Below are 230686 nucleotides of genomic sequence, written 5' to 3'. Positions count from 1 at the left end.
TAAAAGCATAAAGGCCAGCATGCCCAAAAAACCAATTCGCTGTCGAAGCAATTGATGCATGCCTTTTACCGCTCGCACATAGATACGATTGCGCGGATTAAACCTATCGGGCTGGAGGTTTTCGGGTTTTTGGATCTCTACTGGGATATTCTTAATCTTGATCTTATTGTCCATACAAGCTCCTTAAGCGCTTTGGACAGGCTACTTGCTACAGTGACCTTACTTTTACTAAGGATATTATATGCAACAGCACGCTTTTCGCGTAACCTTAAATCGCACGACGGTGACAAAAACTACGAATATTTCCTGAGCAATTCGCTTGCTTTTGATTCTTGCATTTTATTACACTGTGACTTTGATTGAGTCGAATAGATCAAATTAGCGAGATTTATGAAAAAATATCTTTTATTAGTACTCATTGTGTTGGCCCTTTTCACCATAGATCACCCTTTGATTAAAGAGCCAAGAGATAAATTACTACAGCAAGGCGTCGATACACTCGGCGAAACTAGCCAAACCCAATATAGCCTTGCAGCTAAACAAGCTAGGCATGAAATAGCAAGAGAAATTGAGCTCTCTGCCTCTGAGCAGGCATACTTGCTTGATGCTTTAGCAACAGATGAAAAAGTAAAGGTGTTTCACGTACGATTCTGCCAAGAACATGAGCTCAACTTATACTTTTTTGGACCCAAGCTAAATACAATTTGTGATATTGCGGCCAAGGCAATCAAAAAGGCAGAGTTTTAAATGATTGACATTAATCAATTTAACAAGCTCCGTGCGCGGTCCTTTAACGACCAAAAAGCGCTGTTAAAAAAACTTGCTAAAGGGCAGACAGTGCTTTGTAAAACATGTGGTAAAGCAATAAGTTTAAATGTTGCGGTTAAAGAAGGTGAGAAAGCTTCTGCGCAGTGCCCAACAGGCTGTACGCATATTGAGTTAGACGTAGCCTAAGCTACGTCTCACTTATTAATCGTTATATAAACCACTGCCTAATGCAACCTGCTCAATCAATTCAGCATAAGCTGGCGCAACGTCCGCGGCTAATTGGAACTGCTGAGTAACAAAGTCATTAATGTCAGCTTCGATAGATTGGCAATACACTTCAACCTGCGCATACTCTAAACTAAAAAAGCCTAGCAACTCTGTACTTGTCACAAGTGCCTGCTTGAGTTCATCAGACAGTTGTTCACTCTCATTTAGCTTGTTTAAATAACTTTGGCAACCATGCAAAAAACCGGTACTCCAAAGTTGTTTGTCTTGCCAAAGTGACGCCTCATCAAATGGGAGCGTAAACCCACTTGAAAACACCTGTTCACTGACATGGTGGTGTAGCGCCAGCATTGCAAACACCACATCCTCTGATATTTGCTCATCGCCCCCTGTCACATGACTTAACCACATTTCAGGCTCTATGCCATCGGGACTACACACAGTAGCAAATAAAAACCCTTCTAGTGCTTTTAACTCAAACACCTCTGAATTCGTTTGCATGCGCTGATCTAAGTACGCAATGAGTAGTGCCTCATGAGCAGGCTGGTAACTAAAGTCCATCATTATTTATAAACTCACTGGGTATCGGCCCTGAGAGTCAGGACGCCCTAAATATTTAACCGCATCGTGTACTTCTTTTGGTAGTGATGCATCAGGCTTAACATTACCAGCTACTTTAAACTGCATGTTTTCAGCAAGTGTCGCATCCGCACGCAAACCAAGTAAGTTCTCTGGTTCAACCACAATGGCGATATCCCCTGATTTACAACTCAATACGCCGCTTAATTCACCAACGCTAAACCAGCCAGACATCCCCTTAACTTGAATATCCGGGCTGCTAATATCACCTTTAAGATTTTCACAATAAGGCTGGCCACTCATGTATTCATCCAGTTCTAAGATCACGCGCCCTTTTGCATCAACAGGTAAAGGCAAATTAACTTGGCGCATCGCCTGCTCAACACTGAATCGAAGCGTTGTATTCTCAAGCTCAATGTCATTACCAAATAGGGATACCGCAAAGTGACTACGTCCTGATATTTCAGAAGACTGGCGGGCATTGCCAAAATTGATCTTGCCCTGAACTTGGCCAGTAAGCAGTCCCCACCCGTTCAGTTGCCACTTCACATCATTTAATTGTACATTTTGATATTGCACACCACTTACTTGACCATCCCAAAGTGTGCCCGTCACCGTCCCTAGACGCACATTAGGCGGGATGTGTGACTGTGCTAATTGCAACGCAATTGGCGCTGGAATACTCACGACAGTAAAAACAATAAACGCAAACAAAAAAGCCAATACTACACTAACTGCATTTTTCATATTTAATTCTCTAACACCAAACGGCTCACGCGAACATATCCTTGCTGCGGCTCTTCACCTAAATCAAGATTAGCGACTTTAACCCCATGTTGGTTAGTCAGCACTTCCAGCCAACTGACTAATTTATTGAACTCTACATTATCAATGTTGATACGCAGAGTATTGTCCCTTGGCTGCATCTTGCTGATCTGAATACCATGTCTACCACGAGTACGATTAACCAATTGCGTTAAGTTTTGATTGCGTGATGTGGCTTGATTTGCGCCACTGGCTTTTAATTGTGCAACACTTTTTGACACCCAAGCATGAAAGTTTTGCTGCTTCTGAAGATCAGCTTGCGCTTTTTCTACTCCGTCATTAAGGGGCTTAATGATGCCCATCACCAAAACAAAAATGACAAACACAACACCGGCGACCATCAGCAGTTTTTGCTCTTGCTCTTTGAGAGATTGCCAATAATTAATCACTTGCTGCTTCATGCTGCACCTCTGATTCTTATTTCGCCAATGACGTAATCACCATCTTGATTCAACGCGCCTTGCTGTACTTCAATACCTCTTTGCTCAAGAATAGATTTAACTTGGCTAAATATCTGATATCCTTTCGCTTTAGCTCGGATCCTTAATTCATTCCGCTTGTGATCGTAACGGAAAGTCTCAGGATCAAAATCATCTACCTGCGAATAAATTGACACAAAATGATTGGTTAATTCTAAAAACCCACCTTGCTCACCACCACTTAAGGCATCGAGGTCATTTTGAATTTGTTTACGCAGTAAATGTGGACGTACAACTTTGTTTGGAAATGCTTGCTTATACACATCCATAGCCTGAGCTTTGTAGGCATCCGCTTCGTTTTGCAGCATCACAAGTTGGGTAGACTTCACTGATACAAAAGCCAACAATGCAACCCCCGCAGCCATCACACCAGCTTTCCAATCACGCCACCACTGCGGCTGTTTTTTCTTCGCAGCAAAAAGGCCTTGACGCAAATTAATTGGTAAAGCATTAAGCCCTTTTGCAAAAATCGCCAATGGTAAGTCGTATTCATCTGCTTTAGCATTAAGCTCTTTCGTGCAAACGAGGTTATCTGCAGGGCTATAATGCACAACTTGAGACTCAGGAGTAAGAGACAAGTAGTCACCAACCCAGTCAGACTCGACCGCACTAATATGCCAGTTTTCTCCTTTGAATAACCATTGCTGCTGAAGCTCAATAGCGCTCAATGCATCCGCTTCAGGAGAAGGCAATAATAACGCATCCGGGATCACCACAGTTGGCTCAATATCAAAATCGTCCAATACTGACATCCAAGATTGAAGCCATGCTAAATCACACAAAGCAATATTGATGAAATGCTTATCTTCAATCGTTGCAGGCTCCCCAATTGCGATGAATACATCATCAATGTCACTGGCTACCTGCTCTTCCAACATAAATGGTAATGCGCGCTCTAATTTGCGATTCCACTTGGTTGGCAATGCCACTTGTTTTAGCTGTACATCCGACGCAGGTAACAGTAATGCGATACTGCGCCCCGATGCTTTCTCTGTTAACTCTCCAAGTAACCCACTGTGCTCTAACTCACCACTGGCAATGATCTGCGAATCCGACTCAGACCATATTAACCAACTGACAGGTTCCTGCTGTGACTGGCCTACGCGGACCAATAGTTTTTCTGTCACTGAACGCCTCCAAACTTGCGTGCCAACACAGTTGCTCGACCGTCTTTTATTTCGAGTATTGAGGTCATCTTAAACAACCGCTCATCAAACGACGCCTTGGCACGCAACTTAAAATAATTGCTTGTTATTGTAAAAATTTTCTCAGCTTTTTTAGTATCCTGAGCACCTTGATTTTTTGCTTCCGTAAAGAAATCCTGTAAGTTATCAAATCCTTCTTCTGGGCGTGCTGCAATGACAGCTTCAGCACCAGATAAGCTAAGCCCATCCAGTAATGCACTTAACAATAAAGCCTGCTCAGGCAATACCGTATTCACATTGATAGCCAAATCTGTACTACCAGGTATGACACATACATAAGGTAATAACTTCTCCATGACTAACGGGTTAAACCCTTTAATCACTCTTAATTCACTTTCAGATGCCATCAGATTGTTTGCTGTCATATAGGGCATCTGTCTAGACATATATTCGTCTTCTTCAGCACCAGAACGAAATGTGATGCTGTCTTCGTCCAGCCAATCATAAACGCTGTCAGCCATCGCTTCTTCACTTTCTTGCGCTGGCAAATCCTCAATATTTTTCAATAACTCTAAAAGAGCTCTATGTGCAGGATTGGTTGCGTTGGTGCTAGCATTCTGATCTTTAGGCGCTCTTAACGCATTTAGATTTAAGCACGCTTGTAAGTCCGTTATTTTACCACTCAAGGTACCGTGGTCGACGGGATAAGGCACCTCATCGATAGCCCATGGTTGGCCCAAATGCACTTTATCAGGGTCATCTTTACGGCTTTCCAACAACACTTTTTTCACCAGCTCTTCTGTACCATAGCTGTACCACTTAGCTTGCTGATGCGTTTGAATATTCGCAGCTTTTTGTACTTGTACCATTAGTGATGAGGCCATTTCGGCAGCCAAACTTGCCGCCAATGCAACAATAAATAATACAATTATCAGCGCTGCGCCTTGCTGCTTCCTCATGGTTTCCCTCCACGCTGATTGGCATTGCCGCCTGAATTATTATTGTTGTCGCGATTGAGTCCATCATCTAACCCGTTAGACACGCCATTACCATTACTTTGTGCAGCTTTTGCTTGTTGCACTTTGCCATCTCCTGGTGTCAAGAATACGCGTCTCAATGGCTCAGAGTCCTGCCTCTGAATCGTCACAGCAACAGCCAATGGTAGCGCTTTAATTTGCCAATTATCTTGCCATTTTTGCTTGTCATCTAAAAACTCAAACTTGAGCTCTTCCACCTTATCTAACAACACTTGCGCACGGGGTTCGGTGCCATCTAACTCGTCGACATACACTCGATAAATACGTTCTAATTTATCTTCCTTAACGCGATAACCGACACCTTGCAATTCTGAGCGTGGTAAGAGGCTAACTGGATTCGTCCAGCCATCTCTAATGAACGCAATACCATCGTACTGACTCTCTAAAGCGTAACGACCATGGATGATATAGGTTGGACTAAAGTCGCCCGCTTCATTGCGCACTTCTCGCTTAGTCATTTGATTGAAATCTTGGTCCATAAACCGGAAAGTCGTCTGAAGTCCTTCTAACTCGGCAATGGTCTCATCGGACGCCTCTTTGGCCATGATGGATGTATTTAGGATTTGATGCGATGCGGTAACAATAAAAGCCAAAATCACCAACGCAACCATAACTTCAATCAGTGTAAAACCAACTTGTTTGCGTTTTATAGATAACATCACTTTTTGCCCTTGTGCATGAAAGTGGTCAGGTCGTAGACCGAGTTTTCTCGTCTTTCATCTTCAAACACTTCTATCGTTAATTTTACAAACTCAGCATCCGCGGTCTTTTCTACTTTCTGGCTCCAGTACCACGTATGACCTGCAAACTCTTCATCACCACTGTCAGAATTTTTGCCATTCCATTTACCACCACTGGCTTTCGTACGCGCCATCACCATTTGATTTTCAGCCACCCAAGCGGCATAGGTTTGCTGCTCTATCGTGCTCATATGATTGATGTGTGAACCTGTGGCTTGTAAAGCTGCAATCCCAGCGACTGCACATATGCCCATGGCAACCATCACTTCTAATAGGGTAAACCCGGTCTGTGCTTGCTTAGTCATATTCAGGCTCCCGACGAAGCTTCACTGGCGCCATAAACTCACCTTCAATGTAATACACAGGTTCTGGCTCTTGCGTTAATTCTAGGGATATTTGAAAAGCACTTACTTCACCTGACGATAGAATTAACACCTGTGGTATTTTCTTCTTTTTAAGTTCTAGCAAGTTATCCTCATCGCCAGAACCCATTATTTCTTGCCAATTTGATTGTTCGAGTAAGTTATCTTGTGACCAAGCGAGATCTTCTAACACCAATTCAATCTTGTACTCTTCAGTATACTCAATCGGCTTATAAAGCTCTTCGGCTTCGAAAGTGGTCCACTGCTCACCGTCGAAGACCAAGAACTCTAATGTGCGCTTGTCCAAGTGAAGACCCAACTCAACCTGATTCAATACTGCAAATTCTGATGCCAAATTCACAATACCATGAAGCTTTAACGCTTCTTTTTCTAACAACTCCTCATCATCTTCACCCACTGTGAATGTGACAATTTGAATAGAAAAACCGATGATCAGGATAACCACCAAGATCTCTAAGAGGCTGAACCCCCGAGATCTACTGAGCTTTTGAGTTGAGTAATTCACAGGTAACGACATTAGCGATCTTCTTCATCTCTCCAGTTACCGATATCATCTTCGGTACCGACTTCGCCATCAGGGCCCATTGAGAAAATATCAATTTTGCCAATTTCACCTGGGCTCACTAACTGGTATGGGTTATCCCATGGGTCAAGAGGCAGCTCGTTAATGAAACCACCATCAGGGAAACGCTTTGGCACAGGATCAATCGTTGTTTTCTCAACTAACGCTTCTAAGCCTTGCTCTGTAGTTGGGTAGCGTTTGTTTTGTAACTTGTATATTTTCATCGCGCTTTCAATTTGCGTGATGTCTAAACGCGTTTTATCAATCGCAGCTTGCTCTTGGTTACCCATAATATTAGGTGCGACTATTGACAGGATCATACCGATAATTACCAGTACTACCATTACCTCTAGTAATGAAAAACCAGACTGTTTCTTCACAATTTATACCTCTATGCTGTTGCATTGGCTACACGTGCGTGTAGTCCAGTGTGTTTATCTTTAAATATGTTGACTACAAACCAATTGCTTTGTTCATTGCCATAATAGGTTGGAGTATTGCCATCACGATGAAGAGTACAATTAATGCCATACTGGCAATCATCGCCGGCTCAAGTAGTTTAAGCGAGACGCTTACCATACTTTCAAACTCCCTGTCTTGGTTGTTGGCTGCACGCTCTAACATTTGCTCCAACTCTCCAGACTTTTCACCACTGGCAATCATATGTAGCATCATTGGCGGAAATAGCTTTGTTTGATGTAATGCTGCTTTGAGGCTCGCCCCTTCACTCACATGCGTGGCAGCTTCAGCAACTGCAGCTTTGATTTTCTCATTTTCTAATACCTGACCAGATATTTTCATACCTTCCAGTAACGGCACAGCACTGGATGATAAAATGCTCAAGGTTCTTGCAAATCTAGCAGTATTGATACCACGACTAATCTTACCAATACCTGGTAACTGCAGTAACTTAGTATCATACCAAAAGCGTGCTTTAGGACGCTTTAACGTTTGCTGAACAGCCACAATTAACAGCGCCAAAGACACCGTAGATTGCATCCAATAATCTTGAACAAAATGACTGGCTGCAAGCACCCATTCCGTTGTCCATGGCAACACTTGGTTTGATTTTTCAAATGTTTTGAGAATTTCAGGCACAACTGTACCTAACAACACAGTCACGATTGCGATAGCGAAAACCACCAAAATCATTGGATATACCATAGCCTGTGTTATTTGACTGCGCATATGCTGACGTTGCTCAGTGTAATCCGCCAAACGATTCAATACTTCATCAAGGTGGCCTGACTTTTCCCCAGCAGCAACCATTGAACGATATAAATTATCAAAAACATGCGGGAAGTCTGACATACCATCTGCCAGCGTGTAACCTTCGACCACTTTTGAGCGCACAGCCATGAGCATGCGCTTCAACCTAGGTTTTTCACACTGTTCAGCAACGGCCATCACTGCCGCTTCTACAGGCAATGATGACTGGATCAAAGTGGCAAGCTGACGCGTTATCAGTGCAATATCACTGACCGAGGGCTTATACTTTCTTGCTAAACTAAATCCACCAGTGGATTGAGACTTTTCTTTCTCAGCTGCGGGCTCTACTTCAAGTGGCATCATGGCCTTTTCGCGCAGCATCTGCCTAACTTGTTTGGCAGTATCGGCTTCTAAAATGCCTTTTTTTTCCTTGCCTTTTGCATCCAAGGCACGATATTCAAACGCCGCCATTATCCTTCCTCACGTGTCACTCGCATCACTTCTTCTAGCGTTGTTTGTCCAGCTAGAACACGTGAACAGCCATCTTGGCGAATACTCGGGCTAAATTGACGGATATACTTCTCGACCGCCTGCTCACCTTTACCATTATGGATAAGTTCGCGAATATGCTCATCAACTATGAGTAACTCATGAATACCGGTCCGGCCTTTGTAACCGTTAAAGTTACATTCTTCACAGCCTACAGCGCGATAAATGGTCGTTTGTGACTCTTTTTCAACGCCTAATAACTCACACTCTCGTTCATCTGCCAAATGAGGCTCTTTACAACTTGGGCAAAGTGTACGTACAAGACGCTGTGACAAGACACCGAGTAGCGATGAAGAAAGCAAGAAGGGCTCAACCCCCATGTCTTCCATACGCGTTATCGCACCCGACGCCGTATTTGTATGCAGTGTGGACATTACCAAGTGACCGGTTAGTGAAGCTTGAACAGCGATTTGTCCCGTTTCTAAGTCTCGGATCTCACCGACCATAACAACATCCGGGTCTTGACGAAGAATCGCACGTAATCCTCGTGCAAAAGTCATATCTACTTTCGGATTAACCTGAGTCTGACCAATGCCTGGGATTTCATATTCGATTGGATCTTCAACCGTCAAAATATTGCGGTCTTTAGAGTTAATCTGCGTCATGCCTGCATATAAGGTGGTACTTTTACCAGAACCTGTCGGCCCCGTAACCAAGATAATGCCATGCGGCTTTGCAATAATTTCGGAGAACAACTCGCGATTACGCTCAGTCATTCCCAAGTCTTCTAAATTAAGTCTCGCGTTGTTCTTATCCAATAGACGCAGTACAACTCGCTCACCAAAGCTTGATGGCATAGTCGATACACGCACATCAACTGCACGACCAGCGATTCTCAAACTGATACGACCATCCTGTGGCACCCGCTTTTCAGCGATGTCCAATTTAGCCATAACTTTAATACGAGAAACCAGTAACGATGACAATTTCCTATTTGGCTTGAGGACTTCTTTTAAGACACCATCTACACGAAAACGAATGACGAGATCTGCTTCGAATGTTTCGATATGAATATCAGATGCGCCCTCTTTGATGGCCTCACTGAGCATAGCATTGATCAATTTAATGATTGGTGCATCGTCATCGGCAGCCAGCAAATCTTCAGTTTGAGGCATTTCTTCAGCCAATGAAAAGAGATCAACCTCGTTGCCGATATCTTCCATCATTTGCTGGGTTTCAGAACTGTCGCGCTGATAAGCGGCTTCTAGCAGGAGTTCAAACTTTTCCTCATCAATCACTTCAATGGTGAAGCCACCGCCAGAAATTCGGCGTACTTCTAGTAATGCCTCTAATGACACATCCCCTTTATGGAAGACTTTTAGCCCTTTGGGATCATCACTTAATAATATGCCTTCACGGCGCGCAAAGGAGAACGGCAAACGCAGCTGAGCTTGCTGCTCTTCAAGCGCCTCATCAGTCGCGGCCGAGACCGCTTCTGCTTCAACTGGCGCTTCAACAACACTCATGCTTGCTTCAGTCATCTTTCTTCTCGTTTTGCTCGCCTAGGTACTGCTCATAAGTCGGCGGTAATACCATTGCATCATTCCACTCAGGCAATACTGGCGCATCTTCGAATGGCATTAAGTCGATACCGTCGTCTTGCTTTTTAATTTGTTCATTACGAATAAACTTGTACTTAGCATGACTCAGTTCATTCATGCTGCGGCTATCACGTACAATGGTCGGGCGAATAAAGACCAATAAGTTACGCTTACGTTTACTGGTGTTAGTAGACTTAAATAAGTGACCTAAAATTGGAATATCACCTAGCAGAGGCACTTTAGACACACTTTCTTGTACATCTTCATCGATTAGACCACCCAGAATAACCATGCCGCCATCATCGGCAATGACCGTGGTGTTAATCGCACGTTTATTCACGGAAATATCAACCGCTGTCGCCCCGCTGACACTCGATACCTCTTGTTCAATCGTTAACTGAACCGCTGTGCCGTCATTGATCTGTGGGGTCACTTTCAGCTTGATACCCACTTCTTGGCGGTCAACTGTCTGGAATGGGTTAGAGTTATTTTCACCCGCTGCAGAGCCTGTAATAATTGGGACTTCTTGACCAACAATCATAGACGCTTCTTCATTGTCCATGGTGGTGACAGAAGGCGTTGCTAGAATATTCGAGTTCGTATCTGTCGACACCGCCTGGATAATTGCACCCCAGTCATTTTTAACGACACCTGCGGCTAAACCATTTACACCGCCTAGCAACTGGCCGAGGGCATTTAAGTCACCTTCAACTGTTTCTTCAAAATCATTTAGCTCTGCATTTTCACCTGTGACGGTTCTTTTAATGGTTTTGTCACGGGCTTGCTCAGCTGCCACCGCTAATGCGCCAACAGGTACGGTGGTACCATTGTTGAATTGCAGCATACCGCCTTGTTCTGTGATCCACTGTAAGCCAAAGTTGATGCCGTCCCCTTCAAGGACTTCAACCACAATCGCTTCAACTAAAACTTGTGCACGGCGCACATCTAGCTTTTCAATGACGTTTGCCAACGAACGCATAGTGTCTGGCTGCGCGGTTATCACCAATGAGTTTGTTTCATCGTGCGCTTCAATACTTGTCTCGTTGCGGTTATTACTGCGAGAGCGGGTCGTTTTACCAGCCCCTTGCGCTTCTTCTTGCAGTGTTTTACTCACACCTTGCAACACTTTAACTAAGTCTTCTGCCTTCGCATAATCTAGGTAGAATACCTGTGTATTGCCTTGGTTTTCGAGCTCATCATCCAAGCGTTTTATCAACTCAATGGCTTTGGTGCGCGCTTGGCTTTCACCGCTCACAACCACGCTATTGGTTCTGCCATCAGCAACGATTTTAGGGATCAAAAACTCAGGAACACGGCCTTTTCCTGTATCTTTGTAAATTTTCTCTACAACTTGCACTACGTCATCCGCAGTCGCATGTTTGAGTCTTACAATATCAACACGCTGGTCACCAGCTTGGTCAACCGATTTGATAATACTCACTAAGCGATTTACCGACGCGGCATGACCCGTCAACATCATCACGTTTGCTGAGTTGAAGTTAGTAACGTGACCCCCGTCTTTTTGGTCACTGAATTGACGAATAAGCGGACCTAGTTCTTGTACTGATACATTCTTTACTTGAACAACGCGGGTGATCATTACATCGCCATCGCCTTCGCTGTTATCATTCACCAGTGGGACGTTGGCTTTTTTCGCATCAGAACTGCGCACCACTTTCATGATGCCGTTTGGCATTTCTACAACCGAATAGCCATAGACTTCTAATACACTTAAAAAGAACTGGTAATAAAGCTCTTCATCCATTAATTCGAAGCTACGTACATTGATGTTGCCGCGCACATTTGGATCTATTATTATCGTTTTATTGAGCGTTTTACCCACAATGAGAATGAACTCATTGATGTCAGTCCCCTTAAAGTTGGCCGCATACTCAACCGCAGACACAGACAATGACAATCCAGCTGCAAACAACAGAGCTGCATACTTAGCTAACCCTTTTCTGATTCTTGTGAGGTGTAGCTTTCTACCCATTATTCTTAAACTCCAAAATTAGTGTCTTTTACAGGCTGAATTGCACATCTAAAGTGCGGCCTTCGCGCTCAATAGTTATGTTGGCATCGGTACTCTCTCTGAGTTCGTTCATCGCCGTCATAGCCTGTTTCATATCCGTGAGTTGATAGCCATTTATCGCAATGGCCAGATCGTTATTTTTGAGACCCATCTTTTTGAAAAGTTCAGGATCTTTTCCAGGACGTAAACGATAACCAACAAGTTGGCCATTGCGACGCTCTGGTGAAATTCTTATATAGTCAAACAGCTTACCTGGTTCATTTAAGAGCTCTTGGCGACGTTGTGCAAGTTCGGAGCGCGTACTTTCGCTAATACGACTTTCTTTAGGCGCGGCACTGCGTTTAGGCGTTGTTGGCATAGCGACTTGCTGTGTAAAGTCTAGGCCATCTAACATTAAGGTTTCAAATCGTCCACTGACATCTAAAATAACGCGATCAGGCAGGACTTGCGCCAACTTTGCTCGCGTCCCTTTAATGACATCTTGAACCAAATAAGTCTCTTGCCGTCCTTGCGAGTCGATAATCGCAAGACCTGCACTGTCATTTTTACTCACAGCAACAATACCGGTGAGTTTTACATTCAAGCGTGTCTCAGGCGCATTAGAAATAACCGGTTTAGGCTTATCTTCTTCTTTGGGTTTTTCATTCGCTTTTCCGAAAATATGCTGCGCCAAAATAGACGCACTACTGACCGTTTGAGCTGCGTTTTGCGTTTGATTTGGCGTGAGACTAATGGGCGAAGAGTCTGGTTTAGGGAACAGTAACCAAAATAGTTGAGACAGTAAAAATGCAATATATACAACAGCTAAGAACACCACTGCGCGACTAAGCTTTGCGTGGGGCAACCCTTGTAATATTTTCTGTAACTGCTGTATTTGTAATTCCATATAAAATTCTTTAATGAGACTTTTTTTATTCTATTAAGCGCCTCAGTGTACCGTTTAGACTTCGATTCAACAAGCGCGCAAATGTGAAACTTTAAATTAAATCGGTACAAGATATGACATGACTTACCTGAACACAGTATTAACCATTTGTTCAACTAATCATAATATGCCATTCCTTGACCTAACGGGCAGTGTGCTTTTTTTGACGGTTAAAATATGATAAATTTCACCATCGAGCAAGTCGCCAGCAACGTAGTTAAAGAATTGTGACAAAAGTCAATCCAGAAAACAACCAAGATGATGCAAAAGTCAGATTGGACAAATGGCTGTGGGCCGCGCGGTTTTATAAAACACGCTCAATTGCCCGCGAAATGATCCAAGGTGGGAAAGTCAAATACAACGGCCAAAGGTGCAAGCCCAGCCGTCATGTCGATGTTGGCGCCGTCATCGAATTAGCCCAGGGTCACGACGAAAAGCACATCACAGTGTTAAAGTTAATGGATAAACGTCAAGCCGCTCCGATCGCTCAAACACTCTATGAAGAGTCCGCAGACAGCATCGAAAAGCGCGCTCAGAACGCCATTGCTAGAAAAAACAATAGTTTCTTCGCACCGCGCCCCGAGCACAAGCCAGATAAAAAGCAGCGACGCGAGCTGCTAAAGTTAAAATCAAATTAGGGTCTTATAGATGAAACAAGATTTACTTCATCGTTATATTTTTGATGATCTCGATGTACGAGGTGAGTTAGTACAAGTCGAGCATACACTGAAAGACATTGTTGCAGGTCATAACTACCCAACAGAAGTACAAACGTTGCTAGGCGAATTACTCGTTGCAACGAGCCTATTAACAGCAACACTGAAGTTTGAAGGTGACATTGCCGTTCAGCTTCAAGGTGACGGCCCTGTAAAATATGCCGTGATCAATGGTGACCATCAGCAAAACATGCGTGGTATTGCAAGAGTAGAAGGTCAGATCACCGGTTCTGGGATCAGCGACCTCATCGGCAAAGGCCATATGATCATCACCATATCTCCTGTGAAAGGTGAAAGATACCAAGGTGTCGTGCCTTTAACATCAGACTCTCTTGCAAAATGTTTAGAAGATTACTTTGAGCAATCAGAGCAGTTGAGAACAAGGCTGTGGTTTGCGACACAGATAAATGCAGAGACCGTCAAAGCGGCTGGTTTATTCTTACAGGTATTGCCTGTTAATAAAGAAAAGTCACAAAGTGACTTTGAGCATTTAGAAGCACTCAGTGACACGATTAAAGCTGATGAATTGTTGAGCCTTGACGCGCAAACTGTGTTGACGCGTTTATATCATGAAGACAATCCTCAGTTATTCGAACCTCAAGAAGTCAACTTTGTGTGCGGCTGTAGTCGAGAAAAAACCATCAGTGCGTTAGTCAATGTTGGCCAACAAGCGCTACTAGAGGATATAGAACAGCATGGCGAGGTTAAATTAAGTTGCCACTACTGTCTTACTGATTACCGATTTAATGAACAAGAGATCAAGTCTATTTTTAATTAAATAGGGTACATCCAACTCATTTCAGTTAAAGCCGCCATTTTGGCGGCTTTTTATTTGGAAAAAAATGATACCGGTGTCATTAAAACGCCAACTTTTATGACACCGGTATCATTGAAATTATTCAGTTTTTTTGTCAAAAAATTGCAATTTCTGCCCCCTTTAGGGCTCGAATATCTCAAATGCTTCTGTTAGTATAATTTCAAGCTTTAGGTACTTAATAACCAGAGCTATCCCGTTCAATTCTCACATTTAGGTATAAACATGACTTCAAGCGCTACTCGTTTTGTCGATTTAACTGCAGCTGAACTTGTCGAACACGCTATCTCGCGTGGTGAAGGGACTTTAGCAGCGAATGGAGCTTTTGTAGCAAAAACAGGCCGCCGTACAGGTCGCTCTCCTAACGACCGTTTTATTGTTAAAGAGCCAAGCACAGAAAATGACATCCAATGGGGTAACGTCAACCGTCCATTCGATGCAGAAAAGTTTGATGCTCTTTGGGCTCGTGTAGAAGCACACGTGCACAGCAACGACCACTTTGTCTCTCACTTAGAAGTTGGTTCAGATCCTGAGCACTATTTACCAGTAGTCGTTACTACTGAGACGGCTTGGCACCATATCTTTGCTAAAAACATGTTTATCGAACCTAGCAAATACAATGCAGCTGATTTACCCCAATGGCAGGTAATGAACGTACCTTCTTTTGTATGTGACCCAGAACGTGATGGCACAAACAGCGATGGTACTGTTATTATCAACTTTGCAGAGCGCAAAGTGCTCATCGCAGGTATGCATTACGCCGGTGAAATGAAAAAGTCGATGTTCTCTGTACAGAACTTCCTACTGCCAGCTAAAGGTGTTCTACCTATGCACTGTAGTGCGAACGTTGGTGAAGCAGGCGACACAACCTTGTTCTTTGGTCTATCTGGTACAGGTAAAACCACGCTTTCAGCAGACCCTAAGCGTTTCCTTATCGGTGATGATGAGCACGGCTGGGCACCTGGCAGTGTATTCAACATTGAAGGCGGTTGTTACGCAAAATGTATCGACCTTTCACAAAAGAATGAGCCAGTAATTTGGAACGCGATTAAGTTCGGTACAATCCTAGAAAATGTGGTACTTGATGAGCACCGTGTACCTGACTTTGCTGACACAAGTTTAACGCAAAACACGCGCGCCGCTTACCCACTTGAGCACGTTGAAAAGCGTAAAGTAGAAAACCGTGCAGGTGAGCCTCGTGCAGTGGTATTCTTAACGTGTGACGTAAGTGGTGTATTGCCTCCAGTGTCTATCCTGTCTGAAGAAGCCGCGGCATATCACTTCCTAAGTGGTTACACTGCCAAAGTTGGTTCAACAGAGATCGGCTCAACATCTGATATCGAGTCTACATTCTCAACGTGTTTTGGTGCACCATTCTTCCCACGTCCAGCAGGTGTTTATGCTGAGTTGTTGATGAAGCGTGTACGTGAATTTGGCGCAAAAGTTTACCTAGTCAATACAGGTTGGACAGGTGGTCCTTACGGTGTTGGTAAGCGTTTTGATATTCCGACAACACGTGCTGTTATTGATGCTATCGTGAATGACACATTAGAAGGTGTTGAAACACAACATATTGAAGCATTGAACTTAGACATCCCTGTGTCTGTGGACGGCGTAGACGAGAAACTACTTAACCCAATCAACACGTGGGAAGATAAAGACAAGTATGCAGAGTATGCAGCCAAGCTAGCAGCAGACTTTAAAGCTAACTTCGAAAAATACGACGTATCTGACGCGATTAAGTCAGCAGGTCCTCGCGGTTAAGCAATACCTTTTCCTTTATCAAAGGCGCCCCTCGTTGGGCGTTTTTTTATGCCTGTAGATCAGTGACTGGCCACTTTAACTATCCAGCAGTCGACCCAAGCTAACATCTATCATGCATGTTTCATTATCAGCAGTTTAAGCAGGTCCAACTCGCTTACATTCCAAAGCCCCGTGAGCGCATGTACAAAAGTTCAATTCTATAGGTATTCAGGTTGAATAATGCTCAACTACGTATGATTTACACGACGTATCGTTCTGTTTAGGGTAGTTAGTGAGGTTCAGGTCACCTCGCTTATCAATCAATAATGAGAAAAGGATTAAATCATGAAATTAAATTTGAAGAAAAAAGCACTTAAAAGCTTACAAGACAATCAGATTAACGCTGCACTTACTAAAGAAATTGCCGGCGCTCGTAAAACACGTATGGCACCACAAAACAGTTGGCTAATTTGTCCAACGCACCCTGCTGTGTGTACATCAACATGCGGTAGATAAATCTACGATAATTGGCAGCTTGACCCCAAGCTGCCAATTCAATGGTTATTTACACAGTGGCAGCTGCACCTCAGCGCATAAGCCCCCTTTCGATCTATTCCTCAAAGACACCTTACCACCATGTGTTGCCACAATACGTTTGATAATTGCCAAACCCAAACCGCTACCATCTGACCCCCTGGCTTGATCGCCTTGCTTAAATGGCTCAAACACCGATTCCAGCTCAGATTCAGGAATACCAGGGCCTCGGTCTTTCACTTGGATCACGACCCGTTTATTTTTAATATCCGCTTGAGTGCTCACATCTATCTCATCTTCTGAGTATTTGATGGCATTCTCAATCATGTTGGTTAAAACACGTTTTAATGCTACATGATTTGCCACTACCCAAGGTGCAGTCTCAGCCAAGCTGACATTAATAATGCGCTTATGTTGCTGTTCAGCGTGAACCACTTCCTCGACCAGCGCATTGACATTTTCTTTATTCATTTCACCACTGCTATGATGGCGCAGGTATTCAATAAATTGATCAATGATCGCGTTCATATCTTCGATGTCATCAATGATCCCTTCTTTTAGATACGCTTCCTCATCCGACATCATTTCTGTTGCCAGGCGAATGCGAGTCAATGGTGTACGCAAGTCATGTGATACACCAGCCATCAGTAACCGGCGGTCACTTTCTAGCTCAGCGATCCCTTTAGACATTTGATTGAAGGCTTTGGTCACTTCAATGACCTCTGTTGACCCCTGCTCAACTAAGCGTGTAGAAAAGTCTCCTACTCCTACCCTGCTGGCAGCCGTTTGCAATGCTTTTAACGGCCTGTTCAAATGCCTTGCAAAGAGCCATCCTCCCAAAACACTTAAAAAGCCAATACTTGATAAGTAAAAGACCAAAAACTCTAACTTAGTTTCAGAAAAACCGGTTAAAGGCACCCTGACCCAATAGCCTGGTGCTTGTGGTGCTTCAACCCAGTATACAACAGGATCGCCTTGGCTAATTCTGACACGTGCTGAGCCGTTTAACTGCTCAGACATACTTCGGGATAACAAGCTGTACTCACGCGCTTGACCCAGTCCATTTCTATACGCATCTTTTTGTGTCATCACCTCGATGCCGGTTATCTCAAAAAACTTATCCGATAACGCCGAGTCCACTTCAACGCCTTCTTCCCAGTCAATAAATACGGTTTTAACCTGTTTCGCGAGCATCAAATTGACCTGCTCAAAAGTCGGCTTAAAAACATATAAAGTGACGGTAATATAGGAGACGATTTGGTTTATCAATAGCAAAGCTGCGACAAAGAATACCGTCTGGCCAAACGCACTACGAGGAAAAATACCCATTACTTTTCGCCGTCGGGCACAAATACGTACCCCAACCCCCACACCGTTTGGATGTATCTTGGGTTAGAAGCATCCTCTTCAATCATACGGCGTAATCGAGACACTTGAACATCGATACTGCGTTCCAATGCACTATAGTCTCGCCCTCGGGCCAAATTCATTAATTTATCTCGACTTAAAGGCTCTCTGGGATGGCTTACCAGCGCTTTTAAAACCGCAAACTCTCCGCTTGTTAGGGCAATCGTCTCATCCCCCTTTTGCATTTCTCTGGTCGCCAAGTTGAGTTTGAAAATACCAAATTCGACTTCATTTTCTTGTGCAGCTGGCGCACCTGGCACTTCTTTTGTCTTTCTGCGTAACACAGCTTTAATACGAGCCAGCAACTCTCTTGGGTTAAAGGGTTTTGGTAAATAGTCGTCCGCACCTAACTCTAAGCCAATAATACGATCAACTTCATCCCCTTTTGCTGTCAGCATGACAATGGGGATCTCATTTTCTTTTTGTCTGAGACGTCGACAAATCGATAATCCATCTTCACCAGGTAACATGAGATCCAATACCATCAAGTGGAAGTTTTCTCTTTCAAGCAACCTATCCATTTGCTCTGCATTTGCAGCACTTCTAACAATGAAGCCCTGTTCGACTAAATAGCGCTCTAACAAGCTGCGCAATCTCATATCGTCATCAACGACCAATACTTTTGTTGTTTCGTTTCCCATCTGATTCTTCTTGTTATCATTTAACTATTGGTTAAATATAATTGAAATTAAGCTGCTTAGACACCATAACGTACTGATAAGATTGTTACTGAACGTTACAACTTTCAAATATGCGTACCTTTATAGGTTTTTTAATATAGTACATTATGAAAACGAACTTAATTACACCCGAAGGGTATCGAAAATTACAGCAGGAACATGATCACCTCTGGTTTGAAAAACGTCCTGAAATAACCAAAATAGTCAATTGGGCCGCCAGCCTCGGCGATCGCTCAGAAAACGCCGACTATACGTTTAACAAACGCTTGCTCAGACAAATTGATCGCCGTGTAAGATATTTACGAAAACGACTACCCGATTTAAAGGTCGTTGAGTATGATCCACAGCAAGCTGGAAAGGTCTATTTTGGTGCTTGGGTTGAAATTGAGAACGACGATGGTGAAATCAAAAATTTCAGAATTGTCGGTCCGGATGAAATTTATGAACGCAATGACTATATTTCTATAGACTCACCGATGGCAAGAGCGCTACTCGGTAAGTCAGTTGATGATGATTTCATGGTAAAAACTCCCCAAGGTGAAGCCCTGTGGTATATCAATAGAATCGAATATCAAGCCTGATAAAATTTCCACTAATATGGTATGATAAAAACTAACGCTTAATAGATTTTTTAGCGTAGCTAATTGAACTTTATAAGGATTTTGCATGAGCAACATCTCAGCTCGTTTAGCCCAAGAGCTAAATGCCTCAGAACAGCAAGTGCTGGCTGCCACCACATTGTTAGATGAGGGCGCAACTGTTCCCTTTATCGCCCGTTATCGTAAAGAAGTCACAGGTGGTTTAGATGACTCTCAATTGCGTCTACTAGAACAACGTCTCTCCTATTTAAGAGAGTTAGAAGAACGACGTGCATTCATTACTAAAACCATTGAAGAGCAAGGGAAGCTGACTGCACAACTGGCCAGTGATATTGCGCAAGCTAACAGCAAAACTGAGTTAGAAGATTTATACCTTCCCTACAAACCTAAGCGCCGTACCAAAGGCCAAATCGCCATTGAAGCTGGCATAGAGCCTCTGGCTGATCGATTATTTGAAGATCCAAATTTATCGCCGGAATTAATCGCTGAAGATTTCATCAACGCAGATGCGGGCTTTGCAGATACAAAAAGTGTCCTTGATGGGGCAAAGTTTATTTTGATGGAACGATTTGCTGAAGATGCAAAATTACTTGCCAAGTTTAGAGCACATATTAGCGCCAATGCACAGCTTCAGAGCCGAGTGATTAAAGGCCAAGAAGACAGTGGTAGCAAATATAGAGATTATTTCGAGCACAATGAGCTTCTTTCTAAAGTGCCTTCGCATCGTGCGCTTGCTATGCTCAGAGCACGAAATGAAGGGGTTTTACAAATCACGATTAACCCCGAACCCGAAGCGCAAGATCACCAACAGTTTTGCGCGCAAATGATTGCTGATCATTATGGATTAGTGGTGCAAGGCGCAGCGGCCAGTGAATGGCTTATGGTTGTTGTCCAGTGGGCTTGGAAAGTTAAATTATCTCTGCACTTAGAGAATGAGTTCCTTGGCTCTTTAAGAGAAAAAGCAGAAAATGGCGCCATTGATGTGTTTGCTAAAAACCTCAAAGATCTACTCATGGCAGCACCAGCAGGACCGAAGGTCACCATGGGTATCGATCCTGGATTGCGCACTGGCTGTAAAATTGCCATTGTAGATGCTACGGGCAAATTACTCGCCACCACCACCATTTACCCACATGCTCCTCAAAACCATTGGGACAAATCAATTCGCACCATTGAACAGCTTTCTCGCCAGCATAAAGTTCAGCTTATTGCGATCGGTAACGGCACCGCATCGCGAGAGACCGACAAGCTGGCGGCTGAAGTTCAAAAAGCAGCATCAGATCTTAACTTGACCAAAATCATGGTCAGTGAAGCCGGGGCATCGGTCTATTCCGCTTCTGAATTTGCAGCGAATGAGTTCCCAGACTTAGATGTGTCTTTGCGTGGCGCAGTATCTATTGCGAGACGCTTGCAAGATCCACTTGCCGAGCTGGTAAAAATTGAACCGAAATCTATTGGTGTGGGTCAGTATCAGCACGATGTCTCGCAAAGCCAATTAGGTCAAACATTGACTGCGGTCGTTGAAGACTGTGTAAACTCAGTGGGTGTTGACGTCAATACCGCTTCAGTGCCACTACTCACGCGAGTATCAGGGTTGAACAAAACGCTGGCAAACAACATTGTAAAATACCGCGATAGTAATGGTTCTTTCTCAAATCGTAAGCAACTTAAAAAAGTTGAGCGTTTAGGGCCTAAAGCATTTGAACAAGCGGCTGGCTTTTTAAGAATTATCGATGGGGATGACCCACTCGACGCATCAGCCGTGCATCCAGAAGCTTACCCGGTTGTTAAACAGATCTCTCAATCCAATGAACTCGATCTACAAAGCTTGATTGGCAATAGTGATTTATTGAAAAAGCTATCAGCTAATGACTATGTTGATGAAAAGTTTGGTTTGCCAACGGTCACTGACATCATCTCAGAGCTGGATAAACCAGGTCGAGATCCGCGTCCAGAGTTTAAAACTGCACAGTTTAAAGCGGGCGTAGAAAAAATCTCTGATTTAAAAGTGGGCATGGTTTTAGAAGGGATTGTTTCCAACGTTGCCAACTTTGGTGCGTTTGTTGATGTTGGTGTGCACCAAGATGGCCTTGTGCATATTTCCGCGATCACCGATAAGTTTATCTCTGATCCAAGAGAAGTTGTAAAAGCGGGTGATATTGTAAAAGTAAAAGTGATTGAAGTTGACGTAGACAGAAAGCGCATCAGCTTTACCATGCGCTTAAATGACGCAACACCATCCAGCAGCGATGCACATAAGAATAAACCTCAACAAAAAGCCGCTCAAAATCATGGCCGTAAAAACGACCGCAGAGATAACCAAAAAGGAAATCGACGCGATCAAGGTAACGCCGCTATGGGCAATGCATTTGCAGAAGCCTTTGCTAAGTTGAAAAAATAAAATGGCTTAACGTAAAAAAGGAAGGGGGCCCCTTCCTTTTTTTATTGCTAATAACTTTAGACTGAAACAGAGAGACGAGCGTCTTTATCAGGCTTAGCAACTTGCCCATAAAATCCCTCTATTCTCAGGGCTCGTGATTCAATTTCAGGATCTCTTTCTATCGGCAGTGCAACGGCAAATGGATCAGACTCTTGTTTGAGCCTAGCACGTTCTAACACCGGTTGTTCAGACTGTGCGGTCCCCTCTTCTGTCAGACGGCGATTCTCAAACTTCTGCACCCCACTGGATGCACTTTCTTCTTCTGAACCACTGATAGATTGCTTTGCTAGTTCAGCTTGCGCTGTGGCGATTTTAGATGTCGCATCTGCGGCAATGGCACGATCCGCCCCCGAGGGTTCAGCCGGTGCCAAAGCAGCAGCTCTGACCGTTTGCATCTTTTCGATGGTTTGCTGCGGGTTACCTTCAACGGGTGCAACATCAATCATCACTTGCCCGCCGACCGCATAATTATTACCGTCTGGGCCTCGTTGGTAATCGTATGTTGGAGACCCCGCATATTGGCCACCTACACGGGCGTGTGCTTGCTCATGCAACCTGACTTCACGGTCACGGTCTTTCAACTCTTTAAGTTGTTGCTCATCCTGTTCTTGTTGCGCTTGCTCGCGTTCAGAAGGTTCATCATCACTACCAGACTGAGCTTGCTGCTCTTCGCTCTTTTCATCGCCGCGCTCTTGAACGGTTTTACTGTCTTTTAGTTGACCATTCGCGTCGTATGTCTCTTGCGCTTCACTTTCGCTCAGGCGCGCCTTGTCGTTGTCTTGTAATGATTTGTTTTCTGTTGCAGGCGGTGTAACCGCAGCCGGTTTTGGGATCACCTCGCGCAGCTGGTTGTCTCGCCTAGCAGTTTCAGTGTAGACGTTTGCAGTATTGAGACTAACCGCCGGTTGTGGCGTGACGATATTCATACTTACACTTTAATATCAATCAACGTTCCCAGCACTTCGTCTGCAGTTTGAATAGATTGGGTATTGGCTTTGGCATTGAACTCTTCTACTTTCAGGTTCACCAAAGACTCATCAATTCTTGGTGGCTGAGAAACCGGTGCTGTTACGGCCTCTTCAGGACGGGCAGCTTCAAGCTGTCTTTGTTGCGCTAATTGTTCGTCGCTTTGTTGATCAATCGTCGCACGGTTAATATCAGCCGACGCTTGCTCAATATTTTGTTGAGCACGATTAAACCCTTCAACGCCTGCATTAAGCACGTCACCAATAGGCATAATAGACTCCTAGTTACTTTTTCACTAACCTAATTATTGCTCATATTATGTTCAAAATAAAGCATGGGCGGCAAAAAATTGCCGCCCATTTGGCGGATCCAATTTAAAGGATTGATTTTAGGTAATTAATAAATTCGTTGCGATGAGAAATAAAGGGTGCATGAGATGCTTTTGGCAATATTTCATAACGAAATTGCGGATTCACCTTGGCCATTTCTGCGGCTACCGTTGGTGGCACCAAAGCGTCCAGACGACCAAATATCCCGTTCACAGGACAGTGTAACGTCTCAAACTCGCTCTTCAAATTGGTGTTTTGTAGTATATCTAGGCCTGCACTGAGTGCCATTTCTTGCGGTTCCGGTGCCTGAAACAATAGTGATTTGAGCTGCTTAATATCTCCCTTAGCATGCTCGCTCCCCATTGCTTGGATAGCTAAAAAACGCTCGATGGTTTTTTTACTGTCTTTAGCAAGCTGCACTTTAAATTGTGCTAGTACCTGACTCTTAATTCCTGGCCATGTGTCATCTTCGCAAAACTGAATATTCGAAGAAACCAGGATAAGATGTGCCACTTTATCTGGATGAGCCGCAGCCAGCTTCGTGGCAACCAAGCCACCGAGTGACCAACCAACCACGATGCTATTTTCGTTCACTTTATTCGCTAAGGTCTGCACAATAGTATCAAGTTCATACGCTTCACTATTGATTGGCTCTCCACCAAACCCAGGTAAATTTAGGGCTTTTACAGAAAGGCCTAAGACGTTTTCAAGCTCAGTTTCGATAAGCTGCCAAACCTCTTTGTTCATTCCCCAACCATGCAGTAATACAATTTCTCTTTGCATATTAATACGTCTCAAGCCAAAATTATGGCTATGATAGCGTTTCAAGGAATGAAAGCAATGTCACTTATTAATGCACTTCGAAAAAGCCTGTTGCCTGCAAAATGTGCCGCGTGTAAAAGCGATATCGAGTCCCCTGGGATTTGCCAAACGTGCTACCCCACTCTCCCACTTTTTGGATCAGAGGAGGGGAATTTGCTATTGCGCCCAGATATAAATCGGATGTTCAACTTACCTGAATGTGATGGGCTGAGTGCGTGCGGCTGGTATCAAGGTCAATTAGGCGTCTGGCTGAAACAGGTCAAATATCACCGTGACCGACATGCCATGATGATAGTCAGACAAATTATTGCAAAGCAATGGGCACACTTACATCTACAACAACTTATTCAAGCTGATGCGTGTGTCATAGTCCCTCTGGCAACGACCCGCCTGCTAAATCGAGGCTACAATCAGGTCTATCAAACTTGGCAAAAGTTGTTAACACACCACCAAATTCCGATATTAACAGTCATTGCCAAGCGCACTCGACCTTCTCACGTTTTACTTTCAAAACATGCTAGGCAACAAAATGCTAGGCATGCCTTTTATCTTACTGGTGATATTCAACACAAACGAATTTTAATCATTGATGATGTGATCACCAGCGGCGCAACCATGAATGCCGTCGCAGCTCTATGTAAGCAGGCAGGTGCACAAAGCATCTGGGCCTGTGCAACCTGTATTACTGAATTATAAAAATGTTAGATACTACCCGCATAGAAAAGCGCATTACTGAGCAGACGGCTAGAGCCGTACCAGTAACCGCGAAAAACAGGGTTATCAGTCATAACAACGACGACCCCTTTACCATAACGCGCAGCGACTAATGCACTACTTCCTGCTATTTGCGAAATATTGCGTTCATCCGCATATCCAGAGAGCAGCGGAGAGCTGGTATACTGCGCCACATTGGTGAAGGGCTTAGTGCTGTGCTTCATCACCCAAGTACTGTTTTTAAATAGCGGCAGGTTTGCATCCTCAAAACCAAATGCTAAAGGGTGTGATAGGTCAATTTTGGCCTGAAAAATAGCCCCCGCAATACGTTGCTTGGCAGCCAAAGCTTCTCGCTCTGAATAAGGCAGACCATCCGTTTTAAATAACGCTTTCATTTCTTTAGTTGACACGGTTTCAACCTTTAGTAGCTGTTGATCTACTAACCATTTAGCGCCGCGTTTTTGTCCCCAAATGACCCCACCCTTTTTTACCCAAGAATAGATGGCACTTTTGGCTTGACTGTCCATGTGTTCATAGCGGCCATCTGCCAAAATAATATGTGTGTAACGAGAGAGGTCGAGCTTCCCTAAACGATGTTGCTCGACGAGGGTCGGCGCCAAACTGAGATGACGATCTAACTGATACCACAATTCCCCTACTTCATACTGACTGGTGCCTTTTCCGCCCACCAGCAACACATTTGGTTGCTCAAGTGGTGACATTAACCGAGAGCCCAAATCAATGCCTTGCGCAGTGAGTCCGGTTTCAATCGAAAATAACGGGATATCCACACTTGCAGCCAACGCAGTGAGCCTCTTAAACCAGTTTGAGGCGGTTTGTAAACCGCTAGGTATCACAATACTGCCAGCAGAAAATGCATGCTGGCCGTTTTGCGTTTGTGCGGTAAATGGCTTTAAAGCACCTCTGATTTGAATACCTTCTGCCAATAATAAGTTGGCCAATTTTGGAGCGAGATAATGATGCCATTCAAATGCAAATGCATACCCACGTTCAAGCTCTGCAGAGCTTGCTTCGATAGGCGCTTTATACCATGGTGTATCGCTATAATTTAACCCCCAACTGCTGGATACTTTGGAAAAGTCTAAATCAAACGCATAGGGCAGAGTCCAGCCAGACACGTCGTAAAACGTATTGTCTTTAAAGTGTGTTTGTGTGGAAAAAGCAGCTTTAATAAAACGAAATTGAGCCTGTTGTAACGGGATATATAAATCCCCGACTTGATACTCATTTCCTGCAGCTTTAAACGCCTTGGTAAGCGGGTAAGCGACTACTTGATGACTTTTCAATAATTCAACAAACTGCTCAAAACGGTAAGTATCTTGACCTCTTCTTACCATATAACCGTGATATTTCTCTTTACTGGCTAACTGTTTAGACTGTGAAAAAAATGCTTTCTGATAAGCCGTCAGTTCAGATTTAAGCGCGGTCACACCGGAAAATGTTGATAAGGAAGTCAGTAATTGATTTTTTATCGTGCGGTGAAAGTGTAAATCGCCATTGATGGACTCTTGCACGTGACCACGACTGCTTGCCTGCTCAAATAAGACCCCAACAGAGCCGTTTACATCAGGATAAGTCGAACCCTTACCAATATAAAAGTCATCAAAACTTTCTTGCGTAAAATATAACTGCTGCTCACGGTCTAAAGTTTGCGCATGGTAGGTCGCTAATTTTTGTGTCAGTGATTGGTTTTGTGCAGGTGTGATTGGATGTGTCCGTGATGGGATCCCGGGCTGAAAAAAGTAACTGCTGTTGGTGCCCATTTCGTGAAAGTCAGTTAAGACGGTTGGTTTCCAACGATGAAATTGAGTCACTCTGGCACGTGACTCAGGGTGCTGCAATAACAACCAATCTCTATTAAGATCAAACCAATAATGATTTGTTCGCGCGGAAGGCCACTCTTCAACATGCTCGCGATGCGCCGGATCGGATGATAACACTTGCCCACGGTGGCTATTGGCCCACTGTGCAAATCGGGCAAGTCCATCAGGATTCATCGCAGGATCGAGCAAAATGATGTTGTTCTCCAGTAAACGCTCGACTTCTTGCCCTTTCGCGGCTGCCAAATAATAAGCCACCAGCAATGCAGCATTGCTTCCCGAAGGCTCATTACCATGCACGCTATACCCCATCCAGATCACATTTGGCGTCTGCGACGCGATCTCTTGCCCGTTTAATCTTGCCACATGCGCTTGACGCAAAGATTCTAAGTTTTTTAACTGCGAGGCACTGGTTGCACTGAGTAAGAGCAACGGCCGACGCTCATGGCTATACCCTATTGTTGAAATGCTGAGTCGCGGACTTTGTTCGGCTAAGAGCGTCAAATATTGAACTAATTGGTCATGACGTACATGCCACTCACCGACTTCATACCCCAGTATATCACTGGGTTTACTGATACTTTGATCAAACTCTATATCTGAAGAAAAATAATAGCTGATAGGTTTAGCTTGGCTTTGGAATGCCCATAAAACCAGTAGTATCAAAAAAATTCTCATATCAATTCCATCTTTTAATGTTCCCCTATACGCTAGCAAGTTGCACTATTTCACAGCAAATTTTTACGTCCAACACTAGCTACAACCGGACGAGGGGAGTATCATAGGAAGTAACCGAGTAAATTAGTCAAGTATAGCCAGATTATGATCACAATTTCAGAATCAGCCCAAACCCATTTTGCAAAACTACTCAGCGACCAAGCTGAGGGAACCAGTATTCGTGTATTTGTAGTTAACCCAGGCACAGCGCAAGCTGAATGTGGTGTATCTTACTGTCCTGCAGATGCCGTAGAAAAAAGCGATATGCGCTTTAACTTCAATGGTTTTGATGCCATTGTTGACGAAGAAAGTGCACCATTCTTAGAGGAAGCTGAAATCGATTTCACCACCGATAAAATGGGCAGTCAGCTTACTTTGAAAGCACCAAACGCCAAAGCAAAAAAACTAAAAGATGACGCCTCTTTAGAAGAACGAGTTGAACATATGCTCGTAACAGATGTCAATCCACAGCTCGCCAACCATGGTGGACAGGTAAGCTTAGTTGAAATCACAGAAGATGGCATCGCAGTCGTACAGTTTGGTGGCGGCTGTAACGGCTGCTCGATGATCGATGTGACGCTAAAAGAAGGCATTGAAAAGGAGATGATAGCCAAGTTTGAAGAAATCACAGGTGTGCGCGATGTTACTGAGCACGCACGTGGTGACCACTCTTACTATTAATCACTATGTTCACGCAGTATATTTATCGCTTGGGCTCCAACCCCAAGCGAAGTCTAAAGCGCTTTTTTACAGGTATTGGCCTTTTTGTGATCGCGATGGGATTGTTTGCCCTTAGCCATTACCATGACCCTAGCTGGCGATACGCTGGTTTAGCTGTTTTATTTCCAGCGCTAGGTATCGCGGGGTATGGCTACTTGGGGATCTTTGCAAACCGATTTTCGCAAGTTATTTCAGCAAGGCGTTCTGCACGCCAAGCTTTCGATAACGGTAAATCAAAGTAACGCCACGCAGCGCCATAAAACAGCTCATGGCAAACCACAAAGCGTGGTTGCCATGATCTAATAGTAAAAATACCGGTAAGAAAAAGCCAAACAGCGCAGAGAATATCATACTATTGCGCATCTCTTTCGCCTTCGTAAGACCAACAAAAACGCCATCGAATAAAAAACAGCTCATCGCGATAAGTGGTAATACAACTAACCAAGGCAGGTAGATTAACGCCGTTTCAACTACACTCGGAATACTGGTTAACATGTTGATGATCATCGGGCCAAATAGCGCAAACGTGATGCAGTACAATAAAGCGAAAACCCCTCCCCATAATATACTCACTGCCACCCAAGCCTTTAACTTTTCAACGTCTCTCTCCCCTTTCGCTTGCCCGACTTTGGCTTCAACAGCATAAGCAATGCCATCTAATGCAAAACTGACCAACATTAAAAAGTTCAGCAACACCGCGTTAGCCGCTAGCGTATTCTCTCCTAATCGCGCGCCATAAAAAGTCATAAAGCTAAAACACAATTGTAAGACCAATGAACGGATGAAAATATCTTTGTTGAGCGTGAGTAAATGCATCAAATGCTCACGGTTAGGTAGTCGCCATGCGAACGTCCACCCACGTTGTTTGAGCAATGACGCCGTCAAGCACACAGCAAGAATAAGCGCACTGTAATCGGCGATGACCGACGCCCAAGCAGCACCCGCCACGCCCCACTCAAAGCCAATGACAAACAGCAGGTCGAGGACGATATTGACAATGTTAGTAAATAACACCACATAAAACGGCCCCTTGCCGTACTGTAATCCAAGCATAAACCCAAGTAGGACCAAGTTCATCATTGCCGCAGGTGCACTGTAAATTCGAATGGAAAAATACGTCGAGGCTTGTGCCATGACATCACTACTAGGATTAGCAAGGCGCTCGATGATATCGAGTAAAAAAGGTGATAAACCAATCAAAGTAAGTGCAGAAAAGAGTGCAATTGCCAGACTCGCAAGTAGGGATTGGTATGAGCGAGTCTGGTTTTTCTCACCAAATGCCTGTGCTATTTCTCCTGTGGTACTCATACGTAAAAAGCTGGCAAGCCAAAATAATAATGCAATACTGCCCGAACCCAACGCGATGCCTGCCAAATAGTGTGCATGGCTTAAATGGCCGATCACGGCGGTATCAACTAATCCTAACAGGGGGACCGAAATATTTGATAAGATCATCGGTGCTGCGAGAGTGAGTAGTGGAATATGATAAGGTGTACGCAGGTAATGAAAAAGCTTCATAATTTAGTTCTATTTTTTGGTTTAGCCAGTGCTCAAGCACACAGTGCGACTATATTACAGTATCATCACGTCAGTGAGAAACTCCCCCCCGTCACCAGTGTCAGTGAAGACACATTCAAGTCTCACTTAGAATTTTTGAAACAAGGCAATTACAACGTGATCGCGCTCAACGACTTTATTGATACTCTGCAGCAAGGCAAGTCTCTGCCAATGAATACTGTTGCAATTACCTTTGACGATGGCTACGACAATAATATTGAAGCCGCAGCGCCGTTATTGGAGGCTTATAACTTCCCATATACTATCTTCGTCAACCCGCAATTAATTGATGAAGGACAAAGCTATGTCATGACTTGGGATGAGCTCAGAGCCTTATCCAAACGTGGGGCTATTATTGCCAACCATAGCGCCAAACATGATTACCTACACCTACGTAAAAAAGGTGAATCCGAATCACAGTGGCAACAGCGCATAAGTCATGATCTGACATGGTCTCAACAACGGATCAACGCTGAAATTGGACACAATTATCCATATATTGCCTATCCTTATGGTGAGTTTGATACCTCATTACAAGAATTGGTTAAAAAATTGGGGTTAATCGGGATTGGCCAGCATTCTGGGGCGGTAGGTCCAACAACGGATTTCACACGGGTGCCGCGATTCCCATCTTCTGGTATTTACAGCAATTTAAAAACGCTAAAAGTCAAAATCAACTCTATTCCCTTTGATATAGACACACTGACTTACAACAATTCTGTCACCACACACAGAACGCCGTCTTTTACGCTCTCTTTTAACACCATGGATTTTAGCCAAGGTCAATTGGCATGTTTTGTGTCTGGTATTGGCCGTGCGACACTAACTTGGACTGGGGAAAAGACGGTCACTGTGACGACACCCGAGCCCTTACCTACTGGCCGTTCAAGATATAACTGTACTGCGCCATCAAAAACACACAAGGGCCGCTTTCATTGGTTTTCTCAGCCTTGGGTAGTCCAAAAAGTGCAGTAACTAACTGCTCGCGGAGTCCAATAACGCTTTTGCCATGGCATCTAAAGAAACCACTTTATTTGCCGCATTGAGCTCTACGGCTGCGCGAGGCATGCCCCACACCACACATGACGCCTCATCCTGAGCAAATGTGCTCGCCCCAGCTTCTTTTAAACGCAATAACCCCTGCGCACCGTCCGATCCCATTCCCGTTAATAAAGCCGCGTGTACATTTTTTGCGACGGGAATTAGAGAGTCAAACAGCACATCGACTGCGGGTTTATGACGATTCACTTTTTCACTATCACTCAGTTGGCAAATCAGCTTAGTCCCTTTTTGGACGATTAATAAATGCCTGTCACCCGGCGCAATAAACACTTTGCCTGCCCCGAGCTCATCACCATCTTCAGCCTCTTTCACACTTACCTCACAGCATTTATCCATACGAAGTGCAAATGAAGTGCTGAATACAGGCGGAATGTGCTGCGTAATCACCACAGGAGGACAATTACTTGGTAGTTTTGTCAATACTTCACGCAACGCCTCAGTGCCGCCTGTGGACGCCCCGATCGCCATCACGCTACGTAATTGAAATTTCTTCCCCGCGGCCAGTGCAGATCTTGCGCCTGTTTGCTTATCCGCTTTAAATGCCCTCACTCGAGCTCGGCTGGCTGTGCGTATTTTTTGGTAAAGTACGTCTGCGTATGCTTCTAATTGCTCCGCAACATTAGACATCGGCTTAGCAATAAAATCGACCGCCCCCACCTCTAACGCTTCCAATGTTTCAGGTGACCCTTTTTGCGTTAGCGTAGACAACATCACAACGGGCATGGGTCTCAAACGCATTAAGTTTTTCAAAAAACTTAGCCCATCCATTTTAGGCATTTCGATATCGAGCGTCAGCACATCAGGTTGAAGTGCTTTAATCATATCTCTGGCCTCGTACGGATCTTTTGCGGCCCCGACCACCTCAATATCTCCCGCCTGCTCCAGAACCGCTTTTAAAACCGCTCTAAGCAAAGGGGAGTCGTCTACTATCAAAACCTTTATCATTGCAACTTACTCTAAAATAGCTCGATATCGGTCGTGGCATCCTGCGCTTCGATATCATGCAAGTATTTAACCTCTCGTTTCTCAATCGTATCGTTATGCATTTGTCTCAGTTTTTTGACTTTAGCGGTCCCTGACTGAGGGTGAAACACAACTTTCCTCGGCCATGGCCCGCCAACATCGTGAGAAACCAACTCGAGATTTTCTTCCTCTACGTAGGCTTGTGCAAATCGAATATTGCCCACGCCAATATCTGTCATCGCACTGATAATTTTGCCGCCACCAAAGAGCTTCACTTTAAGATTGGAACGACTGGCGCCATTTTTGAGCACTTCGTTAATCAAGAACTCCATTGCCCAGTTGCCATAACGACAGTTAAAATCATCAGAGTGAACATTGGTCACATCCTTCATTTTTTGCGCGCCTGGTAACATAAAATGGTTCATGCCTCCAATCCCGAGCTTTTCATCATAAACACATGCGGCGATGCACGACCCGAGTACTGTGGAGATAAGTTCATCATTCTTAGATACATAAAACTCGCCCGGTAAGACTTTGGCCACAACCTTATTGCGTCCAGCATCCCAAAACCGCTTAACGTGCTCAAAGCCCCTGATCACCGGCCTAAAGTGGTTCATGCTGCATCTATCCTCTTATACATAGTTTTGCCTAAATTCTTGAAATCACTGCGCTCTTTACTCATGGTTTCAGAATGACCAATAAATAAGTGCCCGTGAGTAGGTTCAAGCATCCGGTGGTAACCATCAAACAATGTATCTTTTGTCTCTTTATCGAAATAAATTAATACGTTTCTGCAAAAGATCAGATCAAAGGGCCCTCGCATTGGCCAAGGTTCCAATAAGTTTAAACGCTTAAAAAAAATCAGATTCTTCAACTGATCTTTAACGCGATATTGGCTACCGTCACTACTTTTTAAAAACCATTTTCTTAAATGTCCGTCGTCTAACCCTGTCACGGATTGACTGCTATAAATGCCTTGCGATGCCTTTTGCAGGACATTGGAGTCCAAGTCAGTCGCTAAGACTTTCACGTCCCAATCACTTGGAAACTCTCCCGCGACAGTCATCGCAATACTGTAAGGCTCTTCACCCGTAGAGCACCCTGCGGACCAAACGCGGACTCGTCTTGAGTGCCGATTGTCTTCTTTAATTTTAGGGATCAGTTTGTTCTTCAGATAATCAAAATGATGTGACTCTCTAAAAAAAGAAGTCAGGTTTGTCGTTATCGCATTGATAAAATGACTGAACTCTTGCTCACTGCTGCTATCTAAAAATGCGAGATAATCTTCAAAGTTACTTAACCCGTTAGCCCTAATTCTTCTGGCTAATCGTGAATACACCATTTCACGCTTGTGCGGTCCTAACACAATGCCACATGCGCTATATACTTTTTCAGACACTTTCTGAAAATCCGTGTCAGTGAATGGAAACTCTTTCATATGCTCACAAAGCTTTAATCGTATGTTGATTGACTACGGCTAAATATCCATATCTATCAGAGTGCCCACGTTTTTAGGGCACTCAGTTAGGGTGCTGTTAAAACTCTTCCCACTCTTCCGAGTCATCAGCAAATCGGTTTGCAGGCTCAGGTACTCGCTGAGATATATCTGCTGTTGCTCCCGAAGAAGTGTTGTTCAATTGCCTATTCCCATTGTTGTGATTTGGCGCTTTTGGAGGGGTAGTAAGCCGCTCTGTGGGTACACTTGTCACCTGAGGTGCTGAACTGTGTGAACCTGAATCACCGACATTAAAGAAGTTTAACAGTCTGCGCATATCATTCGCTTGCTCCGCCATAGACTCACCAGCTGCAGACGCCTGCTCTACCAATGCCGCATTTTGCTGGGTCATTTCATCCATTTGCGAAACCGCTTTGTTCACTTGCTCAATACCAGAGCTTTGCTCTTCTGAAGCCTCAGCGATATCAGATATCATCTCTGTTACCCGCTTAACTGCAGCAACGATCTCTTTCAAAGTTGCGCCCGACTCATTCACCAATAATGTGCCATCTTCAACTTTACCGACACTGTCTCTGATCAAGTCTTTGATCTCTTTGGCAGCCCCGGCAGAGCGCTGTGCTAAATTTCTGACTTCACCAGCAACCACGGCAAAGCCACGCCCTTGTTCACCCGCTCTTGCCGCCTCGACCGCAGCATTTAATGCCAGTAAGTTAGTTTGGAATGCAATCTCATCAATCACACTGATGATGTCAGCTATCTTTTTACTCGATTCATTGATTTCTGACATACTGGCCACGGCACGGTTAACAACTTCGCCCCCCGTCGCCGCCTTTTCACTTGTCTCAGCAGCTAACTCGTTGGCTACTTTTGCATTATCTGCATTTTGCCTAACGGTGCTGGTCATTTCTTCCATACTCGAAGCCGTTTCTTCCAGTGAAGATGCCTGCTCTTCGGTTCTTTGACTTAGATCCGCATTGCCCTGAGATATTTCCTCAGCGCCACTTGCAACCATCGCTGCTGATGAGCTGATCCGGTTCAATACTTCTGTCAGTTTGTCTGCTGTTGTATTGGCGTCCTGTTTCAACTTATCAAACGCCCCGTTGTAATCTGCATTAATTCTTTGCGTCAAATCACCATTGGCTAACGCATCTAACATATTCACGGTATCTGAAACTGCGTCGTCAACCAGAGACACTAAACCATTCAATCCTTTTGCTAATCTGAGATAAAAACCCTGTTTATCATTCTCGTTAAGACGAACAGCCAGATTACCGTCACGTGCTGACTCAACCAGTTCATTCACTTCAAGCTCAATCGCCACTTCATCAGTGCGGTCTTCCCACTCAACAACCGTACCAATGCGGTCACCTTCCGCACTCACGATTGGATTAGCAACCAACCCAAAAGTACGCCCTCCTACTTTAATTTCCGTCTTATACGTTTCTGTCAGGTTAGTGACCATATTACGTTGGTGTGCTGGGTTTTTATGGAATACATCAATATTCGCGCCCATAAGTTTGGCACAGTCAAAGTTGGGGAGGTCTTGGCGTATATCACGCTCCGCATTTTTCATCATGGTCGTGACCGCATCATTCATATAAACAATATTAAAATGACCATCTGCGATCATGGTGTTCGTCGCAACGTTATCCAATGCCCGTCTTACTCGCAGGTTTTCATTTGCGGCTTTTCTTTCTTCGCGCTCTTGCGCCAAACGCTCTGTTTTATCTTCCCACTCAACGACTGTGCCTAGACGATTTCCATTACTGTCTTGCACCGGTGTGGCGATTAAGCCAAAGGTAAACCCGGCCACTTCAATGTTAGTTTTATAAGTCTCGGTCATATTGGCTAACAAGTTTCTTTGATGACTCGGGTTAACGTGGAATATATCTATATTTTGGCCTATCAATGCATCCACATTTAGGCGAGGCAAAGCTTCTTGAAGGCGCGATTGATTCTTTCTCAACATGCGTATCACAGACTCATTGGCATAAACGATGTTGTAATCATCATCTGCTAACATCACGTTTGCTTGACACACATTCAATGCACTTGATATGCGGGCATTTCTTTGCGCTTCCGCTTTTTGGCTTTGCTCAAAGGCGAGCTGCTCAGTGAGGTCTTTCCACTCAACTAATGTCGCTATACGCTCGTTATTACCGTTAAACACAGGTGTTGCAATCAAATCAAAGGTCAACCCAGACACAGTAATTTGGGTTTTATATACATCGCGTAAATTGGCCAGTAAATTACGTTGATGGCTAGGATTAGCATGAAACATATCGATGTTTGTACCAATGGTTGTAGCCACGTTAAAGCTCGGCAATTCTTTACGTAATTGATGCTCATTTTGCCTGAGCATAGTTGTGACTGAGTCATTCATATACACAATGTTTAAGTCACCATCTGCAACCATAATATTGGCTTGGCAGCCTTTAAGCGCCAACAGCAAACTTTCAGTATGATCGTCAACGTGCTCATCTTCATTTACTTCACCTTGTGATAAGACGCGGTAAAGTTGCGGAAACCCTGATAGGTCTAATTGTTCAAACCGTTCACGGTTACTCACGGCTATATATGGGAGTGCTGAATAGACGGCAACAAGCTGCTCTGATAGTGGTGACAAACCATGTTTCAAAAAGGTTAAGGCAACGATCGTCCCCAGCAATGGAACCGCAAATGATATCATCCGTATTTGCTCTGATTCAGCTAACCCTAGCTGAGCACCAACAATGACACTAATAACCAGAATAATGCCTGCTACTAGAATCTTGTTATTAATACTGCTTTGGATACTCTGTTCGCTCATTTCAACCCCCAATTAGCCTTTGAGCCCACTTTTATCACTCAAATCTAAGACCTTTTCTAGATTTAAAAGCACAACCATTTTTTGACCTACATTTACTAGCCCATGAACAAAATAAGCGTTATCAGAATCCTGAAAATCAGGTACATCTTTCGCTTTTTCCTCAGCAATGCTGTAGACATCTGATACGGCATCCACTACTAGCCCCATAATTTTTTGCTGCTCTTTTATTTGCACTGACACCACAATCACCACGGTCAGTGGACCATAGTCAATCGCACTGATGCCAAAGCGCATACGCAAATCAATAATTGGGACGATTGTGCCTCGCAGGTTCATTGCACCTCTCACAAAGTTAGGCGAGTTAGGAATTGTGGTAACAGGTTCCCACCCCCTAATTTCCTGAACTGCTAAAATATCCATGCCATATTCTTCGTCGTGCATCATAAAGGTTAAGAACTGCTTCTCATCCGACTCACCGTCAAACATCAGCTGCTGATTTACTTCAACTTGATCAATCATGCTGGCTCAGCCTCCTCACCTTTCAAATCGACCAATAGCTCAGTTGATCCTGGCCTACGTAAACCGCTCAATTTAATCAGTCCACTAATATCAATGATCAACGACACCGTACCATCACCTAAAATAGTCGCCCCGGAAATGCCATCCACCTTTTGATAATTCGCTTCTAAGCTCTTGATAACGACTTGCTGCTGGGCTAATAAATCATCAACCAATAACCCTATTTTGTAGTTATCGCTTTCCACAACGACCAGCAGTGTTTTATCGAGTTCTTCTCGCGCACCTTGGTGGCTAAAAATATCGTAAAGTCGCAATATCGGTATATATTCATCACGCAGGCGCAGTACCTCTAACCCTTTACCCACTTTACTGACTTTAGAAATATCAATTTGTAACGACTCCACAATAGATATCAGTGGAATGATGTAGGTGTGCGTGGCTACTTGCACGAGTTGCCCATCAAGAATAGCCAAAGTAAGTGGTAATCGAATGGTGAATGTGGAGCCAACCCCTTGCTTTGAAGTCACCTCTACCGAGCCATTTAGCGCTTGGATATTTCTTCTCACTACATCCATGCCCACACCACGACCCGAGATATCACTAACACTGTCTGCCGTGGAGAAACCCGGCATAAAGATAAGCTCATTGACCTCTTCAACACTAAGATCATCTGCCTCATTGATCAGGCCATTGGCTATCGCCTTACTGCGAATTTTTTCAGTGTCCAGGCCTTTGCCATCATCCATAATTTCGATCACGATATTGCCACCTTGATGGAAAGCGTTAAGTGTCACTGTTCCGACAGGGTCCTTACCATTGGCAATTCGCTCCTCTGGGGTCTCCAACCCATGATCTAATGAGTTTCTTACAAGGTGCACCATGGGATCCGAGAGCTTTTCCATGACCGTTTTATCTAGTTCGGTTTGCTCACCAACCAATTTAAGTTCGACTTGTTTATTGAGTTTTTGAGATGTATCTCTGACTAGCCTAGGAAAACGACTAAATACAAAACTGATAGGCAGCATGCGAATTCGCATGACATTTTCTTGCAAATCTCGCGTATTGTGAGCAAGTTGAGTTAAGCCTTCTTGCAATGCGGCAATGCTCGACTCCGTAATTTCTTGGTCACCAATTTGACTCAACATCGCCTGTGTTATCACCAGTTCACCAACCATATTGATTAATGAGTCAACTTTATCTATCCCAACGCGAATAGAGGTCGCTGTCGAGTCATTAGCCTTTCGGCTTTCCGCTTTACTGGTTTTAACTGATTCTACTTTTTTCTGTACTGCAGCAAGGTTTTCTTCTGCTTGTGCACTGGTGTTTGCTGGTGTTTCAACAACAGGTTGTTCTGGTTGGTTACTGATAGGTTCAGCAGACGTATCTTGGGCATCCAACGTATCATCTTCGAACAGTCCACCGCATGCTTCAATTTTAATATCCGCATCATCTTCAACCCACTCAAATATTTCCGAAATACAAGGTTCGGGCTTAGTCGTCGTTAAAAAGAAACGCCAATGTAAAAAACAGTCTTCGGGGTCGAACTCTAAAAAGTCAGGGATACCGTCATGGAATGCACTGACCTCCAATTGCCCTAATTCAGCCAGCTCTGAAAACATGTAAAGCGGTTCATTGCCAGTTTTAAATAAGTGCGGTTCTGGTTTGAAATCTATTTGGTAGGTGGTACTTTGCTGTGCTTCTGAAACAACTTCATTCTCTTCAGTCCCCGTAGGCTCTGAAGATTCACCACCGAGTATTGCTTCAAATCGTGCTTTGAGCTCATTAGACTCACTTAAGTCAGGCTCTTCTTCTGCTTGTAATGCCCCCAACAAGCCACGAACACAGTCAACTGATTTGAGCAACAAATTGACATGCTCTGCAGTGAGTACTCTTTGTCCATCACGGATTTGATCCAACAATGTTTCAAGAACATGAGTAAAGTCTGACACAGACACAAACCCAAACGTACCACTGCCGCCTTTTATTGAGTGGGCTGCTCTAAAAATTGTATTTATGGTCTCAGAATCTTCTTTGCCCGGTTCTAGATTTAGAAGCTCAGCTTCCATTGCATCCAGACCTTCAAAGCTTTCTTCAAAGAACACATCGAAAAACTGGCTTAAATCTATGCTCATGCCTATACCTCGTTGGTACTAGCGGATGACTTTCTTCAATACAGCTAATAATTGATCCGGATTAAAAGGCTTTACGATCCAGCCTGTTGCACCTGCGGCTTTGCCTTCACTTTTTTTGTCCAATCCAGACTCCGTCGTTAGCATCAGTAACGGCGTGAATTTGTAATTTGGTAGGTTGCGCAGCTCTCTAATTAGTGTGATCCCATCCATCACAGGCATGTTCACATCGGATATCACAGCATCGAACCCCTGCTGCTTGGCCAGATTTAATGCCTCACTCCCGTCCTTTGCTTCTGTGACGTCAAACCCTGCTTTTTTAAGAGTAAATCCAACCATTTGTCGCATTGAAGCAGAATCATCCACAGCTAAAATCTTTTTCATATTGACCTCTTAAATCTTACTGCTAAAGGATAAAATTTCGGTTAAACCAAGTTGCTCTACAGACTCAAACAAAATAGGGCTATCACCATGCCAAGTAATTTTCTGATCAAAATTCAACAACCGTTTTTGCAATGCACACAACATTTGAATCGAAGCAGTATCAACTTTTGAAACATCACTAATATCAATGCAGATTGCTTGCCCAGACTCCAGCTCTTGAACAAACATCTGATAGAGCTCTTCAACTTTATTGATGGCTAACTCAGAAGGAAGTTTAATCATGCGCTTGGCACATTCCCTGTAAAAGTTATAGATAAGATTAGATTAGACGTTGATAGTAAAATTGCCAAAAATTAGGCAAAAGAAATAAAAATATTATTAACTTAGAAACAACCAAGTGCGATTAAAAGGCCGCGCTCCTAGCACGGGTTATAATTTCAAAGTCCGCAACTATCTGGTCAGTATTCACACTTGGCACCTGACCCTTTTTGAATTCAGGTTTAAAAATTGCGCTTAATTCACCGACTGGATTTATCAATGCAATCGATGCGCTATGGTCTACGTAATACTCCGTGTCTTGTGCATCGTTGATAGCGTAAATTAGGCCAATATCCCTCACAAAGGGAAACAATTGCTGATGAGAATGCGTGACCGCTAAAAATGACTCGTCAAAGTACGCAATGTATTCTTTACGTTTTTGCGCCGAATCCCGGCTGGGGTCAACAGAGACAAACCACACTTGCGTTTTTTCGAGCGCACTGAGCTTGCCTTTAATATGTGTGAGTTTGGCTAATGTCATGGGGCAAATATCTGGGCAGCTGGTATAACCGAGAAACAGTAAATTCCATTGCCCCAGCAACTGCGCATTTGTCACGACATTGTTGTTTTGATCGACTAATTCAAATGGCTTTAATAATTTGGGGCTCGGATACTGCACAGTCAGCTCTGATACCTTGTCAGACTTTGAGCAAGACAGTAGTAAACTTGATAATAACACCAATAATATTAAACGCATTAGATCACTAACTTATCGAGGAATAAGGCACTAAAGAGTAACAACAAATAACTGATCGAAAAACGAAAAACTTGCATTGCCGACTCAGAGTTTGATTCAAAATATAAAAGCACCACTTTTTGTAAAAAACGCGCATTTAAAAAACACGCGACAGCAAGATATAGTATCCCTGACATGCCGATTAAATATGGCAACACACACACCAACACCAATAAAACGGTATATGCAATCATGCATAATTTAGTGAATCGAATACCATGTGTGACAGGTAACATAGGCACATTGACGCGTGCATAATCCTGTTTTCTAGCAATTGCCAACGCCCAAAAGTGCGGCGGTGTCCAAGTAAATATCATCATGACCAACAGCCAAGGTTCGGCGCTTAAGGTCTGTGTTTCACTCACCCACCCAAGTAACGGAGGCATAGCACCTGCCAATCCACCAATTACAATATTCTGCGGGGTTGAATGTTTTAAATATACGGTATACACCACGGCATATCCAAACAGTGCCAAAACGGTCAGTAAGGTGCACAGCCAGTTACTAAATAGCAGCAGTAAAATAACCCCGAGCGAACCGATAACCAACGCAAACAAATAAGCTTGTGATACGCTCAGTTGGTTCATCACCAGCGGTCGGTGCCGCGTACGTGCCATCTGTTTGTCTTTGACCCTATCCAGAATATGATTAATTGCAGCCGCAGCCGCAGAAACCAAACCAATACCCAGCAACGCCCCGAATTGAAACCAGCCACTGCGCTGGGTATCAGGCGCTAAAACGATCCCAACCCAGGCTGTTAGGACCAGCATTAACACCACTTTTGGCTTACATATATTAAAATAAGCTTGAATCTGTTTTGTTGCTCCTTCGAGCACATACGTGTATTTACTAAGCTCAGTATTCATATCCACACCTGCCTAGCTCGTGACAGTAAAAAACAGGCTCTGATCAATGCCAACAATAGCAGCGCTGCCATTAGGTTATGAAATAAAGTTAATAAAATAGGGAATTTGAAATAAACAATGATCCCGCCAATTGCTACCTGCAGTAACACCAATATCGCAACTTGGTTAGCAGCTTTACGAATAATGGGCTGTGATATTTTAAAATGAATTACGATGGCCATGGCGACCAGCGCCAATAAGGTAACGCTGGCCCATATGCGATGCATCAGGTGGATCGATAAGCGCGTTTCAAAGGGTAAGACACCATATTCATATGTGCTTGATTGCTTTGGCAACTCGAGTAAACTAGACCAAGAAAACAGTTCACTATTGGCGCACAGCGGCAGACCTGTACAATGCGGCGCGGCATAGTTTGCTGCGAGCCAACCACCCAATGCGATTTGCAATACCAATACACCTGTACAAAACACGCCAACCTTCAAACACATACCAGCTTGAGACTCATATTCAACTACGGGTGGCGCAGAACGCAAATACAACAAAGTCAACAGAGATAATACGGTGAAGCCCCCAAGTAAATGTCCCATCACGACAAATGGCTGTAAGTTCATCGTGACTGTCCACATACCAAGTAGCGCTTGTACTCCTATCATAAATACCAAAGTACCCGCTAAGACCTTGGGCGCTTGTTGTGCTCTGGATCGGATGATCACAACAAATAGCAATAAGACGACCAACGCTAAGCTACCGGCAAAATAACGGTGGATCATTTCTATCCAGGCTTTTCGAGGCTCGATAGTACTGCTGGGGTACTTTAACTGCGCGGCCGAAATTTCATGCACCTCGTTGGGTACGGTTAAAAACCCATAACACCCAGGCCAATCTGGACACCCTAACCCCGCATTACTCAATCGAGTATATGCACCGAGCACCACGACACAAATAGCTAACATACACGCAAACGTAATGGTTCTTTGAAGTACAGTAGACATAACGCCTCCTTACTGAGAACGAGCGTAATTTAAGAGTTTTTTCATATCCTTTAAGAGTCCCTTTAGAACTAATCTATTCGCATCAGGATCTGACTCGTAAGGGTATTCCAAAACAACTAGGCCATGTTTATCCACTAAATAAAATGCTGCCGGCATCAGCTTATTTTGAGCACCTTGCTCTATCGAATTATCACCATCCTCTACCACTACGATAGCAACTTTATTGCGATGCTTTCCTAGTGCAACATCTAAATTTTCTACATTATTTTTTTGTACATCACAGGCTGAGTGGCACCCTTTTGGCACATTTAAAACAATGCTCCACAACTTATCTTTTGATTGCACAGGGAGCCAAACTTCAGACTCTAAAAAGTCACCATGATTCGTTGTGCTCTGGGGCCTTAAATCTAAACTCAGTACCGTAACAGCTGCAATGATTGGCAAGATAAAGCAACCTATAAACAACCCTAGTGTTTTACTCATTTGATCAACTCCTTGGATTTTTGCCTAATCGCAAAAAATGCGATGATGCCTGCCGATAAACCGATCAGTAGCCACTGCAGGGCATAAGCTCGATGCTTGTCAGGGCTCATTACAACCGCCTGATAATGCGGAGTAACGTCTGCCATCACAGGTTGGTTTGCTATCACCAATAACGGCGAGACCGCCGCATTTATTTCGCGGCTAAAAAAAGACGGCTCTAAATACTGTAAGACATTGCGATGGTGGATACTTTGGTTTGGATACTTTGCCAATGTGAACCCCGACCACTCACCAATTTTAAACTGAGCGTCAATTTCAATGGGGCCAACAGGTAGCTCAATATTCGGCAACTGAGCGCGATCTTTACCCGCAGCTACAAATCCCAAATTTACAATAAGGGGATCATTTACCCCGTCCGCATCAAATAATGCTATCAAGTCATAACCAATTTGCCCGTTGACGATTTTGTTATCAAGCAACCACCAATAACCAGATCTGAACTCCCCAACTAACACGGTTTTAGCACCTTGTAGTAATTCCGCGTTCGTGTTTATCAAAAGCTGTTTATTTTCAGGTTGTTCGCTCAACATCATAAGCTGGGATTGCTTATCGAGTGCCCTTTGCCATTGCCAATACGACAGTCTAAAGCAGATAGACATCACCAACACCACTGCAAAAATCAGCATTACTGTACTAATCTTTTTAGTAAACACGCTAATGGCAGACCCCCTAATGCTTATAAAATGGATTATCACAGCACTTCTTTTCGTTATTCTATACCAACTTTTTCACGCCTTATTTGTGATGTTAAGTGGCGCTGAAAAGTCGAAAAACATGTCTCAAATTCTGGGAAAACGGGTTTTCTTTTCGCTAATTACCATGCTCGTCATCACACTCTCTAGTCAACTGGGCTTCTTTACGTTTAATGCTCAGCCAACCTCTAAAGCACATACACAAAAACAAACAAACATAGCCACACAACATCCACAAAATGCCAGTACCAAGCCGACGCCTGAAATGCAAAATGTTGATTAGCGTCTAAATGCCCCTTTAACACGCGTAACCAAACAACCAGCAACATCAGTGCGCCAAGTGTCACATGCATACCGTGGAACCCAGTCAGCATAAAGAATGTGTTGCCATAAATTCCCGAGTCCAATTTCAGCCCAAGTTCAATGTAAGCATGTATGTACTCTTCAACTTGTAAACCTAAAAAAATGAACCCCAGTAATATGGTTAACCCTAAAAACACTTTGAGTTTTGTTCGTTCATCTCGCTCAATAGCCGTGTGCGCAAAATGCAACGTGACTGAGGAAGTAAGTAGGATCACGGTATTGATGAGTGGCAAACCTTGCCATGGCATGGCTTGCGTCGCAGTGCCATCTGGCGTGACTAGCAATGGCCAAACCGCTTCAAAATCAGGCCACAGTACTTCATTGGTCATCAAGTTGTTACTCGCGCCACCCAGCCACGGTACAGCAAACATCCTGACGTAAAATAAAGCACCAAAAAATGCGGCAAAAAACATCACTTCAGAGAATATAAACCACCCCATACCTTGCCTAAAAGAGCGATCCATTTGCGCTGAATAGAGTCCGCTCATCGACTCATCAATCACATGTCTAAACCAACCCACAATCATCGCTATCAGCACAACAATGCCTATCAATAGTGTCCATAGACCCGAATTGGCTTCTTTACCTAACTGCATAACCGTTAACCCTGCACCAACCGCAATAAAAAACATTGCAATGGCACCGACGATAGGCCATGGGCTTTGCTCTGGTACATAATAGGTTTGGTAACTCTTATCCATTTTGAGGTCCTCGTACAATAGGTGACATCACCGAAATAAACGGTTGAGTGAGCACCTGTGGTGTTTGCTCAATATTCCCTGCGGTAACGCTCTCTGTGATGTCGTATAAGGTGTAAGAGAGTGTCAGTTCTTGTACATCTTTGGGTAATTCAGTATCAACATAGAACCGCAATGTAAATTCAAGTGATGCATTTGCAGCCATGGGCTGTTGGTCGAAACAAAAACAGGCCAGTTTATGTAGGTATTTGGCAGCTTGACCAGGCGACACAGAGGGAATTGCTTGCATAATTCGCGCGCTATCGCTGGTGTTCTGCGCCAAAAACTTTACTTCCGATAACTTGCCAGGTTGAACACTCACCGAGTATTGCAGCGCTTTTACTTTGAAAGGTGTTGTACTTTTTGCATGCGTCGTGAAGCTCACTTCAACTTCTCGGGATGCATCAACGCCTTCACTTTTTTGCGCCACGACCAAATCCACTTTGCCATTAAGGCCTGTGATGTCACAAAACACGTCGTAAAGAGGCACCAAGGCAAATGCAAACGCAAACATACCCAGTACCGTCAACACCAATTTTTGCAATAGCGCGGTATGCATTAGTCAACCTTTGGTGGCGTTGAGAAAGTATGATAGGGCGCAGGTGATGCCACTTGCCACTCCAGCCCCTCAGCACCGTCCCATACTTTGCTATCAGCAGGTTTTCCCCCTGCGATACATTTGAAAACAACCGCCACGAATAGAAGCTGCGATAAGCCAAATGCAAAACCTCCGATGCTGATAATGGCGTTAAAATCTGCAAATTGCAGTGCGTAGTCAGGAATACGTCTTGGCATACCGGCTAGCCCAACAAAGTGCATTGGGAAAAACAGCACGTTGACACTCACCAGTGACAGCCAAAAATGCCATTGTGCTAATGTTTCGCTGTACATATTTCCTGTCCATTTCGGCAACCAGTAATACGCCGCAGCCATAATTGAAAAAACGGCACCGGTTACGAGTACATAATGAAAATGAGCGACCACAAAATACGTATCATGATATTGAAAGTCTGCGGGTGTGATGGCCAACATAAGGCCGGAAAAACCACCAAGGGTGAATAAAACAATAAACGCAATTGCAAACATCATCGGAATTTCGAAGCTGATAGCGCCTCGCCACATGGTTGCAACCCAATTAAAGACTTTTACACCTGTCGGCACCGAGATCAGCATGGTCGCATACATGAAAAAAAGCTCACCAGCCAAAGGCATGCCTGTCGTAAACATATGATGTGCCCACACGACAAAGGACAATAATGCAATCGACGATGTGGCATACACCATCGATGCATAACCAAACAGTTTTTTGCGAGAAAAGGTCGGCACAATGGTTGAGATAATACCAAATGCAGGCAATATCATGATGTACACTTCAGGGTGCCCGAAGAACCAGAATATATGTTGGAACATCACCGGATCTCCCCCCCCTGCGGCATCAAAAAAGCTAGTCCCAAAATACTTATCAGTTAACACCATGGTCACCGCACCGGCCAATACGGGCATGACAGCAATCAATAAAAAAGCAGTGATTAGCCATGTCCAAACAAATAACGGGAGCTTCATCCAAGTCATACCCGGTGCACGCATATTAACAATGGTGACTATCACGTTGATGGCACCCATTATTGAGCTCACCCCCATAATATGCACGGCAAAGACAAACAGCGCCGTATTATCATTACTATAAGTCGTGGAGAGTGGTGCATAAAATGTCCAGCCAAAAGCCGGGCCACCGCCTTCCATAAATAAAGAAGCGAGTAATATGGCAAACGCAAAAGGTAATATCCAAAAACTCCAATTATTCATCCGCGGCAAGGCCATATCAGGCGCCCCTATCATCATCGGGATCATCCAGTTAGCAAGCCCTGTGAATGCAGGCATAACAGCACCAAATACCATTATCAAGCCATGTACCGTCGTCATTTGATTGAAAAAGTGCGGGTCAACAAGCTGCATACCCGGCTGAAATAACTCGGCTCGGATAACCATCGCCATGGCACCACCGGTTAAAAACATCAATAACGAAAAAAGCAGATATAAAGAGCCTATGTCTTTGTGATTAGTTGTAAAAATCCACCGTTTTAGCCCCGACGGTGCACCGTGATGGTGCTCATGAGATACAGGTTGCTCTTGTGCGGTAGTCGACATTATTCTTTCTCCTTAGTCCCATCAATGAAGGCCTGAATTTGCCCAGGCTGAACTACCTCTTGAGTATCATTACCCCAGCTGTTGCGTTTGTATGTGATCACACCGGCAATTTCTGTTAGCGTGAGCTGCTTACCAAAAGCTTGCATGGCTGTACCAGGTCGCCCATTCACAAGTATGTCAATATGCGCTTTTAACTCACCATTGACGACGGCACTGCCCTTCATCGCTGGAAAAACACCCGGTAACCCTAACCCTGTTGGCTGATGACATGCGGCACAATATGCCATGTACACTTTTTCGCCTGTTGCCATTAATTCATCTTTTGAAAGCGTTACCCCCACAGAGGCTGCCTCAGCCTGTAGCGCTTTAGCTTTAGCCTGCTTAGCCTCTGCGAGCCAAATATCAAAATCTTCGGGGGAGCGCGCATCAACCACAACGGGCATAAAGCCATGATCTTTTCCGCACAGTTCAGCACACTGGCCACGATAAATTCCCTGCTCATTTACCCGCGTCCACGCCTCATTGATAAAACCAGGGTTAGCGTCTTTTTTTACGGCAAAATCGGGCACCCACCACGAGTGGATAACATCATCGGAGGTCAGTAAAAATCGTACTTTTCGGTCGGTAGGAATAACCAGCGGTTTATCGACCTCTAACAGGTAGTGCTCATCTTTCGCCTGCAAATTGTCGATTTGATCTTTTGGCGTCGACAGGACAGAAAAAAAGTCAACATCATGGCCCATATATTCGTAATGCCACTTCCATTGAGACCCTGTCACCTTGATGGTGAGATCAGACTTGCTGGTATCTTCCATTGCGATCAGCGTTTTAGTCGCCGGAATCGCCATCACCACCAAGATCAAAAATGGAATTGCGGTCCACACAATTTCCACTTTGGTACTCTCATGAAATTGGGCTGGTTCAGCGCCTTTGGACTTACGGTGATGTATTAACGCCCAAAACATCACCGAAAAGACAATAGCGCCAATCACACAACAAATCAGAAAGATCGTCATATGTAACTGGTAAACCTCATTACTGACATCCGTCACCCCTTGACGCATGTTGTAATCGCTGGCTACTGCACTGAAGCTTGCCAGTAATGGGACAAAGATATTGAACAGCTTTAAATTCGCAAGATTCATGTGACGTCTCCGATCCCTTATAATTTTAATCTTGAAGGGGTTTTTATTATTGGATGACTGTCAATAGGCGTTGTTGCCTAAACTGCATGACTTCTTTAACGATTAGTAAAGAAACAACCAGCTTGCAAGTTTTGTATTTTACAGATTACGTTAATTTGGAGTATTTGCTTCATTAAAAATCGGGCATATCCGATGCTAACGCAATTAACTAGAAATGGATAAGCTTTTATTTAGCAAATCAAAACAATTACTTAAAATTTTAGTGTGTCATCATTGAAAAATTAAAGTGAGTTCAAACGTTGGCTTTAACATCTTTTATTGAAAAAATTGTAAACAGTATCAACTTTAAATTTTCTTACTCCTTAGTAAAAAATCAAAAACTTATACCAAAAAGGTATAAAAAAGTGCAATCAGTCAGATAGTCAGACACTGGCACCTCCCTCGCCAAGCATTTTCACCTTACTCATTAAACGCCTTGCCTATGGGTGTTTAATAGACCGAAACATAAATATAAGTTAAAACAAGCAACATGAACAAATGCACCCAATTTCAGTTTGTTTATTATTTTCACCTTAAACGCCATTTTAAGGTGAAAATAAAAACCTCACATAGCAATTAATAAAAATAACCACGCATTATCCATGGCAATTTTTTAATTAAATATGGGCAATATCTTTTCAGCAATCATCTTCATAGTTTGCTCTTCACGCTCATGACCTGTTGTCACAATGATTAAATCCAGTTCATCAATGATAACGATATATTGCCCTCCGCCTCCCTGTGCGGAGCGTGTAAAGTAGCGCTTATTACCAAACAGCACGTCCGCTTGCCACCAATAGTAACCATAGCTTGGACGCTTTACTTTACTCCCAGTGAAGAAGATATCACTGTCATTCAGTGCGACTATCTTATTTGATGATTTAGCCAGATACGCTTTGGGGATCAATTGCTCACCTTGCCACTGCCCATCAGATTTAACCAACAACCCCAACTTAACCATATCCCTCGATGTTAACTCTGAGCCATATGCCCCAATAGGCAGACCGTCGACCTCTTCTCGCCATTGATAATTAAAAATCCCTAATTTATTAAACAGCGCCTGTTCGATAAATGCTTTTGCGCCACTGGGCACCACCTTATTGAGTACCAGCATTACAAGTGCAGGATCTTCACTTTGGTAATTAAAACTTTGCTTCAAAGGCGTAATCGGTGATGACGTTGACAGCAGTGCTTGCAACTGAGCTTGAGTGCTCTTTTGCCCCAACTTTGTGCGTAACGCCGCATATAATTCGCGTTTAATGCGTAATCCTGATTGCATTGTTAAAGCTTGATGCAAGGTAATGCGCCGAACACCTGGAGAAAACGCCTCAGAATTCAAGTCATTGAAAAATGATATAATGGGCTTGTCCAAGTCCGCCATTGTTAAATGACCAAGAGCCATAGCTCGACCTATCGCCAAACTCAGTATGGCTTTAGTCACAGAGGCTTGAGGATGGGGGTTATCAATTCGTCCACGTAAATAATACGACTCAAAAATAAGTGTATCTCCTCTTACGACCAGCAAACTATCATACTTTCCGAGCTTTTGAGTGCTCACCTCCATGGCCAATTTATTCAGCATGGCCTTATCCGCTTTTACATGATCAAAATTGCCAACTCGAATACCATCGCTTAACGTTTCTGGCGTAAAATCGATATAAGGTACTTCGAGATTAGGTAGCTCCGAATGCGGTAACTTACTCTCTGCGGCTGTCACCTTTGGCGCTGCGGGTGTGCCCGCTATTGCCGACACACTTACGACGCCCAGAACAGATATATAACTCAATAGGATCTGCTTTTTTTTAATCCAATTATTGCAAAATAATGCCATGCTTTTCCCCATATACTTCAGTGTTCTCTATCCAAAAACAGTTATTTATAAATCCGACAACCATGACACACCACGCGCGACCGTCATGGGTACCGCTTGTGAGTGATCTCCCTCCATCACTTCGTGGGTTAAAAACAACTTGCTCTGAGCGTGGGCATTTAACTTAACAAGCAATCGATCAACATGTGTTTTTAGGCGTGCTTCTTGGTCGCCATAAGAAATAAACACATTGGCGTTAAGTTGTTTCTGCTTACTCAATAATTCACTTAAATAGTCCACGCTGCCACCTAAAGCAGGGCTGCCTAAGATGTAGTGATTAAATGTATCTGGCTGTGTAACCAAAGCATACAGTCCAAATTGCCCACCCAGTGAATAGCCAAAATAGGCACGTTGATCTGGTTTGGTTCTATACAGCGAATCAACCCGCTTGATGACGTCCTCACGAATGAAAGCTAAATGTTTTTCGGCTTGACCAAAGTGATACTTGGCTTGACGAGCCTTATCCGTTGATGCAGTCGCTGTATAGTCTCGAAACCGGCTGGCATGTGGCGCTGCAATCTGACCATCAACCTTAGGCATGTCTTTTTGCCAAGAAATTCCCACTAAGATCACATCATCCATTAAAAATGTCGTTGCTGCAGACAACAGATCGAGTTGCCATACGGCATCGGTGAAATACACCACAGGGTAACGATGTTTTGAGTCTTTGCCATAGTCCTCAGGCAACTTGACCAGCAGTTCATATTGGCCACCATTCACTGAATTGCTGATTGGGACCACTTGCGTTCTAGGCATGGCATACGCCTCAAACTCCATTGCTTGCAAACTCCACAGCGGCAGCATCATGCATATCAATGTCTGTACAAATTTTTTCATCATTCTTCCTCGTTATTTAGATGCAACAAACTAGGCTAAACAGCTGAGTTATTGCTTACTCGCCTGCATGTTATTGGTTAACTAGGAAAGCAGGTTAGCGTATTCGGAATGAGAGACTTGATGTTTTGCTGACGTCTCATTGACTTTGCAATGAAAAATAAAATAGCAAACAATTCAGGTGGTTATAATTTGATATTTCGCAACCTAATACGTATGTTAACCTTGCTTTATACGCACTAAAATAATCACACTCACTGCCAACGATCAGTAGGAAGGGCTATGCAACAACAGTATTGGGTAGGCGACTTTTATATAGATGTATCCAGAAATCAGATCACCTATCAACAACACACCCAAACACTTGCTCCTAAAGCACTTGCTGTGCTGAGCGTCTTAGCCCAGTACCAAGGCAAAGTATTGAGTCAAGACAAGCTACTTGATGCTGTGTGGCAAGATGTTATCGTCTCACCAAATACACTGCAGCGTAGCATCGCACAGCTCAGAAAGGCATTTGGTGATGACGGTAAAGAACAAGTGTTCATCAAAACCCACGCTAAGCAAGGATACAGCTTAGAGGTCAAGGTCAGATGGGATGATAAGCGCACTGCAATACCTGAGAGTACATTACCTTCGCATAACCACGAGCAAACCGAGCAAACAATAGCCCCTGAATTGCCCGTAACGCCCACCCAAAGGAAACGCCCCTTCAGGTCTACAGTTTCATTCACAATGATAGGTGGCGTCATCGTGTTTGGTGCAATGACACTGCTCAACCAACCACAACCCGACACGTTTCATGTTGAAAAGCTCACCGCGCTCACAGCAACCGATAATAGAGAAAACGCTGGGATCTATTCGCCTGATGGTGACTATGTAGTGTTCCACCGTTATGAAGACCGCTTATGTATCAACAACCTGTGGGCTAAACACACCCAAACTCAAGCTGAATTCCAACTCACACAAGCGCTCAATTCAAACGGCACACATACTTTCTCAGAAGATGGAAAAACACTGTATTTTGTTCAAGAGCAAGATTGTCGGCAACCCATTACTCAAAAGCAGTGTTATCAGCTTATGCGTTTAGACTTTGCCAAATCGCTCACCTCACCGCAGCAACCCACAAGCATCATGGAATGCAAAAACTCACGACTGCGCTCACCCAATTGGATGCGTGGTGGTCACCTGGCCTTATTGCAACAGCACCAAGCCCGATGGGCGTTAATACGTTACACCATTGACAGTAAAGAGAGTCAGGTCATTTATGGCTCAGAAAATGATAACGTGATTTCATATGCCTATTCAGCAAAGGAAAATCTGCTTGCGCTGACCACATTAAACACAGCAGGCCAATATCACCTACAGCTCGTCACCCCCGAAGGAGAAGTACGCTCAAAAGTCGCCATTCAATACCCGCAAGAAATTGCTAAATACCGCTTTATCTACCCCAGCTTCTCCCCATTTGATGAAAAGCTGGTATTCAGCACCGGGCGGCAGTTATTTACACTGTCTTATGATGGCATCATTAATAAAGTCAGCTTGCCTCTCGATGAACCGATGGGATCGCCAAGCTTTCACCCAGATGGCGACCGAATGTTGGTCATTAAAGGCTTTTATGACCGAGATATCGCACTGCTGACACTCTCAGAACCAAAAGCTGGCGACACGCAAGGCCATGCCCATCAACCCAAATTCGATATTATTGAGCGCTCAATTTCTTCTGAAGGCAGTGCCTTATTTCAGCCAAATGGCACTAAACTCGCTTTTCGTTCACAGCGTTCGGGCATTGACCAAGTTTGGATCAGTGATGGTACAACGAGTCAACAGCTATCAAACTTTGCGATGGATAGTTATATTGATGGACTAGTTTGGGCCCAAAATGGACAAAGCCTCCTAACCAGTTCAAGCAAAGAGCTAACCCAACTGTCACTGGGTGGCAATCATCTGCACTTTCCTTATACAGTTCCTATTGAACAGCTTTTCGATTGGGATAGCGAACAGCAAACCGCATTGGCCAATATTCGTGTCGCAGGACTACTAAAATTTGCGCAGCTTAACCTGTCTGATTTGACGTTTACCATCCTTAGAGATACACCAGTCAACTGGGCACAGCGTACTGAAAATGGACATGTTGTGTACACAGATCAACTCGATCGATTTTGGCAAACTGGTGGGGTCGAAGATACGCTCATCGAAGCGCTGATTGAGCAAGGCAGCGACAAACGATTCATGCTTGATAATCACGTCCTCTATGGGGTCAACGAACAGTTTGAGTTATGGCGCTATCATCTAGAACAGCAACAGTTTACAAAGCTAATGAAACTGCCAAAAACCCTTGACTACCTTACCGATGTGAGAGGCTCAACCGCATTAGTGTCACTGCGCATTAATGCTAAAAAAGAGCTCGCAGAATTAGCACTTAGCCACTAATTCAGTCGCTTTTTAAAAGCAAAAAACCCAAGCAATTGCTTGGGTTTTTTGTATTAGCTTATGAGCTGGGGATGATTACATCATGCCGCCCATGCCGCCCATACCGCCCATGCCGCCCATATCTGGTGCAGCAGCTGCTTCATCCTTTGGAATTTCAGCAACCATAGCTTCAGTTGTGATCATCAGACCCGCTACCGACGCTGCGAACTGTAGTGCAGAACGTGTTACTTTAGTTGGGTCAAGGATACCCATTTCGATCATATCGTCGTACTGGCCGTTTGCCGCGTTGTAACCGTAGTTACCTTCGCCTGCTTTTACAGCGTTAACAACAACTGACGCTTCGTCACCTGCGTTTGAAACGATTTGACGAAGTGGCGCTTCCATCGCACGTAGTGCAACTTTAACACCGTGATTTTGATCTTCGTTTTCGCCTTCAAGACCTGCAATCTTGCTAGCAACACGAACTAGTGCAACACCACCACCTGGTACCACACCTTCTTCAACCGCAGCGCGAGTTGCATGTAGTGCATCTTCAACGCGGTCTTTCTTCTCTTTCATTTCAACTTCAGTTGCTGCGCCAACTTTGATTACTGCAACACCGCCAGCAAGTTTTGCCATGCGCTCTTGTAGTTTTTCTTTGTCGTAGTCAGACGTTGCTTCTTCGATTTGTGCTTTGATTTGTGAAACGCGGCCGTCAATAGCAGCTTGCTCACCCACACCATCGATGATAGTTGTGTCATCTTTCGTGATAACAACGCGCTTAGCTGTACCTAGGTCTTCTAGTGTTGCTTTCTCAAGCTCTAGACCGATTTCTTCAGAAATCACAGTACCGCCCGTTAGGATAGCGATATCTTGTAACATTGCTTTACGACGGTCACCGAAACCAGGTGCTTTAACCGCAGCTACTTTTACGATGCCACGCATGTTGTTCACAACTAGTGTTGCCAATGCTTCACCTTCAAGGTCTTCAGCAATGATAAGAAGTGGCTTGCTTGTCTTAGCCACGCCTTCTAGTGTAGGAAGTAGCTCACGGATGTTAGATACTTTCTTGTCTACAAGTAGAATGTGTGGGTTGTCTAGCTCAACTTGGCCTTTTTCAGCGTTGTTGATGAAGTATGGAGATAGGTAACCGCGGTCAAATTGCATACCTTCTACAACGTCTAGTTCATTTTCTAAAGATTGACCTTCTTCAACCGTGATAACACCTGATTCACGACCTACTTTTTCCATTGCTTCTGCAATGATGTCACCAATTTCTTTGTCAGAGTTTGCAGAGATAGTACCTACCTGTGCAATTGCTTTTGTGTCAGCACATGGCGCTGAAAGTGCTTTAAGCTCTTCAACTGCTGCAACAACAGCTTTGTCGATACCGCGCTTAAGATCCATTGGGTTCATACCCGCTGCAACAGACTTAAGGCCTTCATTTACGATTGCTTGCGCAAGAACCGTTGCAGTTGTTGTACCGTCACCCGCTGCATCATTTGCTTTTGACGCAACTTCTTTAACCATCTGTGCGCCCATGTTCTCAAACTTGTCTTCAAGTTCAATTTCTTTCGCTACAGATACACCATCTTTAGTGATAGTTGGTGCGCCGAATGACTTATCAAGTACGACGTTACGACCTTTAGGACCCAGTGTTACTTTTACTGCGTCAGCTAATACGTTAACGCCCTGAAGCATTTTAGTGCGAGCGTCACCTGCAAAACGAACTTCTTTTGCTGCCATGTTTTTATTCCTCTAAATTCTTTTCGTTAAAGCTGCTATTTTGGTTACAAGCTACTGCTTAGCCAACAATACCTAGGATATTGTCTTCACGCATGATCAGGTACTCTTGACCTTCGATCTTTTCAGTCTTTTCAACGTATGAGCCGAATAGTACTGTGTCACCTGCTTTTACTTCTAGTGCTCTTACTTCACCACTGTCCAACACGCGGCCATTACCTACAGCAACAACTTCACCACGAGTTGATTTTTCAGCTGCTGAGCCAGTCAATACGATACCGCCAGCAGATTTAGTTTCTTCTTCTAGACGCTTAACAATAACGCGATCATGTAAAGGACGAATGTTCATTGATTTAGTTCTCCTAACTTTTCTGAACAAGGACAGAATAATCTGTTTACTCAGAGTGAGCCGCGGCCCGACTAACGGCGCAAACGCGACTCTCTGGATTAATTTGTAACTTGCAATTCTAGATGGGGGTGGATATTTAAAACCCAAGAGAAAAAACTAAAAAATTTTAATCTTTTCTCTGATATTCACCTTCAATGGTGGTAGAGGATTGCGATTCTGACTTCGGCGCTTTGCGCTCAAACGGGTCAAATTTCTGCTCTTCAAAGGAAGGCTGTGCTTCTTGATGCGCTTGGGGCTGACCAAAACCTTGGCCAAACATGCTGCTTTGCGCAGAGCTTTGCATTTTTACACTGGCTTGCTCAATCAGTGCTTTTGCTATTTTTTCGCGAATTACGGGAGTTAATAACATAAAACCAATGGCATCAGTCATGATCCCTGGCGTCATTAAAAATACACCCGCGATGATCACGCACAAGCCTGTAAATAAATCTTGTCCAGGTAACTTACCTGACGACATTTGCTGTTGTACATTAGAGTACGCACCTAATCCCTGCTGCTTGACCAATTTTGCACCTAACACCGCTGTGGCAATGACCAGCGCAATGGTAGCAAGCCCACCAATCACATCACTGACTTGAATAAGCAGCGCAATTTCAACAATGGGCACGACAATGAATAACAAAAAAAGAACTTTAAACATAGATTCTCCAAATAAACTGAAATAGATGTATGGCTTGTCAGGTCTAATTTCAAGCTTACAGTCAGCATCTAATCGCACTCTGGTGATCACTTACTGTATCGGTTTTACATCAAAACTCATCGTTAGAACAAAACCGAGTTTGAAAGTTCAGAGTATATAAATGCAACTCAACGAGCACACCTTGGGATCCGGGTTGTCATTCGTTACTATAAGGGCAAAACCAACTTAGTCGGCAAAAACACGATGAGTACCCCATATAGAATGGTCATGACCACTTGTGATAATCAAGACAATGCCCGCCACATCGCGGCGCATTTAGTTTTAAATAAATTAGCCGCTTGTGTGAACATCTTGCCAAAAATAGAGTCAATCTACGTGTGGCAAGGAAAAGTCACGCAAGATGAAGAAGTTAAACTACTAGTCAAAACAAAATCCGCACTGGTTAGTAAGGTCATTGATGCGATCCAAGCTGAGCACAGTTACGATGTGCCTGAAGTACAAGTGATTGAAATCACTGAAGGATCGCAGCAATATTTTAACTGGATGGAAGAGGTACTAAATTAATGCGACTGACGACGCTCTTATTTTCTTTTTTAACGCTGCTATTTATAGGCAGCTTTCAAGCTGTGGCCAATAATTCGGTCTTAGACAGCTTATTAGAACCAAAACAACAAACCTTTTTACCGGTTGATCAAGCTTTTGAGTTTGATTTCGACCAGCAAGGTTCCGTGTTATTTACTGGCTGGGATATTGCCCCTGGTTATTACATTTATAAGCACAAGCTGGAATTTGTCGCCAAGGGCGCAGACATCAAAGTACCTGAGCTAAGCACAGGTAGAATGATTGAAGATGAGTTTTTTGGCCGCACCGAAGTATACTTTGATGAACTTTCGGTGGTCTCAAAATTGAGCAATATTGGCCAAGATGCCATGGTGAAAATTCGCTACCAAGGCTGCGCAGAAGCGGGACTATGCTACCCACCAGAGATCATTGAGATCCCACTCACAGCGCTGGCTGGTGCAGCGAATACAGTTGCCAAGCAAGATGAAAGTGAAACTAACACGCAACAAACGACGGCTAAACCGGCACCACAACCAAAAGCAATTAACAGTAATGATGACGGCGAGCTGACTTTCAGCGATAAATTGGCGCAGCAAAGCTTTGTTACCAATTTAGGCGCGTTTTTCTTAGTGGGTGTTTTATTGGCATTCACGCCTTGTGTATTCCCCATGTTCCCGATCCTATCTAGCCTCATTGCTGGTCAGCAGAACCTGTCTACCAAAAAGGCATTTTCACTGTCATTTGTGTATGTGCAAGGCATGGCGGTCACGTATGCAGCTCTGGGTCTGGTTGTGGCTTATTTTGGGGGTCATATCCAAGGCTATATTCAACACCCTGCTGTACTGATTAGCTTCAGTATTTTGTTTGTTATTTTAGCTTTTGCCATGTTTGGCTGGTTTGAGCTAAAACTGCCAAGCGGCATGATGAGCAAATTAACAGAGATCAGTAACCAGCAAAAAGGCGGCAATTATACCGGCGTCTTTATGATGGGTGTGCTATCAGGTTTAATCGCCAGTCCTTGTACAACCGCACCGCTGTCTGCTGCACTGTTATATGTTGCGCAAAGTGGTGACTACCTTGTTGGTGGCTTGACTTTATATGCACTGAGCTTAGGTATGGGTCTACCGCTACTATTATTGGGCACCTCAGGTGGTAAGTTGCTCCCCAAAGCAGGCGGCTGGATGGAGCAGGTGAAAACGCTGTTTGGTTTCTTAATGTTGTTTGTGCCACTGATTTTACTCGAGCGCATCTTAGACTTTGACATTATTGTGATGCTGGCCTCAGTATTGGCCATTGCTACAGCACTATATCTTCACTATTGGCAAAGTGCGCAAACACAAGGCAAAGGCAAAACCTTCTTATGGGCGCTGTCGATGACCTTATTTGTCAGTGCCTTCTTTATGGCAAAATCTGTGCTTTTCCCAGCACCTCAACCACAAGTGAGTGTTGCTGCCGGTGTGATGGAGGAGAAAAAGTTCCGACTTATCGAAGGACTGGAGGGGCTGCATAGCGAAGTGGCCAAAGCCAATCAACAAGGCAAGATTGCCGTCGTCGACTTATATGCTGATTGGTGTGTGGCCTGTAAAGAGTTTGAGAAGTACACATTCCCAGAGGCGCAAGTACAGGCTGAGTTCCAACACTTTGAGTTATTAAAGCTCGACTTGACTGAAAGTAATGACACCACGTTTGAAATTATGGAGTTCTTTACCGTATTCGGCTTGCCAAGCATGCTGTTCTTCGACGAACAAGGCAATGAAATCCCCGAACTGCGCGTAACTGGTTTTATGAACGCAGAAGACTTTGCAGATCACCTACGTAAAGTACGTAATTACCAATAAATCCACTCCTCTTCCAACAGCCTATGTAAGCAACTGACTTACATAGGCTGTGCTTTATCTCTGATTAGACCAGTATTTTGCTGCTATTTACCTCGAACACTCTATAATAGTTCACGAACGTGAGAAATATTTGCTATTTATCGCGCAAGCGCTTAAGTTAGACACAGCAAGAGACAAAAAGTCTCGTTATTTCCCATTTAAAGGAATTTCACGCATTATGTCAGCAAATTTTAAGGTTTTAGTACTTAATGGTCCAAATTTGAACATGTTGGGCCGTCGCGAGCCAGATAAATATGGCACACAGACCTTAGCAGAGATAATGCAGTCACTGACAAAGTGCGCAGAACAACACGATGTGGTGCTGACTCATTTTCAGAGCAACAGTGAAGCAGAGCTTATCAATACCATCCATGACCATTATGGCAAAGTGGATTGTATTATTATCAATCCAGCGGCTTTCACACACACCAGTATCGCCATGCGCGATGCGTTGCTCAGTATCAGCGTCCCATTTTATGAAGTGCATATTTCCAATGTGCACGCACGTGAGCCGTTTCGACATACCTCCTACTTTTCGGATGTAGCGAAAGGCGTCATATGTGGATTAGGTGCAATTGGCTATCAAGCTGCATTAATGGCAGCGATTGACCAGTTGCGCAAACAAGATAACTCAAATTAACTAACAGGCGGGCCAAGTTATGGATATTCGCAAGATTAAAAAACTAATCGAACTAGTAGAAGAATCAGGTATTGCAGAGCTAGAGATCACCGAAGGTGAAGAATCAGTACGTATTAACCGTCACAGCAGTGCACCGGTTATGGCTCAGCCTCAGCAATTCGCAGTACCTGCACCAGCAGCGGCACCAGTAGCAGCACCTGCGGCGGCGCCAGCAGCTGACGCACCAGCAGAAGCAGCAACACCTGCAGGTCACCAAGTGAAGTCTCCAATGGTTGGTACTTTCTACTCTGCGTCTTCTCCAACAGCTGCGGCATACGTTGAAGTTGGTACAAAAGTAAACGTTGGCGACACGCTTTGCATCGTTGAAGCGATGAAGATGATGAACCAGATCGAGTCTGACAAGGCAGGTACTGTTAAAGCTATCCTAGTTGAAAACGGCGAGCCAGTAGAATTTGATCAGCCACTATTCATCATCGAATAATTCCCAAGAAGGCAAACACTATGTTAGATAAAGTAGTCATTGCGAACCGAGGTGAAATTGCACTTCGTGTATTGCGTGCCTGCAAGGAGCTTGGGATTAAAACGGTTGCTGTGCACTCAACTGCCGACCGTGACCTTAAACACGTTCTACTTGCAGACGAAACAATTTGTATCGGTAAACCAGCTGCGGCTGAGAGTTACCTTGATATTCCTCGCATTATCGCTGCGGCAGAAGTAACAGATGCTGTTGCTATCCACCCAGGATACGGTTTCTTATCAGAAAACGCTGACTTTGCTGACCAAGTTGAGCAAAGTGGCTTTATCTTTATCGGTCCAAAGGGCGACACAATTCGTCTAATGGGTGATAAAGTTTCTGCAATCGAAGCAATGCGCAAAGCTGGCGTACCGTGTGTACCTGGTTCTGACGGCCCACTGACAGAAGACAACGAGCGCAACGTGCAAATCGCTAAGCGCATCGGTTACCCTGTTATCATCAAAGCTGCAGGTGGCGGCGGTGGTCGTGGTATGCGTGTTGTTCGCTCAGAAGAAGAGTTACTAGACTCAATCGCACTGACGCAAACTGAAGCACAGCAGTTCTTCGGCAACGGCATGGTTTACATGGAAAAATTCCTAGAAAACCCACGTCACATCGAAGTACAGGTACTTGCTGACGGTCAAGGCAATGCCATTCACCTAGGTGAGCGTGACTGTTCAATGCAGCGTCGTCACCAGAAAGTAGTGGAAGAAGCACCAGCACCGGGTATCACAGCAGAAATGCGTAAGTTCATCGGTGACCGTTGTACACGTGCATGTATTGAAATCGGTTATCGCGGTGCAGGTACATTCGAATTCCTATACGAGAATGGCGAATTCTACTTCATCGAAATGAATACGCGTATTCAGGTAGAGCACCCAGTAACTGAAATGGTTACAGGCGTTGACCTAATCAAAGAGCAGCTAAAAATTGCTGCCGGTCAGCCTCTATCAATCACACAAGATGACGTTGTGATCAAAGGTCACGCTATCGAGTGTCGTATTAACGCTGAAGATCCAGAGTCGTTCATTCCGTCTCCAGGTAAAATCACGCGTTTCCACCCTGCAGGTGGCCTAGGTATTCGTTGGGACAGCCACATTTACGCTGACTACACAGTACCACCGCACTACGATTCAATGATCGGTAAATTAATCACTTATGGTGAAAACCGTGACGTTGCAATCGCCCGTGCTCGCAATGCATTAAACGAACTTGTGATTGACGGTATCAAAACAAATACACCGTTACACAAGAAGATCTTAGCAGACGAAAACTTCCAAAATGGTGGTACAAACATCCACTATCTAGAGAAGAAACTCGGTCTGTAATAGATGTTTTCGTAAAAAAGCCGGTTTATACCGGCTTTTTTGTTTTTCAGAACCACACTTTTCTGCTTTTTTATTAATCAATTGAACAAGATAAGTTATATTTTTCCACTTTAGCTAGTGACAAGCGGCGCAAAAATTCATATACTGCCAGCGCTTCAAAAGATTGTTTTCACACAATCGCTGAAAATGGCCCTATAGCTCAGTTGGTTAGAGCACCCGACTCATAATCGGTAGGTCCCTGGTTCGAGTCCAGGTGGGGCCACCATTTTCGTGTGACATATCTTATTACTTCAGACTTCTATTCTTCACTGATAGTCATCTCATAATTAAATGTTGTGACACGGCCTAAAATAGCACAAAGCACCCTACCGAAATAAACTTCTCACTTAGATTCTTTGACGGTTGAATTTTCTAAGCATCTTGTATTTTGCGTACCGCCTGTTGGCTAATTATTTTTTAGGGCTTCCCCCTTTGCCAATGCCTGAAATAACATATTTCATTGATAAATTTAGCAAAATTTTATAACCCCCTCTAAATATAAAAATATCATGACTTATATATTTCTAAAAAATTAGAATTTAAAACAACTTAAAGTCGCTAACCTATTCACCCTGACTTAAAAACTTTTTGATAGCAGCATTAAGTATTCTGTCAGTTCATTAGATTTTATATAGCAGGGATAAATCAATTTTTAACGAGGGTTAAGACTTATTTATTTGATTTAATCATCTTTACCACGTATTTATTCTCGGTGTGTAGACTGCCTCAATTAATGCCTTTGAACAGTATTTATGATTTGGCCACATAGGGCTGGTTCTCTGGTGGCCTCTATACCGCACGATTATCCATGCGCTAATTCGGCCACTTGCTAATTAAGGAAAACCTATTCGGTTACCTCAGCGATTTCACTTTAAAGGCGCTTCACTGCCTAGCTGCTTATTTTAACTGAGGTTATTGGGTAAGTATTGCTGCCAAGCTTCAACCGTAAAAGGGTACTCCCCTGTGACGTCAACTCGGCTTCGCCAAAATTGCATCGCGCCGGTGTTGATCCCTTGGTAAGCAAAGATCACATCCGCCACCAGCCTATCGCCACTTTGATTCATATTCACGTCCACCTTAACTAATTGATAGCCGTTAGGGTTTGGACCATCTGAACGGCTTTGGTAGCACAGATGATAAGAGTTTTGGTAAATGGCTGCGTTATTATAAAGGGCATAGTTCAACGCACGCGTCGCATCGGTATCACCGGCAAAGGTGTCCAATGATGTGATCTCAGTAACCAGACTTTTAAACTGGGCATTATTATGGCTTTCACTGTGAATAACGTCACTAAATGGCAGCGCACTGACTGGCACGATGGTATGCACAAACACATCACCTTGCGCCAATATTTCACCGACAATGACAACCTGCCCTACCTCATTATTTTGGGCACGCCCCAGCGCGGAAATACATTGTGTGAGCAGCGCTTCGGTTGAGATGACAAGCGTATACAACTGTTCATTGTAGCGATTGTCAAATACCCACTCCATACTACGTGCAATATAACGATTGGTGCTGACGTTTAAGCCTTTAAACAAGGTCTGATATAGCTGAGTGTTGCGGTTGAGTCGTTGCAGCGCAATATCGTCATTGATGTTTTTGAGCATAGGCAAAGGCGTAACATGCTTATCCATAAGGCTGTTTTGATACAGTTCTTTCTCTAAGTTCAGTGATGGAAACTTGGCATTGATATACCCCACAGCATAAACATATCGACTCATTGCCCCACTGTAATTGATGTCAATGTCTTCAGCGTTCATGCGCTGAGCAGTATCTGACTGGTGTACTGGTTTATTGGGCTGAACTGGCATTGGTAACGTCATGGTCGCCTCCTAATTACTTTTAGCAAACGGTGCTAATCGGGATGAAACAAAAGGATACTGATTGGTCACATCTATATTGCAGGCATAACGACTGCGATCCGAACTACTCAATATAAACTCGTAAACTTGGCGAGTCGGCTCCGTGTCTTGCACTTGCACATATATTGCCTGCACATCTTCAAGTAAAAGCTGTTGATCACTACCCACGACAATCTGATAAAAGTGACTCTTAAAATAATTACCCGCTCTGTCTTGCCCACTTAAGCCTGTGGTGGGTTTCAACGCCGGCAATGCCAACTGACGATTAGCAGGTTGACCATCGGCCAACACCGGAATACTAATGTCTGCGGAATTGATCAAGTGTTTGACTTTCACCGTAGGCAGCATGTAATCCGCCCTGCTATTTGGCATATCAAAGCCAACCAATCTGCCATTCATCACGTAGTCGTCTTGTAGATGATTAGTAGTATCAATCAACGCATCAAGCTGGGTGGGCGTATCAGGTATCAGGACGTAAGAGTCGACGAGGTTAATTGTCAGTACCCAAGTTGCCTGCTGCGCCAAATATAAAAAGGGCCGATAGGTGAGATCCGGTTGGTTATCTGCCGTCACCTGATAACTAAACACCTTGTAAAACTCATCTGGGTTGGCCTTTATTGATAATGCGGCAGCCTCGTATTGTTTTTCGAGATTCAGTGTCGGAAAGCTCGGCTGTATTTTGCCAATGGCATATACCAGTTCGCCGTTGGCTTGATTAGAAGCACGCTGCACAGGGGCTGGCGCGCAGACATTGTCTGGTGTGTTCATTGTACTTTTTCCTTTGCATTAGCCAGAAGCAATCATTGTCTGAAGCGGCATGAATGGCTGTATCTCTGTATTGATAAAAGGATATAACCCACTGACATCGACACGCAGAAAATAATAGTGGTGCCGTGGTGACGCATTTTCTTTATAGGTCAATGTGATGTCCACCAGTTGATGCTCAGATTGTGAGTCAAAGTGGGTAAACGCAATACGGAGCAATGAGGCATTAGGTATCGCATTCGAACCTGTCAGCATCTTATGGGTGTGCACATAGATGTCAGGATAGCGAAAGGCCACAAAGTTTTTAGCCCGATCATAATCATTGCGGCCAAGGTTTGGCTTTAATTCCAACTCTCTGATCACATCCTGAATAGCGTTGGTTTCAGCACTCGAAATCTGTTGCATCGTATTGTGCAAGTCAGTCAGCGTATGATGATATACCTGCTGACAGATCACCTCAGGTAACGCTAAATCATTTTGAGCAGCGCTTACATGGCCAATCACACATGTATAAATCGGTTCGAGCGTATCTGAAGGGGGTTTAAGGGCCGCAATGAGTTGTTGTAATTCAACGGGCGTGGTTGGCATCAATACATAACGAGGTTGTTGGTCGATATGCAATACCCAGTCTACTTGCTCTGCAAGATACAAGTATTTATCACGGGCAGGGTTAGTGACTGGTAAAGCCTTATTGGTAAACACTTCATAGTAGGCTTTCTCATTGACACCAAGATCCATGGCCACACTCAAAAATTGCCGCTTAATGCCTTCATTTGGAAATACAATGTTCAGCTGACCCAATGCATAAATATAGTCATGGGCATTGCGCTGAATAGGCGGTGGGGATTCATTCGATTGCAACTGTAACGGCGCCGCCTGTTCCTGCTGTGTTTCCAGCTCAGTTTGCTGATCTGACAATGCCATTGCTTCGGGGGTTACCTCTGGGGTTACCAATGATTCGTTTTGCGAAGACGCTTGGATATCCTCTGATTGCTCAGTGTTTGCAAGTGTAGGATCCATTGGCGCGCCATCATTATTTTGTTCGCTCATAATGGTTTCTCATAGCGTGTGAGAAGTGCTGATGGAGCACAGCACTTCCAATGGAAAGTTAGCTACTTGCTAGTATTGTTTTAGTTGCAACGCCCGTTGTTGCCGTGTCAATTGAATACAACGTAGTCACGCCCATGGTTGTGGCAGCTTGTGCTGTAACAGCCATTTGCTGTTGAGCCGTTGTCGCATTATGCGCTGCATTAGCCAATGCCTGTGAAGTCGCCTGAAACAAGTTACCCATCGACATTGCGGGGGCGTCACCAAGCACTTTTACATTCGCTTGCGTAACTGAGTCTGTGATTTGGTCATTGACTGAAGTTGGAAATGCCATGATTTATTCCTTAATGGTTAATTACTGTTTATGGTTAGAAAGTAAGGAATAATTTAGCGTGTTCTTGATCAATTGTTTTGGTTTAACCGATTGATTAAATGGTATATTAAATGGCTTTTTCACTGGCGTTTTTAACAGTAAACAGTGGTTTTTAATACCTAGGTGGCTACTTTCACCAATACCGCTTGCGTGCTTTTTTCCGTGTCTAAATAGCCCTGCTACGGGCTCCATATATTGCGTGTAACAGGGCTAGCAACTAGATTGACATTTCCAACTTGAGTTGGCGCTTTTAACTATAACGCTAGGTACTTTTACCAACTTGGTAAAAGTTACGATTCTATTGCTCAAGTAAGATTTTATCTTGTCCAACTACCATCTTAGCTGAGTACGATGATCTGACAGTCTGGCTATTCCCTCTCGAATATCACACAGCTGAATTTCACTGCGGTTTTGAGCTAGCAAGCGTAAAGACACAAACCGCAATACATTTATGATCTCAGCACCACTGAGCGGATACTCATCAGACAGTCTGGTTAAACAAACTTCAGAGGACAGCTGAGATTGACCACACAAGCCACTTTGCCATATCTCCAAACGCTGCGCAGATTGAGGCGGTTGAAACTCAACAATGGACTCAAAACGACGGAAAAACGCATCATCTATATTGTCTTTATAATTTGATGCCAAGATCACAGTGCCATCAAACTGCTCTATACGCTGCAGTAAATAGGCAACATTTTGGTTGGCAAACTGATCATTAGAAGAACTGGTTTGCAGTCGCTTACCAAACAGGGCATCCGCTTCATCAAAAAAAAGCACCCAGTCTCGATGTTCAGCCAAGCTAAACAATTGCTCTAGGTTTTTCTCTGTTTCACCAATATATTTGGACGTGATCAGAGACAGATCAACCTTATAAACCGCTTTATCTAACACTTTACCCAGCACACTGGCAGTTAGGGTTTTTCCGGTGCCCGGCGGGCCATAAAAAAGCGCGCGGTAGCCCGCTCTCAGTTGTCTGCCAATTTTCCAATCTGTGCGTAGTGCCTGTCCATACCGGATCCCCTCGATAATGTCATTGAGCTGTTCACGTGTCGAATCTGGCAGTTTTAAATCGCGCCAGTCCAGTTGGGTGTCAACCAAGCTGGCAGGGAAATGGCTGCTGGTTTCGGGGTGATAAGGTTCAGCAGTTGTGAACATCTGTACAAACTCAAGCTTCAGCACAAGCGGAGTGTGCAAACTTGACTGCGCTGATGACTCAGTATCCATGTCGAGTATTTGGCTCAGCAAGGCACTCCTTTTTAGCTTTTCCAGCACCTTAAATTGAGTCACCAGCTGATTTTCATCCTCTATGAAAGCCGCTGTTGCACCAGTTGCAAGCACCGCCCCTTGCTGCTCTCGCATACCAAACTCTGTAAATGGCCGATTCGTCTGCTCGTTAATAGAAAGAAAAACATCAAACACAGTGGGACGCACAATCGGGACCAAAGCAAGCATGATGAGTAATCGTTCGGTCACCGTGGCATGGTTTGCAGTGAGGAAAGTCGCAAATGGAGAGTCACTGGTGTGCAATGATGGCGGCGCGGGCATGGATAACAACTCTGGCGCCTCTGAGACGCGCAATTCAGGGCATTTCGGTGCACCGAAATAATGTGACACTCGATATTGAATGACGTTATCTAACCAGCGGCATTCGCGCTCCAAATCATGGGCATTCAAGATAGCGTCAGGTGGTGAAGGTATAGCGTCTTTGCTTGCAGATTGCCACATGGCTTTTTCCTCATAGTCATAATGGGTGACTTTTATCAGCGGGTTTACCCTGAGAGTGTAGCCTGATGCGTGTCTATGCTAGGTGGTAACTATGAGGAACTTTTTGGTAATTTTAATGAAAACGCATGGGTTACTCGGATGGAGCAAGCGCGGAGCGCTGCGGCGTCATGTAGCCAACTCGAGGCACAAAAGGCACCAATAAAACCTGACCAGCCGTGAGTTGATTGAGATGAGCATGGGGGTTGTGCTCAATGATGTCCATCACGGTGACGCCGGCTGCATTGACCAGAGCTTCACAAATAGATTCCAGTGTATCTCCATTGATCACTTCATAATTTAGGTAACCGCTGGCTTTAAAATAAGGCACTTTGATAAGGGCACCACTTATGATTTCCTGCGATAAGAGTGCAGGATTCGCGTGCTCTATATCGATGGGAGTGACCCCTGCACAAGCACGCAAGGAGATGCTAATTAAAGCCAATGAATCACCAGGCTGAATGGTATATTTAAGTACAGTACGCATAGAGAATGACCTAAGTTAAGAGCAGGTCAGATATCGCTTACCTGCTCATATAAGACGGGAAATATTATTGAATCGCCCAGTAAATGGGGTATGAACCTGTATTGTCGCCAATGGCGATCGTGCGTATTTGGGTACCACTACAAGACTGCTCAAACGGCGTATACGTAGACTCCAAAACGCGACCGTTAGTTTGCTGCTGTTGCTGAACTTCGTCACCCAAGATCCCCACTGAGTAACCAGATTGAAAAATCTGCTGTTCCACACTTTGAACTTCACTTTGTTTTAAAGTAGAGCCTGACCATTTTAACCAGACAGTGGTCCCGATTGGAATGGCGGCTGCACTGAGTAAATTAAGTATATCTAAAGCAAAGTCTGGCGGTGTGGGAGTGGTATTAAAATCATATATGGGCATTAAAGCCAGCCCATAGCCATGCTTGTCACTTGCACCTGTGACTCGATTAGTTTCTTGTGCTGTCAACGATATCGTATACGGATCCAGCTGCTCCTTATTACCAGAGGAATCTTTAATCGCTGGTGCGTTAAGACTACGCATACAAAAGCTATAACCCTCGTTTTTGTATTTTTCTGCAATGCTTGGCTTCATTGTGCCATTGTAGATAATCCCTTTTGCATGAGGGTGCGCAACCTCTGCATAAGCAAGCTGTGGCGCTGGTGGATTGACTATTTTTATATAAGTGGGGTCTGTCGGTGAATTTACGGCCATAATATATTCTCTCTCATTAAATGTTGTTAATCTGATGGTGAAAAACCAAACAAATGAATTGGTTGAATTAACTATAAAAGAGGTGGGTTTTACCAACTTGGTAAAAGTGGGGTTTGGATTGGTAAAAGTAGCTAAATCGCACTAAATAAAAAAGGGCCATAACCCTTTTGTATTAAGTGCACATAATGAATTAGCCAACTATAAGAGAGGCTACATTTTTTGCAAAGTATCCAGCTGGTGGGTTTTGATAACCCTGATAAGGTCTATAATATTGTGGGGCAGCATCTGTATTCAGGCTCCACATCATTAAGCCACCAAACTGACTGCTGTCAATATCATATTTATTTTCATAAATATCACCAAGATTCAATTTCACCAAAGGGGGGACTGTGTTGTAATCTTCAACATTCCAGCAATTGGAAGCAGTTGGAGCGCCACCAGGATTAGCAGGAATACCAATTACAATCTGTGTGCCCTTGTGAATTGGTTGATGATGCTTCTTCTGCAAAGCATTGTATGCAGCAGAAATAATGTTCGCACTATTTTCATGAACACCATGACTTGGCATACTTGGAAGTGGATACTGAAAGTATGTACCTGAATTGTATGCTTGTACTAGAATCGCGTCCAGTTGAACCTGATTAAAAACTTTATCTAAGCTAACACCACTTGGGATATTCAGCGTGGGGTTGTTAGGCTCACCTGCTAATATAGGCGCAGCGGTTAACAAATAACCTTCCTTGCTGGTTGCAAGCCTTAATTCTTCCGTGAATGGAAGAAGTTTATCCACTGTAATTGAGCCGTCTTCAATATCTAAATCAACACCATCTAAGCCATACTGCTGAATAACATTCAATATATTTTTGGTAGTGTTAGGTGTTAATTCACCAGTTCCACCTGCACCGCCTATGGAGATCAAGTTTAGTGTTCCAGGCGCCTGTTTTGGCTTGATTTGATTGATAATATTACCAACTGCCTGAGAAATCTCTCCATCAAGGCCCGCAAACCCATATATTACTACATTATAATGCTTTAACTGTTCTGATGTGATATCAAGCGCTGAACCCGTTGCAGTGCAGTCAACGTAACCTACCATAGCACGTTGTGGCCAGCTTCTTGTTTTCGTAGTCATAACTTTTCCTTATTTAGCATGATTGAAAATTTATTAAATAGTGATGAATCACAGTAATAATTTATCGAGCCTTACATGTAATTAATTGGTAAAAACTCGCAGTCTTTTGGTATTTTCGCGAGAACATAAAAATTAACTCGATACATTAATCTCAACTTTTTAATCTGTAATTTTATGAGGGCAGGAATACTAACTCAGCAAGGATAAAGCGCACTTTTAAACGACACTGTTTTTAGCCAAGCTCAGCACTTGAGTTAATTCAGATGCTCTTTGAGCTGATGTATGCGCCTTTCATACTCGCCCATAATATTATGGACTACCCAGCTGGCGATCACGCCGCTACCAACATGTGCTGCGCGGATCGCCTGATACTCTGGGTAAGTATGTTGCAGCCACTCAACGCCTGCGCTGATTGCACCGCCAACGGCAAGCCCAAGCAAGCTCGCATATTTGCTGTAAAAGCTTCGGGCTGAGTCCATGGCGTCTTTGGCTATGGGCAGGTCGGACGTTTTCAACTCATCCAACCCAAAGTTTAAAATACGATTTGCGATGATCACGTCATCCCGTTGCGGGTTCGTAAATCCAGGGAAAAAAGCCAATAACTTGGCAATGAAGGCCAGTGCCGTGTTTTTTTGCGTGGTGAAAATATCAAGACTCGCCGCCCCCTGAAGTGGCCCCTTTTCAGGTGGAAGCGCAATCGCTGCCTCGTGTTGTTCCGAATGGACCAAATCTGTTTGCTCAGCGTCATTGTTATTGGGTGAGGAATGTAGCGTATCCATAACTTATCCTATTCAGTTGTTTAGCAGGTTGAGTTATGAGTAACTTAATCAGTAACTTTACGCGGCGCTTGGTATTTTTTATGTTTGTGGATCGCTTTGAGAGGCCATTGGCAAAGTGGTTAAACAATCAAAAACACACTTTCTGAATAGTTTGAGCCGCAGAAATCACTAAAAAATGCCCGTTTCTACCAAGATAAACCGCTCAAACTTCTCTAAATTACAGCTCGGACGGCTTCAATATTTTGCACGTAAAAAGCCGCTATGAGTATAGGTGAGTACGCATCAGCTACTTTTGGGGACGTACCACAACACCTATAGTGACCATCAAAGGCTACGCAATAAAGGGTTGAGATATGTATGCACAAGCAGATAAATCCAAAAAAAATACAGTAAATTCGGTGATATATTCTTCGAGCAAAAAGCAAAATACCACAAGTAAGCCTATTCAAAGGCTGGCTGATTTGTTTGGTTTAGACCAATGGGTGCCAACCGGGGCGGCAAATCCCACCAGAGCAGATTTTCAGAATTTACTGCATCATGGCCGCATCAATGCAAACCAGTTAATGGCGGTGATCCCCGCAGGATTGCAAAATACATTTGAAATTGAGCCAAGAACACAAAGAGGCTTTAAATTTGAATGGGGGGATTGGCATGTTCACGGGCATGAAGCTGATGCAGGCGCTCAAGCAGGCCACGTTGGTGGCGCAGGCTGGGTTGTGCGCATACGAAATGGCAATCAATGGCTTTTATCAGAACCCTTGGTCAGCGTCCACCCCGTTGATCATGTGAATTATTTTGCGCCGAGAAATTGGGCTCCAGCCAATGGTCAGTTTGCAAGAGCGCATTCCCATATTCCATTGGATGTCGACTAATATATCTGACGATAATCGGGGCCTATTAGGGCCATATCGACTTTAAACAGGCCTCTTTATCTATAAATTGATGTGTTGTTAGCTGACCGCGTTACATTGGTTTGTGTCGTTTGCCAACATAAAAACCTCCATGAGCCCAAGCATATTTGCTAACAGATACAGGTTAAATGAGTTACCGCTTTGACTAAATAAGGTATGTGATATGTACGCACAGATAAAACGTGATAAACAGCATAATCATCGACTCATCATAGGGCATGTTACGCAGCAAACAAGCGCCCCCTTAATAAAAGGTCTACTTCAAAAAGCTGCGCATAAATACGACAAATATGCCAAGACATTATCGCGACAGATCACCGGAGATGGTAAGGATTTGTGTGTCAAAGAAGGAAAACTAAAATATAAGATATTTAATTATCAAGGCGCAAGAATACTGGAGATCACCGACCTTGTATCTGACAAGCTGACAAAAGGGGCTGGGGTGAAGTTGATGAAACACGTCATGGAAATAGGCAAGGCAGCTGGGTGTGATATCGTGCGTTTAATCGCGGAATCCTCAGGATATGACGGCAGGCCTAAACAGGCTGAACTGCTCCAGTGGTATACCAATCGAGGCTTACATAATGTCAAACCTGGCGGAAAATTTGGCCGTTGGATGGTTGGGGAGATAGACGACTGTCTCAAAATGATAAATGGCACGTTGTCACGTTTTAGTTAGTCCATAGAGATCAGAGCGTAACGGGGTACGATCTTGCACTGTGCAACTGCGCGGCTGACGGTGACGTAGTGACCCCCAAATGCATTGGTGATGTCACTCATAGTGTATTGCCCCTCAAAATGAACCTTATTCAATGAAGATAGCTTTGAACTCATTACCTCTATAAGTCGCATGATATAAAGCCACTGCAAATTCCATTCGTAAAGGCTAGCTCATTGGTAAACACCAGAATAAAAAAGGTTAACTATGTATAGTTAACCTTTCGTGTAGTGAATTATGACATACTTGTACTACCTTGCTCTGGTGCCGTTTTCATTCGAGCTGGTCTCGTGCAGAGTTGCACGTCTATATAATGTGGTGCAATTCACCAATGGGGTTTAGAACAGAACCATGGATTTGTCGTCTATTTAAACATGTTTTTTAGTCTTTCTAATTTATCCTGGGTCATCTCTTCTACAGTGTTCACTGCTGTGTTCTTTAGGTTTTCTCTGATCTCTGGTATTAGTATTTTAGCAAGGTTCAAATTACTAATATTTTCCCTCTCAGCCTCATTTAGTATTATTTTCGCATCCCGTATATTTTCTGCTAGTTTGGTAGGACCGTCAGTAGCAGCTTTGGCTATCACAGACATCAAGTAGTTTCCATATAGTACATTCGTACTTATGTTTTTACTGTTCTCGAACACTGGTTTTGATATGTTTTTGCTAAACGCGTTAACTAAGGTTTTTACCTGTTGAATAGTATGTGTTTTCCTGTATTTGCCATGCACCCGCCCAAGTCTAGATTGTCCCCTTGGACTTATTTTTTGTCTCGGTCTTGCTACCTCTTTTCCAGTTGTATTTTCTAAATATTGATACATTAGTTACTCCGTTAATTTTTTTAAGAATGTCATATTTATTCAAAACCAAGCCTATGCTAATACGCTTGGTTATTCTTTACTTTCAGTTGGTAATTTCCGAGAGCAGAACTTTCATTTTGCACATGTGACAAACTCCAAACACACCTCAACGCAATCTACCCCGACACTACTCCCAACATCCCGCCCACAGCCCCTCAACCTCGCGGCCAAGTTCGCTGTTAAACCCTTGCGTTATACTCGCTGTTACATCTAGCGTGACACCTGCATTTGCCCAGCTCAGTCAACGTTTAACGTACTTCGCAATACCCGCCAACGGGGGACCTCGCTCATAAAGCTGCTTGAGTTTGTTAAAGTGGTTTACCCAGGTTTTCCAAGCCAGTATTAAATTGTTCTTTGGGTTGGGGGTTATCCAGTATCCAATGAAGTCAAATCCTGCATCTTTACATCTCCCTAGATAAGTTTTGTTTGCTTAACGGCCTGTAAGCTGGTGTTCATCAGTTTTACCAAGTCGTCCATGTAGCGGCAGTAACACAGCCCGCGATGTTGGCAATAGTCCATAGCATGTATATTGCCCATCACTGCCCTCCCCCTCGTTTATCCCTGTCCACCCAAACGAACCGCCATCTCACCCCAATCCGTCGCTTGTTGCTCCAGTTTTGGGTCGTCATTGACCGCCACACCATTGACCTCTGTGGTGGGCTTTACCATCCCAAGCGCTTGCTGAGCAATATGCCCCAACTCATGGGGGAGATGTTTCTCTTGCCCTGGCGACAAATAAATGTCCTTGCCCTGCGCATACGCATGCGCCTGCACCAGCGCCGGTTTAGGCGAGTTATAGTGCACCCGCACATTGGCCAAATTTACACCGGTGAGTTTTTCCATGCCGCGTCTGAGTCTGGGCGGCAAGGAACGGCTGTGCGGCGCCGCCATCCGTTTACCTGATGCAGATGCGCCTTTGCGCTGTACTAACCTCGGTTGTTGAGAGTGAGTACTACGGCTAGGTTTAGTCACAAGTTGATTAAAGCCCATGCTGTTATTCCATCTTTGTGTGATGGTTTTACTATAGGCTGACTGTGATGTGAGTGATTGGTATAAAGTCGGGTCTCGTTGGTATTAGTTATGGAATCTACGTACCGATTATTTGCCTCTAATTTGACATAAAAATACCCGAACTAGTCGGGTATTAGAGGGTAGGGAGTTGCTGTTTATTCGGTATCAGCAACGGCCTGTGTTGCTATTTGCTCTGCCTGCTCCGGTGTCGGGCTTGAAGAGGGATTACAAGCTTGGTTATAGACGGCTTGATCTGCCGCAACAACCGCATCCCTTGCGACTCTTTCTGCTTCAAAGGGTGTTGATGTCGCATACCCAGTAGACTGAGCTGCGGTGTCAATGTCGGATTGAGCCACCGCGTCTGTGGCTTGTTGCTCTGCGTTTAAAATTTCTTGTTCGGATGTACTGGTCATGATGGTTCTTCCTTACTAATGACAAAATTAGGCACTGTGAAGTGCGTCGAATGGGCCTTCAGCCCAGATCTGGTTATGGGTAAACAAGTTCAGTAGCTCCATTGGCCGAGAACTGGCAAGTTCAGACAACGAGGTCTCCCAAATATTACGATGAGAACGTACTTTAATCAGTTTATGCTGGTCTCGTTGCCAATCCAGTGGCAAAAAAATGCATTTTTCTTTGGCCTTTTGTCCGTAGAGCTTATCTCTTGCAGACAAAAAGACGAGATTGCGTCGCTGCGTTTCCGTTAACTGCGACTCTTCTACGCAGTAGCGCAATGATGCCTTAAACCAATTCGCAAAAACATCTCCTTTGGCAGCCACATACGGTGATACCTCATGAGAAGGCACGGCGAACACAACGAGAAATACAATAATAATATTTGGTATCACTTAAACTAACTTGTCTTTTACGTGCAATAGCCATGGAAGTTTGCCTACCTTTTGAGCTGGTTATTTAAAGATAGGCAAGGGGTTTGGATTGGTTAAATTAGAGTGGGTGTCTTGTTATGTGTTATTTTTACGGTTCTAGTTTTTTACGTCTTTAACTAGGTTATAGTCAGTAATAGGTTTTCCAGCAACTAAAACCTCTAACCCCTCACTAAGGTAATCATTAAGTTTTGATAGAACATTTTTATCAGTATTAAGTCTACTATTAGCAAAAGAATCAATTTTCTCATCACTCCTAATACGAACTGTCACCACCCTATCCTCCGGGCTCATTTTTTTCCATTCAATTAATCTGTCAAATTGTTTTGGATTTGTCGCCAATTTTTCAAAAAAGGCTTGCGGAGTAGCTTTCACTTCCTCTAGATGCACTTTACCATCATAACCAAGATATAAAGCATCTGCTTCATCCACTGGGTCGACTTTTACAACACAATTTTTCCCTAGATCGTAACTTACCCCCTTTTTCGCATTTAGTATTACATCTCCTGGAATAGATTCGATTACTCCATCACTGAGCACCTCAAAGCCAGCGTCTTTCCCTCTTTCTAAACCGTTTTTAATCTCAGCGTAATCTTGCAAAAATTTATTTTTATCAATTGCTTTCGATAATTTCGTTATTCCAGATCGTGCATTGTCCTTTGATGATTTAAATTTAGCCCATTGATACAAACCAGATACTAGCTCAAAAAGCTCACTAAAGCTTAAACCAGCATTATTTCCATTCTCTATCATTGAATCAATTGCTATTTTGAACCTCTCTTCCTTTAGCTCATCTTTGAGTTTTAGTGCAACTGCTGTTTTTAAATCACTTAGCTCCCAAGATTGCATTAGCTGTAGTGCCCCGTTTGTTCTATCTAATGATTTCAAGTTACATTTAATCGCGAGTGCTTGTGATCGGTTATTTAGCTTATCCGTCATAAATCTCTGTAAAATAGCCTTAGGCCGATTATCCGAATCCACTTTCTTTCTATCATGCTTTTTGTGCATGAGTGAATTGGCAACAACCCTACTTTTATCTTCCTTTTTCTGCATTGGAGCATACATATCTCAATCCTCTCTATTTGACTTTAATCGTTGTTATAGGCTGTCTTCAGTTGCCGATAAAATGCTAACAAAGCCTCCATGGACTTTATTCAGACTATCTCATTATCACTTATGGCCTTTTAACACCCTATCTAGCCGTTAAAAGACCACGCTTATGTAAAATCTCACATCTGAACGACTTTACACCTTACTGGCTCTTTAACATTTGCTATGGCAACAACATAAATCAGCCCCCGTTCTCATCTACCCCTGTACACCTAAACGAACCGCCATCTCACCCCAATCCGTCGCTTGCTGCTCCAGTTTTGGGTCGTCATTGACCGCCACACCATTGACCTCTGTGGTGGGCTTTACCATCCCCAGTGCTTGCTGAGCTATGTGGCCCAGTTCATGGGGAAGATGCTTTTCTTGCCCTGCGCATACGCATGCGCTTGCACCAGCGCGGGTTTAGGCGAGTTATAGTGCACCCGCACATTGGCCAAGTTCACGCCGGTGAGTTTTTCCATGCCGCGCCTGAGTCTGGGTGGCAAGGAACGGCTGTGCGGCGCCGCCATCCGCTTACCTGATGCAGATGCGCCTCTGCGCTGTACTAACCTCGGCTGTTGAGGGTAGGCATTGCGGCTAGGTTTGCTCGCAAGTTGATTAAAGCCCATGCTGATATTCCATCTTTGTGTGATGGTTTTACTATAGGCTGACAGTGATGTAAGTGATTGGTATAAAGTCGGGTCTGGTTGGTAGTATTTATGGAATCTACGTACCGATTATTTGGCTCTAATTTGACATAAAAATACCCGAACAGGTCGGGTATTAGATGGTAGGGAGTTGCTGTTTATTCGGTATCAGCAACGGCCTGTGTTGCTATTTGCTCTGCCTGCTCCGGTGTCGGGCTTGAAGAGGGATTACAAGCTTGGTTATAGACGGCTTGATCTGCCGCAACAACCGCATCCCTTGCGACTCTTTCTGCTTCAAAAGGTGTTGATGTCGCATACCCAGTAGACTGAGCTGCGGTGTCGATGTCGGATTGAGCCACCGCGTCTGTGGCTTGTTGCTCTGCGTTTAAAATTTCTTGTTCGGGTGTACTGGTCATGATGGTTCTTCCTTACTAATGACAAAATTAGGCACTGTGAAGTGCGTCGAATGGGCCTTCAGCCCAGATCTGGTTATGGGTAAACAGGTTCAGTAGCTCCATTGGCCGAGAACTGGCAAGTTCAGACAACGAGGTCTCCCAAATATTACGATGAGAACGCACTTTAATCAGTTTATGCTGATCTCGTTGCCAATCCAGTGGCAAAAAAATGCACTTTTCTTTGGCCTTTTGTCCGTAGAGCTTATCTCTTGCAGACAAAAAGACGAGGTTGCGTCGCTGTGTTTCCATTAACTGCGACTCTTCTACGCAGTAGCGCAATGATGCCTTAAACCAATTCGCAAAAGCATCTCCTTTGGCAGCCACATGCGGTGATACCTCATGAGAAGGCGGCGCTTTTTCTGAACTCGCTGATACAGGCGATGTGCTCTGCTGATGATGCAATGACTGTAAAACATCTATGCACATGCTTCTGTATTGTAAAGTCGGTAATGCATCTATAAACAGGTCAAATTCACCTTGTTTCCCCTGTTTAAATTGCCCGTAGGCTAGGTGTAATTGGCCCAACGTATTGAGCCGTGCAACCACAAGTTCGGGGCGGTTTAACCCAAGTACCTCAATACTGGTATAGCCTTTGCCAAGCTGAGCGATTTTCTTCTCGCTGAGGGACTCAAGCCAAAGTGAAAGGCCGGGTAAGTTTTCGAACCCTGGCGCATAACCAAGCAAATCAGGGGAGGACCAGATCTTTGTCTCAGCCTCAGTGAAGCTGAGCTCATCTGTCTCCATCAAATAGGCACACAATAAATCAAATGGATAAGCACGCGCGGTTATAGGGTCAAAACGAATATACTGGCGAGGGTCATCCAAGTATGGATTGACCAGCAACGACTGTTCTTGTTCCACACGGATCAGAGGAAATCGTTGACCAATCAGCGGAAATTGACCACCTTTGTACTTATCATTGCATCCATCACAGACATACACTAGATTTTCTTGCTGATAGGCCAGCGCATAATAAGGTGAGCAGCTAATACTCTGGTTTTGCTGCAATAAGGTGCTTTTTTCAAGTAATTCTACAGGTCTGAAATGCCCTACTTTTCCCGCATTACTCGCCAATAAGTAACTTTCGCAATAGGCACAACAGCCCTGAGTTAAGCCTTGTAAATGGGCTTTAAGGTGCTCAGCAGAAAATAATGCCGTATCAAAAGCCGCGTAATTGAAGCCAGTATTTATCGTATCATCAGGCAAATCATCGGCTCTTTGCGTAATTAATACCAAGTTGTCGACTAAATCGGGCGCATACCCTTCTGCAATTAACTGGTTGCGATCTTCCGTTGTCAACGTGTGATATTTAGGTGCATCAGCCAAACGCGCAACCAACTCCTGCATTTGCCGAGTTGCCGCAGCTGTTTTCACTTTTTCATCCGGCAGCCAATCAACAGGCTTGAAGTCTATTTTGATCATGGCGTATGGCTCCTATGATTCTAGGCTATGCACTGGGCTGTTCAGACCCACGCTGCATGACCTCATTTTGAAAGTCCTGATTTTGCTGTATTAGCTGTTGCTCCATGTTTTTCAGTGTCTCTTCCATTGCCTGCTGTGCGGCTTGAGCACTTTTTTGTGCCGCCATTTCTTGCTCGGTAAAAACCTGTTTCATATGGGCATTTTGCTCTTCAAGATGATGTGCTTGCGCCTCAAGTTGGGCGTCCTGATAACGGCTAAACGCGCCCAATGTGGCGTCATTGTCGGCGCTTTCCTCGGATAACGTACCTGAAGGTGCATCACTTTCCAGTACTTGATTGATACGTGCGAGGTGCTGACGCGATTGATCAACAAGTTGTGACGATTGCTGCAATGACTGATCTATGGTCTGTCTCGCCGTAGCCAACATGGTGTCTATGTCTGACAAAATCGAGTTTAACTGCGACGGCATAACGGCCTGCGACAGCGCCTGACATGCCGCTTTTTTTTGTTGTGCTGGATCCATGATAACTCCCTACTTTAGGCGGCAATTGGCCAGTGGTTAAACAAACTCAAACAGCCCTGACCATCCACGTTAAGTAAGGCTTCGCTGTGATGTAAATTGAATAAATAGTGACGGCATAACCCTGCCTGGCAGATATAACTGTCACTCGCCAACGCATTGGTCAACGTGGTTTGCAGCCCACTAATATACTCATTAGCAGCTTTAACCAGATCGTCAGTCTGAAGATCGATGTTAAGCACAATATTGAGTAACCCCGCGCTAAAACTACTGAAGCCGAGATTGTTTCCTCCCTCATGCCACTGTTTTATGGCATTGTGAAGATCAACAGCTTGCAGCTCAAAGGTGACCACTGGAGAATCTAAAGTATTGTTTACGACAGGTGCGAGTGTTTCAACAAGGTGATCTGGTGTGCCTTGTCCGCCTTGTTTCGCATTTTTCCAAGCCAAATAGAGACAAAAATAACGTGCAAATTCACTTAAGTTTTGGGCTTTTTCAGTTGCCCACTGACAAGCGGGATGCACTGTTTGATTAGACAAATCATACGCCTGTTCGCAGTAACAGATAATACTGTACAGCGTGAGTTGGTCATGGAACGATGCGCCCCACCCTAATGCATGGTAATTCAGGTTATAGCGTCGGTAAAACAGCGCAATTTTATTTAAAATAGCACTGTCCACCAGACGATATTTAGCCAGTATATTCGCCAACCTCGCCTTATCAGTTTCAGAATCCCGATTGCTGAATGTCGCCAAGTCTCTGAGATCATTGGTACTGAGTTCAAGTAACTTTTTGATATCAACAGACAAAGGGATCTGATGTAAATAGAGCAGCGTTGAATTCATCAGCCCCAAGTAAAGCTGCTCGATAAACTGCGCTTCTGAGGTGAAGGTCATTACTTCACTTTGTTGTATCAGTGCGTCAGTGCTGTGCGCACCTTGATTAAGAAATTGGATAAGCGTCTGTGTTTTGTCAGAAAACTGCTCCAATTGCTCAATCTCTTTGTTGTTCACTATGATTGTCATAATTGCCTCTTTAGCCGACGCGTCATTTGCCGACGTTTATCTAGCTACCACCGCTTGGAAACTTATCTAGCAAATTACTTGCTGAGCTACCTACTTCGCCAAAGTTTTTGGTGCCATTTTCAACCATTTTATTTGCCGCTTCGATAATGCCTGCGTAATCATCGACTTTACCTGTTGCCAACATCTGAGAAATGGCAACCCCCATAGCTGTCGTTGCCATGGTGTTGATATTTCTAAGGTTGTCTGTGGCATCTTGGATTGCAATGGCCGTCGACTGCGAGACAGATTGATAGGCTTTCCCGGCACCAGAGAGCTTGTTTAACTCACCAGTCAAACTGGTACTATTTACTATATCCAGTGACGTCTGTGTCGATGGCCCGACATTTGTTAACTCATTCATATGCTGTGCCTTAGTTAATTAATCTTATGCTCTATGCACCCCTAGGATTCCGATTTAACTTTAGGGTCGCTTTGCTGTTTCAGCAGCTCTTTCACAAGCGCTTCTATTTGGCTTACATCTACCTTCGGATCAGGCGCCGGGGTTTTTTCTGGCAATGGCGATGATTGTTGAAGCATTTTTGCACAGCTTGCTGCCACGGCTGCCGATGCCGATGTTTGCGCATTTTGCTGTGTTGAAATGGCATTAAACATGGACATACCGATGGTTTCTGTCGCGGCAACATTGAGCATGCCTATGGATTGCGCAGGCGCAGACCCCATCAATAGCGTGTTCACTTCGTTTACCGAGTCAGTAATTTGGTCATTTACAGTACTCATAAAGACTTCCTTTTTTACCCTGGTTTAATGGCTGCTGCACCCGCTGCTATCATCAGCGCACAACACTGCGCAACAGCCGCGCTGGATGTAACTTGACTTCTCGCTTCATTTTGAACTGCATTGTCCATCAGCAATGAAATGGATTGACCCATAGAGGTGGATGCAGCAGCCAATGAAAAGGTTTGTGCATTGAGCGTATTAAGCACGGTGTTTCTCCTGTGTTCATGACGGATTAAAACCGGCCAAAATGGTACTGATACAGCGTATCAGTACCCAAACCGGCTTAACGGAAAACTTTTGAAATGCCTTCCGCTGTCGTGGCCGTATTAATGCCAAGCAACGTATCTACGCCTTGAACAAGCGCAGCTTGTGCTGTGACAGAGCTATTTTGCTGACCAGACGTCGCATTGTGTGCCGCATTAGACAGCGCCTGACTGGTTGCAATCATAAAGTTACCGGTTGCGATAGCAGGCGCATCACCCAGAACTTTTGTATTTACTTGTGAAACTGAATCGGTAATTTGACTATTTACAGCGGTTGGAAATGCCATAACTATTTTCCTTTTAAAGTTTTTAATAAATAGGCGTCATCGCCTGATTGTTTAAGACTGAGTAGAGACCGCTACGCAAAAATTTTGCTGGTCGCAACCCCAGTCGTTGCAGTGTCAATGGAGTAAAGAATATTTACGCCCATTGTGGTTACCGCTTGCGCGGTAATATTTGCTTGTTGCTGTGCAGCAGTTGCATTATGGGCTGCGTTCGCCAGCGCCTGTGAGGTCGCCTGAAACAGGTTCCCCATAGCAATAGACGGCGCATCGCCTAGCACCTGTACATTGGCTTGTGTTACTGAGTCGGTTATTTGACTGTTCACTGCGGTTGGAAAAGCCATCGTGTCGTCCTTATGGTTGTTTACAAATTCAGCCTAATTGTTGTCAGCTTAATACTTTGAGGCTTGCGCCATATTTGCTCATTCATCGATTCAAGGTCTTTCCAGAGCAAACACGCATAAAACACCTTAGTTCCCTAGCCCAGCAACTGGCTGTTTTTGTGGCTGAAGAATACGTTTGGTTGCAATGCCTGTTGTGGCAGTATCAATCGAGTACAGCGTTGTGACACCCATCGTTGTAGCCGCTTGCGCTGTCATTGCTGACTGTTGCTGCGCAGATGTTGCATTGTGTGCTGCGTTTGCTAGCGCTTGAGAGGTCGCCTGAAACAGGTTGCCCATGGACATCGCGGGCGCATCGCCCAGCACTTTTACATTGGCTTGTGTGACGGAATCAGTAATTTGATCGTTAACTGCTGTTGGAAATGCCATAATTTCACCTATTTGCTTTGAGTTTTAGAATAAAAAACATATTTGGTGTTCAGCGCATATATCTTTGCGTCATCGCCTAAACACTGAGGTCAGTATAAGAAATCTAGCAAGGTGAGAATTGGCAGTACTGCTTAAAGTGGTTGGTATAATAAAGCGACTAATTGGTAAATATATCTAAACCGCTGCATGCTGATATCTATCGGTGAAATCAGCATGCACCTTGATGCTAAGTTAGTGTTTTGTACGTTGATCACGATATACACCGGGGCTCACCCCAACCACCGACTTAAATTTCCTCACAAAAAAGCTTAAATCAGAAAAACCGACATCATCGCAGACCTCAGTGACTTGGCTATAAGGGTCTTCACGCAATAACACCATCGCTCTTTTGATCCTAATACGCAGCAAGGTTTGCTTAAATGACTGACCAACAAAACGTTTGAACAAAAAAGACAAATGTGAAGGGCTCACACAGGCATAGCTGGCCACTTCACTTAAACTCAGTGGCTTTTCAAAGTTTTTATCGACAAATTGTAAGGCGCGAATAAGGGCCGGGTGGGATTTATGCGGGGTATGCGACGCTGTCGGTGTGGCAGCTACGGCCTCTCCCCTTTGCTCTGCAACAAGCAAGTCATGTTCATCATTACATTGAATTAGCGACTGCACTTCTTCGGTCAAGCTCGGCTCGACGGGCTTTAATACATGCATTGCCATCGGCTTTGGCGTGGCCTCAGTATGCATTGCAGGAAAAATGCTGAGCAAAGCCTGGCTAGACACCGCTTGCTGGTTACTCAAAAAAGACAGTTTATCTAAACAACGCTTCAGCTGTTTCACATTATGCGGCCAGTTGTACGCTTTCAATATCTCTAATGCCTGAGGGTGCAGCTGTAAATTCGCAATGTGCTGACAAGTCCCCCGATAATGCTTAACCAATGCGTCGATGTCTTCTTTGCGTTCATGTAGAGAAGGCACACAGAGTTCAAGACAATGATAATGTAACCAACTCAAAAATGAATGCTGCTGACTTTGTCCTAATGCCTCAGCTTGCTTTTCACGCGTGGTAGACGTGATCAATCGTAAAGCGGGATACTCTGTTGATAAGTTGAGCCAGTAGTCTTTAACCGATTCCGCTTGCGCTGAACTGAGCATATCTATGTTTTTCAGATAAAGTGAGCCATTTTGTGTTTGTGCAATGAGCTGTTCTAGCTGAGCAGCCGCACAATGTTCCCCCCAATTGGCGACATTCGAGACAATTAATGACTCAGAGCTGGCTTTCCCTAAATTGTGTAGGTGACACGCTGCGAGATGCTTTCCACTGCCTGGCTCGCCAATGATGTGAACAGGCAAGTTACAATGGGCAAGTTGGTTTATCTGCTGATTTAATTTAAAAAGTGCATCACTCGTACCAATCCAAGGTTGTACGGCGGGTGTTAATTTTAAAACTGTAGACATGGTTTTTCCTTGTTTTCTCAAAGTACAGAAAACATGCGCATTCAACCGCGTACTGAATGGCATGCCGTGTGGTCAAGGAAAAGATATTTTTTTACGCTCCCTAATATTGGGTCAGATACGGGTCACTTGCTCAGTCTTGCCCTGAATATGACCAAACGAGCCAGAGATATACCAACTAAACTCTGTTTCATGCACGAGGCTTTTGAGCGCTTCTTGGATCAAAGGGTGCACAAAACTAAAGCGATCCTCATTTTGCCTGATCAGTCCACTGCACAGCATTTTATGCAGCACACACAGTGGGGCTCGAATTTCATGATATTCATTAAATGACTGTAACTGCTGGGTATCAAAATACTGACCAAGACTGGCGGCAAATTTCAACGTTTTGGCCACATCGCAAGGCATGTTATTGAGGCTACTTCGAGCCAGTAATTGCAATGCGTCAGGGACTTCTGTTGGTGGATAGTCATCACAGAGTAATTGTTTTAAAAAAGAAGGGTTGCCTTCAGCGCGCTCAATCGCAGCGATGGCCCGTCTTTGCTGACTGGCGACTAACACGCCTTGGCTTCTAAGGATGTAATTTGCAAGCTGATGCATCGACTGCTTATCCAGTGGTTTCACTGCAATGGAATGGGCGCGGGTAAGCCAGCTTGGTGGTTGTACAAAAAACCTTTTTTGCTGCGCCGAAATAATGAGTAGCATAGGTTGTGGGCAGTCACTTTGGGCAAGTTGACTGACAAAGTACAGTTCTTTGGCAGTTAAATTATGTGCATCATCAATGACCATACTCACGATGCCTTTATGGGCAATATAGCGTAACAATTGCTGTATCAACTGCGCGTCAAGTTGCTGCTGACGCACCGCACAAAGTACGTCCAGTGCCTGTGATTGATGTTCATTTAACGCGATCCCCAACCACTGATATAAGCGCAGAATACTCAAAGGCCCAGTAGCAACTGTGTTGACCTTACTCTCAATCTCAGCATAAGAGGTGTCTTTACTAATCGATAACAAGGCACGTACTAAACTGGCAATGGCTGAACCGCCTTGGTTTTTCAGTGAGTGAGCTGGACATAAGAAATAAAGACTCGATTGATTTGCTGCCCTTAGCTGGGCTACAAAGGTATTCAACAATACGGTTTTACCAGCTCCCGTCATTCCTTGCAGATAAATGGTCTGTAACGCTACATATTTAATTGCTTGATTTAAAACTGTGTGGAACTGTTGTAACTCCCACTCTCTGCCAAAGCAAGGAAGCGGCATATCTTTGATCAAGTGGCTATAAACCCAAGGCGGTGTGTCAGTATCTTGAAGTAAGGTATCAATACTGACCTCAAAATAACTGGCCAAGCTTTTAATGGTGCGACATAACACCTGCTTGCCAGCTTCAGCCCTTTTTATTGTCGAAACTGAAACAGGTAACCGACGGCTTGCACACTCCTCAGCAAGCTGCTCTCGACTAAGGGCTTTTTTTTCTCAGTAAACGTAATACTGTCTTATTTAATGCAACTCTGCCGTTGCTAGAAACACTCATAGTTACTCCTTTAAATAATGATAATAAATGGTTGAAAGTACTGTTTGCTTTGTGCGTTATATCGACAAAATCCATTTTGCAGATATGTTAACAAGATTTGTATTACGCGTTATTACAGGGCTGTAACTGGACGAGTGAACCTACAAGTATTGACATCTATATGACATAAATATGAATAAAATGAAGCTTATCATCTTTGAAAATTGCGTTATGTGATGAGATAGCAATAAGCGCCTAGCAAGGTGATATTTATTGCTTAAAATAACACGTAGAGATCAATTCACATTTATCAAAAAAAACGCCCCTGTTTTACCAGAGGCGCTTTAGTCTCTACTTTAAATATTCCATGGGTTCGCCGGTTTGCAGCGATCTATCCGTTAGGGTTTTATCAGGTTGGCGAAGATCCGGTTTTAACTTGTGGCCATACTTATCGACGCTATTTAAATAGTCATCTTTATCGCGTATTTCTCCTGAGGCTTCCAGCTCTGCTTTTAGCTCACCAGGCTTGTGGGTTTCTTTAAAGCTGCTGTTTTGCGGTGTCAGACTACTCTCTGTATTTAAAATCAACGGTAGGCCATCTTTGCCACTGCCAATCACCACCACTTTGGCATTATTCGATTTTGCCAGCTCGATGGTGGCTTCAATACCACGCCATTTAAGATAGGCCTCAGAAATACCATCGCTGACCATTTCTTGAAAAAGGGCGATCCCTTTGGCTTCTTCCTCTTTACGCAGCGCTTCTTTTTTCGCGACTTCAACACGCATTTTGTACTCTTCCAAAATGTAGTTTTGATTCACTTTGGAAATGATCGCACTGTGTACTTTATCGGGTAAATCAACGCGTTTGATCAGCACATCATCCAAGTTCACCAAGTGGTGGCCCGCCATTTTTTGCGCCTCTTGGCGCAGCATCGACTTTTCTTTTAACTCTAGTTCGTTGAGCACTTGTCCAAGTAATTCTTCTTGCACCTCTTTGCGCTGGTTGCCGTACACTTGCTCAGCATCATATTGCGATACAATCATGCGCACCCCAGAGCTCACTTCAGGGAGAATGATTTCATCGACATAATCTGGCCCGACTAACTTGTGCAAATAGGGAATAAAGTCTACTTCAGGACGATAACGTACCGTAATATCTAGCGTGATCCGCAGGCCCTCGTTGGTGATGGCATACACATTGGTATGCGCAGTTTGGTAGCGGCTAGAATAAATGGTGAGCGTATCCCATGGAAACACCAATACTGTGCCTTCATGTAATGGCGCATCCAAATAGGTACCGCCACCAAAACGCTTCCAAAGCACGCCTACTTCACCCGAGTCGACCTTGATAAAAATCACTGGAATAAGCGCAATCACCAAAAAGATCGCTATCAATAAGGTCAACCCTGCGCGAAAGCGCCAGGATAAAATGCGTCGTCTCAACTTAGGTTGATAACGCTTCAGCAAGCGCATCAGAATATTCGACAATATTATCGCCAAGATGGCGCTAATTATAATCGTCAGCGTGATATCGGAAGGGAGAATGATGTTCATGATGTTACTCCTTTACCCTCAACTTCATGGTGTTCCATTAACTGTCCTTCGACCATTTTTAAGTGCACATCGGCCAAATGGAAATACGCATCATCATGGGTGATGGCAATGACGGTGTTACCGCGAGCTTTAAGTTTTGGCAGCACCTGCTCATAAAACTTACGCCTAAAAATAGGGTCCTGATCCGCCGCCCACTCATCAAAGATATAAATAGGTCGGTTTTCTAAAATGGTGCTCAAAAGTGCCAGTCGCTTGCGCTGACCGGACGATAGGTCAATACTACTGAACTCCCCATCCACCACTTTGACCTTGGTGTTCATCTCTAAAAACGCCAACCAATCATCAATTTCTTCTTGGCTAGTATGGTGAATGCCATAAAGCTGCTTAAATAAATGAAAATCTGCGAATACCGCTGTAAATAAGCTGCGATACGCTTCTTTGAGGTTATCTGTGATAGGTTGGCCATCAACCAATATTTGCCCGCCTTGCAGTTCATACAACCCAGTCAACATACGGATAAATGTGGTTTTACCACTACCATTGCCACCGGTAATAAAGGTGACTTGCCCCCGCTTCAAGCTCAAATCAACGGGACCAACAAAAAACGGTCTATCCCCGCCTTTTTGGCCATGTTGGTAGTAGGCCCCTTCCAATTTTAACTCATCAAAATTATGCACATACGAGAAGTGCTCAGTGTCTAAGTTTGAATTATCCACTTTGGCACGTTTGAGATCTTCTTCCAAAGTCAGTACGTTTTGCGCCGCTTCCGTTGCGGTGGTGTAAATTGGGATCCCGCCGACAATACTGGTAATGGGACCAATTAAAAACAATGACGCCGTGGTGACTTTGATCACCACATCGGTGTATACATGAGACAAGCTCGGCACGATAAACACCATGGCCCCCGTCGCGGCAAAAAAGGTGATTTGCGAAAGCACAAAATCAGTGGCAAATAAGGTTTGTGTGGTGGTTTTGGCTTTTTTAGCTCGCGCTGAGTCCATAACAAATTCATGTTCTAAGTCATCGGCTCGCGGCACGCTCAGCTTCACCTCTTTAAAGCCATCCAACAAGTCAGATAAGCGTTGGATCAACTTGTTTTCGCTCTCAAATGACAGCTGCATATTGCGTTGAATTTCATTAGCGCGCAGCCGGTGAATGCTGGCGCCCATTAAAATTAAAATGGAGATAACCAAAAACGCCACAAACGAGTGCCATGCTATATATAAAGAGGTAAAAAACACCAAGCTGATTGACTGACCAATGATCACAAACAATTGCGCGGACTGCGAAATGGTTTGCAGCTCTTTGCTGAGCGTATTAAAAATGCGCTCTTTACCTATGGTTTCAAGAGTGGATAATTCGGTATGACGTACGCATTCAAATAACTCAACTCGCAGTCTATCAATGGCTTTTTCCACCATTTTAGCGGCTTTGGTCATCAGCCTCTGCTGCGTCAGACCATAAATTGAAATGGTCAGAATAAACAACACCAGATAATAGAGAATATGGTTCTCTTTATGGATATCTGAAATGTTCTCCGACACGTTATTTATCAAGGCAAGGACTAACGCATTAGCAAGGCCAGATATACAGCCCAACATCACGAAAGTCCTTTTCTTTATTTTTATATTCCGACTGATCAGATCGTATAATACCATTTTGATTTTCTTATCATTTTTGTTATCGGCTAAATAGCCTTACAGCGATAATTATCGCCAAGCGCAGTGAATGTAAATTAAAGCTAATCGTCCTCACTTTCTTGCTGTGGGTTACGGTCTTGAGTGAGCAGTAATATCAACAAGCTCACTATCGGCGTCAAAAATAAAGAAATCAGAAAAAAGCCCACCGGCCCTGCAAACGTATTGCGTCCCCAATAGCCAGATAAAATACATAACACCAAATACAATGCCACTATCATAATGACCTCCTCAAAAGCCCAATGTTGAGAAATAAACCAACAGTTAACCTGTTGGTTTATCAAGGTTCAGCCACCGTGGTTACACAGTGGCATTGCTCGGTTGTGTGCTGGCATTACCCTTATCTTTGCGATATTTCGCTGCAATATCTGCAATATCACCCTTAATGCTAGAAAGATTAAGGTCGATTAAAGTGCCACCATTTTCAAAATGACGAATAAACGTACTGCCCACTGCATGCGTCGATGCGGCAGACACTACAGGCATAAATGCGATTGCACTCAATGTTCCAATTACCGGCACTGCTTTTAAGAAGCTGCTTAAACCAGCCCCCCCAAGCGTTTGCGGAAATGAACCACCGATCACAGCACTGACCGTGCCACGCAGTTTATTGTCGCTGTATGATTGGCCATACACGTTGGCAATTTCACCAATCATCTTCATTTGGATACCCGTCAAAGCCACTAAATCAACCGCTGGAATTGGGATTAACCCAGAACCAAACGACCATTTAGAGTACTTATCGACAATGATCTGCGCCACGGCTGCTCGGTCTTCTGCCTGAACTACAGTGCTTTGCGGCTCCGTAGCAGAAGCATTCGCTTCATTTGCCTTGTCGTCCTTTGCTGTTTTTGTCGCTGTCATAATTCATCCTCTATGATGTAGATTTAAACAGTTGTGAACCCACCAAGTTCATACAAAGTGTTTAAACATCATTAAACTTTGCATTTACTTGCCCTTATCACTGCAACTTCTTACAAAGTTGCAGAAATTCCTTATTAAGGCCGACAAAAGTACAGAGACACACTTCACCCAACACTCTAATGCAGGCAGCCTTTTACTCATCTTGTTACTGGTACTAATTTACCGTGCCATCGAGCACACCTTGGCACTGCTCAGTACGGTGTCTATCGTTATAAAAAATAATGTTGCGCAGCTCTTCTGCGATACAATCAGACTCATAACCGGTTTTGTGGTAATTACTAAACGCCATCACGGTTTGGTCACGCTCTAACAGCCTTGAAAAACTGGTCACCCATGAATACGGGTAGCTGCCTGAGTACTGTAAAAACTTCTCATATTTGTTCAAATTGGTACTGTTAGGGTCATCGGGGCAATCGGCGACTTTGCCATACTGATTTGGGTCGATATAGGTCACAAACCAGCCGTAGCCAAAGTATTCACATTCATCATCACTTTGGGTATTTTGGTACGGCGCAAACGCCATTTCTTTTTGCTCTGCATTTAAGATTAAGTCGCCATATAAGCCCTGATCCCACTTATGCATGTCTTTTACCGTGGAATACATGTCGCCAGCGGAATACAGTACTAATGGGTTGCTGTACGGGTTTTTAAAGATGTTTTCATAAGGTGCAGGCCCGCCGGTTTCTGGTGGGCGACCCGTCGTAAGTGGCAGATATTGGTTTTCGTCAAAGACATAGCCAGTGGTCATATTTTCGTAAATACCAATAGCATTAAACGCGCCGCTGTCTTGCATATTGAGTGGGTCTAATATCTGCTCTTTGACAATGTTTCTGAAATAGAAGCTTGGGTCTATTTGACCTTGCTTACCTGCGGCTAACTGCTCGATGATATTACCAATGAGATAGTAATTACAATTGCTGTAGGTAAACTTGGAACCCGGCTCAAAACTCGGTTTGTTATCTTGCTCTGTACAGGTACAAAAGCGATTACCAAAACCTTCAGGGCCATTTAAGTCTAACGAGTCATCGTATAAATACGGTCGCCAGCCCCAATCCAGATATACGTCCGGGTTATCACTGTAATTGTCTATGCCTGAGGACATGCTCAACAGGTTATGTAATGAGACATCCGCACATTGGTTTTTAGGATACCAAGGCAGGTAATCGCCCACCGTTTTGGTTTTTAAATCCTCGTCTGCCAACATGCGTAATAAAATGGCCGCGGCAAACTCTTTGGTGTTCGACCCAATGCGATATTTAGAGTCTGAGGTATTGGCGACATCATATTGAATATTTTGTGGGCCACAATTGGCCTTGTACACCACATCCTCACCGGAAGTGACGTAAATACTGCCAAAAAAGACCATTTTATCGCAGTAGTCTTTGACAGTGACTTCGAACATTTCAATCTGCTCGGCAGTGATGGTGTGATCTTTTGCCACCCCATTTTTAAAACAAGAGGTCAGAAGTAAACTCATACAGCATAGGCATAATACCTTGAGTTGTTGCTGATAAAGCCCGTTCATTGTGTGTTTCCCTAGCGTTGCTCAGTTACTTTGCTAACTTCTTTACTACTAACAAAACTCATATTTAGTACGGCAATTGCGTCCATATTAGTACGCCGCTTTTGCCATACCCACTAGCACCTTTCTGGTGCCCGTATATGCTTCTCGACCATGGGTGTATAACATGTTGTCGAGCAGCATAATGTCATTGCGCTGCCACTGATAAGCAAAAGTCAGCGAGCGATACACCTCATTGATGATGGCAATATCACTTTCTGCTATCTCGCTGCCATCTCCGTAATAGGCATTGCGCGGTAAATTTTCTAGCCCAATACTTTCTCGCATTGACTCTGGTAACTGATTGTCGATGCTTGAGCAATGAAATAAATGCGCCTGATTAAACCACACCTTTTCACCTGTTTGCGGATGAGTCGCGACCGCAGGACGAATTTGCTTGGTCTGCAAATGGTTATCAGACTTCCACTCAAAAATAATGTCGTTTTTCCAACAGTACGCCTCAACTTCTTCTTTATTTTGAGTTTGAAAAACCTCCTGCCATGGCAGGTCAATATCACCATAGTTGCGTACATACATCACGCCCAACTTTTCAAACTTTTCCAGAAGCGCCACAGGTAATTGCTGATACACTAAACGGCTGTCCGCCAGCGGTGTATTACCACCTGTTTTTGCAGGGACCACACAGAAAAACCCCATGCGCATTGGCCAACAGTTGGAGTAGGCATTTTCGTTGTGCTGCAAAATAACCTGATCAGCGTGATACTCCGTGGTCGTATAAATGTTGTTTCTCAGTGCAGTGCGTGGTGAGGAGCGATAAATATACTGGCTGAGTTGCTCGCCAAAAATTGCTTCCAAAATCGTGCTGAACTGATTGGTGCTCGCAATATTCAAGCCGCGCAGCAAGGCCACACCATCTCTATCTACCCACTCATTGATTTCTTTAATATGGCTTTTAACCCAAGCCAAACCACTTTGCTTTTGCGCTGAAAGGTCATGCACAAAACTATCCAGCTCGGTCCTCGTGTCCTCTTTGTCGAGCGCTAGTAACTGATCCATTCTATTCCCATCCTTAACTAGGTAAGATAAAATTACAACATAATATTTACATTTAACTGTGCAGTATGTAGTGATCTTCTATCTGCGTAACAAGCGCTTGCATGTCGGCCTTGTTTTGTAAAATTGATAGATGATCTCCTGCAACTTCCAGTGCAGTAAGATTCGCCACCACACGCTGCCAGCCCATGTCTAATTTCACTGCTCGCCCCTCAAACTCTTTGGTGTCTGCCGCTTTGATGATTTTAACTTTCACATCCAACAACGGCGTATCAATCACCACCTTCGACAGCAGCTGGGCTTTATATACTTGATAAAATGTTGCTAATTGCTGTGCTGACATATGCACGTCAACGTGTGAGAGCCAATCTGACAAAAGCGCAAACTTTGCCATTCCAGCCATTTGACTATAGTGCTCAATTTCATTTTGTCGCGGCGAAAGACCGAAAAATTCACATAAGTCACGTAACACAAACGTGTCAATTTGCCGCGCATCCACAGACGCGTTGGGCTGACTGGGCAGTGGAGTATCCAAAATGGTCAACGATGCACACGTGACAGCACTGCGCTGCGAAAGAAGACACAATTCATAACCTATGAATGCGCCAAATGAATGTGTCACAACATGGACTTGCTCAAACTCGCATTCAATTACTTGCAAGTAGTGTTTAGCCGTCTGGCGAATATCGCCTATCACGTCAGGGTTGTCGGCTATTAAATCTGGCTGCAAGCCATAAACAGGAATGCGTGCGTCAAGTCCATCCACCAGTTGAACAAATGACATGAGCAAACCACCTGCGCCCGCTATCAGCACCACAGGCGTAAAGCCCACTTCCCCTTGCTGTAAACACATGATGCTTGTTGGTGATGTATCCTGCTGAGACTGCGTGGCACACTGGGTGTCTATAAAATTGGCCAGCGACCGCACTGTGCTATGTTGCATCACAGCAGCTAAAGGCACCGTAATTGCTAATTGAGATTGGATCTCGGCCACCAACTGCATGACCAACAAGGAGTGACCACCGAGCACAAAAAAGTCATCGTCAAGCCCGACAAGGTCAACTTTAAGCAGCTGAGCAAATTGTGCTGCAATGCCAATCTCAAGGCGACTTTGTGGTTTTGTCTTAGCGTGAGTTTGCACGCTGAGCCCTTTTGCATGAGCCACTAACACTTTACGGTCCAGCTTACCACTGCTTGTATGCGGCAGCGCATTGATTGAGGTGATAAGTTGCGGGACCATATAACTTGGTAGCTGAGTGCTGAGTATCTCGCGCAGCGCTGATGCATCCACCTCTAGACATGGCGACTCGATAAACGCCACCAATTGCTCATTGCCACTGCTGTCTTGGCGCACCACAACCGCACAATTACCAATGCCCTCTATGGCCATCACCTGACTTTCAATATCAGCAAGTTCAATACGATACCCTCTAACCTTGACTTGACCATCTCGGCGACCTATAAAGAGAACTTCGTTGCGCGCATTCACCTTCACCAAGTCACCAGTTTTATACAGTCTCAAGCCGGTATGAGGGTCAATGACAAATGCCTCAGCGGTTTTTGTCGTATCTCCTAAATAGCCTCTCGCAAGGCCGATACCACTAATATAAAGCTCACCAGTCACATACTGAGGCAGCGGCCTGAGCTGCGCATCAAGCACATGTAATTGCAATCCGTTGACAGGACGACCTATGGCAATATCTTCATCTTGCCAATCCGTTACGTCTTGCAAGGTAGCTGAAATAGTGGTCTCAGTTGGCCCGTAAGCATTGATCAACCGTATCTGAGTACCTTGATTTTTTTGCCATGATTTGAGTGCCGCGAGCTGCATTTGCTCACCCCCAATGGTGATCAATCGCAGCGATGAGCCAAAAGCTTGAGGCGCAGCACACAGTTGATGCCAATAGGCTGTGGGCAAACTCATTAAGCTAATATCCGCATTGTGCGTTAACTCACTGAGCCTTGCTGTATCGAGCAGCTGAGATGGCTCAGCCATCACTAAAGTCGCGCCACTGAGTAAGGCGCAAAACACCTCTTCGGCAAAAACATCAAAGCTAAAGCTCGCAAATTGCAGGTAGTTATCTGCGCGTGTTATTTCATATTGCGCAGACAAGCTGCGCACATAATTAAGGATACTGCGCTGCTCTACCATTACTCCTTTTGGCACGCCTGTGGTGCCTGAGGTATAAATCACATAGCCCAGATCAGACCCTAAGCTTGCTGATTTTAAAGCGTCGCCTGAATAGCAATCTAGTTGCGCATTAACGTCATCAATTTGATAAGTGGGGCATGGTGCAGCTTGGTCTTGCCAAATGGCGCTATCCGTTAATACTAATGCGGCTTGGCACGATCCCACTATCAGCTGTTTTCTTTGTAGCGGCAATGCCGATGTCATCGGCACATACGCCGCGCCCGCTTTTAATACCGCCAAAACGGCAACGATAAGATCAGGTCCGGGCTCAATCGCAATTCCGACAATCGGCTGCGAGTCACGGTGCCCCACCTGCTCCGCCAGCCAGTGGGCGAGTCGATTACTCTGCGCATCCAGCTCTGCATAACTTAAACATGCACAGGGGCTGATATCCCCGCTCTCAAAATAGACCAAGGCCGTTTCACTGCTGTGTACAGCCGCTGTTTGCATAAATGCATCTGCGAGTGTCTCTGCCTGTGACGCAGGCTTGTCTAAAATATGTGCCTTATCAACCAATTCAAAGTTGGTAAATTCGCTCTCAATTTGCCCATGTAAGGTGTGTGATAGTGCCCATAGCTGTTGTGTCGGTTGCTCACAGACTTGTTTGAGCAACTGAGCCAACATTGATACAAAGTGCTGGCTGTGTGCTTCGCTTAGTACACTGGTTTGATAACATAGAGTCAAAGACAATTGCTTATCTTCCCCCACGACAAGGGAGAGCGGATAGTGAGTTTGATCTTGATAATCGCTACTGACGATTTCAAATGGCAAGCTCGGCCCTTGGGACAAAGGATCGGTCGGATAGTTCTCAAACACATACAGTACATCAAACAAATCTTGCTGATTATCTATCTGGCTCCACGTTTGCACATCACTTAAGCTGCTATGTGGATATTGACTGAGTGCAGTCACATTGGCTTTGAAACCCTGCAAATAGTCAGCGACACACATCTGCATATCTATCTGAGCATACACCGCTTGGGTATTAATATAAGGACCAACACGGCTGGCCATATTGCTAAGCGCAGCTGGCCGCCCTGCAACCGTTTGACCAAACATCACCTCACTGCGACCCACACAAACACTCAGCCAATAAGCGAAGACAGCTTGGATAAGTTGATTGGCAGTTAGCCCAAGCTCTGAGGCAGTTTGAGCCATCACTTGACACTGTGATTCGCTCAGTACCTGATGGTGTTCCTGATATTGCACAGATTCAGATGGTGTGGCTTTGAAACTGTCACTGATCAAAGTCGGTGAGTCCATATCGCTAAGATATGCTTGCCAAAATGCGGCCTCTTCAGTGCAGTCCCGCTGTTGTGTATGGGCAATATACTCTGCAAAGTTATCTGAGCGTATCGCCGCAGCTTGACCATCTATTCGCGCAGCATAAAAACGCAGCAGCTCACTGAATAATACCGGCAATGACCAGCCATCCATGATCATATGATGATAAGTCCAAATAAAGCCAACACGCTGCTCGGACATTAACACCAGTTGCAATCGCATACAGGATGCTTGGTTCAGCACGATACCTTGCTGATACGCTTGTTGAGCTAACTGTTCAAAACACCCCCCTTGCTCGTCCTGCCCTTGAATAGTAATCAATTCAACCGGGGGTTCTGCCTGCTTTAACACCACCTGCACTGGCTGGCCGTCAAGCGTTGTAAACGCGCTGCGCAAAATACTATGCTGCTTGATGACTTGTTGCCACGCATAGATAAACGCCTCGCAATCAAAGTCGCCAGCAAACGTAAAACAGCATTGCTCAAGGTAAGGGCTTGTTGCTTGAGCCTCCGCTTCTGCTAACTGAGTTTGAAACCACATCCCTTGCTGTAATGGGCTGAGCGGATAAATATCTGCTACGGCCTGTTCTGGGTATTGAGCGAGTAGTTGAGCGAGTCCTCGATTAGTACAGGTGGGAAGTAACTTAAAATCACTTTGCGTGTAATGACGCGTTGTTTGCTGTGAGCAATGCGTAAGTACCTCATCTATCGCGCTTTGTAATTGAGCGACAAATCCCTCAGCCGTGGCCTGAGAGATTTGCTTTGCATCAAAGTCACAGTGCATGCGCAAACACTCAGCTTGAATCGAAGACGTCAGCTGCATCGCGTAAAAACAATGATTTTCTGGTGCTATCAAGTCCCCACAAGACTCATGCACATCACTAAGTGGACCCGCACTGTGGATCACGCTATCAAGTTGACCTAGGTAGTTAAAAAACACCAATTTACTGGTGTCTATCGCCAATGCCTCTCTCACTTTTACATCTGCATGTAAGTAACGCAACGTACCGTAATCACTGGCTTTGTCTTGCACCGCAGCCAGTGCCTCTTTGGCTGCGCAGATCATATCTCCCACTGTCGTGGCATTTACAAAGAGATGCAGTGGATACATGGCAGTCAACCACCCCAGAGTCTCGCTGCCATCAATCTGGCCCTGTAATGCCTCTCGACCATGCCCTTCCATCATCAACACATGAGATTGCGCATCAGTTAACTTAAATAATGTCAGATGCACCGCGGCCAGTAATAAGGTTTGAATATGCGTACCATAAGCCGTATTGGCCTCTGTCAGTAGAGCTTGCGTCTGCGCTGTAGTCAGCTTTAATTGCAGACTGTGAACTGATACCTGTGCGGTTGTTTCTTCGCGTATGTCAAAGTATGTTTGCTTACGAGCAGCTTGCACTGCTGGCAACCAATCATCCATTTTAGCGCGATGTGCAGCATGATCTCGCAGCGCCTGCGACACCTGTTGAATACTGACTTTAGGAGGCACTAAAGAGAGGGGCTCTTCAGTAACAGTGGCGTGCAAAGCATGAGCTAAATCTTCTAATACAAGGCGCCAAGATACCCCATCGATGATCAAGTGATGGGCAATGATACACACGCGGTTTTTGTCGTCTTGCTGGCCCGTATCTGCCATGATAAAACGCACTAAAGGCGAGCCGTTAAATTGAAAACTCTGCTGCCATTGCTGACACGCATTCTGCCATGCATCCTGCCAATTGTCCGACGACCTCAGATCACATGTATGGACAACCTTAGATGCACAGAGGTCATCAATAAAACTTAGTGTATGGTTTGCCGCTACCGCCAACCGTAAACTATCGTGACGTGCAATAAGCGCTGTAATGGCTGCTTCTAATTGTCCCGCTGAGACATTTTTGTCTAGTCCCAACATCACCGCTTGATTCCAGTGCGTAGGCAATGCAAATTGCTGCTCAAAGAACCACTGCTGTGTGGGCAATAGACTCGCTTCTCCACGACCAGGCATATAAGTCACTTGATTGCTTGGCGTGCTGTCTATGCAAAGAGCAGCCTGCGCGATATGTGCACTTAACTGCGCGACACTTGGATAAGTCAACACATCAGAGACAGATAAATCAAAGCCTAATGTCCGTGCCCGAGTGGCAATTTGAATACTTAAGATTGAATCTCCGCCCATGGCAAAAAAGTCATCATCAGGCTGTAAATCAGGCCGTTTCAGTAATGTACGATAAACCTGTAATAACGCACGGCTCGACTTTGGGAGTGCCTCTTCAATGTCTCTTGAACTCGCTATTGGCACATTGACATGATGTTTTGCTTGCATGCGCAATGCGTGCTTATCCACCTTGCCATGGGCTGTGAGTGGCATCTCAGTCAACAACACATACTCTCTGGGCAGCATATGCGCTGGCAGCACACCTTGCAGTTGACCTTTTAGCTGTTTTGAGAGTGTTTGCTCACCCAACGCAGCGGTTTGACAAACAAAGGCCACTAAACAGTCTTCCGCATTACCTGAATCACACAACAAGACAGTGGCTTGCTCTACTTCAGGTAAGACACGCAGTTGGCTTTCAATTTCATCCAGCTCAATGCGATAGCCACGCAGTTTTATTTGGTCATCATTACGGCCAATATAAGCGAGTCGCCCGTTCTCAAGCTGCCTGACCAAATCCCCTGTGCGATATACTCGCATTGACTCACCAGTTGGCGCACGCCAATTAATAAAGCGCTCATTAGTGAGCGTGGCACGGCCCAAATAGCCACTTGCCAAACTGGCGCCTGCAATACAGAGCTCACCGATAGCGCCACTAGGTTGCAATTGTTGCTGGGCGTTTAAAATGAGTAGCTGGGTATTATCAATGGGCAGGCCAATATCCGGCGTTGTCACAACCGAGTCTACAAGGCCTGACGTCGCCACCACGGCGCTTTCCGTCGGCCCATAATTATTAATGAGGGTAAATGGATGCCCCGAGGTATCCACTGGCGCTAATTTATCACCACCAACCAATAAGTAACGCAATGACTGCGGGTTAAACTCGCTGTCTGCTAAAACCGCCTGCGCAACGGGTGTCGCTAAAAAACTATGGGTGACTTGGTGAATTTGCATTGCTTGCGTCAAACGCCGTGCATCACTAAAAGTCGCCTTTGGTAAAAAGACCAATTGTGCACCCGCCACTAAATAAGGCCACACCTCCCACGCCGCGGCATCAAATGCCACGCTGGCAGTCTGTGTCGCAACAGAGCGGCTACTCACGTCAAACGCACGCAGATGCCACTGGCATAAGTTCATTAAACCTTGATGGGTATTCATCACCCCCTTTGGCTGACCCGTGGTGCCGGAGGTGTAGATCACATAAGCGAGCTGCGCGGAATTTGCAGGAAGCGGCGGCAACATCGCCCCTTGAATAGACGTTAAATCGAGGGCGTCTACATCAATCAGTTGAGCCGAGCTAACATCTCTATGATTTAACAAATCAAAGCCTGAAGAGTTTGTTAGTACAAACTTACAATTACTATCTTTGGCAATAAATTGGATCCGAGACTGAGGGTAACTCGGGTCAACTGGCACATAACATGCGCCTGCTCGCATCACCGCAAGCAGTGCGGTGATCCATCGACTCCCAGCAGATAGGCAGATCATCACCCGGTCGTCATTTTGTAGCCCTTGCTCAGTTAAATACACGGCAAGCTGTTCGGCAGCTGACAGCAGCTCGCCATAAGTCATGCATGTGCCATCTCTGTCGACAAGTGCCGTTCGATTGGCACACTCGGTGTTTTGAAAGGTCCAAATAGGCTGCAGTACGCTCGGCGAGCGTAGCGCGTGTTGCTCACCACATAACATCCGTTTTTGCCATGTTTCAGTTTTTACTAATGGCAGTTCAGTTACCCGCTGATCTAGGTTTGTCACCGCCGCTGTCACCATGGCCTCAAACGCGTCAGCCAATCCCGCGATTGAATGATGAGAAAATAGGGTTTTATCATAAACCCAATTGAGCCGTATGCCATCAGACTGCTCACTACAGGTTAAGTCGAGCTCAAACTTTGCCTGACTATTGGGCTCATCCAATGCAATGACTTGTATATCGCCTAATGTCAACTCAGTGTGATCTTTGGGGTCAAACGCAAAGCTGATTTGAAATAAGCTGTGATGGCTCAGGTCTGTGTGCGGCTCACAGAGCACTGATATTTGCTCAAAAGGCACCGCTTGATGCTCATGTATCGCTAAAATTTGTGCTTTTTGCACAGCCAATAAGGATTCGAGCGTCATCTCTGATGTAAATTGCACGCGGATGGGGAGTACATTGACAAAAAAGCCAACGATGTCTTTGAGTTGAGCATGGTGACGCCCTGAAAAAGGCGAACCAATCACCACATCAGATACTTGACTGCAACGGGCAATACACAAAGAGAATAACGTGTGTAGCCACATAAAATGGCTCATCCCTAAACGCTGGCATTGCAAAGTGATATGTTCAGACAAAGCGCTATCAAAATGGCTTATGTGTGTTGCACCGAGTTGCTGAGATTTGTTGCTACGCACCCCATCCAAGGCCAGCTCATGCACCTGAGGTGCCCCTGCCAAATAGTCTTGCCAAAATGCGTGATGTGTCGCATCTTGGCACTGTGCTTGTTGCCATATTGCATAATCAAGATAGGTCACTTGTTTAGCTGCCTCACAACTCAAGCCAGCTTTAGTGCCATCGCACGCGTGTTGATATGCAAGGGCGAGGTCATCGACGATCAACCGTAAAGAATGCGCATCACAAGCAATATGGTGTACATTAATGCGTAACTTAAACTCTCTTTGCGATAACTTCAGCAAGTACACTCTGATCATCAAGTCTCGTTCAAGGTCAAATGCCTGCAAGTCATCATCGCGCTGTAGTTTTAGCCATGCAAGGGCGCTCTGCTGAGCAGACTTATCAGAGGCATCTACAACCTGCAAAAGTGGACAATAATGGGCGAGAACACGCTGATGCGGTGTGCCGGATTGATCTGTGCAGATCACTGTTCTTAAAATAGCATGGCGCTGAATCACCTGCTGCCAAGCGGCTTCAAAAGCCCGTACATTCAAATCCCCTTTAAGTAAAAATGACAAGGGAACGTGATAAACAGCAACAGCTTGCTCTGTGCTCTGAATGTTATCTAATGCCCACAACCGTTGCTGAGCATACGACAAAGGCCCCTGTGTTTGCTGTGTACACGACAATACTGGATCAACCGACGCCTCACTTACAGAGGCTTTATCAGACAATCGCTGAGCCAGTGCTTTAACACTGGAATATTGGAACAGCTCAAAAAGCACAGCATCTAAGCCAAAGTGTGCTTTTAAGTAATAACACAGCTCTACAGCAAGTAAAGAATGCCCGCCCAGAGTAAAAAAGTCGTCCTGCAAGCCAACTTCATGGGGGCATTGCAATACCGATTTGAACGCATCCGCGACTTGTATTTCAACAGGTGTGGTGGGCGCTTCAAAAGGTGCTTTATCGTTATCTATTTCAATTAAAGATAACAACGCTTTTTTATCTACCTTACCATTCACTGTCAGTGGCATCTTTGACACAGAGCGAGCAAAACTCGGCAACATAAAATCAGGTAGATTCACTTTTAGAAAGGTATTTAGCTGGGCACTTAAATCGGTAAAGTCCGCACCAGTATCTTCTGTAATAAATGCCGCAATGTAAGCCCCTTTAACTGGGTGCTGGTTGAGTACCACTACCGCTTCATCAACCCAAGGGTGCATCCTAAGCTGATTTTCTATTTCCCCCAGCTCAATACGGTATCCACGTACCTTCACTTGGTCATCAATCCGACCAATATACGTCATTTCGCCGCCCGGCAGCAGTCGTACCAAATCGCCTGAGCGATACAGCCTTTCGCTATGCCCCTTTGCTAAACTCAGCTCAACAAAACGCTGCTGATTGAGCTCTGGGCGTTGCCAATAACCCCGCGCAACACCTTCACCGCCAACATATAACTCACCAATGGCACCTTGCGGCAGCAGGCGCTGATGACTGTCTAACACATAGCTAGATGTCGTGTGGATGGGTTTACCTATGTTACTTTGACCAAGGGCGAGATCCTCATCACTGAGGCGCTTAAAGGTGACATGTACCGTGGTTTCTGTGATCCCATACATGTTGATTAACTGGCATGACGGCAACAGCTTGCGCCAGGGTTTTATTTTGCTCGGTTGCAGCGCTTCGCCACCAAAAATAACATATCGAGTTGCTGGCGGCTGAGGGGTTTCTTCCACCAGCCGTTGCATACAGCTTTGCAGCACATAAAACGCACTGGGCGTTTGGTTTAATACCGTCACACCTTCGCGAAGCAGTAGCCTAGCAAATGCCTCGGTGTCTTTTGCGGTGTGGCTATCAACCACCACGAGCTTGCCGCCAAACAAGAGCGCACCGTACATTTCCCAGACCGAAAAATCAAAGCAAAACGAGTGAAATAGACTCCACACATCTTGCTCATTAAAATCAAATAAACTTGGCTCAGTGAACAGCAACCGCACAACATGGCGATGCTCTATTTGCACCCCTTTGGGCTTGCCTGTGGTCCCTGAGGTATAAATCACATAGGCAAGGTGTTCGGGTTGTACCTCGGGTGTAACAAGTTGATGTCCTCCATACGCATCAATCGCCCTTTGCGCAACAATGCACTGCACCGCTAGCTGGGAAAACAACGCCGCGCTTTGTTCATCACACACCAGTAAACCACTGTTGATATCCGATAGGATGTATTCAATTCGCTCTGGTGGATAACTTGGATCAATTGGGACATAAGCACCGCCCGCTTTTAGAATCGCCAATAATGCAACCACCATGTCGGTGCTGCGCGTCATACTCACAGGTACCAACTGCTGAGGCTTTACGCCTTCAGCAATTAACGCACAGGCAAGCGCATCAACGCGCTGTCCAAGCTGGGTATAAGTCAGTGAAGCCGCGCCATCTGTCACCGCAATACGCAAACCTGCATGCATGATTTGCTGTTCAAGTAACGAAACGATACTGTGTTGCTGTGGCCAGCTGGACTGGCACTGCGGCTGAGAGAGCAGGTGATTGGCATGTGACTCATCCAATAAGGGCACATCCCCCACTGCCATAGTCGGGTGATTGACTATGCCTTCAAGCATCACCGTAAAGCTGCTTGCCCAATTTTGAATCGTTTCCCTGTGGTAAAGATCACTGTCATATTTCCAGTGAATAACCAATGCCTCGCCGTCAAACTGAGCGTGTAACTCTAGGTCACACTTTACCGCAACGCTGTGTGCATCTAATGCTTTGCACTCTGCCACCTCAAGCCCATTTAAAGTCAGAGTTTGCGCATCAGGTTGGGTTAATGAAAATAAGATTTGCACCACAGGATGATGACTTAAATCTCGTGTCTGCCCTAGGTGTTCAACTAGTTTATCAAAGGGGAGTGCACGATATTCCAACGCGGCTAAATTACGCGCTTTTTGCGCGGCAAACCATTGCTCACAAGAAAGCTGTTCATCAACTTCAGCATGCATCACTAAGGTGTTCACGAACAAGCCTATCAAGTGTTCCAATTGAGGGTTCTCACGCCCAAGTACTGGTGTACCAATTACCGCCCGAGATTGCTGGTTTAAACGCGCAATAAACAGCATGACACTGCTACTCAGCCACATAAAAAGTGAGCTCTGCTGCGCAGAAGATAAAGAAACTATGCGCTTTGTCAGATCATGAGACAGGCGTTGCACATAGCGTGCCCCCTGATCAGTTTGTATGGCCATTCTCGGTTTATCACTAGGCAGTGACTGGAGCGGATCCAAGCCTGCTAATTGCGATTTAAAATAAGCCAGGTGGGGCGCAAAGTCATCATCCCCCAGTTGTGCTCGTTGCCACGCCGCATAATCAACGTACTGCAGCGTTAAAGTGGGTAATTGTACCTGCAAGTTACCGAGAATGGCGTTGTAAATAGTCGCCACTTCGTGCACTAAATTCGCCATCGACGCGCCATCTGAAATGATATGATGCATATTAAAAAATAGTTGATGGTGATCCGTGTCAGACAGCACTAGAACACGTATTAACCCCCCTTTATCAAGTTTGAATACACGTGTACAAAAATCATGGATATGGTTTTCAATGTGTGTGGCTTTCTCATCATTGGGTAACTGGCTGACATCAAACCACTCAAACGGTGTATCAAAGTCTCGCATAATGCGCGCATAAGGCTTGCCATTTGATTCCTCCCCAACAAGAAACTGGCAACGTAAGCTTTCATGGCGCGCAATCACTTGTGTCATGGCACATTTTAATGCATCAACATTGAGCTTCCCTGAGATACGAAAAGAGGCAGGCATGTAATACTGTTGACCACCATGCAGCTGCTCAATAAACCATATACTCTCTTGAGCGAAACTCAGCGGCAGTAGTTCGGTGCGCGCTATCGGGCTGATAACACCATCACATGCCGTCACGGTGTGCGTTTGCTGTTGTTGAAAATAAGCCACTAAATCTGCTTTATGGGCAATAACTTTACTCTTGAGTACTTCTGGAAAGCCATTTTGTTGCCGAAAAGCTAAGCGGCCATCTTTTTCGTATAAAGTGATACCCGCATCCAGCGCTTCGGCAATGAGTGATTCAAGCGCTTGTGTCATAGTATTTATCACAGGAACATCTCCTCTGAAGAGTCGCTATCGCTATGCTGGCCTTGCTCATAAGCTGTATGGATCCGGATCCACTTGACTAAAGCGGCTATGGTAGGGCGCTCAAAAATCACCCGCATTGGCACGACAATATTCATTTGTTCCTGCATCAACCCAGCACACTGAGCTGCTAACAAAGAGTGACCACCCAAAGTAAAGAAATTATCTGTGATACCAAATTCCTTTACTGCCAATACGTTGGCAAAAATGCCATGTAAGGCTTTTTCTAATTCAGTTGTTGGCGCAACCACCTTGGTCACACCCTGACACTGCTGTGCCCATGCGCTCAATGTCTGGGTGTCTAATTTGCCATTACTGGTCAAAGGCAATTTTGCCACTTGAATAAAGCGATGCGGCAACATGTACGCTGGCAACGCTAACGCAAGTTGCTCACCGTATTGAATGCTGCGCACCTCATCTACCAACTGCGGCAATGGCACGGTTTGGCCGTCATTTTCAAGCACAATAAAGGCCTCGATATTGTCTCCTTTTTCGTTCAACAACACCTGAGCTGCTTTAATCTCTGCTTGTTGCACTAAATAGTGCGCAATTTCGTCCAGCTCAATACGATAACCGCGCAATTTCACTTGCTGATCGATGCGTCCGGCAAACCGTAATTGCATGGCATTTGATGCTTCATCAAATTGCCACTTGGCTTTATCACCGGTGCGATAAAAACGCACCGCTTGCCCTGAAGGCTGCAACGACAATGTGGCAAATTTCTCGTCTGTCAGTTCTGATTTACCTAAATAGCCATCGCTGATAGCATCACCAGACACATACAGCTCCCCCAATACACCATTTGGCACAAATTGCTGTAGCTCATCTAACACCACACAGTGGCTATAAGGCATTGCTTGACCAATTGGCACATCATGTTGACCGGAGCCTATCAGCTGATCTATCACATGACTGTCACAGCGATAAGTGCTGGTGCCTACCGTGGCCTCTGTTGGACCATATTCATTGAACCATTGTGTATTAGGTAAAAAGACATCCAATGCCTTGAGCAATTGGCATGACAATACCTCACCGCCAATGACCACTCGGTGCTGTCCATTGAATTGGCGCGTTAATGACAGCTGGCTGGCCACTTCTAACACACCTTTTAGGTGCGCAGGAGTCACTTTTAATAAATAAGACTCATGACTAAACAGGCGCTTAGCAAGCTCAGGTAACAAGGTGTCGTTGTCATCTAGCAGCTCTACCCCCAACCCCGCAAGCAACCCTCCCCATAAGGAAGTCACTGTGGCATCAAAAGCGACCGGTGTGCTTACAATCGCTCGTGACAAGGCGCAATCGGTGTACTCTCTGATAGCGAATGACAGATAGTGATAAAGATTTTGATGACTGATTTGGACACCTTTTGGCTGCCCTGTAGTCCCCGAGGTGTAAATCACATAGGCCAACGCATCAACATGCGGTTTAGGCAGGGCACCTTGATCATACGGTGTCGGCCAATCGCCATCATCGTTTGTTGAAAATAAGGTCAATGGGGATTGTGTAATAGAGTCTGACAAATTTGCCAACCCTCGTAGCAATTCATCACAACTGATCACACCCGCCGACTCGCTGTCTTGCAAAATATATTGAATGCGTGCGGCAGGCAATTTAGGGTCAATCGGTACATATGCACACCCAGCACGTAATACAGCAAGTAATGCAACCACCATATCCACGCTCGGTGATAAGCATACCGCCAGCTTGTCATCAGCCTTTACCCCATTTGCCAATAGGTGACTTGCAAAGGAGCCCGCTCGTTGCCAAAGCGTTTCATAACTAAATGAGTCACCGCCTGCGTCGATAACAGCCACTTTGTCCCTATGCATATACATGACATTTTCAAAACGCTCATGCACACATACCGGAGTATCATGCTCACAGGTATGCCCAGCCTCTTCGGCCAGTAAACGCTGCTGCTCAGGTGTTAGAATGGCTAAGCGACTTACGGGCCAATCAGGACCAGATAACGCCGCGTCGATAAGGACATTAAATGCCCCTGCCATTGCCTTAATGGTGCTTTCATTAAACAAAGCACTGCTGTAGCGCCACTCTAATTCAATCTCAGCCCCTTGCTCTATGGCATTAACCTCTAAATCAAATTTAAGGTTAAGTGACTCCAAAGGCGCTTCTTCAATATGCAGATCAGGTAAGTCAATATCAACAACATCATTGTTTTGTAGTGCAAATAAAATCTGAAATAATGGCTGGTGGCTTAAACTACGCTCAGGCTTAACCGCTTCAACTACTTGCTCGAATGGCAACGATTGATGTTTAAATGCGTCTAAAATCACTGCCTTTTGCTTAGTAAGATACTGATTAAACGTGAGGTGCTTATCAGCTTGAGCGCGAATAACCACTGTATTTACGAAAAAGCCGATGAGGTCGTTAAGTTGTTTTTGAGTCCGCCCGGCAACTGGCGAGCCAATGGCCACATCATCTGCACCACTCATGCGCATCATCAACAGCGAAAATACACTATGTAACCACATAAACAAGGTGACTGATTCAGCTTGGCAATGAGACTTAATCGCCGACGTTGTCGCTTCATCTAATTTGACTTTGAATTGCTGTGCAGCCAGAGCTTGCACTGTTGGACGGGCAAAATCGAGCGGTAGCTGGTGTATCGGTGGACAGTCAGCCAACTGCTCGCGCCAATAATCTATCGCAACTTGCTGCTTATCAGACGTAAAATGCGCTCTTTGCCAATGAGCAAAATCCGCATATTGAATATCCAGCGGTTGAGTCAGTATATGCGGCAATTGATAACCCACCTCACCTCTATGGTGGCGATAAAACGCGATAATTTCTTTGACTAAGATAGCCATAGACCAGCCATCACTGGCAATGTGGTGCATATTAAAATGTACCCAATAGCGCTGTTGAGCACGTTTTATGACGGTGACACGCAACATAACATCCTGACTTAAATCAAAGGCTTTCTGGCAAAACTGTGACTTGAGTAGATTCTCCCTCTGGCATTTTTCACGCGCATCTAACAGTGAGATATCTTCAAAGATCAAAGGCACTTCAACCTGTTCTCTGACTAACTGCTCAGGAGACTCATTACTCGCGCCTGGCAATATGATGCTGCGCAGTACTTCATGACGTGCGATGAGACTGGCCAGTGCGTCATTAAAGGCCACCAAATCCAATTCACCGCTGAACACAAAGCTGGCCGGCATATGATATTGGCTACTGCCATTTTGCAACTGATCAATTAACCATAAGCGCTGCTGTGAAAAAGAGAGAGGCAGTGTTTGTGTGCGCGATACAATGGGGATCTCATCGCCGCTGATCAGCTTGTCAAAGCTGGGCAGCGCGTCTGCTAGCGCTTGTACACTCGGGGTTTTAAATAATTGTGGTAGGGTAATATCAATTTGCAATTGTTGACGAATTTGGCTGACCAACTTAATTGCTAATAACGAGTGACCACCCAACTCAAAAAAGCTGTCTTCTAAGCCAATACTGGCTGTTGGTAACGCCGCCTGAAACAACATCATGAGCGTTTGTTGCAATGGTGTCAGCTCTTCGTGTTGCTGCGCCATCACATTGCTTTTCTCAAGGTATTGTTGCGCGGCTTCATAGGTCGATATCAAAGCCGCTTTGTCGACTTTGCCATTACGAGTTAGCGGCATGGCTGTGACAGTATGAAACGCCGCGGGGATCATATATCCTGGCAACTTCTCTGTCAGTTGCTGGCGTAACTGCCGATCACTATAATGGGGCTCTTCCTGCCATAAAATATGGGCAATTAAAGTTTGCGCACGCTCATCTACAGTCAAAGCGCAATCAACAATGCCATCAACCGCCAAAATAAACTGTGATACGGCATCTAAATCAATTCGATAGCCACGTAATTTAACTTGCTCATCAGTACGCCCAATGTAGCGTAAATACAAAGGTGCGCCGAGCTCATCAAGCTGCCACTTCACCACATCACCCGAGCGATAAGCAGGTTGTATTTGGTTCGCCATAATGGCGCGCAGTGTGAACTTTTGCGCAGTTAATTCAGCTTGATTGATATATCCCTTACTCACCATGTTACCTGCAATGAGCAACTCACCTGGCATATTACGCGCTACTGGCTGGTCAAATTCATCAACCACTAATAAAGTCGCCCCTTCGATGGGGCTACCTATGGGCGTATCTGGTGTATCCGCCAACTGAGTCAGTGGCATGGTCGCGGGGATATCAAATACACTGACCCCCACAGTACTCTCAGTCGGGCCATATTCATTGACAATGTGACAGTTCGGTAGTTTGTCTTTGAATTTAATTACTAAATCAGTTTGCAGGGCTTCTCCACCAACAATTAATCGGTGCATGGTTTCACACTTTGACTTGTCATGCGTCATAGATAAAACCGCACGCAAGTGAGCGGGAGTTAACTTAAATAATGAAGCGTGTTTTGCCCAAAGTTGATCAATTAGTTCAGGGATAAGCGATGCCCCTTGTGGCAGCATAGTCAGCATACCACCACTTATTAGTGTGGGTATGATGGCTGTTACCGTGGCATCAAATGCCGCAGGTGTACTGACCACACTGTGCAACGGCTCTGATACGACATAACTGCTTAGCGCATGATTTAGGTATCCTCGCAAATTACCGTGGCTGATCGGCACCCCTTTTGGCTGTCCCGTTGAGCCGGAAGTATAAATGATATAACAATCCTGTGCTTCTACGGGGACCTCATATGTAGGCAACTCATGAATCGTTGGCACAGTAGCTGGGTAAAGCGACAACATACCATCGTCGTCCAATACATCGTCAAGTAGTAAGAAGTCGCTGCCAGCATCGATAAGCAGCTCTGCATTGTCGCTAAGCGTCAGTGCCAACATCACATCCGCGTCAGTCACAATATGCGCTAACGTTGCCGAGGGGGTAGTCTGATGCAATGGCACGTAGACGTGGCCGGCCTTACCGACCCCTAACATAGCAATCAGCACCAAAGGCCCTTCAGGGAGTAACAATGCAATACGTGATTGCGGCTCAAACGCCATTTCTAATAAACAGTGCGCCAGCTGATTGGTTGCACGTTCAATGTATGCGTATGACCAACTCTGCGCTCTAAAGCACAACGCTGTCCGGTGCGGGTGTTGTTGCGCAATGTCACTAAATTGACTCACCCAGGTAGTCACGTCACTCGTGGTCACATCAATAGATTGACTTGCACGTACAAACGCTTGTGCAGCATCAGGTCGCCATAACAGCAATTGAGATAAAGCAATATCGGGGTTATTAAGGCATTGCTCTATCACCCATAAATACTGTTCATGAAAATCAGCGATACTCTGCGTATTCCAAAGGGCCGTATCGAATAACCACTCCACACAACACGTTTTATCATTATCAATGACGCAGACTTCCAGATCAAGTTTGGCACTGCGAGTGGTTTGCGCCATCAACTGCACATCTAAATCTTGTAATTGGAGTGTTTCATTAACTTCGGTATTGACCCGAAATACCACTTGCACCAATGGATGTATCGCCAAATTTCGCGGTACTTCTAATGCTTCAACCAACACATCAAATGGCACCACTTGATGGGATTGTGCCGCTAAAAACTGTGCTTTACTACTCTCCAAGGCCGTGCAAAATTGCGTACCAGCAGTAAACGTATCTCTCAATACCAAGGTATTAATGAAGTTCCCAATAATAGGTTCAAACGCCTGCTTTTCTCGCCCTGACACCGGCGTTGCCAGCACAATATCTCGCTGTTGCTGCGCACGACTCATCCACAGACTAAATGCTGTTTTTAACACTTGGAAGCGGGTGCAACCGTGACGTTGACAGAATGCTTTTATCATATTTTGAAGCGCTGAAGGTACGTCAAAACAAGCAAGTTCTCCCCCTTTCAGGGCCTCGTTTGACCTTGCTCTATCTGTGGGTAAGGTATGCACTTGCGGAATACCCGAGAGGGCCTCACGCCAGTAATCTATACTCGCTTGCCAATGGGCTGTTTCCGATGCTCTGTGTTGCCAATCAATGAAATCTAAATAAGTGAATTGAGGCGCCTCGATAGCGCACATGTGCTGTTCACACGCTTGATATGCAAGATTCAGTGCATCGGCCAATACTGCAATAGACCACCCATCAGAGACGATATGATGCATGGTGATCAGCAATATATGACTGTCTTGAGCGCATGTTATAAGTGACGCTCTGAGCATCAAATCTGAGCTTAAATCAAAACCACGTTTGATATCCGCCGCCACAATATCATCAATAAGATGTTGTTGATGACTGCCAGCGTACGCGGACAAATCATTATAATTAAGCACAAACACCGAATCCGCATTGTCTTTCTGATACGCTGTTCCCTCGCTATCCTGATGGAAGGTAAAACGCAACATTGGATGTGCTTGAATAACCGATGAAAACGCCCGAGTTAAACGTCCACGGTCTATCTTGCCCTCAATTTGATATGCACCTTGTAATTGATATTGCTCACTGTGACCTTGCATGTGATCAATAAACCAAATTCGCTGCTGAGCAAAAGATAAGGGGTAGCACGCTTGCTCGGGCATGTTTCTCACTGGCAATGACTCAGCCTGTTCCCCCTGTGATTCTATGCACATCGCCAACTCTGCAATACTGGGGTTAGCAAAAATATGCTTTAAGCTCAGCGATACACCGCATTGCGTGTGGATCTCATTAAGTAAACGCATAGCAAGCAACGAATGGCCACCAATGGCAAAGAAACTATGATCAATGCCAATACCTGAACACCCGGTCAAAGACGCAAAAATACCCAATAGTTGATGGTGGAGTTCAGAATCTGGTGCACGCGTCGCCTCTGACACTTCTAAACTCAAGGATTCCAGCGCTCTGCGATCTATCTTGCCATTGCCAAGCTTTGGCAGCGCTGATTGCTGGATCAAGTAGGCGGGGATCATGTGCATGGGTAATTGTTGTTTTAGCTGCTGACGGATTTGCTGTTCCGTTTGAACCAAATCCGAGTTTTTATGCTCACTCACAAAATAGCCCACCAGCACATTTTGCAGTGCGACTTGGCGACAAATCACGGCCACTTGCTGTACATGTTCAAGTGCATGTAACTTACTTTCAATTTCAGCAATATCGACTCTAAAGCCGTTAATTTTTATTTGCTTATCCAATCTGCCTAAAAATTCAATCTGGCCATCAAAATTACACTTCACATGATCACCCGTCCGATAAAAGCGACGTGCATCACACTCTGTGACTGTCAAAGTCACAAACGCGCTATCTGTGGCCTGTGGCGCATTAATATAGCCACTGGCTAAACTCTCACCGCCAATATATAACTCACCTGGCACACCAGCGGGAACGGGGAGCTGTTGTGCATCTAAAATCACAAATTGAGTATGGCTAAATGGCAACCCAACGGGCACAACTTGTTCTTTATGGGTGGTTGGGATCTCAAAAGTGCATACGCCGATGCACGTCTCGGTGGGTCCATAGTGATTAAATAATCGCGCGTCATGATTCAAATCGCGCAGCTGCTGAGTTAATTCCAAACTGAGCGCTTCACCGCCAAGTATCCATTGCTCGACCTGTAAAGCAGATTGCTGCAACCAAGGAAGTAAGGCGTGTGCAAAAGAAGGGGTGAGCTTGATCAGGTTCACCTCGTGTTGATGGCATGCTTGCACTAGATTCTCAGGTTCTGCACCATCACACAGTAAAACGCTCCCGCCCCCATTAAACACCGGGAATATCCCCGTTAGCCCTAAATCAGTCGCAAGGCCGGTTACCACAGCTGAGCGTGTATCTTGGTTGAACGTGATACGCTCAGACACGCCGGTGACATAGCTTGCCAATGCATAATGGGATATCACGGCCCCTTTTGGTTTACCAGTGCTACCAGAGGTGAACATCACATAAGCGATGTCTTCCCCTGACGGCATCGCCGGTAAGTATTGCTCTGCACTTAGCGCATATAGGCTATTGTCATCTAATATTTCCACCCCATTGGCTTTTAACGCTGCAATATGCGCAACTTTATCACTGGCACACACGATACGCTGGCTGCCCGCCTGCGACATAACTTCCAAGATACGCTCTGTTGGCGTGGCGACATCTATGGGTAAATATGCGATGCCAGCTCGCATCGCGCCAAGCATCCAGATTAGACTCTGAATATCACGTTGAACCAATAAAGTCAGCGGTGATGATGCCGGCTGATGCGCTGTGTATAACCGCCGTGCAACGCCTTCCAATTGTGTGACCAACGTGTCATAGCATATGGTGGATGGACCTTGTTCATTTTGAACATTGGTCTGGATCAAGGCAGTGCGCTCTGGGTGTCGCTGAGCGCTTTGATAGAGTCCCGCTATCACGGTCACTGGCGCCATAGTCGGTTCTATCTGCTTAAGGGATGAGACTTGCCTTGTAGAAGGCAGTGTTATTTGTCCAATTCCCTGTTCCCCCCCCTCACAAACCCAATCAATTAAAGCGATATAATCTGTGCTTAATTGCTCGATAAAGCGGCCATCAAATAGTTGTTTTGCATAATCAAAATTCAACACCACGCCACTGTTGAAATCTGTAATATTTAAAGTTAAATCATATTTAGCAGTATGATTATCCAGCGCGAATAGTTCGGCACTGACCCCATCATTGCGCACCACTGGTTCAGCGACTCCGTTGTAGTTAAATAACACTTGGAATAGCGCTGAGTGTGCGGTCGATTTTGCTAAATCTAACGCATCGATGATCTCTTCCACCGCGACACTTTGATGTTCAAGTCCCGCTTTTACCAATTGATGAGTTTCGCTAAGCACGTGTTGCAGCGACTGATGACCATCCAGTAAGTTGCGCATTGGCAGGGTATTAATAAAACAGCCGACAACCGGTTCAAATTCAGCTTGAGTACGATTTAAAACCGGCACACCAACGGTAATGTCTTCAGCTTGCCCATAGCGATACAACAGAGCGTAAAATACCCCTAAGTAACCTGCAAACGCAGTGATCCCCAATTGCTGGCAACGCAATGTAAAGCGTTGTACCTGTTCCTGTGAAAGGGAGGCCTCTAATTTTGCACCATGATATTGCTTATGCGCTTCACGTGGTGTGCTGGTCGGCAGCTCAAACACGCTGAGATCCGCTAATTGTTGTTGCCAATAACGCAAATGCTGTTGATAGGCACTGCTTTGCTGATATTTATTTTCCCAATGTACAAAATCCAAGTACTGCAAGGTTTTTTCTGTTGCACTTTGCCCTTCGAGTTCATCGATGAGAGACTGCGCAAACAAGCGAATAGACCAGCCGTCCGCAACAATATGATGCATACACACATATAACCAATAACCACGACCTTGCTCAGTTAATAAGCGCGCGCGCACTAATAACTCATTGTCTAAATCAAATTGATAAGACAATTCATCCTGTACGCAGCGAGCCGCAGACTCAACATCGGTGAGCGCGGCACACTCTTGGACTTGTAATACCAACCTCACATTCTGATTGACGTTTTGTACCGCCTCGCCATCTTGCTGCTTAAATTGACTGCGTAATATGTCATAACGCTGCAAAACCGCATTTAAGGCATTTTCTATCTGAACAGCACTATACGCCTTTGATAAGCGTAGTAATCCGGCCATATTATAAGCGCTCAGATGTGTTTCATATTGCTCTATAAACCAAATGCGCTGCTGTGCACGTGACAGCTTGCCTGACTTTTGATGATGACGCTGCATATATGCAATCAGTGCTTGCTTATGAGCCCTTATCAGCGCTAACTTTTGCGGGGGTATCTCACGTTGCCGACTTCTGAGCTTCAAACGCCCATCTTGCACATATACAAAAATGCCTTGGCCATCTAACTCGGCCAATAAAGTTTCAATCGCTGAATTTTCCATTTTACAAGTCCATCTCTGTCATGGATTGATCATCAAAAGCGGCGCTAATATCGCGCCCACTAACTATGTCACTGATAGCGTCTACACCTACCTCACTCTGTTGAGCTTGATCTGGGTGCGCCTTAATGACATCAATGCGCTGTGCAAGTAACACGACACTGCTAAAGTCGAACACATCAGCGACTGTGCAGCGAATATCAAAATGACGATTAATACGTGATACCAACTGCATTGCCATTACCGAATTGCCACCACAATCAAAAAAGCTACTGTCGGTGCTGATCTGCTCCACGGGTAACAGTTCGATAAAGTACGTAAGTAAAGTCTGCTCTATTGGCGTATCCGGCGCGCGATGACGTGCTATATAACCGGTTTTCATCTGCGGAATGACTAAAGCTTGAGTGTCAATTTTGCCATTGGGTGTTCGCGGCCATTGTTCCAACCAACTAACAAACTCGGGCACCATGTAACTGGGTAATTTCATCATCAAGTGCTGACGAATTGCACTGTATTCCCATTGCACACCTTGTTGAGGACCAAGCATACAAAATGCACATAAGTGCGCCGTACCTTCAGGCGTCTTTTTCACCAACACGCGCACATCATCATGACCCAGTAATTTACGTAATTGATACTCGACCTCAGCCAACTCAATACGGTGACCATGCAGCTTCACTTGGTTATCTAGGCGCCCCTGCAATTCAATTTGACCATTGGGTAAATACCGTGCTCTATCACCGGTTTTGTATAATCGCAGCGGTTGCTGATTGATGGTGTGTGTCACAAATTGCTGTGCGGTAAGTGTTTCACGATTGAGGTAACCCGTTGATACACCAGCTCCACTTATCCAAAGCTCTCCCCAAACCCCCACAGGCAGAGGTAGGCTCTGCTCATTGGCTTGTTCAGGCATTACAAACAGCCCAGTGTTAGCAATCCCATTGCCGACAGTAATATCCTGCGCATCGGTAATATGCGCAATGCTCGACCAAATCGTGGTTTCAGTCGGTCCGTACATATTCCATAGCTGCGCGCCTTGGTCCAATAACTTGTTAGCTAAACTGGCATCTAACGGCTCTCCTCCACTCAATACTTTTAGTCCAGTCACACAACTAGGTGCAGCTTGGACCATCAGGTTCCATAGTGTGGGCGTTGCTTGCATAAAGGAGATTTGCTGTCGCTCAATGAGCTCGGCGATTGCCAGCGGATCACTGCACGACGCTTCACTGGCAATCACTATGGTCGCGCCACAAATCAATGGGAGGAATAACTCCAAGGCCGCAATATCAAACGCCATAGTCGTGATGGCCAGTACACGATCTTGTTGCACAATACCGGGCTTATCTTGCATCGAGTTAAGAAAGTTTGCCAAAGCGCCATGAGTGATTTCGACACCTTTAGGCCGACCACTTGAGCCAGATGTGTAAATCACATAAGCGCGCTGCTCATGATCAATGTGACAATTTGGCTGTGTGCTTGGGCTCGACGACATCGCATTACTTTCCATGTCGATATCAAGGCACACCATGTTTGTATCTATCATGGTCTTTATTTCTGCACATGGAGCATCACACAGAAGTAAATCAGCTTGAGAATCTGACAGAACGTCCCTCACTCGAGACTGCGGATAAGTGATATCAATGGGTAGATAAGCGGCCCCCGTTTTTAATACCGCCAGTAAAGCAACGACCAACTTGCTAGTACGTGACATTGCGACCGCCACTAGACTGCCTTTGCCTATGTCTTGGCTGATGAGGTAGTTTGCTAATTGATTAGAGTGCGTTTCAAGCTGTTGGTAACTCAGCTGTGTTAAATCATCTTCCACCGCAATTTTTTGTGGTGTTTTTAACACCTGCTGACCCAGCATCTTGGTCAAAATATCATATCCCGAACACGCACTAGAGTTGACGAGCTGCAGGGATAGCATATCGCAATAATTCTCTTCTTTTTGCAACGCAAATAAGTCACTTAAAAGCGTGTGCTCAGCGCAGATGTGAGCCGCCATGGTTAACCAAGATTGCGCAAAACTCACTATCATCTCATCATCATATCTATCACTTTGATAGTCGAGTTCAAGCCACCACTGCTCAGCGATATTCAAAATATTGCAGGAGAGATCAAATTGACCAAAACAGGTATTATTTGCCATCGGAGTCAGTTTCAAATCACTGAATTCGGGGAGCGCGTGCACCCGATCGAAATTAAATACCGTACTTGGCATGATCCAATCTTGTTCACACAAATGGGCATAAGGAAGATGTTGATGCTCAAACCCTGTGAGCAATTTGTCTTGCACCTGCGACACCAATTGACCAAACGTCATAGTTGTTGTGACATCCAATTGTAGTGGCAACATATTAGTGCAATAGCCCAACAAATGTTCATCTAAGACCTCCGCTTCTACATCGGGAGAAAGTAATTGGCGGTCTGACACAGGCACATTCACCGCAATACGCGTTTGTTGAGATAGCTTATGTAACCAAGCCACATAACACGCCAATAAGGTCGCAAAGAGGCCACACTTTTGTGCCTGTGAAACAGATTGAAGGTTTTGTACTGCTTGCGCACTGAGTTCATACCGAAGTTGTTTAACTTGATAATTAGATTGGGCTTTTGCATCTCGTCTCAGAGGCAGTGCTAACTGTTCACTCGCTGATAGCTGCGCTTGCCAATACTGCGCGTCTTCTTGATAAATCTTGGTCTGAGCATATTCTGTCACCGCGCGCGTGTAATCATCAAAACTCGGGGCGCTTGGGCACGCTATGGATTCACCTGTAGAATAACTGTGTGCTATTTTTGCCAAGATCAATTGTAATGAGATGCCATCACAGACAATGTGATGGGCCACCACACTCAAACAGTGACGATGTAAATGATCCGTCAATAAATAAAATCGACACAGGCCGTCATCCTCAAAATCAAATGTGTGGTAGCGCAATTTTGACAAACGTTGTGTCACCTCAACCTCCGATTCTCCCGGAGCAATAGACACACACTCTAGTTCAGGTTCGTTACGCATCACATGGGTAAGCTCAGCCACATCGACACCAAAGCGCAGCAACGGGAAACTCCGCACTACCTGACCTACTGCACGCTTGAGCTTCTCCACATCTAATGCGCCCACTAAACTCACACTGGCCTGCAAATGATAAGCAAAAGCACCATTTGGACTTCGCAATGCCAAGGCTAATAATTGCTTTTGACCTTGAGTGAGCAAACAGCCGCTTTTGTGTGTTGTTTCCAACTGGGTTGATTGTTCGTCTCGGCCAAAATAGCCTGCATGCTTTAACGCCAGTGCGCTCTCTTTAACCGCATCGATAACAAACGCAATATCTGCATCACTGTGCGCAGCACTAATGAAGCAATTGCGGCCCTCCCAAATAAATACACCACGATTAAGTAGCTCATAAAAGAAGACATCTAAGTTTTGACTAAATTGAAAACGAAAGAGCGAAGTAAATGTATTTATCGAGATCGGGATCGCCTGTTCAGTAAAGAATGCGTTCAGCTGGTCCTGTAAATACACGGTTTTGCGCGTCAACTCGTTTTGTAACTCAACGCCTTGGCGCTTAATCTCTTTGAGCACCGCAACGGCGCTTGCCATGCTCAACGGATGCTTGCAAAACGTCCCCGCAAAAAATGTGGTATCGGCTTGTGGAAAAGAGTGATCCCCATATTGCCATACCCCACCATCGATACCATCGAGATACTCACTGCTACCCGCAACCACCCCGATAGGCAAGCCACCACCGACGATTTTTCCATAAGTAGCCATATCTGCTTGAATATTGAGTAACCCCTGTACACCACCGGGATGAGCACGAAATCCCGTGATCATCTCATCAAAAATTAAAGCGATCCCCAGTGTGCGTGTGAGCGCTCTCAGTTGCTTTAAAAACTCAAATGGCTGTAGTTCAGGATGACGACTTTGCACAGGCTCGACCAATACCGCCGCTATCTCATGCCCCTGCTGTTTGATCTGTTCAAGTGCTGAAAAATCGCCATATTTAAGTACTAAGTTATCCGCAATTGCTTCATGACGTACGCCCGAGCACATCGGCTCAACACGTTCTCCATCCGGCGCCATTGCCGCCAATGTGCCATCAAAATGACCATGATAAGCCCCTTCAAACTGGACAATACGCTGTCGCTTCGTTTTATTTCTAGCCAGTCTGAGTGCCGTCATCACCGCTTCAGTGCCAGAGTTACAAAATGACACACGCGCCAGCCCTGTTAACTCACTGATGAGTGCAGCCGCCTCGCAGGCTAACGGGCTCGCCAACCCTAACTGAATACCACTGTCTAGCTGTTGTGCAATGGCCTCATTAACAAAGGCCGGTTTATGACCAAATAAATTCACCCCAAAATCCATGGTAATGTCGATGTATTCATTGTCATCAATATCCCAAATACGTGATCCCTCACAGCGCTTGGCAAAAATTGGGTAGAGCATTTCTTTGCTCGATAATCGAAACCCAGCAGACGCTCGGCAATCGGCTAAATGGGCGCGATGTTCAGAGACGAGTAATTTAGAAGAAGCCGTCTTTGCACAATACTGCTGGCTCAGCCTCTCATGATGTTGGCGCATCTCCTGCGTACTTGCTTGGCGCTGCAACTGTTTGGCTTGAAAACCTGGTAATACTGAAACGGCGGCAGTGTCTGCACGCGCTTCGCTAGATGCTTCAAGTTTTGACGCCAGACGTGGAATCTGCTCCACACTCACATTCAGCGCCCCTTGCGTTACAGGATCGCTTGGTTGTTGTCTGAGCCACGCTAGCTGCTGTGCAGTGACGTCAGAAACACTGAGCTGTGCAGCTTCCGTATTTACGCTCGCCGCAGCTTGTAACTGTGCATGGCAAATACGCTCAATGAGCACACTATGCTCAATCGCTTGCGTGGAGGGGCTATCAATTTGCGACGGCGCTGTTTGCACCAGCGCGTCGTCCTCGACAGAGGCCCTATCTAACGCGAGATAGTCACTATGTTGCGCGACGTAAGCCACTAAACTCGCAACATTGCTCAGCTCTTCATAAAACTGCCGCACGCGGAACTCTAAATCGAATTGCTTCTCAAAAATACGCACTGCGCGCATTATCATTAAGGAGTCCACCCCCATTTCTAGCAAGGCCAAATGTGGATCTATTTGCACAGCATCCATCCCAAGTTCCTTTGCCAACGTCGACAAAATAAACTCTTCTATGGCTTGCACTCTATGCAGTTCATCAGTCGCTGGTTGAGGCTGTGTGATACTAGGTGGTGCAGAGGGTTGTGTATCCGCCTCTCCTATCCAGTGCACATGCTTATCAAATGGATAGGGTGGTAAAGCTTGGCGCTGAGCAAGCGGTGCTGATTCAGCTAAATAAAAATCGCACCAGTTAATTTCAACCCCGAATTCATACACAGTCGCAATACACTCACCCAATCGCTCACGGTCGTCTCCCTTATCACGTAATACTGATAAATAAGTGGCATCAATGCGCGGTAAGTTTTCCTGGATCAAACCACTTAAAATCGGCTTTGGACCGAGTTCGATAAAGCAAATGGATGTCATATCTCCCAATGCCTGTAAGCTGGCATCAAATCGCACGGGGTGCGTGATTTGCTCGCACCAATAACGGGCATCAGTCAGTCTGTCTTGCTCAATTTGACCTGTCACTGAAGAGACAAAATTCAGTGTTGGCTTATGCAATGTAACCGAGCCTACAACCTCAGCAAATGCTTGCAACATAGGCACCATAAGAGGTGAATGAAATGCAGCGCCCGTATTTAACGCCTTAAATCGCACGGCTCTACTCGTTAGCTGCTGACAAATGTGTTCAATGGCATCATCACTGCCAGAAAATACTACTCCGGCCTCGCCATGATACGCGGAGATTGCTGCGGTTTGTTCATAGCCTGAAATGATAGACTGCGCCTGTTCGAGTGAACACCTTGCAGCGATCATTTGCCCACCAGCATCTAATTCATGCATCAGTGTCGCTCGCGCACTCACCAACTTAATCGCATCAACCAAAGACAATACGCCTGCTATGCATGCCGCTGCATACTCACCAACACTATGACTGATTAATAGATCAGGGGATATCCCCAGCGTACAGAGCCGCTGCGCCAATGCATATTCAACAGCGAAAATGGCCACTTGCGTCCAGCGGATTTGATTTAGCGCCGCTTGGTGTTCGCCATAGAGCACATCAGTCAAGCGCGTATCATAATGGACAAGTAACAAGGATTCACACTCATCGATGGCGGCTTTAAACACGTCATCAGCGTGATACAAAGCTTGACCCATATCCGGATATTGCGAGCCTTGGCCCGTAAATAAAAACACCGTTTGTGGCGCATTTATACGCAGCGGGGGTTGCTGCGTGAGCTCAGCCTCACTCACATTGCTCAGGTGTCGCTGTAAAGCCTGTAAATCAGCACCGTGAAACGCTTTTTTAATGCCTTTTAAAGCCGGTAATGTCGACACCTGCTTAACTAAATCACTGAATGCCGAACTGGACAGATTTTGCGCTTGGTGAGCAAATTGTTTAACCCACTTTGACAATGCCTGTGGCGACTTTGCAGCCAAAGGCAGTACATAGCAACTGGGTTGTTTAATGGGTGTATGTTGCGACGTGTTTGCCGCAATTGGCGGCGCCACAATGACATGTGCGTTCGTGCCACCAAAGCCAAATGAGCTGACCCCTGCTAAGCCTAATGCTTCATGGTTACTGGGCCAAGGGGTGTGTGTTGTTGGCACCGTAATAGCGCATTTTTGCCAAGGAATATGACTATTGAGCGCATCACTATAACGCTGTGCGGGAATTTTTTTATGTCTAAAACACAATAGTGTTTTAATTAACCCAGCCAATCCTGCGGCTGATTCTAAATGACCAATATTGGCTTTGATCGAGCCCACGATAAGCTGATTGCTACGCTGCTCACCGTACACCTGTTGTAATGCCGACACTTCGATGGGATCACCCAGTTTAGTGCCAGTACCATGGGCTTCTACATAATTAACAGCCTGTGCATTGACACCCGCATGACTAAGAGCCGCTCTGATCACTTGTTGCTGTGCTCGGCCATTTGGAGCAGTGATCCCATTGCTGCGGCCATCTTGGTTAACCGCACTACCTTTGATCACACCATAAATAGGATCATTATCTTCAATGGCTTGCGATAAGGGTTTTAATAAAACCGAGCCGACCCCTTCACTGCGTACATACCCATTGGCACTATCAGAAAACGTCTTGCATCGGCCATCTATAGCTAACATCTGCGCGTTATCGCATGCTTGCGATACATCATCGCTTAAAATGAGATTAACGCCCGCCACTAACGCTTGAGGAATATCGCCGCTTCTTATAGCCTGTACTGCATGGTGCAAAGCCACCAGCGACGAAGAACATGCCGTATCAATGGCCAAACTTGGGCCAGTAAAGTTATAAAAATACGATAATCGATTTGCCGCAATACTCAGCGCAGTCCCGGTACCTAGATAAGCGGTACTTTTTTGCACCTGTTGTGAAAGTGAAAAATAGTCACTTTGTGAGATCCCAACATAAACCCCAATCTTCATCCCCGCCAATTGCGCTGGCATATACCCTGCTGATTGAATGGCATGAAAGGTGTTTTCTAGCAATACGCGCTGCTGAGGATCGATGTGCTTTGCCTCGTTGGGTGAAATACCGAACAGCGTATGATCAAAATGAGATATATCATCGATATATCCTCCCAAACGCTGTGCATTCACCTCCGGACACAACTGCTGACGACTATCACTCGGCGTGCTAATTGCGTCCTGCTCATTCATCAGCAGGTGCCATAACTCATCCAAGTTGTTCGCATTAGGATACCGACAAGCCATGCCGATAACAGCAATATCAGTGTCGCGACAATTAACGCTGGACGCGGTGCTTTTTTGTGACTGACTTTTCGACTGTATTGGTGCGCGCTGGGGATCGGTGTCGCCGTCTAGGTTCTCTGCACCTGACACACTCAATGCCGCTTTCACTCCATCAAATTGACAGAGGTACTTCGCCAGTTCGCTGATATTGGGGTACTCATATAATATGGTCGACTCCAGTTCAATGCCGTGTAGCTCTATCAACTCACCAGAAATGCGCACCGCTTTCATCGAATCAACGCCCAGTGATAAAAATGAGGCATCAATATCTAACACTGTGCCCTCTACACCCACCTCTATGGCAATGATATTTTGTAACAGCTGACACGCAGCATTGTATAAAGCAGGATCCGCTTTAGAAGTGACCTCATGTGTAGGTAAAGGCGTTGTTTGGTCATTCGATTGTGCTGATTTATGCGCTGCCAAAACCTCAAAACGCGCTTGCTCGTACTGCGCTTTATTTTCTTGACGTTGGACTTTACCACTGGATGTTTTGCATAAACGCCCAGGCTTTATCAGAACAACATCATAAGGCGCTATACCATGTTGCTCGACAATGGCACTGATGATTTTGTCTATCACTTGCTTATGATTAAGCTTGCGAATCGCAGTGCGCTTAACTTGTTGTACCACCACCAATCGATCTTCATGCTCTGCATGAATATAAAATGCAGCGCCGCCATTGCTCTCAAGTGCCTCATCACAATCACTGACAGTGAGTTCAATATCTTGTGGGTAGTAATTCTTTCCTCGAAAAATCAATACATCTTTACAGCGCCCCGTGACAAACAACTCCTGCTGATATAAAAAGCCTAAATCCCCGGTGCGCAAATAAGGTCCACCGTTTTCTCCGACGATGGTCGCGTGAAAGGTTTGTTGAGTTTGCTCAGGCTTATTCCAATAGCCTTTTGCGACACTGGCACCTTTTACCCAAATCTCTCCGACTTCCCCCTCCTCACAGCGCCGCAATGTATTTGGTGATACAATGGCCACTTCATGGTCGCACCAAACATGACCACTGGATACAGCTTGATAAGCCAACGCCTCAGGATTGCACCTATCGTCAATGGCAGACTCCTGAATTTTAGCCACACCATCGAGCATTTTGTTATTGTTCAACGTCAGTACTGTCGGTTGCACAAGCAAAGCGCCTCCGGTTGCGAACAGCGTTGTTTCAGCCATGCCATAACAAGGAGACAAGCTCTCTTTACGCAGCCCACAACGCTTGAACTTATGGTAAAAACGCTCTAGTGTGCTAGCGCGAACTGGCTCCGCTCCATTCAAAGCCGATTGCCAGTGCGACAGGTCTAGCCCTGTCAGCTCTTCTTCTTTAATCGTATCGACACACAAATCATAAGCAAAATTCGGCGCACTGGATGTCACGCCTTTGAACTCACTCAGCAACCTAAGCCAGCGCAATGGTTTTTGTAAGAAGTAAGTTGGATTCATTAAATAGGCCGGTGCACCAATATAAATAGGCTGCAAAATGCCGAAAATAAGCCCCATATCATGAAAATGCGGTAACCAGCTCACAATGGGGGTTTGACTGCTGTGGCCGAATGCCACTTTCATCATTTCTTCATTATCAGTGATGTTATCGTGTGTCACCATGACCCCCTTCGGAGCCCCTGTAGAACCTGACGTATACTGTAAAAACGCCAAATCTTCGCCATTGACTGCAATGGCTTGCCAATCATTTGCAACTTCGCATTCAATGGAGTCTGTGGTGAACAAGGCCAGATCATTTAAGCTTGCTTCGGACTCAAACAGTGGCCGAGCGATCTCATTCACTTTTTCACTGGTCAATACCCCTTTAGCCCCTGCATCTTCAATGATACTGCGCAATCGAGTGATATTTTGATTCTTTTTTGGTGGATAAACTGGCACTGCCACAATCCCAGCATAAAGGCAGGCAAAAAACGCTTCTATAAATTCAAACCCGGAGTTGTACAGCAACAGTGCACGATCACCTTGCTCAAAGTGTGCTCCTAAGTTGTGAGCAATCTGCCTAGCTCGTTGATCTAGCTGTTGATAAGTCAGAGATTGACTTGGAAGGTCGTCGGAGAAAAAATATTGGTACGCAGTATCATCACCACGCGTATTCGCTAATGTAACTAACGCAGTCACTAAGTCTGTTTTCATGCCATGCCCACACAAAGAGTGATTAAGTGATCTCTGTGCTAGGATCTGGCCGCTCTACAGGCTTTTAGTTTTATGCAATGAAGGCTGTTACCGCAATCCTAGCTCTAACCACAAAATTGAAAAAAATTAATCAATTTAAAATTCACAACGAACTAACAACACCAATACCTATGCCCAACATGGCCTAGATTCAGCGCTTAGACGTGCAAAATTATGAAGGTTAATTAACCACTAAACACTGCAAGTTAAGTTAATAGACTACACCTTTTACTACCACCCCAAAAACCATAAAAATATGATACTTATAGAGTTTTATAAAAGAAAATGCTATTCATGCAGGCAATACAACCAGACTACGACACTCATTACCTAAAAAGTCAGAATATTCTTTATTAATTTATTACTGCCTTTAAGATGCTATCATACAAAATAAAAAAATAAATCAAAATTACTAAAAATTAACAAACAGATAAGATATAACCCTTCGTAAAGTTTAAACTTTATAAATTTCTTCGATACCGAGCTGTTCACTTGTTGAGTAATCTCCCTTTCAACTCACGGTGTCGTTTTACAGCTATCTTATCCACTCTTGAATACAGCAAGGTGTTACTACCATTAACCTAACATCTCTGTATGAACGCATTTTGACTCGTAACCTGCTTTCAGACGATAAATAGCGCTGCTATGCGTTCGTTTTTTGAGATGCCAGCGCTGTCAATCATTTAAACTTCAATCGGCCATTTATATCTGTCGAATTAAACTATACTAACCGTAGGACAACCACCAAATATGTTAGCTGTAAGGCTATATAGGTTTGTGGTAGCGGCTTGTTAAGCCGCACAAGCATCACCAGCAATTGTCATTAATGGACGAACTAATGTGCAGCAGGTATTTGCGTTTGACGACAGGCGCGGTAGTGAAGGAATAACAATGGATAAAGCGTATTCAATTAACCTCAAAATTTGGTTGACGATCCTTTCCACTATTTCCGCAGCTGTATTTGCGCTCGTGCTCATTATTTTCAGTTATCAAGTTAAAAAAACCTTTATCGTCGAACAAACACTGATATCGGCCAAACAAGCTTCCATGTCTATGGCGCAAATTATCGGTTCTGATCCCACGGCAGATATTCGTGCAGTACTGCGTACCAAAACGCAGTTGGCGCCACGCTCCACTATCATCATTGCTGACCAGCAATTCAATATTTTATATAGTGCAGAAAAAAAACACATTGGGCTGAATGCTAAAACCTTGTTTCCGCTTACCGATAAAGTGTTGCTGCATCAATCGTCTGCAGCGTTTGTACATTATTTTGATGAACCGGCCAGTATGTTGGCTACTTATCAATTGGTGTCAGCTCCCACCAATCAAAACAATGCATCACCAGAGCCTAAATTCATTGTTTACAGTCAATATGACTTATCTGACACTTTTGCCCGTTTATTGACTCACTACAATCACAATGCGTGGTTTATCGTACTGGCTATTATTTTTATTTCTCTGCTGGCACTTATCATCACTTATTATTTTATTCATCGCCCTATCGCTGCATTGATCCGATACAGCAACCAACTGGGAGACTTTAAATTTATTCGTGAGCACACGATTGAAGGGAAAGGAGAGCTCAAGCAGTTGGCAAACAACATTGCAAGAGCCTCATACACCCTTGAGATCGGATTTAAACAACAAAAATATGCAGAGCAAACGGCGATAGAGCAACACAGTATGCTTGAGGGGATTTTTTCTGCCCTACCAGATATCTTTTTTATCATCGATAAACAGGGAAAAATTTTAGAATGTCATTACGGCAATGGTGATAATCTACCGATGCCAGAGACACAGTTTGTCGGCCAAAAACTGGTCGACATACTCCCAGCACATGCAGCAAAACACTTTTCAAAAGCCATCTCAACGATTAAGCAAAATGGCCAATTGACGCAAATAGATTATAAGTTGGAAAGCGGTGAGCAAAGCAAGCATTTCGAAGCGCGCCTCAATGCGATCCCAAACTCAGATAAGTTAGTCATTGCGGTGCGAGATATCACAGATCAAAAGCGCCAAGAAGAAGTCATACTCAAACATGCCTTTTACGATACGTTGACCAGTCTGCCCAACCGGTTTTTGGCACTTGATCGATTACAGCAAATGATCCATGAAGCGAAACGTAACCAACAACTCATTGCTGTCGGCTTTATCGATTTAGATGATTTTAAAAAAGTGAATGACTCAATGGGTCATGAAGTGGGTGATAAAGTATTGATCCATTCTGCCAATGTATTAAAAACAGCATTGCGTAAACACGACACCGTTGCTCGTCTCGGTGGCGATGAGTTCATTCTCTTGCTTGGTGACATTCAAACTCATCACGATATCACCGCCATCGCGACCAAGCTCGTGCAATTGTTTCGCTCTCCATTTGAGATTGACGAACGTGCATTTACAATCTCTTTGAGTTTAGGTATCGCTGTATTTCCTGATGACGCAGACTCTCCCAACGAACTCTTAAGAAAAGCAGACTCCGCCATGTATAGCGCCAAGCAAATGGGTCGCAATACCTTTTCATTTTTTACCGAAAGTATGAGCCAAGATCTAAACCGCCGTTTAAAACTGGAAGAGCACATGCGCAGTGCGCTTGCTAAGCAAGAGTTTGAAGTCTACTTTCAACCACAATACGATTTATCCAACGGTTTTGTAGTCGGTGCAGAAGCGCTACTTCGCTGGCATAATGAAGAGTTAGGCTGGATCTCTCCTGCGGAGTTTATTCCTCTGGCAGAGCAAACAGGGTATATCATTGAACTGGGTGAGTTTGTATTGGAGCAAGCCCTTTTACAAATCGTCTATTTGCAAACATTACACCCAACTCCATACCGTATTGCTGTCAATTTATCCCCTCGGCAATTTAAAGATCCCAATCTGGTCAATACCATAAGCCATATGATCCACAAATACCAAATCGACACTCAGTATCTTGAATTAGAGATCACAGAAGGGGTTTTACTGACTGGGGATGCACTGGTTAAAGATGCCCTGTTTGAATTTCATCAACTCGGTGTGATTGTGTCAATGGATGACTTTGGCACAGGCTATTCTTCTTTAAATTATCTGCGTTTATATCCATTTGATGTGGTTAAAATCGATCAGAGCTTTATTTTTGATATGCATACCAGCGAGCAAGTAAGGCAACTCGTTAAGACCATCATCACCATGGCCCACAACTTAAGTATAAAAGTAATCGCCGAAGGTATCGAAACCCAGCTACAATTAGATACCTTAGCGGCACTTGGCTGTGACTTGGGCCAAGGTTACTTTTTAGGTAAACCTATGTCAAAAATTGATTTTGAAGCTTGGTTAGCGCAATATGCACAACAACCTTTGAATATTGAGAATAAATCCTTGTCGATACAAGACTATTAAATTGAATATGTTAGTATTGAGAAGTAGTGTAAGGATTTAGAATATGAATATAGAACTGCTCGTTACAAAAGCTAAGCAAGTCTGCGACAATCGCGGAGCACGCTTCACGCCAATTAGAGAAAAAGTTTTTCGCTTACTCGCCACCAAACAAGGTGGTGTTGGCGCTTATGATTTGCTAGAAGAATTAAAAATAACAGAGAGTAGTGCCAAACCTGCAACGGTTTATCGTGCACTGGACTTTTTGTCTGAGCTAGGTTTCATCCATAAAATCGAAAGCACAAACTCATTTATGTTGTGCCACCACTTTGACCATATTCACCCTGTACAACTCTTAATTTGTGACAGCTGTGGACATGTACAAGAATTACATTCTGGGGCCATATCTCATGAGTTGAACAACTTATCAGCTGAGAAAGGCTTTATAGTAAAAGCACAGACAATCGAAGCCCATGGTCTTTGTGAAAAGTGTCAAGAGTAGTGCAGCGAGAAAAAAAGCCACTACACTTAAACTAATGTCAGTTATAACGAATAAAACAAGGGATCTATAATATGAATGTTGAGTTCATCAACCCTTTTTTATCTTCACTAATAAATGTATTAGCGACGATGGCGCAAACAGAGTTGACGCCTGGTAAACCAAAGATAAAAAAAGATGAAGTCGCCCGTGGAGACGTATCTGGGCTAATAGGTATGGTTGGCCCACAAACCAAAGGCTCGTTTTCAATTACCTTTGATGAAAGCCTTGCTCTGGCAATCATGGAAAGAATGCTCGGTGAACGACCAGAAAAAATCAATGAAGAAGTCACCGATATGGTCGGTGAGATCACCAATATGGTGACTGGTGGCGCAAAAAACCTGCTTGGTGAAAAAGGCTATGACTTTGACATGGCGACGCCATTAGTTGTCTCTGGGCCTGGACACACCATTACTCACAAGTGCGAAGGGGCAAAAATCATCATGCCTTTTACCTCTGAAGATGGCAATGCAAATATAGAGGTCAGCTTCGATAAGCTATGAGTTGGCACCAATCTATTATTACACTGAGGCCTCGTACACGAGGCTTTCATCTCATTGATGATGAGCTACTCACCCAGATCCCACAACTGAGCTATTACAAAGTTGGCTTACTTCATTTATTTATTCAGCACACCTCGGCAAGTCTGACCATAAACGAAAATGCAGATCCGACGGTTAGAATGGATATGGAAAGCCATTTCAACCACTTTGTGCCGCAAAATCAACATTATTATCGTCATGATTATGAAGGAGATGACGATATGCCTGCGCATATAAAGTCCAGTACATTAGGATGTGAAGTGACCATTCCAATCTATCAAGGACAACTCAATTTAGGCACTTGGCAAGGTGTCTATTTAGGTGAACATAGAGACCACGGTGGGCCAAGACGAGTTGTCGCGACCCTGCAAGGGCAACTACTAGAGTGAGCGGGACTCACTCACTGCAATATTCATAGCTTACTCGAGGTGTCACATTGCAAAGCAATTCATAGGGAATGGTACCAGCACACTCTGCAACCTCTTCAACGGGTAAACTAGGTCCCCACATTTCAACTTCATCACCTACCTGAATGTGTGCTTCGTTGTAGCCAATATCAACACTGATCATATCCATAGAGACACTGCCAACAATGCCATAGCGTTGACCTTTTATCACCACTGGTGTGCCTTGTTTGGCATGCCGCGGATAACCATCGCCATACCCCATCGCTACCACAGCTAATGTCGTCCGCTTTGGACACTGCCAGCGACCGCCATAGCCGACACGATCCCCTTCTACCACCTGCTTAATGGCAATCACACGGGTTTTCAATCGCATAACAGGCTGTAATTGATGCGCTGTGCCTACTTGACCTAACATGGGCGACACACCATATAGCATCAGGCCAGATCTCACCCAGTCAAAATGCGCATCCGGCCAACCAATGACCCCCGCGGAATTCGCTAAACATAATGCCTCTTGAGTGCCAGACACAATGGACGAAAATAAATCTATCTGTCTTTGGGTAAAGTTGTTGTTGATGTCATCAGCACACGGAAAGTGCGTCATGAGGTTGACCGCAGGCTTTACATTGGCACATTGCTTTAACCGCCGATAAAAGCCGTCGAACTGCGCAGGCTCAACGCCTAAACGATGCATGCCCGTATCGATTTTAAGCCACACAGAAATCGGCATATCGAGGTTACTTTGCTCAATCGCTGCCAACTGGCTTTCATCATGAACCACAGTTTCAAAATTGTTAGCAAGCAAAATAGGTAAATCACTGGGATCAAAAAAGCCTTCCAACAAAATGATGGGCTTGGTTAACCCACCAGCACGCAGCGCCAACGCTTCATCAATACGCGCCACAGCAAAGGCATCCGCATCTGACAAGCATTGGGCAATTTTCACTAAACCATGCCCATAAGCATTGGCTTTCAATACCGCCATCACTTTAGAGCTCGGCGCCATTTCTTTTACACGAGCTAAGTTGTAACGCAGTGCGGATATATTAATTTCAGCGGTGGCTAAACGCATTCGCAGTGACCCTCATCTATTTGGGCTTAGTACTCATCATCCATAGCTGGCCCAGCATAATTATCAAAACGAGAGTATTGACCTTGGAAAGTTAACCTAACCTTACCAATTGGACCATTACGCTGTTTACCTATGATAATTTCTGCTGTGCCTTTATCTGGGCTGTCATCGTTATACACTTCATCACGATAAATAAACATGATTAAGTCGGCATCCTGCTCGATTGAGCCAGATTCCCTCAAGTCTGAGTTAACCGGGCGTTTATCCGCACGTTGCTCTAGGGTACGGTTCAGCTGAGAAAGTGCGATGACAGGGCACTCTAGCTCTTTTGCCAACGCTTTGAGTGAACGAGATATCTCCGCGATTTCCAAAGTACGATTGTCCGATAAGCTAGGCACACGCATCAGCTGCAGGTAGTCGACCATGATCATACTGATCCCGCCATGATCCCGTGCAATGCGTCGTGCTCTAGAACGGACATCGGTCGGTGTCAAACCTGAAGCATCATCGATATACATTTGGCCTTTTTCCATTAATAGGCCCATGGTTGATGATAAACGCGCCCAATCATCGTCATCTAATTGACCCGTTCTTACTTTGGTTTGGTTAATCCGACCCAGTGATGCCAACATCCTCATCATGATCTGTTCTGAAGGCATCTCTAGTGAATAGATAAGCACAGGTTTATCCTGCGTCATTGCCGCATGTTCAGCCAAGTTCATCGCAAATGTGGTTTTACCCATTGATGGACGTGCTGCAACAATGATCAAATCAGATGGTTGTAAACCTGCCGTCATCTGATCTAAGTCTGAGTAACCGGAGCTCACCCCTGTCACACCATCTTGTGGTGACTGATAAAGCTCTTCAATTTTATCTATGGTCTTTTCTAAAATACTGTGGATATTTTGCGGACCCTCAGTACTCTTACTTCGCTGCTCTGCGATTTTGAAAACTTTACTTTCAGCCAAATCCAATAAATCATGACTTGTGCGCCCTTCCGGGTTAAAGCCTGCTTCTGCAATTTCATTGGCAACAGAGATCATCTCTCGAACAACAGCACGTTCACGTACGATACTCGCATAAGCATCAATGTTGGCGGCACTTGGCGTATTTTTAGCAATTTCTGCCAAATAAGCGAACCCACCAATTGAGTCCAATTGGTTGTTCTTTTCCAAGTTTTCAGAAATGGTAATGAGATCTATTGGCTGACCAAGCTCAACGAGTTTAGTCATGGCTTCGAAGATCAGTTTATGCGTGCGTGTATAAAAGTCTTGTGCAACAACCAGCTCCGCGACGCGGTCGAATGCTTGGTTATCAAGCATTAGGCCTCCTAAAACAGACTGTTCTGCTTCAATGGAGTGCGGTGGAACTTTTAGTGTATCGACTTGTTGATCAGGTTTGGCCATAGTACGACAAAAACAAATGAGTGGATTTGTTATTGTAACCTTAAATCTAGCAAAACTGAATGCTGATAAGCTCAGAGATAGGAGCTTATAGTAAAAAAGTAGTGGCCCAACACAATTGGGCCAAAATCATTTAACGATTTTTTTTCAGCTCAATGCGGCCACTGACCGTATCTATCTCAATGTCTGCATCACCCGAGCCAATGGTAAACTCAAGCTCTCTTGATGGGCCATATTTTGCTTTGTGTACTTTGTCATTGCTCAGCTCATTTGAAATTTTACCACCTGCATGTGCATCAATATCAAATTTGGCTGAAATATCTGCTGGGAAGTAAAGCTCAGCATCGCCACTCACTGACTCAAGGTTTACTCTGGCATTGGTCAGTAATTTAGCGACTTTGACTTCAATTTCACCATTGACCGTATTCAGCCTTAGCTCTTGTAGTTGAGCAATCTCAAAATCGACTTCACCGTTGACATTTTCTAGCCTAACTTCTGTCGCTTGTGTTTTACTCTCTACTGAACCATTGACCGCATTGAAACGCACCTTGCCCTTCGAGTCGATATCTTCTATGTCACCATTCACTGTCTCATAGCGAATTCGACCATCCAAGCCTTTACTATCAATATCCCCGTTCACGGTCTCAAGGCGCACTTTACCCTTGATCTGTGCGGCTTTAATATCACCATTCACCGTTTTGATATAAGCGCCCGCCGCCAGCTCTGCCGCCTCCACATCGACTTGTACACCTTTAAATTCCAATTCACTTTGTTTAGGCATAAAAATTGTCAGTTCAGATCCATCTTGCTGACGGCCCCAATTTCTTGAACTCGAAGGCATCTTAACAATAAACTTGGTTTTACTGCCCTTATTTTCGAGCTGATACCCCTTGGCCTCTTCATCTAGTTCACCCACCACTTTAAATGCGGGTTTATCCCATGTTTTGATCTCTACGTGACCGCGCTGATTTTCGATATACACTTTACCATCTAAAGGGATATCAATTTCTTTATCGATCTTCTCACCTGCCAACGTCGCCAAAGGGAACATGGCTAAACTCAACATCAATGCTTTCATCCTACTTCTCCTAAATTTCTTGCCAACGAGGTTGATGCACTCGCTCAATTAAATCTAATTGTTGCTGATAAACCTGAGCCAACATTTGCAGCAAAGCGGCATTTTGTGCGTCATTCTCAAGTGCAAGCTTGATGGCTTGCTCAGCTTCTTCTAATTCTTGTAACTGTACTTGCCAATCATTTGTCAGTGCAGGCTGACTACTATATTGAACCAGCATTAATTGCTTTTGCTGCTCAAAATATTGGCTCATTTGCAGCATATTGTTCTGCTCGGGTGTGCTCATACTGAAATACATGACACACATGCCAATACAGGTCGCAGCCGCTATCGCCGACACTTGACGCCACACCCCAGTAGATTTAGGTGTTGTATTCCTCACGGCATCATTGTGTGCATTAATAGCTTTATCAATACCTTGCCAAAGTGGCTGCTGGGGTTTAGGCAGACCATCTTGTTGCTTTGCCTTACTTAGTTCTTCAGACAAAAACTCGTCAAACGTTGGCTTAGTCATTTTCATACCACTCCTGTAACAACTTTTTTGCTCTGTGATACTGAGATTTACTTGATCCCACCGCCATATTTAACATCTCTGCGATTTCTTCATGACGATAGCCTTCAACACCATGTAACACAAACACAAGTCGCGCCCGCTCTGGTAGCTTGAGGATTAATTTATCCAACCCATTTAAGTCACCACAAAGTGCGATCCCCGCCTCATCCATACCGCTGTTTTCAAAACTCACCACTTTTTGCAACCAGTTTTTATGTTTACGCAAATAACTGATCGCAATATTGGATGTCACACTATGCAGCCAAGTCGTAAACTTCGATTTTCCATCAAATTGAGTAATTTTATGCCATAGCTGCACAAATACTTCCTGGCATGCATCTTCAGCATGAGCCTGATCAGCCAACAGCCTCAGGCATAACGCATAAACGCGCCGGTGACATTGCTCATATAAGGCAGAGAATGCCGCTTGATCGCCCTGCTGAGTACGCTTAACCAATTCATCAAGCTCATCAAATGGGTGTACAGCGTCAACTAACATATTTAAATTCCTTTACCGCAAGGTAATGATGATGACATACCTACTCAAAAATAGAAGATTTTCAACACACTATATAAACAGTCTTAATTACTGTAGATAAGAAAATCAGCCCTACCCGAACAGTACCTTTCATAGTTTTTAAGACGCAAGCAGATTAAAAAAGGTTTAAATGATTTAGAAAAGTTTTTTAAAAGGCGTGCCCAACTTTGGCTGAGCACGTAATGACAGGTAAAACCAATTACCGCCGAAGCAATTATTCCCCGTTGCTTGTGGTATCAGTCTCATCCGTAAATTCTTCAGGGTGTTTATAACGCCAACCCATAAACTCTAACTTTGCAGGCTCTTTCACCGTACCCGCGTTGCCCAGCTTGAGCTCTTTCAACGCTTCATCAAAATGGATCCCGCTTCCCCCATTTGCTTCGATTGTGGCACCACGCACGGTTCCAAAAAACTGCCCGCTGCCATTCATAGAAATAGAGGTCAATGGCGCATAAATCACCGCATATAAAGAAGACGTGCCACTGACAATCACGCCATTTTTATTATCCGCACTATTGTTGTTAGGCTCAGGCTTATAGGATGAGAAAATATTGAAAGTACCTAGTCCACTCTCTGTAATACCGGGCTCTTCTGTGATCACTTGCGCACTCCCCCCTAGCCTCACTTTGCCCGTAACAAATATCGTTAAACTGGTCCCCTTGGCAATATGCAACCGACTATTACCAGTCATAATAAAGTCACCATCTATCAACCAAATGACATCGCCCCCACCAATGTCATTGGAAGCAACAGTTTTCACATTGACTAACCCATCACCTCCTATGGTGAGGCTTTTCATGTTATACACATATTCACTGTCTTCATTGAGTCTGCCATGAACCTGTTTGTTCACGCCAAATAAATAAATATCTGTCTCGCTAGATATCCACTCTCTGGTCTCTTGCCATTGCCCTTGAACTTTTTCCTCAAGCCCGGCGCGTTGTGGACGAAATGTAAATATCTGATTAGATTTTACCACGAGGTTTTCTTGACTGTTGTTGGCAGCCATGATGGTTGGCATGTTGCCTGGTAATGCCAGCGGGTCGCACTCATCGACTGTGCTTGAGTCATGATTTGGCGAGTCCGGATCGTATACCCGCACCGCCTCTACATTCGGATTTACATTAAATTTTGCAGCGGAATAATACACCCCATCCTGAGAGTGCTCTGTTGCTAGCTCAAATTGACCTGTGCCACCATATTGGATATCTAAGGGGTCATTACCATCATTTAAAATATCTGCGCCCCACAGCATCTCAACATTGCCATTAGCCCTTACAACACCTGTAATATCGCCACCACGGTGAATAATAAAGCCTTGCGTCAACGCATCGCCTTGGACTCGCGTACCACTACCATGAGAAATATCGATGCCAGTGTTTGATTGCACATTACCAATCACAGGTGAAGAGCCTTTCAGATAAAGAATACCTGACGCTTTTACATCTCCTCTGATGGGAGAGTGACCCGATAGCACCACATCCGAATCGCCAATCACGGTATTCACATCACCATTATTACTTTTAGTGTCTTCGTAGCTACCCGTTTTTGAATCGTAACTGTCGACCAAGCCACTCCCTGATAAGTTGACCCCTTTGCATCCGGTGACGGGGTTATTAAACACTGGCTCAACAACGGCATCTGTGAACTTGAAAACCGCCACCATATTATTGGCCGCATCCACGCCATATTTATTACCCAGACTGCCTATCTCTATGATACCAGCCTCTGGAGAAGTAATTGTGGTAGAAAATTGACCGTCACCTGTCACTTGATTGTTGATACCAGAAACATTCCCTAATACATCAGCCAATGTCGCGGCAGTATTACCCGAAGTTACATAGTCGTTCAAATCATCGGCAGTGGCAAATACCCCTTTTTCAGCTTGCAACCGTGCATTTAAATCTTTTTGGAAGTTACCGCTTAATCGCTCTTGCACTAGGGTGTCTTTCATAGACGTAAACACCACCACACTAGCCATGGTGCTCAGTAGCATAACCTTAATGAGTGTGAATCCCGATTGTCGCGAAAAACGTTTCATTGACCCTACCCTTATGGGTTCGTAAATACGGCTTGATTAAGCACGAGGCGATTTGCCGCAATGTCTATTTGAATGCCATTATCACTCAGAGTGCCATTCTCTAATTGCTTTGGCATACCTGTTGGCTTAACTTTAATACTGGTTAATATCCCGACTTGATCAAAGCTCAATGCTTCTATGCCTCGCAACAACTGCACAGGACCGGCCCCAATATCACAGGTTAAATACCCGTTAGTCAAAGTGTATAACTCAGAGTAATCAGCGGCAGGTACACTCCCGTCACATGCAAGTTGCAATGCTTTTTGGTGCACCCGCAAGGCCGCTTTGTTGTTCTCAGGCTTAGGCTCCTCATGGGTCTGCTTTATGCTCCGTGTCATCACTTGACTGGTATAACGGATCACCTCCTGCGCGTGAGACAACTCTTTACTTGCCACCACCGTGCTTTTAATCGCCGTGTATGACATAGCCACCCCTGAGAGCAAAAATAACCCTGCTGCCATTGCAACGAGGAGTTCAATTAACGTATAGCCACGCTCTGGTAGCTTAATTGCAATTGTTGGTCGGAGTTGGTACATATACATAACTGGCTACTAATGTAATTTGATTCAAGGCATTGTTTATAGTGTCATTTTGTATTCGACTATCATCCCAGCTAACAGTAAACATAACATCCCGTTGATCTGGCCTACTTGTAATTAACGCAGGATCATTATATCTGTCAGGTGAGATAGTAAGCGTGAACCTATCATCGACAGGGTGCAGCCTCGCAACTTTCTCTTTACTTTTGGTCACTAAGTCTTGATCAACATGCTGAAAATAACATAAGTCTGTCCACATACGTTCAATCGCGTTTTGGCCATGTACCAACGCCAAGGTATAGTTAAAACTGTTATTTGCAAATTGCAGCGACTTCAATTGCGCGCCAGCCAAGCCCAATAACGCGACGCCCGCGATCACGATTGATACCATCACTTCAATTAACGAAAAGCCTTTTTCTATACGCAATTTTCGGCAGCCTCACTTATCCAACTCTGACCGCTTCGCAATATACATAAGCGGTAATCGAGCGTACTGTTATCATTATCAGTGACTAAAATATTACTTACTTGGTTTAATTCTCCAGTGGATCTTATCTCACGATCGACCAACTGTACCCGTATAGATTCGTGCTCAATTGTAAAAGTACGTAACACCGTTGCCTGTTGATTTTCCACGATTGTCACATCCCACTGTGTGTTATTTTTAACTAGCTTGATGGTTTTTTCTCTTTTTACAGCTTCACTGCGAGCAAATTGGTACACACTATTTAAATGATGAACACTCGAATTAATACGGTCTTGTTTAATGTAGGTGATAACAGAAGGCATCGCCAAGCTAGCCAATACCGCCACAAGTGCCACACAGACAAGCAACTCAATCAATGTCACCCCACGTTGTGAGACACTACCAACATTCATCTTTTGGCCCATCGGAGAATTCATCCCCTTGCTCATCCAACTTTAACGTACCACACATATCGGACGCCTGAGTAGACCCACTAATAGGTACTGCGTTAATCATAAACTTCAGATTTCTAAAATCACCTTGCACACCAGGAGGCTTACCAAGGGGCGTGTAAGTTAATGTATAATATTTGGATTCTTTCTCAATTTTATAGGCATTGGGGTAGCCCCCATTTCTCGAATAAATGCGCTCCAGAGAAACCGCTTCTTGGTACATTAACTGCTGTACATCAGCTCGATTACCCTTTCGTAAATAATCTAAATAACTAGGCAACGCGATACTCGCAAGCACAGCCACCAGCGCCACAACCATGAGTAATTCAATTAACGTAAAGCCACGCATACTACGACGATTAAACATTATTCTCCAAATCTGAATGATAACGCTGTCATATCTCAGAAACACCACTGTATGATATTTGGACAGCAAAAAAAAGTATCTAATAAAAAAGAGTTAACTAAATTATCACAAATCAATTTTATATAAAATGGGTACGATATTACATGACATTACTAATGTGTACCTATCATTTTAATATATAGGCGCCATTTTGCCGTATTTGTGATTTAGATTAATTTTTCAACTTGTATATGAATCTTCCGTAATCAATCGTGATATTCACCGATTTTTTATACTGAAAATTTATGTCGTTGTAATTTTTTCAGAGGAGGGATAAAACCGCACACAGAGTGTGCGGTTTACGCTTAATAAATTAAGCTTCTGCGATAACGATAACTTTGATAGTTGCCGTTACGTCAGAGTGTACTTGGATAGCTACGTCGAATTCACCCGTCTCACGGATAGTACCTAGAGGTAGGCGAACTTCAGCTTTAGCTACTTCAACACCAACTGCAGAAATCGCGTCAGCGATGTCACGAGTACCGATAGAGCCAAATAGCTTACCTTCGTCACCCGCTTTAGAAACTAGAGTAACTTCAGCTAGTGCTTCAAGTTTTTCAGCACGAGCTTGAGAAGCTGTTAGTTCTTCTGCGATTTTTGCTTCTAGCTCAGCGCGGCGAGCTTCGAAAGTTTCGATGTTAGCTTTGTTTGCAGGAACTGCTTTACCCTTAGGAAATAAGAAGTTACGTGCGAAGCCAGATTTAACTGAAACCTGGTCACCTAGGTTACCTAGGTTAGCGATCTTGTCTAGTAGAATAACTTGCATGTCTCTACACCTTTTAAAAACTATTAATCAGCCGGCTTACTTATGTAAGTCAGTGTACGGAAGAAGGGCTAGGTAGCGAGCACGCTTGATAGCTGCTGCTAGCTGACGCTGGTACTTAGCGCTTGTACCTGTGATACGGCTAGGTACGATTTTGCCACTTTCAGTTACATAGTTTTTAAGAGTAGCTAGATCTTTGTAATCGATTTGTTGTACGCCTTCTGCTTTGAAACGGCAGAACTTACGACGTCTGAAATAACGTGCCATGAGTAATTTCCTCAATTAATTCTTTCAATATGTTGTGCATGAAGTACAAGCTGACTCAAGCCGTTTCGGCTCTCGTGGCGGTTTAAAAACCCCCTCACTTGCAACCCTTGCCCAACGTATAAATGCTCTAGTTGATTTCGGAATTTATCACCGCTAGCAACAACTTGAATTCGCACATAACTATTACGGTTAAGGTCGGCTTCAATTTGCATCGACTTATGCTCTAAAACAAAAATACAATGCGCAATGCCAGCAGGACTTTGACTATATTTTGGTGTTTTGCAAACAATCCCAGATAAAACGAACTGGTTTGTATAAGGGTCTGCCTGAGTTTGCACCAATTACCTCTAGAGGTGAGTCAAATCCGAATCAATAACGATTAAGCAGATGCTGCTTCTTTTTTCTCTTCTTTAGCAAGAGGAGAAGCTTCTGTTACAGCGTTCTTAGTACGCATAACTAGGTTACGTAGCACTGCATCGTTGTAGCGGAAAGAAGTTTCAAGTTCGTTGATTACTTCAGTTGGCGCTTCAACGTTCAAAAGAACATAGTGTGCTTTGTGAAGCTTTTCGATTGGGTAAGCCAGTTGACGACGACCCCAGTCTTCTAAACGGTGGATAGTACCGCCAGCTTCAGTGATAGAACCAGTATAACGCTCGATCATACCTGGAACTTGCTCACTTTGGTCTGGGTGAACCATGAATACGATTTCGTAATGACGCATGGATATTCCTTACGGTTAGTATAGCCTCGTCCCGTTTCGGCCGGCCGGGTTAAGGCAAGGAACGACTAATATGGCCGAAAGAGCGCGTATTTTACGCATAGTGCTAAAAATAAGCAATCGTTTTATGCAAGAAATCAGAGCGAATAAAGAGAAAAATTATAAGAATTTGAAAAATAGAAAATAGTAAGGAGAGAGTTGGAGCGGCACACGAGGTTCGAACTCGTGACCTCGACCTTGGCAAGGTCGCGCTCTACCAGCTGAGCTAGTGCCGCATCACATTTGCTTATTATTTAATAAGACTTTTCGTTGGAGCGGCACACGAGGTTCGAACTCGTGACCTCGACCTTGGCAAGGTCGCGCTCTACCAGCTGAGCTAGTGCCGCATCACATTTGCTTATTATTTAATAAGACTTTTTTGTTGGAGCGGCACACGAGGTTCGAACTCGTGACCTCGACCTTGGCAAGGTCGCGCTCTACCAGCTGAGCTAGTGCCGCATCACATTTGCTTATTGTTTAATAAGACTTTTTTGTTGGAGCGGCACACGAGGTTCGAACTCGTGACCTCGACCTTGGCAAGGTCGCGCTCTACCAGCTGAGCTAGTGCCGCATCACATTTGCTTATTATTTAATAAGACTTTTTTGTTGGAGCGGCACACGAGGTTCGAACTCGTGACCTCGACCTTGGCAAGGTCGCGCTCTACCAGCTGAGCTAGTGCCGCATCACATTTGCTTATTATTTAATAAGACTTTTTTGTTGGAGCGGCACACGAGGTTCGAACTCGTGACCTCGACCTTGGCAAGGTCGCGCTCTACCAGCTGAGCTAGTGCCGCTTCATAGTTTGCTCTAAATTGTCCGCTGGAGCGCGACAGGTCGCGTCTAACGTTTTAGCAGCTGAGCTAGTGCCGCTTCATAGTTTGCTCTAAATTGTCCGCTGGAGCGCGACAGGTCGCGTCTAACGTTTTAGCAGCTGAGCTAGTGCCGCTTCATGATTTTGCCTTAACAAAACCCGCTAAAAAAACTCACTCTTAGTCTCAAGAGCTTGTCGTTTCAAGCGGGGCAGGATTCTACAAGATACAAAATGCTTTGCAAGCTTTTTTTATAAATTGAAGAACTTTTCTTGATAAACCTTCAACTCCATAATGGAGTCTTTGATATCGTCCAATGCTAAATGCGAGCTTTTCTTCTTGATATCATTTAAAAGTTCAGGTCGCCAACGCCTTGCAAGCTCTTTAATCGTGCTCACGTCAAGGTTGCGATAATGGAAGTATGCCTCAAGTTCTGGCATATACTTATGAAGGAAACGACGGTCCTGCCCGATGGAATTACCACACATAGGTGATTTACCCGGTGGCACCCACTGCTTCAAGAAGTCGAGAGTTTGCGCTATCGCGTCTGCTTCGCTAAAGGTACTTGCTTTACAGCGCGCGGTTAGCCCTGAGCGACCGTGTTGATTCGTACACCACTCATCCATATTATCAAGCAACTCATCACTTTGATGAATGGCAATCACTGGACCTTCAGCAAGCACATTTAAATCGCAATCTGTTATCACAGTTGCAATTTCGAGAATTTTATCTGTTTTAGGTTCTAGCCCTGTCATCTCTAGGTCGAGCCAGACCAAGTTTGATTCATGAAAAGACATACACTACCTTAACGGTACTTTCCTTTAGATCCAATGCAATTAGATATATCATATTAGCTTCATCACTCGACCAAAAGCTTTTTTTTACAAAGCGGGGCATTTTTATTGAGTTATAGCCTATGAATGGCTTATACACCAATCATTCGCAATAATTCGTCTCGTGAGTTTACAGATATGGCAAAACGAAAAAAACTCAGTCATGGCCAATCCAGACGGATTAAGGCCAACCAACAGAAGCGTTTGGCTAAAGCCAAACATAATGAAACCGCTGAATTACAGTGGCAATCAGACAACCTCGGCCCCACCGAGCCGGCTATCGTGGTCAGCCGTTTTGGTCAGCATGCAGATATTGAGGTAGAAGATGGCGAAGTGCTGCGCTGTAATATCCGCCGTACCGTGAACAGTTTGGTCTGCGGCGACAACGTCATTTTCCGCCGCGCGAAAGTCAGTGAGGGCGATTTAGCTGGCGTAATTGAAGCCGTTGAAGAAAGGCGCACACAGCTTACGCGTCCAGATTTTTATGACGGTGTCAAAGTCGTGGCCGCCAATATCGACCAAATTCTAATGGTCTCAGCGGTAGTGCCAGAATTCACCCCGCAGATCATAGACAGATATTTAGTGGCCTGTGAAGATATGGGCATTGAACCTATTTTACTGCTCAATAAAATTGACCTATTAGACCCAGAAGGTCTCGAATATGTCGATGAGGTGCTCGATATCTACCGTGAGTTGGGTTACCGCGTCTTGCTGGTCAGCAATAAATCAGGTGAGGGCATCAACGAACTCAAAGAGTTATTAAAGGACAAAAACAACATATTTGTTGGTCAATCTGGTGTCGGCAAATCTACGCTGGTCAACACGGTTTTGCCAGATGCCGATATCTTAACTCAAGAAGTATCAGAAAACAGTGGCTTAGGGCAGCACACAACCACGGTATCGAAACTTCATCACTTACCAAGCGGGGGCAACCTTATCGACAGCCCGGGGATCCGAGAGTTTGGCCTATGGCACTTGGAAGTAGAACGCGTTACCTGGTGCTTTAAAGAGTTCAGAGAGTTCATCGGTGGTTGTCGATTTAGAGACTGCAAGCACCTTAACGATCCAGGCTGTTTGATCACAGAAGCTGTTGAACAGGGCAAAATCAGTGAACTGCGCTTTGATAGCTACCACCGTATTTTAGAGTCAATGGCCGATGGTCGTGCAGGTGCGCGCGCGCCAAGAGTTTGATATTATCCGTTACCGGTTTTAGATAATTTATGTAAATAACGCCAATGGCAGCGACGGTGCACTTGGCAGAGACTTCAGGAAAATAATGTGAATTTGGATAAAATTAAAATTGCTCTGCAATATGCGCTTCCTAAACATGCAGTATCACGTTTAGTGGGTAAACTCGCTGCAGCCCAAGCTGGCGCACTGACAACTCAGTTAATCAAGCTATTCATCAAGCAATATAAAATTGATATGACCGAAGCATTGCACGAAGATCCTGCGCATTATAAGACGTTTAATGAGTTTTTTACTCGCCCGCTGAAGCCAGGTATTCGTCCGTTAGCCACTGAAGAGCATATCATTGCCCATCCTGTTGACGGTGCAATCAGTCAACTTGGCGATGTCGTCGATGGTCAGATCATTCAAGCAAAAGGCCATGATTACAGCTTGCAAACACTATTAGGTGGTAACGAGCAAGATGTTGCGCCTTTCCTAGGTGGTAAGTTCGCGACGATTTATTTGGCACCAAAAGATTATCACCGCATTCATATGCCAGTAGATGGCGTATTAAAAAAGATGATCTATGTGCCCGGTGACCTATTTTCTGTTAACCCTCTAACGGCACAAAATGTCCCCAACTTATTTGCTCGCAACGAGCGAGTAGTTGCCATTTTTGATACCGACATTGGCCCATTGTCAATGGTGTTAGTGGGTGCCACCATCGTAGCGAGCATTGAGACAGTGTGGGCAGGTACCGTCACGCCACCGGCTGGCAAAGATGTATTTAGTTGGGATTACCCAACGGAAGGACCGCAAGCCATTAAATTGAAAAAAGGCGATGAAATGGGCCGCTTTAAATTGGGCTCAACCGTCATTTTATCATGGGGTGCAGACACTGCGGAATTCCTGGCAGATCAACAGCCAGAAACAGTAACACGAATGGGCACGCCGTTTGCCACCATCAATCAATAACAACTAAAAAGGCCCGCTCTGGGCCTTTTTATTATCTTCACCTACACTTTGCACAAATGAGTTTAATTACACACCTTACAAGTGGGATCTTTCGCTAAAGTAAACCGCCTTTGCATCAGCGTTAACGCGTCAATACTCACAAAAAAGCTCTCTCTTTTTTGCAAACCTAATATCGCATTACACACTGCTTGTGCTTGCATTGAACCAACCATGCCAAGTAACGGGCTCATCACCCCTGCATTTTGACAGTTAAGCCCTTCACTGCCCTGCTCAGCTTCGGGAAATAAACATGCATAACACGCACTTTGTTCACGGTAATCGAAAAAGCCAAATTGCCCACTGGTAGCTTGCGCTGCGCCCGAGATCAACACTTTCCCATTATCAAAGCAATATTGATTGAGTAAATAACGTGTGGTGAAGTTGTCACTACAATCCACCACCCAATCAACCTCTTTTAATTGCGCTTCAATGTTGTCTTTAGAGAGGCGAAGATTATGCGGATTAAGTTGAATATCATTGTTCAAACTGGCCAACACTTTTTTAGCAGCAAGACTTTTGTCCTGCCCTAAATGATTAACCTTATACAATATCTGACGCTGAAGATTCGACAACTCTACCTGATCATCATCATAGAATGACAAGGTACCAATGCCGCTGGCCGCCAAATAAAATAACACTGGACTACCGAGTCCTCCACAGCCAATGACTGCTACATGCGCCGATTTGAGTTGTTTTTGACCCGTTTCCGACACTTTGTCTAACAAGATATGGCGGCTATATCTCAGCCGCTCTCTATCGGTTAATTCTCCGCTCATTGCTCGCCTATGGCCTGTTTAAGGTTGATAATCGCTTGCTCAGGTGACTGTGCTTCGGTAATAGCACGAACCACAGCAACACTAGCAACGCCCGTCTCGGCAACTTCACTGGAGCGGGCCAAATCAATACCGCCAATGGCAACTGTCGGATATTCGGAGCGCATGAGAGGCACAAAGTGACGTAGTTTTTCCAAGCCTTGGATCTGACCTGTCATATCTTTTGTGGTTGTTGGGTAAATAGCGCCAAAGGCCAAATAGCTTGGGCGATAGTTATGTGCACGTAGCATTTCATAGAAGCCATGTGTTGATAAACCTAACCTTAAACCAGCTTGTTTAATGGCATTTAAATCCGCGATATTTAAGTCTTCTTGGCCTAAATGCACACCGTACGCACCATGTTTTATCGCAAGCGCCCAGTGATCGTTGATAAACACGCGACCGCCATAGGTGTTGCCAAGCTCAATCGCTTTGGCAATATCCTGCTCAAGGGTCGGAGAATCAGCATTTTTTATCCGTAACTGGACTGTTTTAACCTCATTCTTTAAGCAAAGTTCAACCCAATCAACGGTATCCACCACCGCGTACAGGCCTAACTCGCCTTCAATGGGTGCAAACCCAGCGGCGTAGTTGTACTCATCAGGTACCAAAAATTCAAGCTCATCGCCCAGCCAGCTACCAGGTTCAATCACCTGAGGATAATCCGCAATAGACTCAGGGAAATGAGTATGGGCAACGGGCCCAATCCCCTCACCATAACGCTTAGCCGCTTTAAGCCCAGCGTTGATATACGCTTTACCCAAAATAAAAGCATCTTTAAGTGGATAACCTTTTGCCAAACAGGCCGCAATAACCGAGGACAAGCTACATCCTGTACCGTGTGTATGCGGTGTATTGACAGACTCATTGCCCAGCCAATATTCTTCCTCTTGATGCCAACAGTAATCAATGCAGTAGCCTTTAGGGTAATCCCAATGGCCGCCCTTAATCACCACAGACTTTACCCCAAATGACAACAGCGTTTGTGCCGCCTCTCGCACCGCATCAGGTCCTATTAAATAGACGCCCGTCAATAATTGCGTTTCATGGGTATTTGGCGTGATCACATCCACTAAAGGCAGTAAGTGAGTTTTTAGAGCATCAACAGTATCTTCTTCTGTGAGCGAGTCACCACTGGTCGCAATTGCCACGGGGTCGTACACAATCACAGGCGGCGTGTCCCAACGCGCCTTGTAACGCGTCAAATGCTCAGCAATCAATTGAATTTGTTGTACATTGGCCAACATACCAATTTTTATCACCGCAGCCGGCATATCCGACTCAAGCGCCAATAACTGCGCTTCTATAACCTCTGTTGATACCGCATTTAAAGACTCTACACCTAGACTGTTTTGTGCGGTCAATGCCGTAATAGCTGTACAGCCATGTACGCCAAAGCTGTGCATCGCTTTTAAATCTGCTTGCACACCTGCACCACCACCGGAATCAGAACCAGCAATACTCCATACAACTTTTGACACTTGGACTCCTAATTTTCTTAATTTTGATGCCAAAAAGGCATGCCCATAGTGGGCGTTGAAGGCGCTGCAACCTCTTTTTCAGGCATTGCTTGTGCAACATAGCCCATACGACCCGCTTCCACAGCATGAGAAAATGCCGCCGCCATCTTGACCGGATCGCCGGCACCTGCAACAGCACTGTTTAATAACACGGCATCGTAACCTAATTCGAGAGCTTGGCAAGCATGAGAAGGTAATCCAAGACCGGCATCCACAATCAAGGTTTGCTCAGGTAAACGTTCACGAATGGTCTTCAAGTTATACGTATTTATGAGCCCTTTCCCAGTTCCAATGGGAGCACCCCATGGCATGAGCACTTCACAGCCAAGATCCGCTAATCGCTGACATAACACTAAATCATCAGTGCAATATGGTAATACTTTAAAGCCCTCTTTCAACAAGATATCTGTCGCTTCAAGCAAACCAAAAGGGTCTGGCTGTAAATTGTATTCATCACCGATCAGCTCCAGTTTTATCCAATCGGTATCAAAGACTTCTCGGCACATTTGCGCTAGAGTAACGACTTCTTGCACACTGTGGCAGCCCGCCGTATTAGGCAGCACTTTCAGTCCAGTTTCTTTTATCAACTGCCAAAAGTCTTCACCTGCTGAAACCGAGTTTTGTCTGCGCAGAGACACAGTCACGATATCCGCCCCCGAGCTTTGTATCGCTTGCTGCATAATTTGCGGCGAAGGGTAAAGCGCAGAACCAATCAATAATCGGCTATTAAAATATTCACCATAAATATTAAGCTGTTCAGAATGTGGATTAATCATCTAACCCCCTTGAATTGGTGAGAGCACCTCAATGCTGTCACCCTGATTAGGCATGGTGTCAGAAAGCTTAGCTGAAGGTACAAACTGCCCATTGAGTGCCACTGCAAAGGGCGGCTTCGCCCCTTTGCTGACGATGATTTGCTGCAAAGACTGTGCGCTTTCAATACGGATAGCCTCGCCATTATAAGTTAGATTCATAGTAGCCCCTTTGAAAGTGCTTGTTGTACAACAACTGGCGCAAGTAAATACCCATGTCGATATAAACCATTAATTGAGATGACATTATTTTGAACTTCGATATGCGGGTGATTATCGACAAACGCAGGCCGCAAGCCAGCATTCAAGGACATCACTCTCCCCTCTGCAAAACCGCTATGTACCGTGTAGGCCGCTGATAATAACTCCAGTGTAGAGCGTACGGTAATGTCATTGGCATCTTGAGACTCTATCTCAGTTGCACCAATCACATATTGATGGTTTGGTTTAGGCGCAATATAAATAGGATAACGCGGATGCATTAAGCGCACTGGACGCTGTAAATTGACCTCTGGTGCAAATATACGTGCCACCTCGCCACGCACACCGCGAAGCCCTGGCTTATCTTGCTTAGCCCCCACTCCTCGGCAATCAATGATCCAGTCGAATGCTTGACCATTGACTTTACCTGCTTCGATGGTGGCTGCTTGAGTAAATTGAAAATCGACACCACGACAGCACAGCGTCTCATAGCTGCTTGTAAAAAAAGCGGAATTATCTAATTGCCCTTCACAGGGTAAAAACAGCCCTTGGTTAAATTTGCCGCCAAGCTCCGGTTCTAACGTAGCAATTTCACGTTGACTCACCCGTGTTGCTTGATGTTCACCCAAAGGTTTTAAACGCTGTTCGAAGCTCTGTAGATCGCCTCTATCTTGTTGGTGCGCGACGATTAAACTACCTTGCTGCTGAAAAAATATCGGTGTGTCTAGCTTTTTAAGTAAACTTGGCCACAAAGCAATGCTTTTCAAGCCTTGCTCAGCGAGTATTCGGTCACAAATCACTGATTCGGCCAAAGGCGCTAACATAGCGGCGGCCAAAGTGCCGGCACCCGTTTGCGCATCTTGCGGATCTTTTTCAAAAATGGTGAGCTGATAACGGTCCATCAACGCCAATGCTGCGACCCTGCCAACTAAGCCAAACCCAACGATAGCAACGGATGGTTTTGCTCCGTACTCTGTCATGAGGATTCCAGTTGTTGTGCGCTGCAGCACTAAACTGCAGCGCTATAAAGTTAAATAGCTTTGTGATAAATCTCAGAACCAGAGCTCTTAAACTCTTCTGATTTCGCTTTCATTTCAGCTTCAACATCAACCATTTTAATTTCAATCGCATCACCCACATTATTCGGGTCAATACCACGCGCTTCTAGCTCCTTGGCATAGTCACGAACGTCTTGGGTAATTTTCATTGAACAGAACTTAGGTCCACACATTGAACAGAAATGTGCTACCTTGCCTGACTCTTGTGGCAGTGTTTCATCGTGGTAAGACAAGGCTCTTTCAGGGTCAAGGCTCAAGTTGAATTGATCGTGCCAGCGGAATTCAAAACGCGCTTTAGATAACGCATTATCACGGATCTGTGCACCACGGTGACCCTTGGCTAAATCAGCAGCATGTGCAGCAATTTTATAAGTAATTAAGCCTTCTTTCACATCCTCTTTGTTCGGTAAGCCCAAGTGCTCTTTTGGTGTTACGTAACACAGCATCGCTGTACCGTACCAAGCGATCTGCGCCGCGCCGATACCCGAAGTGAAATGATCATAGCCCGGGGCAATATCCGTTGTCAGTGGGCCAAGCGTATAGAAAGGCGCTTCATGACAGTGCTTTAATTGCTCGTCCATATTCTCTTTGATCATGTGCATTGGCACATGACCTGGGCCTTCAATAAAGACCTGTACGTCATGCTCCCACGCGATTTTTGTCAGCTCACCCAAGGTGCGTAACTCAGATAACTGTGCGTCATCATTGGCATCTGCAATGGAACCTGGACGCAAACCATCACCTAATGAGAAACAGACGTCATACTGCTTCATGATTTCACAGATGTCTTCAAAGTGCGTGTAAAGGAAGTTCTCTTTATGATGTGCAAGACACCACTTCGCCATAATTGAACCACCACGCGACACAATACCGGTGACGCGTTTTGCCGTCATAGGCACATAGCGTAATAATACGCCGGCGTGGATAGTAAAGTAATCGACACCTTGCTCTGCTTGCTCAATTAAGGTATCGCGGAAAATTTCCCATGTCAGATCTTCTGCAACCCCATTTACCTTTTCAAGCGCTTGGTAGATAGGTACTGTACCAATTGGGACTGGCGAGTTACGCACTACCCATTCACGGGTTTCATGGATATAACGACCTGTAGAAAGATCCATCACGGTATCAGCGCCCCAACGCGTTGACCATACGAGCTTTTCTACTTCTTCTTCGATTGATGACGTAACCGATGAATTACCAATATTGGCATTCACCTTCACTAAAAAGTTACGACCCACAATCATAGGCTCAGATTCTGGGTGGTTGATATTATTTGGAATTATCGCTCGACCACGCGCCACTTCTGAACGAACAAATTCAGGTGTAATAAAGTCTGGGATCTCTGCACCAAAAGACTGACCTTCATGCTGCTCAGCAAGTAACTCTTCACGGATTTTTGCACGGCCCATGTTTTCACGGATCGCAACAAATTCCATTTCTGGGGTGATAATGCCCTGACGCGCATAGTGCATTTGCGTGACGTTTTTACCCGGCTTTGCACGGCGTATTTTTGGTAAATTCTCAAAACGGATATGGTCTAAACCCTCATCCGCCATACGTTGTTGAGAAAATTTTGAGGTTACTGAGTCCAGCAACTCTGTGTCGTCACGATTGACGATCCAATTCTCTCTATACTTTGGTAAACCTTCACGTACATTTAATGTAAACTCAGGATCGGTATATGGACCAGACGTATCATACACTCTCACTGGCTCATTTTTTTCATAGATAGGTTCTTCTTCTGTGCCCCCAACAAAAGAGTCATTTAATGAGATCTCTCTCATCCCAACACGAACACCATCTTGCTCTCCATCAACATAGATTTTCTTTGAATTTGGAAAAGGTTGGCCTTTAAGGTTGTAAATAAATTCTGAAGCCGCTTCGCGTGACTCGCGACGTGACAACTTGCTACTGTTATTTGACATGACATGCCTCATTGTTAGTTAAGGTGTCTTGTCAGAATTCCAAAAACTGGAAGAGATAGGGCTCACTGAACATTACGGCGTAATAATACGCAGAAAGCAAAGTGAAATTGGTGGATAAATTTACTAGCACGACGCTAACAAACTTGGCAGCTTTAACATCCATACACACTTTGGTACAACCATTAAAGCAGCTTGTTCCCTACGCAGGCATTAACCTGATCAGGTCCACGGATCCCGCAATACAGCGATCTCAGCCCGCTAGGGCACTCCGACAAGTAACGAATTGAGACAAAGTCTACTGAATGTCACCCCATTAGTCAAAGTGACCTTTCACCGATTTAAAACGCCACTTGACGTCCCCACTGAGGATTAATTCATTTTCGCTATATTGCAATGGCGCTCCCACTTGCAATAAGTTGAGAAATGCCTCTTCATGTTTGTTCGTCACTTCATCACAGAGTTTTCTCGTCATGCCAATATTCGACACGAACAATTGTCCTTCCCTGATTTCGCCCTGACCAAAAAAGCGATTGCAACCGGCAAAACCGTTCACTCGAAAAGCATCTAAAAATTCGAACTGAATAGGCTGAGTTTCAGCACTTATATCTTCTGATACAAACTGCCAACTTGAATATTTGAGTGCATCTGTGTTTACCGTCCCTGTACTTGAGCATCCCATCAACACCACACTCAATAAGCATAATAAAAAGGAATATTTCATGGTAAACCAATCGTTTGATAATTAGCGCTAATTATAACGCTTGGCTCACCATAATAGGCAGTAAAAATATGTAATAAATTGCCTATCTTGCTAAAAATTACGAAAATAGTTGTTCAATTTCCTCAGGTAGGAACGGTCGACCACGCTCATTGACCGATGTGCCAGTAACAATCGCGTCCAACATCAGTTTGTTATCTTGGCTTCTTAATACTTTTTGATGAAATGCAAATTTTAGCTTACTGACCTTCTCCACTTCGACTTCAACATAAAATTCATCACCAGGACGCAGTGAGTCTTTGTAATTCATTTCCGAACGAATAACGACTAAGTTTACTTTTTGCTCAGCTAATGCAGCAAAATCAATATTTTTATGTGCCAAAAACTCATGTCGGGCATGTTCTAGATAATTAAAATAGACACTGTTATTTACGATCCCTTGGAGATCGCATTCATAATCTCTTACTTTAAAGTCAACTTTAAACGTCATCATTCGTCCTCAAATTAGATTGCAAAAGTTTATATCACAAATTTTCAGTGATCTGGTCGGGCTTTTGCTAAACTAGTGCGCAAATAACACGGGACATATATAAACGAATGAAATTAAAACTCTCTTTACTCACAATGGGTCTGATGGTGGCATTTTCTAGCTCAGCTGACGACGCAGCCTCAACAGAAAAAAATAGCATTGAAACCATCGAGGTGACTGGCGATTTTCAGCAAGAATCTCTGCAAACATTGAGTGCCAGTGCATCCGTTTTTGGTGAAACAGAGATCTCAACGCGTGGTGCGAGCTACCTAGATGAGATCCTAAACAGTGCCGCAAATGTGAACTTTACTGCGGGTGCCTCTCGAGGCCGCTTTGTGCAAATTCGTGGGGTTGGCCTTCGTTCACAGTTTGTCGACCCAATCACCCCGAGTGTTGGTGTATTAATCGACAATATTAATTATTCGGGCCTAGGTGGCAGCGCATTGTTATTTGATGCAGATCAGGTAGCAATTTATCGCGGCCCACAAGGTACCAAGTTTGGGGCGGACGCCATGGGCGGAATTATTGATATTCATTCCAACTCGCCGACTCAAACGCCAAGCCTCAACCTCAAGTTGGGTGCTGCCAACTACGGTACACACGAAGCAGGTGTTGCTGTCGGTGCAGGTCTGACTGACACGATTGCGGCACGTGCCAGTATTTATCAAAAACAATCCGACGGTTTTGTCGATAATGTGTATTTAAACGATGACACGCAAGATTTAGATGAAAGCATCGCGAGATTCAAGCTCAACTATAACGCGAGTGAGGATTTAACCTTTGGTTTTGTCTATCACCACATTGATATTGAAAATGGTTATGATGGCTTTACCTTAGACAACACACGTCAGAGCGTTGCAAGCCAGCCTGGTCAAGATACACAGCAAAGCGATGCATTTTCTTTCACAGCTGACTACACAGGCTTATCTTCTGTCGACATTGAAATACTCACCAGTGGCCTGCAAGCAGATACTGTATATAGCTATGATGAAGACTGGGTCTGTGCAGATACCGCGCAGCCAACACTCTGTGAAGCAGGTCTACACCCAGATCATATCGCTTATTATGGCCAATACTTTGATGCATATGCTAGAGATCATGAAAGAGGCACTTTAGAAGTCAGAGTGAAAGGCAAAGATAAATCTTGGGTCATTGGCGTAGTGAGTCGCAGACATGATGTCGACTTGGACCGCCAAAGAGGCAAACATGGTGATCTCCCTGCACAGTTTAAATCTAACTTTGAAACACAAAACCACGCACTATTTGCCCACAAGGTTACAGAGCTACAAAACGATGTCAGATTAATCACAGGTATTCGCATTGAATCTTACTCAAGCGATTACATGGATAGCAATGCATTCGACTTGGATACAGACGATACCATGGTCGGCGGCAAAGTTGCGCTTGAGTACCAAGTTGTACCCCAAACAATGATTTATACCAGCTTAAACCGCGGTTACAAAGTGGGTGGTGTGAACGGTGAAGCCCTCGCTAAAGCCAAAGATGATGGCATCACAATTCCACAATCAGGCTTCACGTTCGACCCAGAGTACCTGTGGAACTTTGAATTTGGTGTTAAAGGCCAATCTGAAGACAAACGCCATACTTTAAATCTCAGCGCATTTTATATGCACAGAGAAGACATGCAGTTAAAACAATGGCAGCTAGAGGGCGTGCAATTTGCTGGTTTCATCAGCAATGCGGGCAAAGGCAGAAATTATGGACTCGAGATCGAAGGTACTAGCCAGTTGCTTGATGCGCTCTCACTTCAATACAGCCTGGGTTATTTAGATACCAAGATTGAAGATTTCATTACCGTCAATGGCGATGATTTTGATGGCCGCGAACAAGCGCAGTCCCCTAAATATCAATATGCCTTTACCTTTGTCTATGACGTGACGGACAACATCAGTGCACAGCTCGGGCTCGAAGGGAAAGATGACTACTTCTTCTCCGATAGTCATGATTCTCAAGCACCGAACCAAAATCTGATCAATGCCAGCGTTTCCTACTACAGTGATAACTGGAGCCTAACAGCGTGGGGAAGAAACTTAGCGGATAGAGACGTCCCCGTACGTGGCTTCCAATTCGGTAATGACCCGAGAAATGGTTGGGCCACTGACACGTATGTGCAGTATGGAGAACCCCGCGTTTATGGTTTAACATTTAATTATACGCTTTAATAAAAAACGGCGCTGTAAGCGCCGTTTTTTCACTGTCTGTTATCTTATTCTGGATCAGGTAAATTGCGACCGTAAAATACCTCTTGGATTTCACGATTTAATTTATTGCGGATCTCTTCCTCTTCCTCGTCAGTCAGCTCATCTGTAGTGATACCGAATAAATACGTATTTAAATCGGTTTCTTTGAGCATCATCTTCGTGTGGAATAAGTTTTCCTGATACACATTCACATCCACCATTTGGTAAGCGTCTTTTGTATCTTCGGTCATGAAGTTCTGAATTGAGTGAATTGGGTGATCAATATAGTGTTTTACACCATTTACATCACGAGTAAAGCCACGCACACGATAGTCAATCGTGACCACGTCCGACTCCAGTGAATGAATGAGGAAGTTCAGTGCTTTAAGCGGAGAAATAATCCCACACGTAGACACCTCAATATCAGCTCTAAACGTACAGATCCCATCGTGCGGGTGCGCCTCAGGATAAGTATGCACACAAATATGGCTTTTATCTAAATGTGCTACCACAGAGTCAGGTAAAGGCCCAGGCGTTTCCTGTGAGTGTGGCATGGTGCCCTCTACTGGCTCTTCAGAGACCAAGATAGTCACACTGGCGCCCTGCGGGTCGTAATCTTGACGAGCAATGTTCAAGACATTCGCACCAATAATATCGACAACTTCCTTAAGAATATCAGTTAAACGCTCAGCACTATACTGCTCGTCAATATATTCGATATATTCTTTTCGCTGTTGCTCAGTTTTGGCGTAGCAAATATCGTAGATACTAAAGCTTAAACTCTTTGTTAAGTTGTTAAAGCCATGGAGTTTAATTTTATTAAAGGGCTTGTTCACGATAGACCCACCTTAAAACAAGAAAATCTGCGCTGCAGAACTAAAAGTTCGCGGATTTTATACGAAAAGTAACAGCTTAAAAAGCGTTATTTTTCTTCGCTTTGTACAACCTCGTGGGTATGCGTAATTTCCACTGCTTTTTCAAGCATTAAGGCAACTGAGCAGTACTTTTCGGCAGACAAATTAACGGCGCGCGCAAGGTGCTTTTCAGACACATTGTCACCCGTAACTACAAAGTGTAGATTGATTTTGGTGAATACTCTAGGCGCCGACTGAGCACGTTCTGCAGAAAGTTTGACTTCCACACTCTCAACAGATTGCTTTGCCTTTTTTAAGATACTCACAACATCAACAGATGCACAGCTACCCGCCGACATTAATACCATTTCCATCGGACTAGGCGCTGCGCTGTCAGCACCTGCGTCAAATACTACATTATGACCAGAGTGAGAACGACCTAAAAATGTATCACCACCTACCCATTTTACACTTGCTTGCATAGTACACCTTCCAAAACCAATAACACCGCCATAAGGCGGTGTTATTAAAAATATAAATCTATTCCAGTTTACTGAATGGCAGAATCAAATAAATTTTTAACCAAACCAGCAAACTCTTCGATAAACTCTTGTTGTTCTTCTGTTACACGTTGATCAACAACACTTGATAACACTTCCTGTAGGTCGTACACAATGCCATCAACTTCACGTACGATCAAGCCGCGCTGCTCGGTTGATAAGCCGGTGTGTTGTTCACACAAACGGATCACGTGCTCAGCGATTACGTCTTCGATTAATTCAACGACCTTAGGTGCATTCGGCTTTACCACACCCGGCTTTTCAAACAAGGCTAAATTTTGTGTCAGATACATGACTAACTCATCATATCCTTGTTTATCTAAAACCATATATTGCCCACCTGAGTTTACCAATGACATCTCCTATTGATTTAAGCAGAAACTCGATCTGATTGCTACTTTTGAGCGGCCCAGAAAAATAAAAAAAGCAGCAAATGCTGCTTTTTAAGAATAAAGCGTGAGACGCTGTCTCCGCATCATAATAGTGCACTTAGCAATATTATGATTTACCTAATGCAGGTAATTTTAATCTAATGATAGGCCCGGACTCAAGCTTCCTGGTAATGTAACTTTTTCAAGTTCAACAGAAGCAACCGGATATGCACAGTAATCTGCTGCATAATATGCACTTGCTCTGTGGTTACCAGATGCGCCAATACCACCAAATGGTGCGGCACTTGATGCACCCGTGATAGGACGGTTCCAGTTAACAATACCTGCACGAATACGGCGTAAGAAGTGATCATAATCTGCTTCATTGTCGCTCAGTAGACCTGCAGATAAGCCAAAGCTAGTGTCATTTGCCAGCTCAATCGCAGCATCAAAGTCTGTATAGCGGAACACCTTAAGCAACGGACCGAAATGCTCATCATCTGGGAAATCAGCAACATTCGTGCACTCAATAATACCCGGTGTGACAAAACCTGTACCTGCGGTATGTGTCAACTCAATTAAGCTCTCTGCGCCAAGGTCGATAAGTTGCTGCTGTGCTGCAACCATACCAGCCGCCGCCGCTTCAGAAATCATTGACCCCATGAACGGCTGATCAGCATCGTCAAAGTGACCAATCTTAATCGCTTTAGTCGCACGTAGAAGCTGGGCTAGAATTTCATCACCCTGCTCACCCTGCGGTAAAAATAGCTTACGTGCACATGTACAGCGCTGACCGCTTGAAATAAATGCAGACTGGATAATATCGTGTACAACCGCTTTAGTATCTGTCACGTCTTTAACGATTAATGGGTTATTACCCCCCATCTCAAGCGCTAAAATTTTGCCAGGTTGACCAGCAAATTGCTCATGCAAGAAGTGACCTGTACGAGAAGAACCGGTGAAGAATAAACCATCGATGCCTTTGTGCGATGCAAGTGCTTTACCTGTATCCACTTCACCTTGTACTAGGTTAATAACACCAGCTGGTAGGCCTGCTTTTTCCCAAAGCTTTAATGTCAGCTCAGCAACATATGGCGTTAATTCAGACGGCTTAAATACCACAGTGTTACCAGCAATTAGCGCAGGTACAATGTGACCGTTAGGCAAGTGACCCGGGAAGTTATAAGGGCCAAATACTGCAACAACACCATGTGCTTTATGACGAATAACAGCACGACCTACTGGCATTGCATTTTCTACTACACCGGTACGCTCATTATAAGCTTTTTCTGAAATGGCAATCTTACCAACCATTGCACCTGCTTCAGTACGCGTTTCCCAAAGTGGCTTACCTGTTTCTTTGGCAATTGCGATTGCAAGCTCTTCGCTGTGCTCTTTCAAAATCTCAGCAAAACGTTTAACCACGTCTAAACGTGCTTCAACACTCAAGTCGCTCCACAGGTAATAAGCTTCGCGTGCTGATTTTACTGCGCTATCAACTTGCTCCGCAGTTGCTGCGTTTGCTGACCAAATCTGTTCATTGTTTGCTGGGTTTACCGATGCAAACTCTGCACCTTCACCCGCTGACCATTTACCATTGATAAATTGTGCTGCATGTGTTGTCATAATTCTTTCCCAATTAAAGAGTTGCGATGCTTACAGTGTCGCCTTCAGTGATCTGAAGTGCATTTGCCAATTCTGCCGAGATGGTGATTTCTTCACCACCTTGCGGCACATCTAGCTCAACTGCCGTAGCACGATAGCCTGCTAGTTTATCATTAGCAATAAGCACTGGGGAACCATTTGTCTGTGCAGGTAGCTTTTCAGCAACACGCACCTTAAAGAACTGCGTTGCGCGAATTGTGCGAATATTATCGACTTTCGCTTCTACCGTTGGACCCGCATCAAAAATATCGACATACCCGTTAAACGTGAAGCCCTCACTTTTCAGTAATTCAATCGCTGGACGCGTATTGTCGTGCACTTCACCGACGACTGCCTGCGCTTCTTTGCTTAATAAATTGACGTAAATCGGGTATTTTGGCATAAGTTCAGCAATGAATACCTTTTGGCCAATACCTGTGAGGTAATCCGCGGTTGGGAAATCCATTGAGAAAAAGTGTTCTTCTAACCATTTCCAAAATGGACTACTGCCATTTTCATCAGAAACACCGCGCATTTCTGCAATCACGGTTTCTGCAAAACGTGTTTTATGCTGATTAATGAACATAAAACGAGATTTAGATAAAAGCTTGCCATTGAAGCCCTTACGGTACTTATCTTTTAAGAATAAAGTACATAGTTCAGTCGCACCGGTATAGTCATTACACAGCGTTAGAATATCCACTGCTTTGTAAACATTTAAAGTGCGAGAAGAATGGATAACTTTACTTAAATGATAGTGATAAAACGCGTCATCTAACCCCACAGCGGCTTCAATCGCACTGGTTCCGACAACTTCGCCCGTCTCTGAGTCTTCAAGCACGAACAGGTAACCTTCATCAAAAGGCACATCAGTTTCTTTAGCAAAAGACGTCATAGAGCGTTCAATTTTGTTTTGTAACAACTCTTCATTTAGAGGTAATGAAGTAAAACCATGCCCCGACTCTTGGGCAATGTTCAAAAGCGCTGGATAATCGCTTTTTTGGATTGGGCGAAGGATCATCATGAGCCCGCTTACTCCTCAGTAAACCTTTAGACAGGTGACGCTCTATCGAGCGTCACGTTGGTTATCGCTTGGTTTGTGCGACAACTTATGCGTTATTTTCTACAACGCGAGCGACTGCTTTTTCAAAGCGTGCCATACCTTCGCGGATGTCCGCATCAGTAATAACAAGCGATGGTGTAAAGCGCACTACGTTAGCACCAGCAACCAGTGACATAACGCCTTCTTTAACACCTTCAGTTAAAAACTCTTTTGCTTTACCCGCATATTGCTCAGTAACAACGCCACCAATCAATAAACCTTTACCACGAATTTCAGAGAATACGTTGTACTTGTCATTGATAGCTGTCAGTAACTCACGGAAAAGCGCTTCTTTTTCTTTTACGCCATTTAATACTTCAGGTGTATTCACTGTATCGAATGCCGCTTCAGCAACCGCACAAGCCAGTGGGTTACCACCGTATGTTGAACCGTGAGTACCAATTTTAAGGTGCTCTGCGATTTCAGCCGTTGTGATCATGCCGCCGATTGGGAAACCACCACCAAGCGCTTTTGCTGTCGTTAAGATGTCAGGTGTCACACCTAAACCTTGGTACGCATATAGCTCACCAGTACGACCAACACCCGTTTGAACTTCATCAAAAATAAGCAGTGCATTATGCTTGTCACATAACTCACGAACGCCTTTAGCAAATTCAGTCTCAGGAGACACGATACCACCTTCACCTTGTAAAGGTTCCATCATTACAGCACAGGTCTTGTCAGAGATAAGCGCTTCGAATGCAGCCAGATCATTATAGTCACAGTGAACAACATCGCCTGGCTTTGGACCAAAACCATCAGAGTATGCAGCTTGACCGCCTACAGTCACGGTGAAGAAAGTACGGCCGTGGAAACCTTTATTAAATGCGATAATTTGTGATTTTTCAGCGCCAAACTTATCTAGTGCCCAACGACGAGCAAGTTTAAGTGCCGCTTCATTCGCTTCTGCACCAGAGTTTGCAAAGTAAACTTTATCTGCAAATGTTGCATCAGTTAGTTTTTTAGCCAATCTAAGTGCTGGTTCATTGGTCATGACATTTGATAAGTGCCAGATTTTTTCGCCTTGCTCTTTTAATGCAGCAACAAGCGCAGGGTGACAATGACCCAAACAGTTTACAGCGATACCACCTGCGAAATCGATGTATTCACGACCTTCTTGGTCCCAAACACGAGAACCTTCACCTTTCACAGGGATAACAGCAGAAGGTGAATAGTTAGGTACCATTACTTGATCGAATAATTCACGATTAATAGTCATTTTAAATCCTCATTTTAGCGAGTTCAGCACTCAAACTTGGGCACTCGGAGTTACAAAAGATTACCTTCAGCAACACTGTAAAAGATCCGAAACTACCCAAATCGGCGCAAATTTCATACGCACATTATTCCAAAAAAATACCTTTATGTCTCATAGAAAACATTACTGGACCCCTTGATATTCAAGGCTTTAGTATATTATTTCAAGAACAGTGAATAACTATTAACGTCGTGATTGGATACGTCCCCATCATACAAGGATTTTAGTCGATCCTTGGCAATGGGGCGAATGAATGAATAAGCGTGAAAAAATTTCCAGTTTTTTTACAAAATTGTCAGCTGAAGGCTCTGCAGAGACATTTTTGACAACAATTTTTGTTCCTGCTCGGTCAAATTGAGATGAGCAAACCAATCTTTCGCTTCATCCGGTTCAATTAAATGACTGTCTTTAAGAAGTTGATATTGTGCATAGCCATATGCTTTCTTTAACACTTGCGTCAATGGGAGTAAGTCCGCTGGGTTGTTATTCACGTTCGGCAGATAACTTTGCGCAAACTCCGACATAGCAGCACTAAATGGTAAGTATTTAAAAGACATTTGCTCAATTAAACGCTGCGATACAACAGGCGCGTGCTCAAGTAGCAAATTTCGTAAAAATAATGGATCGGGGCCCAACTCTAATAATGCTGTATGTAAGTCTTTCTGATTTTTATCTCGCGCAATCTTAACTTTGCCCTGCCAAACTCGCTCATAAGTGCGCAAATATAAGCGGGTCAACGCGATTTTGCCTAAATCTAATAACATGCCCAAAGTAAATGCATGCTGCTCTTTAACATCATATAAAGGTGCTAATGCTTTCGCAGCTATCGCACTGGCCATGCTAATATCTCTGAGTTTTCTTTTTAATAAAGGGAATGGCTCTGTTGAGTGTGGCATCCAATGACGTACAGCAAATGTTGGGATAACCATCTGTAGGTTTTCTAATCCGAGATAGCGTAATGCTAACGCCGGTGTATCCACTTTCACCGATGTCCCTTTGCTATTCACTTTGCGATACTGAGGTAAATTCACCAGAGAGACCAGATCACGACCAAGCCACGATAAGTCATTAACTAAAGGCTCTAGACGGCCCACTGACGCTGACTTTACAGCTAAAATATCCAATACCGTTGGCACTGCATCTTGAATGCCAACCACATCAGAATAAATAGAGTCCAGATCACTTAACTGAGTTTCAATTCCACTTTCAATAACTTGATGCAAGTGATTACTTGCTTTTGCAATGTACTTATGATGACTGGTGCTTTTTTCTTGACGTTTAGCTGCCGCAGCCAGCTCCACTTCGAGCATAGTTCGCTGTGGGATAGACTCCCCAAAGTTCATATCAAAAGTATGGATATAACCTATTTGCTGCTGTGCAAAGTTATGGCTAATTAGAACGTCATGTGCACGCTGAGCGATTGCTTGAGCAATGTGCGACTGCCTAATATCTTGTGTCATCAATTATCATCTTTTTTGGTATATTGAAAGAAAGCTCTTTAAAGGTTAGAAGCGAGCAATAAAGTTATCAAGTAGTTCTAGACCATGCTCAGTTAAGATCGCCTCAGGATGGAACTGCACCCCTTCCAGTGCTAGATCAGTATGACATATGCCCATAACTTCATCTAGCGCACCGGTTTCAGTTTGCGTCCAGGCGGTCACTTCGAGCTTATCGGGTAAACTCTCAGCATCCACAGCGAGTGAATGGTACCTACATACATTAAACGAGCTAGGCAGCCCGCAAAATGCCCCTTTATTCGCATGAAAAATACGTGACACTTTACCATGCATTACTGACTTTGCTTTGCCTACATGGGCACCCATTGCTTGTGCAATGGTTTGATGGCCCAGACAAACGCCCAGAATGGGAAACTGGCCTTGTAACTGTTGTACAACTTGCAAAGAAATACCCGCTTCATTGGGGCTGCATGGGCCTGGAGAGATCACAATATGCGCAGGGTTGAGCTGCTTAATCTCAGAGATTGAAAGATCATCATTTCGCTTGACCAAAACCTCTTGATCTAACTTTTGAAAATATTGGACGAGGTTAAACGTGAACGAGTCATAGTTGTCAATCATTAATAACATTCCGTCTTTACCTCTAAACTTTTAAGACTCACCATTTTTTTACTACATTAAAGTCAAAGTACTACTTCGCTACTATCACGACAGTAACGTTCACTCAAGCGCTGCTTTTGGCCGGGCATGATAACACAATTTATAAATTCACTGGCAAAACCTCTTACACCACAAATTTACGACCGCAAAAAGACAAACAGAGACGACTATATAAGCAACTAGACAACAGGGAAAAAAGAGAATGGTATGAGAGTGCACTCACACAATAAAGGAATAAACAATGAAACTCATAGTCAAAAAGAAACGCATCAAACAGCTAGTTACTGAACAGGCCATCAGCACACCACAAACACAACACATCGCTGGCGGTGCAGCCTTCCAAGCACCTGATACTGACTTTCCAGTCGGCCAACAACACACCTGTGAAACAACATAAACACTAATCTAGCTGGGCCCGCTAGGCCCAGCGATTATCATTGGTCGTTATTGAAAAACAACGTTCTCACTGCCAGGCAAGGCTTTAAACTCTTCCAAAAGTTTGTCGCAGTCTTTCAATATTTGCGCTTCAAGTCGCTCTTCAGCACGCCAGCGCTGTGTATCCATTTTAAATATTTCCTTTTTTGAATACTTTTTACGAGCATCATGCGTTGGCATCTCTTTAACTTCATCGTACATTTCAAACACCCCTGGGTAGGTTTGCTCTAATGCCACTTCAGAGTCAAAGCTGTACTGAGAAATCAACACCCAGACACGCAAGCACCCTTCAGAATACTCACATTGCTTTTGCTTCATTGCTTTTGCAATTAAGTTAATGCTATCTGCAAGCTTTCCATTGCGCTCTTGTCTGGACTTCTCCAGTTTTTTCGCCTGCTCTTCTTTTAATTTAGCAATCGTGTCTTTTTGAACTTTTAACTGCCACAGTAATTTACCAGCATAAAAAGCCAGCCCTGCGACAATTAATGCGCCAACGACTAATGCGATCACCCAAATCATGCTCATCGCTCATCCTCGTCATCATTTAACCATTCGTCCGCTAAATCATTACTGACAAAGTCGGCCAACGGATCAGCGTCTATCATATCTTCTTCTTCGAACTCATCATCAATGCCTAGAATTTCGCATAGCTCTTGGTGACGAGCAATCGCACGGTTAAAGAATTTAGCATCTTTACCTGTCAGTAGCTCACCGCGCTCATGTCGCTCCAATAGCTTCATTAAACGCTCATCATTTTCTAACTGCTGAAGCTCTTGTTCCAGTGTTAATTCAGGCTCATTCGCCTTCGTTAGCACTGCTTGTGGTGTTAAATGACGCTTCATCTGCGGCTCAGCTTTCGGGGTTTGCACCTCAGGTGTCAACGCAATTTTTTTCTTACTACCCGCGCGCGGATCTTTCTGCGCCCCAGAGTGAGATGTCACTTCAACTTTTGCTTCTTGGGCATTACGAGTACCCGCTTTATTTCCTTTATTCTTTTTCGTGCGCTGCTCTTTCATTGCGCGCAATTCACGAAGCTTTTCCTTACTTAATCTCGGTGTACCATTTTCACCTAACTTGCGTGATTTTTTCTTTCTAGTCATGCTTCTCTACCATTTACTCTAACCGACTAATGTTTACTCAAGATGATCACATCATTTCCAATAAACTCTAGCTTGGTGCCAAATTGCTTTGCTACATATTCAAACGTTTCGCGACTAAAAAATGAAATGTGGGTTTGGTCATTCTTATAATGCCAAGATGCAAAACGTTCCGGATCAATTACAAGTTTGGTCATCAACGCAAGTGGCGCTTGTGGTTTTAGCATGCTAATCAATTGCTCAAACACCACTTTAGGCTGTCCAATATGTTCTATCACTTCTGTACATGTAATAAAATCATACTGCTTATCCAGCACCGAACTCTCATTTGCATAGTATAAGTCATACAGCGCAACTGAATGGCCCTTTTCCTGAAACATTTTAGCTAACAGTGGACCGGGTCCACAGCCAAAATCAAGCCCTTGTTGTTGACTGGGCAAACGTGAATTAACAGGGTCAAATACACGTGATAAAAAGCGCCGATATCCACTATCATTGAGATCATTTTCATGACTGTCATAAATCGCTTTTTCTGCTTGTGGTGACAGTCTATCGCATGGCGCTACACTGACTAATTTGCAGTTCTGACACTGCCAGTAATCGCGAAATTTGTCTCGGTGATAATGTTCGAGCGACTCTGAGTCACAGAGGCCACATTGAAGCGCTTGTGGATTTTGCAAAGGTGATGAACCAAACGTACTTAAAAAGAGTATTGTACCAGCAATTAAAAAGTGTACAAATAAAAAGACGGCAGAGATCTCTCTCTACCGCCTGCTAATCTGAGCGTCTCAATCTGGACACTTCTCCCTTCGACTTTTAGTCATTATTTTTTTTATTATTTATCTTCCATTTTGTTTTTATTGTTACTTCCGTGACACTATCCATATTGTTTTTGTTATCAAACTTCCATTGCCTTTTTTATTTTCGGTCTTCCTAACGCTTTTGTACTCATCCTTGTTTATATGTATTCAACCGAATACTTAATCATGTCGTCTACGCTTCCGTCTCGAATTGTCCCTGTTTTTGTATTGTCTTGACGACAGGGATTAATCTACGCTTATTTTAAACAGTTACAACTAATCAATAACAAAATTATTACCTCTGCAACAGAGTTTAAAATAAAAACAAATTAAATACATACACTTACAAAAAAATACAAATTCAATTTGCGTTAAGTCCTACAAATTAGGAACGACATTATCCTACATATAAAGTGAGATATATCTCACACATAACAGATCAAAAAAAGGCAACGATCACGTTGCCTTTTTCACTGTCAAAAGTCGATGCTCTACAGCATAAAAACAAATACAGCTTTAATGCAAACCACCGAGATATTTAGATAAAATTTCAATATCTTTATCGGTTAATTTTGCTGAAATATCGCGCATCATACCATTGGCATCATTGTTACGGCTGCCATCTCTAAACTTCTCAAGTTGGGCTTTGATGTACTCAGGATGTTGAAAAGATATTTTAGGAAATTTAGCCAAAGAGGTACCATTGCCTCTTGGACCATGACAAGCCATGCAAGATGGAATACCGCGCTCAGCGTCACCTGCACGATATAGCTGCTGCCCTTGCACCACCGCACTCTCAGGTGTGGTACCTGCACTCATTGGCATCTTTGCAAAATAAGCAGATAAATCTTTCATATCTTGGTCAGACAGCGGCATTGCCATGCCACTCATCACAGGATCCATGCGACCCTTAGCACCACCTGAAGTCATACCTAGTTTGAATTCTTTGAGTTGCTTGTAAATATAATCAGCGTGCTGACCAGCTATTTTCGGATACATAGTTATCGGGGCGTTGCCATTCGGTCCATGACAAGCTGCACATGTTGCCGCCTTCGCCTTACCTGCCTCGGCGTCCCCATCGAATGCTACTGCGCTGTTGAATGACAACGTACTCAGCAGCATAGTTAAAGATAATGCTATTTTTTTCATGGTAAATTCTCTGTTCCGACCCTGTAACTATCAACCCAGTGAAATACGCTACACTTCACAATGCTGGGCAGATACTCATCTATGCACATTGACTTAATGTGTATTAAGTGACGCTCAATGTTATTTCGCATTACTTTGCTATTTTTAAATACTACACAATAAAAACAGCACCGCCATGCTTTGCCCCTATTATAAAACTGCTAAATTATCGGTAATTGACATAGATTAAACTTAGTCCAGAAATTCTCTTGACGCTGCTAAAAATTGTAGACTTTCTCTCCTTTTGCATTGTGTGGCAGATGTAATAAAATACGTATGAATTAAAGAATCAATAATCCGCCTAGGAGTTAGAGTGTTAAAATCTCGCATGCCATATAATCGCGCTACTTTTATTACCAGCGCACCAGATATTTCCCGCCTTCCCGCAGACAGTGGCATAGAGGTCGCATTTGCAGGGCGCTCTAATGCAGGCAAATCTAGTGCATTAAATACCTTAACAGACCAAAAACTTGCACGCACAAGTAAAACACCAGGGCGTACACAGCTGATCAATACTTTTGCGCTAGACGAAGACAAAAGGTTGATCGACTTACCAGGTTACGGTTTCGCTAAAGTACCCATTGAAATGAAGAAGAAATGGCAGAAATCACTGGGCGAGTATTTACAAAAGCGTCAAAGCCTAAAAGGCATCGTGGTGTTAATGGATATCCGTCACCCTATGAAAGACTTAGATATGGATCTCATTAATTGGGCTGTAGGCAGTAATATTCCTGTTCTCGCGCTACTCACTAAAGCGGACAAACTAAAGCAAGGCAAACGTAAAGCTGAAGTACTGCAAGTACGCAAAGCCCTCTCTGAGCTAGACGGCGATATTACGGTACATGCATTTTCATCATTAAAGGGGCTGGGTTTAAAAGAGCTTGCTTGGAAATTAGATGACTGGTTCTTGGGACCCTATGTGAAAGAGGAAATAGACGAAGAGGCACCGAACGACTAAGTCAATTCGTACCCCTGTCCTGCGGAGTATAATGTCATTGACCCTTGTCGCTCATTGTACTTCGCGATTTCCGCCCATTGATAGTAAACAGTCCGTTCCACGCGGGCGCTCAATCCATAATTAAGCTGCAAATGCGGGATAGTTTGTCCTTTATATGACGCCATATGCAAGGGAAACACTTGGCAAATAGGCCAAAGCCTACCCAAATTATCTTCACAAATAATTGTCGGCTCGAAACCAAATTGCCCAGCAACCTCAGACACATGCCAAGCGACAATCACAAAAGGGCTTTCCTCTACTGTAACCACGCAAGTTTCAGAAGGGGTTTTTAAAACATACTTATCCTGCTCATAACTTAAGACACTGGCAAACAAACGCACCAGCGCAGGGCGTTTTATCTCATCGCCTTGATGAAACCAGCGACCTGCACTATCAATTAAAAATGTGCCTACACCGCACTCACTGGCATGCCAATGCTCAGTGGGAGAATGCGCTGACACATAGTGCTCTACCAGCTTGTCTAATTTATTTGTCATGAAAGACCAAGTTAAATGTCACAGGGACCGTATGTGCGATGCTGTTCAACCCAGCCAGTTTACGCAGCGCTTCGATACCATCCGTCATTGCAAAGTCATGGCTGTTAATTAACACGGCGCGCAGAGGTGAAACCTGCAATATCTTATCTTGCTTATTGACCATCAAATCAAGTTTCAAAACCAAACTTTTCCCATGTAAATTAAGCGTCACAGGTACCGCTTTGAGTACTTGTGGGCCCGATGCAAGCTGGGATAACCAAGGCTTGATGTCCGCAACAATACTGGCAGTTTGATATTGTGACACTTCAAACAACACCTTCTTCATACGTTCATTTCTAATTGGGATCAAAGATTCAATACTGCTTAAATCGATATCAATGCTCACTTGACCTGCATCGTTTATCGCGCCTGATAGAGATGTGAAATGGTGATTTTCAGCAATACTATTCAATTTAATTGAGGTGAAACTGAGATCACTCAACTCATTATCCAGCTGCCAAGCAGACACAACATGGGACATAAAACACAAGCTACCCACTAAAAAAGGCTTAAGCATGACGCATTCCTATTTATAAATTTTTTCACATCTTAACAAATAAATATGGAGAGAGTTAGGCCAGCCAAGAGTCGATTGAAAAATTATAATGCACGGCTTGGTTCGGGTTGCGTAAGCATATAGTTCAGGGTAGTCAGGAGTGAAAAATCGGCTCGTATAAACCTTTTACGAGCCGTTATAGCAATCTGGGGAGAAGCTATCAATACACAGTATCCTCTTTCGAGAGATACATCATCAACAGGATGTCCTACAGGATGAGGACGGCGCGAACTTTAGCAAATAGCCATCTAGAAATAAACAGCACAAAGCAAATAACGAGCCAATTTGATATTTAATAAACAAAGGTGTGATATTTTTTACTTAAACTTTACACCAGACCAGTAAATTCGGGACGTAGAGGACGAATAGGCAATAAAAACAAAAAGGGCATAGCGTCGCTATGCCCACAAATTCAAACTTAAGCTATTTGACTAATTAATGTGCCTGTTCCCAGTTTTCGCCGTGATCAGCTTCAACCACAAGCGGTACATCAAGCTTCGCAGCTTCACTCATTAATTGACAAATGTGTTCACTAAATTCAACGACTTTGTCAGCTTTGATTTCAAATACCAATTCATCGTGCACCTGCATAAGCAGCTTAATTTCATCTTGGCTATGCGCTTGCAGCCATTGGTGCACTTTAATCATGGCCTTTTTAATAATGTCTGCAGCAGTACCTTGCATCGGCGCATTAATTGCGGCACGCTCAGCCGCTTTGCGACGTGCGCCATTACGCGCTTTGATATCAGGCAAGTAAAGACGGCGACCAAACAAGGTCTCAACATAGCCTTGCTCAGCAGCCTTCTCGCGCGTACTTTCCATATACTCTAATACACCTGGGAAGCGCTCAAAGTATTTATCCATATAATGTTGCGCTTCATTACGGGGGATATCTAGCTGACGAGCAAGACCAAATGCACTCATACCATAAATCAGACCAAAGTTAACCGCCTTGGCTTTGCGACGCATATCTGACGTAACTTCCTCAAGCGGTACAGAGAACACCTCTGAAGCCGTGGCACTGTGTACATCTTTACCCTCAGCAAATGCACTTAATAAGCCCTTATCTTGAGACAAATGCGCCATAATGCGCAGCTCAATTTGACTGTAGTCGGCCGCTAAAATGACGTGTCCTTCATCCGCAACAAAAGCCTGACGGATCCGACGCCCTGCCTCATTACGAATTGGAATATTTTGTAAATTTGGATCACTAGAACTCAAGCGCCCAGTCGCTGTCACCGCTTGATGGTACGAAGTATGCACACGTTGCGTATCCGCATTCACCAATTTAGGTAACTTGTCTGTATACGTTGACTTTAATTTGGCCAAACCTCGATGCTCGATGATTAGCTTTGGCAATGGATAGTCGTGCGCAAGCTCCTGTAGCACTTCTTCAGCAGTTGAAGGGGCACCTTTTGGCGTTTTCTTTAACACTGGCAACCCTTGTTTTTCAAATAGAATTGCCTGTAATTGTTTAGTAGAGCTTAAATTAAACTCTTCTTCAGCAAGCGCATACGCTTCTTGCTCAAGCTCAGCCAAGCGCTTTTCGATTTCTAAGCTTTGCTCACCCAACATCATACTATCAATTTGAACACCGGTGCGCTCCATATCAGAGAGTACATTGATCAATGGCAACTCAATCTCTTTAAACACACTGATTAAACTGCTTTCTTGCTCTAATAAAGGCCATAAATGCTGATGTAGGCGCAAAGTAATGTCAGCATCTTCAGCGGCATATGGCGCTGCTTTATCTAACTCTATTTGATTGAATGTCAGCTGCTTTTTACCTTTACCTGCAATGTCTTCAAAGCTGATATTTTTATGACCTAGGTACTTGAGTGCCAATGAATCCATGTCATGACGGGTACCAACACTGTTAAATACATATGACTCAAGCATAGTATCAAACTCAATGCCATTTAATGAGATACCAGCGCGTGCCAATACACTCTTGTCATATTTTAAGTTTTGTCCAACTTTTTTAATGTTGTGATCTTCTAGGATCGGCTGTAACAGCTCAAATACTAAGGCCTTATCTAGCTGCTCTGGCGCGCCCATATAGTCGTGCGTCAAAGGCAAATACGCCGCTTCACCTGCTTCCACAGCAAAGCTCATTCCCACCAAATCCGCTTGCATATAATCTAGGCTGGTCGTTTCCGTATCAAAAGCGAATACCTCTGCAGTTTTAAGCTTTTGAACCCAAATATCCAGCTGCTCGGTCGTCAGAATCGTTTCGTAATTGCCTTTGATCACAGGCTGTGGTGATTCCACAGCAGCTGATGCTGAGCTATCTTTGCTTGCTTTGCCATCTAATAGCTCCGCAAGCCAACGCTTGAACTCACATTGACCATATAATTCAACCAATCGATCTTTATCCATTGGCTGGATCTTAAAGGTCTCCAAATCTTCCTCAACTTCACAATCCAGCTTGATGGTCGCAAGCTCATACGACAACTCAAGCTGATCTTTATGCTCCTCTAGCTTTTTCGCCATACTTTTTGACCCTCGAAAACCGAGTGGTGCAATTTCATCAAGGTTATCGTACAGCGTTGTAATTGAGCCTAAGCCCTGTAACATTGCCAGCGCCGTTTTTTCACCAACGCCCGGTACACCTGGAATGTTATCGACCTTGTCACCCATCAAAGCAAGGAAATCAATGATTAGTTCAGGACCAATACCAAACTTATCGACCACCCCAGCAGGATCTAAAACCGTATCCGTCATCGTGTTGATCAACGTCACATGCTCATTGACTAACTGAGCCATGTCTTTGTCACCGGTACTGATCAAAACATGACGCTGTTGTTCTGACGCTATACGCGAGAATGTGCCAATCACGTCATCCGCTTCTACCCCAGCAATACTCACCAGTGGCAGACCCATTGCTTTTATGATCTCATGAATGGGTTCAATTTGCGTACGCAAATCATCTGGCATGGGCGGCCTGTTTGCCTTGTACTCAGAGTACATGTCATTTCTAAACGTCGGCCCTTTTGCATCAAACACGACCACCATGTGGCTAGGATCAAATTGTTTGAGCAAGCTTTTAAGCATATTGATTACGCCGTAGATTGCACCAGTGGCTTCACCCTGAGAATTCGTCAAGTGGGGTGGCGCATGATAAGCACGGAATAAATAGGAAGAACCATCCACTAAAATTAATGGGTTTTCTGGGATCTGAGGCATAATATTTTGGATCCTAATAAAAGAAATTTAATAACTTGCTAAGGATGCCACAAGGCATAGCATAAAACGAGAGGAGTGCAATGAAACTTAGCAAGGAAAAACTGTGGATAACTTTGTAGATAAACACAAGAAAAGCACCAGCGATAAAATAAAGCTAGTGACCAAACAAATATAAATAACTGATAAATAATGTAAAATACAAAAGAGAAATCTTGAACACCACCATATCAATTTGTGGAAATGTCATAACTCATGTATTTTTCACCCTAGAAAACTGGTGATAAAACGACCCGTTATTTCGAGCGGACGCGTATACTAACATAATTGATCAAAGATCAAAGCAGATCCTTTATATTTTTTTTCACAGTTGACATTCTTACATTGAATATAGCAGGCACAATAAGCCTTAGGAGATAACAAATGAAACAAGTAGCAATCATTTTTAGTGGTTGTGGGGTATTTGACGGTGCTGAGATCCATGAATCAGTGTTGACCATGCTGCACCTAGAACAACAAAACATCGCCTATCGTTGTTTTGCACCAAACATTGACCAGCACCACGTCATCAATCACATCACAGGTGAGGAGCAAGCTGAGTCTCGCAATGTATTGACCGAGGCCGCACGCATTGCGCGAGGTGATATCACCGATCTGGCGCAGCTTAATGTCGATGAGTTTGCAGCACTAGTGATCCCTGGTGGCTTTGGCGTCGCTAAAAACTTGTCGGATTTTGCTTTTAAAGGCGCTGAGTCTCAGATACTCGACTCGCTCAAGTCTGTATGCCAACAATTTAATGCGCAAAACAAACCAATTACATATCTGTGCATTGCACCCGCACTCATAGGCCATATTCACCAAACAGGTACCAAAGCCACGATAGGTAATGATGCTGATACCGCCGCCGCGGTGAATGCACTTGGTGCCACGCACGTAGACTGTGCTGTTACGGATATCGTTGTAGACGAACAACAAAAAGTTATCAGTACGCCCGCTTACATGTTAGCAAGCAACATCAGTGAAGCCTCCGCGGGTATCGAAAAAGCGATTGTACGTCTCGCTCAACTGATCGCTTAACAAGTCAGTCTTTTGCTCCAAAAAATTTGCTTGGTTTTAAGCACAAATGACCAAATCTTTGCCCTAACGCAATAAAATTTGTTTTTTATACGCTTAAGATCAAGTTTAAATTTTAACTAATTAGGTGGTGACGTTATACTCAATTAGGAACCGTCATCCGTCGTGCTTCGTGATCGAAGACATTAAATTTGAAGTGAGCAAGGTAAATGAAGAAACTGTCAGCAGCACTCTTAATGCTATCCACGGCCACCGTCGCCCAGCCGTATGATAATTCTCTAACCGAAGAAGCCATCAAAAAGCGTTTAGCCCCAATAGGTTCAGTCTACTTAGCCGGTGCTGAAGATACGGCAGCCGCAGCCCCATCAGGCCCTCGCTCTGGTGAGCAAATATATCAAGCATCTTGTTTTGCTTGTCACGGTACAGGGGCACTTGGCGCGCCTAAAACAGCAGATGAATGGGCGACCCGTTTAAGTAAAGGCGCTGACGTATTACTTGATCACGCGATAAATGGATTCAATGCGATGCCACCAAAGGGCACGTGTATGGACTGTAGTGACGATGAAATACAAGCCGCTATCGACTTTATGCTCAAATAGAAGTCGTATAAAAAACAGAGACAAATACTCGCTTATTTGTCTCTATTAAGGCAAAATGTTTATCATAGAATTGAATTAACATTTTACACTTGACCCCTAAAGTCAAAAGTGAAAATATAAAGTTTAATAAATAAACAATAATAGCCTTTGGTTTAATCATTGGAAGATCCAAACGACGTTGCAATTCGCAAGCTTACTCGAAAGAATCGCCGCTTAGAGTCCTTGCTGAAAAAATACAAACAAAACTATCACTTGCAACATGCCTTGATACAGCTTTCTGAGCAGGCTAGCACAGTTGCCGAGCTGACCCTTCTATACCCTGCTATCCACAGCATTTTAGAGCAACATTTACCAAGCAAAAGCTTTTATGTTGTATTACAGAACCAATTTACCCAAACCTTAGAGCTTTCCTATTTCGTCGACGAAAAAGACGGGATCTCAGTGCCACTCCATGAATCGCATCATTTTGATCAGGGTGTCACAGGGTATGTATTTAATACCAAAAAGGTTTTGTATTTAACCAAGGATGAAATGCAGCAAATGATAGATGACTGCAAATTCAAAGCCTTGGGTAGCCCCGCAGAACACTGGGTAGGCGTACCAATATTCCGGGATAAAAATATTATTGGCGTAATGGTCTCGCAAAGTTATCGACCTCAACAAGCTTATAGTGAACATCAAATTGAGCTTCTTGAGGTGATGTCTTTGTACCTAGCAACAGCCATTGAGCGTGTTAAAAAGCGTGAATTGCTAGAGTCTGAAGTTAAGATCCGTACTCGTGCATTAATGCAAAGTAACGACGCACTCAATAAAGAAATAGAACAACGTAAACGGGCACTAGAGCGACAGCAAATATTATTTAAGATTTCTGAATTGGCAACTCAATTTAGTGATATCGATGATGTATATAAACAGGTTCATAAAATAATTCGCTCCATTACTTTTGCGAATAATCTCTACATTGCTTTGCACGATACCGGCTCTAATTGGTTGAGCTTCCCTTATTGCGTCGATGAAGTCACTGAGTATCGACCACGGCCTTTTGCCAAAGGCTACAGTGAACTTGTGATCACCACAGAGCGCAGTCAGCTGATAGACACACAGCGTGCTGCAATTTTGATAGACGGTGGTGTGGTGCGACGTCCTCTTGACTATGATGATTTGGAAACGGCCACCAGCTGGTTAGGTGCGCCACTCAAAACCGCCAAAGGGGTTATTGGGTTAATAGCTTGCCAAGCTTATAACCATGAATACGAATATAATCATGAAGATGTTGAACTGATCTCGTTCGTATCCAACCAAATTGCATCTGTTTTACAAACGCATTTAGCGAATCAAGCGCTCAAAGCGAGCAACCAAGAGTTGGAACATCGCGTAGCCGAAAAAACCAAAGCATTGCGTCAGACAAACTTACACCTACAAATGCAAATTGAAGAACGTAAGAAAATTGAGCAGCAGCTTTATCATGATGCACACCACGATCCACTTACATCATTGCCGAACCGCAGCCTTTTTTTAACTCAGCTTGAAAAAACGCTGCAAAAGTACCAGCGATACCCTGAGCATAACTTTGCGGTGCTCTTTATTGATCTAGACAAGTTTAAAGTGATCAATGATGAACTGGGGCACCAAGCTGGCGATCAATTCTTAATCTGGGTCAGCACGGCATTTTCAGAGTGTATCCGCGAGCACGACCTGCTTGCACGCCTCGCCGGTGATGAATTTGTCATTTTGCTCGATCATCTCACGGACAAACAACAAGCGGAAGATGTGGCAAAGCGACTCATTCGAGTGATGCAGCAGCCTTTCTGCATGAAAGGGGTTTGTATGCAAAGTGGTGCCAGTATTGGCATTACCTACAGCAATAAAAATTACAAAAATACCGATGAAATTATTCGTGATGCTGATGCCGCGATGTACTATGCAAAAAATGCTGGCCGCGGTCGTTATGAGTTTTATCATCCGCTACTCACCGCTTCTGCAGGGAGTACAAATAAACCGGAAGAGCAACACCATTTAACGGCCTTACCGACGCACTTTAGAAGTACCGACATCGTTGATTTTACCAATCACGCATCACATATTATTACCTTAGAAGCGTTTGGCGAGCACCCCGTACTAGGGAGCACCAGTTTTGATGTATTGAAGAAGTTTGCGGCCGCGAAAGATGAGCATTTAGACATAGAACTAGGGTTGTTAGAAAAAGCCTTAAAGATTGCCCAAAGCTATGATCAAGACGTGCTTTTCGCATGTTCAACGATCATTTTAGAATCTTCTGCTTTTTCAACTTTAGAACAGTTGCTCAGCCTCAATGATACGCAGCTGTGCCTAATGTTTGATGAAAATGAGGTACGCTATGCATCTAGCGTACAGTTAGAAAACCTCAAAGAGCTGCCACAATTAGGCGTCAATATTGGCCTCAATGATTTCGCCAAAGAGCGATGTGATTTGGCTTTTTTGAGTAGTATTGATTTTAAATATGTTTTACTAAGTTCAGTATTCAGTAAGCGCGTGCTACAACAAAACAGTTACGATATTCAATTACAAGGCATTTTAGCGATCACCAAATTAAAATCGATTCAGGTTATCGCCAAAGGGCCTGCTATTTTAAACTTTAGAAGTTTACTGGAAAAACATGGGTTAAAACTGTTTTTTGGCAAACAGCAAAATTTAAAGAGTGCTCGTCAAAACATCACTGGTATCGACGAGCAAGAAACTCTAACGTTTTAACATCGCACGTAAATTGGCCACGCGCGCCTGGCCTTTTTCCATTCTCTCTGATTGTGACACCACCGCTTTTTTGCCTTCAAACTGAAGATCATCTTGCGGTAATTCTTGTACAAAGCGACTCAGCTCTGGTGTTATTTGCTCACCAAACTGACGACGAGATTTTGCATAAGTGAGCGTCAGCGTCTGCTGGGCACGGGTGATCCCTACATAAGCCAAGCGCCGTTCCTCTTCTACATTGTCTTCATCAATACTGGTTTGGTGTGGCAATAACCCTTCTTCCATTCCCACCATAAAGACATGCGGATATTCCAGACCTTTTGAAGCATGTAAAGTCAATAGCTGTACAGCATCGCTCTCATCTTCTTCTTCATTACGCTCTAACATATCTCTGAGCGTAAGCTTAGTCACTACTTCAGATAAGGTCATCGGGGGATTATCTGCATCCCCTGTGAGCATGTCACTGATCCAACGATACAATTCAGAGACATTTTTCATGCGCATTTCTGCTGCTTTTGCGCTGGGTGAAGATTCGTATAAATAGGTCTCATAATTGATCTCACGGATCATATCTTTCACCGCTTCGAGCGTATCTCCTCGTACAGCACGATCACTCAACTCCACCACCCAACGCGCAAAGCCCGCCAACGCATTGTACCCTTTGCCAGTCAAACGCTGTGTTAGGTCACTATCAAAGCACGCCTCAAACAAGCTAATATGTTTGTCATTCGCCAAACTGCCGAGCTTTTCGAGCGTCACAGGACCAATTTCTCGTCTTGGCGTGTTAACGATGCGCAAAAATGCATTGTCATCATCTTGGTTTACCAAGAGACGTAAATAAGCCATGATGTCTTTGATTTCACTGCGAGCAAAAAATGACATGCCGCCACTGATCTTATAAGGAATGCGGTTAGCCATGAGGGCTTTTTCAAACACGCGCGCTTGGTGGTTGCCTCGATATAAAATGGCATAGTCTTTATAGCTGGTACGCTTCATAAATTTATGCGAAATGATTTCTGCCACCACTCGCTCAGCTTCATGCTCTTCATCACGGGTGGCAATCACACGCAGAGGATCACCATAGCCCAATTCACTGAATAGCTTTTTATCAAATTCATGGGGGTTATTGGCAATCAGGATATTCGCAGACTTCAATATACGACCTGCACTTCGGTAATTTTGCTCCAGTTTGATCAACCGCAGTCCAGGATAGTCTTTGCTCAGCAACACCAAGTTTTGCGGTTTTGCACCACGCCATGAGTAAATCGACTGATCATCATCGCCGACCACCGTAAACCGAGCACGCTCACCTACAAGTAATTTAACCAGTTGATATTGACTGGTATTGGTATCTTGATACTCATCCACTAGCAAGTATCTAAACTGATTTTGCCAGCGCTCTCTCACTTGCGCTGAGCTCCCTAACAATAGCGTTGGAACCATGATCAGATCATCAAAGTCTAAAGCGTTATAGGCTCTCAGCTGTGTTTGATAGCGAGCATACAACTGCGCAAAAAGTGCTTTTTGCGGTTCACGGGCTTCTCTAATGGCACGCTCAGGTAATATCAGATCATTTTTCCAGTTACCGATCTGCATCTTCAGCAAATTAAGCAAGTCTTTGTCTTTTTCCAGCTCTTTTTCAGTCAACTCTGAGAGCAACTGATTGGTATCTTGATCATCAAACAGTGAAAATCCAGGTTTAAAGCCCAGAGTTTTTACTTCCTTTTTGATGATGTTCAATCCCAAGGTATGAAATGTCGAGATCCATAAGCCTTTTGCGTCTTGCTTCCCAAGCGTCTGTGATACACGCTCTCGCATCTCTTTGGCCGCTTTGTTAGTGAAAGTTACCGCGGCAATATTGCGCGCTTTGTATTCACATTGCTGAACCAAATATGCAATTTTATTCGTGATCACACGGGTTTTTCCTGAACCTGCCCCTGCCAATACGAGGCATGGACCACTAATATATTTAACGGCTTCATCTTGTTTGGGATTGAGTTTCATAAAAGGCGAGTACCCTGAGTAACTGGAGCCGCCTAGTTTATCTTATTAATGCCACAATACCAATTTGCAATGTTTTGATTATGATTAAACATTAAGGCGGTTAGATACGTAAGACAGATTAAAATGCGTTTATCGACATGGCGGTTTACGGTAAGATATTGCGCATTAACTAGCTATAAGGCACTGACATGATAAACCCAGCAAAAATCGAAGAGATCGCAAAACAGATCTCAAGCAACATGCCACAAGGTGTGCGTAATTTAGCAGAAACGTTCGAAGCAAAAACCAAGCAAGCAATTCAAACAAAATTGACCGAAATGGATTTTGTTAGCCGTGAAGAGTTTGATATTCAAAGTAAAGTGTTGATCAGAACACGTGAAAAGCTTACTGAGCTAGAAGCCAAAGTAGCAGAATTAGAAGCAAAACTAGAAAAGCAAAGCGACGCTGAATAAGACTTTAAGTTTTGAAAAATACATCGAGCACGTTGTTTAACGTGCTTTATGTGAATAAGACTGAAATACAAAATAGAGTGCCACCTTGGCTTGTCACATCGATGATAGCCTCCACCACGATAGTAAGTCCTATCACTGTAACGTCTCAAAAATCAAGTTGGTCCAAATGAGAAACTAAGGACTTTTGGTATCAGTCTTTGATTACCCTTTTTGGAAAATTAAAGTGCGTCTAAATATTCACTGAATATATTTAAGAAATGTTCACTCTAGGACAAACTGACGAAACTAACTTTCTCACCCATGTTTAATATTAGTATGAGTAAATCTCTAGTTTGTCCCTGTACTAAATCCCCGTGGCGAAACCAAAATATAAAATAAAGAATAGTTAAACGATTACTTCAGTGAAAAATATCTTAGAGTGAACTTTTAATTCGTCGCTTCATAATTATTTTCTCTAACTCAGCAATTGAATTGCCAGGCTCAGCCGCGTTTATGGGTAAGACTATATCCGGCTCTATCGGGTCATGACATTTCACTGCGCCGGCCGAACGAGTAAATATTGCGGTTGGTATGGTAACTTCCAGTTTTGACCCAGCCAATTGAAATGGTTGAATTCTACCAGTCGTACATGACCTCCCCCCTGTTCGCTGACCGACAATTACGGCTTGTTCAGCATCTTGAAATGCAGTTAAAAACAAAATTGTTGATGAGTAACTCAATGGCCCCATTAATAAATATGCTTTACCGGGAATTTTATGATTTTCTTTCCCCGAGACAGGTATAAGCGGTTCATATGGACCACTCACTATAGAGCCTAATTCGCCTTTTACTGGCCCAAGCTTTAAATTGCGTTCGGTGAGGCGAATTTTAAATTTAGATATAAATGGAAATGGCTTTGAGGCAACATAAGGCGCAATGCCTCCTTGCCAGTAATGGTCCGTTCCACCGGGGTTGGTGCGTACATCTATAATGACGTCTTGCACTTTTTCTTGCTTAAATGCCAACCAGGTTTCTTCCATAAATTTAAAAAATGACTCTTCAAGGTAAGGAGGGTAATAGAATCTATCAATACGCAAATAGCCAATATTGTTATTTAAGATCTTCCGACTGGCAAAGTCATCAATGGTGAAGGTAGATTTATCACGCTCGCCAAAGACGCCATCAATCACAGCCTCTCGTCGCTTAGAGCCACTGTATATCTCAAAGTGATAATCACCTGAGTCGCCGTACATTAGCCAAAACATTTTAGCAAACCTATCTGAAGCCAGGGCTTGACGATGAATTAAAGAATCACCATGCATCCGGCTTAAAATTGTGTCAACCACATCACTTGCAGCACTGCCATTGATCTTAGTTATTTCATCACCCAAATTTATATCAAGTGACTCGTATTTGTTGGTATTGACGTAAAGCTTATTCGATTTACTGATCCGTATATCAATAGGAAAAAGTTGTCCCCTGTTTTCAATATGCTGGTTATAGCTTTTATCTAATTCGGGATAAAAAATTGCCATATGACCATCAGAGAAAAATGGATTGAGTTGAGACATATATTTCCATGCTTCAAATTGGTTAAGTGGAGCATCAAGCTCCTCTGACAATTTATCTATATGTAACTTCGCCGCTTCTACATCCATCGTAAAGCTGGGATCTGGGTGGGTACTATCTAGTAGTTCCTTTAACTGCATAAGATCACTTTTTAGTGCATTGATCGAAATTAATGTCGTTTTCGATTGATTAATTTGTTGAGGCGATGAACAGGCCATTAGTAAAGCCACACCGAGTACAATCAATATTTTTATCATGTAATACCCTAATTATAAACAGTTTTATAGAATTTCAATCTCAATTTACAATCTTTAACCCATGAAATAAAATGATAAGAACTAACATGCTCATGAATAGAATTTATAAGGAAGATTGTGAGTAAGCTACCACCATTGAAATCTATGCAAGCATTTGAAGCCACTGCAAGGCATTTGAGCTTTAGCCTTGCTGCACAAGAACTATGTGTAAGCCAAAGTGCAATTAGTCATCAAATTAAGTCACTGGAATTATTTTTAGACAAAAAGCTATTCACAAGAAGCAACAATAAAATTTCATTGACTGGAGATGGTGATATTTTTTTCTCAGTGATAAGAGAGTGCTTTAAGCGAATGCAAACGGTCACAGACCATCTTATCCTGGAGAAGAATGTTAAGCTCAAAGTGATAGCACAAACCGCTATTGCGGTAGAATGGATGGCACCTAGAATACCTGAGTTTAATGAATTACACCCCGACATTAGCATAGACTTCTCAATGACAGGAGAAGCTGAAGTAACAGATCCATTAGAGTACGATGTTTTAGTCGGCGCCTGGCCTGCTCCACCAAACTTTATTACCAAACAGATCAGAGAGGAATATTGGTTTCCAGTTTGCGCTCCAGAAATCTATAAGAAATTAGACTTAAAAAGACCGCAATCCTTATTAGACTTCCCGCTCATAAGCTCCGAGAACGGACAAGATTGGTTAATTTGGATACAGCAACAAAAGCTAGATATTCCTAGAAACTTAACAGTTCAGCACGTAAGCCATGGGTTGTTAGCAGCTAAAATAGCCCAAGGGAAAGGCGGTATAGCGATGAGCTCCGATTTTATTATTAATAATAGTATCAAACAAGGTCAGCTCATTGCCCTGGATAATTTAAGTTTCCATTTACCTTGGGGCGACTTTTTCATTCACTTTAGCGCAGGAAGTCATTACCGCGATCAAATTGAAACCTTTGTTGAGTGGCTAATCGAGGAGTGCAACAAAGGGAAATAACAACCTCTTAGTAATCTTAACAGCATCACTCCGGTTTAGTTGACCAAGTATGTCTATTGAACATACTTCACACACGCCACTTAGTAAGCGTTTTTTGCCTGTCATATTCAGCTTAAATCTATTCATCGAAGCGGCTAGGGCAAACATCTGCAATACACTTAATGCTATTGCATGTGGATTACACTGTTTGCTCAGCCGCCTTATCTAAATGACGCGTGACTAACGAGAGCAAAGATTGCTCATAGCTCATCGCCAAACAAGATTGAGAGCTCACGCCTGGTACCAACTCGTTAAGTAGGCCATCTGCCAGCCCATACACCCAACCATGCACTTTTAGCTGTTGTCCGCGCTGCCATGCGTCTTGCACTATACTCGTGCGACAAACATTGCGCACTTGCTCGATGACATTCAGCTCGCATAATACATTGCTGCGCTCAACCTCAGTGACTTCACGTAACAGTGCCTGATGCTTTTCTTTGATATCAACAACATGTCTCAGCCAATTATCGATTAAGCCAAACTTGGCCCCATCCAGCGCCGCTTTGACTCCACCACATCCATAATGTCCTACGACCATAATGTGGCTCACTTTCAATACTTCAACGGCATACTGCATGACTGACAAACAATTATGATCCGTATGCACCACCACATTGGCTACATTGCGATGTACAAATAACTCGCCGGGTAAAAGATCGACAATTTCATTGGCAGGTACTCTAGAATCCGAACAACCTATCCACAAGTAATCGGGGTTTTGTTGCATCGACAATGTCTTAAAAAACGCCGGATCACGCGCTTGCGTCCGCTTAGCCCATTGGCGATTATTCTCCAATAAATGTGCTAAATGATTGGTATGTTTATGGCACATTCTATTTCCTCATTGCGACTGGCGTCTCGTCGCCTGTATCAGTAAATTCCTTGGTGTCAGTGACTTTTCACAAAACTGTTCAAGTGTCACGTCATACCCCTTAGCATGCAAATATAACACTCTATCTAACACAAGCCACAATTCAATGGCACGCCTAAACCCGTGGCGAACTAACTCTATGCGTTCAGTCACTTTTTGCCTTTTTTCTGCCTGCGCCAAATACCGCGGATAATCTATCTCAGCAGGCAATTCGATGCCTTTCTTTTGTGCAGCCCATGCACAGAAATCTGCAAACTCTCCAGAAAACACAGCCTTATTCACAGACGGCACACTCACATAGTGATCTGTGTGCGTGATCTCTCGACGCAGTGCATCAAAAGCCAATCGCCATAACACCTCTTTTTTACGCACTTTAGCCACACGTGCCGGTGCTGTCACAGTTTCTTGTAGTGCCAACTTCATGTCATTATGCGTTAGACGTACTGCGCTACTTTTGCCTACCTCACTCATCGGCTGGTATTCGTCGCTCGTGAACAAGTGATAACAACAGGGTGATAAGCTTATTTTCTCACACCCGGCAGCCGCAGCTTCACGCATAAAGTTTTGATGAAGCTTGCCACATGCATGCAATGCCACCGCATGTTGCTGAGCTTTAAAGTGGTGACTCACAGGTTCTGTTAATACATCAGCACAGTGAAAAGTCATATCTAATTTTTGTTGTGCAGCACTTTGTGCTCCTTGCTCACACAGGTGTGCTTGCAGCTCAATACTGTCCACATGAGGCACCCCCGTATAGGCCAAGATCCTACCTAAATGCCCTTTACCTGCACACCACTCTAATACTGGCAATTGGCGCTCATTTAAAGCGGATACAAAGTCTTGCAACTGACCTACTTTTCTCCCTTTTATGCCATTGCTCAACCAAAAGGGCAGCTCAGGTCGATGATGTTCAGTTAAGTGTATCTGTGTCAGTGTGCTTATCTCAGCGAGCTGCGGGATATAATTTGACAGAGTCTGTTGCAACGCACTTTGATCCATATCTAATGCGCTCAAAGTCGCCTCATCCAACCCCGATAGATAGTCGTCTAATTCAGGCCATGGTGTGACAAGGTGGTCAAAGGCAATCAGTTGCCAATACTGACGTGTTTCATGGAGTAGCCTATCAAGTGACTGAAAATGCGTGATGTAAGACGAGATCATAAGCTTTATTGATTACTGCAATTCGCTACATTGTATGCTATCTACGCCATGATAGAAAACGCTACACTAATCCATCACACGATAATTTTTTCTTTGCAGGACCAAGCTCACATACATGGGAATGCATAACACACTCATCACAATGGCTAAGATTAGCATCCATGACCAGTTAATCTCAGACTTGCTTTTCTCCGAATATAAAAATGCGCCTTTATGCTCATGAAAGCTGGCAATGTCTAGATGATACAACTGGGCGATCCACTGCCAACGTGCCAATGACATATTCCCAATTGGGATCCCTGGCGCTTTAATAAAAGGTACTAACTTATCTGCTTCATTGGCTAACTCTTCAAAATTCTTTTCCGTGGCATATAACTTTGTTATTTGTAGCGCTTCATCCAAATTGGCCAACGCATAACGCCATCCTTTGAGGCTTGCGCTACGAAACTTGGCGACCATATCTGGACGATATTTATAGACATCTTCTGAAGTAAACAAAATGTCTGCATACACATTGATGCCATAATGCTTGGGGCAGATCTGTCGCGTTGCGACCCCTTGCTGTGCCATTTTGAATGGCTCATTAGATACATACACTTGAAGCGCATCAAATTTACCCGTTTTAAAATCCTCAAGAGGCGACAACCCCGAGTAAATAGGCAGTTGACTCACATCGATACCAGCACGCTCTAAAATAAGCACTAACTCAGCCCCTTCAGTACGTCCCAAATGACTTATTTTTTTTCCTTGGAAATCTTTTGGTGAATATATATCACTGTCGGCACGGACCATCCAACAATAGGGAGAGGATTGAAATACTGACGCAAGCGCAACTAAGGGCTTGCCTTGCATGCGCTGTTCGAGCAAACCAGAGTGAGTAACCCCGAACTGAGCTTGTCCAGAGAGCACTTTAAACTGCTCATCTGGCTGGTGCTTTAACGCAGGGACAATATTGACATCTAAGCCAACTTGCCGATAAAAGCCTTTTTGTTTGGCAACATAATAGCCAGCAAATTGGAATTGATGCACCCACTTTAACTGCAGTGTCACTGGCTCTAGGGCTGTTGCACATGCACAAAAAAATACAAACAAAACAACAATGAAACAACGGAGCATAAGCTGTCCTTAGTATATTCACCTTTGAATATAGAACTCCAAGGACAGAAAAGACAGTTATATCTGGTCACTCAACTTACTTTCAGTGCATAGTCCTGATCGGATTTTAAATATTGTGAAAAACATGGGTTGTCGGTTTCATCACGATAATCATAGCCCAGCCGGCCTAAATGCTCTTCAAACTTAGCATATTCTTGTGCCGCCATTTCAAACCCTGCAAGGACATGACCTTTTGCGGCGCCATGATTACGATAATGAAACAAGGTGATATTCCATTCGCACCCTAAAGTCTCGAGAAATCTTAATAAAGCACCTGGGTACTCAGGAAATTCAAAACGAAGCAATCGTTCTTGAACCTCTACAGGCGGTTTTCCACCGACCATATAACGAATATGCAGCTTCGCTAATTCATTATCGGATAAATCCGTGTATTCATAGCCATTATCAGTGAGGCTCTGCTTCAGTTCTTGAAGTTCCTGCTCAGCATTGCGCAACCCAACACCAACAAAAATTTGCGCTCGGCTACCACCAGCAAAACGATAATTGAATTCAGTGATAGAGCGACCACCTAGGGTTTGGCAAAACTGCTTAAAGCTGCCTTTTTGCTCATCAATCGTCACCCCAAACAAGGCTTCACTCTTAGCGCCTAACGCGGTGCGTTCAGCAATATATCGTAATCGGTCAAAGTTTAAATTAGCACCTGAAAGTACAGCAGCTAAAGACAGTGCAGACTCATCATGCTGAGCGCTCCATTTCTTTAGTCCAGCTAACGCAACGGCGCCTGATGGTTCTGCGATTGCCCTCGTCTCTACAAATATATCTTGTACTGCTGCGCAAATTTCATCGGTGGAGACCAATATCACTTCATCGCAGTAAGTCTGCGCAAGTCGAAATGTTTCTTCACCGATCCGTTTCACCGCGATCCCATCTGCAAAACAGCCTACTTGCTCCAACTCTACTGGTTGACCCCGTTGCATTGCAGCATGCAAACACGCGCTTTCCGTCGCTTCGACGCCAACCACACGTATATCGGGACGCAGTGATTTAATGTAAACGGCCATGCCTGCAAGTAAACCACCACCCCCAACAGGGATAAATACCACATCGAGCTTATCCAACTGCTGCATCATTTCTCGTGCAACAGTCCCTTGACCCACGATCACATCTTTGTCATCAAATGGCGGTACAAAGACCCCACTTTCTTGCTGACATAACGATTGCGCATAGGTATTCGCCGCATCAAAGTGATGACCATGTAATACAACATGGCCGCCCAAATTTCGCACAGCGTTCACTTTAATCTCAGGCGTTGTCACGGGCATGACTATCGTCGTACGGTGGCCTAGATGGGCAGCACTCAGTGCGACCCCTTGTGCATGATTACCTGCTGATGCAGTGATGACATGAGAATTAGCAGGTAATTGGCGCAATTTGTTATATGCGCCTCTGAGTTTGAAAGAATAAACAGGCTGTTGGTCTTCCCGCTTTAGCCAAACTTGGTGCTTGAGCCGTTCCGATAACCCTTTTAAGTGACTCACATCCGTTTGTTTCACCAATGGGGCCATATTCGCTTGAATAATCGCCCGAAAGTAATCTAGCTCTTGTGCCACCATCGCTAACTGAGCTCCTCTAATTTCTCTAAATCACGCACAGCCCCTTTGTCTGCACTGGTTGCCAGCAATGCATATGCTTTTAATGCAGGCGTCACGACTCGTTCGCGATCAACAGGCTTATATGCCTCTTTACCACGCGCAAGCTGCTTCTCTCTGCGCAGAGCAAGTTCAGTGTCATCGAGTAATACATCAATGCCACGTGTATGTATATTAATCGCTATCAAATCGCCATTTTCAATCAATGCCAATGTGCCTTCGCTCGCAGCTTCCGGTGAGACATGACCAATTGATAGGCCTGAAGTGCCCCCAGAAAAACGGCCGTCGGTCAGTAACGCACAGTCTTTATCAAGGCCCATAGATTTTAAGTAACTGGTTGGATAAAGCATTTCTTGCATGCCCGGACCACCTTTTGGCCCCTCATACCGGATCACCACGACATCGCCCTTTTTAACTTGGCCACCCAAGATCCCTTCAACTGCATCATCTTGTGATTCATACACCACAGCAGGGCCTGTGAATTCCAACATTTCATCTACCACCCCAGCGCTTTTAACAATACAGCCATCAGGGGCAAGGTTGCCAGTTAAGACCGCAAGGCCACCATCTTGGCGAAATGCATGCTCAGCACTGCGAATACACCCGCCTTCTCGGTCCAAATCTAATGTATCCCAACGGTATTCTTGGCTCATTGCTTGCGTTGTACGGATCCCAGCTGGACCTGCACGATAAAACTTTTGCGCTCTTTCATTGCTGCTATCATTGGCATCCCAACGCGCCAAAACATCACCTAATGTCCCCCCCGCCACATGGCCAACATTGAGGTCTAACTTACCCGCTTTTGCCAGCTCATTTAAAATCGCCATGATACCACCAGCACGATGCACATCTTCAATATGATACTGCTGCGTGGCTGGCGCAACTTTACATAAGAACGGCGTGTTTCGTGATAACTGGTCAATGTCCGTCATATCAAAATCGACACCAGCTTCCTGTGCAGCTGCCAAAATATGCAACACCGTATTTGATGAGCCGCCCATCGCGATATCGAGTGTCATTGCGTTATTAAACGCCGCTTGGTTGGCGATATTACGCGGCAAAACCGCTTCATTATCTTGACGGTAATATTCATCACATAGCGCAACAATACGCTTTGCTGCACCATTGTATAACTGCCCCCTATCTTTATGGGTCGCAAGGGTTGTGCCATTACCTGGTAATGCCAAACCTAGCGATTCAAGCAGGCAGTTCATTGAGTTAGCGGTAAACATACCTGAACACGAGCCACATGTTGGGCACGCTGAACGCTCAACCTGCTCAGAATCTTCATCACTGACCGTCGGATCCGCACCTTTTACCATGGCATCGACCAAATCCAACTTTAAGTCGATGTCTGCAAGCCGAGTTTTACCCGCTTCCATTGGTCCGCCCGATACAAAGATGACGGGAATATTGAGCCTTAAAGCGGCTAACAACATCCCCGGCGTGATCTTGTCACAGTTTGAAATACAGACCATCGCATCTGCGCAGTGCGCATTCACCATGTACTCTACCGAATCCGCTATCAGATCGCGTGAGGGTAATGAATACAACATTCCGCCATGACCCATAGCGATACCATCATCAATCGCGATGGTGTTGAATTCACGAGGCACGCCTCCAGCTTCACGGATGGCATCCGCCATCAAATCACTCAGTTGGTTGAGGTGAACATGGCCAGGTACAAATTGTGTATACGAATTGACGACCGCGATCATCGGTTTGTGAAAATCTTCATCCGTCATACCTGTTGCACGCCAAAGCGCTCTTGCGCCTGCTCGTTTGCGTCCTTCAGTCGTTGTTTTACTGCGTAACTTAGCCATGTTGACCCCTTTTTATTTAAATACCGATGCTCGGTAAACCCTCATTCCCAAAAAAATATATACTCTCAGTATTAGCTGTTTACGTAATCTAACCAGCCCTGAGGATCGCTTGATTGCCCTTTTACTAAATCAAAATAGGCTTGTTGTAATTCTGCTGTGATAGGACCACGTTGACCCTCACCTACTTGGATCTGGTCAACACTACGCACAGGTACCACCTCCGCCGCAGTCCCTACCATGAAGAATTCATCAGCAAGATACAGCGCTTCACGGGCTATCGGCTCTTCACGCACTTCATAACCGCGCTCTTTGGCTAGATGAATAATCGTGTCACGCGTCAGACCAGGCAGAATACAAGCGGTTGTGGGTGGTGTATAAAGCACGCCTTTTTTAACCACAAATAAATTTTCACCCGCCCCTTCGCTCAGATAGCCATTTACATCTAGCGCGATACCTTCCACATAACCGTTTCGCTTTGCTTCTCCCGAAATCAGCTGAGATGATAAGTAGTTGCCGCCAGCTTTTGCCGCTGTCGGCATTGTATTTGGCGCAAGTCGACTCCATGAAGATACACAGACATCAACACCTTGTGCCAAACTATCTTCGCCTAGATAAGCACCCCACTCCATTGCCGCCACAGTGACATCTGCACGGTGTGATTTTGGGTTCAGTCCAAGACCAACATGCCCTAAGAAGGCAAACGGTCTTAGATACGCATTGCTAAAACCATTCTCTTTTACTGCTTGCTTGCACGCTGTTTTGATCTCTTCTTTTGTAAAAGGGATCTCCATACGATAAATTTTTGCTGAATCAAATAAACGTTGAATATGGTCATCTAAGCGAAAAATGGCTGGGCCATTCGGCGTCTCATATGCTCTGATCCCTTCAAACACGGAACTGCCATAGTGAAGTGCGTGGCTCAATACATGCGTCGTTGCTTCTTGATAAGGGATCATTTCGCCGTTGTGCCAAATTAATTCAGATGTTTGTGTCATGCTTTTAAACCTTAATTTTGTTATATTGCCTGCTGCTGTAATGTATGCAAATCAACCGATTGCACATCCACTAGCTTATTTAATTGTGACGTTAATAGATAGATAGGCTTGTCACTATCTACCGTCATTTTGACGTGAAACAGTTCATCGTGACCTTCTAATTGGAGCTGCATCAAACGAAACCCACGGTGACGTGCCACACGTAAGAAACGCTCAACAGCCACGCTTTGATTTTTTACAGCTACAGTTAATTGATGTTTCATTGTGTATTCTCCGTTAACATTTCGTCGTTTGCCGCACCCGGCGGAACCAGTGGCCATACATTTTCTTTATCATCAATACACGCGTGTAAGATGTAAGGCCCTTCACTATTTACGAGTTGTTCAATTGCTTCATCCACTTCTGAAGCATGCGTTATGGTTTGCCCAGGAATGCCAAATACAGCAGCAAGTTGTACAAAATCAGGATTGTCAGATAAATTGGTTTCACTATATCGCGCAGAAAAGAATAGCTCTTGCCACTGCCTCACCATACCTAACCTTTGGTTATCTAAGATCACAATTTTAACCGCAAGGTTGTTTCTTCTGATGGTCGCCAATTCCTGAATATTCATCATGATTGAACCGTCACCAGATACGGTGATCACCATATTGTCTGGACGTGCTATTTTGGCGCCAATGGCCGCTGGTAAGCCAAACCCCATAGTGCCCGCACCACCACTACTGAGATGATTACTAGGATGGGCAAACTTCATGTGCTGTGCGACCCACATTTGGTGCTGACCAACATCACAGCACACCACGGTATTACGAGGCATATCTTGACTGAGTTTATTCAGCAAATACGGCGCAAATACTTTCTCCCCCGGGTAATCATATCGCCATGCATGCTCATGCTTCATGCGGCTGACATGCGCTCGCCATGCTTGGGGTGCCAATACGCCTTTGAGCAAAGGTAAAGAAGTATTTAAATCCGCCACCAATGATGCTGCCGCGGGTTTACGTTTCCCTATTTCTGCAGCATCGATATCAAGGTGTATCACTTTTGCTTTCGCGGCAAATTTAGCCAAGTTACCAGTTACACGGTCGTCAAAACGCGCACCGATACACACCAATAAATCACACTCCTGTACCGCCAAATTAGCGGCTTTCGTGCCATGCATCCCAAGCATACCCAAGTCATATTCATACTCAGGTAAAACACTACCTAGGGCTTTCAATGTCGATACCGCTGGCATGTGTGTTTGTTCTAAAAATGCCATTAAGGCTGGCTGCGCATCAGCGTTTTGTACACCACCACCGACATAGGCAACGGGCTTTTGCGCACTGTTTAGCAGCTCATTTGCTAAGTTCAATTCATGTAAAAGCGGTGCAACCTGCTCTTCATTGTGTGCAGACCACGGTGAAAACGGCACAAGTGCTTGTTGAATATCTTTCGGTATATCAACCAAAACAGGACCTGGTCGACCAGAGACAGCCAAATGCATCGCGTGTTGCAATACCTCAGCTAACTCTTCTGGACGTTCAACCATAAAGCTATGCTTTGTGCATGAAAGTGACATACCCAGTACATCCACTTCTTGGAATGCATCTGAGCCGATCGCCGCGGTTGGTACTTGACCTGTGATTGCCAACAATGGGACTGAGTCCATCATCGCATCCGCCAATGCGGTGACTAGATTCGTAGCGCCTGGCCCTGACGTCGCAAAGCAAACCCCTAATTTGCCTGTACTGCGTGCATAACCCACAGCAGCAAATCCAGCGCCTTGCTCATGGCGAGTTAAATAATGCTTCAGTGGTGCACCATAAAGCGCATCATAGATCGGCATAATGGCCCCGCCGGGGTAACCGAATACGTCTGAAACACCTTGATTAACAAGGATATCAATCACCATTTGTGCGCCTGTCATTGTTTTGCTCATTGCCCTTTGCTCTGTTTTTTTGCCCTAAAACGAAAGAGCCCCCCGAACTTTTCAGTGCGGGGGGCTCTTAGCTGATTCTTTTCTTACAGCACTACGAAGCCCCCGCGGTAATAATAATCACCACGTTGATAATCACGACTAGTAGTTTTGCTGTTAGTAACATAAACCTGAACCTAAAAAATATACTGCATTTATTAACATTAGACGGCAGACAATAACTCTCTGCTCGTGCTTTATTCTATTAGTAACCCGCTTAAGCCGACAAGTCAACCGTAAAAACTATGCTAAATATAGAGTTTAAAGTGAGATAAAAAGAATTAAAAACCCAAAATAACGAAATAAAAGAATTATTAATCCAATCAATCATAAATAAACTCCGTTTAGGGTAAACACCTTCATAATAATGAAGACAATTATGCACATCATGTTTTTGTATTAATTTTTTGTGATTTACAACTTTAATTGATTATGATGTCCACTCTAAGACATAAAAGGACCACAGCTGTGAAACAATTATTGCTCTTCAAATTACCTTTATCACTTTGCTTTGTGCTGTTTTTTAGCGCTGTAAGCTATGCGTCCCCCGCACTTTGGAGTGTCGAAAAAAATGGTGTGACATCTTATCTTTTTGGCACCGTCCATGTGGGTGATCCAAGTATGAAAGGGCTACCTGAAAAGGTAAAAAGTGCCATAAAAAAATCGCAAAACACGGTGGTAGAAATCGATATTAGTGCCCTGTCTCCTTTAGAAATTCAGCATAAAACGGCAGCGTTCATCACCAGCTCGAACAGCCGCCCACTACAAAAAGCCCTATCTAAAGAAGTATACCAACAATTAAAATCCTACTTCACACACCGGAATATCAATATCGTACTGTTTGATAATATGCCAGTATGGGCAGTGATACTCACGGTCGTGCAATTAGAATACCAACAAGCTGGGTTTACAGATACTTATGGAATAGATAAGCAAGTCATTGCTTATGCGCAAAAACACAACAAGCATATCCAAGCATTAGAACTATTTGAGCAGCAGTTAGAAATGTTCAGCCAAGTTGCCCTTTTGAGTGATGAAATGGTGTCTCAAACGCTGGCTCAAATGCAAGATGCCAATGCATTCATTACCGATATGATTGACGCTTGGAAAACGGGTGATGACAGTAAATTAACTAAATACTATGACTTGAGCTTTGACGATTCAAAATATGCACGACTTGCAGAGCAAGTATTAGTGATTGAACGAAATCATACATGGGTTCGAACTCTGCTGCCTGAAATGCACAAGAAGTCTCATTTTATCGCCGTAGGCGCACTACACTTGCCGGAAAAACATGGCTTAATAGCACTATTAGAAGCGCAAGGATTCACCATTAAGCGTATCTAACACCTGTGTGGTGAGCTCTAACGGCAGCTGTCTCATCACACACATTGACACCGCTCACTCACCAGCACTTAGGTTTCACAATGTATTGCTCACAGCAGAGGGCATGATTAACATTTCGACTTTTTCTTGCAGTGCTTTCATGTCCACAGGTTTATACAGATGTGTATTGGCACCTAACTCGTACACACGACTCACGGCTTGCTCTGATGTATTTGCAGTCAGTACCAAAATAGGCACCTCTAATCCCAAATTATGGCGTATCATTTTTATCGCTGTAAAACCATCCATAATCGGCATATTTAAGTCCATTAATATGAGACTAAAATCCTGCTTTTGCAGCTCAGAAAGCGCTTCTTGACCGTTTACAACATGAATCACCGATAAGCCTAACTTTTCTAATAACGTTACCACCACGCGGGCGTTGAGCAAATTATCTTCGACCAATAATGCAAGCGCATCTCGTTGAATTTCAGTCCCATTGGACAACGGTTGCTTTGCAACTGTCACCGGCAACTCTAACAAAACACGTGTACCATGAGGCTCATTGTCAGTAAAGATAATTTTACCTCCCAACATGGTCACTATCAGCTGTGCCCTCGTTAGACCGAGCTGCATACCTTGGTAGTTCTCTTCCTCATCAATATTGGCTTGTGACTGCGCAATACCAGGACCGGTATCACCGATCACACAACGAAACAGTGCTTCACCACTTTTTGTTACCACACAGTTTGCTTCCAGACTGACCTCACCATATTCCGTAAACTTCACTGCATTATCTAAAATTTGACCAACCAACCAAGCAATACGATTGTGGTCACATTCAACTGGCAGTGATAACCCCTCCCCCAACTCCGTATTAAATAACAGTGCTTTATGTTGTAATAGTGGTTTATATATTGCCAGAGCATGAGATATTGTCTCTGAAAGACACGCCACTTTGTTATCAAGTTTAATTTCTTTTTTTTCCGACAATACATTGTAATCATCGATTGAGGACAACAGGATATTTAATTGCTTTGCTGCATGTTCTACAACATCTAAATGCGCTTCTTGGCTCGACTCTTTATACAAAGTGAGATAGCCCATTATGGCTTGTAATGGTGTGCGCATTTCATGGCTAGCGCGCGCTAAAAACTCACTTTTACTGCGCTTTAATCGATTTGCTTCCAGCCTCAATTTCTGCAGGTGCGTAATTTTCTTCTGGATGCTTTTTTCCATTGGATAAAAAATCCACCTCGCCTCAAGGAATAAAATCAGCAACCCAAAAACCCAGATTAACAACTCTACATTTTGTAATTTTTTTACCTTATCCGTCGCGACGAGTTCATGCAGTGTCACTGCTTGATCTAACAACACCATCAGCTCATTCGCGCGCGTCTGTATCTGTATTAACTTTTCTACTTTTAACTGTCCCAGCAGAGCTTGATCATGTGCTGTGATGACTAATGCAATGTACTCATCAACTCGCGTAGCCAAGGACGCCGGAGGTTGAAAATAAAAAGTGAGCAGTTCTGCAGACAAATGGATATAGCGCCCATCTGACTGCTGCAACAAAAACGCCTGATTTTCAGCCATCATCGCCAAGGCATCGCGCAGCATTTGCTGCTCATCGAATGTACCGGGGTGCTGGCGAATATACTCAGCCCCCAACAATAATGCCGTTTTCTGCGATAACATTCTTTGCATACCTGCGGTATTGATGACCCGAGCACTGGCAGATTGTTGTGATAATAATATCTGCATCGTTGCCATTGCTGTGGTGATCACAATCACCATAATTGAAATCGCAAGTATGTATCTAAAACGAAAGTTTTTCAGTATTTTAAGCAACCGCTTGCCTCCTTGTTGGATGCAAAAACACAGTAATTGAGCACGCAGCTTTCATAGTCAAGTGTAGCTTAATTTTCATCTTTTACAGTTTGAAGCTTGACACCTAGATGGCTGAAATGTTTCAATCCCCGCTGACCCTAATATCGCAAAATAGCATCATATGCTGTTTTGAGGGCTGGAAGAGGTGCGTTATTCAGGTAGCTAGAACGAGGAGAGCAAACTCCGATGACAACTAGCGAGGGGAATTAACGCCGAGAAGACGTCACTTTTGCTAACTGACTTTTTCGGGCGCTTGGGCTGAATCCCAACGACTGTCACCAACATATTTGGTGGAGAGCTTCTGGTCTTAGAAAGATAAGGCCAAGCCTTTTTCTATTTTAAGTCCATTGCTCTTCGAATTTTAATTGTTCGGAAGCTGGGCTATCACTTCATATCCCATGTCGCCGAGCAGCATTTAAGTTCGGTAGAGATGAAATCTAAATACAACTTATCTGACTACCCGTTATGGACTGCGCTTGTTACGCCGTTCGACGATAATAATCATGTTGACTTTGCCACTTTGGCGCAGCTAGTTCGCGCACAACAAGCAGCTGGCAATGGCATACTTTTGCTTGGCAGTACCGGCGAAGGCCTTGCTTTATCGCAGCAAGAGCAGCGTGATATTGTGCAATTTGTCTGTGAGCTATCACCGACTGTACCATTAATGGTTGCCATTGGCGGCCATGATCTTACCCTGCAACTAAATTGGGTGGAGTTTTGTAACGCTCAACCAATCGACGCATTTTTAGTTGGCTCTCCACTATATGCAAAGCCTGGGAACGTTGGTCTGACGCACTGGTTCAAGACGCTCTTGGATGCCAGCGAGCATCCTTGCATGCTCTACAACGTACCGGGACGTAGCGCTGTCGCGATAAGCCCAAATGTCATTGAAAACTTATCTTCACACCCTAACTTGTGGGCACTTAAAGAGGCAAGTGGCGATATCGCCACATTTGAATCTTTCCGCAAAGCGTCTCCCGAACTTGCAATATATAGCGGCGATGACGGACTGATGCCTTACTTTGCACAAGCAGGTGCCGCAGGGTTGGTCTCTGTTGCAGCGAACGCTTGGCCACAGCAAACTGCGGAGTTTGTAAAGCGCTCATTAGCAGGGACTTACCCTAATTTATTTACCACGTGGACAGACGCCGTAAATAGTTTATTTAGCGTAGCAAACCCGATCCCGGTCAAAGTCTTAATGCATTTACAAGGCCAACTAGAAACACCGCGTTTGCGTCCACCACTGACACATTTAGAACTCAGTGACACCACATTTATCAAAACCGCAAATTCAACAATTTTATCTTGGAGTTAAGGAAGTATCATGAGCTGGTTAACCCTATTAAACAATCTAGAAAACGGCACTGTTCGCGCAGCAACGCAAGATGAGCAAGGCAATTGGCATGCAAATGTCGAAGTCAAAGAAGGCATCTTAGAAGCGTTTAGAAATGGCACCAATACCGAATATCCTGGTGGCTTCGTTGATAAAGATAACTTAGCACCACAGGGCTTTGCCGCAGAAGCTGGCGTACGTATGGTACCTGGTGGCAGCAGTGTGCGTCGTGGCGCATATGTGGCACCTGGCACCATTATCATGCCACCAGCATATGTAAATATCGGCGCTTACGTAGACGAAGGCACCATGGTTGACAGTCATGCATTGGTTGGTTCATGTGCCCAAATTGGTAAAAACGTGCACCTCAGCGCTGCTGTACAAGTAGGTGGCGTGTTAGAGCCTGTTGGAGCCAGTCCAGTCGTGGTAGAAGATGATGCATTTATTGGCGCAGGCTGTGTGCTCGTTGAAGGCGTTGTTGTCAAAAAAGGCGCTGTGCTTGCACCTGGCGTTCGCTTGTCTGCCAGTGTCCCTGTCTATGATTGCGTCAATGAACGTACTTTAAACAAAGGTGAGGCGATCCCTGAAAATGCCATCGTGATCCCTGGTTCACGTCCAGCGAAAGGCGAATGGGCTCAGCAACAGGGACTAAGTTTATCCTGTGCGTTAATTGTAAAATATCGTGACGAACAGAGTGATGCAGCCCTTGAGCTTGAAGAGGTGCTTCGCTAATGTCCACCTTGAGTACGCCAGTAAAAAATGCCATTACTACACTGACACAGAGTCAGCATGAGCCATTTTATCTTTACGATTTAGATGCATTGAGCCACCATTTAAAGCGATTGACAGAGCAATCTGTTGTCAAGCTTTGGTATGCTGTCAAAGCAAACCCACTGTCCAGCATTATTCAAACGTTAGATAAAGCGGGTTTCAACTTTGATGTTGCTAGTAGCGGTGAGCTACAGCAAGTATTGGCTCAAGGCATCGATGCAAAACGCGTACTCAACACTGGACCTGCCAAGTCCAAACGCCAAATTGAGGCTTTTTTAGACCAAGGTGTAACTACCTTTGTTGCCGAAAGCCTCAATCAAGTCGCATGGCTGCAAGAAGCAGCTAAGCGACATAATACGGCACTGCGTATCTTATTACGCGTGCAGTTACGTTGGCCTGACAATGAAAAAAACCCGCTTGGAGGAGATAGCTTAACGCCATTTGGATTAGGCACACAAGAATGGGGCGCACTCACAGTAAGCGACTACCCTAACTTAGACTTTGTCGGTTTACACATTTTTCAATGGGGCAATATGCTTGAAGCCGAAAAACTTGCTTCACTTTGGCAGCAAATGGTTGACCCGTTAATGACGCTTGCTCAACAGCTCAAGATAAATCTGCGTGTATTGGATTTGGGTGGTGGATTGGGCATCCCATACGCTGACGGGCAGCCTCATATTGATTGGCCGGCGATTTTACGCAGCTTAGAGCATATAAAAACACAAACAAATATTGACGAACTCTGGATGGAGTTAGGTCGCTACGCCGTCGGTGAATGTGGTTATTATGTCAACCCAGTTGTCGAACAAAAGCAAAATTATGGCAGCAACCAACTCATTTTAGCAGGAGGCATCAATCATATACTTCGCCCAGCGGTGACATCACAAGCTTTCCCGGCTTCACTGTTGCGTGAAAGTACGAGCGCCACAGCGCCCTACACGTTACATGGTCCGCTATGTACTGCACTGGATCACTTAGGGGAGCACACCTTACCCAATGACATCGATGAGCATGACTGGGTGGTCTTTGGCCAATGCGGCGCTTATGGGTTTACAGAAAGCATGCCGTACTTTTTATGCCATACCCTCCCGAGCGAATACATTTATCAGTCCGGCCAAATACGCTGTGTCAGACCACCATTAACACCAGAGAATTATTTGAGGTAACTATGAATCAGATCACTCAAACATCCATTCAAGTTGCGGAGCTGGCAAATGGACAAGCCATGTCAATTCCGGTGTTTACTATTGGCAATGAAAATCAAGGTCCCAAAGTTTATATACAAGCCAATATGCATGGCGCTGAAGTACAGGGTAATGCGGTGATTTATGCCTTATTAGAAAAACTAAAAACAGCGCATATATCCGGCTCAATCACTTTAGTCCCTTATGCAAACCCTATAGGGTGCAACCAAAAATCAGGGGAATTTACGCTTGGCCGCTTTGACCCAATCACTGGCGAAAATTGGAACCGCTTGTACCATGATCATGGGCATCTTGTAGAGGACTTTGCATTACGCCATGCTCAATCTTCTGAGCAGGAAATTCGCAGTGAATTTAAAAAGCTGTTAATTGAGCAAACAGACGCGTTGCTTGCCCAGCCAATGCATACAATGAAAACAGGCAAACGCATCGCGGTCAATTTACAGCGCCTTGCCCACGAAGCGGACCTTGTTTTGGATTTGCATACTGGCCCTGTGTCTTCCAAACATTTGTATTGTCCAGAGTATGCACAAGCAAGCGCACACTATTTTAATATTGCGCACACCTTGCTGATCCCCAATGAATTTGATGGGGCAATGGATGAAGCGTGTTTCTGCCCTTGGTGGAAATTAAGCGAAGCGCTTGCGCAACATGGCAAGCATTTAGACGTATTAACTGAAGCATTTACTGTGGAATTGGGCTCTCAAGAGCACATTGATCTCAGCGAAGCTCAGTATGATGCAGAGAGTATTCTCAGCTACCTGACGCATAAAGAAGTGATTTTAGAGGGCGGATGTCAGCCTCACCCTATCACTCGTTATGCCTGCTATTTGAAAGATTACACGGCCTTTTATGCACCTATGGGTGGCATGGTGGAATACCAAGCACCACTTGGTGGACACATTAAAGCAGGCGACACATTGGTGAATATTTTACGCATGGATAAATACGCACAAGGTGAAGCATTGAACCCAATCACATTTGATCAAGATGCAATCGCCATCTTACATTTTGCCTCTGCGAGCGTGAACCAAGGGACAGAATTATATAAATTGTTCACCAACTACTTTGAACTATAAAAAATTGCGTGAGAGTAGGTAGGTCTCAGACTTACTTGCTAAGGGGAGTGACTTGTCATTCCCCTTTTTTATCCCTCTGATGGCAGCGCTTCTCGCACTTATTTCTCTGCCAATGTATACATTTTCCTAGCTGTCTCACTATATATTTAAACGCACTGAGCGCGTGTTAAATTATGAACGTACTGGCATTAAAAGCAAAAAAGCCAAAGCATGAATTGGCTTTGGCTCTTAATTGCTATCAGCGTTGAATGCTATGGACGAGGGATAAAACCGACTGCATCATACACAGCCTTCAGTGTTTTCTCTGCTCGTTCACCCGCTTTTTCCGCACCACTGCGCATAATATTGTCTAACAGTGCTTGGTCTGAGCGGATCTCGCGAAAGCGAGCTTGGATAGGCTCTAACATTTCAACGACTGCGGCCGCAGTGTCTTTCTTCAGGTGCCCATACATTTTGTCTTCGTATTCAGGAACTAGCGTGTCAATTGAACGCCCTGTTGCTACCGACAACAACGTCAATAAGTTAGACACGCCTGGTTTTTCTTGTCGATCAAAATAAATACGTGCTTGCTCATCAGAGTCAGTCACCGCTTTTTTCAGCTTTTTCTCTATTTTTTTCGGCTCATCTAACAGCATCACAAACGCATTTGGATTGTCATCTGATTTAGACATTTTCTTTGACGGATCTTGTAAGCTCATCACGCGAGCGCCAAATTCCGGGATGTAAGGTTCAGGTACTTTAAAGACCTCGCCATAAATGTTGTTAAAGCGAGTGGCGATATCACGAGTCAGCTCTAAGTGCTGCTTTTGATCCTCGCCTACAGGTACCTGATCTGTATTATAAAGAAGAATATCTGCTGCTTGCAGCACAGGATATGAGAACAAGCCCACGTTAACATTGTTAGAATGTTTTGCCGACTTATCCTTAAATTGTGTCATGCGGTTCAATTCGCCCATTTGAGCATAGCAGTTCAATACCCAACTTAACTGAGCATGCTCTGGTACTTGTGACTGTACAAATAACGACGATTTATTCGGGTCAATACCACAGGCAGTATACATTGCGATTCCATCTAATACTCGCTCACGCAATACCGCAGGATCTTGACGTACCGTCAAAGAGTGAAGATCTACTAACATAAAGAAACAATCGTGATCTTCTTGTAGCTTAAGCCACTGGTTTATGGCACCTACGTAATTGCCTATAGTCATACCACCGGTTGGCTGAATGCCACTTAATACTACTGGTTTTGTCATCTTGTTCCTTTATATCAATTCTGGTTTGTTAAAATGGGAATTATATCCGAGAACTGCTCGCAGAGGTACTGTGGATTAAACTGCGACAGCGGTTCACCTTGATTATATCCATAATTTACCGCGATCACAGGCATCTCAGCGCTTTGTGCAGCTAAAATATCGCTCTTAGAATCCCCTATCATAATCGCTTTCTCAGTTGCTATGCCCAACTGTTTACATGCAAGCTTAAGCAAATATGGATCCGGCTTTTTGTTTCCATCATCTCCACATACAATAACATCAAAATGCTTGGCAATGTTAAGCTTTTGCAAAAGCTGTAAGGTAAATGCTCTATTTTTATTAGTCACGAGTGCTTTTGGTAAGGCCCCCAGCTCGTACAACCCGACTTCAACGCCAGGATAAAGTGCAGCATACTCGCCAACTAACGCCTGATAATGTACTTTAAAGCGTGCAATGGCCTGTGTCACCAAGGTATCGGATAGATCTGGGTTGATCTCAAGATCGCAGCTCAGACCTCGCTTGACGAGTACATCAATGCCATTGCCTACCCATTGCTGTACTTGCCCATGAGATACAACGGGAAAAGCCACGTCAGAAAGTGCTAAATTTAACGCCAAGTGCATCTCTGTTACACTGTCAACCAAGGTGCCATCTAAATCGAATAAAACGCCTGATACACTCATTAACGTACCTTCGCTAGTTCTTGACGCATCTCATCAATCACGGCTTTGTAGTCAGGTTGATTGAAAATAGCAGAGCCTGCTACAAACATATCTGCACCCGCTGCAGCGATTTCAGCGATATTGTCAACTTTCACCCCGCCATCTACTTCAAGACGAATTTTTTTGCCTGAGGCTTCAATACGCTCTCTCACCTGCTTTAACTTATCCAATGTGCTCGGAATAAAGCTTTGTCCGCCAAATCCAGGGTTGACCGACATTAATAAAATTTGATCGACTTTATCCATGACATAATCTAAACAATGCAGTGGCGTTGCAGGGTTCAGCACTAAACCAGCTTCACACCCGAGCTCCTTGATCAGTGCGAGACTGCGGTCAACATGCTCACTGGCTTCTGGATGAAAAGTAATAATATCTGCACCAGCTTTTGCAAAACTTGGGATCAAAGTATCTACAGGCTTAATCATTAGGTGCACATCTATGGGGGCAGTAATGCCATAGTTTCTCAGTGCTTCACAAATCATCGGACCAAAGGTTAAGTTAGGTACATAATGATTGTCCATTACATCAAAATGCACCACATCTGCACCTGCTGTGATCACTTTTTCTACGTCCTGCCCCAGACGAGCAAAGTCAGCCGATAAAATAGACGGCGCAATTAAAAATTCAGATTGTGCATTCGCTAATGACATGAGATCCCCTTAAAGTTTGCTGTCGTCGCTACTTTAACCCAAATAGTCGAGAAATACACGACTAAGCACGGGACCAATTGAGGCCAATTAACAGAGAAAATAGACAAATTGATTGTTTAATAAATATCCATAGTGTAATATTTAAAAATAGCTAATCGCTGAGGGGATAGTTATGGCAACATGGCTTCAAACACGGACAGTATTGTTGGCAATCGCAGCTGTGGTTTCGGTAGGCGTTTTTTCGTTTGGCAATGACGATATCGAAGTTACACAATCCAGCCAATGTGAATGCATCGACGCAATGTATAATTATAATGAACAACATTGTAAGCGCGAGGCACACACGAGCTGGTATGCGTGGTTAACTGGTGGTAGTAGTAATGCACAGTTTCACTACCTCGATTTATTAGAGCTATTGATCGGCTCTGATGATCAACAAGACAGTTCAAGCATTTCTGATATCTGATCTAAGTAACAGGACGCATCATGATGACTTTTTTTAGCATCTTTCAGAGCGTCCTTGCCGCTATGCTTGGTGTACAAAGCGACAAAAAATATCATCACGACTTCAAAAAATCACATTTTTGGCCTTATGCCGTTGCTGGTACAATTTTCGTTATACTATTTGTGATTGGTCTCATCATCTTGGTCAATGGCATTATTTTGGCATCACAAAGCTAGTCATACCGCGATTTTTACTTATTATATAAAGCCATCAACTCGTTCACTTTATTTCGCCCATTGCCCTTAGGACTGATGGTTCTTTTGACTTGGATAACATCGAGTGACGCTTCACTGTAAATCTTTCTGGTCCACACAGTATCGTGGTTTGAAATTAATACCGGTTTATTGCTCTCAAACGCAGCTCGTTCTGCTAAATTCGCCAGCTGTGCCTGATCATCAAGATTAAATCCCCCCTTCGCATAACTGGTAAAAGACGCAGTCTTACTCAGAGGTACATAAGGTGGGTCACAATATATTACAGAGTTTTCGGGTAAACGCTTAAATACCTGCTCATAGCTTAAACAAGTGAACGTCGCGTTTTGGGCTTTGGCTGCAAAGTGATACAGTTCATTCTCTGGAAAATAAGGCTTTTTATATTTACCAAAAGGGACATTAAAAATGCCTTTCAAGTTATATCGACACAGACCATTATAACCATGGCGATTCATGTATAAAAACAAGATTGCGCGTTCATACACATCAACACATTCGTTGAACTGCTTGCGATACTCATAGTATGCATCAGCACAATTATTTTGCTCGACAAATAACTTTTTTGCATCGCTGATAAACTCATCAGGCGCACGCTGAATTTCTTTATACAAATTGATCAGATCGGCATTGATATCATTCAAAATATAACGTTTGAAGTCACTGTTTAAAAACACAGAGCCAGCGCCTACAAAAGGCTCAACTAAGGTATCTGCCTCACTGTTTGCACTGCGTAATCGTTTAGTGATCTCTTCCACTAAACTATATTTTCCGCCTGCCCATTTAAGAAAGGCTCTGGTCTTTTTTTGCATGATCGATCTAATTACCCAAAAGTAGCGGGATTTTACACTATTTTTTTTACTGTGACTGTTGGATTTGCTGCTTTATTTGAGAGATCCGTTTAAAAAAGGGCTTTGCGGCTAATAAATCCGTACTTAATTTAGCACGTGCTCGCTGTGCATCATCAAGCTGTGCAAATGGTGCGATTGTCACAAACCACCATGTGCGTCCACTTCGCATTACTTGCGCAACTTTCACATTTTCCAAATCATGTTTATTGATAAAATCAGTCGCTACCTTTTCGTCGGTCACAGCGAGTAGCTGTATACTCCACTCCTGATCAGGCCTAGCTAAGAACCAATTATTATCTTTGAGAGACAACACAGCAACTTCATCAGGCTGTTTTTCCTCTGAAGACTCAACTTCCGATAAAGGTTTAGGCTGCGTTTCTTCCAACAATACTTTTGACACGCTTGGTATAGAAGCTGTAACAGGCTTATCAGATACCTTTGATTTACTGTTATCCTCGAGACTTTGTACATCAGATGACGTTATGACTTTTGCCGCCCCTGCCTCTTGTGCTTTTTTCAAGTTACTCGGTGCAGGGGTTGAAAGTAAAGCACCTAAAATAGCTGGGACTTCTTCACTTTGTGGCTCCCCCCTATTGTCCTCAAGCGACTTTCCCAATGTCGACGGAGATTGACTAGCACTTTGCCCTGATTGCCCCTCCAAAACCTGTTGGGCCTCTAATACTGTTGGCTCTGCGACGACAACAGCGGTTTGCTCAGAGGCTGCTTGTTTTGTCTGAAATAAATCGAGTAACTGTTTATTATATAAAGCGGCGATTAAGCACAAAGTTAAGATCAGCGAAAAAGCAGCAATAAATAAGTGCTTCTGCTTCCCCTTTGACGGCATATTCGCTCGCAGATCCAGTTGCTGATCATCTTGCTGCCAATCAAGTAACACACTTGGGTTGCCATGCGCTTCTGAGATAAATGTTGAAAAAATAGGGTCATCATCCGATGGCAATTCTGGAAAAAACATCTTCATCAGTTGCTTCGATTCAAAAAGAGACAGGGGCTCTAAATGAATATCTAAAGCATTTGGCAGCATGTTCGGAGCTTGTGCAGTCACTAACACATAGAGGGTGTTAGGTGCACGCACCACTATATTTTGCAGTTCGGCAATCAGTTCATCACTGAGATGCCTTGCACCGTCAAGCACCCACAAACAAGGGCCCGCAGGTTGCTCACTATTCAGTACAAAGAAATTTTCAGTCAAAGAAAGTTTTTGATCAACTAACGGCGCATGAAAGGTATGCTCCATGAGCTGACGCACCACATCGACATCTTTAGAGTGCGCACTTAATTGAATAAAAGCCTTAGAGAAATCGCTATATTTATCAGTGATAAAGCTTTCCGCTAAATAGCTCTTTCCTAAGCCAGAATTGCCTACTAGGCAAATTAAGCTTTGCCCATATTCAAATTGCATCGCAATTCTATCAACCAAGGCTGCACGACTTGGCAATATTTGTGACTGCATTACTGCCCTATTAAATGACCTACATTGTCATCAGTCACGTCGTCTACCAATGCACATTTGCCCATCGACGTTGGCAGGATAAATCTGATTTTGCCTTGTTTATTCTTTTTATCCTTACGCATATGATGGATAAACTGTTCAGAGGTCATTTCTTTAGGAGGGGCAGTTGGTAAGTCATACTGTTCAAGTAAGTCACACACTCGTTTAACCTCTTGCTCAGACATATCGCCACGCTGCTGGCCCAAAGACATCGCCAACATGATGCCCGCTGCAACTGCTTCACCATGCAGCCAGTTACCGTAGCCCATTTGTGCTTCAATTGCGTGGCCAAATGTATGACCAAGATTCAATAGCGCGCGAAGTCCAGCTTCTTTTTCATCTTTAGCAACAATCTCAGCTTTAATCTCACAACAGCGATAAATTATTTGATTCAAGCTCGCTGTGTCTAGCGATTTTAAAAGTCCCGCGTTATCTTCCAGAACAGTTAAAAACTCCGCATCGTATATCAGACCGTATTTAATCACTTCCGCCATGCCGGCAGCAAACTCTCGGTCAGGTAAGGTTTTTAGTGAGTTAGTATCGATAAATACCGCTTTTGGCTGATAAAACGCGCCAATCATATTCTTTCCTAAAGGATGATTAACCGCGGTTTTTCCACCAACGGATGAATCTACTTGAGAAAGTAACGTCGTCGGTATTTGAATGAAAGGCACACCACGTTGGTAAGCTGACGCCACAAACCCAGTTAAGTCACCAATTACACCTCCACCTAACGCAATTAAGCAAGTGTCTCTGCCACAGTTATGTTCAAGTAAAAATGCACAGATCTTTTCAAACCATTCAAGTGATTTGTACTGTTCACCATCCGGAACAATAAAGTGTAAAGGGGATAGATCTCTTAGCTGTGCTTCGACCACTTCGAGATACAGAGGAGCAACGGTGTCATTGCTTATGATAACAGGGCGACTTTGACCAATATGCTCAATCAATCGCCCTTTGTCTGACAGCAGATCCTGTCCAATATAGATGGGATAGCTCCGCTCGTTTAAATCCACATTCAATTCAAGCATCACTACACCCTCCTTATTTATATTGGCAATTAAAAATCTAACTTATCGATAATTTGATTTGCGACTACCTTCGCACTTTGCTCATCAGTGCGTACAACAATATCCGCCACTTCACTATATAAGTGGTTTCGTTGCTCAGCCAAATCTTCTAAAATTTTTCTTGAGTCTTCACCAGTCTGCAACAAAGGACGGCGCTTATCTCGCTGTGTTCGAGCCACTTGTTTTTCAATGGGTGTTTCTAAATACACTACAATCCCACGAGCTGACAGTTTGTTGCGCACTTCTTTACTGATCACAGAACCACCGCCTGTAGCCAGCACAATGCCCTGCTTTTCAGTCAAATCTGAAATGACAGTCTCTTCACGCTTACGAAAACCTTCTTCTCCTTCGATATCAAAGACCCAAGCAATATCTGCACCTGTGCGGCGCTCAATTTCCTGATCCGAATCAAAAAACTCAAGGTGTAACTGATCGGCAATGTGACGACCAATTGTGCTTTTACCAGCCCCCATAGGGCCTACTAGAAATATATTACGTTTCTCAGCCATATCTTTTTAGTACAAACGAACTCTAAAATTTGAAATAAAACCCCGCCTAACGACCTGGCCCCAAAATTAAGGAGGGGATTATCTCAGTATTCTATTCAACATTTCAAGTCAAAAGGCGTAAATTCCACCTTTATTTGTTAATTAATCGCCATTACAAATTATCATTCATAATTCTGGGCGTGACAAAAATCAACAACTCTTTCTTTTCATTAATCTCTTTGGTGTTTCTAAACAACACACCTAGGTATGGTACATCTCCAAGCAGCGGGACTTTACTCACTGCATTTGTGGTTTCTTGCTGATAAATACCACCGAGTACAACTGTTTGACCATTATCAACTAATACTTGAGTCTGGATCTGTTGAGTGTTAATCGCAACCGCGGGACCATTTGCGGTCTGTACTGTATCACCTCGTGTATCTTGAGTGATAATTAAATCTAAAATAATTTTATTGTCAGGCGTTATCTGTGGCGTCACTTCTAAGCTTAACACGGCCTTTTTAAACTCTACCGCTGTCGCACCACTTGACGAAGCCTCTACAAATGGGATTTCCGTACCTTGTTCAATACGCGCGGTTTTTTGGTTCGCCGTCGTAATACTCGGTGTGGCGATGATTTCGCCTTTATTTTCTTGTTCTAGCGCAGATAACTCAAGGTCAATGAGTGTTCCATCTGATAATTTGGCAATGTGCATTCCGATACTCGCCGCAGTAGCGGGCGCAGGCAAATTAACATTGAGCCTATCTTCTAGGCCAGGAATAGTACCTCCCGACAATAAATCAGCGGCAGTTAAATTACCTGATAGTGCATCATTACCTTGCTGATCACTAAATCCCCAACGGATCCCTAAATCTTCTTGGATATTGTCAGTCACGGTGACCATTCTAGATTCAATGCGGACTTGTTTTACCGGCACATCCAGCTTTTCAACCATGCGTCTAATACTTTCAATACTGCGAGCGGTATCTTTGATAAGCAAAGTGTTTGTTCTTGTATCAACGGACACACTACCCCGTAAGCTAATTATCGAATTCACATCTGTTTTCAACAAATCAGAGAACTCTTGTGCCTTGGCATAGTTGAGCTGAATATACTCCGTATACAAAGGCTCCAGTTCTTCGACTTGTTTTTTCGCCTGTAATTCTTTAGCTTCTCGCGCACTTAGCTCTTCAGAAGGCGCCACCATCAAGATCGAACCTTCCATGCGTTTATCAAGCCCTTTTACACGCAGCACAACGTCCAGCGCCTGATCCCAAGGTACACCATCCAATCGCAACGTGATATTACCCGATACAGAATCACTGGTTACCAAATTAAAATTATTGGTATCCGCAATGATCTGCAATACCGACCTTATAGGAATATCTTGAAAATTCAGCGTGATAGGTTGGCCTTGATACGACTTATTCTCGCCAAAATTAAACTCATTACTGTCTTTTTCCACGGTCAGAGTAAAAATATTATCTAACTGCTGATAATTAAACTTAAACGCTGAATTCGGCTCTATCACAATACGTGTTTTGCCATCTTCTCTAAAAGTCTCAATCCTGCTGACCACAGTGCCAAAGTCGGTTACATCCAATTCATACAAATGTTCATCGGGAATACTTATATGATGAAAATCAGCAATGATTTTATCACCGACTTGTTGCACATCTATGGCACTTTGAGCTGAGTCTAAAAATGCTAGAATTTGTGCAGCGCCTTCACTGGTTCGCTTAAAGTCGATGCTTTGAATGCCATTGATATATTGACTGGTTTGTTCTGGTGTCTCAGGATCAGGTATGGGCTGATCTGATACTTGTAAGTAAACCAAGTTATTCTTAACCGTGGTTTTATAAAGCTTAAGCTCTTCAAGTACAATCGATATTCTAAATCCATCGGCTTCCATGCTGCTATTTATCGCACGGACCCCAGCGGTGTTGATGTCCATTTGCTTGAGACTTTCTTCAAACTCTGCACCAGAAAAAAATAACTCCAAACGCGCTGGATCATTTAATACCTGTACTTGTGGTTCACCCTCTAACTGCTCATCAAACACCAACTGTAACTCGGTTTCACCAGTATCAATTGGGTTATAGCGTACATCATAGAGCATAGGGATTGCATAAGAGAGCATTGAAGCTCCTAAAAATGCACCGCCAATCAGTGTCTTCGCAAAACTATTTGCTAAGTTGCGCGTCATAGTCACATCACCTTTTTATTATTCACTCGCGCCCATTTCATCAGCTTCTGGCATCTCAACTGTTGTAAGTCGCTCTTTCCAACAACCAGAACCATCGGGGATAAGTTCCATTAACTCAATTCTATCAGAGTGTACACCTACCACTTCACCATGATAGAGCCCCATATACTGCCCTTCTCTCACTCGATATAACCCTTGATCCGCGGCCTTAATCAATGCCCACGTCGTCGCAGTAGTAGCAATTATGCCTTTCATAACAAGGTTATCCAACGGGAATTTTTCAAGTGGGTCTCGCATTCTTTCCGGATCTGGATGCAAGCAGTTTTTTATTTGTACTAATCTATTTTCAATCACTTCAGGCTGGGGAGCAACAAAAGGACTTCGCTGATCTGAAGCTTGGTATGGAAAATGTTCAAAGCTCATCATTTCAGGAATCGGGTCTATATAAGGAGTCGCACTCGCCTGCACTCTATCAATATATTCCTTTTGCTCCGCTGTATCATCATTACACCCTGCTAAGAACAGCATTAAGCAGCACACCGGAGCTAACCGCATCATTGGCTTTCTCCTTGCTCATATCGATACGTTTTTGCAACGACACCGAAGACCAATGAATTATTACCGGCATTCTCGATTCTAAAATCGTGCAAACTCACGATCCGAGGTAATTGAGCCACTTTACTGACAAATTCGCCAAACTCGTGGTAACTGCCAACCACTTCAAGGTTAATTGGCAACTCAGTATAAAATTCTTTTTTGACCTCAGGTAGCCAACCAATTTTCAAGAACGTTAAACCACTCGAAGTCCCGACATACGTTAAATCATCAAGTAAACCTGGGGTTTCATTTGAGGTAGGCAGCTTTCTCAGCAGCTGGGAGAATTGATCTTCCATATCTAACATTTGCTGTCGATATAACTCTAAATTATTTGCACGACCATATTTAATTCTATAGCTCTTACGCAGCTCTTCCTCTTTATTTACGGAGGCTTCATATCTATCAATCGAAGAAGATACCAGCATAGTGTAACCGACAATTAGCATGATCAGCACAACCAAGGCACAACATAAGATTTTAACCGGGAGTGGCCACTCGCCAATGTTGTCTAATTCAACTTCATTCCAATCGATTTCTTGTAATGCTTTGATATCAAGTTTCACGATTTAGGTACTCCTGCCTGAGCATTGTCAGCCTGTTGACGTTCCTGTTCCATTTGTTCAAATGATTTCACATAAAAATGCATCATAAAATCACTGAGTAACCTATCATCGTTACTACCAGCAACAATACCTTGGATCACCGGCTTTTCTAACAAGTAAGAGGACTCTACCGCCCTGAGCATTTGCGATAAGCGGTTATTTGACTCACTGCGCCCCACGACTTTGATCATGTCTTCTGTGCGTTCAAGACTGGTTAAATAGACGCCTGCTGGCACTACCCGAGCGACTTCATCAATAATTTGTGTGCCCAAATTCCGGTTGCTTTGTAAGACTTCGATCAAGCGAATTCTTCTTTGCAGGTTTTCTTTTTGTTTATTCAGTCCTTCAATCTCACCTATTCGCTTATCCAACTTAACAATCTCGCCTTGAAGATAGCGGTTTTTAATTTCTTGCCCCTGCCTAAGGCCATCGTAAAACGTCCCCATTAGGTACATAAGCGCCAAACTCGTTGCAACGATGGCAGCCAAAATCGTTAAGAACTTTTGCTGTGAAGCTTGTCTTTGTTGCTCACGCCAAGGAAGTAGATTTATATGTGGCATGCAGAAAAGCTCCTCAAAGCCAGTCCAGTCGCAATCGAAAATTGTGCACTATGACGATTCAGCACACTTCTATCTACTTTAGGAGCAATCTCCATATTCGCAAATGGATCACCAATAATACTGTGTACGCCCAACTCATCAACCAAGAGCCTATCCAACCCTTCTACAAGTGCTGTCCCACCAGTCAAAATGATATAATCGACTTGGTCGTGTCCACTGGTGGTCATAAACATCTGCAACGCTCTCCTTATCTGCTGTAAGAGAGATGTTTGAAAAGGAGCGAGTACCTCAAAGGTATAATTTGGCGGTAAGTCACCGGTTGTCTTTGCAAGTTCCGCCTCATCAAAAGTTTTATTATAGTAGGCCACGATGCTATTGGTATATTGCTCACCACCAAATACTTGATCTCTCGTATAAAGTGTTTTCCCTGACTGTACCACACTGATCAGTGTGACAACCGCACCAATATCAATAATAGCGACGACTTTATCATATGCATCGGACGGTAGCTGCTCATATAATACATCTACAGAACGGGCTAACGCGTAACTTTCTACATCCACAACTTTTGCCTTTAACCCTGATTCCTCAAGCGCCCCCACACGTGCTTGAACACTCTCTGTACGTGCAGCTGAAAGTAACACATTTACTTTGGAAGGATCGGCCTCATTGACTGATAACTTTTCAAAATCCAAACTAACTTCATCCAATGGATATGGGATCAAGCTGTCAGCTTCAATGGCAATTTGAGACTCTAATTCAGCATCGGTTAACGAAACATCCATAAAGATCATTTTGGTGATAACGGTTTGACCTGACACCGCAACAGATGCAAATTGAGTGCCTTTGGGGAGACGTTTTTTCAATTTAGCAATAACGCGGCCTATGGCTTCAATATCTTGGATAGCACGCTCTTTCATTGCGCCTTTTGGCAATGGTTCGATGGCCACAGCCTCTACTCGGTATCCTGCACTAGACTCAGCTAGGAGTACGGCTTTCACACAATGTGAACCAATATCCACCCCAACCATCAAAGGCGCGTGCTTTTTAAATATTTGATCGAACATGCAATTTACCCAAGTATCAGTTTTAGTCGTTATCTTGGCGTTCTCGTTTGGAAGTTAACATTTGATACGCCTTAAGTATTATGCATTATACTTACCAAACAACAACGGTGCATTATTTTACACCTGTTCGGGTTGAAGAATTTACGCAAAAGTTATTAATCGTTTTTTAATCAGGATATACTAACAGCGTCCACTTGTAATTGGGAGTCTCACTAGGGATAAATTCGTGAATTTATTAAAAAGATTATTACAGACTGTTTTCGTTTTTGGCCTTTTTGGCGTACTGATTTTGATCGGCTTGTATTTCTATGTGAAATCCGATATTCCTAGCGTCAAGGTGCTTAAAGATGTGCAACTACAAACCCCAATGCAAGTATTCACTCGCGATGGCAAGCTCATCAATCAGTTCGGTGAGAAGCGACGTATACCTGTAAAAATTACGGATGTGCCTGAGCCGATGCTAAACGCGTTTTTGGCCACTGAAGACAACCGCTTTTATGAACACTTCGGCATTGACCCAATCGGGATTGTTCGTTCATTCATTGTTCTAGTCAGTACAGGACAAAAGAAGCAAGGGGCAAGCACAATTACGATGCAGCTTGCGCGGAACTTTTTCTTAACCCGCGAAAAAGCCTATATACGTAAAGTAAAAGAAATCTTCATTGCGCTACACATTGAGCGCCTGCTGAGCAAAGATGAAATATTTGAGCTATATCTAAATAAAATCGAATTAGGCCACCGCTCTTTCGGTATTGGTGCCGCTGCGCAAGTATATTATGGTAAAGAGCTTAGTGAGTTAACCTTACCACAAATGGCCATGATCGCCGGGTTGCCAAAAGCGCCATCAGCGCTCAACCCTATACGCAACCCAACCCGTGCCAAAGCAAGGCGTAATGTCGTGTTAGGCCGTATGCTTGCTGAAAAGTACATTACGCAAGCCGAGTACCAAGATGCCATCAATGCACCAATCACAGCCAAGCGTCATGGTGCTGAAATTGAGTTATATGCCCCTTATATTTCCGAGATGGTGCGTGCTTATATGGTAGAGACGTATGGTGCAGATACAGCTTACAACTCAGGTTTCCGCGTTTATACGACCGTTGATGCAAGCACCCAAGCGGCTGCCCAGCAAGCTTTGATCAATAACCTTCATGACTACGATATGCGCCATGGCTTCAGAGGCCCAAGTGCCACATATTGGCAACAAGACGAAGCCCCATGGGATGAACAAAAAATTACTGAACGACTTAAAAAAGTCAAAGCCATTGCCCCTTTAAATGCCGCAGTGGTCACCGCCATTGATGAGCAATCCGCCTCAGTTATGCTCAAAACGGGTGAAGTGATCAATTTAGATTGGCCTGCGATAAATTGGGCCAGAGCTTACATAACAGAGCGACGCCAAGGGCGTGCACCAAAAACAGCGGCTGATATTTTAGAGCCCGGTATGCAAGTCTGGGTACGTGAAGTCAATCAAAAGTGGATGTTAAGCCAACTGCCGCAACCTGCCAGCGCCTTAGTTTCCCTCGACCCAAAAAGTGGCCAAATTAAAGCGTTAGTAGGCGGGTACAGCTTCAAGCAAAGCCAGTACAACCGAGCAGTACAGGCAAAGCGTCAAGTTGGTTCAAACATCAAACCATTTATTTATTCTGCGGCTTTAGAGGGGGACTATACCCTAGCAACAATTATCAATGATGCCCCTATCAATCATTGGGATAAAAGCCTGGGCGTCGCGTGGCGCCCAAAAAATAGTCCAGATGTATACAGTGGTCCAATTCGTATCCGCAGAGCACTAGCACAGTCTAAAAACGTGGTATCTGTACGCCTTATGCGAGGCGTCGGGCTAGAAAATACCGCTGACCATATTCTGAAATTTGGTTTCGATGATGCGGATGTTGTGCGCAGTGAATCTCTTGCTTTGGGCAGCGCTGCCATGACACCGCTCGAAATGGCCAGAGGGATGAGTGCATTTGCTAATGGCGGCCATTTAATTGAACCGTACTTTATAGACAAACTCACAGATGCATTTGGGAATGAGCTGGGTACTGCCAGCCCTTTACAAGTGTGTAACGAAGAGGAGCTCGAGGTAGACCCCTATACATGCGCGCCTAGAATTATTTCCGAAAAAAATGCCTTCTTAGTCGCAGATGCGTTGAAAAGCGCTATTTGGGGCGGTGGTAGCTGGCGCCATAAAACGGGGTGGACAGGCACAGGCTGGAGAGCTCAAACGCTCAAGCGAAAGGACTTAGCAGGTAAGACAGGCACCACCAATAATGCTGTTGATACGTGGTTCACAGGCTTCAATCGTGATCTGTTAACAACAGTGTGGGTCGGGTTTGACGATGCAAGCAAACCACTAGGTCGCACAGCTTATAATAGCAACCTAGGTAAGCAACAAATTGTTGGCGGTGAAGCCGGTGCCACTACAGCACAACCTGCTTGGGTCAGCTTCATGCGCCATGCACTCAAAGATGCCCCATTGGCTCCGATTGAGCCACCACCGGGGTTAGTTTCGATCCGCATTGATTTAAAAACAGGCCTGTTGAGTGAAAAGAATGACTACACGAGTCGATTTGAATATTTTGAACGCGGAACAGCGCCAACAAAATATGTCTTAGACTCTGGCAGTAGCACACCATTTGATGACCAACTACCGGCTCAAGAAGAGCTATTCTGAAAATAAAAAAGGCCATGCAATGCATGGCCTTTAACTTTTTACCTTACTGGTCGAATTAACCAGTACGTCATAGCAACTTTATCGTAATTTTTGCGTCAACCAATACAAATCAGAGTGTATACCGGCAGCCGTTACTTCTTTACCCGCGCCAGGCCCTTGTATTACCAACGGATTACTGTCATACCATTGACTGGTGATAACAAATATATTGTCACCTGGTGTTAAATTGGCGATGGCGCTGCCAGCTTCGACATAAGCAATACCTACTTTTGCGCTGACTTTACCTTGTTCATTGATATCCAGTGCACCAGTATAACGTAGTGACTTTCCGGCTAATTTGGCTTCCTCATAGCGTTGATGATAAAACGCATCTAACGACGCCCGATCAGCCAAAAATGAATCCCAATCTCCCTGCGCTAAATGCTCAGGCATCAACGGCTCAAGCGCAATATCATCCACATCTAGCTGCAAGCCAAGATCTCGCGCTAATATTAGCAGTTTACGCTGCATATCACGGCCAGATAAATCTTCACGCGGGTCAGGCTCGGTATACCCCATGCCTTGCGCTTCTAGCACCAAATCAGAAAATGGTTTAGAACCATCAAAGCTACTACACAGCCACGACAATGTACCAGAGAAAACACCTTCTATTCGAGTTACCGTATCACCGCTGTTTTGCAAATCAGCCAGCGCAAAGTTAATTGGCAAACCGGCACCAACACTGGTGTTATAGCGCCAATGCAAATTGCGCTCTTGGAGCTGCTCGATAAGCTTTGCGTACCAAGCTTGCTCAGCAGTGCCTGCATATTTATTAGCACTGATCAAATGGCAATCATGGGCAACAAAACTCGGATACATACCGCTGAACTCATCACTGGCAGTAATATCAATCACCACCTTGTGTTCATAATCAAGCTCACCAATGCGCTCTAATAAGTCAGCCTGTTGGTAGTTTTGCGCTTCACTGCGCCAGTGCTGCTGCCAGTTGTCGATATTGATCCCACTTGGGCAAAACAGCATCTCTTTAGAGCGAACCAAAGCAACCACTTTCAAATCAAATGTCGTCTGTAGCTTTTCGACTTGTTGCTGGCATTGCTCAACAAAAACCTCACCCACATTACCAAGACCGGCAATGATCACCGCAAGCTCGCGGCCTTTGTTTACCAGTTTGTCATGCAGGATCGCCAATACATCGCTGTCAATTGATTGATCGGTTAAGAACAGCCCATAACTGCCATCGCTATGCGTAAAGCGCACAACCACATCTTGTTGCTCTAAAATCGCAGCAGCTTGTTGAGTGAGTTGTTGTATTTCAAAGCTCGGTGCAACAATTGCCAGTCCTCTTAGGTGCGATTCAACAATATTGCCTCGGCCTTGCAGGTGCGTTGCAACGGTATGTGTGTCATTGCTGGGCACCAATAAATAATCTTCTCCACCTTTGTTAAAGTGGTGGATACTATGCTGTATTAATTGGCTTAATGTACGTACTTCGCCCGCTAACAAACCTTCAACACGGATCAGATCTAGCTCATCAAATGTAGTGATAAACCGTTTGTCTTTACTATACCCCTGCTTCACGATTTCTGTTCCAATCGCTTCAGGATCATAGCTACTGCGTACTTGCAGTTTAATATTCGTCTCTTTAAGTGGTGACAGTGTTTTCGCATGCAAGACCGGATTGCCTAAGCGAGCAAGTAGGTTAGCTTGAACACGGCACACTTTTGGGTATTTAATCGCTGAGCTTACTTTACGAGGATCCGTACTAAACACACCATGTGTATCAGTCCAAATAGACACCGCATCTGCATCAATGTAATTGGCCAATAAAGTTGCACTGTAATCGCTGCCATTGCGGCCCAAAGTGATGGTATTGCCCTCACAATCAGAGGCAATAAACCCAGTCACAACGTAAATTTTATCTGTTTTAATTTGCGCCAAACACGCTTGTTTATTTTGTGCGTGTAACAACTGACCCTGATGCTGAGTGAATAGTTTTCTGGCATCAATATCTACAGCACTGACGTTAAACGTCGACAGTAAATTTGCCAGCAGCCTCGCAGACCACAACTCTCCATGAGCGAGTAAAGAGGCTTCATGAAGCACATTATTAGCCGCATCTTTTGCAATACTTTGCAATTCACTTTTCAAGCGCTCTGAGAGTGCACTCGCCTGTTGCGCATCAAACAACTCCGTCAGCAAAAGGTTTTGATGATTCTCTACTTGCAATAAAATGTCGTTAAAAGCATTGTCATCTTTTTGCTGATAACTTTGCCACAACTTCACCAAGGTATTCGTTGTCTTACCCGCTGCAGATACAACGACACAATCACCAACTTGGCATTGACCCAAAATAATATTCGCAACCGCTTGGTAACGCGCTGCAGAGCTCAAACTTGAGCCACCAAATTTATGTACTACTTTTGTCATGTTATTACCATAAAACCGTGTGTGCTGGAGAGAGTTTAAAATCTTTAGCACTATCTGAATCAACGCCTGAAGGGTTGTTTACCTTATGAAACGCCTGCTCTAAATCCGCCAGTAAATCTTCAACATCCTCTATGCCAACAGAAATACGGATCAAGGTATCACCGACACCCGCTTCAAGGCGGGCCTGAGGATCCATACCGGCATGTGTCATTGTGGCAGGGTGGCAAATTAAGCTTTCCACTCCCCCAAGAGATTCAGCCAGTGAAAATTGCGATAGTGAAGTTAAGAATGTCGCAGAGTCTTTGAGTGTACCTTTTATATCAAAGCTCACCATGCCACCAAAGCCATGCTGTTGCTTTTTCGCAAGTGCATGCTGAGGGTGAGATGCAAGGCCTGGGTAATATACCTGCTCAACATAAGGTGAAGCTTCTAAATACTGCGCAATTGCCAGTGCATTCTGCTCGTGTTGCTTTAAACGTACTTTCAACGTTCTTAAACCACGTAACGTCAAGTAGCTATCAAAAGGAGAACCGGTGATCCCAATATTATTTGCCCACCAAGCAAGTTCATCACCTAACTCTTGCGTACGCGCGATGACAGCACCGCCGACCACATCAGAGTGGCCATTAATAAACTTAGTGGTTGAATGCACCACAATATCTACGCCAAACGCGATTGGGTTTTGTAATGCAGGCGATAAAAACGTATTGTCCGCAGCCACCAGTGCTCCGCAGCCATGCGCAGCTTTTACGACAGCTTCAATGTCTGTTAAACGTAAAATTGGATTACTCGGTGTTTCTATCCATACAATCTTAGGCGCAATAGTCGCAATTTGCTCAATGCTCTCCGGCTGTGTTAAATCAAGGACTTTGACTTTCAATAAGCCGCGCTTTTCCAAAGAGGTAAACAAACGATAACTGCCACCATAACAATCATGCGGGATGACCAGGGTGTCGTCATGGTTTAATAATTGTGTAACTAGGTGAACTGCCGCCATGCCTGTTGCTGTGATTATGCCTTTTTCACCGCCTTCAAGTTGCGTCAGCGTATCGGCTAAAATGTCTCGGTTTGGATTGCCACTGCGACCATAATCATAGTCTCGCTTCTTATCAAAATCAGCAAAAGAATAGGTCGTTGAAAGATAAAGAGGAGGCACAACTGCACCATGATGCTTATCAGCATCAATGCCATTTCTTACGGCAATCGTTGACTTTTTACTTTGGCTCATAGGTCACCTAGATACTTGGATGTTTAGACGTCTAAAAGGTTAGATGAACAATTGAAAGATGTCAAAACATTTATACTTCTATATGGCTAAATAACTAGTATTTGACTATCTTATTCAAACCGATAAAATTTCGCCACGAAAGCGATAAAGGATGCCAATAAGACTGAATCTTTGACCAAATATGGCAAAAGACCGAGTATTCTGCCAATTTCCTGTACAATCTGTGTCTATTTATAAGGTGCAAAGTACAAACCGTCTGCAGCACACTCAGCACGCAAAAATACAGTCTTATTTGCATTCAAGGTAAACACTGAGGCAAGTACACAATTATGGCTAAATGGAACGGTGAATATGTTCACCCTTATGCAGAACACGGTAAAAAGTCAGAACAAGTAAAAAAAATTACGGTTTCGATTCCTCTGAATGTACTTAAAGTACTCACAGATGAAAGGACTCGTCGACAGGTCAATAACCTGCGCCATGCAACAAACAGCGAATTATTGTGTGAAGCGTTTTTACATGCCTTCACTGGGCAACCGTTACCCAACGATGAAGATTTAAGAAAAGATAACCCAGAAAAAATCCCAGCAGAAGTCCGTGATATTATGGAAAAAATGGGATTAGATATACCAGAGATCAACGAAGACTAAGCACGCATCACTCTGGCCAAAAAAAGCCTCACTATTGTGAGGCTTTTTAGTATTCAGTGATTAAGCCATGTAATTATCTGGCAAATCAATTTGCGCAACGCCCGAGTCAATTGCTGCTTGTGCAACTGCTTTAGCAATACGCGGTAGTAAACGTGGGTCCATTGGCTTTGGAATAATATACTCAGAGCCAAACTCTAGGCTATCTACCTCAGCAGCAACCAAGACCTCTTGAGGCACTGGCTCTTTAGCAATACTACGGATAGCTTCCACAGCGGCAATCTTCATTTCATCGTTAATAGCGGTTGCACGCACATCAAGTGCACCACGGAAAATAAACGGGAAACACAGAACGTTATTAACCTGGTTAGGATAATCAGAGCGACCCGTTGCCATGATTAAGTCATCACGTGCACCATGCGCTACTTCAGGACTGATCTCTGGATCTGGGTTCGAGCACGCGAATACCACTGGCTTGTCAGCCATCAACTTCAGATCTTCAGGTGATAATAAATCTGGACCAGATACACCTACAAATACATCCGCTTCTGCGATCACATCTTGTAGCGTACGCTTATCCGTATTGTTCGCAAATAATGTTTTGTATTCGTTTAAATCATCACGACGCGTATGGATCACGCCTTTACGGTCTAGCATGTAAATGTGCTCACGCTGAGCGCCACACTTAATTAGTAGCTCCATACATGCAATCGCAGCAGCACCGGCACCCAAGCAAACAATAATTGCTTCTTTGATGTCTTTGCCTTGGATCTCCAACGCATTCAACATACCCGCTGCTGTTACAATCGCTGTACCATGTTGATCGTCGTGGAAAACAGGCACATCGCAGCGCTCAATCAAGGCTTTTTCAATCTCAAAACACTCAGGTGCTTTAATGTCTTCCAAGTTGATACCACCAAACGTATCTGCGATATTTGCAACCGTATTAATGAAGTCTTCAGTTGTATTGTGCTTTACTTCAATATCGATAGAGTCTAAACCTGCAAAGCGCTTAAATAAAAGTGCTTTACCTTCCATAACGGGTTTAGAAGCCAGTGGGCCTAAGTTACCCAGACCTAAAATAGCAGTACCATTACTGATAACAGCTACCATGTTACCTTTACCTGTGTAGCGGTAGGCATTGGCAGGATCTGCTGCAATTTCACGTACAGGTTCTGCTACACCTGGACTATATGCTAATGCAAGATCTTTAACTGATTCAGCTGGCTTTGTCAGCTCGATACTGATTTTACCTGGGACGGGGTGAGCGTGGTAATGTAATGCTTTTTCACGTAAATCTGACATGACGCGATTTTTTCCTACGAGAAGTTAAAAGTGAGAGTGAGATAAAAATTCGCTAACTGCTTTCAACAATACCTTTTTTGAAAATTAATTCAAGCACTATCAGGTCTATCCTGTTAGCCGATATTTTTTGGAATTTAGCGACTTTTAAGCCACTTTTCATCAATATTTACTGCAATAAATTAACGCTTACACAAATTAATCACGGCCAATAAAGGTTAATTTATATGCAAAAAATCCATTTTTGATGCATGACAATCATCTTTATATAAATAAACCACTTTTATTGTAAAATAAAAGCATTTAGTGACATTTGGATGAATTTCAACAAATTTAATTGCAAATTCTTTTAGCATAACTATTCAAAACAAAGATAAATTTAAACACTCAACTCATGCTAAACCATGAGCAGTGCATTAGAGCACACACAATGGATTATTATGAATTCAGACTGCTGCGCTGACTATGCTATAAAACAAATATGGCAACTTTTTAATACAATACCAAATTGCAAATGATTTTTATTGGTGAGCGATGGGACTTGCGATATGAAATCAGGGGTAAAATACAACCTCGCGGGCACAAAAAAAGCACCCGTAGGTGCTTTCTATTATCAACTAAGTCGAAATTAACGCTTAGCAGATAATGCGCCAAAGCGCTTGTTGAAGCGATCAACACGACCACCAGTATCAAGGATCTTCTGCTTACCAGTGTAGAATGGGTGACACTCAGAACATACGTCTAGGTGAATGTCTTTACAAAGTGTTGAACGCGTCTCGAATTTGTTACCACAAGAACAAGTTGCTGAGATCGTCTCGTACTTAGGATGAATACCGTCTTTCATAGGAAACCTCTAGTTAAGGCCGTATCGCTCTCCAAACCCGAAGTTTGGCACCATACGTCGTTATACAAATAAATTGGACGCGTATTTTAGGTCTTTCATGCTCAAACTACAAGCAATAAATTAGTATTCCATTAGATTTTTATTATTCCTGTTTGCTGTCCGCAATTTACGCTCACAAGCACAGGGTGATGAGGTATACTCACTCCACTTCATATTTATACTTTACGCAATAGGCGGATCACTTGGAGCACACATGCCATTTGCAGCTGTCGCAATAAAAGTCCCTTTACACAAAACATTTGATTATACCTATCCAGCCTCTATGTCGCCTTGTGTTGGAGGCCGTGTTTGGGTCAAATTTGCCAATCGACGCTGCGTGGCCGTTGTAACAGAGTTGAAGGCTCACAGTGACGTCCCTGTTGATAAAATAAAACCAATCGATGACGTCATCGATGCGCACCCCATTTTAGATAGTGCCCACTTAAGCTTTTTACAGTTTATCAGTCACTATTATTGTTACCCTTTCGGTGAAACTTTATTTACCGCGCTTCCTGGCGCACTGCGAGATGGTCAAGATGTCGATAAGACTCAAGTCCCTATGCTCACTTTAACGGATGAAGGACAAGTCACTTCACAGCTGCGTGCGAAGAAACAACTGGCGTTAATTGAGCAATTGCGCACCGCAGGCGATGCCACGCATACAGAACTGAAAACCCTAGGCTTTACGCAAGCACAAATAAAAGGCTTGCTGGAAAAGCAGCTAATTCGCGAAGAGCTACGCGCCGATACCTCTTGGCAACATGCAACGTTATCTGTGGGTAGCAAACCAATTTTAAATGAAGAACAAGCGACCGCATGCAGTGCCATCAATCATACTGAGGGGTTTCGTACTTTTTTAATTGAAGGCGTGACAGGTAGCGGCAAAACCGAAGTCTATTTACAGTGTTTGGAAAAAGTACTCAGTGCCGGTCAACAGGCGCTTGTGCTAGTGCCAGAAATTGGCCTTACCCCTCAGACGGTAAACCGATTTAAACGACGTTTTCCCGGGCTGCCAATTGACTTATGGCACTCAAATTTAACCGATAATGAGCGCCTTCATACATGGCGCAGAGCGCAACAAGCCACTACAGCGCTGGTCATTGGAACTCGTTCTAGTATCTTCCTGCCATTTCAGTCTCTTGCAATGATCATAGTGGATGAAGAACATGATCACTCGTTCAAGCAGCAGGATAGTTTACGATATCATGCCCGTGACTTAGCCGCTTACCGAGCACATCAAACTCAGTGTCCATTGCTACTGGGCACTGCCACCCCAGCTCTTGAAACCTTAAAAAAGGCGTTAGACAACAAATTTCAATTGCTCACGCTCAGCAAGCGCGCACAAACCAGTCAAGACAATCAATTTTTGTTGGTTGATATGAAAGCGCAACAGACACAAGGCGGCTTCGCCAGTACCAGCTTAAAGGCCATTGAGCGCACCCTCTCTATGGGTAAGCAAGCGATGATCTTTCTCAATCGCCGAGGTTTTGCCCCCACACTTATCTGCCACGAATGCGGCTGGCTAAGTGATTGTCATCATTGTAGTACCAGCGCGACTTATCATAAAACCATGCAGCGCTTGGTATGCCATCACTGTGGCGAACAGCAATATGTCCCCCATCAATGTCCTGATTGTGGTAGCACACAAATTATGCCAACGGGACTGGGGACCGAACAGCTAGAAGAGTTTGTCACTTCACACTTTCCCGACGTGCCCGTCAGTCGTATTGATAGAGACTCAACACGCCGTAAAGGCAGTTTAGAAAGTGCGCTTGAGAAAATTCATCAAGGCGGCGCGCAAGTCTTAATTGGGACTCAGATGTTAGCCAAAGGTCACCATTTCCCCGATGTCGCACTGGTGGTCATTTTAGATGTTGATAGTGGTTTATACTCAAGTGACTTTAGAGCAACCGAACATATGGCACAGCTAATCACCCAAGTCGCAGGGCGGGCTGGTCGCAGCGGTGAAGCGGGTACTGTTATTTTGCAGACGCATTTTCCTGAACATCCACTGCTGCAAGACTTAGTAAATAATGGCTATCAAGACTTCGCTCGCTATGCCCTCACAGAGCGACAAGAGGCCATGCTGCCACCTTATACTCACTTGGCGCTCATCAGGGCAGAAGCAACCTCTGCAAATTTGGTCATGACATTTTTATCTGATCTGGTTCCTGCACAACCATTCTCTGGTATACAATTGCTGGGACCGATCCCGGCGCCGATGGAGCGCCTTGCAGGAAAGTATCGCTATCAATTACATATACAAGCAACACAACGTAATGTTTTGCATCAGTATCTCACGCAATTAAAGGAATATATAAGCAGCCACAAGCTTGCAACACGCGTGCGTTGGAATATTGATGTTGATCCTATGGACACCTACTAAACAGTTATGGCACAACACGATTATATAAATAAAACGCCCAAAAAAAAGGGCCAAAAAAAACAGCAGCCTAAAGCACAAAAACCTTTTCCAAAAGCCCTCGCGGCTTTTGCAATACTGTTGATTGGGGGGTTTGGCTATGGACTGTGGTTTATCAAGGAACATGCAGATCCCGCCAAGGTAGAACAGGCTCAGAAACCCACAGAGCCAGCCGAAGTGGTAGAAGAAAAGAAAGAATTACCGCGTCCACCTACGTTCATCCATGATATGAAAACAGCGCAAGTAGAAGCTGAGGTTAAGGTCATCAAATCAAGAGGCCCTTTTCAAATGCAATGTGGTTCATTTCGAACTTACGAACAAGCAGAAAAACGTAAGGCGCGTATCGCATTTGCAGGTTTGATATCGGAAATCCGTCGTACTGAGGGAAGTAATGGAGTCTGGTATCGTGTCCGCTTAGGGCCTTATGATAAAAAGCGAGAAGCCGAAAGCGACAAGAACAGATTACAACGCATCAAAATCGTTGATTGCGGAATTTGGGGCTGGACTTGAAATTAGCCCAGCCGCCCTCATCTATGCATTTATTGATATAATTATCCGAGGCAAAGGCCTCTTTTAAGGAATACTATGACTACTATCGTAAGTGTTCGTCGCGATGACAAAGTGGTTATCGGCGGTGACGGCCAAGTGTCTCTTGGCAATACGGTGATGAAAGGCAACGCAAGAAAAGTACGTCGCCTTTATAACGGTAAAGTACTGGCAGGTTTTGCTGGCGGTACAGCCGATGCATTTACACTATTTGAGCGTTTCGAAACAAAGTTAGAAATGCACCAAGGACACCTTACGCGTGCCGCTGTCGAAATGGCCAAAGATTGGCGAACGGATCGCGCATTGAGAAAACTAGAAGCACTCCTTGCCGTTGCAGATGAGACTGCATCTTTGATTATCACTGGTAATGGTGATGTTGTGCAGCCAGAGCACGACCTAATCGCAATTGGTAGCGGCGGTAATTTTGCGCAAGCAGCAGCTACTGCACTGATTGAAAATACCGATTTAAGTGCACGCGAAATCGTCGAGAAAAGCTTGAAGATTGCCGGTGATATCTGTGTATTCACCAACAACTTCCAGACCATCGAAGAATTGTAATAGGAAAATCCATGACAGCAATGACACCGAGAGAAATCGTTCATGAGCTAGACCAACATATCATTGGTCAAGACAAGGCTAAAAAAGCAGTGGCCATCGCACTTCGTAACCGCTGGCGTCGCATGCAACTTAATGACGATCTTCGCGCTGAAGTCACCCCAAAAAACATTCTAATGATTGGTCCAACGGGTGTTGGTAAAACCGAGATCGCACGTCGTCTTGCCAAGCTTGCCAACGCGCCATTTATCAAAGTGGAAGCAACCAAATTCACCGAAGTGGGTTACGTCGGCAAAGAAGTTGAAACCATTATCCGCGATTTAGTAGAAGTGTCATTTAAAATGACCCGCGAACAGCAAACTAAAAAGCATAAACACCGTGCAGAAGAAGCGGCTGAAGAACGTATTCTTGATGCACTATTGCCACCAGCAAAAGACGCTTGGGGCGAAGCACAGCCAGCTGAAAACAGTTCAACTCGCCAAGTGTTCCGTAAAAAGCTGCGTGAAGGCCAGTTAGACGATAAAGAAATTGAGATAGACATCGCTGAGACATCGCCGCAAGTAGAGATCATGGCGCCTCCTGGTATGGAAGAAATGACCAACCAGCTACAAGGCATGTTCCAAAACTTATCTGGTGATAAGAAAAAGAATCGCAAACTGAAAATCAAAGAAGCTTTCAAGTTACTCATTGAAGAAGAAGCTGCCAAGCTGGTTAATCCTGAAGAGCTAAAAGAGCAAGCCATCTTTGCTGTGGAACAAAACGGCATTGTATTTGTTGATGAAATTGACAAAATCTGTAAGCGTGGTGAAGCGTCAGGTCCAGATGTCAGCCGTGAAGGCGTACAACGTGATTTACTGCCTTTAATTGAAGGCTCAACGGTCAGTACCAAACACGGTATGGTGAAAACCGATCACATCTTGTTTATTGCGTCAGGCGCATTCCAAATGGCGAAGCCATCGGATCTTATTCCTGAATTGCAGGGCCGCTTGCCGATCCGTGTAGAGCTAGAAGCACTCACCGCAAAAGACTTTAAACGCATTCTGACAGAGCCGCATGCTTCACTGACTGAGCAGCAACAGGCCTTGTTAAAAACAGAGCAAGTGTCTGTCGACTTTACTGATGATGCCATCGAACGCATTGCAGAAGCCGCATGGCAGGTGAATGAAAAGACAGAAAACATCGGTGCTAGACGTCTTCACACTGTGATGGAAAAGCTGATGGAAGAAATTTCTTTCGACGCGTCAGAGAAATCAGGTCAAGCACTGACGATTGATGCTCAATACGTTGAACAGCATTTAGATATGCTGGTTAAAGATGAAGACCTTAGTCGCTTCATCCTATAATTTGGAGACAGGGCCAGCTAAGCTGGCCCCATTTTTATGTATCAAGTAACCAAGCTCCACTATCACCGCCAGAGCAAACTGCTCGACATTACCTTTGACGATAATCTTCACACCTCTGTCAGTGCGGAATTTTTACGAACCCATTCCCCCTCTGCCGAAGTGCAGGGTCATAGTCCAGAGCAAGCTCAACTGGTCTTAAATAAACAAAACGTCACCATCGTGACCATTGAACCAGTTGGCCATTACGCCGTTAGGCTGTGCTTTGATGATGGCCATAACTCAGGGCTTTTTAGCTGGCAGTATTTACGTAAGTTATGTGATCACCACAAACAGCTATGGCAACAATATCAGGATAAGGTAGCGGCACATCGCCAGAGCCAAGACAGTGTGCCTATTAAATTTGTCCCTTAAATCAGAGTTGTGAACTCGACGCATCATCGATTTAAACCTTTTAGACACGCTCGAAAGTGATGCGCCTAAATCTGCTTTAGGCGCTCGAGAGGTTATACTTTGTATTTGTCGATGGCGTCATGTAATGCACGGGCCTGTTCAGAAAGCTCTTCACTACTTTGTGCATTTGATGCTGCGTGCTCAGACGCCCCTTGCGCAATGTCTCTGATCTTCACTACATTTTTGTTCACTTCAGATGCGACCTGATTTTGCTCATCAATTGCCGTTGCAATGTGCGTACTCATGTCCATGATGTTTTGTACATCCTCAGTGATCAGACCTAACAGCTCACCCGCGCGCTCTGCTTGCTCCACACTTTCATTACTCTGGCTGCGGCACTCTTCCATTATACTCACCACATCCTGCGTGCGCTGTTGCAGTGTAGAAATAATACTTTCAATCTCTTGTGTAGAGTCTTGGGTGCGCTGAGCGAGTGATCTTACTTCATCAGCAACAACCGCAAAGCCACGGCCTTGCTCACCGGCACGTGCAGCTTCAATCGCCGCATTCAATGCAAGTAAGTTAGTCTGCTCGGCAATACCTCGGATCACGTCTAGCACTGAACCGATGGTTTCACCATCTCGCTCTAGCTGCCCGACCACTTCCGATGCACCACTCAACGAATGAGACAATGCCATGATATGGTCAATGGTTGAAGTGACTTCACTGCGCCCTTGTTGTGCATTATTATTGGTTGATTCCGCTTTTTGCGCAGCCGCTTCAGTATTGTGGGAAATATCTTGAATGGTGGCCTGCATTTCGGTTGCCGCGGTCGCTACCATGTCTGCTTCATGTAATTGCTCATTCATGCCTGCGCTGGTTTGCGCCGTTGTTGCCGACAAATGCTCTGTAGCATCATTGATGGTCACTAGCGCACGATTTACATCCGAAATCAGGTTTTTGAAATCTTCGATTAAGCTATTGAAATCTCGGGTCATAATGGTGATTTCATCATTACCACTTTGCTCTATCAATATACCCAGATTATTCTCACGTCGAATGCGCTCAATCGTTTGATACACACGCTCTACCGGACGAATAATCGAGCGGCTCGTTGACCACACTAAAATCATCACGATTGCAGCCGCGGCAACGAAAATAAGAATAGCGACCGTTTTAGCAAATTCAGCATTGTCAGCGATTTCTTGCTTGGTTTGCTCAACAATAGCAACTACAACTGCATCACTTTCTTTAACCACTTTGCGCATATCGCCCAGTGCACCGCTGTTCAAATCTACCCCAAGCTCAACCTGTGCATCGATCAGCCCTTTAAACTTCGTTTGATATACACCCAATAGATTGATCAGCTCTTGTTGATAGGCGCGATCGTGGCTTGACTCTCTAATTTGAGACTCGAAAGTATCTATGTGCTTATTGAATTTACCTAGATATTTTGTATCCAGACGCAACATAAAATCTTTTTCTGCACGTCTTAACTGCAGCATAGTCGTCAAAAGCTTGTAATCTTCTTTTTGCTTTAATAGCGTTTCAACGCCATGCACGGCTTTTCTCAGCTCACCATACAGCGCATCTTTTGGATGCAAACCGATGGTTTTTTGTAACTCAACAACCCGATTAAATTCTTTGTGGTACTGAGTAACAAGGACCTCAAACTGATCTAACTGGCCTAAATCGATATTAAAATTAATAAAAACCGCTTCTAACTTGGCTTTTTTCTCTTTCAGTAGACGATATTCTTTTTCATATTTATCCAACGCCTCTACATCTTTGTAAAACAGAAAGTTTTTCTCATACTTGCGCATGGATAACTCATGAACATCCAGTTCTTCTGCATATTGAATGGTTTCATTCAACTGGCGCATTGTATTGGCTTCGGTGATGATCACCGCCAGCATAACCAGCAATGCCACACCAACAACAACTGCGTTTAATTGCAAACGCCTTTTAATGGTTAGATTTTCAAGTAGAGCCATACAGTTACCTAATTATTACAGAACCTGCAATATAGTATAGCCAAACTCACCTTGCGCCGAAATCGAATCTACATGTTTAAGCAAAAATATTTCAAAGAATTTACATATTATGCAACTTTGTTCCTGTTATAGAGGATTGGTTGCCATAAACTATCGTGTAAGCTGTCGAAATCTTGCCATTGACCGTTAGCTAACCATTTCGCTAATGGGGTTGCATCAGAAGGGAAATCGATTATTTGGCCTTCTGGATGTTCTAACCACTCTCCTAATGCTTCAGAGTTAAGGTAATTCATCACTTCCGCTAACCCAAGAGATTGCAATGTCATTGCATTGCTTAACTGCTCAAATTGTCCCTGTAGCGGCTTCAGTAACAACTTCTTACCAAACTTCAATGCCTCGCTGGACAACTCAAACCCCGCATTGGCCACAACACCCGATGCACTGGCTAAATCTTCTAAAAAGCCACTGCGTGAAGGTGCGCGTAAATGAATATGATTCAATGACTGATCTTGAGCATCTGGGTGATAGCAATAGAATTCTCTATCTGGAAAGTCACCGAGCAACTCCACAATGCTATTTAAGTCTTCAAAAGGTAAGTAAACCAAAATTTTATTTGCAATAGAAGCTTTGACGCAGCCATGAAATGAAATAAATGGCGGGAGTATATTTTTTGCAAAAGGTTGCCAATGTACACCCAGATGCACGTTAGCAGGTGCAAACCAGCGGATCAAAGCACGCTCCATAAACCCAGCACCAAACAAGGGGACCTCTGGAGATAAAAATGCAGCTTGGTGACTCATCGCCACGACAGGCACTTTGGCTAACTTTGCAGCCCACGCAGATACCGGTTCAAAATCATTAAAGACCAAATCATATTGTTTAATATCTAGTTGCCTGACATCCCTGACAAACGTCCCCAGCTTCAGCTGTTTTGCTGTCTGCCGATAATCGAGTTTGCCACTTTGCGTGATGAAGCTGAGTCCGCGCCGTACTTGATACTGACCAAATACCCCCATATCAAAATAGGCGTTTTCATCACGTCCAGAAAATAAATAATCAACATCAATGCCAAGTTTCGTAAAGCACTCAGCCATAACACGCGCACGCGTTATATGCCCATTACCCGTCCCTTGAATCCCATAAAGTATTCTCATAACTCTCCTAACATACCAACGGCTAACAATGCACACCCACTGCCCATTAGCGCTCCGAGTATGACATCAATTGGATAGTGCACCCCAACCAGCACTCTAGACAGAGATACCCCTGTCGCCCATATGCATAATGGGATGGTCAGTACGGGATAAACTTCCATTAAACACGTTGCATAAAGCCATGCCCCCGCACTGTGTCCCGATGGCATACTAAATTTATCACTCGGTGTAAGCATGGCTTTGACAGCTAAACAGTCACATGGCCTAACCCTGGCAAAATACTTCTTCAATAAAAAATATAATGGTCGCTCAATCGCAAAAGCGAGCAGTACTGTTTGCACAAAGATGCTGCCGACCTTTCCCATAAAATATCCGTTTAATAACGCCAATATGACATACAACCCACCATTGCCACTTTTAGATAGCATTAACATCAACCAGTTAAACCACTTGCGTCTTTTTGGCTTATACAATGCAAAATAAAGCGCTGTATCGAGTTTAATTATTTGTGCTTTCATCGTAGTTGCTTACATTTGTTCACAATTTCAGCTTAGAAGAGCTTAATAACAATAACGCGACATTTTTGTGACACAATTATGTAAGTTGATTCAAAGCATTGCGCAGCTTATTAATGGGAGTATACTGACAACAGTTTAGCCATTCTCTGAGGATACTATGATGGATTACAGCACATCTGATCTATGTGATCACTTCGCCGATGCCATTGACGTACTTGAGCCAATGTTTATCAACTTTGGCGGACAGCATGCATTTTGCGGCCGTATTAAAACGGTTAAGTGTTTCGAAAACAATGAAGTGATAGCTGAAGTACTGCAACAAGATGGAACTGGGCAGGTGTTATTAATTGATGGCGGCGGCTCCACACGACGCGCGCTAATTGACATCGATCTTGCAGAATTGGCTCTAGAGAATAATTGGCAAGGCATCATTGTATATGGTGCTGTTCGACATGTAGAAGAGCTCGAAGAATGCGAAATAGGCATACAAGCTATCGCCTCCATCCCAGTGGGTGCCGACAGCGAAGGAGCTGGGGTGCAAGGTATTCCAGTGAATTTTGCTGGTGTCTCATTTTTCGATGATGATTTTCTATATGCAGACTCAACTGGCATTATTATCTCTGCCGAAGAACTACTCCTCGAAGTAGACGAAGACGACGCATAACAGCATCCTTTTTCCATCATCAAACGGGTGCATTCATAGTGCGCCCTTTTGACGCTATTTTTTCTAACCTACAGTAATACTCGAAACACCATGACCGCACACAATTGGATTAAGATTTACACTGAATCAAACATCAGCGATTTCACTGCAACACGAGATAATGAAACGCGCTTTTGGCAATCTCTCTCGTTTTTAAAATCACAGTCAGCACTGCCCGAAGCGTTACATGATGCGGCAGAGTTTGGCATTAAATACGTCTTGATTGCGGTCAATGAAGACATTGGTCCCCGCGGCAACTGCGGTAATGGTGGCGCAACTGATGGCTGGTTCGCATTTTTAAAGCGCTTTCTCAATTTACCCTGCAACCAGTTCCTCATTCCTAACAATGTTTTGTTACTAGGAGAAATCATTACACATGACCTACAAGCCCAAAGTGAGTCTGTAGACAACACTTGCTCAGCAGGCCTTGCACAACTCAGAGCACTGTGTGAAACGCTCGATGAGCGTGTCAGTGCAGTCCTTCAAGCCATTTTTGATGCGGGTCTTGAGCCGATTTTAATCGGGGGTGGGCACAACAATAGTTTTGGGCTATTACAAGCGCTGTCTACCAGTACACAGGGCCCATGCCAAGCGATCAACTTTGACCCGCATGCCGATTTTAGAGCCATTGAAGGGAGACATTCTGGAAACGGGTTCAGCTATGCACATCAAGCAGGCTACCTTGCTGACTACCACGTCGTCGGTATGCATGAGCAAAAAAATAATGACACGATCGTCGCGTCACTACAAAATGCGGGTTTTACCTACACCACATACCAAGATATTTTAGTCACTAGAGAAACCGCATTAACTGATGCAATCAAAGTGGCAACCAAGCGCTTCAAACAAAGTTTACCCCTGGGCATTGAAGTCGATGTGGACGCAATTTCAGGGATGCCAGTAAGTGCATATACTAATTGCGGATTCAGTGTGAATGATGCTGAGCATTTTGTATATCAAAGTGCCAAACAAGCCAATACGCGATACTTACACTTATGTGAAGCGGCCCCTAGAAACCATCCGCAAGGTGAGCAACAAGGTATTATTGAAGCAGGGCAAGTACTGTCAGGCCTAGTGTGTAGTTACTTAAAAGCGAGACAAAACTAGTTTATATCAGAACGGCTGGGATTCTCTTCAATTGGATGTTCCCAGCGCCATTGCTTGAGCCAACTAATCATACCTATACTACTCAGCGGCCGAGTAAACAAATAGCCTTGTGCAGCGAACGCATTGAGGTTTTGGGAAAATTGCAATTGTTCCTGTGACTCAACCCCCTCACAGATCACCTTACAATCTTGTACATTCTGCATTTCAACAATGCCTCTTACCACCGCTTTAAAGTTGCCTTGATTTTGATTTGGGGTGGTTAATGAGCGTCCAAGCTTCACGTAATCCACTTCTAACTTAGGGAGCTTTGCAAGCAATAAAGGTGATTCACCAAAGCCATCCACACACAACCTCACTCCCATAGTGCGTAACCTCGCAACCATAGCCACACCTTGCTGATCCAACGTTGTGAACATTTGTGATGGGCACTCAATGATAATATCTTGTGGCATGAGTTGGTGTTCGACTAAAATTCGGTCTACAAATTCAATGAACTCCTCGTGCAGCATTTCAGGACCAAATAAATTGATCCCCAATGGCATTTGGATCCCTTCCACGCGCAATGCCAATGCGATTTCCGCAGCTCGCTCGATAACATATTGCGCTAAAGGCAGGGCAAGACCGGCAATGCGAATGTCATCAATAAATTTACTTGCGGCTAATATACCTTGCTTAGGGTGTTGCCAACGTAGCAGCAACTCCACATACTCGATATCGCCATCACTGTTGCGCACAACAGGTTGAAAATAGAGCTCTAGTTCATTTTTAAAATCAATATGCGCCAGCTCAGCCAAACGCGCTTGCTGCTCAAGTCTGTCAATTTGCATTTTTTGCTGATAGGGAGCAATGGTTTTATTTGGACTGCTGTCCAACGCCAAAAAGACACACGTCAACAATTCATCGAATTGGCCGAGCTCTTCATCACAATTGACATAACTCGCTCTGGCACTGACTTCGATAATACAATTGCCAACATTGAACGGCTTGAGCGTACTCTCAATAATTTCCGCGCATAAATGTTCATGAAGGTGTTGCTGGTGCGCCAAACTGCAGACAAATACAAAGTGGAGCCCGCCAAGGTGTGCTAGTCGCTCAACATCATTGCCCACTGCAATGGGCATCACATCGTGACTCTGCAAATGCTGTTTCATGCGATTGGCTGATTGTGCTAGCAGTAAATCGCCAAATTCTCGGCCAAGGTGAAAGTTTACTTGCTGAAACCCTTCTAGCCGCACCATAACCAGCATTGCCGTGCCAGGCTCTCTCGTGCGATAGTCATTAAAAGCCTCGCGAATACCTGCACGGTCAGGCAGACCGAGAATATCTGTGTTGGATAATGCATTGGGCTCTGTTGGCGCTCGCTCATAAACCTGTGGTTTATCGAGAAACAACTCACTGATAAAAATGGGCAGCAAAGTAAAAATGACATAGATACTGGGGAGGTGCCACCAAAAGTGGCTGACTATCAATAATGTCGCTGACACTGCACATAATGCACTAATGACAAGATGCCGACCTTGTCCAAGCCTATCACTTTGCCATATCTGGACTAATAAAATGAACACTAGGCTATACAGTGCAAGATCACCCACAGCTGCAAGCACTGCTAGTCCACAAGCGCCGAGTAAAGCATGTAATATTCGATTTACCGCAAAATGCGATCGTGCAATCGCCACCAAACTCAAACTCACCACGGCCCCGGCAAAAAATGCAATAGACAGTGGAGAGAGTAGCGCATCAGTCACTGAGAAATCGCCAAGTGTGGTCGCGCTCCAAGATGGAAATACCCAGCATATGTTTGACAATACAAATAGATACTTTAACAACGAAAATCTTGCCATCACACGACCACGACTGACCTTTAGTATTGAATAAGTCTACCCGATATCCACAGATTTAACAGATCGTTTACGCCAAACTGATAACTTAATTCTGACGGGTGTTGAATTTGCCACATTGCAATATCCGCTTTGGCCCCGACTCTAAGCACACCTCTGTCTGCCAAACCCAATGCTGTAGCGGCATGTCTAGTCACCCCCAATAATGACTCTTCTGGCGTCATTTTAAAGAGCGTACACGCCATATTCAGCATTAAACGTAATGAGCAAAGCGGGGCAGTACCTGGGTTAAAGTCACTGGCTATCGCAATCGGCACGTGATGCGCTCGCAGTAACTCGATAGGTGGGTGCTGAGTTTCTCTCAAGAAATAAAAAGCGCCTGGTAAAATAACTGCAACCGTACCTGATTTGGCCATTGCCATCACACCGCGTTCATCTAAGTACTCAATATGATCTGCTGATAAGCCACCAAATTCTGCAACGAGTTCACTGCCGTGTTGGTTAGATAACTGCTCAGCATGACATTTTACTTTGAGGCCCAGTTCGGTAGCACGCTCAAATACGCGCTTTGTTTGTGCATGGCTAAAGCCGACATTTTCGCAAAACACATCCACAGCATCTGCCAAGCCTTTCTCTGCCACGAGCGGCAGCATTTCATTGCAAACCAGATCAATATAACCGTCACTATCACCTTTATACTCTGGCGGTAGAGCATGGGCACCTAGGAAGGTACTCTGAATTTGAATTGGATGATGTTCATCCAGCACTTGGTTTACTTCAAGCAATTTAATTTCACTCTCCGTATCCAAGCCGTAACCTGACTTGCTCTCAACTGTGGTCACACCTTCCTTTAAGAGTGCATTTAATCGCGATTTAGCAACAACGAATAAATCCTCTTTTGAGGCCTGACGTGTCGCCTTTACCGTTGTTGCAATACCACCGCCCTGCTCTGCAATTTGCTGGTAAGAAACCCCGTTCAAACGCTGTTCAAACTCTTGTGCGCGAGAGCCTGCAAATAAGATATGGGTGTGGCAGTCAATAAGACCTGGCGTCAACCAAGCGCCTTTGGCCGACGTAACGGGTGTTGCTAAGGCATCAAATTCAGGCATTTCAGACGCCTTACCAAGCCATGCAATGGTATCGCCTTTAAGCATTATCGCCCCATCTTCAATCATGCCATAAGCACCTTCGACCTGCTCATCCATCGTGGCAATATTTGCATCAGTTATTACTAAATCTACTTCAATCACTGTCTACACTCAGTTGGAGAAAATTAATACAAGTTTAGCAAGAATACTTGTATATACAAGATGACTATGCCACCTTTAATGAATAACCTTTTATTACACGGTAGCAGACAGTGACAGTTCAGCCTAAATTTGCACAGATCAAACAACACATTATTGAGCAAATTCGCGCAGGTGTGTGGATGGAGCACCAGCGCGTCCCCTCTGAAAATGAGCTCTCTGATCAATTTAAGGTGAGCCGTATGACGGCAAGACGTGCACTAAGTGAGTTAACCGAAGGCGGCATATTAACCCGTAGCCAAGGCTTAGGTACCTTTGTCGCCAGCTTTAAATCTCAGTCGTC

202 protein-coding genes, 7 tRNA genes, 1 pseudogene and 2 riboswitches (2 of these 212 only partly in view) are annotated in these 230686 nt (G+C 44.2%); of the genes and pseudogenes, 53 read left to right on the top strand and 157 right to left on the bottom strand.

Features of this window, described 5'->3' with window-relative positions; all coding sequences use genetic code 11:
- Positions 1 to 174, bottom strand: the 5' portion of a protein-coding gene (gene ccoG, locus JF50_RS01265) for a cytochrome c oxidase accessory protein CcoG (protein ID WP_039607712.1). The gene continues 1248 nt to the left of window position 1, outside the view; only the first 174 of its 1422 coding nucleotides appear in the window; its start codon is at positions 172 to 174; the stop codon falls past the left edge of the window.
- A gap of 216 nt (positions 175 to 390) precedes the next feature.
- Between ccoG and JF50_RS01260 the strand changes: the two genes are divergently transcribed.
- A complete protein-coding gene (locus JF50_RS01260) occupies positions 391 to 747 on the top strand; it encodes a hypothetical protein (RefSeq protein WP_039607711.1) in 357 nt (118 codons plus the stop codon).
- Positions 748 to 954, top strand: a complete 207-nt coding sequence (locus JF50_RS01255) for a hypothetical protein (RefSeq protein ID WP_039607710.1) — start codon at positions 748 to 750, stop codon at positions 952 to 954.
- A 15-nt stretch (positions 955 to 969) separates the two neighbouring features.
- Here the strand turns inward: JF50_RS01255 and JF50_RS01250 are convergent, their stop codons facing one another.
- From JF50_RS01250 to gspC, 13 genes are all read right to left on the bottom strand, one after another.
- A complete protein-coding gene (locus JF50_RS01250) occupies positions 970 to 1557 on the bottom strand; it encodes a UPF0149 family protein (RefSeq protein WP_039607709.1) in 588 nt (195 codons plus the stop codon).
- A gap of 3 nt (positions 1558 to 1560) precedes the next feature.
- Positions 1561 to 2319, bottom strand: a complete 759-nt coding sequence (locus JF50_RS01245; protein ID WP_039607708.1) for a type II secretion system protein N — start codon at positions 2317 to 2319, stop codon at positions 1561 to 1563.
- 2 nt (positions 2320 to 2321) lie between these two features.
- Positions 2322 to 2798, bottom strand: coding sequence for a type II secretion system protein GspM (gspM, locus tag JF50_RS01240; protein ID WP_039607707.1), 477 nt, complete (start codon positions 2796 to 2798; stop codon positions 2322 to 2324).
- Positions 2795 to 4003 carry a type II secretion system protein GspL gene (gene gspL / locus JF50_RS01235; RefSeq protein ID WP_039607706.1) on the bottom strand — a complete coding sequence of 403 codons (1209 nt, stop codon included), beginning with the start codon at positions 4001 to 4003 and terminating at the stop codon, positions 2795 to 2797. Before gspL ends, gspM begins: the two co-directional genes overlap by 4 nt.
- Positions 4000 to 4980 (bottom strand): type II secretion system minor pseudopilin GspK, encoded by a 981-nt coding sequence (gene gspK / locus JF50_RS01230; protein WP_039607705.1) that lies wholly within the window; start codon positions 4978 to 4980, stop codon positions 4000 to 4002. Before gspK ends, gspL begins: the two co-directional genes overlap by 4 nt.
- Positions 4977 to 5717: a type II secretion system minor pseudopilin GspJ gene (gspJ, locus tag JF50_RS01225; protein ID WP_039607704.1), complete on the bottom strand. Its 741-nt coding sequence runs from the start codon at positions 5715 to 5717 to the stop codon at positions 4977 to 4979. The genes gspK and gspJ overlap by 4 nt, the downstream gene beginning before the upstream one ends.
- Positions 5717 to 6103 carry a type II secretion system minor pseudopilin GspI gene (gene gspI / locus JF50_RS01220; RefSeq protein WP_039607703.1) on the bottom strand — a complete coding sequence of 129 codons (387 nt, stop codon included), beginning with the start codon at positions 6101 to 6103 and terminating at the stop codon, positions 5717 to 5719. The genes gspJ and gspI overlap by 1 nt, the downstream gene beginning before the upstream one ends.
- Complete coding sequence (locus JF50_RS01215; protein WP_039607702.1) at positions 6096 to 6698, bottom strand: prepilin-type N-terminal cleavage/methylation domain-containing protein; 603 nt, start codon at positions 6696 to 6698, stop codon at positions 6096 to 6098. The genes gspI and JF50_RS01215 overlap by 8 nt, the downstream gene beginning before the upstream one ends.
- Positions 6698 to 7123 (bottom strand): type II secretion system major pseudopilin GspG, encoded by a 426-nt coding sequence (gene gspG / locus JF50_RS01210; RefSeq protein WP_039607701.1) that lies wholly within the window; start codon positions 7121 to 7123, stop codon positions 6698 to 6700. The genes JF50_RS01215 and gspG overlap by 1 nt, the downstream gene beginning before the upstream one ends.
- Before the next feature lie 73 nt (positions 7124 to 7196).
- Positions 7197 to 8423 carry a type II secretion system inner membrane protein GspF gene (gene gspF, locus JF50_RS01205; RefSeq protein WP_039607700.1) on the bottom strand — a complete coding sequence of 409 codons (1227 nt, stop codon included), beginning with the start codon at positions 8421 to 8423 and terminating at the stop codon, positions 7197 to 7199.
- Positions 8423 to 9982, bottom strand: a complete 1560-nt coding sequence (gene gspE, locus JF50_RS01200; protein WP_039607699.1) for a type II secretion system ATPase GspE — start codon at positions 9980 to 9982, stop codon at positions 8423 to 8425. Before gspE ends, gspF begins: the two co-directional genes overlap by 1 nt.
- Entirely contained in the window at positions 9975 to 12035 is a 2061-nt protein-coding gene (gspD, locus tag JF50_RS01195; RefSeq protein ID WP_039607698.1) for a type II secretion system secretin GspD, read from the bottom strand. The genes gspE and gspD overlap by 8 nt, the downstream gene beginning before the upstream one ends.
- 28 nt (positions 12036 to 12063) lie before the next feature.
- Complete coding sequence (gene gspC, locus JF50_RS01190) at positions 12064 to 12960, bottom strand: type II secretion system protein GspC (protein WP_039607697.1); 897 nt, start codon at positions 12958 to 12960, stop codon at positions 12064 to 12066.
- A 266-nt stretch (positions 12961 to 13226) separates the two neighbouring features.
- Between gspC and hslR the strand changes: the two genes are divergently transcribed.
- From hslR to JF50_RS27315, 4 genes are all read left to right on the top strand, one after another.
- Positions 13227 to 13637 carry a ribosome-associated heat shock protein Hsp15 gene (gene hslR, locus JF50_RS01185; RefSeq protein ID WP_039607696.1) on the top strand — a complete coding sequence of 137 codons (411 nt, stop codon included), beginning with the start codon at positions 13227 to 13229 and terminating at the stop codon, positions 13635 to 13637.
- 10 nt (positions 13638 to 13647) lie between these two features.
- Positions 13648 to 14493: an Hsp33 family molecular chaperone HslO gene (gene hslO / locus JF50_RS01180; protein WP_039607695.1), complete on the top strand. Its 846-nt coding sequence runs from the start codon at positions 13648 to 13650 to the stop codon at positions 14491 to 14493.
- A gap of 261 nt (positions 14494 to 14754) precedes the next feature.
- A complete protein-coding gene (locus JF50_RS01175) occupies positions 14755 to 16293 on the top strand; it encodes a phosphoenolpyruvate carboxykinase (protein ID WP_039607694.1) in 1539 nt (512 codons plus the stop codon).
- A gap of 324 nt (positions 16294 to 16617) precedes the next feature.
- Positions 16618 to 16788, top strand: a complete 171-nt coding sequence (locus JF50_RS27315; RefSeq protein WP_200890368.1) for a hypothetical protein — start codon at positions 16618 to 16620, stop codon at positions 16786 to 16788.
- 45 nt (positions 16789 to 16833) lie between these two features.
- Here the strand turns inward: JF50_RS27315 and envZ are convergent, their stop codons facing one another.
- Positions 16834 to 18135, bottom strand: coding sequence for a two-component system sensor histidine kinase EnvZ (gene envZ, locus JF50_RS01170; RefSeq protein ID WP_039607693.1), 1302 nt, complete (start codon positions 18133 to 18135; stop codon positions 16834 to 16836).
- Positions 18135 to 18854 carry a two-component system response regulator OmpR gene (gene ompR, locus JF50_RS01165; RefSeq protein WP_039607692.1) on the bottom strand — a complete coding sequence of 240 codons (720 nt, stop codon included), beginning with the start codon at positions 18852 to 18854 and terminating at the stop codon, positions 18135 to 18137. The genes envZ and ompR overlap by 1 nt, the downstream gene beginning before the upstream one ends.
- Before the next feature lie 146 nt (positions 18855 to 19000).
- Between ompR and greB the strand changes: the two genes are divergently transcribed.
- Entirely contained in the window at positions 19001 to 19474 is a 474-nt protein-coding gene (gene greB / locus JF50_RS01160) for a transcription elongation factor GreB (protein ID WP_039607691.1), read from the top strand.
- 85 nt (positions 19475 to 19559) lie between these two features.
- Complete coding sequence (locus JF50_RS01155; RefSeq protein ID WP_039607690.1) at positions 19560 to 21893, top strand: Tex family protein; 2334 nt, start codon at positions 19560 to 19562, stop codon at positions 21891 to 21893.
- Positions 21894 to 21949: 56 nt separating this feature from the next.
- Here the strand turns inward: JF50_RS01155 and JF50_RS01150 are convergent, their stop codons facing one another.
- From JF50_RS01150 to bioH, 3 genes are all read right to left on the bottom strand, one after another.
- The gene (locus JF50_RS01150) at positions 21950 to 22858 is read right to left on the bottom strand and encodes a putative metalloprotease CJM1_0395 family protein (protein ID WP_039607689.1); all 909 of its coding nucleotides are present in this window, start codon (positions 22856 to 22858) and stop codon (positions 21950 to 21952) included.
- Between the two features lie 2 nt (positions 22859 to 22860).
- Complete coding sequence (locus JF50_RS01145; protein WP_039607688.1) at positions 22861 to 23169, bottom strand: hypothetical protein; 309 nt, start codon at positions 23167 to 23169, stop codon at positions 22861 to 22863.
- 103 nt (positions 23170 to 23272) lie between these two features.
- Positions 23273 to 24010, bottom strand: a complete 738-nt coding sequence (gene bioH, locus JF50_RS01140) for a pimeloyl-ACP methyl ester esterase BioH (RefSeq protein ID WP_039607687.1) — start codon at positions 24008 to 24010, stop codon at positions 23273 to 23275.
- 57 nt (positions 24011 to 24067) lie between these two features.
- Here bioH and JF50_RS01135 point away from each other — a divergent pair, with 57 nt between their 5' ends.
- Positions 24068 to 24745, top strand: a complete 678-nt coding sequence (locus JF50_RS01135; RefSeq protein WP_039607686.1) for a ComF family protein — start codon at positions 24068 to 24070, stop codon at positions 24743 to 24745.
- A 5-nt stretch (positions 24746 to 24750) separates the two neighbouring features.
- Here the strand turns inward: JF50_RS01135 and JF50_RS01130 are convergent, their stop codons facing one another.
- Entirely contained in the window at positions 24751 to 27282 is a 2532-nt protein-coding gene (locus tag JF50_RS01130) for a M14 metallopeptidase family protein (protein ID WP_039607685.1), read from the bottom strand.
- 144 nt (positions 27283 to 27426) lie between these two features.
- Here JF50_RS01130 and nfuA point away from each other — a divergent pair, with 144 nt between their 5' ends.
- Together nfuA and JF50_RS26555 are read left to right on the top strand one after the other, a co-directional pair.
- Positions 27427 to 28002 (top strand): Fe-S biogenesis protein NfuA, encoded by a 576-nt coding sequence (gene nfuA / locus JF50_RS01125; RefSeq protein WP_039607684.1) that lies wholly within the window; start codon positions 27427 to 27429, stop codon positions 28000 to 28002.
- A gap of 5 nt (positions 28003 to 28007) precedes the next feature.
- Entirely contained in the window at positions 28008 to 28283 is a 276-nt protein-coding gene (locus JF50_RS26555; RefSeq protein WP_080760063.1) for a hypothetical protein, read from the top strand.
- Here JF50_RS26555 and dinF read toward each other — a convergent pair.
- The gene (gene dinF / locus JF50_RS01120; RefSeq protein WP_080760062.1) at positions 28228 to 29559 is read right to left on the bottom strand and encodes an MATE family efflux transporter DinF; all 1332 of its coding nucleotides are present in this window, start codon (positions 29557 to 29559) and stop codon (positions 28228 to 28230) included. The two genes, JF50_RS26555 and dinF, sit on opposite strands and share 56 nt — an antisense overlap.
- On the opposite strand from dinF, the gene JF50_RS01115 reads away from it, so the two are divergent.
- Positions 29524 to 30573, top strand: coding sequence for a polysaccharide deacetylase family protein (locus tag JF50_RS01115; protein ID WP_039607682.1), 1050 nt, complete (start codon positions 29524 to 29526; stop codon positions 30571 to 30573). The two genes, dinF and JF50_RS01115, sit on opposite strands and share 36 nt — an antisense overlap.
- On the opposite strand, the gene JF50_RS01110 is transcribed toward JF50_RS01115, so the two are convergent.
- The 13 genes from JF50_RS01110 to JF50_RS01050 all read right to left on the bottom strand — a co-directional run bounded on the left by JF50_RS01110 (position 30574) and on the right by JF50_RS01050 (position 43001).
- Positions 30574 to 31605, bottom strand: a complete 1032-nt coding sequence (locus JF50_RS01110) for a protein-glutamate methylesterase/protein-glutamine glutaminase (protein ID WP_039607681.1) — start codon at positions 31603 to 31605, stop codon at positions 30574 to 30576.
- Between the two features lie 11 nt (positions 31606 to 31616).
- Positions 31617 to 32240, bottom strand: a complete 624-nt coding sequence (gene cheD, locus JF50_RS01105) for a chemoreceptor glutamine deamidase CheD (protein WP_039607680.1) — start codon at positions 32238 to 32240, stop codon at positions 31617 to 31619.
- The gene (locus JF50_RS01100) at positions 32237 to 33061 is read right to left on the bottom strand and encodes a CheR family methyltransferase (protein WP_039607679.1); all 825 of its coding nucleotides are present in this window, start codon (positions 33059 to 33061) and stop codon (positions 32237 to 32239) included. The genes cheD and JF50_RS01100 overlap by 4 nt, the downstream gene beginning before the upstream one ends.
- A gap of 97 nt (positions 33062 to 33158) precedes the next feature.
- The gene (locus JF50_RS01095) at positions 33159 to 35888 is read right to left on the bottom strand and encodes a methyl-accepting chemotaxis protein (RefSeq protein WP_039607678.1); all 2730 of its coding nucleotides are present in this window, start codon (positions 35886 to 35888) and stop codon (positions 33159 to 33161) included.
- A gap of 12 nt (positions 35889 to 35900) precedes the next feature.
- Positions 35901 to 36407 (bottom strand): chemotaxis protein CheW, encoded by a 507-nt coding sequence (locus JF50_RS01090; protein WP_039607677.1) that lies wholly within the window; start codon positions 36405 to 36407, stop codon positions 35901 to 35903.
- Positions 36404 to 38539 (bottom strand): chemotaxis protein CheA, encoded by a 2136-nt coding sequence (locus JF50_RS01085; RefSeq protein ID WP_039607676.1) that lies wholly within the window; start codon positions 38537 to 38539, stop codon positions 36404 to 36406. The genes JF50_RS01090 and JF50_RS01085 overlap by 4 nt, the downstream gene beginning before the upstream one ends.
- An 18-nt stretch (positions 38540 to 38557) precedes the next feature.
- A complete protein-coding gene (locus tag JF50_RS01080; RefSeq protein WP_039607675.1) occupies positions 38558 to 38920 on the bottom strand; it encodes a response regulator in 363 nt (120 codons plus the stop codon).
- 9 nt (positions 38921 to 38929) lie between these two features.
- Positions 38930 to 39202, bottom strand: coding sequence for an STAS domain-containing protein (locus JF50_RS01075; RefSeq protein ID WP_039607674.1), 273 nt, complete (start codon positions 39200 to 39202; stop codon positions 38930 to 38932).
- A gap of 121 nt (positions 39203 to 39323) precedes the next feature.
- Positions 39324 to 39935, bottom strand: coding sequence for an SCO family protein (locus tag JF50_RS01070; RefSeq protein WP_039607673.1), 612 nt, complete (start codon positions 39933 to 39935; stop codon positions 39324 to 39326).
- Positions 39935 to 40840, bottom strand: coding sequence for a heme o synthase (gene cyoE, locus JF50_RS01065; protein WP_039607672.1), 906 nt, complete (start codon positions 40838 to 40840; stop codon positions 39935 to 39937). Before cyoE ends, JF50_RS01070 begins: the two co-directional genes overlap by 1 nt.
- Positions 40837 to 41832, bottom strand: coding sequence for a COX15/CtaA family protein (locus tag JF50_RS01060; RefSeq protein WP_052262080.1), 996 nt, complete (start codon positions 41830 to 41832; stop codon positions 40837 to 40839). The genes cyoE and JF50_RS01060 overlap by 4 nt, the downstream gene beginning before the upstream one ends.
- 9 nt (positions 41833 to 41841) lie before the next feature.
- Positions 41842 to 42315 carry a hypothetical protein gene (locus JF50_RS01055; RefSeq protein WP_039607671.1) on the bottom strand — a complete coding sequence of 158 codons (474 nt, stop codon included), beginning with the start codon at positions 42313 to 42315 and terminating at the stop codon, positions 41842 to 41844.
- Positions 42312 to 43001: an SURF1 family protein gene (locus JF50_RS01050; RefSeq protein ID WP_039607670.1), complete on the bottom strand. Its 690-nt coding sequence runs from the start codon at positions 42999 to 43001 to the stop codon at positions 42312 to 42314. Before JF50_RS01050 ends, JF50_RS01055 begins: the two co-directional genes overlap by 4 nt.
- A 31-nt stretch (positions 43002 to 43032) precedes the next feature.
- Here JF50_RS01050 and JF50_RS26550 point away from each other — a divergent pair, with 31 nt between their 5' ends.
- The gene (locus JF50_RS26550; RefSeq protein WP_327077575.1) at positions 43033 to 43350 is read left to right on the top strand and encodes a DUF2909 family protein; all 318 of its coding nucleotides are present in this window, start codon (positions 43033 to 43035) and stop codon (positions 43348 to 43350) included.
- On the opposite strand, the gene JF50_RS01045 is transcribed toward JF50_RS26550, so the two are convergent.
- The 6 genes from JF50_RS01045 to JF50_RS01020 form a co-directional block, all read right to left on the bottom strand.
- Entirely contained in the window at positions 43256 to 44131 is an 876-nt protein-coding gene (locus JF50_RS01045; protein WP_039607669.1) for a cytochrome c oxidase subunit 3, read from the bottom strand. The two genes, JF50_RS26550 and JF50_RS01045, sit on opposite strands and share 95 nt — an antisense overlap.
- Positions 44124 to 44726, bottom strand: a complete 603-nt coding sequence (locus JF50_RS01040) for a cytochrome c oxidase assembly protein (RefSeq protein ID WP_052262079.1) — start codon at positions 44724 to 44726, stop codon at positions 44124 to 44126. The genes JF50_RS01045 and JF50_RS01040 overlap by 8 nt, the downstream gene beginning before the upstream one ends.
- On the bottom strand, positions 44726 to 46315 hold the full coding sequence (gene ctaD, locus JF50_RS01035) for a cytochrome c oxidase subunit I (RefSeq protein WP_039607668.1): 1590 nt from the start codon (positions 46313 to 46315) through the stop codon (positions 44726 to 44728). Before ctaD ends, JF50_RS01040 begins: the two co-directional genes overlap by 1 nt.
- Complete coding sequence (gene coxB / locus JF50_RS01030; RefSeq protein WP_039607667.1) at positions 46315 to 47460, bottom strand: cytochrome c oxidase subunit II; 1146 nt, start codon at positions 47458 to 47460, stop codon at positions 46315 to 46317. Before coxB ends, ctaD begins: the two co-directional genes overlap by 1 nt.
- A 652-nt stretch (positions 47461 to 48112) precedes the next feature.
- Positions 48113 to 49330 (bottom strand): serine hydrolase domain-containing protein, encoded by a 1218-nt coding sequence (locus JF50_RS01025; protein ID WP_052262078.1) that lies wholly within the window; start codon positions 49328 to 49330, stop codon positions 48113 to 48115.
- 45 nt (positions 49331 to 49375) lie between these two features.
- The gene (locus JF50_RS01020; RefSeq protein ID WP_080760059.1) at positions 49376 to 50209 is read right to left on the bottom strand and encodes an alpha/beta hydrolase; all 834 of its coding nucleotides are present in this window, start codon (positions 50207 to 50209) and stop codon (positions 49376 to 49378) included.
- Positions 50210 to 50485: 276 nt separating this feature from the next.
- Between JF50_RS01020 and JF50_RS01015 the strand changes: the two genes are divergently transcribed.
- The gene (locus JF50_RS01015) at positions 50486 to 52633 is read left to right on the top strand and encodes a winged helix-turn-helix domain-containing protein (protein ID WP_039607665.1); all 2148 of its coding nucleotides are present in this window, start codon (positions 50486 to 50488) and stop codon (positions 52631 to 52633) included.
- Between the two features lie 75 nt (positions 52634 to 52708).
- Here JF50_RS01015 and groL read toward each other — a convergent pair whose 3' ends face one another.
- From groL to JF50_RS01000, 3 genes are all read right to left on the bottom strand, one after another.
- Positions 52709 to 54358, bottom strand: coding sequence for a chaperonin GroEL (gene groL / locus JF50_RS01010; RefSeq protein WP_039607664.1), 1650 nt, complete (start codon positions 54356 to 54358; stop codon positions 52709 to 52711).
- A gap of 58 nt (positions 54359 to 54416) precedes the next feature.
- Entirely contained in the window at positions 54417 to 54704 is a 288-nt protein-coding gene (locus JF50_RS01005; protein WP_023400700.1) for a co-chaperone GroES, read from the bottom strand.
- A gap of 166 nt (positions 54705 to 54870) precedes the next feature.
- Entirely contained in the window at positions 54871 to 55404 is a 534-nt protein-coding gene (locus JF50_RS01000; protein WP_039607663.1) for an FxsA family protein, read from the bottom strand.
- 243 nt (positions 55405 to 55647) lie between these two features.
- On the opposite strand from JF50_RS01000, the gene cutA reads away from it, so the two are divergent.
- The 6 genes from cutA (at position 55648) to JF50_RS00970 (ending at position 60589) form a co-directional block, all read left to right on the top strand.
- Complete coding sequence (gene cutA, locus JF50_RS00995) at positions 55648 to 55968, top strand: divalent-cation tolerance protein CutA (RefSeq protein ID WP_039607662.1); 321 nt, start codon at positions 55648 to 55650, stop codon at positions 55966 to 55968.
- Positions 55968 to 57803 (top strand): protein-disulfide reductase DsbD, encoded by a 1836-nt coding sequence (locus tag JF50_RS00990; protein ID WP_039607661.1) that lies wholly within the window; start codon positions 55968 to 55970, stop codon positions 57801 to 57803. The genes cutA and JF50_RS00990 overlap by 1 nt, the downstream gene beginning before the upstream one ends.
- 217 nt (positions 57804 to 58020) lie before the next feature.
- Positions 58021 to 58482 carry a type II 3-dehydroquinate dehydratase gene (gene aroQ, locus JF50_RS00985; RefSeq protein ID WP_039607660.1) on the top strand — a complete coding sequence of 154 codons (462 nt, stop codon included), beginning with the start codon at positions 58021 to 58023 and terminating at the stop codon, positions 58480 to 58482.
- A 19-nt stretch (positions 58483 to 58501) separates the two neighbouring features.
- Complete coding sequence (gene accB, locus JF50_RS00980; protein WP_023400705.1) at positions 58502 to 58963, top strand: acetyl-CoA carboxylase biotin carboxyl carrier protein; 462 nt, start codon at positions 58502 to 58504, stop codon at positions 58961 to 58963.
- Between the two features lie 20 nt (positions 58964 to 58983).
- The gene (gene accC, locus JF50_RS00975) at positions 58984 to 60324 is read left to right on the top strand and encodes an acetyl-CoA carboxylase biotin carboxylase subunit (RefSeq protein WP_023400706.1); all 1341 of its coding nucleotides are present in this window, start codon (positions 58984 to 58986) and stop codon (positions 60322 to 60324) included.
- A gap of 188 nt (positions 60325 to 60512) precedes the next feature.
- Positions 60513 to 60589, top strand: a tRNA-Ile gene (locus JF50_RS00970).
- Between the two features lie 676 nt (positions 60590 to 61265).
- Here the strand turns inward: JF50_RS00970 and JF50_RS00965 are convergent.
- The 9 genes from JF50_RS00965 to JF50_RS00925 all read right to left on the bottom strand — a co-directional run bounded on the left by JF50_RS00965 (position 61266) and on the right by JF50_RS00925 (position 69299).
- Positions 61266 to 62189, bottom strand: coding sequence for a hypothetical protein (locus tag JF50_RS00965; RefSeq protein ID WP_039607659.1), 924 nt, complete (start codon positions 62187 to 62189; stop codon positions 61266 to 61268).
- 9 nt (positions 62190 to 62198) lie between these two features.
- Positions 62199 to 62996 (bottom strand): hypothetical protein, encoded by a 798-nt coding sequence (locus JF50_RS00960; protein WP_039607658.1) that lies wholly within the window; start codon positions 62994 to 62996, stop codon positions 62199 to 62201.
- Between the two features lie 18 nt (positions 62997 to 63014).
- A complete protein-coding gene (locus JF50_RS00955) occupies positions 63015 to 64043 on the bottom strand; it encodes a hypothetical protein (RefSeq protein ID WP_039607657.1) in 1029 nt (342 codons plus the stop codon).
- A 58-nt stretch (positions 64044 to 64101) separates the two neighbouring features.
- Positions 64102 to 64374, bottom strand: a complete 273-nt coding sequence (locus JF50_RS00950; RefSeq protein WP_039607656.1) for a RebB family R body protein — start codon at positions 64372 to 64374, stop codon at positions 64102 to 64104.
- 369 nt (positions 64375 to 64743) lie between these two features.
- Positions 64744 to 66141, bottom strand: a complete 1398-nt coding sequence (locus JF50_RS00945) for an ATP-binding protein (RefSeq protein WP_039607655.1) — start codon at positions 66139 to 66141, stop codon at positions 64744 to 64746.
- A gap of 130 nt (positions 66142 to 66271) precedes the next feature.
- The gene (locus tag JF50_RS00940) at positions 66272 to 66664 is read right to left on the bottom strand and encodes a LysM peptidoglycan-binding domain-containing protein (RefSeq protein ID WP_039607654.1); all 393 of its coding nucleotides are present in this window, start codon (positions 66662 to 66664) and stop codon (positions 66272 to 66274) included.
- Between the two features lie 64 nt (positions 66665 to 66728).
- Positions 66729 to 67388 (bottom strand): hypothetical protein, encoded by a 660-nt coding sequence (locus JF50_RS00935; RefSeq protein WP_039607653.1) that lies wholly within the window; start codon positions 67386 to 67388, stop codon positions 66729 to 66731.
- Positions 67389 to 67578: 190 nt separating this feature from the next.
- Complete coding sequence (locus JF50_RS00930) at positions 67579 to 68520, bottom strand: glycoside hydrolase family 18 protein (protein WP_039607652.1); 942 nt, start codon at positions 68518 to 68520, stop codon at positions 67579 to 67581.
- Positions 68521 to 68774: 254 nt separating this feature from the next.
- Positions 68775 to 69299, bottom strand: coding sequence for a hypothetical protein (locus tag JF50_RS00925; RefSeq protein WP_039607651.1), 525 nt, complete (start codon positions 69297 to 69299; stop codon positions 68775 to 68777).
- Between the two features lie 353 nt (positions 69300 to 69652).
- On the opposite strand from JF50_RS00925, the gene JF50_RS00920 reads away from it, so the two are divergent.
- Positions 69653 to 70171 carry a hypothetical protein gene (locus JF50_RS00920; protein WP_039607650.1) on the top strand — a complete coding sequence of 173 codons (519 nt, stop codon included), beginning with the start codon at positions 69653 to 69655 and terminating at the stop codon, positions 70169 to 70171.
- Positions 70172 to 70373: 202 nt separating this feature from the next.
- Positions 70374 to 70889, top strand: a complete 516-nt coding sequence (locus JF50_RS00915; RefSeq protein ID WP_039607649.1) for a hypothetical protein — start codon at positions 70374 to 70376, stop codon at positions 70887 to 70889.
- Here JF50_RS00915 and JF50_RS27080 read toward each other — a convergent pair.
- The 29 genes and pseudogenes from JF50_RS27080 to JF50_RS00785 all read right to left on the bottom strand — a co-directional run bounded on the left by JF50_RS27080 (position 70886) and on the right by JF50_RS00785 (position 122651).
- Complete coding sequence (locus JF50_RS27080) at positions 70886 to 71044, bottom strand: hypothetical protein (RefSeq protein WP_160290442.1); 159 nt, start codon at positions 71042 to 71044, stop codon at positions 70886 to 70888. The two genes, JF50_RS00915 and JF50_RS27080, sit on opposite strands and share 4 nt — an antisense overlap.
- 248 nt (positions 71045 to 71292) lie before the next feature.
- Positions 71293 to 71748 carry a hypothetical protein gene (locus tag JF50_RS00910; RefSeq protein WP_039607648.1) on the bottom strand — a complete coding sequence of 152 codons (456 nt, stop codon included), beginning with the start codon at positions 71746 to 71748 and terminating at the stop codon, positions 71293 to 71295.
- Between the two features lie 594 nt (positions 71749 to 72342).
- On the bottom strand, positions 72343 to 72777 hold the full coding sequence (locus JF50_RS00905; RefSeq protein ID WP_052262077.1) for a DUF4157 domain-containing protein: 435 nt from the start codon (positions 72775 to 72777) through the stop codon (positions 72343 to 72345).
- Between the two features lie 176 nt (positions 72778 to 72953).
- A complete protein-coding gene (locus JF50_RS00900) occupies positions 72954 to 73211 on the bottom strand; it encodes a hypothetical protein (protein WP_039607647.1) in 258 nt (85 codons plus the stop codon).
- Between the two features lie 27 nt (positions 73212 to 73238).
- On the bottom strand, positions 73239 to 73574 hold the full coding sequence (locus JF50_RS00895) for a hypothetical protein (protein ID WP_039607646.1): 336 nt from the start codon (positions 73572 to 73574) through the stop codon (positions 73239 to 73241).
- Positions 73575 to 73593: 19 nt separating this feature from the next.
- Positions 73594 to 73677, bottom strand: a pseudogene (locus tag JF50_RS26545) (transposase); the annotation flags it as partial.
- Between the two features lie 101 nt (positions 73678 to 73778).
- A complete protein-coding gene (locus JF50_RS00890; RefSeq protein ID WP_039607645.1) occupies positions 73779 to 74744 on the bottom strand; it encodes a hypothetical protein in 966 nt (321 codons plus the stop codon).
- A 374-nt stretch (positions 74745 to 75118) separates the two neighbouring features.
- A complete protein-coding gene (locus JF50_RS27735; RefSeq protein ID WP_268747794.1) occupies positions 75119 to 75250 on the bottom strand; it encodes a hypothetical protein in 132 nt (43 codons plus the stop codon).
- Between the two features lie 323 nt (positions 75251 to 75573).
- Positions 75574 to 75831, bottom strand: a complete 258-nt coding sequence (locus tag JF50_RS00880) for a hypothetical protein (RefSeq protein WP_039607644.1) — start codon at positions 75829 to 75831, stop codon at positions 75574 to 75576.
- Between the two features lie 27 nt (positions 75832 to 75858).
- Positions 75859 to 77292, bottom strand: a complete 1434-nt coding sequence (locus JF50_RS00875) for a hypothetical protein (RefSeq protein ID WP_039607643.1) — start codon at positions 77290 to 77292, stop codon at positions 75859 to 75861.
- A gap of 25 nt (positions 77293 to 77317) precedes the next feature.
- Positions 77318 to 77815, bottom strand: coding sequence for a hypothetical protein (locus JF50_RS00870; RefSeq protein WP_039607642.1), 498 nt, complete (start codon positions 77813 to 77815; stop codon positions 77318 to 77320).
- Positions 77816 to 77829: 14 nt separating this feature from the next.
- Positions 77830 to 78837 carry a hypothetical protein gene (locus tag JF50_RS00865; RefSeq protein WP_039607641.1) on the bottom strand — a complete coding sequence of 336 codons (1008 nt, stop codon included), beginning with the start codon at positions 78835 to 78837 and terminating at the stop codon, positions 77830 to 77832.
- Positions 78838 to 78877: 40 nt separating this feature from the next.
- Positions 78878 to 79237 (bottom strand): hypothetical protein, encoded by a 360-nt coding sequence (locus JF50_RS00860; RefSeq protein ID WP_039607640.1) that lies wholly within the window; start codon positions 79235 to 79237, stop codon positions 78878 to 78880.
- Between the two features lie 41 nt (positions 79238 to 79278).
- The gene (locus tag JF50_RS00855) at positions 79279 to 79614 is read right to left on the bottom strand and encodes a RebB family R body protein (RefSeq protein ID WP_039607639.1); all 336 of its coding nucleotides are present in this window, start codon (positions 79612 to 79614) and stop codon (positions 79279 to 79281) included.
- Positions 79615 to 79628: 14 nt separating this feature from the next.
- The gene (locus JF50_RS00850; RefSeq protein ID WP_039607638.1) at positions 79629 to 79820 is read right to left on the bottom strand and encodes a RebB family R body protein; all 192 of its coding nucleotides are present in this window, start codon (positions 79818 to 79820) and stop codon (positions 79629 to 79631) included.
- Between the two features lie 77 nt (positions 79821 to 79897).
- Positions 79898 to 80164 (bottom strand): RebB family R body protein, encoded by a 267-nt coding sequence (locus tag JF50_RS00845; RefSeq protein WP_039607637.1) that lies wholly within the window; start codon positions 80162 to 80164, stop codon positions 79898 to 79900.
- A gap of 71 nt (positions 80165 to 80235) precedes the next feature.
- Positions 80236 to 80502, bottom strand: coding sequence for a RebB family R body protein (locus JF50_RS00840; protein WP_010380819.1), 267 nt, complete (start codon positions 80500 to 80502; stop codon positions 80236 to 80238).
- Between the two features lie 126 nt (positions 80503 to 80628).
- Positions 80629 to 80928, bottom strand: a complete 300-nt coding sequence (locus tag JF50_RS00835; protein WP_039607636.1) for a RebB family R body protein — start codon at positions 80926 to 80928, stop codon at positions 80629 to 80631.
- A 231-nt stretch (positions 80929 to 81159) separates the two neighbouring features.
- Positions 81160 to 82380: an AraC family transcriptional regulator gene (locus JF50_RS00830; RefSeq protein WP_039607635.1), complete on the bottom strand. Its 1221-nt coding sequence runs from the start codon at positions 82378 to 82380 to the stop codon at positions 81160 to 81162.
- 111 nt (positions 82381 to 82491) lie between these two features.
- The gene (locus tag JF50_RS00825) at positions 82492 to 83754 is read right to left on the bottom strand and encodes an AAA family ATPase (RefSeq protein WP_052262076.1); all 1263 of its coding nucleotides are present in this window, start codon (positions 83752 to 83754) and stop codon (positions 82492 to 82494) included.
- Between the two features lie 490 nt (positions 83755 to 84244).
- Positions 84245 to 85447, bottom strand: a complete 1203-nt coding sequence (locus JF50_RS00820) for a prohibitin family protein (protein ID WP_080760058.1) — start codon at positions 85445 to 85447, stop codon at positions 84245 to 84247.
- The gene (locus JF50_RS00815) at positions 85444 to 87048 is read right to left on the bottom strand and encodes a cyclic peptide export ABC transporter (RefSeq protein ID WP_235423380.1); all 1605 of its coding nucleotides are present in this window, start codon (positions 87046 to 87048) and stop codon (positions 85444 to 85446) included. Before JF50_RS00815 ends, JF50_RS00820 begins: the two co-directional genes overlap by 4 nt.
- 140 nt (positions 87049 to 87188) lie before the next feature.
- Entirely contained in the window at positions 87189 to 87365 is a 177-nt protein-coding gene (locus JF50_RS27310; RefSeq protein WP_200890367.1) for a hypothetical protein, read from the bottom strand.
- A gap of 79 nt (positions 87366 to 87444) precedes the next feature.
- Complete coding sequence (locus JF50_RS00810; RefSeq protein WP_039607633.1) at positions 87445 to 88008, bottom strand: YcjF family protein; 564 nt, start codon at positions 88006 to 88008, stop codon at positions 87445 to 87447.
- A 214-nt stretch (positions 88009 to 88222) separates the two neighbouring features.
- Entirely contained in the window at positions 88223 to 89593 is a 1371-nt protein-coding gene (locus JF50_RS00805; RefSeq protein WP_039607632.1) for a serine hydrolase domain-containing protein, read from the bottom strand.
- Positions 89594 to 89680: 87 nt separating this feature from the next.
- Positions 89681 to 90646, bottom strand: coding sequence for a TauD/TfdA family dioxygenase (locus JF50_RS00800; protein WP_039607631.1), 966 nt, complete (start codon positions 90644 to 90646; stop codon positions 89681 to 89683).
- Between the two features lie 52 nt (positions 90647 to 90698).
- Positions 90699 to 102743 (bottom strand): non-ribosomal peptide synthetase, encoded by a 12045-nt coding sequence (locus JF50_RS00795; protein ID WP_152614433.1) that lies wholly within the window; start codon positions 102741 to 102743, stop codon positions 90699 to 90701.
- Complete coding sequence (locus tag JF50_RS00790; RefSeq protein WP_039607630.1) at positions 102740 to 112621, bottom strand: non-ribosomal peptide synthetase; 9882 nt, start codon at positions 112619 to 112621, stop codon at positions 102740 to 102742. The genes JF50_RS00795 and JF50_RS00790 overlap by 4 nt, the downstream gene beginning before the upstream one ends.
- A gap of 1 nt (position 112622) precedes the next feature.
- On the bottom strand, positions 112623 to 122651 hold the full coding sequence (locus JF50_RS00785) for a hybrid non-ribosomal peptide synthetase/type I polyketide synthase (RefSeq protein ID WP_039607629.1): 10029 nt from the start codon (positions 122649 to 122651) through the stop codon (positions 112623 to 112625).
- A gap of 930 nt (positions 122652 to 123581) precedes the next feature.
- Here JF50_RS00785 and JF50_RS00780 point away from each other — a divergent pair.
- The 4 genes from JF50_RS00780 to JF50_RS00765 all read left to right on the top strand — a co-directional run bounded on the left by JF50_RS00780 (position 123582) and on the right by JF50_RS00765 (position 127510).
- The gene (locus tag JF50_RS00780; protein WP_052262074.1) at positions 123582 to 126065 is read left to right on the top strand and encodes an EAL domain-containing protein; all 2484 of its coding nucleotides are present in this window, start codon (positions 123582 to 123584) and stop codon (positions 126063 to 126065) included.
- A 43-nt stretch (positions 126066 to 126108) separates the two neighbouring features.
- Positions 126109 to 126543 carry a zinc uptake transcriptional repressor Zur gene (gene zur, locus JF50_RS00775; RefSeq protein WP_039607628.1) on the top strand — a complete coding sequence of 145 codons (435 nt, stop codon included), beginning with the start codon at positions 126109 to 126111 and terminating at the stop codon, positions 126541 to 126543.
- Positions 126544 to 126614: 71 nt separating this feature from the next.
- Entirely contained in the window at positions 126615 to 127082 is a 468-nt protein-coding gene (locus JF50_RS00770; RefSeq protein ID WP_023400721.1) for a chemotaxis protein CheX, read from the top strand.
- Positions 127079 to 127510: a secondary thiamine-phosphate synthase enzyme YjbQ gene (locus JF50_RS00765; protein ID WP_039607627.1), complete on the top strand. Its 432-nt coding sequence runs from the start codon at positions 127079 to 127081 to the stop codon at positions 127508 to 127510. Before JF50_RS00770 ends, JF50_RS00765 begins: the two co-directional genes overlap by 4 nt.
- Before the next feature lie 7 nt (positions 127511 to 127517).
- Here the strand turns inward: JF50_RS00765 and alr are convergent, their stop codons facing one another.
- The 21 genes from alr to orn form a co-directional block, all read right to left on the bottom strand.
- Positions 127518 to 128600 (bottom strand): alanine racemase, encoded by a 1083-nt coding sequence (gene alr / locus JF50_RS00760; protein WP_039607626.1) that lies wholly within the window; start codon positions 128598 to 128600, stop codon positions 127518 to 127520.
- Between the two features lie 26 nt (positions 128601 to 128626).
- Complete coding sequence (gene dnaB / locus JF50_RS00755) at positions 128627 to 130006, bottom strand: replicative DNA helicase (protein ID WP_039607625.1); 1380 nt, start codon at positions 130004 to 130006, stop codon at positions 128627 to 128629.
- Positions 130007 to 130136: 130 nt separating this feature from the next.
- Entirely contained in the window at positions 130137 to 131081 is a 945-nt protein-coding gene (locus JF50_RS00750) for a DUF4097 family beta strand repeat-containing protein (protein ID WP_039607624.1), read from the bottom strand.
- 10 nt (positions 131082 to 131091) lie between these two features.
- Positions 131092 to 131592 carry a hypothetical protein gene (locus JF50_RS00745; RefSeq protein ID WP_039607731.1) on the bottom strand — a complete coding sequence of 167 codons (501 nt, stop codon included), beginning with the start codon at positions 131590 to 131592 and terminating at the stop codon, positions 131092 to 131094.
- Positions 131585 to 132130, bottom strand: coding sequence for an RNA polymerase sigma factor (locus tag JF50_RS00740; protein ID WP_039607623.1), 546 nt, complete (start codon positions 132128 to 132130; stop codon positions 131585 to 131587). The genes JF50_RS00745 and JF50_RS00740 overlap by 8 nt, the downstream gene beginning before the upstream one ends.
- A 253-nt stretch (positions 132131 to 132383) precedes the next feature.
- Positions 132384 to 134210 carry a DUF7305 domain-containing protein gene (locus JF50_RS00735; protein ID WP_039607622.1) on the bottom strand — a complete coding sequence of 609 codons (1827 nt, stop codon included), beginning with the start codon at positions 134208 to 134210 and terminating at the stop codon, positions 132384 to 132386.
- An 11-nt stretch (positions 134211 to 134221) separates the two neighbouring features.
- A complete protein-coding gene (locus JF50_RS00730; protein ID WP_052262073.1) occupies positions 134222 to 134791 on the bottom strand; it encodes a PilW family protein in 570 nt (189 codons plus the stop codon).
- On the bottom strand, positions 134754 to 135215 hold the full coding sequence (locus tag JF50_RS00725; RefSeq protein ID WP_039607621.1) for a type IV pilus modification PilV family protein: 462 nt from the start codon (positions 135213 to 135215) through the stop codon (positions 134754 to 134756). Before JF50_RS00725 ends, JF50_RS00730 begins: the two co-directional genes overlap by 38 nt.
- Positions 135206 to 135691: a GspH/FimT family pseudopilin gene (locus JF50_RS00720; protein WP_235423379.1), complete on the bottom strand. Its 486-nt coding sequence runs from the start codon at positions 135689 to 135691 to the stop codon at positions 135206 to 135208. Before JF50_RS00720 ends, JF50_RS00725 begins: the two co-directional genes overlap by 10 nt.
- A complete protein-coding gene (locus JF50_RS00715) occupies positions 135654 to 136073 on the bottom strand; it encodes a type IV pilin protein (RefSeq protein WP_039607619.1) in 420 nt (139 codons plus the stop codon). The genes JF50_RS00720 and JF50_RS00715 overlap by 38 nt, the downstream gene beginning before the upstream one ends.
- Before the next feature lie 352 nt (positions 136074 to 136425).
- A complete protein-coding gene (rplI, locus tag JF50_RS00710; protein ID WP_039607618.1) occupies positions 136426 to 136878 on the bottom strand; it encodes a 50S ribosomal protein L9 in 453 nt (150 codons plus the stop codon).
- 36 nt (positions 136879 to 136914) lie between these two features.
- Complete coding sequence (gene rpsR / locus JF50_RS00705) at positions 136915 to 137142, bottom strand: 30S ribosomal protein S18 (RefSeq protein ID WP_005493466.1); 228 nt, start codon at positions 137140 to 137142, stop codon at positions 136915 to 136917.
- 11 nt (positions 137143 to 137153) lie between these two features.
- Positions 137154 to 137483 (bottom strand): primosomal replication protein N, encoded by a 330-nt coding sequence (gene priB / locus JF50_RS00700; RefSeq protein ID WP_039607617.1) that lies wholly within the window; start codon positions 137481 to 137483, stop codon positions 137154 to 137156.
- Between the two features lie 38 nt (positions 137484 to 137521).
- Positions 137522 to 137863, bottom strand: a complete 342-nt coding sequence (rpsF, locus tag JF50_RS00695) for a 30S ribosomal protein S6 (RefSeq protein WP_023400735.1) — start codon at positions 137861 to 137863, stop codon at positions 137522 to 137524.
- 196 nt (positions 137864 to 138059) lie between these two features.
- A tRNA-Gly gene (locus JF50_RS00690) sits at positions 138060 to 138135 on the bottom strand.
- Between the two features lie 35 nt (positions 138136 to 138170).
- Positions 138171 to 138246: transfer RNA gene (locus tag JF50_RS00685), tRNA-Gly, on the bottom strand.
- Between the two features lie 36 nt (positions 138247 to 138282).
- A tRNA-Gly gene (locus JF50_RS00680) sits at positions 138283 to 138358 on the bottom strand.
- Between the two features lie 36 nt (positions 138359 to 138394).
- Positions 138395 to 138470, bottom strand: a tRNA-Gly gene (locus JF50_RS00675).
- 36 nt (positions 138471 to 138506) lie between these two features.
- Positions 138507 to 138582: transfer RNA gene (locus tag JF50_RS00670), tRNA-Gly, on the bottom strand.
- Positions 138583 to 138618: 36 nt separating this feature from the next.
- A tRNA-Gly gene (locus tag JF50_RS00665) sits at positions 138619 to 138694 on the bottom strand.
- Positions 138695 to 138960: 266 nt separating this feature from the next.
- Complete coding sequence (gene orn / locus JF50_RS00660; protein ID WP_023397748.1) at positions 138961 to 139506, bottom strand: oligoribonuclease; 546 nt, start codon at positions 139504 to 139506, stop codon at positions 138961 to 138963.
- 174 nt (positions 139507 to 139680) lie between these two features.
- Between orn and rsgA the strand changes: the two genes are divergently transcribed.
- Entirely contained in the window at positions 139681 to 140733 is a 1053-nt protein-coding gene (gene rsgA, locus JF50_RS00655) for a small ribosomal subunit biogenesis GTPase RsgA (protein WP_039607729.1), read from the top strand.
- Positions 140734 to 140820: 87 nt separating this feature from the next.
- Positions 140821 to 141687: an archaetidylserine decarboxylase gene (gene asd, locus JF50_RS00650; protein ID WP_039607616.1), complete on the top strand. Its 867-nt coding sequence runs from the start codon at positions 140821 to 140823 to the stop codon at positions 141685 to 141687.
- A 62-nt stretch (positions 141688 to 141749) separates the two neighbouring features.
- On the opposite strand, the gene JF50_RS00645 is transcribed toward asd, so the two are convergent.
- From JF50_RS00645 to JF50_RS00610, 8 genes are all read right to left on the bottom strand, one after another.
- Positions 141750 to 142502 carry a HesA/MoeB/ThiF family protein gene (locus JF50_RS00645; RefSeq protein WP_039607615.1) on the bottom strand — a complete coding sequence of 251 codons (753 nt, stop codon included), beginning with the start codon at positions 142500 to 142502 and terminating at the stop codon, positions 141750 to 141752.
- On the bottom strand, positions 142499 to 144019 hold the full coding sequence (gene thiD / locus JF50_RS00640) for a bifunctional hydroxymethylpyrimidine kinase/phosphomethylpyrimidine kinase (RefSeq protein WP_039607614.1): 1521 nt from the start codon (positions 144017 to 144019) through the stop codon (positions 142499 to 142501). The genes JF50_RS00645 and thiD overlap by 4 nt, the downstream gene beginning before the upstream one ends.
- A 17-nt stretch (positions 144020 to 144036) precedes the next feature.
- Positions 144037 to 144834 carry a thiazole synthase gene (locus tag JF50_RS00635; protein WP_039607613.1) on the bottom strand — a complete coding sequence of 266 codons (798 nt, stop codon included), beginning with the start codon at positions 144832 to 144834 and terminating at the stop codon, positions 144037 to 144039.
- Positions 144835 to 145032: a sulfur carrier protein ThiS gene (gene thiS / locus JF50_RS00630; RefSeq protein WP_039607612.1), complete on the bottom strand. Its 198-nt coding sequence runs from the start codon at positions 145030 to 145032 to the stop codon at positions 144835 to 144837.
- Complete coding sequence (locus tag JF50_RS00625; RefSeq protein WP_039607611.1) at positions 145029 to 146051, bottom strand: FAD-dependent oxidoreductase; 1023 nt, start codon at positions 146049 to 146051, stop codon at positions 145029 to 145031. Before JF50_RS00625 ends, thiS begins: the two co-directional genes overlap by 4 nt.
- Before the next feature lie 50 nt (positions 146052 to 146101).
- A complete protein-coding gene (gene thiC, locus JF50_RS00620) occupies positions 146102 to 148054 on the bottom strand; it encodes a phosphomethylpyrimidine synthase ThiC (protein WP_039607610.1) in 1953 nt (650 codons plus the stop codon).
- Between the two features lie 179 nt (positions 148055 to 148233).
- A riboswitch (TPP riboswitch) is annotated at positions 148234 to 148335 on the bottom strand.
- Positions 148336 to 148367: 32 nt separating this feature from the next.
- Positions 148368 to 148775 (bottom strand): META domain-containing protein, encoded by a 408-nt coding sequence (locus JF50_RS00615; RefSeq protein ID WP_039607609.1) that lies wholly within the window; start codon positions 148773 to 148775, stop codon positions 148368 to 148370.
- A gap of 97 nt (positions 148776 to 148872) precedes the next feature.
- Positions 148873 to 149262 carry an acyl-CoA thioesterase gene (locus JF50_RS00610; RefSeq protein ID WP_039607728.1) on the bottom strand — a complete coding sequence of 130 codons (390 nt, stop codon included), beginning with the start codon at positions 149260 to 149262 and terminating at the stop codon, positions 148873 to 148875.
- A 107-nt stretch (positions 149263 to 149369) separates the two neighbouring features.
- Between JF50_RS00610 and JF50_RS00605 the strand changes: the two genes are divergently transcribed.
- Positions 149370 to 151484, top strand: coding sequence for a TonB-dependent receptor (locus JF50_RS00605; protein WP_039607608.1), 2115 nt, complete (start codon positions 149370 to 149372; stop codon positions 151482 to 151484).
- Positions 151485 to 151528: 44 nt separating this feature from the next.
- Here the strand turns inward: JF50_RS00605 and speD are convergent, their stop codons facing one another.
- The 8 genes from speD to JF50_RS00565 all read right to left on the bottom strand — a co-directional run bounded on the left by speD (position 151529) and on the right by JF50_RS00565 (position 159378).
- The gene (gene speD, locus JF50_RS00600) at positions 151529 to 152338 is read right to left on the bottom strand and encodes an adenosylmethionine decarboxylase (RefSeq protein WP_039607607.1); all 810 of its coding nucleotides are present in this window, start codon (positions 152336 to 152338) and stop codon (positions 151529 to 151531) included.
- An 86-nt stretch (positions 152339 to 152424) separates the two neighbouring features.
- Complete coding sequence (locus JF50_RS00595; RefSeq protein WP_039607606.1) at positions 152425 to 152838, bottom strand: OsmC family protein; 414 nt, start codon at positions 152836 to 152838, stop codon at positions 152425 to 152427.
- Positions 152839 to 152906: 68 nt separating this feature from the next.
- Positions 152907 to 153245: a DUF3802 family protein gene (locus JF50_RS00590; RefSeq protein WP_187301397.1), complete on the bottom strand. Its 339-nt coding sequence runs from the start codon at positions 153243 to 153245 to the stop codon at positions 152907 to 152909.
- Between the two features lie 195 nt (positions 153246 to 153440).
- Positions 153441 to 154913 (bottom strand): succinylglutamate-semialdehyde dehydrogenase, encoded by a 1473-nt coding sequence (gene astD, locus JF50_RS00585; RefSeq protein ID WP_039607604.1) that lies wholly within the window; start codon positions 154911 to 154913, stop codon positions 153441 to 153443.
- 13 nt (positions 154914 to 154926) lie between these two features.
- Complete coding sequence (gene astA, locus JF50_RS00580) at positions 154927 to 155955, bottom strand: arginine N-succinyltransferase (RefSeq protein WP_039607603.1); 1029 nt, start codon at positions 155953 to 155955, stop codon at positions 154927 to 154929.
- A gap of 85 nt (positions 155956 to 156040) precedes the next feature.
- Positions 156041 to 157252: an aspartate aminotransferase family protein gene (locus tag JF50_RS00575; RefSeq protein ID WP_039607602.1), complete on the bottom strand. Its 1212-nt coding sequence runs from the start codon at positions 157250 to 157252 to the stop codon at positions 156041 to 156043.
- Positions 157253 to 157575: 323 nt separating this feature from the next.
- Complete coding sequence (locus JF50_RS00570) at positions 157576 to 158751, bottom strand: HDOD domain-containing protein (protein ID WP_039607601.1); 1176 nt, start codon at positions 158749 to 158751, stop codon at positions 157576 to 157578.
- Between the two features lie 45 nt (positions 158752 to 158796).
- Positions 158797 to 159378, bottom strand: coding sequence for an anthranilate synthase component II (locus tag JF50_RS00565; protein ID WP_039607600.1), 582 nt, complete (start codon positions 159376 to 159378; stop codon positions 158797 to 158799).
- 271 nt (positions 159379 to 159649) lie between these two features.
- Between JF50_RS00565 and JF50_RS27075 the strand changes: the two genes are divergently transcribed.
- Positions 159650 to 159805: a hypothetical protein gene (locus tag JF50_RS27075; protein ID WP_160290441.1), complete on the top strand. Its 156-nt coding sequence runs from the start codon at positions 159650 to 159652 to the stop codon at positions 159803 to 159805.
- A gap of 47 nt (positions 159806 to 159852) precedes the next feature.
- Here JF50_RS27075 and JF50_RS00560 read toward each other — a convergent pair whose 3' ends face one another.
- From JF50_RS00560 to JF50_RS00545, 4 genes are all read right to left on the bottom strand, one after another.
- On the bottom strand, positions 159853 to 160368 hold the full coding sequence (locus JF50_RS00560; RefSeq protein WP_039607599.1) for a DUF2489 domain-containing protein: 516 nt from the start codon (positions 160366 to 160368) through the stop codon (positions 159853 to 159855).
- Complete coding sequence (gene yihI / locus JF50_RS00555; RefSeq protein WP_039607598.1) at positions 160365 to 160943, bottom strand: Der GTPase-activating protein YihI; 579 nt, start codon at positions 160941 to 160943, stop codon at positions 160365 to 160367. The genes JF50_RS00560 and yihI overlap by 4 nt, the downstream gene beginning before the upstream one ends.
- A 26-nt stretch (positions 160944 to 160969) precedes the next feature.
- On the bottom strand, positions 160970 to 161620 hold the full coding sequence (locus tag JF50_RS00550) for a class I SAM-dependent methyltransferase (RefSeq protein WP_039607597.1): 651 nt from the start codon (positions 161618 to 161620) through the stop codon (positions 160970 to 160972).
- Positions 161621 to 162256: 636 nt separating this feature from the next.
- On the bottom strand, positions 162257 to 162889 hold the full coding sequence (locus tag JF50_RS00545; protein ID WP_039607596.1) for a c-type cytochrome: 633 nt from the start codon (positions 162887 to 162889) through the stop codon (positions 162257 to 162259).
- A 352-nt stretch (positions 162890 to 163241) separates the two neighbouring features.
- Here JF50_RS00545 and yihA point away from each other — a divergent pair, with 352 nt between their 5' ends.
- Positions 163242 to 163886, top strand: coding sequence for a ribosome biogenesis GTP-binding protein YihA/YsxC (gene yihA, locus JF50_RS00540; protein ID WP_039607595.1), 645 nt, complete (start codon positions 163242 to 163244; stop codon positions 163884 to 163886).
- On the opposite strand, the gene JF50_RS00535 is transcribed toward yihA, so the two are convergent.
- From JF50_RS00535 to polA, 3 genes are all read right to left on the bottom strand, one after another.
- Entirely contained in the window at positions 163883 to 164422 is a 540-nt protein-coding gene (locus JF50_RS00535) for a DUF1285 domain-containing protein (RefSeq protein WP_052262071.1), read from the bottom strand. The genes yihA and JF50_RS00535 overlap by 4 nt on opposite strands.
- Positions 164412 to 164978, bottom strand: a complete 567-nt coding sequence (locus JF50_RS00530; protein WP_039607594.1) for a YceI family protein — start codon at positions 164976 to 164978, stop codon at positions 164412 to 164414. The genes JF50_RS00535 and JF50_RS00530 overlap by 11 nt, the downstream gene beginning before the upstream one ends.
- Before the next feature lie 474 nt (positions 164979 to 165452).
- Positions 165453 to 168203 carry a DNA polymerase I gene (gene polA / locus JF50_RS00525; RefSeq protein ID WP_039607593.1) on the bottom strand — a complete coding sequence of 917 codons (2751 nt, stop codon included), beginning with the start codon at positions 168201 to 168203 and terminating at the stop codon, positions 165453 to 165455.
- 420 nt (positions 168204 to 168623) lie between these two features.
- Between polA and elbB the strand changes: the two genes are divergently transcribed.
- The 3 genes from elbB (at position 168624) to JF50_RS00510 (ending at position 172603) form a co-directional block, all read left to right on the top strand.
- The gene (elbB, locus tag JF50_RS00520) at positions 168624 to 169277 is read left to right on the top strand and encodes an isoprenoid biosynthesis glyoxalase ElbB (RefSeq protein WP_039607592.1); all 654 of its coding nucleotides are present in this window, start codon (positions 168624 to 168626) and stop codon (positions 169275 to 169277) included.
- Positions 169278 to 169483: 206 nt separating this feature from the next.
- Positions 169484 to 169873 carry a c-type cytochrome gene (locus tag JF50_RS00515; RefSeq protein ID WP_039607591.1) on the top strand — a complete coding sequence of 130 codons (390 nt, stop codon included), beginning with the start codon at positions 169484 to 169486 and terminating at the stop codon, positions 169871 to 169873.
- 159 nt (positions 169874 to 170032) lie between these two features.
- Complete coding sequence (locus JF50_RS00510) at positions 170033 to 172603, top strand: diguanylate cyclase domain-containing protein (RefSeq protein WP_039607590.1); 2571 nt, start codon at positions 170033 to 170035, stop codon at positions 172601 to 172603.
- Here JF50_RS00510 and rep read toward each other — a convergent pair.
- Positions 172592 to 174604 carry a DNA helicase Rep gene (rep, locus tag JF50_RS00505; protein ID WP_039607589.1) on the bottom strand — a complete coding sequence of 671 codons (2013 nt, stop codon included), beginning with the start codon at positions 174602 to 174604 and terminating at the stop codon, positions 172592 to 172594. The genes JF50_RS00510 and rep overlap by 12 nt on opposite strands.
- A gap of 188 nt (positions 174605 to 174792) precedes the next feature.
- Between rep and ubiK the strand changes: the two genes are divergently transcribed.
- Positions 174793 to 175056, top strand: coding sequence for a ubiquinone biosynthesis accessory factor UbiK (gene ubiK, locus JF50_RS00500; protein ID WP_039607588.1), 264 nt, complete (start codon positions 174793 to 174795; stop codon positions 175054 to 175056).
- A gap of 413 nt (positions 175057 to 175469) precedes the next feature.
- On the opposite strand, the gene JF50_RS00495 is transcribed toward ubiK, so the two are convergent.
- Complete coding sequence (locus JF50_RS00495; RefSeq protein ID WP_039607587.1) at positions 175470 to 176861, bottom strand: S41 family peptidase; 1392 nt, start codon at positions 176859 to 176861, stop codon at positions 175470 to 175472.
- A 117-nt stretch (positions 176862 to 176978) separates the two neighbouring features.
- Here JF50_RS00495 and JF50_RS00490 point away from each other — a divergent pair, with 117 nt between their 5' ends.
- Positions 176979 to 177860 (top strand): LysR family transcriptional regulator, encoded by an 882-nt coding sequence (locus tag JF50_RS00490; protein WP_039607586.1) that lies wholly within the window; start codon positions 176979 to 176981, stop codon positions 177858 to 177860.
- A gap of 178 nt (positions 177861 to 178038) precedes the next feature.
- Here JF50_RS00490 and can read toward each other — a convergent pair whose 3' ends face one another.
- The 8 genes from can to ilvG form a co-directional block, all read right to left on the bottom strand.
- Positions 178039 to 178731: a carbonate dehydratase gene (gene can / locus JF50_RS00485; protein ID WP_039607585.1), complete on the bottom strand. Its 693-nt coding sequence runs from the start codon at positions 178729 to 178731 to the stop codon at positions 178039 to 178041.
- 9 nt (positions 178732 to 178740) lie between these two features.
- Positions 178741 to 179931 carry a methyltransferase gene (locus tag JF50_RS00480; protein ID WP_039607584.1) on the bottom strand — a complete coding sequence of 397 codons (1191 nt, stop codon included), beginning with the start codon at positions 179929 to 179931 and terminating at the stop codon, positions 178741 to 178743.
- Between the two features lie 66 nt (positions 179932 to 179997).
- Positions 179998 to 181047 (bottom strand): ABC transporter substrate-binding protein, encoded by a 1050-nt coding sequence (locus JF50_RS00475; protein ID WP_052262070.1) that lies wholly within the window; start codon positions 181045 to 181047, stop codon positions 179998 to 180000.
- A 71-nt stretch (positions 181048 to 181118) separates the two neighbouring features.
- Entirely contained in the window at positions 181119 to 182660 is a 1542-nt protein-coding gene (gene ilvA / locus JF50_RS00470) for a threonine ammonia-lyase, biosynthetic (protein ID WP_039607583.1), read from the bottom strand.
- A gap of 2 nt (positions 182661 to 182662) precedes the next feature.
- Positions 182663 to 184519: a dihydroxy-acid dehydratase gene (gene ilvD / locus JF50_RS00465; protein WP_039607582.1), complete on the bottom strand. Its 1857-nt coding sequence runs from the start codon at positions 184517 to 184519 to the stop codon at positions 182663 to 182665.
- Between the two features lie 71 nt (positions 184520 to 184590).
- A complete protein-coding gene (locus tag JF50_RS00460) occupies positions 184591 to 185514 on the bottom strand; it encodes a branched-chain amino acid transaminase (RefSeq protein ID WP_039607581.1) in 924 nt (307 codons plus the stop codon).
- A gap of 20 nt (positions 185515 to 185534) precedes the next feature.
- Positions 185535 to 185777 (bottom strand): acetolactate synthase 2 small subunit, encoded by a 243-nt coding sequence (gene ilvM, locus JF50_RS00455; protein WP_039607580.1) that lies wholly within the window; start codon positions 185775 to 185777, stop codon positions 185535 to 185537.
- A complete protein-coding gene (gene ilvG, locus JF50_RS00450) occupies positions 185774 to 187423 on the bottom strand; it encodes an acetolactate synthase 2 catalytic subunit (protein ID WP_039607579.1) in 1650 nt (549 codons plus the stop codon). The genes ilvM and ilvG overlap by 4 nt, the downstream gene beginning before the upstream one ends.
- Before the next feature lie 516 nt (positions 187424 to 187939).
- Between ilvG and JF50_RS00445 the strand changes: the two genes are divergently transcribed.
- Positions 187940 to 188818 carry a TraB/GumN family protein gene (locus JF50_RS00445; protein WP_235423378.1) on the top strand — a complete coding sequence of 293 codons (879 nt, stop codon included), beginning with the start codon at positions 187940 to 187942 and terminating at the stop codon, positions 188816 to 188818.
- A 75-nt stretch (positions 188819 to 188893) separates the two neighbouring features.
- Here the strand turns inward: JF50_RS00445 and JF50_RS00440 are convergent, their stop codons facing one another.
- On the bottom strand, positions 188894 to 190648 hold the full coding sequence (locus JF50_RS00440) for a response regulator (protein WP_052262068.1): 1755 nt from the start codon (positions 190646 to 190648) through the stop codon (positions 188894 to 188896).
- Between the two features lie 171 nt (positions 190649 to 190819).
- A riboswitch (Lysine riboswitch) is annotated at positions 190820 to 190996 on the top strand.
- A gap of 121 nt (positions 190997 to 191117) precedes the next feature.
- Here JF50_RS00440 and dapA point away from each other — a divergent pair.
- Genes dapA through JF50_RS00420 form a run of 4 tightly spaced genes read left to right on the top strand, consistent with a single transcriptional unit; the run spans position 191118 to position 195072 of the window.
- On the top strand, positions 191118 to 192002 hold the full coding sequence (dapA, locus tag JF50_RS00435; RefSeq protein WP_039607577.1) for a 4-hydroxy-tetrahydrodipicolinate synthase: 885 nt from the start codon (positions 191118 to 191120) through the stop codon (positions 192000 to 192002).
- 9 nt (positions 192003 to 192011) lie between these two features.
- Positions 192012 to 192752 carry a 2,3,4,5-tetrahydropyridine-2,6-dicarboxylate N-succinyltransferase gene (locus tag JF50_RS00430; RefSeq protein ID WP_039607576.1) on the top strand — a complete coding sequence of 247 codons (741 nt, stop codon included), beginning with the start codon at positions 192012 to 192014 and terminating at the stop codon, positions 192750 to 192752.
- Positions 192752 to 193957: a PLP-dependent decarboxylase gene (locus tag JF50_RS00425; protein WP_039607575.1), complete on the top strand. Its 1206-nt coding sequence runs from the start codon at positions 192752 to 192754 to the stop codon at positions 193955 to 193957. Before JF50_RS00430 ends, JF50_RS00425 begins: the two co-directional genes overlap by 1 nt.
- A 2-nt stretch (positions 193958 to 193959) precedes the next feature.
- Positions 193960 to 195072: a succinylglutamate desuccinylase/aspartoacylase family protein gene (locus JF50_RS00420; RefSeq protein WP_039607574.1), complete on the top strand. Its 1113-nt coding sequence runs from the start codon at positions 193960 to 193962 to the stop codon at positions 195070 to 195072.
- A 251-nt stretch (positions 195073 to 195323) separates the two neighbouring features.
- Here the strand turns inward: JF50_RS00420 and trpS are convergent, their stop codons facing one another.
- From trpS to rpe, 3 genes are read right to left on the bottom strand one after another with little or no spacing between them, the layout of a single operon-like run.
- Positions 195324 to 196328, bottom strand: a complete 1005-nt coding sequence (trpS, locus tag JF50_RS00415) for a tryptophan--tRNA ligase (RefSeq protein WP_039607573.1) — start codon at positions 196326 to 196328, stop codon at positions 195324 to 195326.
- Between the two features lie 14 nt (positions 196329 to 196342).
- Positions 196343 to 197011, bottom strand: coding sequence for an HAD family hydrolase (locus JF50_RS00410; RefSeq protein WP_039607572.1), 669 nt, complete (start codon positions 197009 to 197011; stop codon positions 196343 to 196345).
- Positions 197011 to 197700: a ribulose-phosphate 3-epimerase gene (gene rpe / locus JF50_RS00405; RefSeq protein ID WP_039607571.1), complete on the bottom strand. Its 690-nt coding sequence runs from the start codon at positions 197698 to 197700 to the stop codon at positions 197011 to 197013. The genes JF50_RS00410 and rpe overlap by 1 nt, the downstream gene beginning before the upstream one ends.
- A 172-nt stretch (positions 197701 to 197872) precedes the next feature.
- On the opposite strand from rpe, the gene JF50_RS00400 reads away from it, so the two are divergent.
- Together JF50_RS00400 and JF50_RS00395 are read left to right on the top strand one after the other, a co-directional pair.
- Positions 197873 to 198166, top strand: a complete 294-nt coding sequence (locus JF50_RS00400) for a hypothetical protein (RefSeq protein WP_039607570.1) — start codon at positions 197873 to 197875, stop codon at positions 198164 to 198166.
- A gap of 20 nt (positions 198167 to 198186) precedes the next feature.
- Positions 198187 to 198381, top strand: coding sequence for a DUF2970 domain-containing protein (locus JF50_RS00395; protein WP_039607569.1), 195 nt, complete (start codon positions 198187 to 198189; stop codon positions 198379 to 198381).
- Between the two features lie 14 nt (positions 198382 to 198395).
- On the opposite strand, the gene JF50_RS00390 is transcribed toward JF50_RS00395, so the two are convergent.
- The 9 genes from JF50_RS00390 to JF50_RS00350 form a co-directional block, all read right to left on the bottom strand.
- A complete protein-coding gene (locus tag JF50_RS00390) occupies positions 198396 to 199226 on the bottom strand; it encodes a Dam family site-specific DNA-(adenine-N6)-methyltransferase (protein WP_039607568.1) in 831 nt (276 codons plus the stop codon).
- A gap of 46 nt (positions 199227 to 199272) precedes the next feature.
- Positions 199273 to 200736, bottom strand: a complete 1464-nt coding sequence (locus JF50_RS00385; protein WP_039607567.1) for an AAA family ATPase — start codon at positions 200734 to 200736, stop codon at positions 199273 to 199275.
- Positions 200736 to 201806 (bottom strand): 3-dehydroquinate synthase, encoded by a 1071-nt coding sequence (gene aroB / locus JF50_RS00380; protein ID WP_039607566.1) that lies wholly within the window; start codon positions 201804 to 201806, stop codon positions 200736 to 200738. Before aroB ends, JF50_RS00385 begins: the two co-directional genes overlap by 1 nt.
- A 29-nt stretch (positions 201807 to 201835) precedes the next feature.
- Positions 201836 to 202354 carry a shikimate kinase AroK gene (gene aroK, locus JF50_RS00375; protein WP_036975093.1) on the bottom strand — a complete coding sequence of 173 codons (519 nt, stop codon included), beginning with the start codon at positions 202352 to 202354 and terminating at the stop codon, positions 201836 to 201838.
- Positions 202355 to 202505: 151 nt separating this feature from the next.
- The gene (gene pilQ, locus JF50_RS00370; RefSeq protein WP_039607565.1) at positions 202506 to 204539 is read right to left on the bottom strand and encodes a type IV pilus secretin PilQ; all 2034 of its coding nucleotides are present in this window, start codon (positions 204537 to 204539) and stop codon (positions 202506 to 202508) included.
- A gap of 18 nt (positions 204540 to 204557) precedes the next feature.
- Complete coding sequence (locus tag JF50_RS00365; protein WP_039607564.1) at positions 204558 to 205097, bottom strand: pilus assembly protein PilP; 540 nt, start codon at positions 205095 to 205097, stop codon at positions 204558 to 204560.
- A complete protein-coding gene (locus JF50_RS00360; protein WP_039607563.1) occupies positions 205094 to 205699 on the bottom strand; it encodes a type 4a pilus biogenesis protein PilO in 606 nt (201 codons plus the stop codon). Before JF50_RS00360 ends, JF50_RS00365 begins: the two co-directional genes overlap by 4 nt.
- Entirely contained in the window at positions 205696 to 206298 is a 603-nt protein-coding gene (locus JF50_RS00355) for a PilN domain-containing protein (RefSeq protein WP_052262067.1), read from the bottom strand. Before JF50_RS00355 ends, JF50_RS00360 begins: the two co-directional genes overlap by 4 nt.
- Positions 206286 to 207365 carry a pilus assembly protein PilM gene (locus JF50_RS00350; protein WP_039607562.1) on the bottom strand — a complete coding sequence of 360 codons (1080 nt, stop codon included), beginning with the start codon at positions 207363 to 207365 and terminating at the stop codon, positions 206286 to 206288. The genes JF50_RS00355 and JF50_RS00350 overlap by 13 nt, the downstream gene beginning before the upstream one ends.
- A gap of 226 nt (positions 207366 to 207591) precedes the next feature.
- Between JF50_RS00350 and JF50_RS00345 the strand changes: the two genes are divergently transcribed.
- Positions 207592 to 210039 (top strand): penicillin-binding protein 1A, encoded by a 2448-nt coding sequence (locus JF50_RS00345; RefSeq protein WP_039607561.1) that lies wholly within the window; start codon positions 207592 to 207594, stop codon positions 210037 to 210039.
- Positions 210040 to 210117: 78 nt separating this feature from the next.
- Here JF50_RS00345 and metL read toward each other — a convergent pair whose 3' ends face one another.
- The gene (metL, locus tag JF50_RS00340; RefSeq protein WP_039607560.1) at positions 210118 to 212466 is read right to left on the bottom strand and encodes a bifunctional aspartate kinase/homoserine dehydrogenase II; all 2349 of its coding nucleotides are present in this window, start codon (positions 212464 to 212466) and stop codon (positions 210118 to 210120) included.
- Between the two features lie 4 nt (positions 212467 to 212470).
- A complete protein-coding gene (metB, locus tag JF50_RS00335) occupies positions 212471 to 213694 on the bottom strand; it encodes a cystathionine gamma-synthase (protein WP_039607559.1) in 1224 nt (407 codons plus the stop codon).
- 329 nt (positions 213695 to 214023) lie between these two features.
- Between metB and metJ the strand changes: the two genes are divergently transcribed.
- Entirely contained in the window at positions 214024 to 214344 is a 321-nt protein-coding gene (metJ, locus tag JF50_RS00330; RefSeq protein WP_039607558.1) for a met regulon transcriptional regulator MetJ, read from the top strand.
- Positions 214345 to 214404: 60 nt separating this feature from the next.
- On the opposite strand, the gene JF50_RS00325 is transcribed toward metJ, so the two are convergent.
- Both JF50_RS00325 and rpmE read right to left on the bottom strand, forming a co-directional pair.
- The gene (locus JF50_RS00325; protein WP_039607557.1) at positions 214405 to 215646 is read right to left on the bottom strand and encodes a malic enzyme-like NAD(P)-binding protein; all 1242 of its coding nucleotides are present in this window, start codon (positions 215644 to 215646) and stop codon (positions 214405 to 214407) included.
- A gap of 625 nt (positions 215647 to 216271) precedes the next feature.
- Positions 216272 to 216487 (bottom strand): 50S ribosomal protein L31, encoded by a 216-nt coding sequence (gene rpmE, locus JF50_RS00320; protein WP_039607556.1) that lies wholly within the window; start codon positions 216485 to 216487, stop codon positions 216272 to 216274.
- A gap of 253 nt (positions 216488 to 216740) precedes the next feature.
- On the opposite strand from rpmE, the gene priA reads away from it, so the two are divergent.
- The 5 genes from priA (at position 216741) to JF50_RS00295 (ending at position 221803) form a co-directional block, all read left to right on the top strand.
- Positions 216741 to 218912 (top strand): primosomal protein N', encoded by a 2172-nt coding sequence (gene priA / locus JF50_RS00315; RefSeq protein ID WP_039607555.1) that lies wholly within the window; start codon positions 216741 to 216743, stop codon positions 218910 to 218912.
- 6 nt (positions 218913 to 218918) lie between these two features.
- Positions 218919 to 219458: an SPOR domain-containing protein gene (locus JF50_RS00310; RefSeq protein ID WP_039607554.1), complete on the top strand. Its 540-nt coding sequence runs from the start codon at positions 218919 to 218921 to the stop codon at positions 219456 to 219458.
- 75 nt (positions 219459 to 219533) lie between these two features.
- Positions 219534 to 220052: an ATP-dependent protease subunit HslV gene (hslV, locus tag JF50_RS00305; RefSeq protein WP_039607553.1), complete on the top strand. Its 519-nt coding sequence runs from the start codon at positions 219534 to 219536 to the stop codon at positions 220050 to 220052.
- An 11-nt stretch (positions 220053 to 220063) separates the two neighbouring features.
- Positions 220064 to 221392 carry an HslU--HslV peptidase ATPase subunit gene (gene hslU, locus JF50_RS00300; RefSeq protein ID WP_039607552.1) on the top strand — a complete coding sequence of 443 codons (1329 nt, stop codon included), beginning with the start codon at positions 220064 to 220066 and terminating at the stop codon, positions 221390 to 221392.
- A 36-nt stretch (positions 221393 to 221428) separates the two neighbouring features.
- A complete protein-coding gene (locus tag JF50_RS00295) occupies positions 221429 to 221803 on the top strand; it encodes a gamma-butyrobetaine hydroxylase-like domain-containing protein (protein ID WP_039607551.1) in 375 nt (124 codons plus the stop codon).
- 92 nt (positions 221804 to 221895) lie between these two features.
- Here the strand turns inward: JF50_RS00295 and JF50_RS00290 are convergent, their stop codons facing one another.
- The 3 genes from JF50_RS00290 to JF50_RS00280 form a co-directional block, all read right to left on the bottom strand.
- Entirely contained in the window at positions 221896 to 223776 is a 1881-nt protein-coding gene (locus JF50_RS00290) for a methyl-accepting chemotaxis protein (protein WP_039607550.1), read from the bottom strand.
- Between the two features lie 107 nt (positions 223777 to 223883).
- On the bottom strand, positions 223884 to 224930 hold the full coding sequence (locus tag JF50_RS00285) for an MJ1255/VC2487 family glycosyltransferase (protein ID WP_039607549.1): 1047 nt from the start codon (positions 224928 to 224930) through the stop codon (positions 223884 to 223886).
- Positions 224927 to 225448 (bottom strand): phosphatase PAP2 family protein, encoded by a 522-nt coding sequence (locus JF50_RS00280; RefSeq protein ID WP_039607548.1) that lies wholly within the window; start codon positions 225446 to 225448, stop codon positions 224927 to 224929. The genes JF50_RS00285 and JF50_RS00280 overlap by 4 nt, the downstream gene beginning before the upstream one ends.
- A 160-nt stretch (positions 225449 to 225608) precedes the next feature.
- Here JF50_RS00280 and rraA point away from each other — a divergent pair, with 160 nt between their 5' ends.
- On the top strand, positions 225609 to 226112 hold the full coding sequence (rraA, locus tag JF50_RS00275; RefSeq protein ID WP_039607547.1) for a ribonuclease E activity regulator RraA: 504 nt from the start codon (positions 225609 to 225611) through the stop codon (positions 226110 to 226112).
- Between the two features lie 90 nt (positions 226113 to 226202).
- Positions 226203 to 227258 carry a formimidoylglutamase gene (locus JF50_RS00270; protein WP_039607546.1) on the top strand — a complete coding sequence of 352 codons (1056 nt, stop codon included), beginning with the start codon at positions 226203 to 226205 and terminating at the stop codon, positions 227256 to 227258.
- On the opposite strand, the gene JF50_RS00265 is transcribed toward JF50_RS00270, so the two are convergent.
- Positions 227255 to 229099: a GGDEF domain-containing phosphodiesterase gene (locus tag JF50_RS00265; protein ID WP_152614432.1), complete on the bottom strand. Its 1845-nt coding sequence runs from the start codon at positions 229097 to 229099 to the stop codon at positions 227255 to 227257. The two genes, JF50_RS00270 and JF50_RS00265, sit on opposite strands and share 4 nt — an antisense overlap.
- A gap of 20 nt (positions 229100 to 229119) precedes the next feature.
- A complete protein-coding gene (gene hutI, locus JF50_RS00260) occupies positions 229120 to 230301 on the bottom strand; it encodes an imidazolonepropionase (RefSeq protein ID WP_235423382.1) in 1182 nt (393 codons plus the stop codon).
- A 155-nt stretch (positions 230302 to 230456) separates the two neighbouring features.
- On the opposite strand from hutI, the gene hutC reads away from it, so the two are divergent.
- A protein-coding gene (hutC, locus tag JF50_RS00255) for a histidine utilization repressor (protein WP_039607544.1) crosses the window boundary here: on the top strand, positions 230457 to 230686 show its beginning. The gene runs 481 nt beyond the window's last position; 230 of the gene's 711 nt are visible here — the first part of the coding sequence; the start codon lies at positions 230457 to 230459; the stop codon falls past the right edge of the window.

It is taken from the genome of Pseudoalteromonas luteoviolacea (assembly GCF_000814765.1).
Taxonomy (GTDB): domain Bacteria; phylum Pseudomonadota; class Gammaproteobacteria; order Enterobacterales; family Alteromonadaceae; genus Pseudoalteromonas; species Pseudoalteromonas luteoviolacea_H.
The sequence above is the reverse complement of the archived record's forward strand: the minus strand, read 5'-3'. Positions and strand labels throughout refer to the sequence as shown.

Coding starts and splice junctions, on each gene's coding strand:
- JF50_RS00820 (WP_080760058.1), bottom strand. CDS start 85,447: ATGAACATCATTCTCCCTTCCGATATCACGCTGACGATTATAATTAGC.
- JF50_RS00800 (WP_039607631.1), bottom strand. CDS start 90,646: ATGGATCAGTTACTAGCGCTCGACAAAGAGGACACGAGGACCGAGCTG.
- JF50_RS00915 (WP_039607649.1), top strand. CDS start 70,374: ATGTACGCACAGATAAAACGTGATAAACAGCATAATCATCGACTCATC.
- gspC (WP_039607697.1), bottom strand. CDS start 12,960: ATGGAATTACAAATACAGCAGTTACAGAAAATATTACAAGGGTTGCCC.
- JF50_RS00880 (WP_039607644.1), bottom strand. CDS start 75,831: ATGACCAGTACACCCGAACAAGAAATTTTAAACGCAGAGCAACAAGCC.
- JF50_RS01080 (WP_039607675.1), bottom strand. CDS start 38,920: ATGAAAAAGATTTTAGCTGTGGATGATTCTGCTTCAATGCGACAAATG.
- JF50_RS00610 (WP_039607728.1), bottom strand. CDS start 149,262: ATGACGTTTAAAGTTGACTTTAAAGTAAGAGATTATGAATGCGATCTC.
- JF50_RS01130 (WP_039607685.1), bottom strand. CDS start 27,282: ATGAGAATTTTTTTGATACTACTGGTTTTATGGGCATTCCAAAGCCAA.
- gspK (WP_039607705.1), bottom strand. CDS start 4,980: ATGAGGAAGCAGCAAGGCGCAGCGCTGATAATTGTATTATTTATTGTT.
- JF50_RS01150 (WP_039607689.1), bottom strand. CDS start 22,858: ATGAATATCGTCACGCCACAACCGGCGGTTAGTCTCAATACTGCAAAC.
- JF50_RS00905 (WP_052262077.1), bottom strand. CDS start 72,777: ATGGGCTTTAATCAACTTGTGACTAAACCTAGCCGTAGTACTCACTCT.
- rraA (WP_039607547.1), top strand. CDS start 225,609: ATGGATTACAGCACATCTGATCTATGTGATCACTTCGCCGATGCCATT.
- rplI (WP_039607618.1), bottom strand. CDS start 136,878: ATGCAAGTTATTCTACTAGACAAGATCGCTAACCTAGGTAACCTAGGT.
- ctaD (WP_039607668.1), bottom strand. CDS start 46,315: ATGTCGACTACCGCACAAGAGCAACCTGTATCTCATGAGCACCATCAC.
- JF50_RS00590 (WP_187301397.1), bottom strand. CDS start 153,245: ATGGTTTTAGATAAACAAGGATATGATGAGTTAGTCATGTATCTGACA.
- JF50_RS01070 (WP_039607673.1), bottom strand. CDS start 39,935: ATGCGTTTAATATTATTGGTGTTATTATCAAGTTTACTACTGTCTTGC.
- rpe (WP_039607571.1), bottom strand. CDS start 197,700: ATGTCATTAGCGAATGCACAATCTGAATTTTTAATTGCGCCGTCTATT.
- JF50_RS00515 (WP_039607591.1), top strand. CDS start 169,484: ATGAAGAAACTGTCAGCAGCACTCTTAATGCTATCCACGGCCACCGTC.
- JF50_RS00545 (WP_039607596.1), bottom strand. CDS start 162,889: ATGAAAAAAATAGCATTATCTTTAACTATGCTGCTGAGTACGTTGTCA.
- JF50_RS01090 (WP_039607677.1), bottom strand. CDS start 36,407: ATGATTGATCAAGTTGAAGTAAATCAGCAGCTGATGTTTGACGGTGAG.
- astD (WP_039607604.1), bottom strand. CDS start 154,913: ATGACAACACATGCAGCACAATTTATCAATGGTAAATGGTCAGCGGGT.
- JF50_RS00875 (WP_039607643.1), bottom strand. CDS start 77,292: ATGATCAAAATAGACTTCAAGCCTGTTGATTGGCTGCCGGATGAAAAA.
- JF50_RS00615 (WP_039607609.1), bottom strand. CDS start 148,775: ATGAAATATTCCTTTTTATTATGCTTATTGAGTGTGGTGTTGATGGGA.
- JF50_RS27310 (WP_200890367.1), bottom strand. CDS start 87,365: ATGATAGTGGCATTGTATTTGGTGTTATGTATTTTATCTGGCTATTGG.
- metB (WP_039607559.1), bottom strand. CDS start 213,694: ATGAGCCAAAGTAAAAAGTCAACGATTGCCGTAAGAAATGGCATTGAT.
- JF50_RS01110 (WP_039607681.1), bottom strand. CDS start 31,605: ATGATAAAGGTTTTGATAGTAGACGACTCCCCTTTGCTTAGAGCGGTT.
- JF50_RS00410 (WP_039607572.1), bottom strand. CDS start 197,011: ATGAGTGTATCAGGCGTTTTATTCGATTTAGATGGCACCTTGGTTGAC.
- JF50_RS00290 (WP_039607550.1), bottom strand. CDS start 223,776: ATGGCTCTACTTGAAAATCTAACCATTAAAAGGCGTTTGCAATTAAAC.
- JF50_RS00935 (WP_039607653.1), bottom strand. CDS start 67,388: ATGGCCGTAAATTCACCGACAGACCCCACTTATATAAAAATAGTCAAT.
- JF50_RS00785 (WP_039607629.1), bottom strand. CDS start 122,651: ATGAAAACAGACTTAGTGACTGCGTTAGTTACATTAGCGAATACGCGT.
- greB (WP_039607691.1), top strand. CDS start 19,001: ATGAAAACGAACTTAATTACACCCGAAGGGTATCGAAAATTACAGCAG.
- dnaB (WP_039607625.1), bottom strand. CDS start 130,006: ATGGCCAAACCTGATCAACAAGTCGATACACTAAAAGTTCCACCGCAC.
- rpsF (WP_023400735.1), bottom strand. CDS start 137,863: ATGCGTCATTACGAAATCGTATTCATGGTTCACCCAGACCAAAGTGAG.
- JF50_RS00945 (WP_039607655.1), bottom strand. CDS start 66,141: ATGTGGCAATCTGCAAGCAAAGACGCTATACCTTCACCACCTGACGCT.
- JF50_RS00810 (WP_039607633.1), bottom strand. CDS start 88,008: ATGACAGCGACAAAAACAGCAAAGGACGACAAGGCAAATGAAGCGAAT.
- aroQ (WP_039607660.1), top strand. CDS start 58,021: ATGTCAGCAAATTTTAAGGTTTTAGTACTTAATGGTCCAAATTTGAAC.
- JF50_RS01000 (WP_039607663.1), bottom strand. CDS start 55,404: ATGTTTAAAGTTCTTTTTTTGTTATTCATTGTCGTGCCCATTGTTGAA.
- metJ (WP_039607558.1), top strand. CDS start 214,024: ATGGCTAAATGGAACGGTGAATATGTTCACCCTTATGCAGAACACGGT.
- JF50_RS00990 (WP_039607661.1), top strand. CDS start 55,968: ATGCGACTGACGACGCTCTTATTTTCTTTTTTAACGCTGCTATTTATA.
- JF50_RS01245 (WP_039607708.1), bottom strand. CDS start 2,319: ATGAAAAATGCAGTTAGTGTAGTATTGGCTTTTTTGTTTGCGTTTATT.
- thiC (WP_039607610.1), bottom strand. CDS start 148,054: ATGTCAAATAACAGTAGCAAGTTGTCACGTCGCGAGTCACGCGAAGCG.
- JF50_RS00395 (WP_039607569.1), top strand. CDS start 198,187: ATGATGACTTTTTTTAGCATCTTTCAGAGCGTCCTTGCCGCTATGCTT.
- ilvA (WP_039607583.1), bottom strand. CDS start 182,660: ATGGTGGCACAAGAGCTAGATTACTTTCGGGCGATTATTCAAGCGAAT.
- JF50_RS00530 (WP_039607594.1), bottom strand. CDS start 164,978: ATGCTTAAGCCTTTTTTAGTGGGTAGCTTGTGTTTTATGTCCCATGTT.
- JF50_RS00460 (WP_039607581.1), bottom strand. CDS start 185,514: ATGACACAAACATCTGAATTAATTTGGCACAACGGCGAAATGATCCCT.
- ilvG (WP_039607579.1), bottom strand. CDS start 187,423: ATGACAGGCGCACAAATGGTGATTGATATCCTTGTTAATCAAGGTGTT.
- JF50_RS00400 (WP_039607570.1), top strand. CDS start 197,873: ATGGCAACATGGCTTCAAACACGGACAGTATTGTTGGCAATCGCAGCT.
- JF50_RS01215 (WP_039607702.1), bottom strand. CDS start 6,698: ATGTCGTTACCTGTGAATTACTCAACTCAAAAGCTCAGTAGATCTCGG.
- JF50_RS00570 (WP_039607601.1), bottom strand. CDS start 158,751: ATGACACAAGATATTAGGCAGTCGCACATTGCTCAAGCAATCGCTCAG.
- hutI (WP_235423382.1), bottom strand. CDS start 230,301: ATGGATGAGCAGGTCGAAGGTGCTTATGGCATGATTGAAGATGGGGCG.
- JF50_RS00840 (WP_010380819.1), bottom strand. CDS start 80,502: ATGGCTTTTCCAACCGCAGTGAACAGTCAAATAACCGACTCAGTAACA.
- JF50_RS00425 (WP_039607575.1), top strand. CDS start 192,752: ATGTCCACCTTGAGTACGCCAGTAAAAAATGCCATTACTACACTGACA.
- JF50_RS01020 (WP_080760059.1), bottom strand. CDS start 50,209: ATGATGAAAAAATTTGTACAGACATTGATATGCATGATGCTGCCGCTG.
- ilvM (WP_039607580.1), bottom strand. CDS start 185,777: ATGAAACATCAATTAACTGTAGCTGTAAAAAATCAAAGCGTGGCTGTT.
- JF50_RS00350 (WP_039607562.1), bottom strand. CDS start 207,365: ATGTTCGATCAAATATTTAAAAAGCACGCGCCTTTGATGGTTGGGGTG.
- JF50_RS00925 (WP_039607651.1), bottom strand. CDS start 69,299: ATGGATACGCTACATTCCTCACCCAATAACAATGACGCTGAGCAAACA.
- JF50_RS00765 (WP_039607627.1), top strand. CDS start 127,079: ATGAGTTGGCACCAATCTATTATTACACTGAGGCCTCGTACACGAGGC.
- JF50_RS00625 (WP_039607611.1), bottom strand. CDS start 146,051: ATGACAGAGTACGGAGCAAAACCATCCGTTGCTATCGTTGGGTTTGGC.
- JF50_RS00575 (WP_039607602.1), bottom strand. CDS start 157,252: ATGACTATTAATCGTGAATTATTCGATCAAGTAATGGTACCTAACTAT.
- JF50_RS00910 (WP_039607648.1), bottom strand. CDS start 71,748: ATGTATCAATATTTAGAAAATACAACTGGAAAAGAGGTAGCAAGACCG.
- JF50_RS01005 (WP_023400700.1), bottom strand. CDS start 54,704: ATGAACATTCGTCCTTTACATGATCGCGTTATTGTTAAGCGTCTAGAA.
- JF50_RS01255 (WP_039607710.1), top strand. CDS start 748: ATGATTGACATTAATCAATTTAACAAGCTCCGTGCGCGGTCCTTTAAC.
- JF50_RS01250 (WP_039607709.1), bottom strand. CDS start 1,557: ATGATGGACTTTAGTTACCAGCCTGCTCATGAGGCACTACTCATTGCG.
- coxB (WP_039607667.1), bottom strand. CDS start 47,460: ATGAATCTTGCGAATTTAAAGCTGTTCAATATCTTTGTCCCATTACTG.
- envZ (WP_039607693.1), bottom strand. CDS start 18,135: ATGGGTATTTTTCCTCGTAGTGCGTTTGGCCAGACGGTATTCTTTGTC.
- JF50_RS00720 (WP_235423379.1), bottom strand. CDS start 135,691: ATGAATTCTCCGATGGGCCAAAAGATGAATGTTGGTAGTGTCTCACAA.
- dapA (WP_039607577.1), top strand. CDS start 191,118: ATGAAATCTAAATACAACTTATCTGACTACCCGTTATGGACTGCGCTT.
- hslO (WP_039607695.1), top strand. CDS start 13,648: ATGAAACAAGATTTACTTCATCGTTATATTTTTGATGATCTCGATGTA.
- JF50_RS26555 (WP_080760063.1), top strand. CDS start 28,008: ATGTTCACGCAGTATATTTATCGCTTGGGCTCCAACCCCAAGCGAAGT.
- JF50_RS00940 (WP_039607654.1), bottom strand. CDS start 66,664: ATGCGTACTGTACTTAAATATACCATTCAGCCTGGTGATTCATTGGCT.
- JF50_RS00385 (WP_039607567.1), bottom strand. CDS start 200,736: ATGCAGTCACAAATATTGCCAAGTCGTGCAGCCTTGGTTGATAGAATT.
- JF50_RS00495 (WP_039607587.1), bottom strand. CDS start 176,861: ATGATAAAAATATTGATTGTACTCGGTGTGGCTTTACTAATGGCCTGT.
- cyoE (WP_039607672.1), bottom strand. CDS start 40,840: ATGAATACTGAGCTTAGTAAATACACGTATGTGCTCGAAGGAGCAACA.
- rsgA (WP_039607729.1), top strand. CDS start 139,681: ATGGCAAAACGAAAAAAACTCAGTCATGGCCAATCCAGACGGATTAAG.
- bioH (WP_039607687.1), bottom strand. CDS start 24,010: ATGCAAAGAGAAATTGTATTACTGCATGGTTGGGGAATGAACAAAGAG.
- JF50_RS00310 (WP_039607554.1), top strand. CDS start 218,919: ATGGCACAACACGATTATATAAATAAAACGCCCAAAAAAAAGGGCCAA.
- JF50_RS00865 (WP_039607641.1), bottom strand. CDS start 78,837: ATGACAATCATAGTGAACAACAAAGAGATTGAGCAATTGGAGCAGTTT.
- JF50_RS00605 (WP_039607608.1), top strand. CDS start 149,370: ATGAAATTAAAACTCTCTTTACTCACAATGGGTCTGATGGTGGCATTT.
- JF50_RS00745 (WP_039607731.1), bottom strand. CDS start 131,592: ATGACTAAGCCAACGTTTGACGAGTTTTTGTCTGAAGAACTAAGTAAG.
- JF50_RS00285 (WP_039607549.1), bottom strand. CDS start 224,930: ATGAGAATACTTTATGGGATTCAAGGGACGGGTAATGGGCATATAACG.
- JF50_RS00635 (WP_039607613.1), bottom strand. CDS start 144,834: ATGATTAATCCACATTCTGAACAGCTTAATATTTATGGTGAATATTTT.
- JF50_RS01260 (WP_039607711.1), top strand. CDS start 391: ATGAAAAAATATCTTTTATTAGTACTCATTGTGTTGGCCCTTTTCACC.
- ubiK (WP_039607588.1), top strand. CDS start 174,793: ATGATAAACCCAGCAAAAATCGAAGAGATCGCAAAACAGATCTCAAGC.
- JF50_RS00735 (WP_039607622.1), bottom strand. CDS start 134,210: ATGAAACGTTTTTCGCGACAATCGGGATTCACACTCATTAAGGTTATG.
- JF50_RS00430 (WP_039607576.1), top strand. CDS start 192,012: ATGAGCTGGTTAACCCTATTAAACAATCTAGAAAACGGCACTGTTCGC.
- JF50_RS00535 (WP_052262071.1), bottom strand. CDS start 164,422: ATGACAAATAAATTAGACAAGCTGGTAGAGCACTATGTGTCAGCGCAT.
- JF50_RS00870 (WP_039607642.1), bottom strand. CDS start 77,815: ATGGATCCAGCACAACAAAAAAAAGCGGCATGTCAGGCGCTGTCGCAG.
- elbB (WP_039607592.1), top strand. CDS start 168,624: ATGAAACAAGTAGCAATCATTTTTAGTGGTTGTGGGGTATTTGACGGT.
- JF50_RS00280 (WP_039607548.1), bottom strand. CDS start 225,448: ATGAAAGCACAAATAATTAAACTCGATACAGCGCTTTATTTTGCATTG.
- JF50_RS01040 (WP_052262079.1), bottom strand. CDS start 44,726: ATGCATACCGCGCTATTGCAAAAATTGGTGTTGACGGTACTGGGTATG.
- JF50_RS00900 (WP_039607647.1), bottom strand. CDS start 73,211: ATGACCAGTACATCCGAACAAGAAATTTTAAACGCAGAGCAACAAGCC.
- JF50_RS01015 (WP_039607665.1), top strand. CDS start 50,486: ATGCAACAACAGTATTGGGTAGGCGACTTTTATATAGATGTATCCAGA.
- gspF (WP_039607700.1), bottom strand. CDS start 8,423: ATGGCGGCGTTTGAATATCGTGCCTTGGATGCAAAAGGCAAGGAAAAA.
- rpsR (WP_005493466.1), bottom strand. CDS start 137,142: ATGGCACGTTATTTCAGACGTCGTAAGTTCTGCCGTTTCAAAGCAGAA.
- JF50_RS00270 (WP_039607546.1), top strand. CDS start 226,203: ATGACCGCACACAATTGGATTAAGATTTACACTGAATCAAACATCAGC.
- yihI (WP_039607598.1), bottom strand. CDS start 160,943: ATGACTAGAAAGAAAAAATCACGCAAGTTAGGTGAAAATGGTACACCG.
- JF50_RS00565 (WP_039607600.1), bottom strand. CDS start 159,378: ATGTTATTAATGATTGACAACTATGACTCGTTCACGTTTAACCTCGTC.
- JF50_RS26550 (WP_327077575.1), top strand. CDS start 43,033: ATGGCAGACCCCCTAATGCTTATAAAATGGATTATCACAGCACTTCTT.
- JF50_RS01175 (WP_039607694.1), top strand. CDS start 14,755: ATGACTTCAAGCGCTACTCGTTTTGTCGATTTAACTGCAGCTGAACTT.
- gspI (WP_039607703.1), bottom strand. CDS start 6,103: ATGACTAAGCAAGCACAGACCGGGTTTACCCTATTAGAAGTGATGGTT.
- pilQ (WP_039607565.1), bottom strand. CDS start 204,539: ATGACGCGCAACTTAGCAAATAGTTTTGCGAAGACACTGATTGGCGGT.
- JF50_RS00855 (WP_039607639.1), bottom strand. CDS start 79,614: ATGAGTACTGTAAATGACCAAATTACTGACTCGGTAAACGAAGTGAAC.
- JF50_RS00390 (WP_039607568.1), bottom strand. CDS start 199,226: ATGCAAAAAAAGACCAGAGCCTTTCTTAAATGGGCAGGCGGAAAATAT.
- JF50_RS00780 (WP_052262074.1), top strand. CDS start 123,582: ATGGATAAAGCGTATTCAATTAACCTCAAAATTTGGTTGACGATCCTT.
- JF50_RS00835 (WP_039607636.1), bottom strand. CDS start 80,928: ATGGCATTTCCAACAGCAGTTAACGATCAAATTACTGATTCCGTCACA.
- rpmE (WP_039607556.1), bottom strand. CDS start 216,487: ATGAAAGACGGTATTCATCCTAAGTACGAGACGATCTCAGCAACTTGT.
- JF50_RS00890 (WP_039607645.1), bottom strand. CDS start 74,744: ATGTATGCTCCAATGCAGAAAAAGGAAGATAAAAGTAGGGTTGTTGCC.
- JF50_RS01095 (WP_039607678.1), bottom strand. CDS start 35,888: ATGAGCGAACAGAGTATCCAAAGCAGTATTAATAACAAGATTCTAGTA.
- JF50_RS27080 (WP_160290442.1), bottom strand. CDS start 71,044: ATGAGTTCAAAGCTATCTTCATTGAATAAGGTTCATTTTGAGGGGCAA.
- JF50_RS01050 (WP_039607670.1), bottom strand. CDS start 43,001: ATGCTGATTTTTGCAGTGGTGTTGGTGATGTCTATCTGCTTTAGACTG.
- can (WP_039607585.1), bottom strand. CDS start 178,731: ATGTGCCATAAACATACCAATCATTTAGCACATTTATTGGAGAATAAT.
- JF50_RS00595 (WP_039607606.1), bottom strand. CDS start 152,838: ATGCAAGCAAGTGTAAAATGGGTAGGTGGTGATACATTTTTAGGTCGT.
- nfuA (WP_039607684.1), top strand. CDS start 27,427: ATGATCACAATTTCAGAATCAGCCCAAACCCATTTTGCAAAACTACTC.
- JF50_RS00355 (WP_052262067.1), bottom strand. CDS start 206,298: ATGCCACATATAAATCTACTTCCTTGGCGTGAGCAACAAAGACAAGCT.
- JF50_RS00955 (WP_039607657.1), bottom strand. CDS start 64,043: ATGAGCGAACAAAATAATGATGGCGCGCCAATGGATCCTACACTTGCA.
- JF50_RS00930 (WP_039607652.1), bottom strand. CDS start 68,520: ATGACTACGAAAACAAGAAGCTGGCCACAACGTGCTATGGTAGGTTAC.
- JF50_RS27315 (WP_200890368.1), top strand. CDS start 16,618: ATGAAATTAAATTTGAAGAAAAAAGCACTTAAAAGCTTACAAGACAAT.
- gspE (WP_039607699.1), bottom strand. CDS start 9,982: ATGACTGAAGCAAGCATGAGTGTTGTTGAAGCGCCAGTTGAAGCAGAA.
- JF50_RS00920 (WP_039607650.1), top strand. CDS start 69,653: ATGTATGCACAAGCAGATAAATCCAAAAAAAATACAGTAAATTCGGTG.
- JF50_RS01145 (WP_039607688.1), bottom strand. CDS start 23,169: ATGCCTATTGGTGACGTGCTTAATGCAGGCGTTGAAGGGTTTAATCGT.
- JF50_RS00965 (WP_039607659.1), bottom strand. CDS start 62,189: ATGACGTTACCAATGCCAGTTCAGCCCAATAAACCAGTACACCAGTCA.
- JF50_RS00815 (WP_235423380.1), bottom strand. CDS start 87,048: ATGTTGGGCTGTATATCTGGCCTTGCTAATGCGTTAGTCCTTGCCTTG.
- polA (WP_039607593.1), bottom strand. CDS start 168,203: ATGCCTCAGATCCCAGAAAACCCATTAATTTTAGTGGATGGTTCTTCC.
- JF50_RS00730 (WP_052262073.1), bottom strand. CDS start 134,791: ATGTATATGTACCAACTCCGACCAACAATTGCAATTAAGCTACCAGAG.
- JF50_RS00805 (WP_039607632.1), bottom strand. CDS start 89,593: ATGAACGGGCTTTATCAGCAACAACTCAAGGTATTATGCCTATGCTGT.
- trpS (WP_039607573.1), bottom strand. CDS start 196,328: ATGACAAAACCAGTAGTATTAAGTGGCATTCAGCCAACCGGTGGTATG.
- orn (WP_023397748.1), bottom strand. CDS start 139,506: ATGTCTTTTCATGAATCAAACTTGGTCTGGCTCGACCTAGAGATGACA.
- ilvD (WP_039607582.1), bottom strand. CDS start 184,519: ATGGCTAAGTTACGCAGTAAAACAACGACTGAAGGACGCAAACGAGCA.
- JF50_RS00830 (WP_039607635.1), bottom strand. CDS start 82,380: ATGTCTACAGTTTTAAAATTAACACCCGCCGTACAACCTTGGATTGGT.
- JF50_RS00325 (WP_039607557.1), bottom strand. CDS start 215,646: ATGTCAGATTTACGTGAAAAAGCATTACATTACCACGCTCACCCCGTC.
- cheD (WP_039607680.1), bottom strand. CDS start 32,240: ATGAACCACTTTAGGCCGGTGATCAGGGGCTTTGAGCACGTTAAGCGG.
- JF50_RS00845 (WP_039607637.1), bottom strand. CDS start 80,164: ATGGCATTTCCAACCGCTGTAAATAGTCAAATTACCGATTCAGTTTCA.
- hslU (WP_039607552.1), top strand. CDS start 220,064: ATGACAGCAATGACACCGAGAGAAATCGTTCATGAGCTAGACCAACAT.
- JF50_RS00295 (WP_039607551.1), top strand. CDS start 221,429: ATGTATCAAGTAACCAAGCTCCACTATCACCGCCAGAGCAAACTGCTC.
- astA (WP_039607603.1), bottom strand. CDS start 155,955: ATGATGATCCTTCGCCCAATCCAAAAAAGCGATTATCCAGCGCTTTTG.
- JF50_RS01155 (WP_039607690.1), top strand. CDS start 19,560: ATGAGCAACATCTCAGCTCGTTTAGCCCAAGAGCTAAATGCCTCAGAA.
- hslV (WP_039607553.1), top strand. CDS start 219,534: ATGACTACTATCGTAAGTGTTCGTCGCGATGACAAAGTGGTTATCGGC.
- JF50_RS00750 (WP_039607624.1), bottom strand. CDS start 131,081: ATGAAAGCATTGATGTTGAGTTTAGCCATGTTCCCTTTGGCGACGTTG.
- gspD (WP_039607698.1), bottom strand. CDS start 12,035: ATGGGTAGAAAGCTACACCTCACAAGAATCAGAAAAGGGTTAGCTAAG.
- JF50_RS27735 (WP_268747794.1), bottom strand. CDS start 75,250: ATGGAAAAACTCACCGGCGTGAACTTGGCCAATGTGCGGGTGCACTAT.
- JF50_RS27075 (WP_160290441.1), top strand. CDS start 159,650: ATGAAACTCATAGTCAAAAAGAAACGCATCAAACAGCTAGTTACTGAA.
- JF50_RS01045 (WP_039607669.1), bottom strand. CDS start 44,131: ATGGATAAGAGTTACCAAACCTATTATGTACCAGAGCAAAGCCCATGG.
- JF50_RS01100 (WP_039607679.1), bottom strand. CDS start 33,061: ATGAAAGAGTTTCCATTCACTGACACGGATTTTCAGAAAGTGTCTGAA.
- JF50_RS00960 (WP_039607658.1), bottom strand. CDS start 62,996: ATGAACACACCAGACAATGTCTGCGCGCCAGCCCCTGTGCAGCGTGCT.
- rep (WP_039607589.1), bottom strand. CDS start 174,604: ATGAAACTCAATCCCAAACAAGATGAAGCCGTTAAATATATTAGTGGT.
- JF50_RS01085 (WP_039607676.1), bottom strand. CDS start 38,539: ATGAGCATAGATTTAAGCCAGTTTTTCGATGTGTTCTTTGAAGAAAGC.
- JF50_RS01075 (WP_039607674.1), bottom strand. CDS start 39,202: ATGATTAAACTTCCTTCTGAGTTAGCCATCAATAAAGTTGAAGAGCTC.
- gspJ (WP_039607704.1), bottom strand. CDS start 5,717: ATGTTATCTATAAAACGCAAACAAGTTGGTTTTACACTGATTGAAGTT.
- JF50_RS01135 (WP_039607686.1), top strand. CDS start 24,068: ATGTCACTTATTAATGCACTTCGAAAAAGCCTGTTGCCTGCAAAATGT.
- JF50_RS01025 (WP_052262078.1), bottom strand. CDS start 49,330: ATGGCATTATTTTGCAATAATTGGATTAAAAAAAAGCAGATCCTATTG.
- JF50_RS00475 (WP_052262070.1), bottom strand. CDS start 181,047: ATGCTCCGTTGTTTCATTGTTGTTTTGTTTGTATTTTTTTGTGCATGT.
- aroK (WP_036975093.1), bottom strand. CDS start 202,354: ATGGCTGAGAAACGTAATATATTTCTAGTAGGCCCTATGGGGGCTGGT.
- JF50_RS00715 (WP_039607619.1), bottom strand. CDS start 136,073: ATGTTTAATCGTCGTAGTATGCGTGGCTTTACGTTAATTGAATTACTC.
- thiS (WP_039607612.1), bottom strand. CDS start 145,032: ATGAATCTAACTTATAATGGCGAGGCTATCCGTATTGAAAGCGCACAG.
- JF50_RS01055 (WP_039607671.1), bottom strand. CDS start 42,315: ATGAGTAAAACACTAGGGTTGTTTATAGGTTGCTTTATCTTGCCAATC.
- JF50_RS00265 (WP_152614432.1), bottom strand. CDS start 229,099: ATGGCAAGATTTTCGTTGTTAAAGTATCTATTTGTATTGTCAAACATA.
- JF50_RS00365 (WP_039607564.1), bottom strand. CDS start 205,097: ATGATGCGGTTAGCTCCGGTGTGCTGCTTAATGCTGTTCTTAGCAGGG.
- JF50_RS00950 (WP_039607656.1), bottom strand. CDS start 64,374: ATGGCATTTCCAACTTCAGTCAATGACCAAATCACAGACTCAGTTACG.
- JF50_RS00560 (WP_039607599.1), bottom strand. CDS start 160,368: ATGAGCATGATTTGGGTGATCGCATTAGTCGTTGGCGCATTAATTGTC.
- zur (WP_039607628.1), top strand. CDS start 126,109: ATGAATATAGAACTGCTCGTTACAAAAGCTAAGCAAGTCTGCGACAAT.
- JF50_RS00480 (WP_039607584.1), bottom strand. CDS start 179,931: ATGATCTCGTCTTACATCACGCATTTTCAGTCACTTGATAGGCTACTC.
- JF50_RS00740 (WP_039607623.1), bottom strand. CDS start 132,130: ATGTTAGTTGACGCTGTACACCCATTTGATGAGCTTGATGAATTGGTT.
- priA (WP_039607555.1), top strand. CDS start 216,741: ATGCCATTTGCAGCTGTCGCAATAAAAGTCCCTTTACACAAAACATTT.
- aroB (WP_039607566.1), bottom strand. CDS start 201,806: ATGCTTGAATTGAATGTGGATTTAAACGAGCGGAGCTATCCCATCTAT.
- metL (WP_039607560.1), bottom strand. CDS start 212,466: ATGACAAAAGTAGTACATAAATTTGGTGGCTCAAGTTTGAGCTCTGCA.
- JF50_RS00790 (WP_039607630.1), bottom strand. CDS start 112,621: ATGGAAAATTCAGCGATTGAAACTTTATTGGCCGAGTTAGATGGCCAA.
- alr (WP_039607626.1), bottom strand. CDS start 128,600: ATGCGTTTAGCCACCGCTGAAATTAATATATCCGCACTGCGTTACAAC.
- accB (WP_023400705.1), top strand. CDS start 58,502: ATGGATATTCGCAAGATTAAAAAACTAATCGAACTAGTAGAAGAATCA.
- groL (WP_039607664.1), bottom strand. CDS start 54,358: ATGGCAGCAAAAGAAGTTCGTTTTGCAGGTGACGCTCGCACTAAAATG.
- JF50_RS00420 (WP_039607574.1), top strand. CDS start 193,960: ATGAATCAGATCACTCAAACATCCATTCAAGTTGCGGAGCTGGCAAAT.
- JF50_RS01060 (WP_052262080.1), bottom strand. CDS start 41,832: ATGTCTACTGTACTTCAAAGAACCATTACGTTTGCGTGTATGTTAGCT.
- gspM (WP_039607707.1), bottom strand. CDS start 2,798: ATGAAGCAGCAAGTGATTAATTATTGGCAATCTCTCAAAGAGCAAGAG.
- ompR (WP_039607692.1), bottom strand. CDS start 18,854: ATGGGAAACGAAACAACAAAAGTATTGGTCGTTGATGACGATATGAGA.
- dinF (WP_080760062.1), bottom strand. CDS start 29,559: ATGAAGCTTTTTCATTACCTGCGTACACCTTATCATATTCCACTACTC.
- cutA (WP_039607662.1), top strand. CDS start 55,648: ATGAGTACCCCATATAGAATGGTCATGACCACTTGTGATAATCAAGAC.
- JF50_RS00770 (WP_023400721.1), top strand. CDS start 126,615: ATGAATGTTGAGTTCATCAACCCTTTTTTATCTTCACTAATAAATGTA.
- JF50_RS00645 (WP_039607615.1), bottom strand. CDS start 142,502: ATGAGCGGAGAATTAACCGATAGAGAGCGGCTGAGATATAGCCGCCAT.
- accC (WP_023400706.1), top strand. CDS start 58,984: ATGTTAGATAAAGTAGTCATTGCGAACCGAGGTGAAATTGCACTTCGT.
- JF50_RS00860 (WP_039607640.1), bottom strand. CDS start 79,237: ATGAATGAGTTAACAAATGTCGGGCCATCGACACAGACGTCACTGGAT.
- JF50_RS01115 (WP_039607682.1), top strand. CDS start 29,524: ATGATAAGGTGTACGCAGGTAATGAAAAAGCTTCATAATTTAGTTCTA.